At 59.9% G+C, this 226,920-nt stretch carries 217 protein-coding genes, 6 pseudogenes and 2 riboswitches (2 of these 225 running past the window's edge); of the genes and pseudogenes, 106 read left to right on the top strand and 117 right to left on the bottom strand.

The window, feature by feature from the left end; all coding sequences use genetic code 11:
* The 7 genes from AB8B29_RS28220 to AB8B29_RS28190 form a co-directional block, all read left to right on the top strand.
* Positions 1-492: the 3' portion of a hypothetical protein gene (locus AB8B29_RS28220; RefSeq protein ID WP_047561709.1), read on the top strand. Its footprint begins 24 nt before the window's first position; only the last 492 of its 516 coding nucleotides appear in the window; its start codon lies beyond the left edge, outside the window; its stop codon occupies positions 490-492.
* Positions 489-1,664: a class I SAM-dependent methyltransferase gene (locus AB8B29_RS28215; protein WP_047561708.1), complete on the top strand. Its 1,176-nt coding sequence runs from the start codon at positions 489-491 to the stop codon at positions 1,662-1,664. Before AB8B29_RS28220 ends, AB8B29_RS28215 begins: the two co-directional genes overlap by 4 nt.
* Positions 1,661-4,021 carry a SpoIIE family protein phosphatase gene (locus tag AB8B29_RS28210; RefSeq protein ID WP_092574221.1) on the top strand — a complete coding sequence of 787 codons (2,361 nt, stop codon included), beginning with the start codon at positions 1,661-1,663 and terminating at the stop codon, positions 4,019-4,021. The genes AB8B29_RS28215 and AB8B29_RS28210 overlap by 4 nt, the downstream gene beginning before the upstream one ends.
* A 4-nt stretch (positions 4,022-4,025) precedes the next feature.
* Positions 4,026-4,580: a slr1658 superfamily regulator gene (locus AB8B29_RS28205; RefSeq protein WP_037191840.1), complete on the top strand. Its 555-nt coding sequence runs from the start codon at positions 4,026-4,028 to the stop codon at positions 4,578-4,580.
* A gap of 20 nt (positions 4,581-4,600) precedes the next feature.
* Positions 4,601-4,939 (top strand): slr1659 superfamily regulator, encoded by a 339-nt coding sequence (locus AB8B29_RS28200; RefSeq protein WP_034512334.1) that lies wholly within the window; start codon positions 4,601-4,603, stop codon positions 4,937-4,939.
* A gap of 200 nt (positions 4,940-5,139) precedes the next feature.
* A complete protein-coding gene (locus AB8B29_RS28195) occupies positions 5,140-5,616 on the top strand; it encodes a transposase (RefSeq protein ID WP_092574223.1) in 477 nt (158 codons plus the stop codon).
* Positions 5,617-5,978: 362 nt separating this feature from the next.
* A complete protein-coding gene (locus AB8B29_RS28190; protein WP_312865302.1) occupies positions 5,979-6,524 on the top strand; it encodes a hypothetical protein in 546 nt (181 codons plus the stop codon).
* Between the two features lie 325 nt (positions 6,525-6,849).
* Here the strand turns inward: AB8B29_RS28190 and AB8B29_RS28185 are convergent, their stop codons facing one another.
* The 3 genes from AB8B29_RS28185 to AB8B29_RS28175 all read right to left on the bottom strand — a co-directional run bounded on the left by AB8B29_RS28185 (position 6,850) and on the right by AB8B29_RS28175 (position 8,433).
* Positions 6,850-7,113 carry a hypothetical protein gene (locus tag AB8B29_RS28185; protein WP_244655290.1) on the bottom strand — a complete coding sequence of 88 codons (264 nt, stop codon included), beginning with the start codon at positions 7,111-7,113 and terminating at the stop codon, positions 6,850-6,852.
* Positions 7,114-7,561: 448 nt separating this feature from the next.
* The gene (locus AB8B29_RS28180) at positions 7,562-7,819 is read right to left on the bottom strand and encodes a DUF2934 domain-containing protein (protein ID WP_092574227.1); all 258 of its coding nucleotides are present in this window, start codon (positions 7,817-7,819) and stop codon (positions 7,562-7,564) included.
* A gap of 272 nt (positions 7,820-8,091) precedes the next feature.
* Positions 8,092-8,433 (bottom strand): hypothetical protein, encoded by a 342-nt coding sequence (locus AB8B29_RS28175; RefSeq protein ID WP_051963258.1) that lies wholly within the window; start codon positions 8,431-8,433, stop codon positions 8,092-8,094.
* Between the two features lie 145 nt (positions 8,434-8,578).
* Here AB8B29_RS28175 and AB8B29_RS28170 point away from each other — a divergent pair, with 145 nt between their 5' ends.
* From AB8B29_RS28170 to AB8B29_RS28160, 3 genes are all read left to right on the top strand, one after another.
* Positions 8,579-9,229 (top strand): UdgX family uracil-DNA binding protein, encoded by a 651-nt coding sequence (locus tag AB8B29_RS28170; protein WP_092574229.1) that lies wholly within the window; start codon positions 8,579-8,581, stop codon positions 9,227-9,229.
* A gap of 63 nt (positions 9,230-9,292) precedes the next feature.
* Positions 9,293-10,435 carry an HlyD family secretion protein gene (locus AB8B29_RS28165; RefSeq protein WP_081999543.1) on the top strand — a complete coding sequence of 381 codons (1,143 nt, stop codon included), beginning with the start codon at positions 9,293-9,295 and terminating at the stop codon, positions 10,433-10,435.
* 1 nt (position 10,436) lies between these two features.
* Positions 10,437-12,044, top strand: coding sequence for a DHA2 family efflux MFS transporter permease subunit (locus AB8B29_RS28160; protein ID WP_092574231.1), 1,608 nt, complete (start codon positions 10,437-10,439; stop codon positions 12,042-12,044).
* Between the two features lie 10 nt (positions 12,045-12,054).
* Here the strand turns inward: AB8B29_RS28160 and AB8B29_RS28155 are convergent, their stop codons facing one another.
* The 6 genes from AB8B29_RS28155 to AB8B29_RS28130 all read right to left on the bottom strand — a co-directional run bounded on the left by AB8B29_RS28155 (position 12,055) and on the right by AB8B29_RS28130 (position 19,520).
* Positions 12,055-12,933, bottom strand: coding sequence for an NmrA family NAD(P)-binding protein (locus AB8B29_RS28155; RefSeq protein ID WP_092574233.1), 879 nt, complete (start codon positions 12,931-12,933; stop codon positions 12,055-12,057).
* Positions 12,934-13,033: 100 nt separating this feature from the next.
* The gene (locus AB8B29_RS28150; RefSeq protein WP_092574234.1) at positions 13,034-13,897 is read right to left on the bottom strand and encodes a helix-turn-helix domain-containing protein; all 864 of its coding nucleotides are present in this window, start codon (positions 13,895-13,897) and stop codon (positions 13,034-13,036) included.
* Positions 13,898-14,322: 425 nt separating this feature from the next.
* Positions 14,323-15,615: a DUF882 domain-containing protein gene (locus AB8B29_RS28145; protein WP_092574236.1), complete on the bottom strand. Its 1,293-nt coding sequence runs from the start codon at positions 15,613-15,615 to the stop codon at positions 14,323-14,325.
* A gap of 258 nt (positions 15,616-15,873) precedes the next feature.
* Positions 15,874-16,869: an ABC transporter permease gene (locus tag AB8B29_RS28140; protein WP_092574237.1), complete on the bottom strand. Its 996-nt coding sequence runs from the start codon at positions 16,867-16,869 to the stop codon at positions 15,874-15,876.
* A gap of 29 nt (positions 16,870-16,898) precedes the next feature.
* Complete coding sequence (locus AB8B29_RS28135) at positions 16,899-18,440, bottom strand: sugar ABC transporter ATP-binding protein (protein WP_092574238.1); 1,542 nt, start codon at positions 18,438-18,440, stop codon at positions 16,899-16,901.
* Between the two features lie 117 nt (positions 18,441-18,557).
* A complete protein-coding gene (locus AB8B29_RS28130) occupies positions 18,558-19,520 on the bottom strand; it encodes a sugar-binding protein (protein ID WP_037191814.1) in 963 nt (320 codons plus the stop codon).
* A gap of 464 nt (positions 19,521-19,984) precedes the next feature.
* On the opposite strand from AB8B29_RS28130, the gene AB8B29_RS28125 reads away from it, so the two are divergent.
* Complete coding sequence (locus AB8B29_RS28125; protein WP_244655298.1) at positions 19,985-21,055, top strand: LacI family DNA-binding transcriptional regulator; 1,071 nt, start codon at positions 19,985-19,987, stop codon at positions 21,053-21,055.
* Between the two features lie 315 nt (positions 21,056-21,370).
* Positions 21,371-22,021 carry an HD domain-containing protein gene (locus AB8B29_RS28120; RefSeq protein WP_037191811.1) on the top strand — a complete coding sequence of 217 codons (651 nt, stop codon included), beginning with the start codon at positions 21,371-21,373 and terminating at the stop codon, positions 22,019-22,021.
* Between the two features lie 7 nt (positions 22,022-22,028).
* Here the strand turns inward: AB8B29_RS28120 and AB8B29_RS28115 are convergent, their stop codons facing one another.
* The 3 genes from AB8B29_RS28115 to AB8B29_RS28105 all read right to left on the bottom strand — a co-directional run bounded on the left by AB8B29_RS28115 (position 22,029) and on the right by AB8B29_RS28105 (position 26,192).
* Entirely contained in the window at positions 22,029-22,991 is a 963-nt protein-coding gene (locus AB8B29_RS28115; protein WP_037191810.1) for a GlxA family transcriptional regulator, read from the bottom strand.
* Between the two features lie 260 nt (positions 22,992-23,251).
* Positions 23,252-23,812 carry a GNAT family N-acetyltransferase gene (locus AB8B29_RS28110; RefSeq protein WP_037191807.1) on the bottom strand — a complete coding sequence of 187 codons (561 nt, stop codon included), beginning with the start codon at positions 23,810-23,812 and terminating at the stop codon, positions 23,252-23,254.
* A gap of 22 nt (positions 23,813-23,834) precedes the next feature.
* Complete coding sequence (locus AB8B29_RS28105) at positions 23,835-26,192, bottom strand: Orn/Lys/Arg decarboxylase N-terminal domain-containing protein (RefSeq protein WP_037191806.1); 2,358 nt, start codon at positions 26,190-26,192, stop codon at positions 23,835-23,837.
* Positions 26,193-26,644: 452 nt separating this feature from the next.
* On the opposite strand from AB8B29_RS28105, the gene blh reads away from it, so the two are divergent.
* From blh to AB8B29_RS28085, 4 genes are read left to right on the top strand one after another with little or no spacing between them, the layout of a single operon-like run.
* Positions 26,645-27,937, top strand: coding sequence for a bifunctional sulfur transferase/dioxygenase Blh (gene blh, locus AB8B29_RS28100; RefSeq protein ID WP_439006893.1), 1,293 nt, complete (start codon positions 26,645-26,647; stop codon positions 27,935-27,937).
* Positions 27,938-27,984: 47 nt separating this feature from the next.
* Positions 27,985-28,278 carry a sulfite-sensing transcriptional repressor BigR gene (gene bigR / locus AB8B29_RS28095; protein ID WP_439006932.1) on the top strand — a complete coding sequence of 98 codons (294 nt, stop codon included), beginning with the start codon at positions 27,985-27,987 and terminating at the stop codon, positions 28,276-28,278.
* A complete protein-coding gene (locus AB8B29_RS28090) occupies positions 28,275-28,682 on the top strand; it encodes a YeeE/YedE family protein (RefSeq protein WP_047561672.1) in 408 nt (135 codons plus the stop codon). The genes bigR and AB8B29_RS28090 overlap by 4 nt, the downstream gene beginning before the upstream one ends.
* Positions 28,679-29,119, top strand: a complete 441-nt coding sequence (locus AB8B29_RS28085) for a YeeE/YedE family protein (RefSeq protein ID WP_092574242.1) — start codon at positions 28,679-28,681, stop codon at positions 29,117-29,119. Before AB8B29_RS28090 ends, AB8B29_RS28085 begins: the two co-directional genes overlap by 4 nt.
* 107 nt (positions 29,120-29,226) lie before the next feature.
* Here AB8B29_RS28085 and AB8B29_RS28080 read toward each other — a convergent pair whose 3' ends face one another.
* From AB8B29_RS28080 to AB8B29_RS28070, 3 genes are all read right to left on the bottom strand, one after another.
* Positions 29,227-30,861 (bottom strand): acyl-CoA synthetase, encoded by a 1,635-nt coding sequence (locus AB8B29_RS28080; protein WP_280951430.1) that lies wholly within the window; start codon positions 30,859-30,861, stop codon positions 29,227-29,229.
* Between the two features lie 493 nt (positions 30,862-31,354).
* A complete protein-coding gene (locus AB8B29_RS28075; RefSeq protein ID WP_037191794.1) occupies positions 31,355-32,680 on the bottom strand; it encodes an MFS transporter in 1,326 nt (441 codons plus the stop codon).
* Between the two features lie 580 nt (positions 32,681-33,260).
* Positions 33,261-33,848 carry a helix-turn-helix transcriptional regulator gene (locus AB8B29_RS28070; protein WP_037192058.1) on the bottom strand — a complete coding sequence of 196 codons (588 nt, stop codon included), beginning with the start codon at positions 33,846-33,848 and terminating at the stop codon, positions 33,261-33,263.
* A 356-nt stretch (positions 33,849-34,204) separates the two neighbouring features.
* Here AB8B29_RS28070 and AB8B29_RS28065 point away from each other — a divergent pair, with 356 nt between their 5' ends.
* Positions 34,205-34,564 (top strand): hypothetical protein, encoded by a 360-nt coding sequence (locus tag AB8B29_RS28065; RefSeq protein ID WP_092574244.1) that lies wholly within the window; start codon positions 34,205-34,207, stop codon positions 34,562-34,564.
* Here the strand turns inward: AB8B29_RS28065 and AB8B29_RS28060 are convergent.
* A complete protein-coding gene (locus AB8B29_RS28060; protein ID WP_051963256.1) occupies positions 34,537-35,244 on the bottom strand; it encodes a methyltransferase in 708 nt (235 codons plus the stop codon). The two genes, AB8B29_RS28065 and AB8B29_RS28060, sit on opposite strands and share 28 nt — an antisense overlap.
* A gap of 263 nt (positions 35,245-35,507) precedes the next feature.
* Positions 35,508-35,765: riboswitch (cobalamin riboswitch) on the top strand.
* A 165-nt stretch (positions 35,766-35,930) separates the two neighbouring features.
* Between AB8B29_RS28060 and AB8B29_RS28055 the strand changes: the two genes are divergently transcribed.
* The 4 genes from AB8B29_RS28055 (at position 35,931) to AB8B29_RS28040 (ending at position 39,659) form a co-directional block, all read left to right on the top strand.
* The gene (locus AB8B29_RS28055; RefSeq protein WP_037191788.1) at positions 35,931-36,947 is read left to right on the top strand and encodes an ABC transporter substrate-binding protein; all 1,017 of its coding nucleotides are present in this window, start codon (positions 35,931-35,933) and stop codon (positions 36,945-36,947) included.
* Complete coding sequence (locus AB8B29_RS28050; protein ID WP_037191785.1) at positions 36,948-37,985, top strand: FecCD family ABC transporter permease; 1,038 nt, start codon at positions 36,948-36,950, stop codon at positions 37,983-37,985.
* On the top strand, positions 37,982-38,746 hold the full coding sequence (locus AB8B29_RS28045) for an ABC transporter ATP-binding protein (RefSeq protein WP_037191782.1): 765 nt from the start codon (positions 37,982-37,984) through the stop codon (positions 38,744-38,746). The genes AB8B29_RS28050 and AB8B29_RS28045 overlap by 4 nt, the downstream gene beginning before the upstream one ends.
* 262 nt (positions 38,747-39,008) lie before the next feature.
* A complete protein-coding gene (locus AB8B29_RS28040; protein ID WP_037191780.1) occupies positions 39,009-39,659 on the top strand; it encodes a glutathione S-transferase family protein in 651 nt (216 codons plus the stop codon).
* 74 nt (positions 39,660-39,733) lie between these two features.
* Here AB8B29_RS28040 and AB8B29_RS28035 read toward each other — a convergent pair whose 3' ends face one another.
* On the bottom strand, positions 39,734-40,663 hold the full coding sequence (locus AB8B29_RS28035; RefSeq protein WP_037191777.1) for a LysR family transcriptional regulator: 930 nt from the start codon (positions 40,661-40,663) through the stop codon (positions 39,734-39,736).
* A gap of 86 nt (positions 40,664-40,749) precedes the next feature.
* On the opposite strand from AB8B29_RS28035, the gene AB8B29_RS28030 reads away from it, so the two are divergent.
* The 3 genes from AB8B29_RS28030 (at position 40,750) to AB8B29_RS28020 (ending at position 43,062) form a co-directional block, all read left to right on the top strand.
* Positions 40,750-41,646, top strand: coding sequence for a DMT family transporter (locus AB8B29_RS28030; protein ID WP_037191776.1), 897 nt, complete (start codon positions 40,750-40,752; stop codon positions 41,644-41,646).
* Between the two features lie 162 nt (positions 41,647-41,808).
* Positions 41,809-42,150 (top strand): ferredoxin, encoded by a 342-nt coding sequence (gene fdxA, locus AB8B29_RS28025; protein ID WP_037191774.1) that lies wholly within the window; start codon positions 41,809-41,811, stop codon positions 42,148-42,150.
* Positions 42,151-42,171: 21 nt separating this feature from the next.
* Positions 42,172-43,062: a dihydrodipicolinate synthase family protein gene (locus AB8B29_RS28020; RefSeq protein WP_037191772.1), complete on the top strand. Its 891-nt coding sequence runs from the start codon at positions 42,172-42,174 to the stop codon at positions 43,060-43,062.
* A gap of 18 nt (positions 43,063-43,080) precedes the next feature.
* Here the strand turns inward: AB8B29_RS28020 and AB8B29_RS28015 are convergent, their stop codons facing one another.
* The 20 genes and pseudogenes from AB8B29_RS28015 to AB8B29_RS27920 form a co-directional block, all read right to left on the bottom strand.
* Positions 43,081-44,475, bottom strand: coding sequence for an amidohydrolase family protein (locus tag AB8B29_RS28015; RefSeq protein ID WP_037192055.1), 1,395 nt, complete (start codon positions 44,473-44,475; stop codon positions 43,081-43,083).
* 12 nt (positions 44,476-44,487) lie between these two features.
* Positions 44,488-45,411, bottom strand: a complete 924-nt coding sequence (locus tag AB8B29_RS28010; RefSeq protein WP_037191769.1) for a LysR family transcriptional regulator — start codon at positions 45,409-45,411, stop codon at positions 44,488-44,490.
* 35 nt (positions 45,412-45,446) lie between these two features.
* The gene (locus tag AB8B29_RS28005; protein ID WP_037191767.1) at positions 45,447-46,223 is read right to left on the bottom strand and encodes an enoyl-CoA hydratase-related protein; all 777 of its coding nucleotides are present in this window, start codon (positions 46,221-46,223) and stop codon (positions 45,447-45,449) included.
* Positions 46,220-47,377, bottom strand: a complete 1,158-nt coding sequence (locus AB8B29_RS28000; protein WP_037191763.1) for a CaiB/BaiF CoA transferase family protein — start codon at positions 47,375-47,377, stop codon at positions 46,220-46,222. The genes AB8B29_RS28005 and AB8B29_RS28000 overlap by 4 nt, the downstream gene beginning before the upstream one ends.
* The gene (locus AB8B29_RS27995; RefSeq protein ID WP_037191761.1) at positions 47,374-48,732 is read right to left on the bottom strand and encodes an FAD-dependent oxidoreductase; all 1,359 of its coding nucleotides are present in this window, start codon (positions 48,730-48,732) and stop codon (positions 47,374-47,376) included. The genes AB8B29_RS28000 and AB8B29_RS27995 overlap by 4 nt, the downstream gene beginning before the upstream one ends.
* A gap of 30 nt (positions 48,733-48,762) precedes the next feature.
* Positions 48,763-49,596: an ABC transporter permease gene (locus AB8B29_RS27990; protein WP_037191759.1), complete on the bottom strand. Its 834-nt coding sequence runs from the start codon at positions 49,594-49,596 to the stop codon at positions 48,763-48,765.
* Positions 49,593-50,405: an ABC transporter ATP-binding protein gene (locus AB8B29_RS27985; protein ID WP_037191757.1), complete on the bottom strand. Its 813-nt coding sequence runs from the start codon at positions 50,403-50,405 to the stop codon at positions 49,593-49,595. The genes AB8B29_RS27990 and AB8B29_RS27985 overlap by 4 nt, the downstream gene beginning before the upstream one ends.
* A 4-nt stretch (positions 50,406-50,409) precedes the next feature.
* Positions 50,410-51,444, bottom strand: a complete 1,035-nt coding sequence (locus tag AB8B29_RS27980) for an ABC transporter substrate-binding protein (protein WP_037191755.1) — start codon at positions 51,442-51,444, stop codon at positions 50,410-50,412.
* A gap of 249 nt (positions 51,445-51,693) precedes the next feature.
* On the bottom strand, positions 51,694-52,413 hold the full coding sequence (locus tag AB8B29_RS27975; RefSeq protein WP_037191751.1) for a ParA family protein: 720 nt from the start codon (positions 52,411-52,413) through the stop codon (positions 51,694-51,696).
* 150 nt (positions 52,414-52,563) lie between these two features.
* Positions 52,564-53,646, bottom strand: a pseudogene (locus tag AB8B29_RS27970) (protein-glutamate methylesterase/protein-glutamine glutaminase).
* Positions 53,647-53,649: 3 nt separating this feature from the next.
* Positions 53,650-54,501, bottom strand: a complete 852-nt coding sequence (locus AB8B29_RS27965; protein WP_037191746.1) for a CheR family methyltransferase — start codon at positions 54,499-54,501, stop codon at positions 53,650-53,652.
* A gap of 12 nt (positions 54,502-54,513) precedes the next feature.
* Positions 54,514-55,023, bottom strand: a complete 510-nt coding sequence (locus AB8B29_RS27960; protein ID WP_037191744.1) for a chemotaxis protein CheW — start codon at positions 55,021-55,023, stop codon at positions 54,514-54,516.
* On the bottom strand, positions 55,024-56,859 hold the full coding sequence (locus tag AB8B29_RS27955) for a methyl-accepting chemotaxis protein (RefSeq protein ID WP_174157207.1): 1,836 nt from the start codon (positions 56,857-56,859) through the stop codon (positions 55,024-55,026).
* Between the two features lie 197 nt (positions 56,860-57,056).
* Positions 57,057-58,766: a methyl-accepting chemotaxis protein gene (locus AB8B29_RS27950; protein WP_174157208.1), complete on the bottom strand. Its 1,710-nt coding sequence runs from the start codon at positions 58,764-58,766 to the stop codon at positions 57,057-57,059.
* A 24-nt stretch (positions 58,767-58,790) separates the two neighbouring features.
* Positions 58,791-59,303, bottom strand: a complete 513-nt coding sequence (locus tag AB8B29_RS27945; RefSeq protein ID WP_037191739.1) for a chemotaxis protein CheW — start codon at positions 59,301-59,303, stop codon at positions 58,791-58,793.
* The gene (locus AB8B29_RS27940; protein ID WP_092574249.1) at positions 59,300-61,333 is read right to left on the bottom strand and encodes a chemotaxis protein CheA; all 2,034 of its coding nucleotides are present in this window, start codon (positions 61,331-61,333) and stop codon (positions 59,300-59,302) included. Before AB8B29_RS27940 ends, AB8B29_RS27945 begins: the two co-directional genes overlap by 4 nt.
* Positions 61,330-61,698, bottom strand: a complete 369-nt coding sequence (locus tag AB8B29_RS27935; RefSeq protein WP_034509986.1) for a response regulator — start codon at positions 61,696-61,698, stop codon at positions 61,330-61,332. Before AB8B29_RS27935 ends, AB8B29_RS27940 begins: the two co-directional genes overlap by 4 nt.
* A complete protein-coding gene (locus AB8B29_RS27930; protein ID WP_092574250.1) occupies positions 61,695-62,021 on the bottom strand; it encodes an STAS domain-containing protein in 327 nt (108 codons plus the stop codon). Before AB8B29_RS27930 ends, AB8B29_RS27935 begins: the two co-directional genes overlap by 4 nt.
* Positions 62,018-63,121 (bottom strand): HD domain-containing phosphohydrolase, encoded by a 1,104-nt coding sequence (locus AB8B29_RS27925; RefSeq protein WP_037191729.1) that lies wholly within the window; start codon positions 63,119-63,121, stop codon positions 62,018-62,020. Before AB8B29_RS27925 ends, AB8B29_RS27930 begins: the two co-directional genes overlap by 4 nt.
* A gap of 245 nt (positions 63,122-63,366) precedes the next feature.
* Complete coding sequence (locus tag AB8B29_RS27920) at positions 63,367-64,329, bottom strand: AraC family transcriptional regulator (protein ID WP_052224419.1); 963 nt, start codon at positions 64,327-64,329, stop codon at positions 63,367-63,369.
* A gap of 243 nt (positions 64,330-64,572) precedes the next feature.
* On the opposite strand from AB8B29_RS27920, the gene AB8B29_RS27915 reads away from it, so the two are divergent.
* From AB8B29_RS27915 to nrdF, 6 genes are all read left to right on the top strand, one after another.
* Positions 64,573-66,309, top strand: coding sequence for a hypothetical protein (locus AB8B29_RS27915; protein WP_037191726.1), 1,737 nt, complete (start codon positions 64,573-64,575; stop codon positions 66,307-66,309).
* A 580-nt stretch (positions 66,310-66,889) separates the two neighbouring features.
* Entirely contained in the window at positions 66,890-68,035 is a 1,146-nt protein-coding gene (locus tag AB8B29_RS27910) for an acyltransferase family protein (protein WP_081938673.1), read from the top strand.
* A 258-nt stretch (positions 68,036-68,293) separates the two neighbouring features.
* Positions 68,294-68,514: riboswitch (cobalamin riboswitch) on the top strand.
* 253 nt (positions 68,515-68,767) lie between these two features.
* Entirely contained in the window at positions 68,768-68,989 is a 222-nt protein-coding gene (gene nrdH / locus AB8B29_RS27905) for a glutaredoxin-like protein NrdH (RefSeq protein ID WP_037191719.1), read from the top strand.
* Between the two features lie 11 nt (positions 68,990-69,000).
* Positions 69,001-69,396 (top strand): class Ib ribonucleoside-diphosphate reductase assembly flavoprotein NrdI, encoded by a 396-nt coding sequence (gene nrdI / locus AB8B29_RS27900; RefSeq protein WP_037191717.1) that lies wholly within the window; start codon positions 69,001-69,003, stop codon positions 69,394-69,396.
* The gene (nrdE, locus tag AB8B29_RS27895) at positions 69,384-71,594 is read left to right on the top strand and encodes a class 1b ribonucleoside-diphosphate reductase subunit alpha (protein ID WP_092574251.1); all 2,211 of its coding nucleotides are present in this window, start codon (positions 69,384-69,386) and stop codon (positions 71,592-71,594) included. The genes nrdI and nrdE overlap by 13 nt, the downstream gene beginning before the upstream one ends.
* A gap of 32 nt (positions 71,595-71,626) precedes the next feature.
* Entirely contained in the window at positions 71,627-72,595 is a 969-nt protein-coding gene (nrdF, locus tag AB8B29_RS27890; protein ID WP_202032847.1) for a class 1b ribonucleoside-diphosphate reductase subunit beta, read from the top strand.
* Positions 72,596-72,646: 51 nt separating this feature from the next.
* On the opposite strand, the gene AB8B29_RS27885 is transcribed toward nrdF, so the two are convergent.
* Positions 72,647-73,573, bottom strand: coding sequence for a LysR family transcriptional regulator (locus AB8B29_RS27885; protein ID WP_037191712.1), 927 nt, complete (start codon positions 73,571-73,573; stop codon positions 72,647-72,649).
* Positions 73,574-73,854: 281 nt separating this feature from the next.
* On the opposite strand from AB8B29_RS27885, the gene AB8B29_RS27880 reads away from it, so the two are divergent.
* From AB8B29_RS27880 to AB8B29_RS27860, 5 genes are read left to right on the top strand one after another with little or no spacing between them, the layout of a single operon-like run.
* Entirely contained in the window at positions 73,855-74,637 is a 783-nt protein-coding gene (locus AB8B29_RS27880) for a 5-oxoprolinase subunit PxpA (RefSeq protein WP_037191711.1), read from the top strand.
* A 9-nt stretch (positions 74,638-74,646) separates the two neighbouring features.
* Positions 74,647-74,889 (top strand): acetyl-CoA carboxylase, encoded by a 243-nt coding sequence (locus AB8B29_RS27875; protein WP_037191710.1) that lies wholly within the window; start codon positions 74,647-74,649, stop codon positions 74,887-74,889.
* On the top strand, positions 74,886-76,271 hold the full coding sequence (locus tag AB8B29_RS27870; protein WP_037191709.1) for an acetyl-CoA carboxylase biotin carboxylase subunit: 1,386 nt from the start codon (positions 74,886-74,888) through the stop codon (positions 76,269-76,271). Before AB8B29_RS27875 ends, AB8B29_RS27870 begins: the two co-directional genes overlap by 4 nt.
* On the top strand, positions 76,271-77,146 hold the full coding sequence (locus tag AB8B29_RS27865) for a 5-oxoprolinase subunit B family protein (RefSeq protein ID WP_037191708.1): 876 nt from the start codon (positions 76,271-76,273) through the stop codon (positions 77,144-77,146). Before AB8B29_RS27870 ends, AB8B29_RS27865 begins: the two co-directional genes overlap by 1 nt.
* On the top strand, positions 77,136-78,107 hold the full coding sequence (locus AB8B29_RS27860) for a biotin-dependent carboxyltransferase family protein (RefSeq protein WP_037191706.1): 972 nt from the start codon (positions 77,136-77,138) through the stop codon (positions 78,105-78,107). The genes AB8B29_RS27865 and AB8B29_RS27860 overlap by 11 nt, the downstream gene beginning before the upstream one ends.
* Positions 78,108-78,232: 125 nt before the next feature.
* Here AB8B29_RS27860 and AB8B29_RS27855 read toward each other — a convergent pair whose 3' ends face one another.
* Positions 78,233-78,511, bottom strand: a complete 279-nt coding sequence (locus tag AB8B29_RS27855; protein ID WP_037192047.1) for an HU family DNA-binding protein — start codon at positions 78,509-78,511, stop codon at positions 78,233-78,235.
* 375 nt (positions 78,512-78,886) lie between these two features.
* On the opposite strand from AB8B29_RS27855, the gene AB8B29_RS27850 reads away from it, so the two are divergent.
* Positions 78,887-79,108 (top strand): hypothetical protein, encoded by a 222-nt coding sequence (locus AB8B29_RS27850; protein WP_037191705.1) that lies wholly within the window; start codon positions 78,887-78,889, stop codon positions 79,106-79,108.
* Between the two features lie 49 nt (positions 79,109-79,157).
* On the opposite strand, the gene AB8B29_RS27845 is transcribed toward AB8B29_RS27850, so the two are convergent.
* Positions 79,158-79,874: a hypothetical protein gene (locus AB8B29_RS27845; protein ID WP_037191703.1), complete on the bottom strand. Its 717-nt coding sequence runs from the start codon at positions 79,872-79,874 to the stop codon at positions 79,158-79,160.
* A gap of 490 nt (positions 79,875-80,364) precedes the next feature.
* Between AB8B29_RS27845 and AB8B29_RS27840 the strand changes: the two genes are divergently transcribed.
* The 6 genes from AB8B29_RS27840 (at position 80,365) to AB8B29_RS27815 (ending at position 86,518) form a co-directional block, all read left to right on the top strand.
* Complete coding sequence (locus AB8B29_RS27840; protein WP_037191701.1) at positions 80,365-81,357, top strand: Tim44 domain-containing protein; 993 nt, start codon at positions 80,365-80,367, stop codon at positions 81,355-81,357.
* A gap of 307 nt (positions 81,358-81,664) precedes the next feature.
* Complete coding sequence (locus AB8B29_RS27835; protein WP_047640870.1) at positions 81,665-82,489, top strand: class I fructose-bisphosphate aldolase; 825 nt, start codon at positions 81,665-81,667, stop codon at positions 82,487-82,489.
* A 21-nt stretch (positions 82,490-82,510) separates the two neighbouring features.
* Positions 82,511-83,665: a Gfo/Idh/MocA family protein gene (locus AB8B29_RS27830; protein ID WP_037191696.1), complete on the top strand. Its 1,155-nt coding sequence runs from the start codon at positions 82,511-82,513 to the stop codon at positions 83,663-83,665.
* A complete protein-coding gene (locus AB8B29_RS27825; RefSeq protein WP_092574253.1) occupies positions 83,665-84,333 on the top strand; it encodes a D-lyxose/D-mannose family sugar isomerase in 669 nt (222 codons plus the stop codon). The genes AB8B29_RS27830 and AB8B29_RS27825 overlap by 1 nt, the downstream gene beginning before the upstream one ends.
* 2 nt (positions 84,334-84,335) lie before the next feature.
* Positions 84,336-85,397, top strand: a complete 1,062-nt coding sequence (locus tag AB8B29_RS27820) for a carbohydrate kinase family protein (RefSeq protein WP_037192044.1) — start codon at positions 84,336-84,338, stop codon at positions 85,395-85,397.
* 110 nt (positions 85,398-85,507) lie between these two features.
* Positions 85,508-86,518, top strand: coding sequence for a zinc-dependent alcohol dehydrogenase family protein (locus AB8B29_RS27815; protein ID WP_037191689.1), 1,011 nt, complete (start codon positions 85,508-85,510; stop codon positions 86,516-86,518).
* Between the two features lie 50 nt (positions 86,519-86,568).
* Here AB8B29_RS27815 and AB8B29_RS27810 read toward each other — a convergent pair whose 3' ends face one another.
* Positions 86,569-87,588, bottom strand: a complete 1,020-nt coding sequence (locus AB8B29_RS27810) for a LacI family DNA-binding transcriptional regulator (protein WP_037192042.1) — start codon at positions 87,586-87,588, stop codon at positions 86,569-86,571.
* A 242-nt stretch (positions 87,589-87,830) separates the two neighbouring features.
* Between AB8B29_RS27810 and AB8B29_RS27805 the strand changes: the two genes are divergently transcribed.
* The 13 genes from AB8B29_RS27805 to AB8B29_RS27745 all read left to right on the top strand — a co-directional run bounded on the left by AB8B29_RS27805 (position 87,831) and on the right by AB8B29_RS27745 (position 101,797).
* Positions 87,831-88,739, top strand: coding sequence for a TIGR03571 family LLM class oxidoreductase (locus AB8B29_RS27805; protein ID WP_197070349.1), 909 nt, complete (start codon positions 87,831-87,833; stop codon positions 88,737-88,739).
* Between the two features lie 315 nt (positions 88,740-89,054).
* The gene (kdpF, locus tag AB8B29_RS27800) at positions 89,055-89,144 is read left to right on the top strand and encodes a K(+)-transporting ATPase subunit F (protein ID WP_007691771.1); all 90 of its coding nucleotides are present in this window, start codon (positions 89,055-89,057) and stop codon (positions 89,142-89,144) included.
* A 32-nt stretch (positions 89,145-89,176) separates the two neighbouring features.
* Positions 89,177-90,880 carry a potassium-transporting ATPase subunit KdpA gene (gene kdpA, locus AB8B29_RS27795; RefSeq protein WP_037191684.1) on the top strand — a complete coding sequence of 568 codons (1,704 nt, stop codon included), beginning with the start codon at positions 89,177-89,179 and terminating at the stop codon, positions 90,878-90,880.
* A 12-nt stretch (positions 90,881-90,892) separates the two neighbouring features.
* Entirely contained in the window at positions 90,893-91,054 is a 162-nt protein-coding gene (locus AB8B29_RS27790; RefSeq protein ID WP_156143622.1) for a hypothetical protein, read from the top strand.
* A gap of 47 nt (positions 91,055-91,101) precedes the next feature.
* Positions 91,102-93,189, top strand: coding sequence for a potassium-transporting ATPase subunit KdpB (gene kdpB, locus AB8B29_RS27785; protein ID WP_037191682.1), 2,088 nt, complete (start codon positions 91,102-91,104; stop codon positions 93,187-93,189).
* Between the two features lie 11 nt (positions 93,190-93,200).
* Positions 93,201-93,806, top strand: coding sequence for a K(+)-transporting ATPase subunit C (locus AB8B29_RS27780; RefSeq protein ID WP_037191680.1), 606 nt, complete (start codon positions 93,201-93,203; stop codon positions 93,804-93,806).
* A gap of 59 nt (positions 93,807-93,865) precedes the next feature.
* A complete protein-coding gene (locus AB8B29_RS27775; protein WP_037191672.1) occupies positions 93,866-96,577 on the top strand; it encodes a sensor histidine kinase in 2,712 nt (903 codons plus the stop codon).
* Positions 96,574-97,266 carry a response regulator gene (locus tag AB8B29_RS27770; protein ID WP_037191670.1) on the top strand — a complete coding sequence of 231 codons (693 nt, stop codon included), beginning with the start codon at positions 96,574-96,576 and terminating at the stop codon, positions 97,264-97,266. Before AB8B29_RS27775 ends, AB8B29_RS27770 begins: the two co-directional genes overlap by 4 nt.
* A gap of 101 nt (positions 97,267-97,367) precedes the next feature.
* Complete coding sequence (locus AB8B29_RS27765) at positions 97,368-97,823, top strand: PTS sugar transporter subunit IIA (protein ID WP_037191668.1); 456 nt, start codon at positions 97,368-97,370, stop codon at positions 97,821-97,823.
* 161 nt (positions 97,824-97,984) lie between these two features.
* Positions 97,985-99,013 (top strand): sulfate ABC transporter substrate-binding protein, encoded by a 1,029-nt coding sequence (locus AB8B29_RS27760; protein WP_037191666.1) that lies wholly within the window; start codon positions 97,985-97,987, stop codon positions 99,011-99,013.
* 6 nt (positions 99,014-99,019) lie between these two features.
* Positions 99,020-99,877 (top strand): sulfate ABC transporter permease subunit CysT, encoded by an 858-nt coding sequence (cysT, locus tag AB8B29_RS27755; RefSeq protein ID WP_037191664.1) that lies wholly within the window; start codon positions 99,020-99,022, stop codon positions 99,875-99,877.
* Positions 99,867-100,739, top strand: coding sequence for a sulfate ABC transporter permease subunit CysW (gene cysW, locus AB8B29_RS27750; protein WP_037191662.1), 873 nt, complete (start codon positions 99,867-99,869; stop codon positions 100,737-100,739). Before cysT ends, cysW begins: the two co-directional genes overlap by 11 nt.
* Positions 100,740-100,750: 11 nt before the next feature.
* On the top strand, positions 100,751-101,797 hold the full coding sequence (locus AB8B29_RS27745; protein ID WP_037191660.1) for a sulfate/molybdate ABC transporter ATP-binding protein: 1,047 nt from the start codon (positions 100,751-100,753) through the stop codon (positions 101,795-101,797).
* 28 nt (positions 101,798-101,825) lie between these two features.
* On the opposite strand, the gene AB8B29_RS27740 is transcribed toward AB8B29_RS27745, so the two are convergent.
* From AB8B29_RS27740 to AB8B29_RS27730, 3 genes are all read right to left on the bottom strand, one after another.
* Positions 101,826-102,623, bottom strand: a complete 798-nt coding sequence (locus AB8B29_RS27740) for an NAD-dependent epimerase/dehydratase family protein (protein WP_037191658.1) — start codon at positions 102,621-102,623, stop codon at positions 101,826-101,828.
* A gap of 170 nt (positions 102,624-102,793) precedes the next feature.
* The gene (locus AB8B29_RS27735; protein WP_037191656.1) at positions 102,794-103,633 is read right to left on the bottom strand and encodes an endonuclease/exonuclease/phosphatase family protein; all 840 of its coding nucleotides are present in this window, start codon (positions 103,631-103,633) and stop codon (positions 102,794-102,796) included.
* A 124-nt stretch (positions 103,634-103,757) separates the two neighbouring features.
* On the bottom strand, positions 103,758-105,221 hold the full coding sequence (locus tag AB8B29_RS27730; protein WP_037191654.1) for a phospholipase D-like domain-containing protein: 1,464 nt from the start codon (positions 105,219-105,221) through the stop codon (positions 103,758-103,760).
* Between the two features lie 349 nt (positions 105,222-105,570).
* On the opposite strand from AB8B29_RS27730, the gene AB8B29_RS27725 reads away from it, so the two are divergent.
* From AB8B29_RS27725 to AB8B29_RS27705, 5 genes are all read left to right on the top strand, one after another.
* A complete protein-coding gene (locus AB8B29_RS27725) occupies positions 105,571-105,843 on the top strand; it encodes a DUF2934 domain-containing protein (RefSeq protein WP_037192035.1) in 273 nt (90 codons plus the stop codon).
* Between the two features lie 277 nt (positions 105,844-106,120).
* Positions 106,121-106,294, top strand: coding sequence for a hypothetical protein (locus tag AB8B29_RS27720; RefSeq protein WP_167669566.1), 174 nt, complete (start codon positions 106,121-106,123; stop codon positions 106,292-106,294).
* A 60-nt stretch (positions 106,295-106,354) separates the two neighbouring features.
* Positions 106,355-106,669, top strand: coding sequence for a hypothetical protein (locus AB8B29_RS27715; protein WP_037191651.1), 315 nt, complete (start codon positions 106,355-106,357; stop codon positions 106,667-106,669).
* Between the two features lie 239 nt (positions 106,670-106,908).
* Positions 106,909-107,646 (top strand): glutathione S-transferase family protein, encoded by a 738-nt coding sequence (locus AB8B29_RS27710; RefSeq protein ID WP_037191650.1) that lies wholly within the window; start codon positions 106,909-106,911, stop codon positions 107,644-107,646.
* A complete protein-coding gene (locus AB8B29_RS27705; protein ID WP_037191649.1) occupies positions 107,643-108,221 on the top strand; it encodes a methyltransferase family protein in 579 nt (192 codons plus the stop codon). The genes AB8B29_RS27710 and AB8B29_RS27705 overlap by 4 nt, the downstream gene beginning before the upstream one ends.
* Before the next feature lie 2 nt (positions 108,222-108,223).
* Here AB8B29_RS27705 and ligD read toward each other — a convergent pair whose 3' ends face one another.
* Together ligD and AB8B29_RS27695 are read right to left on the bottom strand one after the other, a co-directional pair.
* Positions 108,224-109,111 carry a non-homologous end-joining DNA ligase gene (ligD, locus tag AB8B29_RS27700; RefSeq protein ID WP_037192032.1) on the bottom strand — a complete coding sequence of 296 codons (888 nt, stop codon included), beginning with the start codon at positions 109,109-109,111 and terminating at the stop codon, positions 108,224-108,226.
* A 90-nt stretch (positions 109,112-109,201) separates the two neighbouring features.
* Positions 109,202-109,996 carry an SDR family NAD(P)-dependent oxidoreductase gene (locus tag AB8B29_RS27695; protein ID WP_047555482.1) on the bottom strand — a complete coding sequence of 265 codons (795 nt, stop codon included), beginning with the start codon at positions 109,994-109,996 and terminating at the stop codon, positions 109,202-109,204.
* 231 nt (positions 109,997-110,227) lie between these two features.
* Between AB8B29_RS27695 and AB8B29_RS27690 the strand changes: the two genes are divergently transcribed.
* The 9 genes from AB8B29_RS27690 (at position 110,228) to AB8B29_RS27650 (ending at position 121,119) form a co-directional block, all read left to right on the top strand.
* On the top strand, positions 110,228-112,153 hold the full coding sequence (locus AB8B29_RS27690; RefSeq protein ID WP_037191636.1) for a S9 family peptidase: 1,926 nt from the start codon (positions 110,228-110,230) through the stop codon (positions 112,151-112,153).
* A 180-nt stretch (positions 112,154-112,333) separates the two neighbouring features.
* The gene (locus AB8B29_RS27685) at positions 112,334-112,729 is read left to right on the top strand and encodes a RidA family protein (RefSeq protein ID WP_051963252.1); all 396 of its coding nucleotides are present in this window, start codon (positions 112,334-112,336) and stop codon (positions 112,727-112,729) included.
* A 523-nt stretch (positions 112,730-113,252) separates the two neighbouring features.
* Complete coding sequence (locus tag AB8B29_RS27680) at positions 113,253-114,947, top strand: ABC transporter substrate-binding protein (protein WP_037191634.1); 1,695 nt, start codon at positions 113,253-113,255, stop codon at positions 114,945-114,947.
* A 22-nt stretch (positions 114,948-114,969) separates the two neighbouring features.
* A complete protein-coding gene (locus AB8B29_RS27675; RefSeq protein WP_037191631.1) occupies positions 114,970-115,950 on the top strand; it encodes an ABC transporter permease in 981 nt (326 codons plus the stop codon).
* Complete coding sequence (locus AB8B29_RS27670) at positions 115,950-116,852, top strand: ABC transporter permease (RefSeq protein ID WP_047555486.1); 903 nt, start codon at positions 115,950-115,952, stop codon at positions 116,850-116,852. The genes AB8B29_RS27675 and AB8B29_RS27670 overlap by 1 nt, the downstream gene beginning before the upstream one ends.
* A complete protein-coding gene (locus AB8B29_RS27665; protein WP_037191624.1) occupies positions 116,849-117,664 on the top strand; it encodes an ABC transporter ATP-binding protein in 816 nt (271 codons plus the stop codon). Before AB8B29_RS27670 ends, AB8B29_RS27665 begins: the two co-directional genes overlap by 4 nt.
* Positions 117,661-118,587 carry an ABC transporter ATP-binding protein gene (locus AB8B29_RS27660; RefSeq protein ID WP_037191621.1) on the top strand — a complete coding sequence of 309 codons (927 nt, stop codon included), beginning with the start codon at positions 117,661-117,663 and terminating at the stop codon, positions 118,585-118,587. Before AB8B29_RS27665 ends, AB8B29_RS27660 begins: the two co-directional genes overlap by 4 nt.
* A 12-nt stretch (positions 118,588-118,599) precedes the next feature.
* Positions 118,600-119,070 carry a GNAT family N-acetyltransferase gene (locus AB8B29_RS27655; protein WP_037191618.1) on the top strand — a complete coding sequence of 157 codons (471 nt, stop codon included), beginning with the start codon at positions 118,600-118,602 and terminating at the stop codon, positions 119,068-119,070.
* A gap of 27 nt (positions 119,071-119,097) precedes the next feature.
* Entirely contained in the window at positions 119,098-121,119 is a 2,022-nt protein-coding gene (locus tag AB8B29_RS27650) for a beta-N-acetylhexosaminidase (RefSeq protein ID WP_037191612.1), read from the top strand.
* An 89-nt stretch (positions 121,120-121,208) separates the two neighbouring features.
* On the opposite strand, the gene AB8B29_RS27645 is transcribed toward AB8B29_RS27650, so the two are convergent.
* Positions 121,209-122,432 (bottom strand): ROK family transcriptional regulator, encoded by a 1,224-nt coding sequence (locus AB8B29_RS27645; RefSeq protein WP_047639703.1) that lies wholly within the window; start codon positions 122,430-122,432, stop codon positions 121,209-121,211.
* A 293-nt stretch (positions 122,433-122,725) separates the two neighbouring features.
* Here AB8B29_RS27645 and AB8B29_RS27640 point away from each other — a divergent pair, with 293 nt between their 5' ends.
* On the top strand, positions 122,726-122,974 hold the full coding sequence (locus AB8B29_RS27640; RefSeq protein ID WP_047639705.1) for a hypothetical protein: 249 nt from the start codon (positions 122,726-122,728) through the stop codon (positions 122,972-122,974).
* Positions 122,975-123,123: 149 nt separating this feature from the next.
* Here the strand turns inward: AB8B29_RS27640 and AB8B29_RS27635 are convergent, their stop codons facing one another.
* The 6 genes from AB8B29_RS27635 to AB8B29_RS27610 all read right to left on the bottom strand — a co-directional run bounded on the left by AB8B29_RS27635 (position 123,124) and on the right by AB8B29_RS27610 (position 129,983).
* Positions 123,124-124,776: a GMC family oxidoreductase gene (locus tag AB8B29_RS27635; protein WP_047639706.1), complete on the bottom strand. Its 1,653-nt coding sequence runs from the start codon at positions 124,774-124,776 to the stop codon at positions 123,124-123,126.
* Between the two features lie 30 nt (positions 124,777-124,806).
* Positions 124,807-125,889 (bottom strand): ATP-binding cassette domain-containing protein, encoded by a 1,083-nt coding sequence (locus AB8B29_RS27630; protein WP_112441851.1) that lies wholly within the window; start codon positions 125,887-125,889, stop codon positions 124,807-124,809.
* A gap of 4 nt (positions 125,890-125,893) precedes the next feature.
* On the bottom strand, positions 125,894-126,778 hold the full coding sequence (locus AB8B29_RS27625) for a carbohydrate ABC transporter permease (protein WP_047639708.1): 885 nt from the start codon (positions 126,776-126,778) through the stop codon (positions 125,894-125,896).
* Positions 126,778-127,665, bottom strand: a complete 888-nt coding sequence (locus AB8B29_RS27620) for a carbohydrate ABC transporter permease (protein WP_047639709.1) — start codon at positions 127,663-127,665, stop codon at positions 126,778-126,780. Before AB8B29_RS27620 ends, AB8B29_RS27625 begins: the two co-directional genes overlap by 1 nt.
* A gap of 71 nt (positions 127,666-127,736) precedes the next feature.
* Complete coding sequence (locus AB8B29_RS27615; protein WP_047639710.1) at positions 127,737-128,969, bottom strand: ABC transporter substrate-binding protein; 1,233 nt, start codon at positions 128,967-128,969, stop codon at positions 127,737-127,739.
* 60 nt (positions 128,970-129,029) lie between these two features.
* Positions 129,030-129,983, bottom strand: a complete 954-nt coding sequence (locus AB8B29_RS27610; protein WP_047639799.1) for a sugar phosphate isomerase/epimerase family protein — start codon at positions 129,981-129,983, stop codon at positions 129,030-129,032.
* A gap of 220 nt (positions 129,984-130,203) precedes the next feature.
* Between AB8B29_RS27610 and AB8B29_RS27605 the strand changes: the two genes are divergently transcribed.
* The 3 genes from AB8B29_RS27605 to AB8B29_RS27595 all read left to right on the top strand — a co-directional run bounded on the left by AB8B29_RS27605 (position 130,204) and on the right by AB8B29_RS27595 (position 134,117).
* Positions 130,204-131,280: a LacI family DNA-binding transcriptional regulator gene (locus AB8B29_RS27605; RefSeq protein ID WP_037191580.1), complete on the top strand. Its 1,077-nt coding sequence runs from the start codon at positions 130,204-130,206 to the stop codon at positions 131,278-131,280.
* 139 nt (positions 131,281-131,419) lie between these two features.
* Positions 131,420-133,000, top strand: a complete 1,581-nt coding sequence (locus tag AB8B29_RS27600; protein WP_037191577.1) for a diguanylate cyclase domain-containing protein — start codon at positions 131,420-131,422, stop codon at positions 132,998-133,000.
* Between the two features lie 154 nt (positions 133,001-133,154).
* Positions 133,155-134,117 (top strand): S1C family serine protease, encoded by a 963-nt coding sequence (locus tag AB8B29_RS27595; protein WP_113102131.1) that lies wholly within the window; start codon positions 133,155-133,157, stop codon positions 134,115-134,117.
* Positions 134,118-134,129: 12 nt separating this feature from the next.
* Here the strand turns inward: AB8B29_RS27595 and AB8B29_RS27590 are convergent, their stop codons facing one another.
* From AB8B29_RS27590 to ltnD, 6 genes are all read right to left on the bottom strand, one after another.
* Positions 134,130-134,906: an SDR family oxidoreductase gene (locus tag AB8B29_RS27590; RefSeq protein ID WP_113102132.1), complete on the bottom strand. Its 777-nt coding sequence runs from the start codon at positions 134,904-134,906 to the stop codon at positions 134,130-134,132.
* Complete coding sequence (gene denD / locus AB8B29_RS27585; RefSeq protein ID WP_113102133.1) at positions 134,903-135,889, bottom strand: D-erythronate dehydrogenase; 987 nt, start codon at positions 135,887-135,889, stop codon at positions 134,903-134,905. Before denD ends, AB8B29_RS27590 begins: the two co-directional genes overlap by 4 nt.
* A 124-nt stretch (positions 135,890-136,013) precedes the next feature.
* Positions 136,014-136,778, bottom strand: coding sequence for a hydroxypyruvate isomerase family protein (locus AB8B29_RS27580; protein ID WP_113102134.1), 765 nt, complete (start codon positions 136,776-136,778; stop codon positions 136,014-136,016).
* Positions 136,779-136,780: 2 nt separating this feature from the next.
* Positions 136,781-137,431: a 3-oxo-tetronate 4-phosphate decarboxylase gene (gene otnC, locus AB8B29_RS27575; protein ID WP_113102135.1), complete on the bottom strand. Its 651-nt coding sequence runs from the start codon at positions 137,429-137,431 to the stop codon at positions 136,781-136,783.
* Entirely contained in the window at positions 137,428-138,702 is a 1,275-nt protein-coding gene (gene otnK, locus AB8B29_RS27570; protein WP_113102136.1) for a 3-oxo-tetronate kinase, read from the bottom strand. The genes otnC and otnK overlap by 4 nt, the downstream gene beginning before the upstream one ends.
* Positions 138,703-138,705: 3 nt before the next feature.
* Positions 138,706-139,602 carry an L-threonate dehydrogenase gene (gene ltnD / locus AB8B29_RS27565; RefSeq protein WP_113102137.1) on the bottom strand — a complete coding sequence of 299 codons (897 nt, stop codon included), beginning with the start codon at positions 139,600-139,602 and terminating at the stop codon, positions 138,706-138,708.
* 179 nt (positions 139,603-139,781) lie between these two features.
* On the opposite strand from ltnD, the gene AB8B29_RS27560 reads away from it, so the two are divergent.
* Together AB8B29_RS27560 and AB8B29_RS27555 are read left to right on the top strand one after the other, a co-directional pair.
* Positions 139,782-140,825 (top strand): LacI family DNA-binding transcriptional regulator, encoded by a 1,044-nt coding sequence (locus AB8B29_RS27560; RefSeq protein ID WP_113102168.1) that lies wholly within the window; start codon positions 139,782-139,784, stop codon positions 140,823-140,825.
* A gap of 100 nt (positions 140,826-140,925) precedes the next feature.
* Complete coding sequence (locus tag AB8B29_RS27555) at positions 140,926-141,261, top strand: hypothetical protein (protein ID WP_047639715.1); 336 nt, start codon at positions 140,926-140,928, stop codon at positions 141,259-141,261.
* Between the two features lie 12 nt (positions 141,262-141,273).
* Here the strand turns inward: AB8B29_RS27555 and AB8B29_RS27550 are convergent, their stop codons facing one another.
* The gene (locus AB8B29_RS27550; RefSeq protein ID WP_037191551.1) at positions 141,274-141,915 is read right to left on the bottom strand and encodes a GntR family transcriptional regulator; all 642 of its coding nucleotides are present in this window, start codon (positions 141,913-141,915) and stop codon (positions 141,274-141,276) included.
* A 179-nt stretch (positions 141,916-142,094) separates the two neighbouring features.
* On the opposite strand from AB8B29_RS27550, the gene AB8B29_RS27545 reads away from it, so the two are divergent.
* The 9 genes from AB8B29_RS27545 to AB8B29_RS27505 all read left to right on the top strand — a co-directional run bounded on the left by AB8B29_RS27545 (position 142,095) and on the right by AB8B29_RS27505 (position 150,911).
* The gene (locus AB8B29_RS27545) at positions 142,095-143,519 is read left to right on the top strand and encodes a M20 family metallopeptidase (RefSeq protein ID WP_113102138.1); all 1,425 of its coding nucleotides are present in this window, start codon (positions 142,095-142,097) and stop codon (positions 143,517-143,519) included.
* Positions 143,512-145,188 (top strand): M28 family peptidase, encoded by a 1,677-nt coding sequence (locus tag AB8B29_RS27540; RefSeq protein WP_047639718.1) that lies wholly within the window; start codon positions 143,512-143,514, stop codon positions 145,186-145,188. Before AB8B29_RS27545 ends, AB8B29_RS27540 begins: the two co-directional genes overlap by 8 nt.
* 65 nt (positions 145,189-145,253) lie before the next feature.
* The gene (locus tag AB8B29_RS27535; protein WP_047639719.1) at positions 145,254-146,108 is read left to right on the top strand and encodes a transporter substrate-binding domain-containing protein; all 855 of its coding nucleotides are present in this window, start codon (positions 145,254-145,256) and stop codon (positions 146,106-146,108) included.
* A gap of 81 nt (positions 146,109-146,189) precedes the next feature.
* Entirely contained in the window at positions 146,190-146,909 is a 720-nt protein-coding gene (locus AB8B29_RS27530) for an ABC transporter permease (RefSeq protein WP_037191545.1), read from the top strand.
* Positions 146,909-147,646: an ABC transporter permease gene (locus AB8B29_RS27525; protein WP_037191543.1), complete on the top strand. Its 738-nt coding sequence runs from the start codon at positions 146,909-146,911 to the stop codon at positions 147,644-147,646. The genes AB8B29_RS27530 and AB8B29_RS27525 overlap by 1 nt, the downstream gene beginning before the upstream one ends.
* On the top strand, positions 147,643-148,410 hold the full coding sequence (locus AB8B29_RS27520; protein WP_037191527.1) for an ABC transporter ATP-binding protein: 768 nt from the start codon (positions 147,643-147,645) through the stop codon (positions 148,408-148,410). The genes AB8B29_RS27525 and AB8B29_RS27520 overlap by 4 nt, the downstream gene beginning before the upstream one ends.
* Before the next feature lie 35 nt (positions 148,411-148,445).
* Positions 148,446-149,303, top strand: a complete 858-nt coding sequence (locus tag AB8B29_RS27515) for a transporter substrate-binding domain-containing protein (protein ID WP_037191524.1) — start codon at positions 148,446-148,448, stop codon at positions 149,301-149,303.
* A gap of 226 nt (positions 149,304-149,529) precedes the next feature.
* Entirely contained in the window at positions 149,530-150,354 is an 825-nt protein-coding gene (locus AB8B29_RS27510; RefSeq protein ID WP_037191520.1) for a hypothetical protein, read from the top strand.
* A gap of 125 nt (positions 150,355-150,479) precedes the next feature.
* Positions 150,480-150,911, top strand: a complete 432-nt coding sequence (locus tag AB8B29_RS27505; protein WP_047639722.1) for a hypothetical protein — start codon at positions 150,480-150,482, stop codon at positions 150,909-150,911.
* A 9-nt stretch (positions 150,912-150,920) separates the two neighbouring features.
* Here the strand turns inward: AB8B29_RS27505 and AB8B29_RS27500 are convergent, their stop codons facing one another.
* Complete coding sequence (locus AB8B29_RS27500) at positions 150,921-151,151, bottom strand: hypothetical protein (RefSeq protein ID WP_092574282.1); 231 nt, start codon at positions 151,149-151,151, stop codon at positions 150,921-150,923.
* Positions 151,152-151,465: 314 nt separating this feature from the next.
* On the opposite strand from AB8B29_RS27500, the gene AB8B29_RS27495 reads away from it, so the two are divergent.
* Complete coding sequence (locus AB8B29_RS27495) at positions 151,466-151,822, top strand: hypothetical protein (RefSeq protein WP_047555513.1); 357 nt, start codon at positions 151,466-151,468, stop codon at positions 151,820-151,822.
* A gap of 293 nt (positions 151,823-152,115) precedes the next feature.
* On the opposite strand, the gene AB8B29_RS27490 is transcribed toward AB8B29_RS27495, so the two are convergent.
* The 3 genes from AB8B29_RS27490 to AB8B29_RS27480 form a co-directional block, all read right to left on the bottom strand.
* Positions 152,116-152,364: a VOC family protein gene (locus AB8B29_RS27490; RefSeq protein ID WP_244655292.1), complete on the bottom strand. Its 249-nt coding sequence runs from the start codon at positions 152,362-152,364 to the stop codon at positions 152,116-152,118.
* Between the two features lie 223 nt (positions 152,365-152,587).
* Positions 152,588-152,809 carry a hypothetical protein gene (locus AB8B29_RS27485; RefSeq protein ID WP_037191508.1) on the bottom strand — a complete coding sequence of 74 codons (222 nt, stop codon included), beginning with the start codon at positions 152,807-152,809 and terminating at the stop codon, positions 152,588-152,590.
* 278 nt (positions 152,810-153,087) lie between these two features.
* Positions 153,088-154,239, bottom strand: a complete 1,152-nt coding sequence (locus AB8B29_RS27480; protein ID WP_037191506.1) for a helix-turn-helix domain-containing protein — start codon at positions 154,237-154,239, stop codon at positions 153,088-153,090.
* Positions 154,240-154,696: 457 nt separating this feature from the next.
* On the opposite strand from AB8B29_RS27480, the gene AB8B29_RS27475 reads away from it, so the two are divergent.
* The 3 genes from AB8B29_RS27475 to AB8B29_RS27465 all read left to right on the top strand — a co-directional run bounded on the left by AB8B29_RS27475 (position 154,697) and on the right by AB8B29_RS27465 (position 157,731).
* The gene (locus tag AB8B29_RS27475; protein ID WP_092574367.1) at positions 154,697-155,620 is read left to right on the top strand and encodes an alpha/beta hydrolase; all 924 of its coding nucleotides are present in this window, start codon (positions 154,697-154,699) and stop codon (positions 155,618-155,620) included.
* Positions 155,621-155,781: 161 nt separating this feature from the next.
* On the top strand, positions 155,782-156,825 hold the full coding sequence (locus tag AB8B29_RS27470; protein WP_092574368.1) for a P1 family peptidase: 1,044 nt from the start codon (positions 155,782-155,784) through the stop codon (positions 156,823-156,825).
* 39 nt (positions 156,826-156,864) lie between these two features.
* Positions 156,865-157,731, top strand: a complete 867-nt coding sequence (locus AB8B29_RS27465) for a D-amino-acid transaminase (RefSeq protein ID WP_174157212.1) — start codon at positions 156,865-156,867, stop codon at positions 157,729-157,731.
* 25 nt (positions 157,732-157,756) lie between these two features.
* On the opposite strand, the gene AB8B29_RS27460 is transcribed toward AB8B29_RS27465, so the two are convergent.
* The 7 genes from AB8B29_RS27460 to AB8B29_RS27430 form a co-directional block, all read right to left on the bottom strand.
* Positions 157,757-158,641, bottom strand: coding sequence for a LysR family transcriptional regulator (locus AB8B29_RS27460; RefSeq protein ID WP_037191495.1), 885 nt, complete (start codon positions 158,639-158,641; stop codon positions 157,757-157,759).
* A gap of 68 nt (positions 158,642-158,709) precedes the next feature.
* Positions 158,710-160,218 carry a serine hydrolase domain-containing protein gene (locus AB8B29_RS27455; protein WP_092574286.1) on the bottom strand — a complete coding sequence of 503 codons (1,509 nt, stop codon included), beginning with the start codon at positions 160,216-160,218 and terminating at the stop codon, positions 158,710-158,712.
* 20 nt (positions 160,219-160,238) lie between these two features.
* Positions 160,239-160,988, bottom strand: a complete 750-nt coding sequence (locus AB8B29_RS27450) for an ABC transporter ATP-binding protein (protein WP_092574288.1) — start codon at positions 160,986-160,988, stop codon at positions 160,239-160,241.
* Positions 160,985-161,812, bottom strand: a complete 828-nt coding sequence (locus tag AB8B29_RS27445; RefSeq protein ID WP_092574289.1) for an ABC transporter ATP-binding protein — start codon at positions 161,810-161,812, stop codon at positions 160,985-160,987. The genes AB8B29_RS27450 and AB8B29_RS27445 overlap by 4 nt, the downstream gene beginning before the upstream one ends.
* 3 nt (positions 161,813-161,815) lie before the next feature.
* Positions 161,816-162,718, bottom strand: coding sequence for an ABC transporter permease (locus AB8B29_RS27440; protein WP_037191490.1), 903 nt, complete (start codon positions 162,716-162,718; stop codon positions 161,816-161,818).
* Positions 162,715-163,728, bottom strand: coding sequence for an ABC transporter permease (locus tag AB8B29_RS27435; RefSeq protein WP_037191488.1), 1,014 nt, complete (start codon positions 163,726-163,728; stop codon positions 162,715-162,717). Before AB8B29_RS27435 ends, AB8B29_RS27440 begins: the two co-directional genes overlap by 4 nt.
* Positions 163,725-165,323, bottom strand: a complete 1,599-nt coding sequence (locus AB8B29_RS27430; RefSeq protein WP_113102140.1) for an ABC transporter substrate-binding protein — start codon at positions 165,321-165,323, stop codon at positions 163,725-163,727. Before AB8B29_RS27430 ends, AB8B29_RS27435 begins: the two co-directional genes overlap by 4 nt.
* Positions 165,324-165,537: 214 nt before the next feature.
* Here AB8B29_RS27430 and AB8B29_RS27425 point away from each other — a divergent pair, with 214 nt between their 5' ends.
* Positions 165,538-166,575, top strand: coding sequence for a dipeptidase (locus AB8B29_RS27425; RefSeq protein ID WP_037191477.1), 1,038 nt, complete (start codon positions 165,538-165,540; stop codon positions 166,573-166,575).
* A gap of 85 nt (positions 166,576-166,660) precedes the next feature.
* Here the strand turns inward: AB8B29_RS27425 and AB8B29_RS27420 are convergent, their stop codons facing one another.
* Both AB8B29_RS27420 and AB8B29_RS27415 read right to left on the bottom strand, forming a co-directional pair.
* Entirely contained in the window at positions 166,661-167,665 is a 1,005-nt protein-coding gene (locus tag AB8B29_RS27420; protein WP_051963243.1) for a glycoside hydrolase family 5 protein, read from the bottom strand.
* 67 nt (positions 167,666-167,732) lie between these two features.
* Positions 167,733-169,100, bottom strand: coding sequence for a cytochrome P450 (locus tag AB8B29_RS27415; RefSeq protein WP_439006890.1), 1,368 nt, complete (start codon positions 169,098-169,100; stop codon positions 167,733-167,735).
* 105 nt (positions 169,101-169,205) lie between these two features.
* Between AB8B29_RS27415 and AB8B29_RS27410 the strand changes: the two genes are divergently transcribed.
* Entirely contained in the window at positions 169,206-169,877 is a 672-nt protein-coding gene (locus tag AB8B29_RS27410; protein WP_092574301.1) for a TetR/AcrR family transcriptional regulator, read from the top strand.
* 37 nt (positions 169,878-169,914) lie between these two features.
* On the opposite strand, the gene AB8B29_RS27405 is transcribed toward AB8B29_RS27410, so the two are convergent.
* From AB8B29_RS27405 to AB8B29_RS27375, 7 genes are all read right to left on the bottom strand, one after another.
* Positions 169,915-171,303 (bottom strand): LLM class flavin-dependent oxidoreductase, encoded by a 1,389-nt coding sequence (locus tag AB8B29_RS27405; RefSeq protein WP_092574303.1) that lies wholly within the window; start codon positions 171,301-171,303, stop codon positions 169,915-169,917.
* A gap of 34 nt (positions 171,304-171,337) precedes the next feature.
* A complete protein-coding gene (locus AB8B29_RS27400; RefSeq protein WP_113102141.1) occupies positions 171,338-172,315 on the bottom strand; it encodes an ABC transporter permease in 978 nt (325 codons plus the stop codon).
* A 2-nt stretch (positions 172,316-172,317) separates the two neighbouring features.
* A complete protein-coding gene (locus tag AB8B29_RS27395; RefSeq protein ID WP_113102142.1) occupies positions 172,318-173,337 on the bottom strand; it encodes an ABC transporter permease in 1,020 nt (339 codons plus the stop codon).
* Entirely contained in the window at positions 173,327-174,877 is a 1,551-nt protein-coding gene (locus AB8B29_RS27390) for a sugar ABC transporter ATP-binding protein (protein ID WP_113102143.1), read from the bottom strand. The genes AB8B29_RS27395 and AB8B29_RS27390 overlap by 11 nt, the downstream gene beginning before the upstream one ends.
* Positions 174,878-174,938: 61 nt before the next feature.
* Positions 174,939-175,943, bottom strand: a complete 1,005-nt coding sequence (locus tag AB8B29_RS27385; RefSeq protein WP_047555526.1) for a sugar ABC transporter substrate-binding protein — start codon at positions 175,941-175,943, stop codon at positions 174,939-174,941.
* Between the two features lie 115 nt (positions 175,944-176,058).
* On the bottom strand, positions 176,059-177,114 hold the full coding sequence (locus AB8B29_RS27380; protein ID WP_113102144.1) for an ABC transporter permease: 1,056 nt from the start codon (positions 177,112-177,114) through the stop codon (positions 176,059-176,061).
* A complete protein-coding gene (locus tag AB8B29_RS27375) occupies positions 177,111-178,595 on the bottom strand; it encodes a sugar ABC transporter ATP-binding protein (RefSeq protein WP_113102145.1) in 1,485 nt (494 codons plus the stop codon). The genes AB8B29_RS27380 and AB8B29_RS27375 overlap by 4 nt, the downstream gene beginning before the upstream one ends.
* A gap of 234 nt (positions 178,596-178,829) precedes the next feature.
* Between AB8B29_RS27375 and AB8B29_RS27370 the strand changes: the two genes are divergently transcribed.
* The 4 genes from AB8B29_RS27370 to AB8B29_RS27355 all read left to right on the top strand — a co-directional run bounded on the left by AB8B29_RS27370 (position 178,830) and on the right by AB8B29_RS27355 (position 184,439).
* Positions 178,830-179,873: a substrate-binding domain-containing protein gene (locus AB8B29_RS27370; RefSeq protein ID WP_113102146.1), complete on the top strand. Its 1,044-nt coding sequence runs from the start codon at positions 178,830-178,832 to the stop codon at positions 179,871-179,873.
* Between the two features lie 71 nt (positions 179,874-179,944).
* Complete coding sequence (locus tag AB8B29_RS27365; protein ID WP_037191437.1) at positions 179,945-181,150, top strand: acyl-CoA dehydrogenase family protein; 1,206 nt, start codon at positions 179,945-179,947, stop codon at positions 181,148-181,150.
* A 369-nt stretch (positions 181,151-181,519) separates the two neighbouring features.
* Positions 181,520-182,287 carry an SDR family NAD(P)-dependent oxidoreductase gene (locus AB8B29_RS27360; protein WP_037191433.1) on the top strand — a complete coding sequence of 256 codons (768 nt, stop codon included), beginning with the start codon at positions 181,520-181,522 and terminating at the stop codon, positions 182,285-182,287.
* Between the two features lie 181 nt (positions 182,288-182,468).
* Positions 182,469-184,439 (top strand): ABC transporter ATP-binding protein/permease, encoded by a 1,971-nt coding sequence (locus tag AB8B29_RS27355; RefSeq protein WP_113102147.1) that lies wholly within the window; start codon positions 182,469-182,471, stop codon positions 184,437-184,439.
* A 303-nt stretch (positions 184,440-184,742) separates the two neighbouring features.
* Here AB8B29_RS27355 and AB8B29_RS27350 read toward each other — a convergent pair whose 3' ends face one another.
* Both AB8B29_RS27350 and AB8B29_RS27345 read right to left on the bottom strand, forming a co-directional pair.
* A complete protein-coding gene (locus tag AB8B29_RS27350) occupies positions 184,743-185,141 on the bottom strand; it encodes a DUF1236 domain-containing protein (RefSeq protein ID WP_037191426.1) in 399 nt (132 codons plus the stop codon).
* Positions 185,142-185,336: 195 nt separating this feature from the next.
* On the bottom strand, positions 185,337-186,419 hold the full coding sequence (locus tag AB8B29_RS27345; protein WP_037191424.1) for an extracellular catalytic domain type 1 short-chain-length polyhydroxyalkanoate depolymerase: 1,083 nt from the start codon (positions 186,417-186,419) through the stop codon (positions 185,337-185,339).
* Positions 186,420-186,943: 524 nt separating this feature from the next.
* Here AB8B29_RS27345 and AB8B29_RS27340 point away from each other — a divergent pair.
* Positions 186,944-187,315 carry a COG4315 family predicted lipoprotein gene (locus tag AB8B29_RS27340; RefSeq protein WP_037191418.1) on the top strand — a complete coding sequence of 124 codons (372 nt, stop codon included), beginning with the start codon at positions 186,944-186,946 and terminating at the stop codon, positions 187,313-187,315.
* A 325-nt stretch (positions 187,316-187,640) separates the two neighbouring features.
* Here AB8B29_RS27340 and AB8B29_RS27335 read toward each other — a convergent pair whose 3' ends face one another.
* The 3 genes from AB8B29_RS27335 to AB8B29_RS27325 all read right to left on the bottom strand — a co-directional run bounded on the left by AB8B29_RS27335 (position 187,641) and on the right by AB8B29_RS27325 (position 191,223).
* Positions 187,641-189,119, bottom strand: coding sequence for an oligosaccharide flippase family protein (locus AB8B29_RS27335; RefSeq protein ID WP_162734438.1), 1,479 nt, complete (start codon positions 189,117-189,119; stop codon positions 187,641-187,643).
* A gap of 110 nt (positions 189,120-189,229) precedes the next feature.
* Positions 189,230-190,039 (bottom strand): CheR family methyltransferase, encoded by an 810-nt coding sequence (locus AB8B29_RS27330; protein WP_051963237.1) that lies wholly within the window; start codon positions 190,037-190,039, stop codon positions 189,230-189,232.
* Between the two features lie 968 nt (positions 190,040-191,007).
* Positions 191,008-191,223: a hypothetical protein gene (locus tag AB8B29_RS27325; protein WP_081938682.1), complete on the bottom strand. Its 216-nt coding sequence runs from the start codon at positions 191,221-191,223 to the stop codon at positions 191,008-191,010.
* 101 nt (positions 191,224-191,324) lie between these two features.
* Here AB8B29_RS27325 and AB8B29_RS27320 point away from each other — a divergent pair.
* Positions 191,325-191,432 (top strand): annotated as a pseudogene (locus AB8B29_RS27320) (YkgJ family cysteine cluster protein); the annotation flags it as partial.
* A gap of 250 nt (positions 191,433-191,682) precedes the next feature.
* Here the strand turns inward: AB8B29_RS27320 and AB8B29_RS27315 are convergent.
* From AB8B29_RS27315 to AB8B29_RS27265, 11 genes are all read right to left on the bottom strand, one after another.
* Positions 191,683-191,838 carry a helix-turn-helix domain-containing protein gene (locus AB8B29_RS27315; protein ID WP_081938671.1) on the bottom strand — a complete coding sequence of 52 codons (156 nt, stop codon included), beginning with the start codon at positions 191,836-191,838 and terminating at the stop codon, positions 191,683-191,685.
* A gap of 100 nt (positions 191,839-191,938) precedes the next feature.
* On the bottom strand, positions 191,939-192,184 hold the full coding sequence (gene rpsU, locus AB8B29_RS27310) for a 30S ribosomal protein S21 (RefSeq protein ID WP_037191410.1): 246 nt from the start codon (positions 192,182-192,184) through the stop codon (positions 191,939-191,941).
* Positions 192,185-192,327: 143 nt separating this feature from the next.
* Positions 192,328-193,620 (bottom strand): cation:proton antiporter, encoded by a 1,293-nt coding sequence (locus AB8B29_RS27305; RefSeq protein ID WP_051963235.1) that lies wholly within the window; start codon positions 193,618-193,620, stop codon positions 192,328-192,330.
* 1,205 nt (positions 193,621-194,825) lie between these two features.
* On the bottom strand, positions 194,826-195,980 hold the full coding sequence (locus tag AB8B29_RS27300; RefSeq protein WP_312865306.1) for an NAD(P)/FAD-dependent oxidoreductase: 1,155 nt from the start codon (positions 195,978-195,980) through the stop codon (positions 194,826-194,828).
* A gap of 293 nt (positions 195,981-196,273) precedes the next feature.
* Positions 196,274-197,155 carry a hypothetical protein gene (locus AB8B29_RS27295; protein WP_037191406.1) on the bottom strand — a complete coding sequence of 294 codons (882 nt, stop codon included), beginning with the start codon at positions 197,153-197,155 and terminating at the stop codon, positions 196,274-196,276.
* 158 nt (positions 197,156-197,313) lie between these two features.
* Positions 197,314-197,916 (bottom strand): general stress protein, encoded by a 603-nt coding sequence (locus tag AB8B29_RS27290; protein WP_037191403.1) that lies wholly within the window; start codon positions 197,914-197,916, stop codon positions 197,314-197,316.
* A gap of 40 nt (positions 197,917-197,956) precedes the next feature.
* Positions 197,957-198,274, bottom strand: a complete 318-nt coding sequence (locus AB8B29_RS27285; RefSeq protein WP_037191400.1) for a PepSY domain-containing protein — start codon at positions 198,272-198,274, stop codon at positions 197,957-197,959.
* Positions 198,275-198,796: 522 nt separating this feature from the next.
* Complete coding sequence (locus AB8B29_RS27280; RefSeq protein ID WP_037191397.1) at positions 198,797-199,243, bottom strand: PRC-barrel domain-containing protein; 447 nt, start codon at positions 199,241-199,243, stop codon at positions 198,797-198,799.
* A gap of 278 nt (positions 199,244-199,521) precedes the next feature.
* Positions 199,522-199,971 (bottom strand): response regulator, encoded by a 450-nt coding sequence (locus AB8B29_RS27275; RefSeq protein ID WP_376774283.1) that lies wholly within the window; start codon positions 199,969-199,971, stop codon positions 199,522-199,524.
* 217 nt (positions 199,972-200,188) lie between these two features.
* Positions 200,189-202,225 (bottom strand): transketolase, encoded by a 2,037-nt coding sequence (tkt, locus tag AB8B29_RS27270; protein ID WP_047639739.1) that lies wholly within the window; start codon positions 202,223-202,225, stop codon positions 200,189-200,191.
* Positions 202,226-202,569: 344 nt separating this feature from the next.
* The gene (locus AB8B29_RS27265; RefSeq protein WP_037191388.1) at positions 202,570-202,767 is read right to left on the bottom strand and encodes a hypothetical protein; all 198 of its coding nucleotides are present in this window, start codon (positions 202,765-202,767) and stop codon (positions 202,570-202,572) included.
* Between the two features lie 311 nt (positions 202,768-203,078).
* On the opposite strand from AB8B29_RS27265, the gene AB8B29_RS27260 reads away from it, so the two are divergent.
* Positions 203,079-204,536 (top strand): PAS domain S-box protein, encoded by a 1,458-nt coding sequence (locus tag AB8B29_RS27260; protein ID WP_037191386.1) that lies wholly within the window; start codon positions 203,079-203,081, stop codon positions 204,534-204,536.
* 747 nt (positions 204,537-205,283) lie between these two features.
* On the opposite strand, the gene AB8B29_RS27255 is transcribed toward AB8B29_RS27260, so the two are convergent.
* A complete protein-coding gene (locus AB8B29_RS27255; RefSeq protein WP_037191382.1) occupies positions 205,284-205,469 on the bottom strand; it encodes a DUF3008 family protein in 186 nt (61 codons plus the stop codon).
* A gap of 133 nt (positions 205,470-205,602) precedes the next feature.
* Complete coding sequence (locus AB8B29_RS27250; protein ID WP_312865303.1) at positions 205,603-206,736, bottom strand: NRAMP family divalent metal transporter; 1,134 nt, start codon at positions 206,734-206,736, stop codon at positions 205,603-205,605.
* 40 nt (positions 206,737-206,776) lie between these two features.
* Here AB8B29_RS27250 and AB8B29_RS27245 point away from each other — a divergent pair, with 40 nt between their 5' ends.
* Positions 206,777-207,403 carry a hypothetical protein gene (locus AB8B29_RS27245; RefSeq protein ID WP_312865304.1) on the top strand — a complete coding sequence of 209 codons (627 nt, stop codon included), beginning with the start codon at positions 206,777-206,779 and terminating at the stop codon, positions 207,401-207,403.
* On the opposite strand, the gene AB8B29_RS27240 is transcribed toward AB8B29_RS27245, so the two are convergent.
* The 7 genes from AB8B29_RS27240 to AB8B29_RS27210 form a co-directional block, all read right to left on the bottom strand.
* Complete coding sequence (locus AB8B29_RS27240) at positions 207,365-207,592, bottom strand: hypothetical protein (protein WP_037191374.1); 228 nt, start codon at positions 207,590-207,592, stop codon at positions 207,365-207,367. The genes AB8B29_RS27245 and AB8B29_RS27240 overlap by 39 nt on opposite strands.
* A complete protein-coding gene (locus AB8B29_RS27235; RefSeq protein WP_081938670.1) occupies positions 207,589-208,761 on the bottom strand; it encodes a DNA topoisomerase IB in 1,173 nt (390 codons plus the stop codon). The genes AB8B29_RS27240 and AB8B29_RS27235 overlap by 4 nt, the downstream gene beginning before the upstream one ends.
* A 52-nt stretch (positions 208,762-208,813) precedes the next feature.
* Positions 208,814-210,907, bottom strand: a complete 2,094-nt coding sequence (locus AB8B29_RS27230; RefSeq protein WP_037191372.1) for a catalase — start codon at positions 210,905-210,907, stop codon at positions 208,814-208,816.
* 91 nt (positions 210,908-210,998) lie between these two features.
* Entirely contained in the window at positions 210,999-211,166 is a 168-nt protein-coding gene (locus tag AB8B29_RS27225; protein ID WP_156143621.1) for a hypothetical protein, read from the bottom strand.
* 40 nt (positions 211,167-211,206) lie between these two features.
* Positions 211,207-211,356, bottom strand: coding sequence for a hypothetical protein (locus AB8B29_RS27220; RefSeq protein ID WP_162693730.1), 150 nt, complete (start codon positions 211,354-211,356; stop codon positions 211,207-211,209).
* Positions 211,357-211,358: 2 nt separating this feature from the next.
* Entirely contained in the window at positions 211,359-211,523 is a 165-nt protein-coding gene (locus AB8B29_RS27215; protein ID WP_037192009.1) for a DUF1328 domain-containing protein, read from the bottom strand.
* 174 nt (positions 211,524-211,697) lie between these two features.
* On the bottom strand, positions 211,698-212,222 hold the full coding sequence (locus AB8B29_RS27210; RefSeq protein ID WP_037191368.1) for a hypothetical protein: 525 nt from the start codon (positions 212,220-212,222) through the stop codon (positions 211,698-211,700).
* A 565-nt stretch (positions 212,223-212,787) separates the two neighbouring features.
* Here AB8B29_RS27210 and AB8B29_RS27205 point away from each other — a divergent pair.
* Positions 212,788-213,594: a non-homologous end joining protein Ku gene (locus AB8B29_RS27205; RefSeq protein ID WP_037191366.1), complete on the top strand. Its 807-nt coding sequence runs from the start codon at positions 212,788-212,790 to the stop codon at positions 213,592-213,594.
* A gap of 21 nt (positions 213,595-213,615) precedes the next feature.
* Here the strand turns inward: AB8B29_RS27205 and AB8B29_RS27200 are convergent, their stop codons facing one another.
* The 4 genes and pseudogenes from AB8B29_RS27200 to AB8B29_RS27185 form a co-directional block, all read right to left on the bottom strand.
* Entirely contained in the window at positions 213,616-213,837 is a 222-nt protein-coding gene (locus AB8B29_RS27200) for a non-homologous end-joining DNA ligase LigD (RefSeq protein ID WP_376774285.1), read from the bottom strand.
* 57 nt (positions 213,838-213,894) lie between these two features.
* Positions 213,895-214,208 (bottom strand): annotated as a pseudogene (locus AB8B29_RS27195) (DNA polymerase ligase N-terminal domain-containing protein); the annotation flags it as partial.
* Between the two features lie 2 nt (positions 214,209-214,210).
* Positions 214,211-215,095, bottom strand: a complete 885-nt coding sequence (locus AB8B29_RS27190; RefSeq protein WP_037191362.1) for a non-homologous end joining protein Ku — start codon at positions 215,093-215,095, stop codon at positions 214,211-214,213.
* Positions 215,096-215,182: 87 nt separating this feature from the next.
* Positions 215,183-215,410, bottom strand: coding sequence for a hypothetical protein (locus tag AB8B29_RS27185; RefSeq protein WP_037191360.1), 228 nt, complete (start codon positions 215,408-215,410; stop codon positions 215,183-215,185).
* Positions 215,411-215,540: 130 nt separating this feature from the next.
* Here AB8B29_RS27185 and AB8B29_RS27180 point away from each other — a divergent pair, with 130 nt between their 5' ends.
* From AB8B29_RS27180 to AB8B29_RS27165, 4 genes and pseudogenes are all read left to right on the top strand, one after another.
* Complete coding sequence (locus AB8B29_RS27180; RefSeq protein WP_037191358.1) at positions 215,541-216,263, top strand: MgtC/SapB family protein; 723 nt, start codon at positions 215,541-215,543, stop codon at positions 216,261-216,263.
* A 70-nt stretch (positions 216,264-216,333) separates the two neighbouring features.
* Positions 216,334-216,681, top strand: coding sequence for a hypothetical protein (locus AB8B29_RS27175; protein ID WP_037191349.1), 348 nt, complete (start codon positions 216,334-216,336; stop codon positions 216,679-216,681).
* Positions 216,682-216,715: 34 nt separating this feature from the next.
* Positions 216,716-216,973: a BON domain-containing protein gene (locus AB8B29_RS27170; protein WP_244655293.1), complete on the top strand. Its 258-nt coding sequence runs from the start codon at positions 216,716-216,718 to the stop codon at positions 216,971-216,973.
* Positions 216,974-217,157: 184 nt separating this feature from the next.
* A pseudogene (locus AB8B29_RS27165) lies at positions 217,158-217,268 on the top strand (IS5/IS1182 family transposase); the annotation flags it as partial.
* Positions 217,269-217,310: 42 nt separating this feature from the next.
* Here AB8B29_RS27165 and AB8B29_RS27160 read toward each other — a convergent pair.
* From AB8B29_RS27160 to AB8B29_RS27135, 6 genes and pseudogenes are all read right to left on the bottom strand, one after another.
* A pseudogene (locus tag AB8B29_RS27160) lies at positions 217,311-217,445 on the bottom strand (hypothetical protein); the annotation flags it as partial.
* 175 nt (positions 217,446-217,620) lie between these two features.
* A complete protein-coding gene (locus AB8B29_RS27155) occupies positions 217,621-219,135 on the bottom strand; it encodes an ABC transporter substrate-binding protein (RefSeq protein WP_037191345.1) in 1,515 nt (504 codons plus the stop codon).
* Between the two features lie 19 nt (positions 219,136-219,154).
* Positions 219,155-220,864 (bottom strand): dipeptide ABC transporter ATP-binding protein, encoded by a 1,710-nt coding sequence (locus AB8B29_RS27150; protein ID WP_037191344.1) that lies wholly within the window; start codon positions 220,862-220,864, stop codon positions 219,155-219,157.
* Positions 220,861-221,712: an ABC transporter permease gene (locus tag AB8B29_RS27145; protein WP_037191343.1), complete on the bottom strand. Its 852-nt coding sequence runs from the start codon at positions 221,710-221,712 to the stop codon at positions 220,861-220,863. Before AB8B29_RS27145 ends, AB8B29_RS27150 begins: the two co-directional genes overlap by 4 nt.
* Positions 221,709-222,647 (bottom strand): ABC transporter permease, encoded by a 939-nt coding sequence (locus tag AB8B29_RS27140; protein ID WP_037191342.1) that lies wholly within the window; start codon positions 222,645-222,647, stop codon positions 221,709-221,711. Before AB8B29_RS27140 ends, AB8B29_RS27145 begins: the two co-directional genes overlap by 4 nt.
* Positions 222,648-222,698: 51 nt before the next feature.
* A complete protein-coding gene (locus tag AB8B29_RS27135) occupies positions 222,699-223,589 on the bottom strand; it encodes a proline iminopeptidase-family hydrolase (RefSeq protein WP_037191341.1) in 891 nt (296 codons plus the stop codon).
* 127 nt (positions 223,590-223,716) lie between these two features.
* Between AB8B29_RS27135 and AB8B29_RS27130 the strand changes: the two genes are divergently transcribed.
* Together AB8B29_RS27130 and AB8B29_RS27125 are read left to right on the top strand one after the other, a co-directional pair.
* Positions 223,717-224,499, top strand: a complete 783-nt coding sequence (locus AB8B29_RS27130) for a helix-turn-helix transcriptional regulator (RefSeq protein WP_037191331.1) — start codon at positions 223,717-223,719, stop codon at positions 224,497-224,499.
* Positions 224,500-224,553: 54 nt separating this feature from the next.
* Positions 224,554-225,468 (top strand): proline iminopeptidase-family hydrolase, encoded by a 915-nt coding sequence (locus AB8B29_RS27125; protein WP_037192007.1) that lies wholly within the window; start codon positions 224,554-224,556, stop codon positions 225,466-225,468.
* An 80-nt stretch (positions 225,469-225,548) separates the two neighbouring features.
* Here the strand turns inward: AB8B29_RS27125 and AB8B29_RS27120 are convergent.
* Positions 225,549-225,815 (bottom strand): annotated as a pseudogene (locus tag AB8B29_RS27120) (IS481 family transposase); the annotation flags it as partial.
* A 293-nt stretch (positions 225,816-226,108) separates the two neighbouring features.
* On the opposite strand from AB8B29_RS27120, the gene AB8B29_RS27115 reads away from it, so the two are divergent.
* Positions 226,109-226,699: a cytochrome b gene (locus AB8B29_RS27115; RefSeq protein ID WP_037191324.1), complete on the top strand. Its 591-nt coding sequence runs from the start codon at positions 226,109-226,111 to the stop codon at positions 226,697-226,699.
* 201 nt (positions 226,700-226,900) lie between these two features.
* On the opposite strand, the gene AB8B29_RS27110 is transcribed toward AB8B29_RS27115, so the two are convergent.
* Positions 226,901-226,920 carry the 3' end of an anti-sigma factor family protein gene (locus AB8B29_RS27110; protein ID WP_037191322.1) on the bottom strand. Its footprint extends 751 nt past the window's final position, so the window shows 20 of its 771 coding nt (coding positions 752-771); the start codon falls outside the window, past its right edge; its stop codon occupies positions 226,901-226,903.

Here is a 226,920-nt window from a genome sequence, read left to right as displayed (position 1 = left end):
GATGCTGCCTTCGAGCCGATGCTCGAGCTGGAAATGAAGATGGCCGCCTTTACGGCGGATTGGCTGAACTGCGATCAATGCTCGACCTATGTCGCCGGTATGGTCAGTCTTGATCGTCACGATCCCATCCGCCACGCCAATGTGCTTTCGTCGGCCCTGAATGAGCTCTTCGAGATGTCGTTCCACGCTCGGGAGCGCGATGGTGCTTTTGTCTGTCGCTTCTACCGACGCGACGAAACGGAGCGGATAGAACTGACCTTTCCCTGTTCGCCTGAGAAACGTCGCTTCTACGATGCGGTCGTGACGGGCTTGAAGAGCGACGAGGCGCTTGCGAATTATCTCGATGTGATCACGAGTGGTGCCGCGCCAGCCGAGCATGCGATCCTTCTCGGTCTGGCCATCAACTACGACGCCGACATCACGCTCTTCTATAGGGATACCGGAATGTTGACCTTTGTCGTGGATCTGCCGCTCGAAAGGCTACTCAATTGAGCACCTATTCGTCCCACCGCTTCACGGCGCAATTCGACGTCAACAATCAGGAGTTCTCTCTCTGCGGAGTGCTCAGACCCCATTCGGTCTCGGAACTCGCCGATGATCTGGCCCTACTGCGAAACGGCGTCGAAACGGTGAAGGGCGTCTGCTATATCAATTTGAAGCGTGTCACCCATATGAACAACACGGCGTTCCGCGCCTTGGCGCATGTCCTCATCGACGCGACCCGCTCAAGGCCGGATATCAAGCTTACCGTGGTTGCGTCGAGCGTCGTCGCATGGGCGTCCCGGTTGTTCCGCCATCTAAACGATCTCTCGCCCAATATCACCGTCGAGATCTACGACTCTGCCTTCTATCCGGGTCAGACATTCGTCGAGAACCAGAGTTTCATCCCGATCCTCAGGACTCAAACCAAGATGACCTGGCGGCATGAGCGCGAGATATTGCCGCGCCACGGGCTTCGCGAGGGTATGCATATTGCCGATATTTGCTGCGGGATCGGCGATTTTGCGATGCTCTTGAGAAAGGACTTCAAACCGGCCCGGATCGTTGCACTCGACCACTCGATTCCAAGCCTCGCCTACGCCCGGACAGTGGCGGAAAATTTCGACGTCCAAGACATCGAATATACCTATGGTGACGCATCGCAGATGCTGTTCGAGAGCAACCAGTTCGACTTTGTGACCTGCCGGCACTCTTTGCAAATCTTCGACCGCCCGGATGTGCTGCTGCGGGAGCTCTATCGTATCTGCAAACCGGGTGGCAGGGTTTACATCACCAACGAGAAGAACTCCCATTGCCTTGGAGAGCCGAAAGCCGAGAGCATCCAGTGGACATATAACGAGGTTGCCAAGCTATTCGCTCATTTCGACATGGATGTCGAAATGGGACCGAAAGGTCGTCGCATGTTGTTGGATGCCGGTTTCAGGAACGTGCAGATGGAAAGTTTCATGGTGACCAATCTCGACGACGATCCCCAGGACTTCGCTGACATCATCACGGCATGGCGGAATGTCTATGCCGATGAGATGGCGGTCAGGAGAGGCGATTCACCTGAATTCATCGATCGGTTTAAACAGGGATTCGAGGACCACATCTTTGCCGCGCTTCACCCAAGAGGCTATGCCGGCTGGCCTATCTGGGCCTCATCGGGACAAAAGCCGCTATGACGATGCCACCAACCGCTAAACCGAGACTCGGTCTGCGTTCCTTTCGCGCCAAATTCCTCATCGTTGTCGGAGGTGCCGTCCTTTTCGACCTGCTGGTCAGCGGCGGTCTTGCACTTTGGAATGTGCAGCGTCTCTCCCGCAACGCGACCGCCCAAGTGGGCGAAGGCCTCGAAAAGGCGAGCCAGGATTATATCCGCTCCTATACCAATTCCACGGCCGCCCAGGTCGGTCTGCTTCTCGACCAGGTGCATTCCGATGTGAGCGCGCTGGCAGGGGTGCTCCAGGGTCAGATCGATCATCCCACAAGGAATGGAAATGTCGGCACAGCCTTGGCCAAAGCTGCCCCCGATGCCGTGACGGTGACCTACGATCCCGTTGGCCAGTGGGCGCAAAATCTTCCGGGAGGGCCCTCCGTCATCAGTGTTTGGGGTTACATGCTGGACAAGGACCACCATCCCTTTCCGCAGGTACAGGCCGACATTGAGACGAGCGCCATACTTGATCTTGTCGCTCCATCGCTGCTGCATAACGGCGCGTCGAAGCTGCAAATGTACTATATCGGTCCCAGGGAGCGCCCGATCTTCCGGACTGCGCCTTACACGACGCAGGCGCAGACTTTCGACCGGCTCTACCCAGGCCACAACAGTGCTGATTTCTGGACTTTCTTTTTTCCTGGCCTTTATGAATCCTGGCAGCAATGGGCTTTGTCTCCCTCGTCGCGGCCGGTTGCCAATTACATTACCCAGACCGCTCCCTACACGGACGCGATTACCGGAAAACTGATCGTCAGCTTCTTCCATCCGCTTTGGACAGCGGACAGGCATGGAGTGGCAGGTGCCGCCGGCGCCGATATCACCCTTACTCAGCTTGCCGAGATCGTCGAGAATGTGAAGGTTGCCCAAAGCGGCTTCGGCTTCTTGACCATGTCGAATGGAAATGTCGTCGCAATCAATCCGGTCGGAGAGAAGGCCATCGGTTTGCGAGCGGCGAATGACGCCGCCAACAAGGGCGTCACCGGTCTCGACCGCTCGCTGCGGAACAGCACGCAAAAGGCCATTGCGACCATGCCGCTTGATGCCGATGGTGCCATCCAGCACATCTCGCTCACCGAACACGGCGAAGAGGTTCCTTATCTCGTAGTCGTCAAGCAATTGCGTCCCACCAATCTCTGGGTGAGTGGGCCCATACAGCGCGAGGTCATGTCGCTTGGAATCGTCGTGCCAGAGCGCGAGATCTATGCTTCGCTGATTGCGGCCAAGGAGGAGATATCACGCGCGACCAACAGGATTTTGCTTTATCAGATCCTCGCGGTTCTCGTGTCGCTGATGATCGTCACCGCTGCGGTCTTTGCGGCGTCGAAGCGCATCACCGGCGGTATCAGCGCGCTGGCGGGTGCCGCCAAGCGCATCCAGGCAAAAGACTACTCCGTCAGGGTCGACATTCCAACCAGGGATGAGGTGGCTGAAGCCGGCGTCGCATTCAACCGGATGGCCGAGGAGATCAGCTTTCACACCGAAAATCTCGAGAAGCTGGTCGTGGAGCGGACGAAGGAGATAGAGGCGGCAAAGGAGGAGATCTCCACGCTCGCCAATCAGTTGAAGAGCGAGAACCTGCGCCTTGGTGCGGAACTCGATGTGGCGCGGCATATTCAGCGCATGGTTTTGCCGCGTGCCAAGGAGCTGACAGCCTTCAAGCATCTGGAAATCGCCGCCTACATGCGCCCGGCCGATGAGGTCGGCGGTGATTATTATGATGTCCTGCAGCATGGAAACAATCTGAAGATCGGTATTGGCGACGTGACCGGCCACGGGCTTGAGAGCGGCGTGCTGATGCTGATGGTTCAATCGATCGCTCGTGCGCTGCAGGAGGCCGGCGAAATGGATCCGGCAAAATTCCTGGCCGACCTCAACCGCACGATTTTCAAGAACATCGAACGAACGGAGACGGACAAGCACATCACCTTATCCTTCCTCGACTATGACGGTAAGAGATTGACGATATCGGGCCAACATGAGGATATGATCATTATCCGCCAGAACGGCGAGGTCGAGCGCATAGATACCGGCGACCTCGGTCTTCCGGTTGGCCTCGAAGCCGATATTACGCAGTTCATCGACACGCGGGAAGTATCGTTTGAGAAAGGTGATATGGTCGTCCTACATACGGATGGCGTCACCGAAGCTGAAAATCCCAGCGGCGAACTGTTCGGCTTCGAGCGGCTTTTGCAGGATGCGCGTCGCTTGCATGGCGGAACCGCGGAAGAGGTAGTCAAGGGGATACTCGACGATCTGATGGCCTACATCGGCACGCAAAAGATTCATGATGACATTACCCTCGTCGTCATGCGGCATAGGTGAGAGCATGACAGTCGTACTATATGGCCAAGAAAATCTCGTTTCTTTCGATACAAGCCAAGCTCTGCGGCTTCGCCTGCTTGACGGACCGCTACGGCTCGCGTGGCGGCATTCAGCTATAACCTCGGACTTTATCGCAGAAACGATAGCGCTCGGCTTTCGGTCTTCCGAACGCCACTACAAGACCATAAGGCATGACATAGGCTATCTTACGAATGAGCTGATCGAAAACGCCATCAAGTTTCGCACTTCCGGTGAGATCGTTATCGAGGCTCTGACGGATGCCCATAACTTTAGAATGCGGATAGCGAACTTCGTCGACGACGATACTACCGCTCGATTTCAACAATTGTTGTCGAGGGTGATAGCCGGCGATCCGAACGAGCTCCTCATAGAACAGATCGAGGCGGCTGCGCTTGAAGGTGGCAACACATCCGGATTGGGACTGTTGACTTTGATGAGCGATTACCAGGTTCATCTAGCCTGGCGTTTCGAGGAAGATCGGCCGCACAGGCGAACTAAGCTGGAAACCTATGCTGCGATGGCAATTGCGCTATCGTGAACCCGCGAGAGGCATGTTGTATGGAAATCAAAGAAGAAGCGTTCCGCGTCTGGTCCGAAGGCAGCACCTTGTATTTTGATGGAACCATGCGCCTGGCGGGTCCGGATGCCTATGCGCCGGTTTATGATCTGGCTAAAAAAGTGCTCGACGAGGGCGGTGGCAAGGCTACTTTCGATCTGACCGGCCTGCACTTCTTGAATTCTTCTGGTATCAACTTGCTTGCCAAACTGACGATCGAGGCGCGCAAGCATCCAGACATTCACCTTACCGTTTGCGGCTCTTCACAGATTCCATGGCAGATGAAGTCACTGCCAAATCTGAAGAAGCTTCATCCAAGCCTGGATCTACGTCTGACATAGTGGCCTCAAGCAATGAGCTAGGCCAAGTGATGTTGACGTCACATATTCTGACGTGCCCGGCACACATTTTATCCGCAAGGGCTGCATGACCACGCAGCATGGGTCCCGGATCAATCATCCGTAGAGCACCGGGCTGGCGGTTGAGTTGACTCTGTCGTTCACTCGGCAGACAACAGGCAATGGCTAAGGAGGAAACACTGATGGCTGACGAGACTAACACGGGACCGCTTGCTGCAGTTACGGGGATAGAGGCAGAGGTGAAAACGCCGAAGGTCAAGAAGCCGAGAGCGCCACGGCGCCAGAAGGCGGTTGCCACACCGGTTCAGGCTGAAGCAAAGGCGACTGATGCAACGTCGGCTGTGCCAGCTGCAAAGCCCAGGAGATATAGCGAGCAGGAAAGAGGCGAAAAGCTCAAGCTGATAGGAACGCAGGTCGCCGGGGGTACAAGTACGCTCAGGGACGCGATCAAGAACGCCGGCATATCGGAGCAAACCTACTATCAGTGGAAACGGACAGTGAAGGCCGTTGACCAAGGAGGGGATAAGCCTGTTTCGGTCGGCAACGGGTTGGCCGATCTCGTTCAACTCGAAGAAGAGAACCAAAGGCTTCGCAAGATTCTGGCGGAAAAGCTGCGCGCAGAAAATGCGGAGCTGCGCAAGAGGCTCGGACTGGACTAATCCAAGATCGGAATGGAGTGGGCGGTCAGTCTCTCCATTGAGTGCCGGACATTGTTTGACGCCGGCATTTTGTAGGCTCGCCTCCAGCGAGCTCCATCAAGGTGGACAATCGAAAAGACAAATGTTTCGCTTGTGGAATCACGTCAGCTACGAGACTGTTGATGCGCTGGGCAAAACGTCGCCCTTGCGCTCCAACCAGTTGAAGCGCGCGGTGAGGAGCTATATTTGTCCGCCAGCAAAATACAGCGGCGCCGATCGGCGTCGGTTTTTCACCAGTTGCTTAAGGTTGGGAATATATGAGAACGCCACAACGGAGTTTCGTTGTTGAAGTCAAGTCGGGGCGACGACAGTCAAAGACACGGGTGAGCTCGATTTGGGGAGACACTGACCTCAAGGCTCTGGCCCGCGAAGTCCATGATAAGCCATCGCATCCGTTCAGCTCGAATGACGTATCCGGCACGCCGGATGCGGGTGAAGACAAGCTACCTGATCCGAGCAATGCGGGTTCTGTCGGCGAAGATGCGGAAGATCTCGATGTTGCACAAACGTTGATACCGTCGACCGTGGCTACGGAGTTTGACGCGCCGAAGCAGCAGGCGGATCGCCCGAACGTCGAAGCTGTCGCACAGATGCAGGAGAGCGAGCCGGCACCGCAGCCTCAAGCGGCTTCGGCGCGCGCTGCGAGGAAACGCACCAGGCACGGCTCCACTCATGCGAATGCGCAGGCTTCCACGGGTGCACACGAGAAGCAAAGCGCGCGATCCGCGACTTTCGAGGATCCGACTTCCTTGGACGAAGTGACCGCGCTTGAGGCAGAAAACAAGCGGCTCAAGAGGCTGCTGGCTGAACAGCTTCGAGCCGAGAATTTGCGGCTTAACAAGATGCTTGAGCGGTTTGATGTCACATGAGGAAACCGCGTCCTTCAATGGCCGTGGCGTTTACCCTGCTGATGTATCCTGAGTGTTCCTCAGCTTGATCGTATAGCAGCTGAGGGGCTTGGTTATGATCGGTATCAATAGCCGCTATCATGGACGACGCCCATAATCTCTCCGCGGCGGGATACGCTCACCAGGAGATTGTCGTCGCCTCGCGTTGCCTCGACCAGGTAGCGAATTTCGACGTGATTTACGTTTTTTACGCGATAGCCACGGCCCCCAGGAGACGGATCACATCGTCCGGACCGAAGTTGCCGCGGCGCTCTCCCCACCTGTTACGCGCATCGTGATGGTTGTTTCAGGCATGAAGGAAATTCTGCTCCGTGTCATCCTGGGCGGAATAGTCGTCCGACGACTGATCCTGGTGAATGACGACTTGAGCAAGTGCCGGGGTGATAGGGCCAATTATCGTGGCGGCAGCCAGGCCCAGCGTGATGAAGGCAGCCTTCATGGGTATAATGAAGGCTCGTAAGTCATGTCCGCGGCCACGGCAGGCACCGCGGAAGAGAGAGCCAAGGCGGCGATAGCGAATATCCTGAAATGCATTATTGAGATGCCTCATCTTTGTTCTGCAAAAGAGAGGGCACTTGCGAAACGCATCAGCCCGCCTCGTGACGAGTCACTATGTGCCGGGCCCATGTTGCGGAGAGGAATCCGAGGCCACTTCGTGTCCGCCTCATCAATCGCGTAAGGAAGACTCTGCGCTCGCAGTTTGATCCAGATTTTCGATCAGCCGCTTCCCAGATGGTTCCTGTGTAGCCTTCGTAAGCACGATGCAGCTACTCCGACCGTCGAGCCGACGGCGGAGGGATTGAAAATTGCGCCATCGAACGGCTCGGCTCCGACACCTATGCCTATGTCGTTCATGGTGGCTATCAACTGACGACCGTCCGGCTGCCGGGCAATGTTCAACTAAGCGTTGGCCAGTCTGTCAGTCTCACCATCGCTCGGGAGCAATTCCATCTTTTCGATAGAGACGCCCATTGCATTTCGGTGAGCCATTAGGCCGGCTATGAAATACGATCTGCCATGATGCGCTCGTCTCCGTCTTCTGGTTGCAAAGCTTGATCCGGATTGGGAGGAGTTGCCTTCTGTCGAAATCTAAGAAGCAACTCCTCTCCATCTACGGACGCTCGCGAACGCTCCATGATATCGCGCTCGGCAGCAGCTTGCTTCCAATGTTCCTGATCGCATCCAGACGGACGCCCGGCCGCTTCCCAGATGGCGTAAGCACGCTTGCTAATCCATGCAAATCTGTCGTCAGCCATGTTTGCTCTTCCTCTGGCAACGTGGAACCTTGATTGAAGGACAGCCGGTCCAATGGGCTGCGGCTTCATGATGCTATGCTTGATTTTTCCATCACATACGCATTGTGCGCGCCGACGACGAAGACATCGTGAACGTCCGTCTCTGTCATGATGTCTTTCGTCGGTCGGTTGCCCTCCGAACTCTGACCCGCACCAATTGTTCCCGAGTGTTCCGCCTGGAAGTGCACATGCCGGCTATGCCAGTGCCTGGACGGTCAACCAGGCTCTCTCCCTCACTCGCGCTCGTCGAGGTCGATCTGGCCTTTCTCAGCCAGGATCGGCAGGGCGATGTTGTGCTGCTGCTCGTTCACCTGCACGGTCACCAGCGTTCCGCCGCGTTCGAGAGCTGTGGCATAGGCGGCGCGCTGCTTCTCATGGAAGAAGATTCCCGTCAATGCGTCGAGAAAGCCGAGATGGTCGATAGGGTCCGTGTCAGGGCGGTTACCCGGCGTCATGGTGACGGCATCCTTGGGTATGCCGGCATCCATCAATGCTTCGGCCGCAGCCTCCGCATCATATTCATCGTCGAAGAACGCGGTCAGCGTGTAGGAGCCGGTCTTGCCTTCGCTGCTCATAGTATCTCCTCCATGTGCATGATTTCTTCGTCATAACGAAGATCGGAGGTGAGGGTTCCCGAGTAAAGAAATCGGCCGGCATGGAACAAAAAGAACCGCGATCAGTTCGTCTTGCGATAGCTTTTAAAACCGTTGCGAGCCCCCAATGCTCGAAAAACTTCCTTTGTCCATCACTGGCCCGTCGCTCGCGCGCGATCATGCCGAAGCGGCGACGCTCGATGATCTGCGCCGCGATGCAGATGCCTGTATGCGCTGCGATCTCTATCGCGATGCGACGCATCTTGTCTTCGGCGAGGGGCCGCAGAATGCGGAGATCGTACTTGTCGGCGAGCAGCCCGGCGACAAAGAGGATCTGGCAGGCAAACCGTTCGTCGGGCCGGCTGGCCGTCTTTTGGATCAATGTCTGGAAGAGGCTGATGTCGATCGGGGCCGCTGCTACGTCACCAACGCCGTCAAGCATTTCAAATACCAGATGCGCGGCAAGAAGCGTCTTCATGCAAGGCCCAATGCCGGGGAGGTGCAGCGTTGCGCCTGGTGGCTGGGGGCTGAACTTGAGCTCCTGAAGCCGAGGCTGGTGGTGGCGCTCGGTGCAACAGCGGTATCCTCGCTGCTCGGCTCGAAGATCAAGGTCATGCGCGACCGCGGTCACATTATTCGCCCAGCAGGGGAGGTTGATATTCTGGTGACCATTCATCCCTCGGCGCTTTTGCGGATCAGGGAGCCGGACGAGAAGGAAAGAAGTCGGCTCGCCTTCATTCGAGATCTGAAGAAGATCCGAAGTTTTCTGCGGCATTGACCACCGCCATCTGCCTATCAGCCGGGAACCGAACCGTGCAGGACAACAATCAAAGGTCATGTCATGGCTGACAATCAACCCAATATCATGGAAACCAAGCCAAATCGGCCCAAGCAGAAGATCCCCGCGAATGCGGATAGTCCAACCCCTGCGCCGGAAACGAAGCGGCCGTCTTTCATCCGTCGCCACCCCTTCTGGGTTTTGTGCGGCATTGTGGCGCTGGCGGCCTCGATCGTTGCGTCGTGGTTTGCCTGGCGGGTCTATTTCTATCCCTACGAATCGACGGATGACGCGTTCGTCGATGCACGCAGTTTTTCGGTTGCCGCCAAGGTCTCCGGCTATGTGGCGGTTGTTCCGGTGACCGATAACCAGCATATGCAAGCTGGCGACGTCATCCTGAAGATCGATCCGCGCGATTACCAGATCGCACTCGATCAGGCGAATGGGCAGATTGAAGTCGCCAATGCCTCGGTCCAAAGCACCAGCGCACAAATCGACGCGGCCGACGCTGCTATCGACGTGGCAAGAGCGCAACAAAATTCGGCAACCGCGGCCCTTCAATATGCGCAGCAGGAAGCCAATCGTCAGCAGCAGCTGGTCAAGAGTGGATCAGGCAGCGTGCAGTCGGTGCAACAGGCAACCGCGACTTTGCAGCAGGATCAGGCGAGCCTTGCACAGATGCAGGCGAACGTCACGTCGGCGCTGAAGAACAAGGCGGTCTCGGAGGCCCAGAAATCCAGTGCGCTTGCCAGCCTCAAGCAAGCCCAGTCGCAGGCCGAGGAGGCGCAACAAAACCTGAGCTATACGACGATCACCGCAGCCCAGCCGGGTCGCGTCGTTCGCCTCACCGGCGCCAAGGGTCAATATGTCGAGGCGGGGCAGGCGATCTCGATGTTCGTTCCCGACGAAATCTGGATCACCGCGAACTTCAAGGAGACACAGCTGACGGACATGCGGCCGGGCCAGCCGGTGGATGTGACGCTCGACGCCTATCCCGATCACACGCTGCACGGCAAGGTCGCCTCCGTCCAGCCCGGTTCCGGCACGGCGTTCTCGCTGCTACCCGCTGAAAACGCCACCGGCAACTATGTGAAGGTTACCCAGCGCGTGCCGGTCAAGATCATCGTCGACACATGGCCTGCCGATGTCGCCATCGGTCCCGGCATGTCCGTGGTCCCGACGGTTACGGTTCGCCCGAGGAACTGAGATGAGCGGGGCAAGCTCAGCCGCCGGCGGGACAGGAGTTGCCGCCCACGCCACCAATCCGTGGCTGATCGCGATCGTGGTGTCGCTTGCGACCTTCATGGAGGTGCTGGACACCACGATTGCCAATGTCGCGCTGCGCTATATCTCCGGCGGTCTTGCGGTTAGCTCCGACGAGGCATCCTGGGTGGTGACGACCTATCTGGTGTCCAACGCCATCGTGCTTGTTGCCAGCAGCTATCTTTCCGAGCGGTTCGGGCGGCGACGGTTCTACCTCCTGTGTCTCGCGACATTCACGATCGCCTCTATCCTGTGCGGTCTTTCCTGGAACCTGCAGACATTGCTGATTTTCCGGGTCATCCAGGGGTTTGCCGGTGGCGGTATGATCCCGACCTCGCAGGCCATCCTCGCCGATGCCTTTCCGCCGGCAAAGCGCGGCCAGGCCTTCGCGCTTTTCGGCGTGGCCGTCGTGGTCGCACCGGTCGTGGGTCCGACGCTTGGCGGCTATCTGTCGGACAACTTCTCCTGGCACTGGTGCTTCCTTATCAACGGTCCTGTCGGCGTTTTCGCCTTCGCCCTTGTCTACATCTTGTTGAAGGAGAGCCCCGAGACGGCGCAGAAACGTCAGGAGTTCCGAAAGAAGGGAGTCCGTTTCGATCTCGTCGGCTTTTTGCTGGTCGCGACCTTTCTAGGCTCGCTCGAACTTACCCTCGATCGTGGGCAGACGGAGGATTGGTTCGGTTCCGGCTTCATCATTGCGACGACGGCGATATGTATTTTGGCGTTTGCTCTCGCAATTCCCTGGGTGCTGACGAAGGCCAACCCGATCGTCGATGGATGGCTGCTTGGCACCCGGCAATTCGGATCCTGTTTCATCGTGATGATGGCAACCGGCGCGATCCTGATCGCTACCACACAGTTCATTCCGCAGGTCGTGCAGCAGAACTATGGATACACGGCAACCTGGGCCGGTTTGGCGCTGTCGCCCGGCGGCCTCGTCACCATGGTGATGATGTTCGTCACAGGTCGCCTGAATTCGTTGATCCAGCCGAAATATCTGATCGCCGTCGGCGCGGCGATTATCGCGATGTCGATGTGGCAGCTGACGCGGCTTTATCCCGGCCTGAACTTCGGTTTCTTCGTCTGGTCTCGCCTCTATATCGGCCTCGGCCTGCCGCTGATCTTTATCCCGATCACCTCGGCCTCCTACTATGGCCTCAGACGGGATCAGACCAATCAGGCGTCTGCCATGATCAATGCTGCCCGCAACATCGGCGGCTCTATCGGCGTCTGTATCGCTTCCAACGTGCTGGCGCATCGCCAGCAATGGCATCAAAGCCGGCTGGTGGAACATATCGTGCCGTCCTCGCCCGCCTACCACGAAACGCTGCAGACAATGTCGCGCTATTTCGCGGAAAGAGGAGCAACGACGGCGGATGCCACAGCCCAGGCGACTGCCTGGATCGGCCAGCAAGTGCAAACCCAGGCAAGCTTCCTGGCCTATATTGATGTGTTTCACGTGCTGATGCTGGTAGTGCTCTGCGCCATCCCGCTCGCTCTGATCCTCAGCAACGTCAACCTGAAGGAAGGCGGCGGTGGAGGAATGCATTGAGGCTGTAAGCTCACCTTTGTGCGCCGAGAAGCGGCCGCAGCGCGTCCACCAACTCAATCTTGCCGCGGCGGATCTCGCCTACATCGCTTTCCGCATCTATCCTGCCGGCATTGTGGGCGACATAAAGCTCGACCAGCAGCCGTGCATAGTCCTCGGAAAGACCCGCTCGTATCAGCACGGTCCGCCATTCCGTTTCGGGCAGCGGCTGGGCGACGACGTTGCGGCCGGCCAGAAGGCCAATGGCGGCGGCGACGTCATTTGGCGTGTAGCGTCTCGGACCCTCAGCGTGGACGATTCTGAGTTTTGCGTTACTGTTATCCAGCAGCAGTTCGGCTGATATCGCCCCCACATCGAAGGCAGAGACGGTGGGGAGCAGCTTGGTCAGCGGATGATAGAAGCTTGGCAATCGGCCACTTTCGGCGGCGGCTTTTGCAAGACGTGACCAATTCTCCATATGTTCGGCCGATCGCAGGAGGATAAGCCTGGAAGGCAGCTTTCGCAGCCGCGTCTCCAACGCGTGAAAGATCAAGGTGACGCCTGTGCCGGAGCTTTGCTCCGCGCCGTAGTCGGAGATGGCGAGGACGAGCTGAGGGTTGGCTGCCGCCAAAGCCTCGCCCAGTGAATCGATCAGTTGCAACATTCGCGATTGCGCATGCTCCGCACGAATATCGACCGGGCAGATGACCTGGACGGCGCGGGCGCCATTCATTGCCGTCGCCAGGGCCCGGCGATCATGCAGGTCGGCAATGGCGATCTCGCAGCCGAGGTCGGAAAACTCCCGCGCTTGCGAGGGATCGCGCAGCACGGCGCGGACCGGCGCCCCGGCTTTGCGCAGGGCGGCAATAGTCGTGCGGCCGATTTTCCCAGTGGCGCCTAGAATGACGTGCATCGTGTCTTCTCCTGTTCGTCTGCCAGCAAACCTATCCATTGACGCACGCTGGTTCGCGCAGGTTCGGACAGCCTATTGCAGGTTCGGACGACAATCGATGTCAGGAATGCATTCGGGTTATCATGCCGGGCGTGAGCCCGAGAATGCGCCGCATCCAGTGCGCCATGTGGCTTTGGTGGGCAAAGCCGGTCTCCAATGCGGCCTGAGCGACGGGTATGTTTGCAGCCATAAGAAGCAATCTGGCGCGCTCGACCCGGCGCGTCAGGACATATCTATGGACCGGCATGCCGAAGGTGGCGCGAAACAGTGGTTTCAAATGCGATACACTGAGCCCTGCGACCGCGGCGAGATCGGCAAGAGACAATGATTGATCGATATGATCCTCGATGAATTCCGCGAGACGTCGTTGTTGTCGGCTGGTCAATGTCGCGCGTGCGTCGGCAGGCTCGAACCGCTTTTGCCCGTCGCTTTCCACCAGGCGGATTGCGAGAGCCATGCCCAGCATGTCCGCATAAGTCCTGTCGGATGGTATGATCGCCTCGATCTCCGCCTTGATGGCCCAGGCTATCGACTCGATCCGTGGATCACGAAGCTGGAATTTAGGTGCCAGCGAAACGGTTTCCGGATCCCGGCCGAGCTCGCGGGCGGCGGCATTGAGGAGTTCCGGCCGGATGTTCAGCCGCAGAATGGTGCAATCGCGATCATCTTCCCACCAGCCATCCAGTCCCGCGGGAACGACGTCGATATCGCCGTGTTTCTGCTGCCGGCGATAATGCCGGCCGTCGCACTGGCAGTGGGCATTCACGGCGCGTCCAAAATGAATGCCCAGCCGGTGCGTTCGCGATCCGGGCACATGTGTGCGGCCGGCCTGAATATGCAGGAACTCTGCCTCCAGACCTGTCCAGCCGCGATCCCTGCTGGAAAGAAGGGTACTGGCGGCATTGGCGTTGCTGAACCGATCCATGATGTCGTCTTCCGGCTAGATCCGACGCCCACAGTCTGGGGCGACCTTATTTCTCGAATATAGGGACGCCCGCGCATCCGGTCGAGCCGTGTTCTAGCTCCTTATAGATCTGGGAGAGGTTGCCGATCGGATGGGTGAGAAGCTCGCCTGCCATTTCGTTGGCTATGGAGAGAAAGCGGAAAAATCTCCATATTCTTCGGTGCCATCGCGTCCGCTTGGCACGACCTGCAACCTCATGAGGCTAACGTCGGACTGAGCGCGATGTTCCGATTTGAGCATGTAGGGATCGGTGAGCTCATCCTTGGTGACGATCCAGGGCCCGAGCACATTGACACCGCCGAAGCTCTTGCCCTTGGAGCCGCGCCTTTACGAGGTAACGCGGGCACTCGGGTTTTCACGCGCAAAACCGCGGCCGCGAGCGAAGTTCAGCCCTCGAAGCCAAATCTTTCGCTGTCGAATTTATCCTCGGCAACCGCGGAAGCACTGTGCCCGGCGTCTGTTGCATCTGCTTCCATGGGGAGCGGCGCACCGACCAGATCGGGAAGCGTCATTTCCATCGCAGTGCCCGGAGGCTGCAAGGCCCATGCGACAAGGGCCCCTGTGGACATGGCACCGACCCCGGCCGATACCTCCTGTGCGGCGGTGGTCGGCAGATCCGCCATGGGCTGCATCCTCGCCATGGCATCGTTCAGCGAAGCTCCCGAGCGATCCGCAACGAGCAGGTTGCCCGCATCGTTGCGTCCCACCACCAGGCTCGCAAGGGCCGTGGGGACGGTTCTTTCAGGGGCGGATGTCGGGATCACCACGATGCTGTTCGGTCGCGAAGCCGGCAGTGGGACGGTATAGGATGCGAGGTCGGCGAAGGGTCGAATTTCATTCTCTTCCGCTATCCGTTTGCCGAGTTGAAGCTCCAGTCCATTGCCGGCCCGGCTTCGCGGCGTCGGCAGCATGGCGGTGACAAGGCTTCTGCCGGCCAGAGGGTCGGAGGAGGTCGCCGGGGTTTCGGCGTCATCGTCCTCATCCGCAATGGCCGCAATCCTGCTTCCCGCCAGGCGGACGCGTTTCTTTGATTCCGCGACCGCGACTTCGTAACCCGGCAGCGGCCTTCCATCTGCTGGCAGATGCATGGTCTGCCCCGTTGGAAAGAGCCGCGCGAGCTCCTGGCGCGACATTCTGGGCCAGGCACGGACATTGCCGACGTCCAGATGCACGAACGGCGATCCGGATGTCGGATAGAAGCCGACGCCGCCGACCTGCATCTGCATGGCCACTGCGCGCAGGGTCGCAAGCTTCACGCCCGGTATGTAGAAGTCCATCGCCTTGCCAAGCGTGTGCTGGCTGTGTTTCGCGACACCGGAACTCCGCGATCGGTTTCGCAGCATGCTGTTTGTCGAAGGCGAGCGATAGGCCGAGACGACGTGAATGGGTTCCCTTGCGCCACTGCGGCGATAGACTTCCCAGACCAGATCGAGCAAGTCCGGATCGATCCTGGTCGGCTCGTTCTTCCGCCAATCGCGCAGGAAGCGGTTGATCTGCGCCAGGCCCTTCGGATCGAATTTGCCGCCCCGCTTGAAGACGATGGTTGCCCGTTCGCCGGTATGCGTGAAGAAGAGCTTGAGTGCTCGGTCGTCTGCCGCTGCCTGCGCAGTTCCGGCTAAAGCGCCCAGCACCAGCACTGCAATCAGCGCCACTCGGCAAGCGACGAAGGACAGGGCCATTGCTAAAGTTGTCGTCGGAATGGAAAGGATCGCTAGGTGCACGGATACGACTTTCGCCCTTGGTAAAAGACACAGGAAATCAGAGGCGCCGCATCTGCGACATCGCTTTCGCTACAATTATGGTCAACAAATGCCTAACGGATGGTTTATGGCGCATAGACGCGACGTAAACCGTCGGCCTGGCGCTGCGGAAGCAGGCTGGTTCCGGTCCGAGCAGCATCGGCCTGCGCGGCTAATCGGGCCTAAAGGTGACTGCGCTTACTCGGCGAGCAGCCGCGCGTCAGGCCGGCGGGCGGCCGATATCAGGAGCCGCCTTGCGCGGATTGCGGTCCATTGCTGGTCGATCAGCACCCCAATCAGGATAACGCCGCCCATGACCGCGAAGTTGAGCGAGGAGGGGATGCCGAGAAGATTGACGAGGTTCTGCAGCTCCTGCAGCAGGATCGTGCCCAAGACCACGCCGATCAGAGATCCTTCGCCGCCGCGCAGCGAAAAGCCGCCCAGCACCGCCGCTGCAATGGCGTAGAGCTCGTAGAACTGCCCATGGCTCGCCGGCGAGATCGAACGGGTGTACATCGCGAAATAGATCGCGGAGAGCGCCGTCAGCACGCCGCATATGACATAGGCGATCATCACCATCTTGGCGGTGCGAATGCCGGAATATTTCGCGGCTTCCTCGTTCTTGCCGATGGCATAGAGATAGCGTCCATACACGGAGCGATGAAGGACGATCCACATGACGGCCGCGATAATCACCAGCGCGATGAAGGTGTTTGGCACGCCGTAAAATCGGCCGGCGGTCAGGAATTCCAAGTCGGGAAAGTTTTGGCCGAAGGCGAAACCTGCCGTGCCATCAGCCGTATAGAAACGCGCCGCCCCGCGATAGATCAACAAGCCGCAAAGAGTGACGACGAAGGGCTGGAGGTTGAGCCGCGTAATGAGCCAGCCGTGGATTGCACCGAAAATGCCACCAAGGATCAGGATCACTGGCAGCGCGATGGGCCAGGGCATGTTCTGGACGGCGACGAAATCGATGAAGAGTACGCCGAGGAAGGCAACGAGGGAGCCAACGGAGAGTTCGATCCCGCCGGTGATGATCACGAAGGCTTGCCCGATCGATAATATCCCGAAAAGGCCGATGAGATTTGACGTATTGGCCAGGTTGATCGGCAGAAGGAACCGCGGATTGATGATCGCGACGACAATGCCGACGGCGATGATCAACAGGAGCAAGCCCAGATCTTTCTTACTCATCGTATATCCATTCGATTTGGCCGCAGCCGTTAGTGTATCGCCTTGCCGACGGCCAGCAAAAGCACGTTTTCCTGACTGAACTTATCTTTCTCGAGTATCCCGGCGATTTGCCCCTCATGCATGACCGCGATACGGTCGGAGACGCCGATGACCTCCTCCATGTCGCTTGAGATCATCAGGATCGCCACGCCGGCGTCGGCGAGTTTGCGCATCAGGCCGTAGATTTCATTCTTTGCCCCGATATCGATGCCGCGGGTCGGTTCGTCGAAGATCATCACCTTCGGATTCATCGATAGCCACTTGGCCAGGACGACCTTTTGTTGGTTGCCGCCCGAAAGCGTGCCGGTGCGGGTCGACACGGAAGGCGCCTTGATACCAAGCCGCTTGCCCTGGATTTCCGCGGCGGCATTTTCCCGCTCCGACGAAACCATGAACCGAGACGCGTGAACGGGAAGATTGGGCAGGGATATGTTCTGCGAGATCGGCAGATCGAGAAGGATGCCGTTGAGCTTGCGGTCCTCCGGCACCAGGAAAATGCCATTGGCGACCGCTTTCGTCGAAGAGGTAAGCTTGACGTCTTTGCCATCAAGCGCCGTGGAGCCGCCATAGTTTTTGTCGATCCCGAAGAGCACACGAGCGAGCTCCGTTCGGCCCGATCCGACGAGGCCGGCCAGCCCAAGGATCTCTCCATAGTTGATGGCGAGATCGACCGGCCGGGTCGGATAAGCGGCGGTGCGAATGGCCGTGACCTTCAGCGCGACATTGCCCGGCGGCCGGTGGGCTTCCGCAACACGCGCGGTCAGTGCCCGGCCGATCATCAGCTTTACCATCCGGTCGTGATCGATCAGGTTTTTGGGGAGCGTCCCCGCGAGCGTTCCGTCTCTCAGAACGATGACGCGATCGGCGACGCGCTCGACCTCATGCAGGCGGTGGGAAATGAAGATGACGCTGATGCCATCTGCCTTGAGCGCCGAGATGACGGCAAGAAGCTTTTCGGTCTCGGCAAGCGGCAAGCTGGATGTCGGCTCGTCAAGGATCACAAGGCGAGCGTTGATGGACAGCGCCTTTGCGATCTCGACCATCTGCTGTTGAGCAAGCGACAGCGAGGCCACCGGCGTGTCCGCCGAAAAATTCGCGCCGACGCGCTTCAAGAGCGGCGCGACCATCATGCGCAGGCGGCGTCGGTCGACAAGCTTCAGGGGGCCGCCGCGCAGCGGCTCGCGGCCGAGGAAAATATTGGCTGCAACGTCGAGATTTTCGAACAGGTTGAGCTCTTGATGCACAAAGGCAATTCCAGACGCGATGCTGCTTTCAACGCTAAGGGCAGCATGTTCCGCTCCGTCGAGCAGAATGGTTCCGCGGTCGGGCTTTACGACGCCACCCAGGATCTTCATCAGCGTCGATTTGCCGGCGCCGTTCTCGCCGACGAGCCCGATCACTTCGCCGGGGCTGACATCCATCGAGAAGTCATCAAGCGCAACGACGCCAGGATAGGTCTTGCCGATGCCCGAGAGGCTGAGAAAGGGCGCCGTCGTTTCTGTTGATACCAGTGTGTCTGATCGTTGGTTCATAACGGATATAGAGCCTGCAGGATATGCGATGCGGCTTGAATGCCGATCTCAGCTTCGCGCGCGATCAAGGTGTAACAGCGCCGGATCAATGGCCGGCGCTGTTACAGGAGATGATCTTCAGTTGCCGGCCATCGCCTTCAAATTTGCGGCATAGGCGTCGACGTCATCCTTGCCGATAATCTTCGTCGGGATGATGATCAGCTTTCCAGCAGGAATACCCGATTTGTCGCCCTTCAGATAGGCGGCCATCAGTTTCATGCCCTGATAGGCCCACAGGTAGGGCTGCTGCACCACCGTGGCGGCAATCGTGCCTTCCTTGACACCGCCGAGCGTGATCGGATCGTCATCGAAGCCGACGACGGTGATCTGGCCGAGCTTGCCCGCTTCGCGCAGCGCCTCGTAGATGCGTGGCGTATTGTAGGAATAGAAGCCGACCATGCAGGTGACGTCAGGGCTGGCAACAAGTGCATCCTCGACGTTCTTCTTGGCTCTGGTCTGGTCGATATCGTCGCCGCGCACGTCTGTCAGCTCGATCTTCGTGCCGGCGATACCGTCCTTCATGCCCTTGATACGCTCCTTGGCATTGTCGGCACCGAGCAGGCCGACGAAGCCGATGCACTTGCCACCGTTCGGCATGGCCTTTTTGGCGATTTCGGCAGCTTGCTTGCCGGCATCGACATTCGACGAGCCGATATAAGCGACGCGGTTCGTATCCGGCGCATCGCTATCAGTCGTAAACAGGGCGGTCTGCGAGCCGATCTTGTTCAGGCCATCCGTCGAGGTCTTGGGATCGACAGCCGAAACCATGATGCCCTTGACGCCAGCTGAAACCAGGTCTTCCATCAATCGCTGCTGAATCGCGACGGAAGACTGCTCGGGATATTTCAGTTCCAAGTTGAAATCCGGCAGCTCGGCCTGTGCCTTCTTGACGCCGGCTTCGGCGGCCTTCCAGAAGTCGGACGCGCCGTTGACGACGAATGCCAGCGTCGGCTTGTCGGCAGCATAGGCGACCGTGGCCGTTGCATAGCTCAGCATCAGCCCTGCCGCAAAGGCGGCAGCACCACGTGTTACGTATTTCATGATAATCCTCCCATAGACCCGTTAGCAGGATCCAGTTGCAACTCGCGGCAGACCGGTCCTGAACCCCCTCCTAGGGCCTCTCGCAAGCGAGACACGGCACGTCCAACCACGCGGTCAACGGTATACAACTAATTTCAATTAGTAAATAGTATTACCTTAATGACCATGGGGCATTTCCTCCGACGTTGCGACACAAGTGTCGTTTTCCATCAAGCTTTTGGGCAAAGGACGGCTTTGATACGTTGACAATTCGCTATTCTACCCTTCGACAGTTGCCGAAATCCTCTCAACAGTGCTAATAAAAATTAGCGCGGGGCAAGGCGGTGGGGAAATGTCCGCCAGTTTCGCTTCAGGGGAGACGAGATATCGCTATGAAAAGAACAATCGCCGCAGACGGTGGGCAAGCGGCCGACGGCAACACGGCGCCGAAGCGGAAGGGCCGCCGTCTGGGCAGCAGGGTTACGATGACAGACATAGCCAAGGCTGCCGGATGTTCGCAGGCTGCCGTCTCTTTCGTCCTCAACAATACGCCCGGCATGCGCCTGTCACAACAGACCCGCGACAGGGTCATCGAAGCGGCCCGTCAGCTCGGTTATGTCGCCCCGGTGTTTACCACGCCGCCGGCGCTTGCATCCCAGTCGAAACTGGATGGCGTCATCGGCTTTGCGGTCGACCAGCTTGCAACCAGCCCGGAGGCGGTCGTTGCCATAGAAGGCGCGCGTCAGGCGTCGTGGAATGCCGGCAATGTCCTGCTCGTCGCCCAGACGATGAGCGATCCGGTCATGGAGCCGCGGGCAATAAAGGCGCTTACCAATAGCGGGATTTCGGCCCTTATCTACATGACGATATTCACCCGCGAGGTGGAACTCCCCGACTATTTGTACGACCTCAATATTCCGCTTGTTCTCCTTAATTGCTACACCTCGGACTATGCGTTTCCGGCGGTCATCCCGAGCGAAATCGCGGGCGGCCAGACGGCCACCCGGCATTTGATCTCGCACGGCCATCATCGGATCGCGACGATCACCGGCGAGCCATGGATGCAGGCGGCTCAGGACCGGCTGACGGGCTATCGCAGGGCTCTGGCAACGGCCGACATTCCATTCGACCCCGAACTGGTGATCGAGGGCGACTGGTCGGCGAGTGCCGGCTATTCCGCGACGATGAAGTTGCTCTCGCTTGCCGAGCGCCCGACTGCAATCTTCTGCCAGAACGACCGCACCGCCATCGGATGTTATGAGGCTCTCAAAGAGGCGGGGCTGCATATCCCGAAGGATATGTCAGTGATAGGTTACGATGACGAAGACATTTCCCGTCATCTCGTGCCTCCTCTGACGACCTCCGTCCTTCCGCACATGGCAATGGGCCAATGGGCGATCGAACATCTTGAGACAGCGATATTGCCGCGGGAGCGCCGTTATCAGATTACCAAGCTGGAATGTTCGCTTGTAAAACGGGCGTCCGTCGCTGCCCCCGCCGGTGTGCATGCGATTGCTGGCGCAAGGGCGGCCAATCGCAGAGCGCGAAAAGTCTGATGCATTGGCAGCTCGGCTTTCCCGGAAAGACGAGATCGCTCTCCACATCGGTGGATTGTCTAGGGGCTAAGCCCATTGGCCGCCAAGCCACAGCATCGCTTCATCGGCAATCCTGAACTGCACGGCGACTTCTTCAGCATATGCCATCGGCCGAAAACGGGCTCGAATTGGCAGGAACCGCCCCCTCGGATCGATTGCCGAGGGCGGGTGCCGACTGCCATGTTGCGGCCAACGAGACGGTTCGCCCCGCAGCCTTTTCAGCACCCGGCAACCTCGATCTCGGTATCGTTCAATCTTTCTCAAAGGAACCCATCGATGGCAGACGAACCGAAGATGATCGCGGGCATCGCTATCCCGGACAGCGCAATGACAAGGGCCGCAACCGAGCTGGTACGGGATACGGAAACGGATCTCCTCTACCACCACTCGCGTCGCGTTTTCCTCTTCGGCGCCCTGGCGGGCAATCGAAAGGGGCTCGGTTATGATCCGGAGCTTCTCTATATCGGCGCCATGTTCCATGACATGGGCATCATGGACGAATATGCCAGCGAGACGGACCGCTTCGAGGTCGACGGCGCAAATGCAGCCCGAGCGTTCCTGACCTCCTATGACGTCTCCGAGCGCGATGTCGATGACGTCTGGGATTCGATCGCGCTTCATACCACTCCCGGGATCCCGCAGCACAAGAGACCAACCGTGGCGCTCGTGACCGCCGGCGTGGAAATGGACGTGCTGGGCATCGGCTATCATGACGTCAGCGATGGCCAGCGCGAAGAAGTTTGCCGTTGCCATCCGCGCGGGCTGAAGTTCAAGCACGGCATCCTGACGTCCTTCTGCCTTGGCACGATCCGTAAGCCTGAAACGACGTTCGGCAACGTCAAGGCCGATGTGCTTTCCAAGATGGACCCGACCTACAAGCGCGGAGATTTTGTCGAGATGATCCTCAGCTCTCCGTGGGAAAGTTGATCGGGCTTCACTTCGGAGCCTTGAACTGATCTCGGTATTGCACCGGCGAGATGCCGAGATTTCGTGCAAAGACCTGACGCATGCGCTTCGGGTTGCCGAAGCCGCATTCGTACGCGATCACTTTGAGAGGGTCGTCCGTTCGCTCGAGCATGTTGCGCGCGGCGTCGATGCGGGCCTTTTCGAGGAATTCGGCTGGGGGATGTCCCGTGCCGGCAACGAATGCCCGCGCAAAGCTGCGGACGCTCATGGAGGCGGCAGTGGCAAGGTCCGCCACCGAGAGCCGCTCTCTCAGGTTGGACATGACAAACGCAGCCGCAACGGAGATCGGAGATTTCTCGTCCGAGAGCGTTTCCACATAGGGGCTGAACTGCGATTGGCCGCCCTGACGCTGGGCCACGACGACCAGTCGCTTTGCGACAGAAAGCGCCAATGCTGATCCGTGATCGTCGCGGATCAGCGACAGGGCAAGGTCGATGCCGGCCGTCACTCCGGCGGAGGTAATCATCGGCCCGTCGCGCAGATAGATCCGGTCGACTTCAACATCCGCCTTCGGAAAGGTGGATGCAAGACGCCGCGCATTTTGCCAGTGCGTGGTAACCTTGCGCCCATCGAGAAGCCCTGCCGCTCCCAGACAGAATGCCCCGGTGCAAACCGAACCGAAGATCCGACTGGCGGCGGACAGGCGGCGGACGCAATCGATCAGGTTTTGCGGGAACTCGGTATCCGGAAGGGCGGGGCCGCCCGCGATCAGGAACAGGTCGTAGGGCCCGGCTGCTTCGTCATAGGATAGATCCGCGACCAGCGTCATGCCATTCGATGCGCGAAGGGGAGCTCGGTCGGGACCAATCAATGTCACCTGGTATCCATCGTCGCCGGTGAGAAAGACGGTCGCCTCGGCGAAGACATCGAGAGGTCCGGCCACATCCAGCATCTGAACGCCGGGAAAAATCAACATTGCTACCGTACGCATCCGCATCCCCATCACGCCCCTTGGCCACTTTTGGGTGCGTAAAGCCAATGTAAAATCGGCCACGGCTAAAATGCCAGCATATTCATGATGGTCCGCTCAAGGCAGCCGCTTGCCGCGTACCGGCTCGAACAGATGCGCTTTCTTCACATCAATCTTGAGCGAGACGGACTGGCCTGGCGACACCGAGGGGCGGTCCCTGACGGCCGCGACTCCTGGGATAGAGATGTCAGCATACTCATCGCGCATCATTCCCGTTCGTTTCAGCGGGTTGAAAGCGCTGGCGGCGGCGGCGCAGCGGTTGTGCCGGAGCCGAGCGAGCGCTGGACCATCACGCTGTCGGCCCAGCGGCCGTAACGATAGGCGACGCCTGGCAATAAACCAACGCGCGCGAAGCCGAACCGTTCGTGCAGGGCGAGCGAAGCAACGTTATCGGCATCGATATAACCGATCATCTGCCGGAAACCGGCGGCTGCGCAGGCGTCGATCAGCCCGCGCATGAGCAGGCTCCCAACGCCCTGGCCGATATGGTCGTGATGCACATAGATCGAGTGCTTGACGGTGTAACGATAGGCCGGGCGTTTGCGGAACAGCACCACATAGGCGTAGCCTACCACCACTCCGCCTTTGATCGCGACGACATGGGGGAAGCGGCGGTTCTTCAAATTCTTGCGCCGCTCCCGCAGATCGTCCGGTTGCGGCGTGTCGCTATCGTCCACCCCATCCTCGATGCCGCGGCGAATATGGCGGCGATAGATCGCCAACATGGCATCAACGTCGGTTTCCCGGGACGGGCGAATGACGATTGTTTTGTCCTGCTCCATGATCGAACCCGAATTTCCCAGCCTATTCGGCAACGACATAGGTATAGAGCCGGACGCGGCCAGATGCATCGGTCTCGCGATAGAGCCCTTGAATCTCCACCTCAAATCCGGGGAAGGTGTTGAAGCTGGTCTCAAACATCTTGAGATAATCGATCATGGGTTGTGCCTTGTCCGTCAAGCGTTCGCCCGGCACAATGGTGGCGATGCCCGGGGGATAGACCACGAACGGCGTTGTCGCGATGCGGCCGGCGATGGCGTCGATCGGCAGATACTCCACATCATTGCGCACCAGGCAGCGCGCCGCATCATGGGGCGAGAGGACGATCGGCGGTAGGTGCGCAGCGGAAAACTGCATTGCCTGAAGCGCGCTGACATTGGCTTGGCGGAAGAAGCGGTGCATTTCTCCGCACAGATCGCGTAGCCGCACCCCTGCATAGCGGTCCGGCCGGCGGCGATAGAATTCGGGGATTGCCTCCTCCAGCAGCGCATTGTCGTCGTGGAGTTTTTTGAAGGCGACGAGGCCGCTGATCAACGTACCGGCTTTACTGGCTTCCACGCCGGGGGTGAGGAGGAACAGCAGGGAGTTGAGGTCGTTCTTCTCCGCCACGATACGGTTTTCCCGCAGATATTGCGCGACCACAGGCGCTGGGATGCCATGCTCGGCATAGGTGCCGTTCGCCCGATCAAAGCCCGGGGTGAGCAGGGTGAGCTTGTTGGGATCTGTCATGGCGAAGCCCGGTTCCATGCCGGAAAACCCGTGCCATGCCGCATCGGGAGTCAGGTGCCAGAAGGCAGGATTGGTGGCGAGTTGATCGGTGGTGACGCTCTCCCAAGGCACATCATGCGCCGCACCGGGGCTGGACACATCCGGGATCGCCACCCGGTCGGGCACGAAAGGTTCGAAGAACCAGCGACGCTCGGGGCGATGCTCCTTTTCCTCAAACTCGCGTCGCACGGCCCGGATCTTCTTGCGCAGCTCGATGCCGAGACGGATCGTGTCGTCCCACAACACCACGCCCGAGCGACCCTTCATCATCTGCGCGCCCACGTCGAGCGAGGCAAACAAGGGGTAGAAGGGCGAGGTCGAGGCGTGCTGCATGAAGCTCTCGTTGAACCGCCGATGCTCCACGCGGCGCTTCTGGCCGGAGATATGCCGATCCTTCATGTGTATCTGGGACGCCTGCGAGAAGCTCGCGAGCTGTTTATGGGTAGATTGCGTGGCGATGATGCCCGGCGCGTCGGGGCCAAGATCACCAAGGCCCATGGCAAAGCGTCCGGCATATAGCGGGTGAAATTTCATGAAGCCCGCCCATGCCTCGTCGAAGAGGATATAGTCGCACAGGTGCCCGATGCGCTTGAGGATCATCTCGGCATTGTGGATCGTGCCGTCATAGGTGCACTGCTCCACCACCGCGACGCGGAACGGACGCGGCTTCTTATAGGCATCGGGATCTTTCACCAGCGGATGAGTACGGATGCGCTCTCGCAGGGCCTCCTCGTCCAAGGCTGAGAAATCTATCGGACCGATCAGCCCATGGACGTTGCGTTTGGTCGGCAGGTAGACCGGAATGCCGCCGGAGATCATCAGAGCGCCATGATGGGCGGCTTTGTGGTTGTTGCGGTCGAACAGCACCAGATCGCCGTCGGTCACGAGTGCGGAGAGCGCAACCTTGTTGGAGGTGGAGGTGCCGTTCAGTACGAAATAGGTCTTCTCGGCGCCGAAGATCTTGGCTGCCTCCTTCTGTGCAGCAAGTGCCGGCCCCTCGTGGGTCAGCAGGTCGCCGAGGTCGAGCACCGAATTGTCGAGATCGTCGCGGAACACCGCTTCGCCCAGATGCTCCATGAACACCCGACCGATGGGGCTGCGGCTGTAGAACACGCCGCCATTGTGCCCAGGGCAGGTCCAAAGCTGGTTGCCTTCCTCGGCATAGTCTACCAGCGCGCCGAAAAACGGTGTCTTCAGCGTCTCGGCATATTGCTTGAGCCGGCTGATAAGGTTCTTGGCGATGAAGGCAGGCGTTTCCTCGGAGAGGAAGACATAGCCGTCGATGAAGTCGAGCACCTCCACCGGCACGTCCTCGAAGCGTTTACGGCGGATAAGCAGGATGATCGGGAATTCGAGGCCGCGGCGGCGCATCAAATTGATGAGAGAGGCAGTCTTGCCCTCGAGCCCCTTCTTGCCCCAATCGACCATCATGCAGCCGATGGCGGCGTCCGTCTGTACGGCGATCTCTGCGTCTTCCAGATTGCGCGCGCGCACAACCTCGAAACCTGAGCGTTCGATTTCCTCAACGATCTGGTTATAACGGGTTCCTTCCAAATCCTCGTTGTCGAAGGCCGGCGTCGCGAACAAAAAGTTAAAACGTCTGAAATATTCCATCTGGCCACCCGTTCTTGATTCGGCACGAGGTGTCGACGCATTTCATGACATGGTTGTGACAGGGTACCGAATGTCCGAGAGACCGCAACAGTCTTTTCGGAGACAGAGCCGTGAGGACTGCAAATCTCCGCACTTGGCGCGAAGGGACAGCTATCTCTGTGAAAAAGCATCGAAGAAAGACCCCGTCGAGAGGGCGCTTAAGCTATTGAAATAGATTCGGCTTTCCGGACTGATAGGGATCACGACAGGCGTCGGTCACGATCTCGCAGATGACCTGATTTTGCTGTCAATTTCAAATCGTTGTCGAGATTTTCAACGGGTCGGCGTTCCGAACCTGTTTACACTGATGTGTGGCGGGCAAGCGCTTTATGCTGGTCCGGGGCTATGAAGGGTCTTGTAAACAATCAATATATATTATATGAAATTATATAATGACTGTTTGGAGCCGTGTTATGAACCTTGTTAACGTCAACGACCTGGTGACTGTGTCGGATCAACCAGACCCAACTGCCTTCGTTTCCCTTGTCGAACAGGGGTTTGCCGCCGTCATTAACGCCAGGCCGGATGGTGAAGAGGCAGGCCAACCGGGCAATGCCTCGGAATCCGCCGCTGCGCGATCGGCCGGCCTTGGCTATGCGTTCGTGCCGGTCACGGGTCGGACCATCACCGAGGCCGATATCCGCGCCTTCCAGAAAGCGATAACCGATGCGAAAGGGCCAGTCCTGGCCCATTGCAAGAGCGGGACACGGGCGCTCACGCTCTACGCGCTTGGTGAGGTGCTCGATGGGCGGATGAAGAGCGAGGATATCGAACTTTTCGGCAAAGGCCACGGCTTTGACCTGTCCGGCGCGGCAGGCTGGCTTAAGCGGCAGGCCGGGAAAGCGCCGCGCGTCAGGGGTTTCTACGATGCACGCACCGGCAGCATCCAGTATGTCGTCACCGATCCGGCGACGAGAGCCTGCGCCATTATCGATCCCGTGCTCGACTTCGACGAGAAGTCCGGCACGACCGCGACCGTTCATGCCGATGCGATCCTGGACTATGTGCGGGCCGAGGGGCTTACGGTCGAATGGATTCTCGACACCCACCCCCATGCCGACCACTTCTCGGCTGCACACTATCTGAAGCAGAAGACCGAAGCGCCAACCGCGATCGGCTCCCGCGTGGTCGACGTGCAGAAGCTCTGGAAGGGCATCTACAACTGGCCGGAGTTGGCCACGGACGGCTCGCAATGGGACAGGCTTTTCGCCGATGGCGACACATTCAGTGTCGGTAGCCTTGAAGGCCGCGTGATGTTCTCGCCCGGCCACACACTCGCCTCCGTCACCTATGTCATCGGCGACGCCGCCTTCATCCACGATACGATCTTTATGCCAGATTCGGGTACGGCACGCGCGGATTTCCCAGGCGGCAGCGCCAAGGCTCTTTGGAACTCGATCCAGCGGATTCTGGCGCTTCCCGACGAAACGCGGCTTTTCACCGGCCACGATTACCAGCCGGGCGGGCGAAATGCGAAGTGGGAAAGCACGGTGGGCGAACAGAAGCGCGACAACGCGCATTTGTCTGGCATGACGGAGGACCGATTCGTCGCGCTTCGCGAAGCACGAGACCGGACGTTGCCGATGCCGAAGCTGATCCTCCATGCGCTTCAGGTGAATATTCGCGGCGGTCGGTTGCCGGAACCGGAGGATAACGGTCGGCGCTACCTCAAATTTCCGCTTGACGCGCTGGAGGGGGCCGCATAGTGACGGGAATCGAAAGATCGGCGCCCGCCGCTTTGGCGCCTGAGGAGATGGCAGGCCGGGCAGGCGAGGTCGCGACACTTTTGAAGACGCTGGCGCATCCCGTGCGGCTGATGCTCGCCTGCGCGCTCGCCGAAGGCGAATATTCGGTTAGCGCGCTGGAGGAGAAACTTGGCATCCATCAGCCGACACTCTCCCAGCAACTCGGCGTGCTGCGTGAGGCGGGCATCGTCGAAACACGCCGGGAGGCCAAGCAGATCTTCTATCGTCTGACGGAAGAGAAGGCGGCGCAACTCATCCAAGCGCTCTACGCTATTTTCTGCGGACCGGAGGGGCGGAGATGACGCCTTATCTACCCTCACTTTTCGGCGGGATGCTCCTCGGTGCCTCCGCCGTTCTGCTGCTCGTTGTCAACGGTCGGATCGCCGGCATCAGTGGGATCGTCGGCCGTCTCCTCGGCGGATATCAGGTTCCAGCCAACATCGCGTTCGTCGTCGGTCTCATGGCCGGCCCGCTCCTTTACGCCGCAACCTATGATCGTTACCCCGCAGTGACGATCGCGGCCCCTTGGTACCTTGTGCTTGCCTCCGGGCTGCTTGTCGGCATCGGCACCCGCATGGGCTCAGGTTGCACCTCCGGTCATGGGATTCTCGGCCTCGCTCGTTTCTCGAAGCGCTCCTTCGCGGCGACCGCGACCTTCCTGGCCGCGGGAATCATCACGGCGACCACCATGGGGATACTGAGATGACAGGTCTATCCTACGCGCGCCTCGCTGTTGCCTTCCTTTCGGGGATGATCTTTGGCTTCGGCCTGTCGCTCTCCGGAATGGTCGACCCCGCGCGCGTCCTCGGCTTCCTCAATTTGGCCAGTGGCCATTGGGATCCGAGCCTGATGTTCGTGCTCGGCGGTGCGGTACTCATCGCGGTACCGGGCGTCATGCTCCAGCGCCGCATGAAAAAGCCCGCCCTGGACACGCGGTTCCACCTGCCTGAAAAGTCCGCCGTCGATACGCGCCTCATCGTCGGCTCTGCGATCTTTGGCATCGGCTGGGGAAGTGCCGGCTTCTGCCCGGGGCCGGCTGTCTCCGCGCTTTCGATCGGGCTGCCGTCCGTCCCGCTGTTCGTTGTCGCCATGGCGGCGGGCATGATCCTCCATGATCGGCTCTTGACGAGGAAGCGGCTGTGACGACCGTTTCCATTCTCGCAGCAATCGGCTCGGCCGGCTTCACCGCTCTTTGAGATCAGGCAAGGACGTCGCGCCGCTTTCTTCCGACCGACTGGACATCGATGAGGTCAGATCGGCATCCGACGCAGAAGGAACTTCTGAATCTTGCCGGTGGACGTCTTCGGTATCTCTGCAAACACGATGCGCGTGGGGCATTTGAAGCGGGCGATGATTGTTTTGCAGTGGTCTATCAGCTCCTGTTCGGTTGCTTGCTCGCCGGGCTTGAGCTCCACATAGGCAACCGGAGTTTCCCCCCATTTCTCGTGAGGCTTGGCCACAACAGCGGCTACCGCAACGGCCGGATGCTTGTAGAGAGCATCCTCGACCTCGATCGACGAGATGTTCTCGCCGCCGGAAATAATGATGTCCTTCGAGCGGTCCTTGATCTGGACATAGCCGTCCTCGTGCATCACGCCAAGATCGCCTGAGTGGAACCATCCACCGGCAAAGCACTCGTCATTCGCCGCCGGATTTTTGAGGTAGCCCTTCATCACCATGTTGCCGCGAAGCATGACTTCGCCAATGGTCGTTCCATCCGCCGGCACAGGGGTCATGGTTTCGGGATCGATGACATTCAGTTCGGAGAGGGCGATATAGGCAACTCCCTGCCGTGCTTTCTTGGCAGCCTGCTCGGCGCTGCTAAGGTTATCCCAGGCAGTGTTCCATTCATTGACCACGGCCGGACCATACGTTTCAGTCAGTCCGTAAAGGTGTGTCACTTCGAAGCCCGCATTGGCCATTGCTGCCAAAACTGCTTCCGGCGGCGGTGCCGCGGCCGTATTGAAAACGACCTTCTGGGAAAATGCGCGCCGATCGCTGTCCGGCGCGTTGACCAGCGAGGACATGACGATGGGTGCACCACACAGATGCGTAACGCCGTGATCGGCAATGGCATCGAATATCGGCTTGGCGCGCACCCATCGCAGGCAGATATGCGTGCCGGCCTGCACCGCGACCGTCCAAGTGAAGCACCAGCCATTGGCGTGAAACATCGGCAGTGTCCAGAGATAGACGGGATGCTTGCCCATGCCGGCGTGAATGACATTTCCGAGCGATGCAAGTGCGGCACCGCGGTGATGGTAGACTGCGCCTTTGGGATTTCCGGTGGTGCCGGATGTGTAATTCAGGGAAATGGCATCCCACTCGTCAACGGGCTCGGCCCATTCGAATGCCTCGTCACCACCAGCTCGAAACGCCTGATAATTCATGGTCCCTATTGGCGCACCCTTCTTGAACGGTGCGTCCGCAGGAAATTCGGCATCGTCGAAGCCGATCACCAGCGGGGTGACCGCGGCGTTCTCCAGCGCCTGCCGCATGACGTCGGAAAACTCGGTATCCACGATGACGACCCTGGATTCGGCATGGTCGAGCTGGAATGCGATCGAGTCCGCATCCAGCCTTGTGTTGATGGAGTGCAGCACGGCGCCGCCTGCCATCGGCACGCCGTAATGCGCTTCCAGCATCGGTGGCGTGTTGGACAGCATCACCGTCACCGTATCGCCTTTTCCAACGCCGTGACGTGATAGCGCGGAGGCGAGCTTCCGGCAATTCTTCCAGAATTGCGAGTAGCTTATTCGCTGGCTTCCGTGAATGACTGCCGTTCGCTCGGGAAATGTGCGGGCAGCCCGCTCCAGATAGGATATAGGCGTCATCGGGCTATGGTTTGCCTCGCGCCGACCCAGATTGTCGTCATATTTGTTCACTGTTGCGCTCCTCCCAGATTGCAATGAGACTAGACGGCCGCTGTACCCCTCATGATATTTTGTGATGGCGACCGTCGCCCCTCCACCCCCAATCATATGCAATATCTTCGCTTCGGGATGATATCTTCCGCAAGCATGTTACGATTGATTGTAGCGTCGATCTTAGTGATCACGCCCGAAGCCTTTTAAATCAAGGTTTTTCGTGAAAGATCGCCAAACGCTTCCGCTGCGGTCAATGCCATTCGAGGCCAGCGTCGAAAGCTCCGGCACGCTTTATCTGGGGGCTTCCGCAATCTCGCTCTAAGCGATGTCGATAGGTGCTGGCATTGCAGGCGCGGTCGGTGGCACCGTCCATTGCCGTAGGAGCGCTCCTGAGGCACCCTTGCTTGATCGCTCTCGATCCGTCGATCATCGATCCCTGCCTCATCCCGATGCGATCGGGATGAAGGCGACGGTGTCGGGTAAGGATAATCAGGCCGCCGCCATTGTCATCTCAGTGCGTGCTGCTGTTGCCGGCGGCCGGTTGGCTGTCGACGATCCAGCGGCGGTGCGGGCCGAGCGCCAGCAGGAGCACAACGGAGAGGAAGCAGCAGCCGGCGAGAATATAGAAGCCGATATCGCCATTGCCGGTCGCGGCATCGACATAGGCCTTGATCTGCGGCGAGGCGAAGCTGCCGAGATTGCCGAGCGAGACGATGAAGGCGATGCCGCTTGCGGCACCGACGCCACCGAGATAGCGGGTCGGCATGCTCCAGAACACCGGCTGCGATGAGGCGAGCCCCGGCACCGCGATGCAGGCGGCAATTACCATGACCCAGGGGTTCATGGTGAGCCCGATCATACCCAGTGCAATGGTCCCGACCGTCAGCATGGCGATGCAGACGATGCGGTGATTGTCGTGCCGGTCGGCATAAACAGTGAAGAAGCGCGTTGCGATCAGGGCGCAGAGCCACGGCAGACCCAGCAGCACGCCGACCCAGGTATTGACGCCGCCGCCCATGGCCTGCGCCAGCCGCGCCGGCAGGTAGAAGGTGATCGGGCCGACGCCCACCTGAATGAAGAGATAGATGCCGATGAAGGTTAGGACCCGCCAATCCCTAAGCACGCTGAAGACGGAATGCTTCACCTCGGAGAGCTTGCCGCGCTCTTCCGATTCGATAACGGTGACGAGCGCCTTTCTTTCCTCTGTGGTCAGCCATTTCGCTTCGCCGGGGCGGCTCGTCAGGAAGAACAGCGCCAGGATGCCGACGATCGTCGCCGACAGGCCTTCGACCGCAAACATCCATTGCCAGTTGGTAAGACCCAGCACGTCGTGATGGGTGAGAAGCCAGCCGGAAAGGGGCGCGCCGATCACCAGCGCCAGGGGCACGCCGAGATAGAAAAGACCGGTCGCCCGCGCCCGTTGCTTGGCAGGGAACCAGTAGGTCAGATAGAGCAACACGCCCGGATAGAAGCCGGCTTCGCAGACGCCGAGCAGGAAACGGACGATGTAGTAGCTCGTCGCCGTGTGGGCAAAGACCATGCAGGCCGAGACGATACCCCAGGTGATCATGATCCGACTGAGCCAGAGACGGGCGCCGACGCGCTGCATGATCAGGTTGCTCGGTACTTCGAAGGTGGCGTAGCCAAGATAGAGAATACCGGCCCCGAATGCATAGGCCGCATCCGAAAGACCAGTGTCGGCCTGGTAGGCCGTCTTGGCGAAGCCGACATTCGATCGATCGAGAAAATTAAGGATCAGCATCAAGCCCAGGAAGGGCAGAAGACGGATGGTCGCCTTGCGGACGGCGCTCTGCAGCGCCGGATTGTCGTCTGTCATGTCACTCCTCCCGGAACGCGGCGCCTCCTGCCCGAGACCGCTTTCCGTCCTCACACCGGACTTGACAGGTCCGGCACCTCCACATCGGCCCGCCATGGCGGTTTGCCAATTTGCATATACGCAGACTATATTCATCTGTGAAAAGGTCAATAGGAGTCGTTTCGCGTGATCGAAGCACCGGGGAAAGCCGTGAAACGAGGACGCAGCGCCGTTGCGATGCTCCCAAATCCACCAATGTTGCTTCTTGAGGGGGTGTGATTGACTGGTTTTGATCGTTCACATAGGGCTTGCGACGAGCGACCCGCATTCGCATGCGGGCAGGGTCAAAGTCCCGGAGCATACCATGCGTCCTGCCGGAATCGAACGCCCGCTGATGAAGGCGACGGTCGGCCGACTAGCCTATCAGCCACCAAAACAGCGTCCCGAATACACAAATGTACAACGCGATGCGGACGAGACCCTCGTTCACGTTGCCTTTTCCAACGATGAATGTGGAACAGTCTTCTTGCATAATTGTCCCGCCTTGCTTGACAACGCTCTAACGAAATTTCTGTCGTGGCGGTCGCGCCTCAGCCGGCGTCTAGTGCGGCGAAATGCGATAAGCGCAACGGCGAGCGCCGTGAAGAATGTGCTCCTCACGTTCTACCGTGCAGCCGTCGCCAAGGACATCGCGAAACACCGCCAGTTCCGATCTGCAGAAGCCCTGGCAGGTCGTTGCGGCCGCGCATATCGGACAGTGGTTCTCGATCAGGAGCCATGCGTCGCCTTCATTCGTCCGACGCCATTCGGCCATATAGCCTTCGGCGGATCGTTGCGCCGCAAGGGCTGCAATGCGCGCCTCGAGATCATCGACGCCTTCGAGGACGGCCGAATAGGTGGCTCGCGTCTCGCCTTCTCTTGCGGCAATCAATTGGTCAAGCGCGGCTTCACCGAGCGTGTTGCGAACCGCCTTGATCAGGCTGACGGCAAGCTCTCCATGCGTATCGGGAAAAAATCCGTGCCCGCGCTCCGTCAGCTCCCACTCCTGTTGCGGCCGGCCGACGCCCTTGGCTTGAGAACGAGCCTCGACGAGGCCATCCGCTGCCAGCTTGACAAGCTGCTGGCGCGCATTCTCCCCGGTTGTTCCAAGAGCAGTGCCAAGCGCCGCAGAGGTTTGCGAACCGCGCATCTTCAAAAGCGTGAGAATCCGCTCGGATGCGGGCCGCCCCTGGCGCTTCTCCGCTTCCGTGTCAGTCGAGCCAGCGAGGTAATATTCCAAAGCCATGCTTGGTATATAGTCGAGCCGCGAACAGCCATCAATCCCGATGGGCACCTCTAACTCGACTTTGGATGATGATTCAATTTCACCGCGCACAGATGCCTGACCGGATTGCCTCTCCATCAACTCGATATTCGAGCCGGAGCGATACCGTTATATGCGGAAAAATATAATGCTAGCGGTTAGGCCTCTTCCAGGAGAATCCCATACTCAGACTCCATCGCCCGATCCCCGTCGCGAAAATCGCTATTGCACTCGGCAGCATAGTGTTCTCGACGCCCGCCTGGGCTGACCGTGTGGTGACCGATCAGATCGGCCGTCAGGTGCATATTCCGGATGTCGTGAACCGCGTCATCATCCTGCAGCACCAGACCCTCAACATCGCCGTCCAGCTCGAACCGCTCTGCGGCATCGCGGTTCGTTCGGCGAAACTCGGCAGCGGCCGGTGGGAGGAAACCGCTTTCGCGCCGCTGTGCCGGCAAAGGGACAGGAAAGGAAGCTGTCGCGACAGGGGCAGGAGATATTGCGAGACGCCGGATTTGTTTCGATCGACTGATCCGAATAGCCTGCCTGTGCATCGAAATGCCCGCTGGTGGGATCAAGCCCTGACGATGTGGATCCCGTAACTCCTCACGCTCTCATCTCCCACGATGTCCCTCATATGCAAGGGCACGTCCGATTCCACCGACCAGCGGTCTTTTACAACAAGGTGCTCTGGAAGATGGTCGACGATGCCCGAGATGACCTTTTCGTAGTCTACAATGATCGCTTCGCGACCGATCAGGCGATCGATCAAACTGGCATCGCTCGCCACGTGGCCGTTTTCGCAAAACCAATAGGATATGAGGTCCAGCTCCGAATTCGACGGCAAATCGGGAGGCAGGGTCTGGTTGAGAAAGCTGAAATCGCCGGCGCAACCGGAATCCGTCAGCACCGTTTGCGCGATGTTCAAGTGTAAGGGCGATTGATCGACGAAGGTCAGGTGCAGCCTCGGGTTCGTAGCGAGAAATGCGAACGTCAATCCGAAGACGCCCGAGCCGCAGCCTAGGTCGCGCACGTTTTCGTATTTCACCGGTTCGATATTCGCGGAGAGCAAAGCTAGGCAGCATTTGAGAGCGTTTTTAATTCCATACGCTTTCGTAAAAGTCTCAGCCTGCGTCTCGTGGTCAAATATGAAAATTCTTGCTGCGCTTTCGACCTCTTCTCTGAGCGCCAAAGCCTCCTGATCGGCTTTGAAGATTCCCGACTTTGCCTGCAACGCCGCGGCCAATTCAGCCAGCTCGACCGGAAACGTCCCCTGTTGCATTTTCATCCATCATTTTGGTTAGGCTCACGCCGTCTGGTGAGCAGTGATAATGTCGATATATTGGCCCGCAGGGCGTTTTAGATATGAATTCTATTATGCAGATCGATAAATGAACTTCGCCGGATGTGAACGCATCCATTTCATTCTCATACAACGAGACGAGCGTGTTCTTCAATGTCGAGCAACTCGTCGTCGAGGTGGAGAAGAGAAGAAACATTGCGCGGCTTTTGTCGATGGATGTGCTTGACGGCGAGCGGTCGTCCGACATAACTGGATGCGACGGTTCCCCAAGGAAGACTCTACGGGGATTAATAGGGAACACGGTGAGGGCGACCCAAAGGGGACCTAGACCGTGGCTGCCCCCGCAACTGTAAGCGGATTGCCGGTCATCCCGGAGCGACCAGCTTGCTGGTCATCTCCCAGGGTCTTCGGACCATGCCACTGCGCGGAAACGGCGCGGGAAGGCAGATGATTGTCAGACATCCGCGAGCCAGGAGACCTGCCGTCAATCACGATCCAATCAGCCGGGCGGGGATGCCCGGAAAGGGACAGAGAATGATTGACCTGAGCCTTCGATATTACCCGGCACTCTTCGTTCTTGATTGGGATTTCCGCAACCGGCTGCGGTGTGCCTGAGCGCTGTTGCGCTGACGTCACTCAGTTTTTCATCCCTATCGAGATCTTTCATGCGCCATTTTCTGACGACCATTACATTTGCGCTCGGCCTTGCCGGCTTCGCAGCTCCCGGTTTTGCAGCGACCCAGTATCCCCTCACCATCAACAATTGCGGCCAGCAGGTCACCTTTAAAAAGGCTCCAGCTCGGATCCTGTCTATCGGTCAAGGCATGACCGAGATCCTGCTGTCGCTCGGCCTTGCCGACAAGATCGTCGGAACGGCCGTCTGGGTCGGGCCTGTTCTGCCACAATATGCGGAAGCCAACGGCAAGATCCCACGTCTTGCCGATAATGACCCGAGTTTCGAAGCGGTTGTCGGCAAGGAACCGGACCTCGTTGCCGCCGAATTCGAATGGCATGTCGGTCCGCAAGGTTCGGTCGGCAAGCGCGAGCAGTTCTCCGGGCTTGGCATCAACACCTACATCGCGCCGACCGACTGCGTTGCCAAGGTCAATGCCGACGGCGGTGACGGCGTGCGCAAGGAACTCTTCACGATGGACCTGATCTATCAGGAGATCGATGAACTCGCGCGGATTTTCGACGTCGGGGATCGCGGCGATGCGCTGATCGCTGACCTCAAGAAGCGTCAGGCGGAAGCAGTGGCTTCAATTGCCGGCGCACAGGCCAAGAACCTGCCGATCGTGTTCTGGTTCTCGAGCAAGGAAGTCAACGGCGATGCCTTCATCGCCGGCAAGAACAGTGCGCCGGCGTATATCCTCAAGACACTCGGCGCCAGGAACGTCGTGACGACGGAGGAGGAATGGCCGCTGGTTGGATGGGAGACGATCGCGCAGGCCAATCCGGCCGTGGTCGTCATCGCGACGATGGATCGCCGGCGCTACGCGGCCGACGATCCCAAGGTCAAGCTCGATTTCCTCGAGAAGGACCCGGTCACGAGCCAGCTCGATGCAGTCAAGAACAAGCACTTCGTGATGATGGACGCGCAGTCGATGAATCCCACCATCCGGACCATCGACGGCATCGAGACCCTGGCCAAGGGCATCAAGTCCTTCGGCCTGGCGCAATAAATGCGCGGGATCGCAAGACGGCAGAAGCGGTGGGCGCTATTGGCGCTCACCATCGCCGCAATCGTGCTTCTGGCGCTCATGATCAGCCTTGCCGTGTCGATCGGCGAGATTTCCATTCCGCTGGCCACCACAGCCAAGGCCGTTGCGAACCGGCTGCTGGGGACGGATTTCGAGTTGAGCCGTATCCATCAGGGTATCGTCTGGGACTACAGGCTCAGCCGGGCGCTTGTGGCCGCCAGCGCCGGCGCCTCATTGGCGCTGAGCGGCGTGATCCTGCAGGCCATGCTGCGCAATCCGCTCGCCGAACCCTATGTGCTCGGCATTTCAGCAGGCGCCTCGACCGGCGCGGTCTGCGTCATGATCCTCGGTCTCGGCTCGGGAATCCTGGGCCTTTCGGGCGGGGCCTTCCTCGGCGCGATCGCGGCCTTTCTCTTCGTCGGCCTCCTGGCTACGGGCGTCGGCGGCACAAGCGAGCGGATTATCCTGTGCGGCGTCGCCGGCTCGCAGCTCTTCAATGCACTCACCTCCTATATCGTCACCACATCGGCGAATGCCGAGCAGGCAAGGGGTGTCATGTTCTGGCTGCTCGGCTCGTTGAGCGGCGTGCGCTGGCCGGATGTCTATCTTTCGGGGCCGGTTGCCATTGTCGGCTTTGCAATCTGCATGGGACATGTCCGGGTTCTGGACGCCTTCGTCTTTGGCACCGATGCTGCGGCTTCGCTCGGCATTGCGGTGCGGCGTGCACAGATCGTCCTGCTTGGGACGACGGCGCTCATGACGGCTGCGGTCGTCAGCATCGTCGGCTCGATCGGCTTTGTCGGTCTCGTCATCCCGCATGCGGCCCGTTTTCTGGTCGGCCCCAGTCATGATCGGCTGCTGCCGGCGGCGGCGCTTGCCGGCGCGATCTTCATGGTCGGCGCCGATATCGTCTCGAGGATCATCATCCCTCAGCAGATCCTGCCGATCGGCGTGGTCACCGCCTTGTTCGGTGCCCCGGCCTTCGCAATCATTCTCTATCGCGCCCGGAGGACGGCATGAGCATCGCGGTCGACAAGGTAACCTTCGCGGCCGGCAACACGCTGATCGTCAACGGCATCAGCCTGACGGTGGAGAAGGGAAAGGTCCTCGGTCTGCTCGGACCGAACGGTTCCGGGAAGTCCAGCCTCCTGCGGCTGATCTGCCGCTTGAGAAAAGTACGCAGCGGCATCATCCGGCTCGGCGGCAACGATATCGCGGCCATCCCGCGCGGCGATATCGCCCGCCGGATCGCGCTGGTCGAGCAGCAGGCGACGACGGAGACGCAGGTGACCGTGATAGACGTGGTTCGCCTTGGTCGCACGCCGCATCGCGGCCCATTGTCGGCCTGGAGCGCTCGTGACGATGCGGTCGTCCTCGATGCGCTTGGGCGTGTGGGCATGCAGGGCAGGGCGGCGCAGTTCTGGCAGACCTTGTCGGGTGGCGAGCGTCAGCGCGTCCATATCGCCAGAGCCCTTGCGCAGACCCCCAGCGAACTGCTCCTGGACGAGCCGACGAACCATCTCGATATCCAGCATCAGCTCGATATTCTGGGACTGGTCTCGAAGCTCGACGTCACCTGCATCATTGCCCTGCACGATCTCAATCTGGCGGCCATGTTCTGTGACAGCCTGGCCGTGCTGCAGGAGGGCGAGGTGGTTGCGGCCGGAGCTCCCGAAGATGTTCTGACGGAGGAACTGATCGGCCGGGTCTTCGGCGTGCGCGCCCATGTCCAGAAATCTTTGGTCCACGGCCGCTGCAACATTCAATACATGACGGGTTGAATGTATTCGAACAGTCACGATACCGCGTGGTTCCACGCGAATGGAGTTCGGGCCAATGTTCGACTTTCGCAGTGTCGTCTTTGCACGCCGCCCATGTCGTTTTCACCGGCGCCGTGCGCGTGTAGAAGGATGCTGGCTGATGTGCATGGAGCGCATCCTTTGAGCTGCATTTGAACCGACCGTGACGGCTATCTCGAGCATGTCGTGTCGGAATCTCGTTTAGCCAATCGTCTTCAAGACAGACAAGCTATGGAGAACGGCGATGACGATTACTATTACCGCCTTTGAACGGTCGCCCGATCGCGGCAAGGGTCTGGCGCGTGACATGCGCGTTCGTTGGGCGCTCGAAGAAGTCGGTCAGCCTTACGACGTTCGTCTTCTTTCGTTCAAAGCGATGAAGGAACCCACACACCTCGCGCTTCATCCGTTCGGGCAGATTCCGACCTATGAAGAAGGCGATCTCGTCCTGTTCGAGTCGGGGGCGATCGTGCTCCATATCGCGGAGCACTATCAAGGCCTGCTGCCGGACGATGCCAAGGCCCGGGCGCGCGCCATCACATGGATGTTTGCCGCGCTTACCACGATGGAGGCGCCGATCGTCGATCGCGAAGTCGCCAAGCTCCTGGAGCGTGACGAGACCTGGTACGAGCAGCGCCTGCCCATGGTCGAGGAACGCATCCGCAAGCGGCTGAGCGAACTTTCCGGTCACCTCGGCGATGCCGACTGGCTCGACGGCAAGTTCAGCGCCGGTGACCTTCTGATGGTGTCGGTGCTGCTCAGGTTGAAAAGCTCGGGTCTACTGGACGAATATCGGAACCTCTCCGCCTATGTTGCTCGCGGTGAGGCGCGGCCCGCATACAAGCGTGCTTTCGAGGCTCAGTTGGCGGTTTTTACCGCCGTGTCGACCGGCTGACGAAGGTTCGCTCTGGGCCAGGTGTTGCCGTTAGCGGCACTTGCTGCATTGGATCGGAACAATATGGCGTCTTCCTATGCGCGCGCCCGCGTCGGTGCGGTGAAGGCTGCGATCGTCGCCTCGTCATGGCCCGCTTCGCCGAGGAGGCGCTTTGCAAGTTCCGTGGCGGGGCCGCTCAGGGCACTGTCGGGCCGGATCAGGTGAAACGAGACGTGGTAGTCTATCGCCCTGTCGGAAACCGGTACCAGCCTGCCGCTTTCAATTGCCGCATCCGATAGCGGCGGTCGTGCCAATGCAACGCCCACGCCCTGAACGCAGGCATCGATGACGAGATTGTAGTCCTCGAACCGCCGGTCCTGTCCACGCGGCAGGTATTCGACGCCCTCCGGAGCGAGCCAGCGCCGCCAGCCCTCGATGTTCGAATCGTGCAGGATCGGCATGGCGAGCAGCGATTGCGCATCGCGATTCTGCCCAAGCCTTTCCGCCAGCGAAGGCGCAGCGATCGGAAAGGATCTTTCGTGCCAGAGGGGCAGAGCGCGCACACCGGCCCACGGCCCCTTGCCGCAGCGGATGGCGAGATCCGTTCCCTCGCCAAAGTCCGCCAGACGATGTTCAAGGATCAGCTCGAGATGAATGTCGTTGCCTTCGAGCTTCGGCAGGCGGGAGAACAGCCATAACGACGCGACGGAAGGTGTGAGGGAAAGACGAACCGTCGCCTTGTTGCGCCGGGGAAGCCAGCGCTCGCCGCTGTCGCTGAGAAGGGCAAGGGCCTCCTCAGCGCGGGCAAAGAAGCGCATGCCCTCCGGAGTGAGGCTCACGCCGCGCGGCTGCCGCGCAAAGAGCCGCACACCGAGCCAGCGCTCCAACCGCGATATCTGTCTTGAGACGGCGCCATGGGTGATGCCGCCTTCTTCGGCAGCTGCCGAAAAGGAGCCAAGGCGGGCCGCGCGTGCAAAGGTTTCAAGTGTATCGAGCGGCGGCAGTGCTTGCGAGCTGTGAACCATAAACACAGCTGATCATTGATTGCGGTGCTTTTCAAGCACGTATTGGGGGCCTATTCCACTCCCATGCAAATGGATGGGAGTCGAGCATGAGCATGTTGACGAGCGACGTGGGGGTAAAGGGCAGGTTTGATCTGGTGGCCTTTTCGGCTGTTGTCGTCACGATCATCTTCTGGGCTTCTTCGTTCGTCGTCATCCGCATCTGTCTCGGGCCCCTGACGCCGATAGAACTTGCGACGGCCCGTTATGTGACGGCGGGCGTCATCGCTCTTGGCTATCTGGCATTCAGATGGAGCGTCCCGACAAGAGGGGATCTCCTGCGGATCTCGATTGCCGCAATCCTTTTCATCGCCACCTATGCGGTGCTGCTGAATACAGGCGAACAGACCGTGCCGGCGGGGCCTGCGAGCTTCATCATCAACACCATGCCGGTGTTCACGGCATTGATCGCCATGTTTGCTCTCGGAGAGCGCTTCGGCTTCTGGGGGTGGATCGGCACGGCGGTTTCCTTCGGCGGCGTGGCGTTGATCGCTGCCGGAACGGGCGATGGGTTCAGCTTCGATCCAAACGCCATGCTGATCCTCGGCGCTGCTCTTTGCTCGGCAATCGCCAGCGTCCTGCAAAAGCCCGTTCTCGGGCGGCTGCCGGCATTGACGGTGACTGCCTGGGTGCTGTTCATCGGCTCCATTCCGCTTCTTCCGGCCGTGCCCGCCACCCTCAGAGCCTTGGCCGCCGCGCCGGCAGATGTGAACTGGGGCGTTGCCTATCTCGTGATCTTTCCGACCGCGGTCGGCTACGTTACCTGGGCCATCGCCCTGAAGCGGCTTTCGGCTGCACGGGCATCCAACTTCCTCTACGGGGTACCGCCGACAGCAACGCTTATCGGCTTCCTCTGGCTGGGAGAAACTCCCTCGACGATCGGCGCGATCGGCGGCGCCCTGGCGATCTTTGGGGTCGTCGTCGTCAACATGAGACGGCGGAAGTAGAGAGCGTGGCGTAGATGACAGCCGGCACCATGCTGCATGTCTGCCGTTTTACCGTTGCCGTTTCGGCAATGAAAGAGCCGCAAATCAGCGCTTCTTCAGAACGCCTTTGTTTGTCATAGTTTGGCTCAAGGCGGCCGCAGAGCGCGCCGCGAGGCGAATTTCATGGCTTATGTCATCACCGAACCCTGCATCGATATCAAGGATGGCGACTGCACCGTCGCCTGTCCTGTTGACTGCATCTACGAAGGCGGCCGGATGTTTTATATCCAGCCGCAGGAGTGCATCAATTGCGGGCTCTGTCTTTCCGTCTGTCCCGTCGACGCTATTCTGTGGGATCAGGAAATGCCGGCGGAGCGGCTGTTCCTCCGTGACGTCAACCGTGATTTCTTTGCCGACGAAGTGACCGGCTGGGGTGCCCCCGGCGGCTGGGACAAGAGCCGGACGACCAGCCAGGACCATCCCTTTGTCGCCGCCTATCGCGGACCTTCCGAAAACCGCTTGTGAGACCATGTGAGGAGCCTTCTCGTGACGCAGACCCGGATAGCCGGCGTGATTGCCGCCGTGCCAACTCCTTTTGACCATCACGGCGATATCGATGGCGATGCTTTCATCGAGCATGCTCGCTGGTGCCTGGATAATGGCTGCGATTTTTTGAACGTGCTGGGGACGACCGGGGAGGCCAATTCCCTCTCGGCCTCTCAGCGCAGTGCGCTGATGGCGACCGCGGCCCGTGGGCTGGACGGCGGCAGAATGATGGTCGGCACCGGTACACCGGATCTGGAAACCACGGTCGCGCTGACGAGGCGGGCCTTCGACCTCGGCTTTGCCGCCGCTCTCGTCCTGCCGCCCTATTATTATAAGCCCGTGGACGAGGATGGGCTGTTCGCCTGGTTTGCCGAACTCGCGAGGATGACGGCCGAGACGCCGATCGCGATCTATCTCTATAATTTTCCGCAATTGACCGGCATCGAATTCTCGCCAGCGCTTTCGGCGCGGCTCGCACAGGCCTTTCCGGAGCGGATCAATGGCGCAAAGGACAGCTCCGGCAATCTCGCCTATGCGCGCGAGCTTGCAAGGATCAGCGATTTTGCCGTCTTTCCCAGCAGCGAGGCGGCGCTTGCCGATGCCGATCGCGATGGCTATGCCGGCTGCATCTCGGCGACGGTCAATATCGACCCTCGCTCGTCGCAACGGCTATGGCGTGATCAGCAGGATGCGTTGCTCTCCGAACGCGTTCGCAATCTGCGGCAAGCCATTGCTTCCCACCCCCTTATTCCCGCCGTCAAATATCTCGTCGGCAAACGGAGCGGAAATGCGATTTGGAACAAGGTGCTTCCGCCGCAATTGCAGATCACCGATAGGGCCAGGCTCGAGAGCCTCGATGCATTGCGGATTGGAGCGTCGGTCGATGCATGAGGCTCCAGTGGAGCAACATCAGGAGACACCAGGCCAGGCCGCGTAATAGGCTCTCGTCGCTTCGGACAAGGCGCGGACGAGGGGGCGTTGCTGCTCGAGCCTAGGCAAATCGGTCTTCGCCTGTGCTTTCAACTCCCGCAGGGCGGCATCGAAATCGACGCCAGTCAATTTCCCGTCGCGCATCACCTCACGTCCCGAAACAATCAGTCCCTTGGCATATGCGGCGCTCATGCGCGTCAGCAGGACTTCCGCCTCGTCGATGTCGTCGAATAGCGCGTCAGCGATCATGGCCTGATAGTCGACGACGGTAAAATCATCGGCGTCTTGTGCATCGATGACCTGGGCACCGGTCCGGATGGCGGCGTCGAATAGCTGTCCTGCCGTCAGCCGGCGGATCAGTCCGCGGCCTCCATGCACGAGATGGAGCAGCCGCATCTCCCGCCAGAGGTCCTGATCGTCGTCAAACCCGGTGCCGTCGAGGCCGATGGCGAAGACAGGGCCGCCGGCTTCGGCGATCGCAGCGACCGGCGCCACCCCAGAACGCAGGCGCAGGTTCGCTGTAGGATTGCTGACAAGCTGGACGCCGCGCTCGGCCAACAACGCATATTCGTCGGGGCGCAATTGCACACCATGCGCGACTGCCAGGCGCGGCGACAGGAAGCCGATCCTGTCGAGATAGTTGACCACGCCTTCAGGAAAGCGTCGGTCGAGCCAGATACGTTGGCGCGGACTTTCCAGCAGATGCATGTGGATGCGCCTGTTGCTTACGGCGGACGCCTCCGCAATCGACTCAAGCAGCGCGTTTGAGCACCATTGCGGCCCGATGGGTCCATATTGCACATCGACCAGCGAGCTGGAGTTTGCTGCCGCAACTGCCTCGACCGCTGCAAGTTGCGTGCGGATCGGCGCATAGGCAGGAATGGTCGGCTCCAAGGCCTGCCAATCGCTTGCCGACAGGAAGGATTTGAGCCGTTGCGGCCCTCCGTCATAGGCCCAGGCATCACGGTCGAGCAGCGGGCAGGACAGCGCAAGCCGGATGCCGATATCGCTGGCGGCGCGCATGACATCCTTTGCCTCGTCGACAAGGCGGTCGACATTCAGTGAATTATGGCAATGCATGGTGGCGCCGACGCCGGTTCTGGCGAGCCGGCCGAAGGCGACGAGGGCCTCCAGATAAGGGTCCGTGCGCGGACGCAGTCTCAGACCCGGTATCCATACTTCCAAAGCATCGTCGAGGGCGCCGAAATCCATTGTGCGGATACCGTAGCCGTGATCATGCGCGTTGACCGGCGAGGGCAACACCAGATCGCCGGATCCGACGTTGGCGGCTTTCAGCGCCGGCGGTAGCTCCGCCTCGCTCTCGATCCTTCGGGCCGGCGCATGGCCGGGATTGAGCAGCAACCGCACCGATATCACCGCTTTCCTTTATCTTCCGACCACGGCATTGATCTTTTCGCCGAATTTCGCCAGCTCCTCGCCCATCGCCTTGGCGACGACCTCGGTCGCGTGGGTGAGCTGGCGCCTGCGCGACACGACGATGCCGACCTCAAGATTGTGCAGTTTCGAGCCGGCGATCGGGATCGCGACGGCCTCTCCCGCCTCCAGCTCGCGCAGGAGGCCGAGCGGCGTGAAGAAGGCGACGCCTTCGCCGGAGAGGATCAGGGGCTTGAGCATCATCTGATTGTTTGTGGCGACCAGCGTGCGGCCGACTCGGTTGAGCGCGCCGAGCTCAACCGCGATCATCGAGCTCATGACTTCGTTATCGAGCTGCAGCAGCATGTTGAACTGGGCGCATTCCTGCAAGGTCACCGACCTTTGCCGCGCGAGCGGATGGGTTCTGGAAACGATCACCATCAACGGCATGGGCACGCCATGGATGAGCTTCATGTCATGCGGACGGGCGAGATCGAAGGTCACGCCGATATCGACGTCTCCCTCGGCGAGGAAGCGGAAAATATTGTTGTAATTGTCGGTGCGGATCCGAAAATCCACTGCCGGATGCTTCTTGTGGAAGCTGGACACGAATTCCGGCAGGAACTGAATGGCGAGGCTGTCGAGCGCGGCGATGTGGACGCGGCCGGTGCTTTTGCCGTGGAGATCGCCGAGATTGGATTTCATGATCTCGTATTCATGCAGCGTTTCCTTGGCGTGCCGCAGCACGATTTCTCCTGCCGACGTCAACCGCAAGCCATCGGAGAAGCGCTCGAACAGCGGTGTGCCGAGCTCGTCCTCCAACTTCTTGATCTGGCGGCTGACGGCGGAGGTTGCGACATGCAACTCGTCGGATGCCTTGCGGATCGATCCGGAGCGCGCGACCTCGGCGAAATACTTCAGGATGCTGGCATGCATGAAAAGCCCTCGGCAATCTCGAAGCTATAGCATGCCTACTTGCCGCGCCAAATCGGAGCGCGCTTCTCCTTGAAGGCAGCGACACCCTCCATGGCATCCTCGCTTTTCAGTGCCTTGATCAGGGCCGGCGTTCGCAGGGCCTGGGCTTCCGCCGGGCTCAGATGGGCGGTGCGGTTCACCGTTTGCTTGATGGCGCGCAACGACAGCGGCGCGCAGGCGACGATATCCGAGATCCAGCGATCGACGGCGGCGTCAAGCTCTGCAGCCGGCACGACCTCGTTGACGATGCCGAAGCCCGCCATCTCGTCGGCGCTGAATTGCCGTCCGGTCAGCATGACGGCCATGGCGCGATTGAAGGCGATCTTGCGCTGCAACAGGATCATGCCGCCATCGAGCGGCATGCGGCCGACGCGCGCCTCAGGCAGGCCGAAGCGGGCGGTTTCCACGGCGACGACAATATCGCAGCCGAGCACCATCTCGAAGCCGCCGCCGAGCGCATAGCCGTTGACGCGGGCAATGACAGGCACGTCGAGCGAGCGGCGAAAAGCGAGGCCACCAAAGCCGTTCTCGCGTCCGACAGCCCAATAGTCGACCCCGGAACTGCCGCTGCCGCCTTTTAGGTCGGCGCCGGCGCAGAAGGCTCTCTCGCCTGCACCGGTCAGGACAACGCAGCTGATATCGTCGCGCCGTTCTATCTCCGACCAGATCGCCTCAAGCTCCGCCTCGGTCTCGGCGTCGACGGCGTTCATCCGGTCCGGCCGGTCGAGCGTCACGCGCGCAACCCGATCCTCGACTGAAAAGGCGACGCTCATGCCGCGTCTCCCTGGAGTTCGGAAAGCGAAGCCAGGATTTCGTCATTGTGCTGGCCAAGTCGCGGTGGCGCGATCCGCACGGTCACCTGCGCTGAAGACATATCGATCGGCGAGCCGATGAGGCGGATCGGACCGGCCGCCGTCTCGCCGGCCTCGAGGATCATCTTGTTGATGACGGTTTGTTCGTCCTTCAGCGCTTCCGGCAGTGAGCGCACCGGCGCGCAAAGGATATCGACACCCTCCAGCCGCTCGATCCAGTGCGCCGTACTGTTTTTGGCGAAATTGTCGCGGAAGATTGCCTGCAATTCCGGCCGCAGCGCCATCTGGGCGTCGAAATCCTTGTAGTGCGGATACTGCGACAGGTCCTCAATTTCAAGCGCCTCGCAGATATCGCGCAGCGGATTTGGCTTGAAGGCCCCGACCATGACGATGGCGCCATCCGTGGTTTCGAAAACGCCGGTCAGCGGGAAGGCGCCCCAGTTCAGGTCCTTCTGCCGCATCAGATGCGTCGTGCCTTCCTGCATCTGCATGGCGATCATGGAATTGTAGAGGCTGACGGCCACCTGCTGGCCTTCGCCTGATTTGTCGCGCTGCAGGAGAGCGAGCAGGATCCCCTGGACAAGATGCATGCCGGCCGAATAGTCGGCGAGCGGCGTCGCGTAGATTGACGTCGGATGGCTGCTGTCGGACTTGCGGCGCATGACGCCGGAGACGGCCTGCGCCAGCACGTCCTGGCCGCCCTTGTGCTGGTAGGGGCCGCTTAAGCCGAAGCCGGTGCCGACGGCATAGATCAGGCGCGGGTTGATCTTTTTCAGGTCTTCGTAGCCGAAGCCCATGCGTTCCATGACGCCAGGGCGGAAATTGTTGACGACGACATCGGCCGTCTCGATCAGCGTCAGCACGGACTTTTGTGCCGTCGGATCTTTCAGGTCCAGCGCCAGGCTCTTCTTGTTACGGTTCAACGAGCAGAAGACGGGATTGTTAAGGCCGTCCGGATCGGAGCCGAGCGACCAGCGGGAGAGATCGCCAATCTTGACCTTCTCGATCTTGATGACCTCGGCACCATAATCCGCCAGGACCTGCGTGCAGGATGGGCCAAGCATCACCTGCGTAAAATCGATCACGCGAATTCCGTCGAGTGGCAAAGTCGTCATTCTGCAGCCTCCAAATATGTCGCGTTCTCCGAGGGAATGTCGCCGGGATCGGCTCCCTGAGCCCGCATCTGCTTCTGTATTGCGCTGACATCGGCCTTGCGGACGGTCGTTCCCGCGTTGAGGGCGACTGTTGCCGCGACCCCTGCCGCCTCGCCCATCGCCATGCAGGGCGGGATTTCACGGCTGGCCTTCTGTGCTTGCGGGGTTGCCGAATAGTGCCGGCCGGCGACGATCAGTTGATCGATCTCCTTCGGCAGCATCGCCCGGTAGGGCGTGTAGTAGTCGCGGCCGCGGCAGACCGTATCGGCGAAGTGACGGCGCGACATGACGTCGTCCTTGGTGACGACGTAAGCGCCTTCCAGCTGTCGTGTCTGGCGCACGCCGGTCTGCGGTGCGAAATCGACGACATAGGCATTCTCGAAGCCCGGCATCTTCTGGCGGGCAAATTCGAGCAGCTTGGCTATGCGCGAGCGGCCTTCGATCTCGGCCTTGGTCAGATCCGCCACTTTCAGGCCGCTCAGTGTCGGCATATGCGGGCAGTTCAGCCAGACGATGCCCGGCAGCGGGGTTTTCAGCCACCAGAAGGACCAGCAACCGCCGATCAGCCGCTTGGCCTCATGATCGAGCGCCTTGAAGGCTTCGGGCTCCTGCCGCTCGAAGCGCTCGGCGGCCTCCGTATCGACGCCGCCCCAGCGCGAAACCGTCGTCAGGATGAAATTGGATTCGATATGTGCAGCGCCGGCGCTGGCGGCCACATCCAGATCGCCTGTCGTGTCAATGACGACGTCGCCGAGGATGGCCTGCATGCCTTCCTTCGTCTGGCAGATCACGCCCTTGATCGTCCCATCCTCGACGATAGCCGAGGAGAACCAGCTATGGGTTCTAAGCTTGATCTTGGCTTCACCGATCATGTCGTAGGCGGCGCGCTTGAATGCGTCGGGATCGAATGCCGCCGAAAAGCAGATCGGATGCGGCATCGCCTGGGTGTGGAAGTCGAATAGACCCCAACGCGCCCAGCGCTGCCAGGCCTCCGGCGTCTCCCTGAACTCGATCATGCGGTCGCGATCGGTCGGCGTGACGCAAAGGCCCCAGACCTTCATCCGCTCGATCATTTCCATGCAGATGCCGCGCACGGTAATCTCAAGCTCGTTGATCATGTCGTCGAGCACCAGCACCATGCCGCCGGCGGCAAGGCCGCCGACATAGGGATAGCGTTCGAGAAGCGTGACGCTTGCGCCGTTCCTGGCGGCTGATACCGCTGCTGCGATGCCGGCCGGGCCGCCGCCGACCACCACCACATCGGAGCGATCGACGACAGAGATATCCCGTGCAGGCTGATGAATAACCTGTGTCATTGGTGTTTCCTTGATGTTGTTCTTGAGCGCTCAGTGCTGGCCGGCCGGTTTCCAGCGGACCATCTTCGCCTCGGCGATCGACACGATGAAAAACAGGATCACGGCGAGCAGGGCGGCAATCACCACCGTTGCGTAGAGAAGCGGCGAGCGGAAATTATAGGTTGCCTCGATGATGAGCGCGCCGAGCCCGAAACTGGACCCGATCCATTCGGCCACGATCGCCCCCATGACGCTGCTGGTCGCCGCGATCTTCAGGGCGGCGAAGAGGAAGGGCAGCGAGCTTGGAAGACGAACCTTCCAGAGGATTTCGGAATTGCTGGCCGAAAGAACCCTCATGAGATCGAGCATTGCGGGGCTCGCCGAGCGAAGACCCTGAACCATGTTGACCAGCGTCGGGAAGAAGCAGATGAGGCCGGCGATGATGATCTTGGGGGCGACGCCGTTGCCGAAGATCAGGACCAGGATCGGCGCGACGGCGATGATCGGGATCGCCTTGATGAAGACCGCAATTGGATAGAAGGCCTTCTCTGCGGTTGCGCTGTGAACGAACCAGATCGCCAGCAGGATCGCAACGAGATTGCCGAAGACGAAACCGAGGACGGCTTCGAGCAGCGTCGGCAGGAGGTTGCGCGTGAGAGTCGCGGCATTGTCGCGAAACGCATAGAGGACATCGACCGGCGCTGGCGCCATGAAGGTCGGGATCTTGAAGATCCAGATGACGGCCTGCCACAGCACGATGCAGCCGAGTGCGGCGAGGATCGCCGGCATGTTCGAAGACAGGACGCCGATGGTCGCGTCGAGGAGAGCCACCTTGCGCGGCGCCTTGGTGACCCCACGGATTTCGGAGTGCACGGCGTTGCTCATATGCATTCCTCCAGCAGGGCGCGCAGATGGGCTGTAACCCTGATGAAATCCACCGTGTCACGCATGGAAAGCGCACGGGGATAGGGCAGGTCGACCTTCATAAAATCCTTCACCCGGCCGGGATGGGCCTGCAGCATCAGCACATGCTGGCCGAGGAAGGCCGCTTCCGGGATGGAATGGGTCACGAAGATGATGGTGGTTCCCGTTTCCCGCCAGATGCGCAGCAGTTCCTCGTTGAGCTTGTCGCGGGTGATCTCGTCCAATGCGCCGAACGGCTCGTCCATCAGCAGGATGCGCGGCTTTGTCACCAATGCGCGGGCGATCGCCACACGCTGCCGCATGCCGCCCGACAGCTCATGCGGCAGGGCGTTCTCGCGTCCTTTCAGGCCGACCAACGCCAGCAATTCCATCGGATCGGCATAAGAGCTCTTGTCGTGCCTGCCGACTTCGAGCGGCAGGCGGACATTGTCGATGACGCTGCGCCATGGCAGCAGCGTCGCCTCCTGGAAAACGAAGGCGAAATCGCGGCCTTCGCGTGCCTGGCGCGGCGGCCGGCCGAACACCGAAACCGAGCCGTTGCTGATGTGAACGAGGTCGGCGATGCAGCGCAGCAGGGTCGACTTGCCGCAGCCCGATGGTCCCAGCATGGTGACGAACGAGCCCTCGGGAATATCGACTGAGACGTTGGACAGGGCGGTGACCTCATTGCCCCTGTCTCCGAAGCGGATGTCGAGATCGCGAACGGAGACCGCAAGCCGTGCGGTTTCGGCACGCGGCATCGGCTCCTTGATGGTGGCGGCACTCATCATCGTATCACCCGATCTGTTTGCGAATGTCGGTCGTCGCATCGAGGATCGCCATCGTGGCAACATCGTCGACGGTCGGAACCGTGCCGGCAAACTGTTTCAGGTCGGCATAGGCCTTGATCTGAGCCGTCCAATTATCCTTGTTCATCGCGCCCCAGCCAGTTTGCTTGGTGCTGTCGCCGAAGGAGAAGTCGATGACCGAATGGACTGCTTCCAGTTCGCTTGCCTTGTCGAGATTGGGATAGGCTTCCACCAGCATGCCGACGGCTTCTTCCGGATGGTCGCGAACATAGCCCCAACCCTTGGCGGCTGCCGTCGTGAAGCGGACCAGCACGTCGGAATGCTTGTCCAGCTGCTCGTCGGTCGTGTAGTAGACGTTGGCGTAGAGCTGCAGGCCGGCATCCCAGAGCATCATGTCGACGCGATCATCTCCCAGCACCTTCAGCGCATTGGTATTCGTCACCCAGCCGGTCACCGCATCGGCCTGGCCGGTGATCAGCTGGTTCATGTCGGAGCCCATGTTGACCATCTTCACCTTGTCCTCCGGAATGCCGTTCTTGGCGAGAAGGGCGCGCAGCAGGATGAAAGCGGTGGGCTGAGTGGCGATCGTCTTGCCGATCATGTCCTTCGGCTCGCGGATCGGCGCCTTTTTCAACGAGAAATAGGTAAAGGGGTGCTTGCGATAACCAGCAAGAAACGCCTTGACCGGCATGCCGGCCGAGCGCGCGAGCATGACAGAGGGGCTCGAAGAAATCTGGCCGATGGTGGATTGTCCAGCGGCCACGCCGGCCACTCCATCGACATTCGGGCCGCCGGGCACGATGGTGAGATCGATGCCCTGTTCGGTGAAGAAGCCCTTCTTCTGGGCCGCGACTTCACCGATCAGGCCGTTGGAAGCGAGCCAGCCGAGCTGCATGCGGACCTCGGCGACATCGGCAGCCTTGCCGGCGCGAATACCGATGAAAGTCTGCGTCGCGGCGAGACCCCCGACCAACGCAGCATTGGATAGGAAGCGGCGCCGATTCATCATGAATTGAGACATTCTGATAGTTCCCCTGTTGATCGGGCGATCGGACTTTTCGTCTCGTTATCCACCGATGGAGCGATGATGGGGGAATTCAGCGTTCTAATAAAGAACAATTATGCGGATTATTGATTGCCGAAAAGGCAACGCAAAGGGCAAGCGCGTCAGCCGGCGTTTTACGTGTACGAAGTCGGCAAGATGTCGCCAATGCGCTGCGTCACCACGCGCCGCGCAGGCGGCGAATAGGCCCATAAACCTGGGCGCTGGTCAGGCCGAGCGTTTGAGTTCGTCGGCCTTTGTCTGATCGACGCGGCCGCTATAGGGCAGAATGCGGCGCAGAACTTCCTGGGCGAGAGCCTGGGCATTTTGCCGGGCCTTGTCGAGATTGCTGACGCTTTCCGGGTCGATCGAATAGAGGGTTTGGCCATAGCCGAAGACTTCGCGATAAGCGGCGCGCTCGATGATGGGCGTGGAGAGCACATGGACCCGCCGGCTCGAGAGCAGTTCTTTCACCGACTGTAGTGCGCGCGTGGTGACCATCGGATTGACGCGGGTCAGCACGACCGAGTGCGGGATACGAATATCGGCGCGATCTTCCAGATACTGGAGAAGCTCGATGACATTGGTGGCGCCCTCCGCATCCATGGCGGATCCCTGGACGGGGATGAGCACATAGTTCGAATAGCCGAGCGCCTGTGCGAGCAGGGGGCTGCGGGCGCCGGGCAAATCGATGAGAAGGAAATCGACCTCGTCGCGCAGCTTGCGTGCATGCTGGCCGAGATTGGCGGCTGTCACATAGGGAATGACGGATAGCGAAGATGGCGCCCTGTCGCCCATCCGCTCATACCATTTGGAAATCCACAACTGCGGGTCGGCGTCCAGCACAGCCACCGAAAAGCCCATTCTGACGAGCTCGCAGGCGACGATGACGACGGCGGTGGTCTTGCCGGCGCCGCCTTTCGTATTGGCAAAGGTCAGAACGGCCATGGGCACTCCGTGGGGTGATCGGTCGGGCAACGCAATGGGATGGGCGAGGGGCTGTCATGGCTTGTGGAGATGGTTACGCATTTATGGTTAACAAACCATTTTGAATGAGGCTGCAATCCGCCCCGGCAGTGGCTTTGCGCACCGTTACCATCAATGCCGTTTATCGGCAGCCAGGATCTCGCGGGCGATCTGATCGAGCGCCACGGTCCTATCGACACCACCATGGGCGATCGCTTCCTTGGGCATGCCAAAAACGACGGATGTCTCCTCGTCCTGGGCGACGGTAAAGGCCCCGACCGCGTGCATTTCCTTCATGCCGCGGGCGCCGTCGTCACCCATGCCGGTCATGATGATGCCCATGGCGTTGGCCGCAGCCGATCGTGCAGCGGAGCGAAAGAGGACATCGACGGACGGCCGGTGCCGGGAGACGAGCGGACCTTCCTTAATGGAAACGACATAACGAGCGCCCTACCGTTCCAGCAGCATGTGCTTGCCGCCGGGTGCGATCAGAACGTGGCCGCGCAGCACAGGGTCGCCGTGTTCGGCTTCCTTGACCTCGACTTCGCAAAGGCTGTTCAGGCGTTTGGCGAAGGCAGCGGTAAATTTCTCCGGCATATGCTGCACGATGACGATGCCGGGCGTGTTGGCCGGGAGTGCCACCAGCAGTTCGCGCAGCGCCTCCGTGCCGCCCGTGGACGCGCCCACGCAGACGATCATTTCCGTGGTCTTGGCCATGGCCCTGCCGCTCGGCGGCGGCAGCACCGCATCGGCTGTCAGCTTGGCAGTCGGTCCGCTTGCGGCAACCAGGCGCCGACGCGTGGTTCCAAGCCGGGCTGCTGCGGCGCCCTTGACGGTTTCCCGGATCATCGCGGCCGTCTCCGCCAGATGATCGGCGGCCGCGATCTTGGGTTTCAGGATGACGTCGACGGCGCCGGCCTCCAGCGCCTGCATCAGGGTTTCCGAACCGGCCTCGGTCAGGGAGGAGCACATGACGACCGGAATGGGGCGCTGCGCCATCAGCTTGCGCAGGAAGGTGATCCCATCCATGCGAGGCATTTCGACATCGAGCGTGATGACATCGGGAATTTCTTCCTGAATCTTCTTCGCGGCCACGAAGGGATCGGCGGCGACCCCCATGATCTCGATGTCCGGATCCGCCGAGAGCACCTGTGTCATCACTTGGCGCACGCTGGCGGAGTCGTCGACAATAAGCACGCGGATCTTTCTGGCCATGTGTCAGACCTTTCTGAAAACCGTGTTGGCGACCTGCTTCACCGGCAGGTTGAGCCCACTGATAGTTTCGGAATGACCGACATAAAGAAAGCCGCCCGGAACCAGCTTGTCGCAAAGCCGGGACAGCACCTTTTCCTGGGTCGGCTTGTCGAAATAGATCAGGACGTTGCGGCAGAAAACGATGTGAACCTTGTCGCCGATATCATAGGCCCGATCCATGAGGTTGAGACGGCCGAAGCCGATTCTTGCGCGTAATGTCGGATGGATGCGCACTTCGCCGCGTTGCGGGTCGCGGGCCTCCATCACATAGCGTTCGCGCCTTTGCGGATCGACCGGATCGACCATCGCGATCGGATAGACGCCCCTGCGGGCCGCCTTGAGGACATCTGTGGAAAGATCGGTGGCGAGAATGCTGTAGTCCGGCGCACCGTTGGCTTCGCGATAATCCTCTATCACCATGGCTATGGTGTAGGGCTCGGCTCCGATGGAGCAGGCTGCACTCCAGACGCGCAGCCGGCGGTGGCCGGCTGCCAGAAGCTCAGGCAAGGCGGAGCTTTCCAGATGCTCGAAATGCTTCGGCTCCCGGAAAAAATCGGTCTTGTTGGTCGTGACCGCATCGATGAGGTGTATGGCCTCGCGATCGATGCCGCCGCGCTTGAAGAGGTAGTCGCAATAGTCATCAAGATCGATGATGCCGGTTGCCCTCAACCGGCGCCTCAACCGCCCCTCCAGCATGGTGCGCTTGCCGGGTGGCATCTTGATGCCGCTATAGTCGTAAATGTAGCGGGCAAGCTGGTCGAAGTTCCGCCGGCTTAACCCGTTGTCACCGTAGTCTCTCAGATCCTGGGCTGGCACTTTAACTCTCACTCAAATGACGGCGGATCCGGCAACGGTCCGACCGGCGTCCGCGCTGACCAGCGAAACCGCGTCGGCCGGCGAAAAGAGTTTCGCCAGGTCGATGATGACAACGAATCCAGTTTCCCGGCGCACGACGCCCGCAATATATTCGGACGGCCAACGCACCCCGATATCGGGGGCGCTTTCGACCGATTGATGTTTGAAGGACGTGACCTCGAAGACCCGGTCGGCAACGAGGCCGAGCGTTAGCGCCTTGTCGGCGATTTTCACATCGATGACGAGGATGCGGGTATGCGGGGTCTTTGTCGTTCTGGACATGCCAAGGCGCAGGCGCAGGTCGATGACCGGTACGCCTTGGCCTCGCACGTCGCGCAGGCCGAGCAGATAGTCCGGCCCATGCGGAATGCGGAAGGCATCCTGATGATCCAGGATCTCTCTGACCACCTCGACGGGAACGGCAAAGCATTCGTCGTCGAGGCCGAAGGTCACATATTGGGCTTCTGAGTCGGGCACAGCCATTTACGCGCTCTCCTTGAATTCGGCATCATCGGCGTCAGGCCCACCCATGGACATGTCGAGGGAGAAGCCCTTGAGGCGGGCCTGCTGTGCGGCGACGCTGTTGTCGGCGCGGGCAGCCGGTGCCTTGGCAATCGGGGCCTTGGCAGCAGACCTGGACTTTGCCGGGCTGATCGCCTGATGGACAGGATGGTGCGCGGCCTGGGCCTTGCGTGCATTCGCCTGATCGACCTTGAAGAAGGCGATCGAGGCCTGCAGCTCCTCGGCCTGGGCGGCAAGCTCTTCGGAGGTTGCCGACATCTCTTCCGAAGCGCCGGCATTCTGCTGCGTTACCTTGTCGAGCTGCTGGATCGCTTCGTTGATCTGCGAGGCGCCGATATCCTGCTCGCGGCAGGCAGCCGAGATCTCGGCGACGAGTTCGGCCGTCTTGCGGATGTCGGGAACGAGACGCGAGAGCATTTCGCCGGCCTCGGTCGCGACCGTGACGGTTTCGCCCGAGAGGCTGGAGATTTCGGCGGCTGCGGCCTGGCTGCGTTCGGCAAGCTTGCGCACTTCGGAGGCGACCACGGCAAAGCCTCTGCCGTGCTCGCCGGCGCGGGCGGCTTCCACTGCCGCGTTGAGGGCGAGCAGGTCGGTCTGGCGCGCGATTTCCTGAACGATGGAAATCTTCTCGGCGATGGTGCGCATGGCGTTGACGGCGCGGTCGACGGCCTGGCCGCTGACCTCGGCATCCCTGGCGGACTGGCGGGCGATCTTTTCCGTCTGGGCGGCATTGTCGGCGTTCTGCTTGATGTTGGCGGCCATCTCCTCCATCGAGGCCGAGGCCTCTTCGGCAGAGGAGGCCTGTTCGGTGGCACCCTGCGAGAGCTGCTCGGACCCGGCCGACAACTGCTGGCTGCCCGATGATACGTTGTCGGAGGCAGACAGCGCATCGGCGACGACACCACGTAACCGCTCGACCATCGACTCGAGCGACATGCCGAGTGTATCCTTGTCCGACATCGGCTTCGGCTTCACCGTCAGGTCGCCGTTGGCGATCAGGTCCGCGATCGTTGCGGTGTTGCGCAGGTTTCCGGTCATGACATTGATGGTGTCGACGAGATCCTTGATTTCGTCGTTGGTCTTGATCTCGATATTCTGGTTGAGATCGCCTATGGCGACGCCTTCGGCAACCGCCTGGATCTTCTTCAGGCCGTTGTTGATGCCGAGCGCGATCCAGAGGGCGATGGCAGTCGAGAGCACGAACATGACGGCCAGCGAGGTGAGCAGAAGGTTTCGCGCGAAGGCATATTGTTCATTGGTCGACTCGTCGGTTTGATGCAGATCGGCGACGATCGCCTTGTTGACAGCGTTGACGGCATCCAGAAGAACCGCGCTTGCCTTGCGCCCCTCGCCCATGGAGAGCTCTCCTGCCTTGCGGTTGCTTTCCTCCGTATTCTCGACGGCAAGCTTAAGGACCTGGTCGTCAATTTGCTTCCAGGCCGGAAGCTGCTTCAGGAATTCCGCGCTCTTGCTGGCAACTTCCTCGTTAGCGCTCTGGGATAGTTTCTGTGCGATCTGCTCGATCGTTACCTCTTTTGCATGAACTTCATCGATATAGCCGCTGATCGCCTGCGGATCGTTGTTGAGGATGGCGTTCTTTTCGTTGCGGATCGCATCGAGCACGGCGCTGGAAAGATCGCCGGAATTGCGCAGACTGGCAGCCGGGCCTTGGATGATGTTCGTAATGGCCGAATTGAGGGAGGACAGGCTCATGATCGCCAGAACCGACATCCCGGTCGACAGCACGATCAGAAGGCCGAAGGCGAAGGCCAGTTTGAATTTGATGGTAAAGCGCATCTCTAAAAGACTCCTGGGGATGGAGAGGTCCGATGATTGAAGGTCGAATAAGTCAGACGGAAACCGTCTTGATGCGCGAAGACCGATACATTCACCCTTCCGCGAACCGGAACCGGTTCTTGAGGCCTGCGATACCATCCGCCAGCCTTTGATCCGGCGCCTTCCGGCGCCAGATCTTGTTGATGTCAGCCAGCCGCTCAGGCGCTCTGGCGAAAGTCATTGTCATCGGCGTCAGGCCCACCCATGGACATATCGAGGGAGAAGCCCTTGAGGCGGGCCTGCTGTGCGGCGACGCTATTGTCGGCGCGGGCAGCCGGTGCCCTGGCAATCGGCGCCTTGGCGGCAGGCCTGGTCTTGGCCGGGCTGATCGCCTGATGGACGGGATGGTGCGCGGCCTGGGCCTTGCGTGCATTCGCCTGATCGACCTTGAAGAAGGCGATCGAGGCCTGCAGCTCCTCGGCCTGGGCGGCAAGCTCTTCGGAGGTTGCCGACATCTCTTCCGAAGCGCCGGCATTCTGCTGCGTTACCTTGTCGAGTTGCTGGATCGCTTCGTTGATCTGTGAGGCGCCGATATCCTGCTCGCGGCAGGCAGCCGAGATCTCGGCGACCAGTTCGGCCGTCTTGCGGATGTCGGGAACGAGACGCGAGAGCATTTCGCCGGCCTCGGTCGCGACCGTGACGGTTTCGCCCGAGAGGCTGGAGATTTCGGCGGCTGCGGCCTGGCTGCGTTCGGCAAGCTTGCGCACTTCGGAGGCGACGACGGCAAAGCCTCTGCCGTGCTCGCCGGCGCGGGCGGCTTCCACTGCCGCGTTGAGGGCGAGCAGGTCGGTCTGGCGCGCGATTTCCTGAACGATGGAAATCTTCTCGGCGATGGTGCGCATGGCGTTGACGGCGCGGTCGACGGCCTGGCCGCTGACCTCGGCATCCCTGGCGGACTGGCGGGCGATCTTTTCCGTCTGGGCGGCATTGTCGGCGTTCTGCTTGATGTTGGCGGCCATCTCCTCCATCGAGGCCGAGGCCTCTTCGGCAGAGGAGGCCTGTTCGGTGGCACCCTGCGAGAGCTGCTCGGACCCGGCCGATAGCTGCTGGCTGCCCGATGATACGTTGTCGGAGGCAGACAGCGCATCGGCGACGACACCACGCAGCCGCTCGATCATCGCGTTGACATGGCCAAGAAGCTCGCCGATTTCATCCCTGGTGGTGATTTTGGCGAATTCCGTCAGATCGCCCTCGGCAACCGTCTGAACCGTGTTGACGGCGCGGTTGATGCCCCTGTTGATCGAAAGAATAATCGCGATCGCCGAAACGAGCGCGATGATCGATGCCGCAGATGCTATGGCGATCAGGATGGACCGTGCGTTTGCATAATCGTTTGCAGCATCCTGGTCGGCCTGCTTCAGCCGGGCGCGTTCGGTTTCGAATGTCTGGGCCAACACACTGTCGATCTTGGCGCTCGTTTCACGCGCCGCGGTGGACGAAACGTGAAGCGCCCCGGCGCTGTCGCCGGCAAGCATCATGCTGCGAATGCGGTCGTCGGCATCACGCCAATTGGCGCTAAGATCCTTGATCTGCGACCAGAGAGGCATGTCCTGATCGGTGGTATTGTCAAGGATCTTGGCGAAATCGGCGTCAAAGGTCGTGCGTGCGGCATCGCTCTTTGCGATATAGTTCTTGGTCTCGTCGACCGAACCGGACGACAGCATGTTTTTCTGCTGCCTCAGCTGTTGGAGAACGGCGATATCCAGATTCTGGGCCAGCCGGAGACGTTCCGCGGGTCCTGACAGAGTATCGGACCAGTTATTGTTGACCTGGCCGAGGGTTGTGATGCTGTAGATGGCCGTGCCAACAAGCATGGCGATCACGACAGCAAAGGTTAGAAGCAGCTTGAGCTTTATCGTAAACCGCATTTGTTAGCTTCCTTGTTCCACAAATTATGCCGTTGCTCTGACCGCACTTGCCCGCTGCGAAGAGAAGATCGCCTGCAAGTTCGGGATGATGATGAATTCGCGTTCGCGCTTTACGAGGGCGTGGATGTAATCGGCGCGCCAGCGCATGCCGACGATGGGGGGCGGCTCGCTCGCGGATAGCGATAGCTGCGTGACTTCGTGAACCTTGTCGGTGCGGATGCCGATCAGCGTCGTCTCGCCGTCGAGCTCCAGCTCTGTCACCACGATGCGGCTGTCGATCGTGACATTGGCCGCTTCCATGCCGAAAGCGACACGAATGTCGGCCAGCGGGATTACCTTGCCGCGGAAATTGATGACGCTGCCGACGAAGGGCAGACTGCCGGGAACGTTGGTTTCGGGCAGCAGGTCCAGAATTTCCTGTACGACGACCGCGTCGATGGCGAAGGTTTCGCCATTGAGGCTGAACGTCAGAACCGAAAGCTCTTCAGCGTCTTTCCAGACAGCGCGATAGTCGGATTTCAAACCTGTCTCACTCATCCTGCTGCCCGCAATTGCGCCTCCTGATGTTGTCCGGCTGCGATCAGATGCGCGACATCGAGGATCAGAGCCACGTTGCCGTCACCGAGGATGGTCGCGCCTGAGAAAGTCGAGACTTGGTCGTGGAGCTTCGACATCGATTTGATGACGGTCTGATGGTCGCCGATGATTTGATCGACGACGAGGCCGACCTGCTCGCTGCCGGTCGAGATGACCACGACTTTTTGATAGGGGTCCGGCTCGGTGCCGGTGCGAAACAGTTCGCGCAGGCGAAGGAAGGGCACCAGCTTGTCGCGCAGCGAGATGAAGCTGCGGCCGCGCGACCGCAGATCCTGTTCTACCGAGAGCTCGAGGCATTCCTCGACAGCGGTAAGCGGGATGACGTAGCGCCCATTGCCCACCCGCACGAGAAGCCCGTCGATGATGGCGAGCGTCAGCGGGATCCGCAATGCGATATCGGAACCCTTGCCGAATTCGCTCGTAATGTCGATCGACCCGCGCAGCGTCTCGATCGTCTTCTTGACCACGTCCATGCCGACGCCGCGGCCGGAGAGGTTGGTGACTTTCTCCGCCGTGGAAAAGCCGGGCTGAAAGATGAGCTGCAGCAGGTCCTTGTCCGAAAGCTGGGCGCCGGGCTGGATGAGCCCGTTGGCCTCGGCCTTCGCACGCACCTTCTGGCGATCGATGCCGCGACCGTCATCCCTGATGGAGATCACCACTTCACTGCCGGTCTGGTGCGCAGAGAGGATGACTCGCCCGGTCATGGGCTTGCCGGCTGCGGCACGATCGTCCGGGCCTTCCAGCCCATGATCGATGGAGTTGCGCACAAGGTGAACGAGCGGGTCGGCGAGGCGATCGATGACCGTCTTGTCGACTTCCGTGGTTTCACCCTCGGTGACAAGCTCGATATCCTTGCCGGTCTCGCGTGCGAGATCGTGGACCAGGCGGCGGAAGCGGCTGAAGAGGCTTGCGACCGGCATCATGCGCAGGACCATCATCGTGTCCCGCAGCTCGCCGGCCAGACGCTCGATCTCTTCCGAGACCGAGCGAAGGCCGAGATCGGCGGCCGAATTTGCCATCTGGCTAAGGCGTGACTGGGCAATCACCAGCTCGCCGACCCGGTCCATCATCTCGTCGAGACGCAATGCGGGAATGCGGACATTGTCCGCCTGCTTTTGCGACTTTGTATCGGCAGGCTGAACCTTGCCTGCCTCCGTCGGCGGGATTGCGGCTTTGGGTGGCTCGCTCGCCGGCGACTGTCGTGGGCTCAGGGCGGCGGGCGTGGGATTGGGTTGTTTTGGAGCCGAATGCTCCGTGAGCTCCATCGTCATCTCGTCCATCACGAAGATGAATACGTCTTCGATCTCGGAGCGCGGCTTTTCGGTTGTCAGATGAATCGTCCAACCGATGTGGAGATCGCGCGGATCGAGGTCTTGAAGCGGCGGAATGGCCCCGATATCAGCCTCAATCCGGCACTCCCCGAGCTCGCGCAACTCGTCCAGAAGACCGAGCGGATTGGTGCCGTTGGCCATGGAGTTGGCTGGGAGGCTGAATTTCAGCTGCCATGCCTTGGCCCCGCCGGCGATGGAGCCAGAGCTGATCGAGGTCGAGGCCGGCGGCGTGATAACGGGCGCTGCGGGCGCATTTTGCGGGGCAGTGGCGCCAACTGCATTACGCAGGTTCTCCAACAGAATGGAGCTCATGGCTTCATGATCGCCGTTCGGATTTTCCAAGAGCGCCTGCATGTGGCCCTGCGCGTCGAGAACGGCGGCCACCAGCTCCTTGGTGGCCGCAGCCTCGCCCCTGCGAACCCGGTCGAAGGCCGTTTCGCAATGATGGGTGAAGGCGGCCAGTTGATCGAAGCCGAACATGGAGCCCGATCCTTTCAGGGTGTGAAGCCCCCTGAAGACCGCATCGATCTGAGCCCTGTCGCTCAAGTCGCGCATCAGATCGAGAAGTCCGGCCTCGATCAGTTCGAGCTGTTCGGCGGCCTCTGTCCTGAAGACGGCGATCGGATCGAGATCGTTCATCTGCCCAGCACCTTGCGCGCGATCTTGACGAGGGTATCGGGCTCGAAAGGCTTGGTCAGCCAGCCTGTCGCGCCGGCAGCCTTTGCCTGCTGTTTCAGGTCGCCGTCCGACTCGGTGGTCAGGAAGATCACCGGCGTTCCCATATAGGCCGGCAATTGCCGCAGGCCGCGGATCATGGTCAGCCCGTCCATATTGGGCATGTTGAGATCGGTGACGATCAGATCGAAATTGCCAGCCTTCAGCTTGTTGAGGCCGTCGGCGCCATCAACCGCTTCGGTGACCGAATATCCGGCGCCGGTGAGTGCAATGCGCGTGGTCAGCCGAATGCTGGCGGAATCATCGACGGTGAGAATATTGGCGCTCATGCTGCTTTTCCTTCTAGCCAGAAACTGTCTTGTTGCCGGTCCCCGCAAAGGAGACCCGCGCGCTGCAGGACGGCCAGAAAATTGCCGTCTGCCGGCTTGTTCAAAGCGATCGTCACACCCGCCCGCTCGGCCGTGTGTCGGGCGGAAAGAAGTAGTTGCGGCAGGGTGAGATCGATGTCCGCGTTGCCATCTATGTCGATGATCAGGGACCGGCTAAGCGATGCCGATTCCTGAAGGTAGACCTGGATGATGTCCCTTGCGTTTGTGATCGTCTTGATGGTCAGTGGACCGCGAAGATGCAGTATTTCCATTTGTCCGCTCATGCCGAACCTCGGGATAGTTGAAATGTGGGCGCGGTTTTCGACGTCTGCTGCGGCGTCACGGGATCGCCGTCGGACAGCTGCAGCTCGAAAAGACCCTTTATATCCGCCCAGCGGCGGCAGAAGGCCGCGACACAGGCGGGATCGAAATGCGTTCCGCTGCTGTTGACAATCTCGCGGAACGCTTCCGCGATCGGCCAGGCGGGCTTGTAGGAGCGCTTGGAGCAGAGTGCGTCGAAGACGTCGGCTATGGCGACGATACGGGCCTCAAGCGGGATGGAGGATCCTGAGATTCCCTTGGGATATCCGGTCCCATCCCATTTCTCGTGGTGGCTTTCGGCAATCCTTTGGGCGGTCTGGATCAATTCGCTTGAGCTGTCGTTCAATATCTCGCTGCCGAATTCGGCGTGCCGCTGCATTTGGCGGCGCTCCTCGGCGCTCAAGGGCCCGGGCTTTGAGAGGATGGCGTCCGGCAAGCCGATCTTGCCGACATCGTGCAGGGCGCTGCCAAGAAAGATCATGCGGGATTGGCGTGCGCCCACACCAAGTTCCTCGGCGATCATCCGCGCGACGATGGCGACCCGGTCCAGATGGTCCGCCGTCTCGCCGTGGCGGGCGGCGATCGCCTTGGAGAGGCGCCAGATGATTTCCTCCTCGTGCCGCTCTACCGTCTTCATCGCTGCGTCGAAATCGCGCTGCAGGCTTGCCGCCTTGGCTGCGAGTGCCAGCCGCTCCTCTCCGATGCTGAGAATGTTGCGAACGCGTATCGTCAGCTCCGTCTCGTCGATCGGCTTGGTGAGGAATTCGGTGGCTCCTGCCTGCATCGCAGCCAGCTTGATGTCAGTCTCCTTGCGGGATGTGATCATGATAGCGGGAACGTGGGCCGTAAGCGCATTCCTACGGACATGGGTGATTACTTCGATACCGTTCATGTCCGGCATCATATAGTCCACGAGAATGAGGTCGGGCGTTTGGTCATCAAGCCGCTTGAGAGCCTCTCTCGGCTGCAAGAACGACAGGACCTCGCTGCCGCTGATCGCTTCGACCGCTTGGCAAAGCTTGGCGACAACGGAAGGACTGTCGTCTATTACGAAGATGCGCATAGTGACCCCGCTAAGCGTCCGCGTTGTCACGCGCGGATCCGCTCACGATTATCGGCTTGGATGTTTGGATGACCTTTCGGATGAAAGGGCCGCGTCACAATGATTGTGAATCTTGGCTCAGGTAACGAAATCGTTAAATGGCTAACGGTGCGTTAAACTCGGCTTCAACCAGTGCGCGACTTTGCAATTAACTGCGATAAAGTGATAGCGTTGCGTTTTTCTGATATAAAATGCACGCTGGAGTATCAGCGATGACGACCAGTGCGTGTTGAAGACGGCGAAACGCCGTATAGGGCGCGATAGCGCGCAGCAAAATATCCCATGTGACTGAAGCCCCAGCGAGCAGCAATATCGGATATGTTCTCGTCTGCATTGCCATGAAGCAGATCATGGTGGATTTGCTGCAACCGCAATCGCTGCACATAGCTCAAGGGGTTCATGCCCAGGTTCTGCCGAAAGGACATCTGCAGTCCGCGGACGCTTTGTCCGGCGTTCCTTGCGATGTCAAGAACGGTGAACTCTTCCCCCAGGTGCGCCCGGATCCAATCCAGCGCCCGCTTCAAATTGCGAGGGCGCGCCGTCTGTGGCGCGGCTTTTGCCGCCGATCTCGGCCATGACTGCACGAAAGTGGCAACAATCGCCTCCTTGAAGAGGGAGGCACCAAGCGGCGAGCCGGCAAAGAGATGATCGTCCGGCTCCAGAAGCAGGTCTGCCATTCGATAGAGCGTTCGCACACCTTTGTCGGCGATGTCGGCCATTCTGTCGAAACGTCCGAAGAACAACTCAGGATCTTCGTCCGTCACATCTATCAGCGGCAGGCAGAGCGCGCGTGGTATTGCAAGTGCGATCTTGCGGGCGTCGCGCGAGGCTCTGAGCCGTATGAAGCCGTGAGACAGCAACATGAACGTCGTTCCGGCCGTTGCCGTGAACTCCTGATCCTCCGTTTCAACCTGAAATGTGCCGCTCTCGACGAAGTGCAGTTCTATGCGGTCGCTGTGACGAAACAGATAACGGATTTCATAACCCGTTTCGGAAAATATCTTCCAAGCCGTCATCTTCCGAATCATCGCGAGCGTCACGTCGATGTGAAAATCCGATGCTTCCGATCCCCGGTTCAGGGAAACCGATATGTTGGTTGCCCTCAGGCTTTCCTGTAGCTCCGCAGGCTCGCAGGACGACCATGCATATTTGTCGACGGCAACATTCATCTTCGTTCAATCAGCTTCGACGGGCTTGTTTGCGGGTAAATCGCAATCGGCACCGATGGCCTGAAAAAGGTACTGGCGCTCTCGAGCGTAATGTCTACTCCCCGGGTCTTGCCCAAAGCTTTAGCGCTCTCAGTCCGAAAGCTGAGGTTGCTGATCGGCCCATTTCACACGTCATGTTAACTCCGTATTTCTTTGTTCGCTTTAGTTTGCGGTAAGCGGTCTTAGGCGGAGTCCAAAAGAATTATGGTGCATGCAGCGACAAGCCGGCAATTTACTCTTCCCGAGGATGATGTCATCGGTCGGTTGGAAGGCGCCCGGCTGCAGATCGAGCAGCGTTTTCTGGACGGCGGCGCCGTCCTTCTCACGGTGACAGAAGTTCTGGCCAAGCTGGTCAATCTGCTGGAAGATATCGGCGGCTCGCTGAAGGAGGAAAACGCAGCCGAAGCGACCGCCCGGCTGCTTCAGACAGTCGATCTGCTCAACAAGTTGCCGCCCGCGGAAGTTCGTCGTCAGGAGTGCGTGGTCTCTATTGGTCAAACCGGGCGGCTTCTCGCCACGCAGGTCCTCTCCATGGAAGAAACCCTGCGGTACCTCAGAACCTTTGCTGCGACAGCGAAAATTGCGGGCGCGCGAATTCCGGATTTCTCCAGTTTTGCCAGCGAGATCGTCGAACGCATTGAGTTCGCCACCGGCGAGGTCAAAGCACTTTCGGGGCAGATCCGCGTGCTTGAAAACGGGATAAAATCAGCGGCGGCAAGCGAGGACGGCTCGCTCGGACAATATCTGGATGAGATACCGTCCATCGTCCAGCGCCTTCTGTCGAATGCACAGGAGATCCAGACCCAGCGCCGCGGTCTGTCGACATTGGCCGATACCGTTGCCGGGCTTGCGCGCCGGATTCAGAACAAGGTCGCCCACACCCTCTCCGCGATGCAGATCGGCGATATCACGCGGCAAAGGGTCGAGCATTGCCAGGCCGTCTATTCGATCACGGATGCCTATCTTGCCTCCCAGGCGTCCCTCAATCTTTCCGCGACTGATCGCAATCGCATCACGGCTCTGACGACGACCCTCGTCTTCGAGCTGCTCAGCGAGACAACGGACGGTTTCAACCGCGAGACCGCAAAAATCGTCGACAACATTCGTAGCTTCAGGGACGATATCGGCACCCTGCTCGACCTCTATCAAACCATGATGTCGCAGAGCGGGCAGGACGGGCGCAGCCCGATCAATTCGCTGCGCGGTGATCTTTCCGCCGCCCGGGCAGTCGTCGATCGCATTGATGTCGCCGCGGCTGGAGCAAATCGGCTCAGCGAAAAGACGAGCGAGATGGTCAAGGAGCTGACCACGAGCATTCTGACCATCCAGCTCGTGCGTCGGGACATCCAATACATGGCGCTCAACACCAATCTGCGCTGCGGCAAGCTTGGCGAAGAGGGGCGGGCAATTAACGTGGTCGCCGGAGAGCTGCGCTCGTTCGCATCGCTTCTCGATGAAGATGCGGAAAAAATCCTTATCGGGTTGGGCATGCTTGAGGGCCAGACTGCCGGCCTGAAGGACTGGCGGCAGAGCGATGACCAGGATAGTTCGTCGGGTTCCGGTGCGCATATCGATGCCGCTTTGCTGCACATTACCGAGGCTGGCGCATCCATGGATGTCAACGTGAAGGAGCTTCGCCGCTGTGGCGAGGATATGACCTCCAAGGTCGCCGAGGTCGTCAACAGCCTGGATTTCCGGGCGGGAATCGGCGAAACGCTCGCATCCTGCACGGAGGAAGCCGGTCGTGATTATTGCGCTGTCGAGGATTTGATCGGGCTCGAAGCGCCGCTAGCTGCCATTTCGGAGCGCATCGCGAAAATCTATACGATGGCGGCAGAGCGCGAGATACATGCGAGTGTTTTTGGCGTGGCGACAGCTCCGGCCAGTCACGGACCGACGACTGGCAATGATGAGGAGTTGTTTGCAGAGGCTCTCTTCTGATCAGTCAGGTCTGGAAATCACCGAATACGTCCTGCCGGTCAGGAGTTTGACGCGCTCGTCCACTTTGCCGCATAGCAGGACGATGATGTTGCGAAGAAGTAGATCCATCACCGCTGTTGTGGTTGGCGCGCAGTCCTAGAGGGGCGCGCGCGAACCCTGGGGGTGACGAGCGATCTTCCCGGAAGGCGATGGCGCTTGCAACTTGTAGAGCGCGCGGTTCGCCATATGCCGACAGCCCCGCAAGCAAATGCCACAATCTGCGGCCCTCAAATTCCGTCGTCCTTTTTAAGCTGTCGAAAATTATCGACTCTGATCGACCGTTTCATCAGATAGGTTGGCGTGCGCTCGAGGAGGCGGAAGATCCTGTCGCAGTGGCGGCGGAGCAGCTGTCACAATAAGAGCCAAACGAATTCGCTGTATGTTGATGGCCGGGTCGTGCCCAGAAGTCCCGCTTGGTGGTGGTTGCGAGCGGGCGTAGCAGCATCGCTGCAAAGCATTTGAGATCACTATCCTCTATAGGTTGAGTTTTTTAATCGACAACTCAACCTGATCTTAAAGATTATGCCTTATAGCGTGAACCATGGAGGCAACGTCACGTCGGCATGATCTGGATTTTATCAGGGTCGCAGCATTCATGCTGCTGATCGTCTATCATGTCAGCCTGATGTATAATTCCAGGGGCTTTCTTCTGAAGGCACCGGACAGCTCTCCCATCTTTGACATTATCCATCTGTGGACCCACCCTTGGCGCATGTCGCTGCTGTTTTTGATCTCAGGCGTCGTCACGGGGATATTGCTGACACGGCAAACTCCCGAGGTGCTGAGGAAGGCGCGAACGAGGCAGTTGCTGGTTCCGCTGCTGGTTGGAATGCTGTTTCTGATCCCTCCCCAAATGTATGTCTGCCTGAATACCAGCCTGGGGGTCGACATCAGCCTCCGAGACGTCTTCTGGCACTATCTGACCCTGACGCCCATTCCGCTGCCCGACGGACGTGAGGTCAATCTCTTCTGGATGCAGCACCTGTGGTACCTCGCCTATCTCTGGACCTATACCGCAATCCTGACGCTTGTCGTATCGGCCTGGCCGAAGTTGCTGCCCCTCGCGGGGGATCGGCTGACGCCCCGGCTGGCGGGCAAGTGGATACTGATATTTCCCGCCATACTGTTCATCTTGCTCAGGCTCACGCTGCGGCCGGCCTTCCCCCCGACACTCAATATCCTCACCGACTGGTACAGCCATAGTATCTATCTGATGTCATTTCTGCTCGGTGTCGTGATGGCCATGCGCAGCGAATGCTGGGAGGCGGTCGTCGACGCGCGAAAACCCGCCCTGATCCTGGCGCTGGGTTGTGCGGTGCTTCTGACGATGCTCTTCCCGGGCCTGCCTGCCGGCGAGCCTGACATGTGGCAGGCATTTGCGGGAAGGGTGCTTGCCGGCACGTTCCAATGGTGTGCGATCGTCGCAATTCTCGGATACGCAAAGGTCTGGCTGAATTCGGAGAACGCCGTTGTCCGCTATCTGAACAGGGCAGTGCTGACCTACTACGTGCTTCACCAGACGGTCATGTTGGTTATTGCCTACTGGTTGCGTGAGTTTGGGTTGATGTCCGCCTCGTCTTTCATCCCGATCGTGGTTGCGACGCTCGCCGTCTGTGCGTTGTGTTACGAACTGAAACGACGTTTGGAAATCTCCTGGAAAGCCAGGATCCGCGCTGGCATTGCCTAACGCATGGATATCTCGATGTTCACCCGGCATGGGCTCCCTGGAGCAATCTCTCTGGTTCAGGGTTAAGAGGGCGTCCGGTGCGCCGACACTCGGCCCCGGCTTTCACGATATCCACTCGCCGCACATTCCCGAGGTCGAGAAGATGACCGATCTTCTGTCCTTGCCGCGAAAGCGTCTTCGGGACTTAGCGCAGGCCTTATCAACATCTTAAATGAAGGATCGGTGATGGAACCTGTTGACGCAAATTTAACCTCGTCTACTATATATAGTGTTCGAGGTTCCTTCGATTCGCAAGGATTGGAGGCTAAGATGGGAATACGGTCGCCGAGCATGATGCTCGTCAAGCCGTAGCTGCCCCCGCAACTGTGAGCGGCGAGTATTTGTTCTGCATGTGCCACTGAGGAATATATGCCTCGGGAAGGCAAGAGCAAATACTTCGACCCGCAAGCCAGGAGACCTGCCTCGAGCAATAGCGTCCACGGGCGGGGTGTCCGGATGGCGAGCGATGGTTTGCGGCAGCTCGCCGTTGCCGTCGCTTTCCCCGAATGGCCCGCAAAGGTTACTTCGAGGTGTGAAGTCCATGTCTTTGAGTATCCTTATCTGCCTGCACGACTGACGGCCGCCTAAGCGTCCGGCAGTCGGTTGTGCCCGCCGCCATTTTTCAGATTGCCGAACGGGTGTCGCCCGACGCCCGGACGATCTCGCACGCCTGTCATATATACGAGGACATCCATGAGCATTACCGTCTACAGCAAGCCCGCTTGCGTCCAGTGCACCGCGACCACACGCGCCCTCGACCGCCAGGGTATCGATTACACCATCGTCGACGTGTCCACCGATACTGAAGCCTACGAGCTGGTGCAGGGTCTCGGCTATCGTCAGGTCCCGGTCGTTATCGCCGGCGAGCAGCATTGGGCTGGCTTCCGCCCCGACATGATCAGCGCGCTCGCCTGAGGAACCGGGCGGTGGGCGAGATCGTCTATTTCTCCAGCAGATCTGAGAACACCCATCGCTTCGTTGCCAAGCTTGCCTTGCCGGCCGCTCGCATTCCGCTCGGCGCGGGTGAAGAGCTTCGAGCGGCCCGTCCTTACGTTCTCATTGTCCCTACCTATTGTGGTGAAGGGGGCAAGGGTGCCGTGCCCAAGCAGGTGATCCGCTTCCTCAACGATGCGGATAACCGTTCAAACATCCGCGGGGTCATTGCCGCGGGCAACAGCAACTTCGGGGCGACGTTTGGTATCGCCGGCGACATCATCTCCACCAAATGCCGGGTACCGTATCTGTACCGGTTCGAGCTTTTGGGCACGGAAGAGGATGTCGTGAATGTCAGACACGGATTGGAACGATTTTGGACACGCTAAGCTCTTCTTTGTCGCGGCACGCGGCCGAAAAACCGCTTCACACTTTTTCTCATCCCGCGAGCGACCGGCCATCGAAGGTCACGGAAACGGCATTGGATTATCACGCCCTCAACGCCATGCTGAACCTCTACGACGAGCAGGGTGGTATCCAACTCGACAAGGACCGCTTGGCGGCCAAGCAGTATTTCCTCCAGCATGTCAACCAGAATACGGTGTTCTTCCATAACCTGCGGGAGAAGCTCGATTACCTGGTGACGGAGGGCTATTACGAACGGGAGGTGCTGGACCAATATTCCTTCAACTTCGTGCGCGATCTCTTCGATCATGCCTATGCGAAGAAGTTCCGCTTTCCGACGTTCCTCGGCGCTTTCAAATATTACACCAGCTATACGCTGAAGACCTTCGACGGAAAGCGCTATCTGGAGCGCTATGAAGACCGTGTCTGCATGGTAGCCTTGGCGCTGGCGCGCGGCAGCGAGCAGCTTGCCCATGACATGGTGGACGAGATCATTTCCGGCCGCTTCCAGCCGGCGACGCCCACCTTCCTCAATGCCGGCAAGAAGCAGCGCGGCGAACTGGTTTCCTGCTTCCTGCTGCGCGTAGAAGACAACATGGAATCGATCGGCCGCGCCATCAATTCCGCGCTGCAGCTTTCCAAGCGCGGCGGCGGCGTGGCGCTGTCGCTCACTAACATCCGCGAGGCCGGCGCGCCGATCAAGCACATCGAGAACCAGTCTTCCGGCATCATCCCGGTGATGAAGCTGCTCGAAGACTCCTTCTCCTACGCCAACCAGCTCGGAGCCAGGCAGGGCGCGGGCGCCGTTTATCTCAACGCCCATCACCCTGATATCATGCGCTTCCTCGACACCAAGCGCGAGAATGCCGACGAGAAGATCCGTATCAAGACGCTGTCGCTCGGTGTCGTCATTCCCGACATCACCTTCGAGCTCGCGAAGAACAATGACGACATGTATCTGTTCTCGCCTTATGACGTGGAGCGCGTCTATGGCGTGCCTTTCACGGAAATATCGGTGACGGAAAAGTACCGCGAGATGGTGGCCGACAGCCGCATCCGCAAGAAGAAGATCAAGGCGCGCGACTTCTTCCAGGTGATTGCCGAAATCCAGTTCGAGAGCGGCTATCCCTACATCATGTTCGAGGACACGGTGAACCGCGCCAACCCCATTGCCGGCCGCATTACCATGAGCAATCTCTGCTCGGAAATCCTGCAGGTGAGCGAAGCGAGCGAATACAGCGACGACCTTTCCTACACGCATATGGGCAAGGACATCTCCTGCAATCTTGGCTCCCTCAACATCGCAGCCGCGATGGACAGCCCCGATTTCGGCAAGACGATCGAAATGTCGATCCGCGCGCTGACGGCAGTCTCCGACATGAGCCATATCTCGTCGGTGCCTTCGATCGAAAAGGGTAATGACGACAGCCACGCCATCGGCCTCGGCCAGATGAACCTGCACGGCTATCTTGCCCGCGAGCGCATCTTCTACGGCTCCGAGGAAGGCGTCGATTTCACCAACATCTATTTCTATACTGTGACCTATCACGCCATCCGTGCCTCGAACCTCCTAGCGGTCGAGCGCGGGCAGAGCTTCAAGGGCTTCGAGAACTCGAAATACGCCTCCGGCGAATACTTCGCCAAATATACCGATCAGGCATGGGTGCCCGCGACCGAACGTGTGGCCGAACTGTTCGAAACGGCCGGCATCGCCATCCCGACGCAGGAAGATTGGGCGAAGTTGAAGCAGGCCGTGATGAAGGGCGGTCTATATAACCAGAACCTGCAGGCCGTGCCTCCCACAGGTTCGATCTCCTATATCAACCACTCGACCTCTTCGATCCATCCGATCGTCTCCAAGATCGAAATCCGCAAGGAAGGCAAGATCGGCCGCGTCTATTATCCGGCCGCCTTCATGACCAACGACAATCTCGATTATTATCAGGACGCCTACGAGATCGGGCCGGAAAAGATCATCGACACCTATGCGGCCGCCACCCAGCATGTCGATCAGGGCCTGTCCCTGACGCTGTTCTTCCGCGACACGGCAACCACGCGCGACATCAACAAGGCGCAGATCTACGCCTGGAAGAAGGGCATCAAGACCATCTATTACATCCGCCTTCGCCAGATGGCGCTGTCCGGCACCGAGGTGCAGGGCTGCGTTTCCTGCGCCCTCTGATTTCCGGTTTGAAAAAGGACATTCCCGTGAACATGCAATTCAAGCCGGTAAGCCGCATTCGCGCCATCAACTGGAACCGTATCGAGGACGACAAGGATCTCGAGGTCTGGAACCGCCTGACCGGAAATTTCTGGTTGCCCGAAAAGGTGCCATTGTCGAACGACATCCCGTCCTGGGCAACCCTGAAGCCGGAGGAGCAGCAGCTCACCATCCGCGTCTTCACTGGCCTGACCCTGCTGGACACAATCCAGAACGGCGTCGGTTCCGTGAGACTGATGGCCGATGCCGCCACGCCGCATGAAGAGGCGGTGCTGTCGAACATCTCCTTCATGGAGGCCGTGCACGCTCGATCCTACTCATCGATCTTCTCGACGCTCTGCTCGACGCCGGATGTCGACGATGCCTATCGCTGGTCGGAGGAGAACGAATTCCTGCAGTGCAAGTCGACGCTGATCATGGAGCAATATGCTTCCGGTGATCCGCTGAAGAAGAAGGTCGCCAGCGTCTTCCTCGAAAGTTTCCTGTTCTATTCGGGCTTCTACCTGCCGATGTTTTGGTCGAGCCGTGCCAAGCTCACCAACACCGCCGACATGATCCGCTTGATCATCCGCGATGAGGCGGTGCATGGCTACTACATCGGCTACAAGTTCCAGCGCGGGCTTGAACGGCTGCCGGAGGAGCGCCGGCAGGAGATCAAGGACTTCGCCTTCGACCTCCTGCTCGAACTCTATGATAACGAGGCTAGGTATACCGAGTCACTCTATGACGGTGTCGGCTTGACCGAAGACGTCAAGAAGTTCCTGCACTACAACGCCAACAAGGCGCTGATGAACCTTGGCTACGAGGCGCTCTTTCCCGCGGAGGCCTGCAAGGTCAATCCGGCGATCCTCTCGGCGCTGTCGCCGAATGCCGACGAGAACCATGACTTCTTCTCCGGCTCCGGCTCGTCCTATGTGATCGGGAAGGCAGTCGCGACCGAAGATGAAGATTGGAATTTCTAGGACTGGGTGATCCGTCCGCACGGCGTCGTGGGTCGCCCTGACGCCGTGGGCCTACTCGGGCGCCGGTTTTCCGCCGGCCACGCCCGGCAAGCCGAAAGCCTGTTGGAAGTAGTTCCGAAATGCCTGCATCGCAGGCGTCAAGGCGTTACCCGCACGCCATGCAAGTCCGACGTCCATGGCCGGTACGGTTTCCTGGATGTTGATCGTCTCGATGCGACGGCCTTCGAGCGACCACGGCCGATATACCATGTCGGAGAGGATGGCGACGCCCTGGTTGTTCGCGACCATGGACCGAACGGCTTCCACCGATGAAGTGCGAAGCGTGACATTCGGTTGGTAGGGGGTCTTGCTCCAATATTTGAGCGATGACTGGGCGGCTTCGTCCACCGTCAGCATGATGTAGGGCTCTTGCGATATTTCCTGCAGCCCCACGCCCTTTCGCCGCAGCAGGTGATGTTGCGCCGGAACCCAGAGCCTGCGCACCGAGCTCAACAGCGTCTCTGTCGTGATCATCGGGTTGAGAATGTTCGAGGTGAGCAGGACGGAAAGGTCGTAGCGGTTGGTCAGCAAACCTTCCTCGATCGATTCCCTGTTCAATTCATAGAGTTGCACCCGCAGTTTCGGGAAGAGCCGGCGTATCCGCTCGATGTGCATCGGCAGGAAATAGCCGATCACCGTGTAGGTGGCCGCGACGACCAGTTCGCCCTCGACATCGGTGTTGATGAAGTTGAGTTGCATCGCCTCGTCGATCTTGGCGAGGATCTCGTAGGCATGCGACAGGAACTGCCGTCCTGACGAGGTCAATTCCATCCCCTGCGCCGTGCGGGCGAAGAGGGGAACGCCGACGATCTGCTCGAGCTCCTTGATGGCGGCGGTTATGGCGGATTGAGAAATATTCTGGCTGATCGCCGCCTGGGAAACCTGCCCATATTCTGCGGTTGCGACGAAATAGCGAAGCTGGCGAATGCTGAGAGCCACCGAACCGTCCCTCCAATAAATTCAGACTACTGCACTGCAAAAATGAATAATGCTGGTCAAAACTGCATCATCTTCAAGAGCAATTTTTGAGCATGCCTTGTAACTATATATTTTATCGCGATTTTTTCCGCATCACTCCGACGCATCATTATCATATTTTCAGATATTACTGCTCAAAAGAATCTATTTTTCAAGCTGCCAATTAGACCCTACCGTACTGATGAGGAAGGCGCCCGCCGAGGGATGCCTTCGGTACCGATCTACCAGTGAGGATTGCGGGTTTGAAGCGAACGGTGGATATCAACTGTGATATGGGGGAGGCGTTCGGCCGGTGGCGTATCGGCGATACCAGCGATGAGCACCTCATAGCGCATATAAGCTCCGCCAACATAGCGGCGGGCTTTCATGCCGGCGATCCCAATCTCATCAATGACACGGTAAAACTAGCCGCCGAGCACGGCGTCGCGGTCGGCGCGCACCCGGGATACAACGACCTGCAAGGTTTCGGACGCCGAAAGATCTCGGGCAGCAACAAGGAAATCGTCAACGACATCGTCTACCAGGTCGGTGCGCTTCGCGAGTTCTGCAGGCGTCACGGCACCAGCATGCAGCATGTCAAGCCGCATGGCGCTCTCTACATGGAGCTTGCTGCCAATCCGGAGCTGTCGGACGCTTTCATCGAGTACATGCGCACGACCGCACCCAATGCGCCCATTTTCTGCATGTGGAACTCAGCGACCTACGAGGCCGCCAGGCTGCTCGGCCATCCGGTCGTCAGGGAACTCTACGCTGATCGCGATTACGACGACAATGGCTGGATCGTCTTTACCCGCGATGCCGGGCGGCCCGATCCCAAGGCGATCGCCAGGAAGGTCTTGCGCGCCTGCACCGAAGGAAAAGTGCGCACCGTCCAGGGAAGGGACATCCCAATCGAATTTGAATCCATCTGCTTCCATTCCGATACGCTCGGAGCGTTGGATATCGTCCGCGAGATGCGCGAGGCGTTGGTGGCCGAAGGAATTCGGATCGCGCCTGTTTCCCAGATATTAGAACAGCAAAAATGAGGGGCTATCATGAGCAAAGCTGAAATCAGATCACCGCTGCCTGGCACCTTCTACAGGGCCTCGTCGCCGGATGCTCCTCCATTCAAGGCCGATGGTCAGGACGTCGCGGAAAGTGACATCGTCGGCGTAATCGAAGTCATGAAGACCTTTCATGAGATCCCGGCGGGGCTTTCCGGAAGGAACATCACCTTCCTCATCGACAACGAAGAGCCGATCATGGCCGGCCAGGTCATCGCGGAGGTAGAACAGTGACGATCAGCTCCGTTCTCATCGCCAATCGCGGCGAAATCGCGGTTCGCATCATCAAGGCCGCCAAGGCCCTCGGTATCCGCACGGTGCAGGTGCACAGCGCCGCCGATGCCGATATGCTGGCGGTGCGGCTGGCGGACGAGGCGATCAATATCGGACCGCCGGCGCCGAAGAAATCCTATCTCAACATCGAGGCCGTCATCGCGGCTGCCAAGGCCGCGAATGTCGATGCGGTGCATCCCGGCTATGGCTTCCTATCGGAGAATGGCGATTTCGCCGATGCCGTCGCGGCGGCCGGTTTGACGTTCATTGGCCCGAGTGGCGATGCCATTCGCCTGCTCGGAGACAAGGTTGCGGCGCGCGAGGTTGCCAAGCGCGCCGGCGTGCCGACCGTGCCCGGCAGCGGCGGGCGCATTTTCGATCTCGCTGAGGCTCACGAGATTGCCGAGCGTATCGGCTTCCCGGTGATGATCAAGGCTGCCGCCGGCGGTGGCGGCCGCGGCATCCGCATCGTGGAATCGCTTGCGGATCTCGACAAGCAGTTTCCGCTTGCCGCGGCTGAAGCGCTGGCCGCTTTCGGCGATGGCGGTCTTTATATCGAGAAGGTCATTTCCCGTGCGCGTCATGTCGAGGTGCAGATCTTCGGCGATGGGGAGAATTTCATCCATCTCCATGAGCGTGAATGCTCGTTGCAGCGCCGCCGTCAAAAGGTCTGGGAGGAGGCGCCGTCGCTCCTGCTGCCGCAGATCGTGCGCCAGAAGCTCTGCGAGAGTGCCGTCGCGTTGGCAAGAGAGGTTGGGTACAAGGGCGCCGGCACGGTCGAATATCTCTACGACGAAGATAGCAGCGAATTCTATTTCATCGAGGTCAACACGCGCATCCAGGTCGAGCATCCGGTGACCGAGATGATCACAGGCGTCGATCTTGTCCAGGAGATGTTCAGGGTCGCCGGCGGCGCGCCGCTTTCCGTCACGCAGGACGATATCCGCCCGCGCGGACATGCCATCGAATGCCGCATCAACGCCGAGGATCCCTTCAAGGGTTTCGTGCCGGCCCCGGGGCTTGTCGAGCGCCTGGTGGTTCCCGAGGGAGACGGCATCCGCTTCGATACCATGCTCTACGAAGGCTATACCGTTCCGCCCTTCTATGATTCCCTGCTGGGCAAGCTCATTGTCTGGGGTGAGACAAGAGGCGAATGCCTGATAAGGCTTGGTCGAGCGCTCGACAACCTTGTGATCGAGGGGCTGGCGACGACCATTCCGCTGCATCAGGCACTCGTCCGCTCTTCGGCCGTGCAAATTGCGGCCTTCCATACGCGCTTCCTGGAAGGGTGGCTTGAAACCGAATTCTCTCCCAAAAATCATATTCGATCGGAGGTCGCCTGATGCCCGCGCGCTATAGTTTCGGAGGGGATGAACACCTCTTCATCGAATGCAGCGATGAGATGTCGCTGGAAGCCTTCTTCAAGAGCCTGTCGATGGCAACAGCCGTGCGGGAAAGCCAGATCAAGGGCGTCACCGAGATCTGCCCCGCCAATGCCTCGTTCCAGGTCAAGTTCAACCCGGATATCATCAAGCCCGACGACATGATGAAGGAAGTCAGGGCGATCGAGGTCGATGCCGAAAAGGCGGAACCCGTGCTCAAGACGCGGATCGTCGAAATCCCCGTCTTCTACAACGATCCCTGGACCCATGAGACCTTGATGCGCTTTCGCGAGCGGCACCAGGAGCCTGAGGGCACCGATCTCGACTACGCCGCCAGGATCAATGGCTACGATGCCGTCGGCAGCTTCATAGAGGCCCATCACGGCTCACCGTGGTTCGTTTCCATGGTCGGCTTCGTCGCCGGCCTTCCCTTCATGTATCAGATGGTCGAGCGGGAGCGGCAGATCGAGGTGCCGAAATATCTGCGCCCGAGAACCGATACGCCGCGGCTGACGGTCGGCCATGGCGGTTGCTTCGGCTGCATCTATTCGGTGCGCGGCGCCGGCGGCTATCAGATGTTCGGCATCACGCCCATGCCGATCTTCGATTCCAGCCAGACGACGAGCTATCTCCGCGATTTCATGGTCTTTTTCCGCCCGGGCGACATCGTGAAGTTCAAGCCTATCGATCGTGCCGCCTATGACCAGGCGGTCGAGGATGTCGACAGGGGCAGGTTTTCGCCGCCGATCCGCGAGGTCACTTTCGATCTTCGCGAATTCCAGAAGGACATCGACGGCTACAACACCAAGCTGGAGGGCACGCTCTATGCCCATTAAGGTCATACATCACGGCGTTTCCACCAGCGTTCAGGATCTCGGCCGCCCGGGCTATTTTCATCTGGGCATTCCCATGGGCGGCGCCATGGATCGCTACGCGTTTCGGGCAGCCAACCTTTTGGTCGGCAACGACGAGGGTGCGGCCGGCCTCGAGGCGGTCTTCATGGGGCCGAAGCTCGAGTTCACGCAAGATGCGCTCGTTGCTGTTACCGGTGCGGACATGCCCGCCAAGCTCGATGGCGAACCGGTCCCCGGCTGGACTGCTTTCAAAGTGAAGAGCGGTCAGGTCCTGACCTTCGATTTTCTGAAGTCCGGCGCCCGCATCTACATCGCGGTTGCCGGCGGCATCGATGTGCCGATCGCCCTTGGCAGCCGGTCGACCTATCCGATCGGCGCACTTGGCGGCTACAAAGGCAGGGCGCTTGCGCCGGGAGACGAACTGCCGGTCGGCCAAGGCGGCCTTGACGGCGAAGGGCGCACTATTGCTGAGGACCTGCGCCGCAAACCGGGAGCGCCGGCGGAACTTCGCGTGCTGCCGGGCCTCTACTGGGACAGGCTGACGGACGCGGCGAAGGCGAACTTCTTTGCCGACACCTGGAAGGTGGCGCCGGAGGCCGATCGCATGGGATATCGCTTTCGCGGCGGTCGCAAGATCGAGTTCGTCGAGCGCAAGCAGTCGTTCGGAGCCGGCTCCGATCCGTCCAACATCGTCGACAGCTGCTATCCCTATGGTTCCATCCAGATCCCGAGCGGCACGGAGCCAATCATCCTGCATCGTGATGCGGTCTCGGGCGGCGGCTATTTCATGGTCGGCACCGTGATTTCAGCCGACATGGATCTGATCGGGCAGCTTCAGCCGCATACGCCGACACGATTCATCGAGGTTTCGATGGACGAGGCCTTGGCTGCACGAAAGCACCGGGCTTCGCTGCTCGATAAGCTCAGATCCACGTTTAACTGAGCATCTGCCCGTTTCGGCTTCTAAACTGCCAATGGGTGCGTCATCCAAGAACTCGCAAGACAAATACACCGGCCCTTGATAGGGCCGGCATTTTCATCGTTGCACAACGAGGCCGTAACCCGCTCTTACTTGTTCAACGCATCCTTCAGCGCCTTGGCCGGCGTGAAGGTGAGCTTCTTTGCGGCGGCCACCTTGATGGTCGCGCCGGTCGATGGATTGCGTGCTTCCCGTGCCGGCGTGTCCTTGACCTTGAACTTGCCAAAGCCCGGGATCGATGTCTCGGCGCCGGAGGTTGCAGCTCCGGTGATGGCGGCGAAGACGGCTTCGACGACAGCCTTGCTCTGAGCCTTCGTCAGCTTGTGGTCTGCGGCAATTTTGTCTGCGATTTCGTTGGTGGTGGTCATCATGCTTCCCCCGGGTTGTTTACGGTTGAATCATTTCCATCGTAATCGCCCAATGTCACGCGCTGCCCGGGTCTCAGAGGGCTCATACACCGGCATTTCCACAATTTCCGATGGGAAGAGCCTCATTTTCGGGCTTTTCCCTACCGGTTCCAGGAGATGCGGTGCCGCTTGTTGTTCTGTCGCGACACCTCCTTCTTTCCACTTTTGCTGATTCTTCCCTCCGGGCACGCACCACGGCGGTCTCGCCAAAAGGCATAATCTGGATGGACAAAATGATGGATCCATCACGTCTCGAGCCGCGTTATGCCAGCGATGCTGGTCATGGGGCCGGTGACGGTATAGATGCCTCACGATGACAAATAACGGGAACAAGCAATGGAAGACGCGATCAAGATAGATAACCGCGGTGACTTCGGTCTGTGGGCCATCGAAGTTGCAAAGCAGATCGTCAGCGAGCAAGGTTTCGGCCTCGCCAAGGCAGCCCGAGACGGTACGGACGAAGATGTCCGCGTAGCCGGCGGCGCCCTCGGGCAGGCGATCACCAACGCGCTCATGGAAGTCTACGATGGTTTGCTCGATGGTGCGGATGAAGACTAGGCCGGAGCGCTGGCATCCCGCTGCCAGCGAGGGGCCGAATGCTCACGCATCATGGTCGATGCGCGGGCGGAGCCGGGAAATCCAGAACGCTGTTCGTGTAGGTTTCGACCAGCGTGCTGAATGGCGTACCATCCGGCAACTTCAGCACTGCGCGATGTTCGAGAAGAAACGGGGGCAGCGTCAGTTGCCCCGTGCCGGCGGACGGCAGATCGGCTTTCATCTCCCATCCTTCGGGAAGAGGTGACCAAAGCAATTTGGCTGACAGGTTCGTGCGGGTGAAGTTGAGTGACTGAACGGCTCGGCCAAAGGCGATATCGGATGTGTTCAGCGCCTCGTTCATGTCAGCCGTCAGTTTTGCCGGCACATACCAATTATCGGCTTCCGACAGGACGCGATCGCCACAGGCGAGACGAACGCGACGATAGGCAATCGGAACATCCGGCCCCACAGCCAGCAGCTCACGGATATGGGCATCGGCCGGCTTATCCTGCCCATGCACGCGCTGCGCCAGGATCTTGGAGCCCGCCGGCGCAAGCTTATGCGCGGCACACCAGCGGTCGAGCGTCAAGGTGGCGCTGGCATTGCTGAGGAGATTGGCATTCAGCGTCTGGAGGACCGCAAGGGCTTCCACCCGCGATGTCGGGGTGTCGGGCCATTGCGACGGAGCGGCTGAATCCTGAGCCATCAAAGCGTGGGCCGACAGCATGGCGGCCGCGGAGCCGGCAAGAGCTGCGACCCGGACGAATGTCGAAAGGCGAAAAGGCATGGGAAAGGAAATCCTCTATATGAATATGTCTTGTCGGTCAGAATTGACGCATCTAACCTCTTGAAAGGCCATGCTTGCAAGCTCAATGGCGGCATAGATGGAGAGGGCTTTCCCGGCGGCAAGGTCCAGAGCGAACAATGGTCTCGATCGTGGCAATGAGCGGAGCAGTGTAGCGAACGACCGGACCCACGACCATCGGCGTCGACCGAGGCACCGCCGGAAGCCGCCCTTGGCGATCTGCGCCGCCACAAGGGCAAGCGCGCTTCCGTACACCACCAACACTCAAAAGCGCCTGAATGCCAAAAGGCACGGGATCGCCATAGGTGGTGACGCACCGGACAAGGTTGCTTTTCGCGACTGTGATAACGACGCAGTCCTTATCGAAGGCGCGTATTTTCTGGCCGCTCTGTTCCAGTGCCAACTTACAATCGCCATTTGGCATCCCCATATGATCGACAGATTGTCTTTCTGCCCAATGACAGGAGAACCAATGTTCAGTGCAGTTCCGCGTTTCGCCAAGATCGCAGCCATCGTCGTCCTCGCTGCCGCATCGTCCTTTGCGAGCTTTAGCGATGCTGATGCTCGCCGTGCTGGCTCCAGCGGATTCGGCAGCCGCGGAACCAGGACTTTCGACACGCCTGCCATTACGCGGACAGCGCCAACCCAGGCCGCTCCGATCGACCGGACGATGACACCCCAGACGCAGACCGCGACGCAGCCGCCGATCAACGCGCAGCCTCGTCCCGGCCTTTTTGGCGGCTTCGGCGGGTCGATGATCGGCGGATTGATCGCCGGCGGCTTGCTTGGCATGCTGATCGGTCATGGTTTCGGCGGCGGCTTCGGCTTCCTCGGCATGCTGCTGCAGATCGGCCTGATCATCGCGGCGATAAGCTTTGCCATGCGCTTCTTCGCTAACCGCCAAAGAACGAACTATGCGGCATCGGCGCCGGGCACATCCTATAACACAAACAGCATGAATGCTTCGCAGCGTCCCTCCTTCTCGATCCCGCCGATCGGTGGCAGCGCGGCGAACGCGAAGCCGGCGGCGCGGCAGGCGAATGACGAGATCGGGCTGAAGCAGCCCGATCTCGAACGCTTCGAGCAGCTTCTCACCAAAATTCAAACGGCCTACGGGTCCGAGGATTACGCCACGCTGCGCCAGCTGAGCACACCCGAAGCCATGTCCTATCTTGCCGAGGAGCTTGGCGAGAACGCGACCAACGGCGTCCGCAACAGCGTTTCCGATGTTCGCCTGTTGCAGGGCGATATCGCCGAAGCCTGGCGCGAGGACAGTGCCGAATACGCGACGCTCGCCATGCGCTATTCGAGCATCGACGCGATGGTCGATCGCACGACTGGAAAGCTCGTGGATGGCGACGATCGCAATCCCTCGGAAACCACCGAGATCTGGACCTTCGTGCGCAGGCCGGGTTCGGACTGGAAGCTCTCCGCGATCCAGGGGACAGGGCCTCACGGCGCCTGAACCCGCATTCGGCAAAGATTGCCCTCGCGAAAGATCGAGGGCAATCGCTGACGCTTGTCGAAGAGATCTACGCACCCCCAAGGCGCTTCAGCAACTCCTCAATGAAGACCTTCAAGCGGGCGCTTTGATGTCTGCGTCGGGCTTGCTGCGAACCGAATGAGGGAAGACGAGCCCTATCGGGCTACCCTTTGGAATCTCCCAAGACACTCATGAGACGAATGTGGAAACGATACCGCATCCGTCTTGACTCATCGGATGAGTCCATTAATCTCAATGTGGAAACGTTACCATACTGGGGAGGAACTGGATGAAATCCGCGCGGCTCAACCGCCTTTTTGGCGTGTCCGGCAATTGCTTCGATGTCGCCATCGATCATGGCATGTTCAATGAACGGACCTTCCTCGCCGGCATCGAGGACATGAAGACGGCCGTCCAGGTGATCGCCGACGCCGCCCCCGATGCCATCCAGCTTCCACCGGGGACCGCGCCACTCTTGCAGGCGATCCCCGGCAAGCATCGCCCGGCGTTGGTCCTGCGCACGGATATCGCCAACATCTATGGCAATCCCCTGCCATCAGCGCTGTTTTCCGAAATGATCGACCGCGCGGTGGAGCAGGGCGTGGCGCTCGACGCGGCCTGCGTCGTCGTCAATCTCCTGATGCTACCGAACCAGCCCGAAGTCTATCGCGCCTGCGTGCGCAACGTGAATAGCCTGAAGCGTGAATGCGAGATCTATGGCATGCCGCTGATGGTGGAGCCGCTGGTCATGCAGGATAATTCCAAGGGCGCTTACATGGTCGATGGTGCGATCGACAAAATCCTGCCTCTGGTGCGTCAGGCCGCCGAACTCGGCGCCGATATCATCAAGGCTGACCCGTGCGATAATGTCGAGGAATATCACCGTGTCATCGAGATCGCCCAGGGCCTTCCGGTGCTGGTGCGCGGCGGTGGGCGCGTTTCTGATCAGGAAATCCTGAGCCGCACCAAGCAGCTGATGGGGCAGGGCGCGCGCGGCATCGTCTATGGCCGCAACGTCATCCAACACCAAAATCCTGCGGGCATGACGCGCGCCTTGATGGCGATCGTCCATGACGGTGCTTCCGTAGAGGAAGCCTCGCGGCATCTCGCCTGACGCATTCTGGGAGGAATGGACATGACAAGGGTATTCCGTTTCGGCGTCATCGGTTGCGGCCTGATGGGGCGCGAATTCGCAAGTGCCGCGGCGCGCTGGCTGCATCTTGCCGACGTGAAGGCGCGACCGGAAATCGTCGCTGTCTGCGACACCAATACGACGCTGCTCGACTGGTTCAGGGATCACGTGCCGACCGTGCGGCAGTTTACCGGCGACTATAAGGAGCTTCTGGCCAATCCAGAGATCGATGCGATCTATTGCGCGGTGCCGCATGTGCTGCACCAGCAATTCTATATCGATATCTTGAAGGCCGGAAAGCATCTGCTCGGCGAAAAGCCCTTCGGCATGGATGCGGCCCAGAACCGCGAGATCATGACGGTTCTTGCCGAACACCCGGACCTTCTGGTTCGCTGCTCGTCGGAAATGCCTTTCTTCCCCGGTGCACAGAAGGTCATCGCGCTTGCGGAAAGCGGCGAGATGGGCAACCTCCTCGAGGTCGAGGCCGGTTTCCTGCACTCCTCTGACATTGACCGGCAGAAGCCGATTAATTGGAAGCGCATGGCTGAGATCAACGGCGAATATGGCTGCATGGGCGATCTTGGCATGCATGTCCTGCACGTGCCGTTGCGGCTCGGCTGGCGCCCGACGACCCTGCATGCGCAACTCGTCAAGAAGGTCACCGAGCGTCCTGACGGCAAGGGCGGAATGGTGCCTTGCACCACCTGGGACAATGCGACCATCAGCACGCGCGTGTGCGCTGGGGATCAGGATTTCCCGATGGTGCTCAAAACGTGGCGCATCGCGCCGGGCGAATCCAACACCTGGTACATCCGTATTCTCGGCATGAAGAAGAGCGCCTTCTTCAGCACCAAGTCACCGCGCCAGTGGCAATGGATGGATTATACCGGTGGCACGCAGGCCTGGAGCACCGAGGACCTTGGTTATGGCTCGCTGTTTCCGGCCATAACGGGCAAGATTTTCGAGTTCGGCTTTGCCGATGCCATCCAGCAGATGTGGGCTGCCTTCGTCGATGAGCTGGCAGGCGGGAACGCCAACGGCTTTGGCTGCGCCACCCCGGCCGAAGCGCAGGCACATCACGCGGTGCTGACCGCGGCTCTCAAATCCGGTCGCGAGAACATCGTGGTGCCGGTCGACTATGAGGGGACGGCGATCTGATGAAGCGCTCGGAGATCAATGCAGCCCTGCTGCGGGCAACCAAGACCCTCGAGCACTGGCGGTGGGCGCTGCCGGAGTGGGGATATTGGACTGCGGCGGAGTTCGCCGCCGATCCGCAGGCGACGGCCTATCTGCGCGCCCATCAACTGGGCTGGGACGTCACCGATTTCGGCTCGGGCCGGTTTGCCGAATGCGGTCTGGTGCTGTTCTGCCTGCGCAACGGCATCGTTAGCGTCGAGGGCGAGCGCACGTATGCGGAAAAACTCCTCTTCGTAGAGGAAGGCCAGGTAACGCCGACCCATCGTCATGCAGCGAAGATGGAAGACATCATCAATCGAGCCGGCGGCGATCTCGTCATCGAATTCGCCGCGGCCGACGCCGACAGCAATGTGCTGAAGGACGATGTCACCGTTCCGCTGGACGGACTGCCGCGCAAGCTCGCGGCATGGGAACCGCTGGTTCTTTCACCCGGCCAGAGCGTGACGATCCGCACCGGGCTCTATCATCGTTTCTACGGCAGAAGAGGCGGTGGCCCCGTCCTCGTCGGCGAGGTCAGCCAGGTCAACGACGACAATGGCGATAACTTCTTCCTGGATCCGATCGGGCGCTTTGCCGCGATCGAGGAGGATGAACCACCCCTCAGACCCTTGTGGAACGAGGCAGGCTGATGATGTGGACAGGGGAGGAGGTTCGCGGCAGCGAAAGGCAAGATAAGGGCGGCATCGTTTGCGCGGGAAATTTCATCGTCGACCGCGTTCACACACTGTCCTACTGGCCGAAACAGGGTAATCTCGCTCATATCCTGCATCAGGATCTGGGCGTGGGGGGCGGAGCCGCCAATGTCGTCACCGACCTCGCCTCGCTCGGTTTTCCCGGAAAGCTGGCGGCAGCGGGATGTGTCGGCGCCGATATTGACGGAGAGATCGTCAAGTCGCGCCTGGTCGATGCCGGCATCGATGTCGGCGGGTTGATGGTGCTGTCCGACCGGGCGACGGCGCACACCCATGTCATGAATGTGCCAGGTGAGAACCGCACTTTCTTCTATCACGGCGGTGCCAACGATGCGGTCACCGATGCGCTCGTCTTCCCCGAGGTCTTCGCGAGCGCCGGTTACCGGCTGTTCTATCTCGGTTATCTTATGCTGTTGCCCGGTCTCGACCGGCTCGGTCCGGACGGCCGCTCGGGAGCGTCGCGCCTGCTTGAAGCCGCCCGTCGAGCGGGCCTTACGACCTGTGTGGATTTCGTATCGAGCGAGGATCCGGAATTCGCCGCCAAGGTCGGCGCTTCGCTGCCATATTGCGATTTCCTGATCATCAATGAGGTCGAGGCGGGTCGTGCAACCGGCGTGGCTGTGCGCGATGCGCGGGGAGACCTGATCGAAGCGGGAATTCTGACTGCGGGCGAGCGTCTGCTTGCGGCGGGTGTGGCCAAGGGCGCCGTCATCCATGCGCCGGAGATCTGCTTCTGGTTTGCGCCTGGCGCTTCGCCTGTCGTCACACGTTCGCGGCCCGTCAATCCGAGCGACATCGTCAGTACCGTCGGCGCCGGCGACGCTTTTTGCGCCGCCGTGCTTTACGGCCTGCACGAGAACTGGCCGGTCGGGCGCATCTGTGCCGTTGCCCACGCCGCTGCCGCCCGCTGCCTGGGAGGCGCGACGGCGACGGATGGCATCCCCGACATGGCGGTCCTCGTTGACGACGCGAAGGAAATGCACCCGGCATTTACGGCATAGAGCATCGCTCATGAGGTCGTCAGCATTTTTGGCGATTGATGGTAGTGTACCGGGGGGATTGGCTCATCATGCGGCGATGATCAATGGAATCTGAGGGCTGGAGGAGAAGAATGAGGGCCGTACGCTTGGAATCGATCGGGTCCATAATCATGCGCATCGTTGAGAAACCGGTTGCCCGGCCCGGCGAGCTCATCGTCCGGGTTCTGGCTGCCGGCATCTGCGGCTCCGATCGTCACATGTACAAGGGCGAGTATCCGACAGCGATCCCCGTTACCTTGGGACATGAATTCTGCGGCATCGTGGAGGAGGTCGGCGATGGAATCCCATCATTTGCCGGCGGAGAACTCGTCACCGTGGACCCGAATATCGCCTGCGGCACCTGTGCGGCCTGCAGGCGCGGGCGGCCGAACCTGTGCGCAAGGCTGACAGCCATCGGGGTGACACGCGACGGCGGCTTTGCGGACTATGTGGCGGTGCCGTGCGGTCAGGCATTCACGCTGCCGTCCGATCTCGATCCCGTGCATGGCGCCTTCTGCGAACCGCTCGCGTGCTGCATTCACGCCATCGACAGGGCAGACATCCGACCGGGCGATAGCGTCGCCATCCTGGGCGGAGGTGTGATCGGCCTGCTCATGGTGCAATTGGCCCGCCTGGCCGGCGCCAGTCAGGTGATCCTGATCACGCGACAGCTATCGAGGCGCGAGGCTGCGCTGCGCCTGGGTGCCACGCACACCTTCGATCCAGCATCTTCGGACACGGTCGCTTCCGTTCGAGATGTTACCCAAGGCGGCGCCGACGTCGTCATCGAGTGTGCCGGTGTTGCCGACACCTTGCAGACCGGTCTCAGGATGGCGCGGCGCGGCGGCACTTTCGTGCTGTTCGGCGTGACGCCGGCCGGCATTGAAGTGCCCGTTCTGCCCTTTGACCTGCTCGTCAACGAGGTTGATGTCAGGCCGGCCTATCTCAACCCGTTCACGCATTCCCGGGCCGCGGCAATGGTCGCGAGCGGAGCGCTCGAACTGGACTCCCTGGTGACCAAAGCCATAGGCCTCGAAGAGGTTGCAGGCGTAGTCGGCAGCGCGCCATTGCCGGGCGAAATCAAGGTCATAGTACGACCCTAGCTTTAGGAAATCACCGGCCTATCTTGGCGGTCGGGTACATGCCGCTCGCCTCAGCCGCGGACAGGTCCCGTGGAATCGCGTTCGATCAGCGTCACGGGAATCTTGACGACCATGCCCTGTCGCGGCTCGTGCCCCGCTTGCTGCTCCTCGATCAACGCCTTCAATCGCTGCGCCGCCTGCTCACCGACCTCGCGGATCGGCTGCGCGACGGTGGTCAATCGCGGAAAGACATAGGCAGCTTCCGGCAAGTCGTCGAAGCCGATCACCGAATAGTCGCGCGGAACGGAAAAGCCGCGATCCTGGACGGCATGGATGACTGCGATCGCCGAAATATCGGTTGTGCCGACGATCGCCGTCACTTCCGGCCGGGACTTGAGCAATTCGCGCGCAAGCTCATAGGTTGCCGCAAAGCTATGCTCCTCCGCCATCGCCACCACGGCAGGCGTGATTCCGTCCTTCGCCATTTCCGCCCTCATGCCCTCAAGGCGAAGCTGGACGGGTTGGCTATGCGCGGGCGCGCCGACAATGGCGATCGACCGGTGGCCGAGACCGATCAGATGGCGCGCCATCAGCCGCCCGCCTTCCTCATGATCGGCCATGACGGCATCGTTTGCGATCCCGCCCAGTTCGCGGTCGATGGCGACGATCGGAATATCGGCATCGCGCAGCGCCTCGAAATGCTCGATGCTGCCGAAGGCGCTGGCCACGATGACGCCGTCGATGCGCTGGGACAGCAGCATGGAAATATAGCGCGCCTCGTGCTCCATGTTTTCCGCCGTGCTGCAGATCAGCGTCTGGTAGCCGTGCCGGAACAATTCCTGCTCGATGGCATGGGCGAGAATCCCAAAGAAAGGCACGTCGATCGACGGCAGCATCAGCCCGATCATTCGGCTCGGCGCACCCCGCAGCATGCGCGCGCCCTTGCTCGGTGTGTAGTTCAGCGTGCGGATCGCCGCTTCCACACGTTGCCTGAGCTCCGGGGAGGCGTAGCCGCTGTTGTTGAGCACGCGCGAGACGGAAGAGACCGATGTTCCTGCAAGCTTGGCGATATGTCTGATACTGGTCGTCACTTGCTCGCATTTCTTTGTCTGGCGGCCGATCATTCCGCAGATGGCTGTATATGTTCAACTCTATGTCGGCACCGACTAAATCACCGGCGGCACGTCGCATCAAGCGCAATAGGGGCGATCATTGACAGCGATCGGCAACGTCGGCGTCGATCCTATCAGGTATGCGCAAAGAGCCTCAGGCTCTTTTATCATCCGCAAACATCCTTATCTCAGCGCTACGGCAATATCTGTTGGGGCGCGATGTGCTTTTTCATCCAGATCGACTTTCATTCGGCATCGTCCTGCCGGCGCAACCGCGAACCTCTGCCGATGTCGAGTTCGATGCCCAGTTGAAGCTCGCAAGCCATGCGGACGAATTGGGTTTCGATGCGCTCTGGGTCCGGGATGTGCCGCTGAACAGCGAAAGCTATCCGGATCCGGTCGGACACGCCGATCCCTGGGTCTTCCTTGGAGCACTGGCGGCGGTCACTTCGAACATCGGCCTGGCGACAGGCGCGATCGTTCTGCCTTTGAGACATCCTCTGCACATTGCCAAGGCCGCGCTTTCTGTGGCGGTCCTTTCGCAAGGGCGGCTCGTTCTTGGTCTTGGGTCGGGAGACAGACCGACGGAATACGAGGTATTCGGGAAAGATCTGGAGAAGCGGAAGTCGATCTTTCAGGACAATTGGGAGCGTCTGGCTGCCGTGCTTTGCCCGGATCAGGAGATATTGGACGAGAACGGCCAGGTGCGAAGAGAATTCGCCGTCAGACCGAGGTTGCAACAAGCGCCTATTCCTTTGGTGGCTGTCGGTTCGTCGTCGCAGTCGCTCGAATGGATCGCCCGGCATGCGACCGCATGGATGACATATTACAGGCAATTGCCCGTCCAAAGGGACCGGCTGACGCTTTGGCATAACGCCCAGGCGAAAGTGACGACGGAATTCCGCGGCTTCGGCCAGTCGATGGTGCTGGAGCTCGTCGATAGGCCCGATGCGGCCTACGAAGAGATAAATCTCGGCGGCAGAACCGGCAGGCGAGGGCTGATCGGCGCGCTATCGGCCATGCGTGAAGCCGGTATCCATCACGTCGCGTTCAATCTCGTTTCGGGAGATAGGCCGCCACACGACGTCATGGACGAAATCGCCGGGGATGTGATGCCCGCTTTGAGCTAGGCCGCATCGCCGGCGCTACTGGCACCGGCATTTATAAGATTTTTATATCTTCCACATTCCCGCCGTCTCGAACCTTAATGCGGTTTGGGCGCATGTTATACGGCGAAGATACACACGAGGTGATCTTCTCTCTGTGCGGAAATAAAAGAGGCGCTCTCACCAAGCGCGCCCTGCATCGTTTTCGCAATCAACAAGAACAATCAAGGAATCGCGATCGATGATGGACATTATTCTTGTCGGGATCGGCGTTTTATTCTTCCTCCTCTGTGTCGCTTACACCAAGGCCTGCGACAGCCTCTAGTCGGAGAGACGGCAATGCTTCTCGATTACATTCTCGGTGGCGGCGTGACTATTTTTCTCACCGCCTACCTGATTTACGCTCTCATTCGCCCCGAGCGCTTCTAATTCCATAGCGCTGGATAGGGAAAGTTACCCCCATGACCTTCAACGGATGGCTTCAGATCCTCATTTACATCGGGATCCTTCTTCTGCTCGTCAAACCGCTCGGCGGTTACATGACGCGTGTCTTCACCGGCGAGCGCACATTTCTTTCTTATGTCCTCGGTCCGTTGGAACGGGGACTTTATCGTCTCGCCGGCACGAATGAGCGCGAAGAGCAGCACTGGACGACCTATTCGATCTCCATGATTCTGTTCAGCCTCGCCGGCTTCTTCGTGCTCTATATCCTGCAGCGCTTCCAGGCCAGCCTGCCTTATAACCCGGCAGGCATGACCTCGATCGGCCCGGAGCTTTCGTTCAACAACGCCGCGAGCTTCGTGACCAACACCAACTGGCAGAATTACGGCGGCGAAAGCACGATGTCCTATCTCGTGCAGATGGCCGGTTTCACTGTCCAGAATTTCGCCTCCGCCGCCACCGGTATTGCGCTCGCCATTGCGCTGATCCGCGCCTTCTCGCGCGCTTCCGGCAAGGCGATCGGCAATTTCTGGGTCGATTTGACCAGGGCGACGCTCTATGTGCTGCTGCCGATCTGCATCGTCCTGACGCTGGTGTTCGTCTATCTCGGCGTGCCGCAGACGCTCGGGCCCTATGTCAATGCCACGACGCTTGAGGGCGCGCAGCAGACAATTGCCGTCGGCCCGGTCGCCTCGCAGCTTGCCATCAAGATGCTCGGCACCAATGGCGGCGGCTTCTTCAATGCCAACTCCGCCCATCCTTTCGAAAACCCCGATGCGATCTCCAATCTGATCCAGATGCTGGCGATCTTCGCAATCGGCGCTGCGCTGACCAACGTCTTCGGACGCATGGTCGGCAATCAGCGTCAGGGCTGGGCAATCCTCGGTGCCATGGGCGTACTGTTCATCGCCGGCGTCATCGTCACCTATTGGGCTGAAGCTGCCGGCAATCCGCTGGTGCATGCGCTCGGCGTCCAGGGCGGCAATATGGAAGGCAAGGAAGTCCGCTTCGGCATCACACTGTCGTCGCTCTTCGCGGTCATTACCACGGCGGCGTCCTGCGGTGCGGTCAATGCCATGCATGGCAGCTTCACAGCGATCGGCGGCATGATCCCGTTGATCAACCTGCAGCTCGGCGAAGTCATCGTTGGCGGCGTCGGTGCCGGCTTCTACGGCATCCTGATGTTCGTCATCATCGCCATTTTCGTTGCCGGCCTGATGGTCGGGCGTACGCCGGAATATCTCGGCAAGAAGATCGAGGCCAAGGAAGTTAAGATGGCGATGCTTGCCGTCCTCTGCCTGCCCTTCGGCATGTTGATCTTCACGGCGATCTCGGTCGTGCTGCCGTCGGCCGTGGCCTCCATCGGCAATCCCGGTCCGCACGGCTTCTCGGAAATCCTCTATGCCTACAGCTCGGCGGCGGCAAACAACGGCTCGGCCTTCGGAGGTCTCTCCGGCAACACGCCCTGGTATAACGTCACCCTCGCTATCGTCATGCTGATCGGCCGCTTCTTCGTCATCGTGCCGGCGCTTGCGATTGCCGGTTCGTTGATCACCAAGAAGACGGTCCCGGCTTCCGCTGGCACCTTCCCGACGGATGGTCCGCTCTTCGTCGGCCTGCTGGTCGGCACGATCCTGATCGTCGGTGGCCTGACTTTCTTCCCGGCGCTCGCGCTCGGACCGATCGTCGAACATCTGTCGATGATCGCAGGCCAGGCCTTTTAAAGGATTGATGTCATGAGCGGTTCGCTTTTGACCAAGCTTAGAAAAGTTATCGATCCACGCCCCTTCGACAGGGGGCGTGGCCCAGCCGGGACGACCTGTGCCTCCGACGCCATTCTCTTGGCGATGGTCACCCTGTTCCTCGGCCTCGTTGTCTTCGGATTCTTAATCGGCTGATCGGTGCGTTCCGATCTGACGTTTTCCTCTTCACGCTGGAGCCTCTTATGAGCCAGTTAAAATCAGCGAGTATTCTGGATTCTCGCATCCTCGTTCCGGCGGTCGGCGCTGCTTTCAAGAAGCTGAACCCGCGCACGCTTGCCAAGAACCCCGTCATGTTCGTGGTCGCGGTCGTTTCGGCATTGACGACCGTTCTCTTTCTGCGCGACCTCCTCACCGGCGGCGACAATCTCGCCTTCTCCCTGCAGATCAATATCTGGCTGTGGTTCACGGTGTTGTTTGCCAACTTCGCCGAGGCCGTCGCCGAAGGCCGCGGCAAGGCGCAGGCGGATTCGCTGCGCAAATCGCGCACCGAAACCCAGGCAAAGCTTCTGGCCGGCAACAGCCGCTCCGACTACAAGATGGTGCCGGGCACCAGCCTGAAAGTCGGTGACGTTGTGCTCGTCGAAGCAGGCGACATCATCCCATCGGACGGCGAAGTCATCGAAGGCGTGGCCTCGGTCAACGAGGCGGCGATCACTGGTGAGTCGGCGCCGGTGATCCGCGAATCCGGCGGTGACCGTTCCGCGGTGACAGGCGGCACGCAAGTGCTGTCGGACGAGATCCGCGTGCGCATCACGGCAGCAGCAGGCTCGACCTTCATCGACCGCATGATCGCACTCGTAGAAGGCGCCGAACGGCAGAAAACGCCGAACGAGATCGCGCTCAACATCCTGCTCGCCGGCATGACACTGATCTTCGTGCTTGCCACGGTGACGATCCCGAGCTTTGCGGCCTATGCCGGCGGCTCCATCCAGACGGTCGTGCTCGTCGCCCTGTTCGTGACGCTGATCCCGACCACCATCGGCGCGCTGCTGTCGGCCATCGGTATCGCCGGCATGGACCGCCTGGTGCGCTTCAACGTGCTCGCCATGTCCGGCCGCGCCGTCGAGGCTGCCGGCGACGTCGACACGCTGCTGCTCGACAAAACAGGTACGATCACGCTCGGCAACCGCCAGGCAACCGCCTTTCGCCCGGTTCGGGGTGTGAGTGAACAGGATCTGGCCGACGCGGCGCAGCTCGCCTCGCTTGCCGACGAAACGCCTGAGGGACGCTCCATCGTCGTGCTCGCCAAGGAGAAGTATGCGATCCGTGGCCGTGATATGACGAGCCTGAAGGCAACCTTCGTGCCCTTCACGGCCCAGACGCGCATGAGCGGTGTCGACCTCGAAGGTTCGTCGATCCGCAAGGGTGCGGTCGATGCGGTGCTTGCCTATGTGGATGGTGCTGCCAATGGCGGCAGCGATGGCACCGCAGTGATCTCGCGCACTACCAGCGAGACGCTCCGTGAGCTGCAGTCGATCGCCGACGAGATCGCCAAGGCCGGCGGCACGCCGCTGGCGGTTGCCCGCGATGGTCGTCTCCTTGGCGTCATTCACCTCAAGGATATCATCAAGGGCGGCATCCGCGAGCGCTTTGCAGAATTGCGCCGCATGGGTATCCGCACCGTGATGATCACGGGCGACAATCCGCTGACGGCGGCCGCCATCGCCGCGGAAGCCGGCGTGGATGACTTCCTCGCCCAGGCGACGCCGGAAATGAAGCTGGCGTTGATGCGCGAAGAGCAAGCCAAGGGCAAGCTCGTCGCCATGTGCGGCGACGGCACGAACGACGCCCCGGCACTTGCCCAGGCCGACGTCGGTGTCGCCATGAACACCGGCACAGTCGCTGCACGCGAAGCCGGCAACATGGTCGACCTCGACAGCGATCCGACGAAGCTGATCGAGATCGTCGAAATCGGCAAGCAATTGCTGATGACCCGCGGCGCGCTCACCACCTTCTCGATCGCCAACGATATCGCGAAGTACTTCGCCATCATTCCGGCGATGTTCATCGCCTTCTATCCGCAGCTGAAGGCGCTGAACATCATGGGGCTGGCGACGCCGCAAAGCGCCATTCTTTCGGCCATTATCTTCAATGCCTTGATCATCGTTGCGCTGATCCCGCTGTCGCTGAAGGGTGTTCGCTATCGCCCGATCGGCGCCGGTGCGCTGCTCAGCCGTAACCTGCTGATCTACGGCGCTGGCGGTATCATCGTTCCCTTCATCGGCATCAAGGCCATCGACATGGCGATTACCGCCATGGGCCTCGTTTAAGGAGCTTTTCCATGCTGAATCAAATCAGACCGGCCATCGTCATGATCGTGGTCACCACCGCCGTGACAGGCCTTCTCTATCCGATCGCCATGACGGGCGCCGCCCAGGCGCTCTTCCCCAACCAGGCCAACGGCAGCCTGGTGGAGAAGGACGGCAAGGTGATCGGCTCGGCCCTCATCGGCCAGAGCTTCACCAGTGACCGCTACTTCCATGGCCGCCCGTCGGCGACAACCGGTGCAGACCCGAACGATGCAACCAAAACAGTTGCCGCACCCTACAACGCCGTCAATTCCATGGGCTCCAATCTCGGCCCGACCAGTGCGAGCCTGATCACCCGCATCAAGGGCGACGTAGCGACCTTGCAGGCGCAGAACCCGAACATGCCGGTTCCGATGGATCTGGTGACCACCTCCGGCAGCGGTCTCGATCCGGATATCTCGCCTGATGACGCCTACTTCCAGATCCCGCGCGTCGCCAAGGCTCGCAACATGGATGAGGCAAAGCTCCGCACGATCGTCGACGCCGCAGTCGAGGGGCGCGAGCTCGGTGTTCTCGGTGAGCCAGTCGTCAACGTCCTGGCATTGAACCGCGCGCTCGATGCTTCTATGAATCAATAAGTTGAGCAGGTTGAGACGGCGGCTGCCGTCTCAACCTCGTCAGGAAAGACGATCCGCATATGGCAGATGACAGCCGCGACACACTGAGCAGGCCTTCGCCCGATGCGCTTCTTGAAAAGGCGCGGGCCGAGGCACGCGGTCGGCTGAAAATCTTTCTGGGTGCGGCGCCGGGCGTGGGCAAGACCTATGAGATGCTGATCTCCGGCAAGGCGAAGATCGCCGATGGCGTGGATGTGGTTGTCGGCGTCGTCGAAACCCATGGCCGACGCGAGACGCAGGCACTGATCGAGGGCTTCGAAATCATCCCGCGTGTCAAGGTCGACTACAAGGGGCGGGCACTCGAGGAAATGGATCTCGACGCCATTCTGAAGCGCCGGCCGCAGCTGGTGCTGGTCGACGAGCTTGCCCATACCAATGCGCAGGGCAGCCGCCATCCGAAACGCTATCTCGATGTCAAGGAACTCCTGGACCGTGGCATCGACGTCTATACGACGTTGAATATCCAGCATGTCGAAAGCCTGAATGATGTTGTTTCCCAGATCACCCGTGTCCGTGTGCGCGAGACCGTACCGGATTCGATCATCGATCTGGCCGACGATGTCGAGATCATCGACCTGACGCCCGATGACCTGATCAAACGCCTGCATGATGGCAAGGTCTACGTGTCGAATACGGCCGAGCGGGCGCTGACCAACTATTTCACACCCGGCAATCTGACGGCGCTGCGCGAGCTGGCGCTCAGGCGCACGGCGCAACGCGTCGACGATCAGCTGCTCACCCATATGCAGGCGCATGCGATTTCGGGCCCTTGGGCTGCAGGCGAGCGCGTGCTGGTGTCCATCGATCATCACCCACGCTCGGCGTCGCTGGTGCGCTATGCCGCGCGCATGGCCTCCCGCCTGCGCGCGCCCTGGGCTGCTGTCTATGTCGAAACCAACCGCTCGATCAGCCTGACGGAGCCGCAGCGCGACACGATCGCCGCAACGCTGCGACTGGCCGAACAGCTCGGTGGCGAGGCCATCACCATTCCTGGACGGGAGGTCGCCGAGGAACTGATCCGTCATTCCGCCAGCAACAACGTCACCCATATCGTCATCGGCTCGCCGAAACTGGGGTCCTGGCGTGATTGGTCGCGCCGCTCGGTTTCCTATGACCTGATCCGCAAGGCCGGCGAGATTAGTGTCCATGTCATTTCCGGCAACGACGCGGATGCCCAGGCCGCGAGCCGCGGCGTCCGGTCAGCGCCTGCTCCTACCCCCTTCCAGTTGCGCGGCTATGTGCTGGCAACGCTCTATGTCGCCGTCGCGCTTGGTTTCTGCGTCATCCTCGATCAGGTGCTGGACGTCCGCAATCTGGCACTCGTCTTTCTGATGGCGGTGCTGGCGACCGCGGTGACGCAAGGGCTGCGTCCGGCGCTTTATTCTTGCATCCTCGGCGCACTCGCCTTCAATTTCTTCTTCCTGCCGCCGCGCTACACGCTGACGATCAGCGATCCGGAAAGCGTGCTCGCCTTCTTCTTCTTCCTCGGCGTCGCGGTCATCGCCAGCAATCTGACGGCGACCGTGCAGCGCCAAGCAGCCGCCGCGCGCCAGCGGGCGCGAACGACGGAAGATCTTTACCTGTTCTCCAAGAAGCTCGCCGGCACCGGCACGCTTGATGACGTATTGTGGGCGACGGCTTTCCAGCTGGCCTCGATGCTGAAGCTGCGGGTCGTGCTGCTTTTGCCCGAGAGCGGCACGATCGCGGTCAAAGCCGGCTATCCGCCAGACGATACGCTCGACGACGCCGACATCGCCGCGGCGCGTTGGGCCTGGGAGCATAATCATGCGGCCGGTCGCGGCGCCGACACCTTGCCCGGCGCCAAACGTCTATACGTTCCGCTGCGCACGGGCCGCACCGCTGTCGGCGTCATCGGTCTCGACAGCGATCGCCGCGACGGGCCGCTGCTGACGCCGGAACAGCAGCGGCTTCTCGATGCCCTGGCCGATCAGGCGGCGCTTGCCATCGAGCGCGTGCAGTTGGTGGCGGACGTCGACCGGGCAAAGCTCGCCGTCGAGGCAGACCGGCTGCGCTCGGCGCTGCTGACGTCGATTTCCCATGACCTGAAGACGCCGCTTGCCGCCATCCTGGGCGCTGCCGGAACGCTGCGCGATTATCTGGAGACGCTGCCGCATGAGGATCGCGTCGATCTACTGGCGACTGTCATCGATGAATCCGAACGGCTGAACCGCTTCATTGCCAATCTGCTCGACATGACGAAAATCGAGTCCGGCGCGATGGAGCCGAACTATGCCCTGCACTATGCCGGCGATATCGTCGGCAGCGCCCTTCGGCGCGCAGCGAAGATACTGGGCCGCCATCGCGTCGAGGCGCAGATGCCGGTCGACCTGCCGATGGTGCGGGTCGATCCCGTGTTGTTCGAGCAGGTGCTGTTCAATCTGCTCGACAATGCCGCCAAATATGCGCCTGAGACCTCGGCTATCCGCCTGGAGGCATGGGCCGACATCGACAACATCGTTTTCAGGGTCATGGACGAGGGTCCTGGCATCCCACCCGCTGATCTCGAGCGCGTCTTCGATACTTTCTACCGCGTGCGCAAGGGCGATCAGGTGCGGGCCGGCACCGGTCTTGGCCTTTCCATCTGCCGCGGCTTCATCGAGGCCATGGGCGGCACCATTGCCGCCGGCAACAGAACGGATCGTCAGGGGGCGGTCTTCACCATCCGCCTGCCAAGACCAACGGATATCCCGAAGCTGGATGAATTGAAATGAACACGACTGCCGTCAAGATTCTCGTTGTCGACGACGAGCCGCCGATCCGCAAGTTGCTGCGCGTCGGTCTCGGTGCCCAGGGCTACACCGTCAATGAGGCGCACAATGCCGCCGCAGCCCAGGCCTCCGTCGACGAGGACCGGCCTGACCTGATCGTGCTCGATCTCGGACTGCCCGACAAGTCCGGCCAGGATCTGCTGATCGGATGGCGTGAGGATGGCATGCAGATTCCGGTCGTCATTCTGTCGAGCCGCACGGATGAGGCAGGCATCGTCAAGGCATTGGAAAGCGGGGCGGACGACTACGTCACCAAGCCCTTCGGCGTCAACGAGCTTGCGGCGCGCATTCGCGTCGCGCTGCGCCACCGGCTGCAGCAGCAGGGCGAAAAGGCGATCTTCCAGACCGGCGGCCTTTCGATCGATCTCGTCAAGCGCATCGTCAAGGTCGAGGGCAAGGAGATCAAGCTGTCGCCGAAGGAATACGATATTCTGCGTGTGCTCGCCCAGCATGCCGGCAAGGTGCTGACCCACCAGTTCCTGTTGAAGCAGATCTGGGGGCCGGCGGCGGATGTGCAATATCTGCGCGTCTATGTCCGCCAGCTCAGGCAGAAGATCGAGCAGATTCCCGATCAGCCCCACTATATCACGACCGAGACCGGCGTCGGCTACCGCCTACGCGAACCGGAGTGAGGCGAAGGATTCGGTTCCTGTGATGAGGCGCTCCCATCCAAACGGGTGTCGCGATGAGTATCATGCCAGCATTATCGATTGTCCGACCCTCAAGAGCGACCATGGCCCTTTCCACCATCATCCTGCCCGAGCATGTCTTCATCGGAATGTCGGCCCCGACCAAATGGCGGGCGCTGCAGATGCTGTCGTCGAAGGCGGCCAGCTGTTTTGGCCTGGATGAAGCGACGGTCCTGCGGGCGCTGGAAACGCGCGAGAGGCTTGGAACAACCGGTATCGGCAATGGCGTAGCGGTTCCGCACGCCGCGATCGCCGGCATGACCAGGCCGCGTGGCCTGCTGGTCCGCTTCTCTCATCCCGTGGATTTCGAAGCTATCGACGATATCCCGACCGAATGGGCCTTTGTGCTGCTTTTCGGGGAAGGGGGGCGTAGCGACTATCTGAACGTGCTTTCCGCGATTGCGAGGAGACTGAGGACGGAGGGCGTTCTGACGGCAATGCGGCAGGCAAAAAGCGCCGACGAACTTTATTCCGTTTTCATGTCCGACTCCGTCGCCTGATACCAGTGATTGTGGAGTGTTGTAGCCAAGCGGGAATGTGATTTCACTTTTCTAGATTCTATGGGATGCTGTTCTCTGGAATTCCCCAAAACGGGAACGGTCTTCGTTACTTTATACGACCAAGTTGATAGGGTTTAGGGACAAACGAAGGGGGTCCATCCATGCAGACGATAAAGCTTTCCCGGCTGCTCGCCACCGCAGTTCTGATCGGCAGTTTCTCGATTGCGGCGGTTGCGCCGACATGGGCTGCGGACAAGACGCTTCTGAATGTGTCCTACGATCCGACGCGCGAGTTATATAAGGATTTCAACGCCGTCTTCGCGGCGAAGTGGAAGAAGGATACCGGCGAGACCATCAATATCAAGGCTTCGCACGGTGGTTCCGGCGCGCAGGCCCGCTCGGTCATCGACGGTCTCGATGCAGATGTCGTCACCCTGGCGCTCGAGGGCGATATCGATGCGATCGCCAAGGCGACGCATAAGATCCCCGCGGACTGGAAAACCAAGTTCCCGAACAATTCCGTTCCCTATACCTCGACCATCGTCTTCCTGGTGCGCAAGGGCAATCCGAAGGGCATCAAGGACTGGTCGGATCTGGTCAAGGATGGTGTCGAGGTCATCACGCCGAACCCGAAGACATCGGGTGGCGCGCGCTGGAATATTCTGGCGGCATGGGCATGGGCCAAGCACGCCAATGGCGGCGACGACGCAAAGGCGCAAGAGTATCTCACGCAACTTCTCAAGCATGTACCGGTTCTCGATACCGGTGCGCGCGGCGCAACGACGACCTTCGTCCAGCGCGGCCTCGGCGATGTCCTGCTTGCCTGGGAAAACGAAGCCTACCTCTCGATCGACGAACTCGGTCCTGATAAATTCGAGGTCGTGACCCCGTCTTTCTCGATCCGGGCTGATCCGCCGGTCGCAGTCGTCGACGGCAATGTCGACGCCAAGGGGACCCGCAAGATCGCGGAAGCCTATCTGAACTATCTCTACTCGGATGATGGTCAGAAGATCGCCGCCAAGCATTATTATCGGCCGATCAAGCCGGCAGCGGCCGATCCCAAGGATGTCGCCCGTTTCCCGGCTTTGAAGCTCGCAACGATTGACGATTTCGGTGGATGGGCTAAAGCTCAGCCGAAGTTCTTCGACGACGGTGGCGTCTTCGATCAGGTCTACAAGCCGGGAAAATAAGTCTGAATGCATTCCATAACCCGCAAACGGTGGCGGTTTCGGCAGCCGAGTGTCATTCCGGGCTTCGGATTGGCGCTCGGCGTTACCTTGGCTTGGCTCATCTTTATCGTTCTCATCCCGCTGTCGGGACTGCTGTGGAAGAGCAGCTCTCTTGGCTGGGAGAAATTCTGGGCCTTGGCTCTTGATCTGCGCACGCTTTACGCGCTGCGCATGAGCTTTGGCGGTGCCTTCATCGCGGCGCTCGTCAATGCAGTTCTCGGGCTCATTCTGGCCTGGGTGTTGGTGCGTTACCGTTTTCCCGGCAAGCGCATCATCGACGCCATGGTCGATCTGCCATTCGCGCTGCCGACAGCGGTTGCCGGTATCGCGCTGACGACGCTTTATGCACCGACCGGCTGGATCGGACAGTTTCTGACGCCGCTCGGCATCAAGATCGCCTTCACTCCGGTCGGCATCGTCATCGCGCTGATTTTCGTCGGCCTGCCCTTCGTGGTACGCACCGCCCAACCGGTCATGGAGGAAATCGACCGCGAAGTCGAAGAGGCGGCCGCGACCTTGGGAGCGACCCGTTTCCAGACGATCACCCGGGTTTTGTTGCCGGGACTGGCGCCTGCCGCGCTAACCGGTTTTGCGTTGGCTTTTGCGCGCGCTGCCGGCGAATACGGATCGGTCATCTTTATCGCCGGCAACAAGCCGTATGTCTCGGAAATTGCGCCTTTGCTTATCGTCATCCGCCTCGAGGAATATAATTACGCGGCGGCAACGGCGATCGCGACGGTGATGTTGTTCATCTCCTTCACCATGCTTTTGATCATCAATCTCATTCAGGCCTGGAGCAGGGGGAGGTACGGCTATGGCACATGATCTTTCCGCCGCCTCCGGTGTAGAGCATCCCGTCATTACCGAAAGCCGGGTCGCGCGCATTATTTTCGTGGTGATCTCGCTCGTCTTTCTGACGCTGATGGTGCTGCTGCCTCTGGCGGCCGTCTTCGTTGAGGCCTTCCGCAAGGGCATAGAGGCATTTTTCGATGCCCTGGTCGACGACGAGACTTTTGCCGCAATCAAGCTGACATTGATCGTTGCCGGCATCAGCGTGCCGCTTAATCTTGTCTGCGGCGTCGCGGCAGCCTGGGCGATCGCCAAGTTCGAGTTCAAGGGCAAGGCATTCCTGACGACCCTGATCGATCTGCCTTTCTCCGTCTCGCCGGTCATATCCGGTCTGGTGTTCGTGTTGCTGTTCAGTTCCAACAGCACACTCGGTCCCTGGCTGCAGAGCCACGGTATCCAGATCCTGTTTGCTGTTCCCGGTCTCGTCCTGGCGACGATGTTCGTGACTTTCCCCTTCGTCGCGCGCGAATTGATCCCGCTGATGCAGGAGCAAGGGAACGCGGACGAGGAGGCGGCCCTCTCGCTCGGGGCCAATGGCTGGCAGACCTTCTGGTACGTCACGCTGCCGAACATAAAATGGGGTCTGCTTTACGGCGTTCTGCTCTGCAACGCCCGTGCCATGGGTGAATTCGGCGCCGTCTCGGTCGTCTCCGGTCATATCCGCGGTGAAACCAACACCATGCCGCTGCAGGTCGAGATCCTTTATAACGACTATAATTTCTCGGGAGCGTTTGCCGTTGCCACGCTGCTGGCCATGCTTGCCCTTGTCACACTTATACTGAAGACGTTGCTGGAAATGCGCTATAGCGAAGAGATCGCAGCCAGCCGGCGTCACTGAAGGAATTTTTGATGGAAGTTCGCGTTCAAAATCTGCGCAAGGAATTCGGTCGCTTTCCCGCATTGCATGACGTCTCCCTGGATATTCGTTCGAGCGAACTGATTGCGCTTCTCGGGCCGTCCGGCTCCGGCAAGACAACGCTTCTGCGGCTGATCGCCGGGCTGGAGACGCCGACGGAAGGTCGGATTTTCTTTGGCGAAGAGGATGCTTCGCGAAAGACCGTGCAGCAGCGCAATATCGGCTTCGTGTTCCAGCATTATGCGCTGTTTCGGCATATGACCGTGCTGGAGAACATTTCATTCGGCCTCAAGGTCCGCTCTGCATCGCGTCGCCCGCCACGTGCCGAAATTCATCGGCGCGCTACGGAACTGTTGGAACTGGTGCAGCTCAACGGCCTGGAGAAGCGTTATCCGGCGCAGCTTTCGGGCGGCCAGCGCCAGCGCGTGGCTCTGGCGCGCGCCATGGCGGTCGAGCCGAACGTGCTGCTTCTGGACGAGCCTTTCGGCGCCCTGGACGCGCAGGTGCGCAAGGACTTGCGTAAGTGGCTCAGGGAAATTCACGATCGCACCGGTCATACGACGGTTTTCGTGACCCACGACCAGGAAGAGGCGCTGGAGCTTGCCGATCGGGTCGTGGTTCTCAACAAGGGCGCGATCGAGCAGGTCGGCACACCGGACGAGATCTACGATACGCCGAATTCCCCGTTCGTTTATGGCTTCATCGGTCAATCCAACCGCGTCAAGGTGCGCATCACCAGCGGCGAGATATGGTTCGAGGACAGGCCGCTCGGTTTGAGTACGCCGCATGAGCCGGATGGCGAGGCCTATCTCTATTTCCGTCCGCACGACATCGAGCTTCATGAAGGCGATGGTGGTGCGATCGCCGGCTTGCTCGTTGGAAGCAGGCGTGTCGCCGGCACGCGCCATCTCGAAATCAATATCGGCGCCAGCCACGATCCTATCGAGATCGAGCTGCCGCCGAACAAGGCGGATGCTCTCGACCGCAACCGCATCGCATTCAGGCCGACCCGCTGGAAGCTGTTTCGCAACGGCAGCTGAAATCGATCGCCGTGCTTATAACTGCGCCTCAGTCTTCGGGGTGAGCGGCTGAAGCAAAGCCACCGCCCTGAAAGATGACGGCCGGATCGTTCGGATCTTCCTCGGGTGTCCTCGCGAGAATTTCGGCCCGCCAATGGGCGGCGTTATCCTGCGGTTTCCAGCCGAGGAAGGCGGCATTGCCGTTATCCCACCATTGTTCGTCATTGTCGGAGACGCCGTAGACGATCGTATGTCCGAGCCTGGGGGCTTCGAAGGCGCGTCCGCAGAGGGAGAGAAAATCCCGGACGCTGAACCAGGTTGCCAGCATGCGGGTGTTGCGCGGCTCGGGAAAGCACGAGCCGATGCGCACGGACAGCGTTTCCTGGCCGAACTTGTCGAAATAGAGGCTCGCCACCGCCTCGCCGAACACCTTGGAAACGCCGTACAATGAATCGGGTCGTGTCGGCACCGTGTTGTCGATGCGCTCGTCGCGGCGATAAAAGCCGATCGTGTGGTTCGAACTGGCAAAGACGATGCGCGGTCTGCCGGCAGCACGGGCAGCCTCGTAGAGATTGTAGAGGCCGACGATGTTTCCCTGCAGGATCATGTCGAAGGGCTTTTCAAGCGAAATCCCACCGAGATGAATGATGCCGTCGACACCCCTGAGCAATTCCTCGACCCCGCTGCGGTCGGCAAGATCGCAGGCAACGAAGCGCTCGCTCGGGCGAAGGTCGTTTATGGGCTTGAGATCGGACAGCACGACAGTCTCGGCAATCTGCGACAGAAGCGGCCTGAGCGCCTGGCCGACGCCACCGGCAGCGCCAGTCAGCAGCAGAGTTTTCAGCATGATTATCTCCCGGATCGGTCTAGTCGGTGGGGACGTTATAAGATGGTCTTTCGGCAGTCACCATATATCTGCGGAGCGCCTATTTAAAAGCGAGGAAGTCCGGAATCTGGTGTTATATCAGGCCGTTCGGCGGGAATGTCTGATCAAGCAAGCCGCGACGCCGGCGATCTCTAGGCAGTGCGCGTATGCGCCTGGGCTTCACCGTCCAATGTTTCCAAACTGATCACGGCCTTGATGGGCAGATGATCGGACGCGACGCGCGCCAATGGCGAGTCGTGGACTTCGACCGCTGAGATCATGCCGCGCCGGTTGGCCATGATGCGATCCAATGCCAGAAGCGGCAGCGCCGCGGGGAAGCTCGGCACGGCCGGAGGCAATGGCCCAAAGGCGGCCTGGAAGGTACTGAGCGACGAACGGTCGCCGAGCCGCCATTCATTGAGGTCGCCAAGCAGGATTGTCGGGATTGAGCCGCCGTCATTCATCAGCTCGACGATCAGGCGCGTTTGCTGGGCACGCGAGCGATGCAACAGGCCGAGATGGGCGGCGATGATCCTGATGCTTCCGCCACGCGCCAGTTCTATCTCGGCAATCAAGGCGCCGCGCGGCTCCAGCCCGGGCAACTTTATCTGATGCACGTCACGCACCGTGCCCTGCTTGAACAGCACGACATTGCCGTGCCAGCCATGCGCCTTGGTGACGCCGGCGATCGGCACGGGAATGAGCCCGGTCTCGCGTTCGAGCCTGCGCAGATCGAGCAGGCCCGTGCGTTCGCCAAAACGCGTATCGGCCTCCTGCAGGCCGATGACGTCGGCATCGATTTCATGGATGACCCGGCTGGTCCTCTCCGGATCGAAGCGCCGGTCGGCGCCGACGCATTTGTGGACATTGTAGGAGGCGATCAGGGTGCCTTCTGGACGGGCAGGTTTGCCGGCTTGCTTGGGGCTCGATTTGCTTCTGCTCTTCAGGCTTTCCAGGATGCTCGCACGAAGACTTTCTTTCTTTTTCCGCATATGTCCGTCGACCGTTCCCTTGACCAGACCACGCCGGGCGTATCGGTATGAGTATAGGAAGCGAAGACCGGCCTTGTCATGTAAAAAGGCTGCGATGAACGCAGATTGGCCGAAGGAGCCTTTATTAGAGATAGGGCGAGCCGAGCCAGAGGATCTTCTCGATCAGCCTGACGACAAAAGGCCGAGCCCGGAGCTTTTCGAGGTCCACCGGTTGCGCCGTTTCGAGTATCGCGCCGATATGCGCGTCGATCGTCCCGGCAAAACCGCGGTCGATGACCTCCAGATCCACTTCGAAGTTCAGCCGCAACGAACGGGGATCGAGATTGGAGGAGCCGACATAGGCCCATGTGCCGTCGATCGCCAAAAGCTTGGAATGGTTGAACGGACCTTCGGCACGCCATATACGGCAGTAGCTCTTCAGCATCTGGTCGAACTGCGCCGTCATGGCGCGGTCCACGAGCACGAGATTGTTGGCTGTCGGCACGATGATATCGACTTCGACACCACGCCGTGCTGCCGTCACCAACGCGCTGATGAGCTCCCGATCCGGCAGAAAATAGGGCGACATGATGCGGATCGACTTGCGTGCGACCGAAAGCGCGCCGATGAGCATCTTGTGGTTGGTTTCGATGCTGCGATCGGGGCCGGACGTGACAACCCGCATGAAGACCGGCGCTCCCGGCTCGTTGGATGGCGCTGCAATCCGCCACTCGTTTCCACTCAAGACTTCGCCCGTCGTGAAGCGCCAGTCCTCGGCCGCCGTGTTGAAGAGATCGGCGACTGCAGGCCCCGTCACGCAGAAATGCATGTCGCGGGCGCAATGGTCGGTGGCGAATTCGCGCGTGAAGCCCTGCCGGATGTTCATGCCGCCGGTAAAGGCGATCCGTCCGTCGATGCTCAGGATCTTGCGGTGGGTGCGCAGATTGGCATAGGGCAATCTGAGCCCGATGATGACGTTGCCGTTGAAGACGTCGACGTCGACGCCTCCTTGGCTGAGATAGCCCATGATACTCGGCACGGAATAGCGGGCGCCGACGGCGTCGATCAGCACGCGAACGCTGACGCCGCGTTTGACCGCTTCAATCAGCGCGTCGGCCATGCGCAGGCCGATGGGGTCGCGGTCGAATATATAGGTTTCCATGAGAATGCTGCGTTCCGCGCCGTCTATGGCGGCCTTCATCGCCGCATAGGCCGCATCGCCGCTCGTCAGCATTTCGATCGTATTGCCGGTGCTCATCGTGTAGCGGGCGACACGGTCGCCGAGCGTCTTCATCGAGGCAAAGCGTTCGCCGAAATTACGCCGCACCTGGTCATCGTCTGCGTCGAAACTGGCAAGGTCGCCGCTCGCATCCTTGCGAAAGAGGGCGTCGCGCTGCGAACTCAGCGAAGCGCGACGGATGCGGTTGATGCCGGCGAACATGTAGAGCAATGCGCCGATGATCGGCGACAGGATGACGACGCCGACCCAGCCGATTGCCGCTCGCACATCCTCTTTCGTCATGGCCGCATGAATTGCGGCAGCCGCACCCATGGCAATGGACAGGACGGCAAGAATTTGGCCCCAATGGGCAACCAGAAGGTCAAACATGGCGCAAGTATATCTTTACCCGCGAAAGCTGCAATCTCGGCCGTCCTGCCAAACGGCTATGCCCGGCCGATAGCAGTGCGAAAACCCGTCGTATTAGATATTTTTAATTGAACAGCATTCTTGCTGCCTTCATATTGATGGTGCTTCGGCTGCTTCGCTACCGTCCCCCACGGTACCCATGTTTCTTGTGCGAGGCGCCACTGCGGTTCGAGTGCCGAGATTCGCGGAAACGTGCCATGGCGTTGTCACGGCCATGGTGTCTTGGCTGCTCGGGGGAGGCAAGAAGCCCGCATTTCAGAACGGGCATTGGTCATCAACCATGTTCAATGATGCGAACGGAGGACAGCGGATGTTGGAATCTCGGGACGAATGGATCAAGAAACGCGCATACGCGATCTGGGAGGAGGAGGGCTATCCTTCCGGTCGCGATACCATGCATTGGGAACAGGCGAGCAACGAGCGCATCGCGCTCGAAAAAAGCGACGGCAAGGATGTCAAGATCAGCGCCAAATCCAAGGCGAAGCGCAAGCCGACGGTTGCCGTGGTTGCTGTTGCAAGTGAACCTGCGCCCAAGCCTGCCGCGAAATTGACATCGAAGAAGGCGGCGGTAGCCAAGGTATAGAGCAGGCGTGCTCTTCTCAAGAATGTGGCGGGGACAAAAGCGGCTCGATGCTCAGCATCGGGCCGTTTGCTTCTTAACGCTGCGGCGGCAGAAATATCTGCAGCAATTTCGGCAGTTTGCGTGCCGGCGCGAAACAGATGTCACACATCGGTGCTAACGAGCGAGGAGGGAGCCTCGCGATGTGCAATAGCTATATCCTTTATCTGAAAGTCGTCGTTTCGACGATCGTCGTGGCGCGCTGTCCTTTATCCTCAGCGGATCGTGCCGAGGTGATGCGATGACATCGCTGCTCGTTCTCGCCAGCCTCTATCTTTTGGCGGCACTCGTGCTGATCCTGATCATCGACCGCTCTGTCGGTGTCTTCTTCCCTGCCTCGGCCAAGCACCGCGCCGAGCCGCAGCATGGCCGTCGGGTACGGTTATCGCCGACGAGCCACGATTCCTCGGGTTAGACAACGGAACCTTTTCCGTGATGATGGGTTGGTTTTTCATCCGCAACGAGGAGAAGAACCATGCCACGAGGAGACAAATCCGCCTACACCGACAAGCAGAAGCGCAAGGCCGAGCATATCGAGGAAGGCTATGAAGATCGCGGCGTTTCCGCGGATGAGGCCGAGCGCCGCGCGTGGGCGACCGTGAACAAGGAAAGCGGTGGCGGCAAGAAATCCGGCTCGGGCCGGGGGCATCCTGAAAATCATGAATCGTCGGAAAAGGGCGGCAAGCTCGGCGGACGTGCGGCCGCGAAACGTCCGGCTGCGGAGCGTTCAGCATCCGCAAAGAAGGCGGCCGCAACCCGCAAACGCAACGAACAGCGCGCTCATTCTTAAAGAACCGGCATGCGGGGTTCGCTTTTCCATTGAGGCGCCCTTGAAGCCCTGCTGTCAAGGTCGTTGATAGGCGGTGCAAATGCCGCAGGGGCCGCCCTTCCGTTCCGTTGCGCCGATGCTAAATTCGGCATGGAGAGAGTCGAAGCTGGACCGGCCGGTCGGCCGGGAAGGCAGATCAGCCAAAGGGCCAGACTCCTGCACGAGCCGGTGTATCGATGGTCCCATGGGAGGGAAACCGCATGCCTTATGAGCTTTACTACTGGGACGGCATCCAGGGCCGCGGCGAATTCGTGCGGCTGGCGCTGGAAGAGGCTGGCGCCGATTATGTCGATATTTGCCGCGGTCCGGCAAGCAAGGGGCAGGGTACACGCGCCATGTTGGCTATTATGGGCAGCAAGTCCGAGCCTGGCATCCCGTTCGCGCCGCCGTTTTTGAAGGATGGCGATCTGATCATTTCCCATGTGGCGAACATCCTGATGTATCTCGGGCCGACACTTGGTCTTGCCCCCAGGGATGAAGCGCAGCGTCATGAGCTGAACTCTCTGCAACTGACGATCACCGATCTCGTCGCGGAAGTGCACGACACACATCACCCAATCGCCACCTCGAAATATTATGAGGAGCAGAAGGAAGAGGCCAAGGCTCGCTCGGCTGAGTTCATCGACAATCGCATCCCAAAATACCTTGGCTATTTCGAGCGCGTCCTGCAGCAGAACCCGCATGGGCCGGCGCATGTTTTCGGCAACGGGCTTACCTATGTCGATCTGTCGCTATTTCAGGTCTATGAGGGATTGCGTTACGCATTTCCGCGCGCCACCGCGCATCTGGCGGACCGCTATCCCCATCTTGCAGCTCTGCACGCCGCTGTCATGAAACGGCCGAATATTGCTCGCTATCTTCAATCCGACCGTCGTATTCCCTTCAACGAGGATGGCATCTTCCGGCACTATCCGGAGCTGGACAGGAGCGAGGCGTGAGCGAAGGAAGACTGCTGACGTTATTCTTTCCAGTCTGCTGGGGCATATGGGCATTGATCTGGTTTGTGGCATCGTTCGGTGTCAAGAAGGCGACGCGCCACGAGGATCCATGGTCGCGACTGTCGAATACCGCCCCGATCTGGATCTGCGCCTTTCTGCTGGTGGTGCCTTCATCCTGGCTCGGTCCCCTGTCGCTCCGGCTCGTCCCGCGAAATCTGACCTATTACGGCATCGGCGCGGTGCTAACCGTCATCGGGCTCGGCTTCGCCGTCTGGGCGCGCTATCACATCGGCCGTAACTGGAGCGGGGTGATCACGGTCAAGGAGGATCACGCGCTGATCCGCACCGGCCCCTACGCCATCGTCCGCCATCCGATCTATTCCGGCCTGATACTGGCCATCCTCGGCGCAGTGCTGGCTCGAGGCGATATTGCTGCGTTGCTCGCATTCGCCTTCATGCTCTATGCCGTTCTGCGCCGTGTCGGCATCGAGGAACGCTGGATGAGCGAGACCTTCGGTCGCGACTATGCCGACTACAAGGCCAGCACGCCGGCACTGATCCCCTTTGTCGTGTGATATTAGGTCTTCAGCGGTGAAGCGGCATCGAAGAAGTCGGCCCAAGGATCGCCGCTGGCCTTGCTCAGTCGCGAGGTCGCGTTCCTTACCGTAAAGGAGGCGGGTCCGATCTTATTGGTCAACTCTTCCCAGGCTAACGGCATCGAAATCGGTGCACCCCGCCTTGCGCGCGTCGAATAAGGTGCGACCGCGGTGTTGCCGCGGCCGTTGCGCAGGTAATCGATGAAGATGTGGCCGGTCCGCTTTGCCTTGCTGGCGACCGACAGATATGCGTCAGGACTATCGGCGCTCATAGAATGCGCAATCGCCTCGGCTATATCCTTGACCTGCGGCCAGTCCGCCTTGGGCTTGAGGGAGGCAACCACATGCAGACCCTTGCCGCCCGAGGTCTTGATGAAGGAGGTAAGCCCCAGGGCAGAAAAACGCTCCCGTATTTCCTTCGCAGCCGTGATGACCTTGGCCCAAGCGACATCCTCGCCGGGATCGAGATCCATGATGATCATGTCGGGTTTTTCCCAATGATCGGTGGTGGTGCCCCAGGGGTGTATTTCCAGCGCCGCGGATTGGACGAGTGCCGCAAGGCCGTCGAAATCCGCGATCTTCAGGAGCTTGGCGCCGTCCTTGTCCTCGGGATCGGCGATTTCTTCGATATGCGGATTGATGCCTTTCCAGGCATGTTTCTGGAAGAAGCGCGGCCCGCTTATGCCATCCGGGCAGCGCAGCAGCGCCAGGGGACGATTGACGACGAAAGGCGCCATGCGCGGCCAGGCCAATGCGTAATAATCGACGAGATCCTGCTTGCTGACACCGTCGTCAGGCCAGTAGATCCGCTCGGGGTGGGTCAATTGAACGGAGGTTTCGATCCGGTTCTCAATGGGCGTCTTTGCCATTCGCATGCGCTCCATCTTCTTTCGGCGCGATCGCCGCGCCGAGCAAAGATTACCATTGCCCGGCGCAAAAAGTCGATCACCTCTAGCGCCTTACGGCATGAGCTGGCCGCCATTGACCTCGATGATCTGGCCGGTGATATAGCCGGACAGTGTCGGTGACGCGAGGAACAGATAGGCGCCGACGCAATCCTCCGGAGTGCCGACGAAGCCCATGGGAATGGTCTTGCGCTGCAATTCCATCTGCTCGTCATTGGTATAGCGCTCGTGGAACGGCGTTGCGATAACGCCCGGCGCGACCGCATTGACACGGATCTTGTCGTTGACGAATTCCTTGGCGTGACCGTGGGTAATGGTCGAGACGAAGCCCTTGGAGGCGGCATAAAGGATCGCGCCATTGCCGCCGCCGTTGCGGGCGGCGATCGACGTGGTGTTGATGACGAAGCCGCCTTGCTTCTTGAGGTGAGGGTGGGCGGCGCGGGTCGCGGCGAGTACCGAGCGGGCGTTCAAGTTCATCACACGCTCATAGTGCTCGTCGGTCATGGCCGAGGTCGGCAGTCGTCCGAGCATACCGCCTGCATTGTTCACCAACCCATCGAGGCCGCCAAGAGCTTCGGCGGCTTCATTGACGACGCGTTCCGTCTCGCCATCCTGCGAGACATCGCCCTGGATCAGATGCACCGTACCGCCGCTGGCCTTGATCTCGGCAGCCAGCCGTTCGGCCGGTTCGCGGCTGGCATTGAAGTGAAGGCCGACCTTCATGCCCTGCGCGGCGAAGGCGAGTGCAAGCGCTGCTCCGATACCAGTCGAGGCGCCGGTGATCAGCACACGCTTGCCGGCAAGATCGGGAATACGAATGGACGCAAGGGACTGCGCAAGTTCTGTCATGACGACTCCTCCTGAACATCAATCAATCATATGACGAAATCGGTCCTGTCTTAGCAGGCACAGGCGCGGCAAGGCAATCGAGGCGTGACCGACAAAAAGACGCGGCTTCGGGAAGGGCAGGCAGGCAATCCCGTTGAACGAAAACTTCTCCCATTGATTGCTTCGAGCGGTATTGCCGGTTGCAGCTCCTGAACTACGTTCCCATCGGATCGCTGCGATAGGAGCCTCGCCTTGGACAACCCTCCCGAATTGATCTCTCGCCGTCGTCTTTTCTCCGACCCTGAGCGACGTGTGGTTCGCATCAGCCCCGACGGGACGCACGTTGCCTTCCAGGCGCCCTTGGACGGCATACTGAACATATGGATCGCACCGCTCGACGATGTGGGCAACGCCAGGCCGGTGACTGAAGTCAGGGACAGAAATATTGCGGCATGGCATCTGTGGACGCATGACAACCGCTATGTCGTCTATGCCCGCGACCAAGCAGGCGACGAGAACTGGCAGATCTGGAGGGTTGATGTCGAGACGGGAGAATCCAGATACCTAACGCCAAGCCCAGGAGTGACTGCCTACATCCAACAGAGGTCGCTGCATTTTCCGGCTGAGCTGCTTATTGCCCATAACGAGCGCGACAAGCGCTATGTCGATCTCTATCGCGTCGATATAGCCAGTGGTGACGCTGCTCCTGTGCACCTCAATGAAGAGTTCGGCGGCTTTTTCACCGACGATCAATTCCATGTTCGGTTCGCAAGTCGCCAGACCGAAAATGGTGCGACCGAATATCTTCAAAGGAATGGGAAAGGAGTGTGGGAACGGTTCACGCTGATCGACGTTGAGGACGCCCTCACCACCCGACCGATTGAATACAGCAGCGATGGCCGCGAGCTCTATTGGCTGGACAGCCGCGGGCGTAATACAGCGGCGGTTGTCGCTCAGGATCTGCGCGGCGGACAATCACGCGTCCTCGCTGAAGACCAGCAATCCGATTATGTGTCCGTTGTGCTGGATCCAATCACTCGGCGCCCGCTGGCCGCCGCACGCCAGTTCGAGCGGATCGAGTGGCAGGCCCTCGATCCGGAATTCGAAGAGACTTTGGCGTTCCTCACGCAGGATTCTCGCGGGGACTTACTGTTTGCAGGCATGTCGCAGGACCGGAGACATATCCTCTACGCCTACCAGTACGACGATGCGCCGCTTGAATATTTCCACTACGACCACGTCGCAAAGCACAAACGGCGGCTGTTCGGCTCGGTACCGGCTCTCGAAAACGCGCCGCTGGTTCCGATGACGCCGTCGACCATCCGCTCGCGCGACGGGCTGGACTTGCATTGCTACCTTTCACTGCCGGATGGAGCGGAGGCCGGCGCAAAGCTGCCGATGGTGCTGCTGGTTCACGGTGGCCCCTGGGGCCGGGATGCCTGGGGCCTTTCTGCAAATCATCAATGGCTTGCCAATCGCGGCTACGCGGTTCTGAGCGTCAATTTCCGCGGTTCGACCGGATTCGGAAAGGCCTTCGTCAATGCCGCGAATCTCGAATGGGCCGGGAAAATGCATGACGACCTGATCGATGCGGTCGACTGGGCGATCGCCGAAGGCATTGCCGATCCTTCCAGAATTGCGATCATGGGTGGGAGCTACGGCGGATATGCCGCGCTTGTCGGGCTGACGTTCACGCCGGAGAAATTCGCCTGCGCCATCGACCTCGTCGGAATATCCAGCCTGGTCACTTTCATCAACACGATCCCAGAATATTGGAAGCCCTGGAAATCGCTGTGGAAGACCCGGATGGGAGATTTCGATACGCCCGAGGGCCTTCAGTTTCTAGAGGAACGCTCGCCACTCAACAGAGCGGACCGGATCGTGCGACCGCTCCTGATCGCTCAGGGAGCCAACGACGTTCGCGTCAAGGCATCGGAATCCGATCAGATCGTCGCCGCGATGCAGAAGCACGGCATTCCCGTTACTTACATTTCCTATCCCGACGAAGGTCACGGCCTCGGGCACGCGGAAAACCGCCGGTCCTTTGCCGCAGTCGCCGAGGCGTTTCTCGCTGCGCATCTGGGCGGTCGGTTCGAGCCCTTAGGTGATGCCTTCGAGGGCTCGTCTCTCGAGTTCAAGGCGGGTCGGGGCCTCATACCTGGTTTGCAAGATCAATAAGACCGCCGCCATGATGCGCACGGCCATGCGTGAACCTCGACAAGGATCGGGAAGAGGCCTCTGGCGTCGCCGTGTCACGGCGGATAAGGAAGATGGCAATGGAGTCGAGCGCCTGGCCCTCATTGATAATGAAGCGATGGCGACTGCGGCTTTCGACAACAGAGAGAGACCGAATATATCATGAGCAAGAACAAGCTGATCCGTTTCGATATCGCCGATAGTCAGGCCGGCGGCCAGCGGCGTCCTTTCGCCAAGGCCGTGCGTGCCGGGGATTTCGTCTATGTTTCGGGTCAGGTTCCGACCGTCAACGGCGAGGTCGTGGTCGGCAATATCGTCGCGCAGACCGAGCAGGTCATCGCCAATATCAAGGAAGTTCTTGCCCTGGCCGATTGCACCCTCGAGCATGTGGTGAAGGTCAATGCCTGGCTGGACGACGCACGCGATTTTTCCAGTTTCAATGCGGTCTTCCAGAAGCATTTCATCGATCATCCGCCGGCGCGCTCGACGGTTCAGTCGCCGATGATGGTCGATGTAAAGGTCGAGATGGACGTCATCGCCTACAAGCCGCTCGACTGAACTGACGCTCCTTGATTATTTAGAAGCTCCGTTTTGAGGTGTCGCTTCCAAAGCGGAGCTGTCTTGCAGCGAAGGGATTGCGGTGCGCGCCTGCGGCGCCGCGATCCGTATTTTAGAGCGGTTACGCGTTTCACGGAATCGCCTGACCGCTCTATGCTATTGTTTTTACGCAATTCCGGACGGAAAACCGCTACGCACTTTTCCTGGAATTGCTCTAGCCACTCGTCCCGGCGGCGCTGCGGCCATTTCTCTGCGGACAACATCTGTTCCCGGGCGTTTCCCTGTTGAACAAGAGTCCAAACCGGCCAGCGCCCCGTTATCGGCATATGACCGGAGTGAGCCGGACAGCCCGCCAGTCTCTCCATAATTTCGATTGTGACAGATCGCCGCTCAGTCAGCAGCGGCTGCGCGTGATTGCTCACGCCAATGCTTGTTGATTTCCAATCAGCGGATTGACGTGTGCGCAAACTCAAGATTAAATCAATTTGATTGACTACTCGAAATAAACGAGAGGGAACTAAAAATGGGAATGAAGAAAAGCAGATTGCGTAATCTTTTGCACCGGGCTCCATGGCTTGCGACGGCGGCATTGGGCGCCACGCTGGCATTCGGTTCGGGTGTCGCCTCGGCCGCCGAATCAGTGCTGACGATGCACATTGAGGAGCAGACCAGCTGGGTCAGTAACTTCAATCCCTTCGATCTGGCCGGTCGCCGCCAGAGCACGATGGATTTCATCTATGAGCCGCTGGTCATCTTCAACGCCAATGACGGCGGCAAGCCGGTCTGGCGTCTGGCGACGAGCTACAAGTTCTCCGATGATCTGATGTCGATCACCTATGAGCTGCGTCCCGGCGTGAAGTGGTCGGATGGCCAGCCGCTGACCTCGGCCGACGTGAAATACACGATCGACCTGATGCTGAAGAACCCGGCTGTCGACACCGTCGGCGTTGGCCAGACTGTCGCTTCCGTCGAGACGCCTTCGCCGACCCAGGTAAAGATCAACCTCAAGGCCGTGAATTCGGAATTCCCCGAATCCCTGGCCGACCTTGCCGTCGTGCCGGAGCATATCTGGAAGAACATTGCCGATCCGGTCGCCTACAAGAATGAGAAGCCCATCGGGTCCGGGCCGATGACGGAGGTTCGCCGCTTTACTCCGCAGGTCTATGAGCAGTGCCGCAATCCGAATTATTGGGATGCGGCGTCGCTGCATGTCGATTGCCTGCGCCTGCCGCAGATCTCGGGCAACGACCAGATGTTGGCGCTGCTGCCGGAAGGCACGGTCGACTGGATCGGTTCTTTCCTGCCGCAGATAGACAAGACCTTCGTGGCACTTGATCCGCAGCATAACGGTTACTGGCAGCCGCCGGCGGAAACCGTCGCCTTCCAGATGAACTTCAAGTCCACGAATGTCGGCAATCTGGAGGCCTTCAAGGACCTGAACTTCCGTCACGCTTTCAGCCTGGCGATGGACCGCACGTCGATGGTCGATATTGCCGGCTTCGGCTATCCGGTCGTCAACCTGCATGCGAGCGGTCTGCCACCGCGTTTCGAATCCTGGCGCAACAAGGCTGCCGAAGGCGACAAGGATGCCTTCATGGGCTTCGACACCGACAAGGCGAACAAGATTCTCGATGACGCCGGTTACAAGAAGGGCGCCGACGGCTTCCGCACCACGCCAAGCGGCAAGCCGATCGCTTTCCCTGTCATCGTGCCGAATGGCTGGACGGATTGGATCGACGCCGTGCAGATCGCCGTTGAAGGGCTGCGGGCCATCGGCATCAATGCCTCGGTCGCCACGCCTGAATACGAGCAGTGGCGCAAGCAGCTTCTCGACGGCAGCTTCGATGTCGTCATGAACTCGCGCGCCGACAGCGCCACACCGTTCCAGGGCTATTACCAGAGCCTGTCGACGGACTATGCCGGTAAGCTCACCGTCGCCGCACCGCGCTACTCCAACCCGAAGCTCGACGCGCTCTTCGATCAGTATCGGAAGTCGTCCTCCGATGACGATCACAAGAAGATCTTCAACGATATCCAGGTTCTGATCGCCGATGACTTCCCGGTCGTGCCGGTCTTCAACGGACCGACCTGGTACCAGTATTCCAGCAAGCGGTTTACGGGCTGGGTCACCGACAAGGATCCGGTCATGAACCCGGAAAATCACGACAACAACCGCATGCGCCTCATGCATCTCTTGCGTCTGAAGCCGGTCCAATAAGACCTAAGCAAGGGAAGCGGACATGCGTATTTCCAGCCGACGCCTGGGCGTCTATGCGGTGGCTTTGGCCTTCGCGATCGTCGTGAACTTCATTCTTCCCCGGCTCATGCCGGGGAGTCCCGTCGACGCCATGGTGGCCCAGCTCGGGCCGCGGGCAACGCCCGCCGCCGTCGAGGCAATCAAGGCGCGCTTCGGCGAGATCGATCAGCCGATCATGATGCAGTTCGTCGATTATCTCAAAGGCCTCGCGACGCTCGATCTTGGCGTTTCGGTCAAATACTATCCGCAGACCGTGGTGCAGGTGTTGAGCCGTGCCACGCTCTGGACGATCTTCCTGGTGGTGACGGCGATCATCTTTTCGCTGTGCGTCGGCGTCGTGCTCGGGGCGATCTCGGCCTGGCGCCGCGGCGGGCGGTTCGACACTGTCGTATCGCCTCTCGCCGTGATCATGTTCTCGATACCGCCCGTGATCATCGCCCTGACGATCCTCTTCGTCTTTGCGGTATCGCTGCGCTGGTTCCCCGTGGGGTACGCCTATGATCCCAATCTCGATCCGGGCTTCAACTTCACATTCGCCGGCAGCGTCTTCATGCATGCCATCCTGCCGGTCCTGACGCTCTCGCCATTCCTCATCGGCGAATTCCAGACGACCATGCGCTCCTCCATGATCGTTATACTGGGGGAGGACTATGTGACCATGGGGCGGGCGAAAGGGCTCAGCAATCTCGCAGTCATGTTCAGCTATGGCGCCCGCAACGCCCTTCTGCCCGTATTGACCAACCTGGCGCTGATGCTCGGTGCGGTCTTTGGCGGCTCGATCGTCACGGAGATCGTTTTCAATTATCCGGGCCTTGGCCTGACGCTGTTCACCGCCAGCGTGGCCCGCGATTATCCCGTCATTCAGGGCCAGTTGCTTCTGATGACAATGGCGACCCTCGCAGCGAACTTCCTGGTCGACATCATCTACGGCCTGGTCGATCCGAGATTGAGGGAGGGGACGTAATGGGCTTCGCGTTGAAATCAATCTTCAGCCAGAAGAAGGCCCTCTTTGGCTTCGTCATCATTGCCGTCTTGTGCCTGATGGCCATTTTTGCGCCGGTCATCGCGCCGGGCGAGCCTGGTGCACGCGTCGGCCGTTCGCATCAGGCGCCATCGGTCGAGCATGTCTTCGGCACCACCAAGATGGGTCGCGACGTCTACCGGCAGTTCGTCTGGGGTGCCAGGAGCTCGCTTTCGGTGGGCTTTGCGACCGGCATCGCCATTACCGTGATCGGGACTGCCATCGGGCTTATCGCCGGCTACGCCGGCGGCAAGACGGACGCGGTGCTCGATCTCGCGACCAACGCCGTGCTCGTCATACCCAATATGCCGTTGCTCATCCTGCTTGCCTCCTTTGCAGGCACGGTCGGGCCGATGACGATCATGACGATCATCGCCTTGACCTCATGGCCCTGGGGTGCGCGGATGACGAGGTCGCAGACGATGGCGCTGCGCAATCGCGATTTCGTCACTGCCGCCAAGATGATCGGCGAGCCGGCCTGGCGCATTATCTTCGTTGAAATCCTGCCCAATCTGACGCCGCTGATCGGCATCAACCTCGTCGGCAGCATCATCTATGCCATCGTTGCGCAGACGACGCTCGAATATCTCGGCTTCGGCGATCCGCTGAAGGTCACGTGGGGCACTATGCTCTACAATGCCCAGAATGCCTCGGCGATCATGGTTGGCGCATGGTGGGATATCGCCGTTCCCGCCGCCGGTATTGCGCTCACGGGCCTCGGCTTAGCGCTGATCAACTTCACCTTCGACGAAATCGCCAATCCGCAATTGCGCTCAGGCCCGGCATTGACCCGGTGGTTCCGCCTGACCCGAGCCCGCAACCGCATGATGAGGGCTGGCCAATGAGCGACAATCTGCTGGAAATTGAAAACCTCAATATCGACTATCTGGTCGACAAGGGTGACTTCCGGGCGGTGAAGAATGTTTCCTTCAACATCGGCCGCGGCGAGATTTTCGGTCTCGCAGGCGAATCCGGTTGCGGCAAGAGCACCATCGCCTATGCCATAACCAGGCTTTCCAAGGCGCCGGCCTGGGTCAGCGGTGGAAGTATCCGCCTGGATGGGCAGGATCTGCTGCGGATGCCGGAGATCGACCTGCAGAAGATCCGCTGGAAGCGGATCGGCATGGTCTTCCAGAGCGCCATGAACTCGCTCAACCCGCTGATGCGGGTAGAAGCACAGTTTCATGATGTCCTGCACCGCCATACTGGCTGCTCCCGTCAGGAATCCCGCGCCCGCGCCGAGGAAATGTTCAAGCTGGTCGGCATTCCCGCGCATCGCGTCGGCGATTATCCACATCAGTTTTCCGGAGGCATGCGCCAGCGCATCGTCATCGCCATATGCCTGGCGCTCAGACCCGAACTCATCATCATGGACGAGCCGACGACCGCACTCGATGTCGTCGTTCAGCGCGAAATTCTCGAGCAGGTCCTCGACCTCCAGCAGACCTATGGTTTCTCGGTGCTGTTCATCACCCACGATCTGCATCTGATGGCCCAGCTTTGCGGGCGCATCGGCGTCATGCTGAAGGGTGAGCTCGTCGAGGTCGGTGACGTCACGCAGGTCAGCCAGGCGCCCGCTCATGACTACACGCGCAAGCTCTGGAACGCCATTCCGCAGCTTCCAGGCAACGTCCACCTTTCGGGAGCTTTGGTATGAAACCGCAGACACAGGCATCGATTGCCGAACCCGTCATCCAGCTCGAGAACATTCAGCGCGATTTCGGTCCCGTGCAGGCGCTCAAGAGCGTATCCTTCTCGTTGTTTGCGGGGCGTGCATTGGCTCTGGTCGGTGAATCCGGTTGCGGCAAGACTACCTGCGCCCGGATCATCGCGCGGCTCGACAGGCCGACCGGCGGCAAGCTTTTCTTTCGGGGACAGGATCGCACCGCGCGCGGCTCCGGCAACGACGAGCGGCCGTACCGCAAGGATGTCCAGATGGTCTTCCAGGACCCGTTCTCCTCGCTCAACCCGGCCTTTACCGTCAATCATCATCTGTCGCGGCCGCTGCAACTGCACGGGCAGGACAAGCCGAAAGCCGGGCGCGGCGAAGACATAATGCGGCTTCTGGAAAGTGTCGGCCTCGATCCGGCGCTGACGCGACAGAAGTTTCCGCATGAGCTATCGGGTGGTCAGCGCCAGCGCGTCAATATCGCCCGCGCGCTGGCTGTTTCGCCGAGCATTCTGGTGGCCGATGAGCCGACTTCGATGCTTGACGTCTCGATCCGCAAGGACATCCTGGAACTGCTGGCGCGTGTGAAGCGGGAGAACGACCTCGCCATGCTCTACATTACCCACGACATCGCCACGGCTGCCCATGTCGCCGAGGAGATCGTCGTGATGTTTGCCGGTCAGATGGTGGAATGGGGCGACACCGCTACGGTGCTCGCCGCTCCGAAGCATCCCTATACGCAGCTGCTGCTATCCGCGGTTCCGGACGGCGGCCGCCGGTTCGTGACCGGCGGCAGCGCCCGCTTCCTCGAGCAAGCGGAGAAAGTCCGCGCGCTCAGCCGGCCGATCTCGACCGTGGTCGAGCAGGTCGGCACCAATCATTTCATGCGTGCGCTAGCCACATCGAACTAGGGGGATTTCACCTTGGATTATCTGGTCAATCTATCGACCTTGCCGCCGGATACGCAGTCACCCGAGCGGATGACGCAAGCCGGCATCACCATCCGGCGTGCCCTGCCGCCGGAGCTGCGGCTGATCACCGGCTGGGTCGGTGACCATTTCAGCCAAGGTTGGGCGAGCGAGACGACCGTGGCGATGACGCGTCAGCCGCCGACCTGCTTCATTGCCACGCGCAATCAGGAGCTTGTCGGCTTTGCCTGCCACGAGGCGACGGCGCGCGGTTTCTTCGGCCCGACCGGCGTTGCGGAGGAGATGCGGGGTCTCGGCATCGGCCGGGCGCTGCTGTTTGCCTCCCTCACCGACATGAAGGCCATGGGTTATGCCTATGCTGTCATCGGCGATGTCGGTCCATCGGAGTTCTACGAGAAAGCGGTCGGCGCGATGCCGATCCCCAACTCCGCGCCCGGCATTTATGCCGGCATGCTCAAGCTTTGAACGATTTTAGATAAAGAGAGAATGTTCATGTCGATACCGCGATCCCTGGCTCTGCGGCTGGAAACAACCTGGAACCCGCCGGCCGACGGCAAGGAATTTTCCTATGTGTTGCGGCTCAAGAACCTTTCATCCGAGCAGCTTTCGGGCTTCTCGCTCTGCGTCAGCGGCCCCGGCCGCGTCGATCCGGCTGGTATCGTTGAAGGTGCCACGGTCTCCAAACGGCTGTCCAACTTCACCGAGTTCCAGCCGCCTGATGGTTTCGTACTGGCCGCCGGCGATACATGGACCATCACGGTCCGTGCGCTGAGCTGGCAGTTTCGCCACTGGAACGATGGGGCCAATAGCGCCTATCTCGCATTGCCCGATGGCACCACGGTTTCACTTGGTACGGAGCCGACGCGAACATCGTCAAGCAATGCGCCGTTGAAGCGCGGTGCGGAAATCTACCCGGTGCCGGCCAATCCGCCGGTGCCGCTGTCGATCATTCCCTGGCCGAACCGCGTTGCCGTTTCCTCCCGCCGCCCGCTGCCGGCAGGCTTTGCCTTGAAGGCTATTGCTCCGGAAGCGCAGGCTGCCGCTGCAAGTTTCACAGCTCTTGTCGAGCATCTCTTCTCGGCCGAAGGTCTCATCCGCTCCGAGGCGGAGGGGGCAGTGCCGGTGGACCTGCACCAGGTTGAAGGTCTCGGTGCTGAGGCCTACAGGCTGGCGTTCTCGCCGGAGGCCATCACGGTCGAAGCGAGTACACAGACCGGCTTCGTCTATGGTCTGGTCACTATCGGCCAGATCTGGCGCGGTGCGCGTCTGCATCCACAGGCATTTTATTTCCCGGCGGGTGGCGAGATCGTCGACGAGCCGGCCATGGGATGGCGCGGGCTGCATCTGGATGTCGCACGCCAATTCTATGGCACCGCCGAGATCAAGAAGCTGATGGCGGTGCTTGCCTGGAACAAGCTCAATCGCTTCCATTGGCATTTGTCGGATGACGAATCCTGGCGTGTCGAAATCGACGCTTATCCGGCATTGACCGAGATCGGAGCGTGGCGTGGTCACGGCCTGCCGCTGCCGCCGCTTCTCGGCTCCAGCCCGGCTCGCACCGGCGGTTACTATACCAAGGCAGCCGTGCGTGACATCGTCAGCTATGCTGGGGGTTTCGGCATCGAGGTCTTGCCCGAGATCGATATACCGGGCCATTGCTACGCCATGCTGCAGGCAATTCCCGAGCTTCGCGATCCCAATGAGGCTGGCAGCTATTATTCGGTTCAAGGTTTTCCGGATAACTGCATCAACCCGGCGCGCGAAAAGACCTATGAGGTGATCGAGACGATCCTCTCCGAACTGATCGAGCTCTTCCCGTTCAAGACGATCCATATCGGTGCCGACGAAGTGCCGCTGGGCGCCTGGTCCGGCTCGCCGGAGGCGCTGGCGCGGCTGCGCGAGCTCGCTGGTGATGAAATTGCACAAGCACATGCCAAGCGATTGAACGTCATCACCAATACGCATGGAGCCGACGATATTCACGGCTCCGGCGCGGCCTTCCTGCAGGCGGAGTTCCTGGAGCGCATCCAGGCATTTCTGGCCTCAAAGGGCTGCGTGACGGGCGGTTGGGAAGAAGCTGCCCATGGCGACAGGATCGACAAGGACAAGAGCTATCTCTGCAGCTGGCGCAATGTCGAAGTCGCGGCCGAGCTTGCCGGTCGCGGATACGAGATCGTGGTTTGCCCGGGGCAGGTCTATTATCTCGACATGGCGATGCGCCCGGATTGGGACGAGCCCGGCGCAAGCTGGGCGGGCCATTCGGACCCGGAGAAACTCTACACCTTCGATCCCGTCGGTGGCTGGACGGACGCCCAGAAAGAAAAACTTCGAGGCATTCAGGCCTGCATCTGGTCGGAGTCGATGACGGATCGGGCCATCTTCGACCGGTTGGTCTTCCCGCGTCTCTCGGCGCTTGCCGAAACCGGCTGGACGAAACCATCGGCAAAATCCTGGGAGCGGTTCAAGGCGCTTGTCGGCACGATGCCGCTGCTATACGGCCTGTATCAATTCTGACAGCTTGATGCATGGCCCTCGGGCGCGGCACTTGTGCCGCGCCCGATTGCGTTTCAGTGATCTGCAAGCTCAATGGCCCTGACCGTTCGTCACAGTTGCTGGACAGTGCGGTGGATGATCGGCTTCTGCAGGACATCGAATTGCGGGTTCGTTTCCGAAAAGATCGGCAGGGCGGCGGCGCCGAGAATGGCGGTATCCTTGCCGGTCGCCCCGACCATCAGGCGAGGGATCGTGCGCTCTTCCTCGGGGTTCACGGGAATGTGCAGCGGTTCCAGACGCGCCGCAAGCTGTGTCATCAGGGTTGTCGGCGCACTGCCGCCAAGCACGATAGTCTGCGGATCGAAGGCAAGCTCGAGAAAATCGATCGTCTGGCGCAGCGGCTGCACCGCTTGTTCCAGCCAGACCTCGAGACCTCGGCTATTGGCCGCGATCATCGCATCGAGATCGTCAGGCAAAAGCTCCTGGGCGTTTTCGATGCCAAGACATTCGTAGGCGACGGATGGCGATACATAGCGATCGAGGCAGCCGCGCTTGCCGCAGCTGCACAGCCTGCCGTGCGGCTCGACGATGATATGGCCGATTTCACCGGCATTGGCGCGGCTGCCCTTGTAGAGATGGCCGTCAAGGAACATGCCGGCGCCGATGCCGCCATCGCCTGCCAGAAAGAGATAGACGAAGCTCCCAAGGCCACGCGCAACGCCGTAAAGCCGTTCGCCGATCGCCGCGGCGGTCGCATCATTCTCGACAATGACAGGCACTTTGATATACCGCTGCAGTTCACGAGCGACCGGGAAATCCTGCCAACCCGGCAGGTTGAGCGGGCTGAGCGATGTAACGCCGCCATCCGCATAGCGTCCGGGCAAGGCAATGCCGGCGCCGAGCAATCGGTCACGATCAAAGGAAAAGGCCTCCAGCAGATCTCTAACGATGTCGGCAAGCACCGGCATCGCCTCGGCCGGGCCTGGTTTGTCGACATGGCGCTCGATGCGGGCGCGAACCGAGCCGGAAAGATCCGTCAGTATGCCGGCGGCGCGCTGGCGGCCGAGTTCAAGGCCGATGGAATAGGCCCCATTCGGGTTGATGGTATAGGGAATGATCGGCTGACCGCGGGCAATTCTTTGTGCTTCCATCGGGATCAGCAGATGCGAACGCGCGAGTTCCTCGACGATGTTGGATACGGTTTGTGTCGTCAGCGCCGTGATGCGAGCAATGGCGGCGCGTGACATCGGCCCGTTGGTGCGAATGGCCTCGATCACGACACGCCGGTTATGCGATTTGGCCTGTTCGAGATTCGTGCCTGAAATTGTCTTCATGAGATGATCGGGAATTTCTGGATCAGCGTTCGGATAGCGTTGTTGCTTGTCACGGGCTGCTGTTGCGTGACGGGGAGGGCGGGGCGTAATTTGCCGTTGCTCGCCCGGTATATAACCACTTTCCATACTTTTATCGATTGGTTCAATACGAGATGGATCAATGGGCGAAAGGTTGGCTCCCACAGGAGGTTTTTTTGCTCCATCGGCGATCGGAGAAGCCTTTACTACAGCCGCCGTTAGGTTAGAGTCGGGTTACCTCGGCGTTCTGCAGAGGGTTGCCCCGGAGGACTTCGATGATCAGGCTGCTCGGACTTGCGATTTTTTCAACCTGCCTTGCCACCGGAGCGATGGCCGCCAATGCCACTTGCAAGGCACAGGCAGCCGACAAGAAGCTGGCGGGAGCAGCCTTGACCAGTTTCAGCAACAAGTGCGCGAAGGATGCGGCAAGTTCTTGCGATGCCCAAGCGGCTACCAAGAAACTAGCCGGCGCCGCCAAGACGAGCTTTGTCAAGAAGTGCACCGCCGATGCCGTCGGCGGTTGATCGCTGACATCAAGAGGTCCCCGGCCCGGTTGTTCTCTGGGCCGAGAGTGGAATGATGTTTGTGCACGACGATCTGATTGGTCACCCTTTCGACAGATGGCGGACCCGTTCTCCAGGTTCCGGCTGCCCCACCCTCCAAGAATGGATGGCTACGATCGTCCGGCTCGATATTGATCGACGAGGTTTCTGCAGGCCCGAATGGTCAATGCCATGACGGTCAGCGTGGTGCCGGCAATGCCGCTGCCCGGGAAGGCGGAGGCATCCGTCACGATCAGGTTGGGAACGTCCCAGCTTTGATTATGGGCATTGAGGACGGAGTCCTTGCTTGAGGCACCCATACGCGCGCCGCCGGTCTCGTGGATGGCGGCTCCCATGCACATGGTCTTTCGGAACCATTGTCGGAACATGAAACGGCTGAACGGATCGGCATCGGGAAAGGCGCCGCGGCCCATTTCCCTAAGGCCGGTGGGCGAACCGATGAATTCCAGCTCGCCGCCGACGCCGCGCACCATCTCGATCAGCACTTCTTCCTGCCGGCGCAGCAGCGCATGCTCCTCCTCGCCCATGACGCAACGGATATGGGGAACCGGAATGCCCCAGGCATCCTTGCGCCTTGTATCGAGCGTGATGCGATTGTCGGCATAGGGCAGCATGCGGCCGAAGCCGAAGAAGGCGAGCCGTGCAGGCTCGTTATCCGGCGTCGGTGCCCGGCCGATGCTGCCCTGATAGTCGAAATCATCGCGGCCTGCATCGCCTTCCCCGAAGCGCGGCACGAAGATGCCGCCCGAGGGATTGTAGAATGGGTCCGTTGGGGCGGAGTCGTCGACTGCCCAGCCTTTTGCTTTCGAGAAGGAGCCGAAGGCCAGGCACGGCAGCTGGTCCATGAAAAAGCGCCCGAGCGTGCCCGAGCTATTCCCCAGTCCCTGGGGATGGCTGGCGGTCGCCGAATTGAGAAGCAGCCGCACGCTTTCGATCGGCGATGCCGAAAGCACCACGAGGGCCGCGCGCGCGGTCTCGACTTTGCCGGTGACACGATCGATGAATTCCGCACCCGTTGCCCGCTCGCCGAGATCATCGGTCGTGATGCGGCGCACGATGGCGTCATGACGGATGGTCAGCCGACCGGTTGCCAATGCCTCGCGTAGCGGCTTCGGCGTGCGCTCGGCATCAGGAGCGATATAGCGCCAGGAAACGACATGCCGCTTGGGCCAACGTCCCTCGACTTCCGTCTTGAAGGTCTCCTCGGCAGGTGTCAGCTTTGCCGGATGCGCGTAGACGCCGTCGGGCAGTGTCTTGATGCCGTCCGGATTGCCATAAAGCCCGAGGCTGGATTCGATCTCGGCATAATAGGGCGCGAGTTCTTCGTACGAAACCGGCCAGTCCTCACCCTTGCCGGTTTTTGAGCGGATCTTGAAGTCATCGTCCGTCCAGCGCAACAGCACACGGCCGAAGCTGTGCAGGCGGCCGCCGCCCTGACGGCCACGTATCCACAGGAATGGCGCATCCTTCGGCGTCGTATAGGGGTTCTTGCGATCGTTGACGAAGAAATGGCTGAAGCGCTCGGTAAAGAAGGCTGCGCGCGCCTGAATGGGCTGGCCCTTGATCGTGGCGCGGGCTCGCTCCCAGATATTGATGCTGCTTGCGGGCGCCTTCTTTCGATTGGGATCGAAATCCTTCTGCGTGACGGCGGGACCGGCCTCCAGCAGCAATACCGACAGCCCTTGGGCAGTCAATTCCTTGGCGGCAAAGGAGCCGGCGGCGCCGGAGCCGATCACCAGCGCGTCATAGATAGTCTGAGACATGAGTCATTTCCGTATGCTGTGAAAGCGGGTTCAGAGGCGGGCGCCATCGGCGTCGAAAAGGGAGGCTTTGGCGATATCGAGCCCGGGTGCGATCGCCGTGCCCGGCTGGAGCGCGGCATCGCCCATGATGCGATAGGATAGGCTTTGGCCTGCCCAGTCGAACCACAGCACAGTGTCCGCTCCCATCGGTTCGACGACGGAGACGATGCCCGGAATGGTGGGCGAGCCGCTTGCCACACCATCCGGCGCGATATGTTCCGGCCGGATGCCGAGCGTGGCGGGACCCTCCTTGACGGCAGTCAAAAAGGGATAGCTGGCCAGATCAATGGCAAGCGCGTTGCTTTCGAAGACCGGCGTGCCTGACCTAAGAACAATCTCGCCCTTGATGAAGTTCATTGCCGGTGCGCCGATGAAGCCGGCAACAAAGAGGTTGACAGGGCGATGGTAGATTTCGGATGGGCTGGCAAGCTGCTGGATCACGCCATCCTTCATGATGGCGATACGGTCGGCGAGCGTGAGCGCTTCCACTTGATCATGCGTCACATAGATCATCGTGTTGCCCAGGCTCTGGTGCAGCTTCTTGATCTCGACGCGCAATTCGTTGCGTAGCTTGGCGTCGAGATTGGAAAGCGGCTCATCGAACAGGAAGACGTTCACTTCGCGCACCAGGGCACGGCCGATCGCGACGCGCTGGCGCTGGCCGCCCGACAGTTCCGAGGGTCGGCGGTCGAGCAATTTGTCGAGATGCAGAAGCGAAGCCGTGCGGGCGATGCGCGCCTCGATCTCGGCCTTGGGAAGACCGGCCACACGCAAGCCGAAGGACAGGTTCTTGCGTACCGACATGCGGGGATAGAGCGCATAGGACTGGAACACCATGCCGATGCCGCGATCCTTCGGTTCGGCCCAGGTGACGTTCTTGTCCGATATCCAGACCTCGCCATCGCTGATCTCCTGCAGCCCGGCGATGGAGTTGAGCAGGGTCGACTTTCCGCAGCCGGACGGCCCCAGCAGCACGAGAAATTCGCGCGGAGCGATGTCGATCCACAGTTTTTCGATGACGGTGTGATCGCCATAGGCGATCTTGAGGTCCTTGACTGACACGGCAGGCTGCATGGCGTTACCCCTTCACAGCTCCGGCGGCGACACCACGCAGGAACCAGCGGCCGGAGAAGAAATAGATGGCGAGCGGAACGACGGCGGTCAGGATGGTGGCAGCCATGTTCACGTTGTAGGCGCGCTCGCCCATGGTGGTGTTGACGATGTTGTTGAGCTGCACCGTCATCGGCAGATTGTCGCGCCCGGCAAAGACGAGGCCGATCAGGAAGTCGTTCCAAATGCCGGTGAACTGGAAGATGGAAGCGACGACGACCATCGGCACGGACATGGGCAGCATGATCTCGAAGAAGATTCGCCAGAAGCCGGCGCCATCGACGCGCGCGGCCTTGCAGAGCTCTTCGGGGATGGCGACGAAATAATTGCGGAACAACAACGTCACCAGCGGCAGGCCGAAGATGACATGGACCAGAACGACGCCGGCCACCGAATTATAGAGGCTCAGATTGGCGAGCAGCCGAACCAGCGGATAAAGGAAGATCTGGTATGGGATGAGGCCGCCGGCCATCAGCAGGCCGAATAAAAGGTTTGACCCCCTCGGCCGCCAGAAGGAGAGGGCATAGCCGTTGATCGCGCCGATGAAGACGGAAATCGCCACGGCCGGCACGGTGATCTTCACCGAGTTCCAGAAGCCGATGCGCACGCCCAGACATTGCGTGCCCATGCAGGCTCCCGACCAGGCCGTCTTCCACGCATTGAAATCGACGGTATCCGGCAAGGCGAAGATGCGGCCCTGGCGGATCTCCTCCATCGTCTTCAGCGAGGTGACGAGCATCGTATAGAGCGGCAGCAGGAAGAACAGCGCGGCCAGGATCAGGAAGGCATAGAGCCCGATCTGGCCGGACGACAGTCGCGAAGGCTTCGGACCGCGGGGATGAAGAGCTGCCATCAGTGTGCTCCCCTTCTTCTGGCACGCATGTAAAGCGCGTATCGAAACGGTGCGACGGCCATGACGACCGAGAGCACGAGCACGGTGGCGCCGGCGCTGGCGAGCCCGAGGTTCTGGCGCTCGAATAGATTGTCCATGATGAATTTCGCCGGCACCTCGGTCGAATAGCCGGGGCCGCCGCCGGTCTGCGCCACGATGAGGTCGTAGGTCTTGATGACGCCCATGGAGAGCAGCATGCCCGACGCGGCAAGCGCTGGCCCAAGTTGCGGCAGGATAATCGAGAGATAGATGCGCCAGACTGGAATGCCGTCGATCTGGGCCGCCTTCCATTGCTCTTCGCCGATGCCGCGCATGCCGGAGAGCGCAATGACCATGACAAGGCCTGCCCCTTGCCAGACGCCGGCGAAAACGACCGTGTAGATCGCCATGTCGCGATTGACGATCCAGTCGAAGACGAAGCTCTGCCAGCCGAGCGCCCTGACCGTCGCCTGGATGCCGAAGGTCGGGTTCAGCATCCATTGCCAGATGAGGCCGGTGACCACGAAGGACATGGCATAGGGATAGAGGAAGATGGTGCGGAACACGCTTTCGAAGCGGACCTTACGATCAAGTGCTGCCGCCAGCACAAAGCCGAGGGCGAGGCAACCTCCCACATAGAGCACGCCGAAAATCAGCACGTTTTCCAGGGACGCGAGCCATCTCGACGTCCGGAACAGCTTAGCATACTGGGCAAAGCCGACATAGTTGGATGACGGAAAGATCGTCGAATCCGTAAAGGACAGGCGCACCGACCAGACCATCGTGCCGATGTAGATGAAGATCGCGGCGATCCACGTCGGCAGGAGGGCATAGGTCGCAGCAAGGGGACGTCTGCGCTTGGCTTGCATCAGCAAACCCTTTCAAAAGGATTGAGCAGAGCCGATCGGAGGGAGGCCTCCGATCGGCCCGTTGCGAGGCCCTATTCGAAGATCGCGAAGAACTTCTCGGCGCCGGAGGCGCTGTCCTCGGAAGGGTTGGTCCAGAACTCGTCGACGAAGTCGTTGAGCGCACCAGCCTGCTGCGGCGAGAGGATCAGGGCCTGGTCCGGCACGATCTTGCCCGCGCTCATCAGTTCCAGCCCCTTTTGCGCGCATATGTCGAGCTTCGACTTGTCGACATCGGTGCGCATCGGCACCGAGCCTTTCCTTAGGGAGAATTCGACCTGCACGGCCGGATCCATGGCGACCTCCGCGAGCAGCGTCTGGCCCTTCTGGGATGCCGCATCGGCGATCTTCGGGAAGGAGAAGGAGTCGGCGACATAGACCATCCCCGGCGATTGCGGGGCGAGCATGCAGCCATAGTCCTTGCCTGGCTGCTTGCCGGCCACAACGAATTCGCCCTTGGCCCAATCGCCCATAAATTGCACGCCGGCCTTGCCGGTGATGACCATGGCGGTCGCGTCGTTCCAGTTGCGACCAGCGGCCCCTTCATCGACATAGGCGCGCAGCTTGCCGAGAATATCGAGCGTCTTCTTCACGCCTTCGACGGATGCATCGCCCTTTTCCTTGTCGACATAGATCTTGAGGAAGCCGTCGATGCCGACCTGGGTCAGCAGGATCATATTGAAAACCTTGGACTCCTGCCAGGATTGGCCACCCCAGGCGACCGGCAGCACACCGGCAGCCTTGAGCTTGTCGAGAGCGGTGAAGAATTCGCCCCAGCTCTTCGGCTCCTCGGTCACGCCGGCCTTGGCGAAGGCATCCTTCGAATAAAACACCCAGCTTTCGCCATGGGCATCGCTCGGCGAAAGATAGACCTTGCCGTTATAGGAGATGAGATCATAGATCGACTTTGGCAGGACATCAGCCCATTTGCCGGCTTTCGCCACGTCGTCGATCGAGTTCAGAAGGCCCTGATTGACGAAATCGGTATTGGCAAGGCCGATCACGGCCTGCTTGGCAGCCGGCGGATCGCCCGCGACCAGACGGTTCTGGAAGGCGGCGTCCGCCGCTCCGAAACCGGCAATGGAGGAATCCTTCCAGACACCGCCGCGCTTTTCGAATTCTTGGCTGATGACACTGAGGGCGGCGGCTTCGCTGCCGGAGGTCCACGAGGTCATCACCTCGGCCTTCGGCTTGTCTTCGGCATAGGTCGGGGTGGATGCCGCGACGAGGGCGGCTCCCACCAATAGCAGTTTCATTCTGTTTTTCATTGTTCCACCTCTTCAAGAAAGCCCTCTTTGCGGGGCCGTTTGGTCTTCAGATCATTGGTGTCAGCGATAGATCGGCAGAAGCGCCTGCCGCACGAGCGTCAACCCGTTTGCGATGTCGGCGACCGGGTCGGGCGCGGCGTCGAGCTCGAGAATGGCCCAGCCTTGATATCCACGGTCGCGCAGGAGCCTGGCCCAGCCCGGCCAGTCGACGCGGCCAAGGCCGAAGCCGCAGAAATAGGGGCGATGGCGATCATGGATATGCTCGTCGATCGGCGTGTCGGCGGGCATCGGCCCGAGCGCGTCCTTCCAGTGGGCGATGATGACGCGCTCATGGTGGCGGTCGACAAGCTGCAGCGGATCGGAGCCGGCAACGACGATATGCGCCGTGTCCGGGCACATATGTACGTAGGCCGGATCCGTCAGCAGCATCAGCAGATCGACATCGCGCGCGGCTGCAAAGATCGAGTGCGCCTCGGTGTGGAGGGCCAGCCGCACGCCCTTGGTGTAAAGGGTGGCGCCGAGGCGGTTGAGGAAATCGGCAATCTTGCGCGCCTGCTCGAAATCGAAGAATCGTGTCGGCTGGGCGCCAAGCGTCTGGCGAAGCGGCGCGCCGATGACCATGATGTCGCTGCCGCAGGCCTTGAGGAACTCGGCGTATTTCTCGGCCTTGTCGATGATGGCGGCTTGCGCGGATGCTTCGGTAAAATCGCCTGCGGCCTCGAGCTCGGCAAAAAAACCGCTCGCCAGTGTCAGCCCACGCTTGGAAAGCTCGGCGGCGAAGGCTTCGACCGAGCCATAGGTCTTTGTCGCATCCTGCCAGTTGAACGGCGAGAAGGTAAGCTCCACGCCGGTGACGCCGGAGGCTTGCACGGCATCGAGAATCTTGTCCCAAAACGCGCGCGGCTCGCTGCGTGACAGGGCGATGATGCCGTCATAATCTCCAACGCGCCAAAATCCGGGGTGGAAGAAAGTGACAAGATCGACGCCAAAGCGAAGCCGTTCCGTTGAGGTCATGAGACTATCCGTTCCTAAGGCATGGAAGATCGTTTGCGGAGCTTTGCTCCACGGCAAATAATCCATAATGATTTCAATGCATTACAACTGGCAATCGTTTGCCGTGCCTAGATAGTAGACAAGTCGTTTTTATATGCAAGCAGTTTTTGGCAATCGTTTGCTAAACCTCTGGGATTGCCGTAGCATCCCGCGCAGCAGGCATCGGGAAGGACGTAAAAAAGTGAAAAATAACAAGGATCTGCCCGTGGAGGAGCATTCGGGACCTTTGATGGCGGATGTCGCCCGGCTGGCGGGGGTCGCCATCTCGACGGTCAGCCGGGCGCTGGCCAATCCCGGTCGTGTGAACGAGAAGACGCGCGCCAAGATCGATGCCGCCGCCAAGCAGCTCGGCTATACACCGAATGCCATGGCCCGAGGTCTTCGCGTCGGCAAATCCAACGTCGTCATGATTGTCCTGCCGGGTTCGCTCTACTATGGCGTCTCGCAGGTCATTCCGCAGGTCCTGCAGGGCATCAACCGGTCCCTGAGCCAGAATGGCTACCATCTGATGATCGCCAACCTCGATCGCGACGAGATCTCGGAGCGTCACATCCTCGATCTGGCCTTCGGCGGCACGGTTCGCGGCGCCATCATTCTCTCCTCCGATCTGCCCGTCGATGGCGGCCGGTCGCTCAAGGATTCGGCCCTGCCGATCGTCTCGCTCCTGTTCGACATGAGCCACGCGGCCCTGCCGAGCGTGGTCACGAATGATCGGCAGTCCGTTCGGGATGCGACGAGCGAACTGATCGCTCTCGGCCATAGGCGGTTTCTTTATCTTGCCGGGCCGGTGGGCAACTACCACGACAACGAGCGTTATCTTGGCGTTCTCGAAGCGCTCGCCGAGGCAGGACTGTCCGAAACGGCGGTCATCAGGTCCGGAGGCACCCTCGATTATCAGCACGGTTTCCAGATCGGCGTCGCTGCGGCCGCCGAATTTGCCGATCTCACGCAGAAGCCGACCGCCGTCATTGCCACGAGCGACGACATGGCTATTTCATTCATGAGTTGCGTCCAACGAATGGGCTGGAAAATTCCGGCGGATCTTTCCATCGTGTCGTTCGACGGGGCACCGGTATGCGAATATTCCTCTCCTCCGCTTTCGACGATCGAGCAGCCGGTCGAGGAGATGGGGCAGCTAGCCGTGAGCTTGCTGATGGAACGGATCGATGCGCCGGAAAGGGGAGCGGCGACACGTCACGTCATCTCGAGCAAGCTCATTCGGCGTGAAAGCTTCGGTCCGGCGCGGCCGAGTATCTGACGGCCGCATCTCGCTCCCCACGCGTAAATCGCCGATATTTGAGGGGCGAGATATCGGAATCCAGCTTAGGACATTCTTTTACCATCAGGTCTTACAATCAGGTATAGATGCTAACTTCGAAAGGCCTGTACTGGATAAGATGCTGGGCGCGGAAATCGTCGCATTCCTTGAAGCCTGTCCGATGGCGGCACTTGTGATCGACCCCACAGGTGCCATCGTCTTGGCGAATGCCGAAGCTCGTGATTTTTTTGGCCTTGGAGACCAGCCTTTCGCCACCGTCATCTCGGATCTGCTGCCTGACTGGCCGTTGGCCGCCCCGTCACAGCCGCTTGTCGTGGTCGGCAATCGCCATCGGCGAGACTGTCATGTCAAAGTCATCACCTGGCAATCGGCCTCTGACGTAATGACTGCGGTTCTTGTCGAACCGGAGAGCGAAGAGCGGCAGGCGGCTTTCGCGGCACGCGAGGCGAACTTGCGTCTTCGATACGTCATCGAGATGCTGCCGGAGGCTGTTTGCGTTTTCGACGCAAACGACCGTTACGTTCTCTGGAATGAGAGATATGCGGAACTCTACCCGGACATCGCGGATCATCTGAAACCCGGCGTCGCTTTTGAGGACATATTGAAGGTGAGCCTTGCGAGCAACCGAATGCGGGAGGTTGTCGAAGACAAGGATGCCTGGCTGCGACAGCGCATGCGGAAATTTCACCAGCCCGTTTCACAGGAAGAGCAGCAACTGCGCGACGGACGGTGGCTGCGGCATGACGATCGACGTACCCCCGATGGCGGCGCCATCGGCACGCGGGTAGACATCACCGATTTGAAACAGCGCGAGGAATGGCTGCGCCAGCTGTTCGACGCCAATCCGATGCCCATGCTCCTGTGCGACGGCAGCAGCCTTCAAATCCTGCAGGCGAACCGGGCCGCGCTGGATTTCTACGGCTTCGGGAAAGAGGCATTGCTTTCCTGGAAAGCATCCAACATGCATGTCGAAAGCGAGGCCGATCGATTTGCAAGAGCGCTTCTCGAACTCGGAGGCGACTGCGAGGCCAGAACGGTCTGGCGGCAGAGAATAGCTGATGGCACCGAGCGTCACGTGCTCATCTATGTTCGCGTGCTGCACGAAGGCAAGGAACGCCGTCTTCTGCTGACCATTGCCGATGTCAGCGACCGGATTCTCGCTGAAGCGGAAGCCAACCGTCTCGCCGCGCACGATATGCTGACTGGATTGCCAAACCGGATGTGCTTCTACAAGGCCCTTGGCGAAGCGTTGAGAGCGAATAATGGAAAGCGTGTCGCCGTTTTCTGCCTTGATCTCGATGGCTTCAAGCCGGTCAACGACACCTTCGGGCACGCCGCGGGTGACGATGTGCTCAAGATGGTCGCCGAGCGCCTGCGAGGGGCCGCGAGGGGTCATATGGTGGCGCGGCTGGGTGGCGACGAATTCGCCATCCTGATGGAGGCTGACGAGGGAGATGTAGCCGAGCTGGCACAGGGCTGCATAGCTGCCTTCAAGTCATCCTTCCTCATCGAAGGTGTCCCGGTCGATATCGGCATCAGTGTCGGTGTTTCGGCGGCACCTGCGGAGGGTCAGGATGGGCAAGCCCTCGTTCTGGAGGCCGACCACGCCCTCTACAGGGCGAAAGCCAATGGGCGGAATACCTGGCAGATGGCGTCCGACAGCTATCGACATCGCAATGTTCCGAGACGTCGAAGGTGAGGCTGGCGGCGCTTGCGCGCGGCTCTTGAACTTGGCCCGGCGACCCCTCATCTGATTATCAACTGTTTCAATCTGTCGAACTGACAGCCTCTCGCTTTTTCACAGTTGCTGCCGGTCCTCGTAGCGACGCGCGTCCGCGTTGCAGGAGTTTTTTATGGGATTCATTGATCGCGACATCCAGCCGTCATCTGATGCCGGGCTGCTGGATGCTTATTCTCAATCGGTATCGAGCGCCGTCGATGTCGTCGGACCGGCTGTCAGCCGGATCGAGCGGTTGGGCGGCCGCGCCGGGCATGGTTCCGGCTTCGCCATCTCGCCGGATGGTCTCGTCGTCACCAACAACCATGTCGTCGACGACGCGAAAGCCGTGCGCATCAAGACGCCCGAGGGCGCGACCATCGAGGGCAGGGTGCTTGGCCGCGATCCGGACACCGACCTTGCGCTGATCCGCGCCAATGACTGGCCCGGTGCATGGGCAAGGCTCGGCGATTCCAAGACGCTGAAGCGCGGTCATATCGCGATTGCCATCGGCAATCCGCTCGGTTTCGAATGGACCGTCACGGCCGGTATCGTGTCGGCGCTCGGCAGGTCAATGCGCGCGGCCAGTGGCCGGCTGATGGAAGACATCATCCAGACGGATGCAGCGCTCAATCCGGGTAATTCGGGCGGGCCGCTGGTGTCCTCGGCGGGCGAGGTGATCGGCGTCAACACCGCTGTCATCCAGGGCGCCCAGAGTATCGCCTTTTCGGTCGCCTCGAATACGGCGAAGCATGTCGTGTCCGAGATCCTGCGGTTCGGTCATGTCAGGCGCGCCTATATCGGCATTGCTGCCGACACGGTGGAACTGCATCGCCGTATTGCCCTGGAAGCCGGCGTCACACACTCGACCGCCGTGCGCCTGCGCCGCGTCGAAAAGGACAGCCCGGCCGAAAAGGGTGGCTTGCAGGAGGGCGACTATCTGCTCGCCATCGATGGGTATGCCGTGTCAGGCATAGATGATGTCGTCAGGCTGCTTGATGGCGATAAGATCGATACCGAGATCGAGGTTCTGATCTTCAGCGTCGGCGGCCTGATCGAGCGACGGCAAGTGAAGCCGTCGGCTCGCCCGGCAACGTAGGGTCGCCGATTGCTACCCTCTGCCGACCAATGGCATTTTCGTCGCCATGACGGTCATCGAAAGCACGTTGGCATCCAGCGGCAGGCTTGCCATGTAGACAACGGCGCGCGCCACGTGCTCGGCCGAAATCGTCGGCTCTGCGGCGATTTCCCCATTCGCCTGCAGCACGCCGGCGCTCATTCGTGCCGTCATGTCGGTTGCAGCATTGCCGATATCGATCTGGCCGCAGGCGATGTCGAAAGGCCGGCCATCGAGCGCCGTCGATTTCGTCAGGCCCGTGATGGCGTGCTTCGTGGCCGTATAGGGTGCTGAAAGCGGGCGCGGCGTCGTCGCCGAAATCGAACCGTTGTTGATGATGCGGCCGCCGTGCGGCACCTGGTTCTTCATCAGCCGGAAGGCCTGCTGCGTGCAGAGGAATGCGCCGGTCAAATTCGCTCCGACGATGGCGTTCCACTGTTCGAAGGTCAGTTCCTCCATCGGAACTGCGGGCAGGCCCATGCCGGCATTGTTGACCAGAAGATCGAGGCGGCCGTATCGGCTGGAAATGGCATCGAAAAGGGCGCGGACGGATACCGGATCGCTGACATCGGCAGCAACCGCGAAAAATTCCGCGCCGGTCTCCTCCGTAAGCTCCTTGGCGGATTTTTCAAGAACATCCGTCCGCCGCCCGGAGATCACGACCTTGTAGCCGGCTGCACCGAGCGCTTTCGCCATGGCGCGCCCGAGACCCGTGCCACCGCCGGTCACCAATGCTATTCCATTGTGTGTGCTGGATGAAACCTCGCTCATGCAAGCCTCCCGCCCAGTTCATCCTCGATATGCACCTGCAAGATCTCGTCGAAGCTCTGTTCCGCCTTGAAGCCGAGATCGCGAGCCCTTTGCGCATCGAACTGCGTCGCCCAGCCGGCGACGATCCGCTCGATCACCGGATCCGGTTCCCGCCGGATAAGGGCGACAGCCTTGTCGCCGGCCACCCGGCGCAGCGCGTCGATTTCATCCGAAACGAGCGCCGATAACCCCGGCATGGTGAGATTGCGTCGCGGCCCGATCTTTGCAGTATCGAGCGTTGCGGCATGTACAAAGAAGCCGACTGCAGAGCGTGGGCTGGCAAACCAATGCCGCACCGTATCGCTAACCGGCAGAATGGCCTCCTTGCCGACCAGCGGCTCGCGCAGGATGTTCGAGAAGAAGCCTGAGGCGGCCTTGTTCGGGGCGCCAGGGCGGACACAGATGGTGGGCAGCCTGATGCCAATGCCTTCGAAAATGCCGCGCCTGGAATAGTCGGCGAGCAGCAGCTCGGCGATCGCCTTCTGCGTGCCGTAGCTTGTAAGCGGTGCCGTCAGGAATTCATCGCCGATAATTTCGGGGAAAGGCGAGCCGAATACGGCGATGGACGACGCAAAGATCACGCGCGGTGTGTACGCAGTCTTCAGTCCCTGCTGCCGGATGGCCTCGAACAGTGCCCGTGTGCCATCAAGGTTGACGGTGTAGCCCTTATCGAAGTCCGCTTCCGCTTCGCCCGAGACGATGGCGGCAAGATGGAAGATGACATCGGGACGGTCTTCGATGAGCTTGTCTGCGATGCCGGCATTCGCGAGATCCACCGTGACAGCCTTCGAAACGTCCTTGAGAGCGTCCGGCACCGGCGGCTGCACCGCATCCGCGAGCGTCAAGCGATCGATCGACTGTCCGAGAGTCTTCGGCTCGGCTGCGATCCTGTCGACAAGCTTGCGGCCAATCATGCCCGCGGCGCCCAATATCAATACATGCATTTCGGCTCTTCCTCCCAAGGACTGGCGTCGGTCTTAAAAGATAGTTGCCGCCTTCTCCTCGCCAATCCCCTTGCTTCGGCCCAATCGACGGCGGTCAAAACGGTTCAGATATGAATTGCTGCTTTCATCGATACGCCTGTAGCCAGGCCAGGCCAGCTTCCGTGGTGGTTGCCGGCCGATATTCGGCCCCGATGGGCCTGTCATAACCGAGCTTTTCGATAAAGCGCAGGATATAGCGGTAGTCGATTTCTCCGTGATCCGGTTCACGCCGGTCCGGGACGGCCGCGATCTGAATGTGGCCGATGGCGTCCAGATGCTCTTGCAGTCTATGCGTCAAGTCGCCCTGCATGATCTGGATATGATAGCAATCGAACATCAGCTTGATGTTCTGCGCTCCGACCGCGGAGATGATGCCGAGCGCCTGCTCCATCGTCTGCAGGAAGTATCCCGGTGCATCGCGGTGGTTCAGCGGTTCAATCAGCACGTTCGCTCCTACCTTGCCTGCACACTCGCAGGCATAGCGCAGATTGGCGATGAAGATGCTGCGCGCCTCTTCGCCATTGCTCTTTCCGGCCATCACATGCACGTTTCGCGTGCCGATGGCGGCGGCGTAGTCGAATGCCTGATCGATCGCCCGGCGTGCCTCCTCCTCACGCCCCGGCAAGGCCGCCAGCCCATTGTCACCGTCCTCGACGCGTCCGCGTGTCGTGTTGAGACCAAGCATGGGAAGACCGGTTTCTGTGAGCGCCTGACGCACGGCTTCGGCCGAAACGTCATAGGGATAATGGCATTCCACAGCATCGAAGCCGGCTGCCTTGGCGGCCCGGATCGCGTCGGGAAGCGAAAGCTCCTGCCAAAGGAAGCCGAGATTGGCGGAAAAGCGCAGCATGTTCAGTCCCACTCCACATCATAGGTGCGAACCAGATCGGCAATTTGTGCGTCGGTCAGCAGGGAGGGATTGGCCCCTCGCGTCAGGATGGCAAGTTTTGCCGTCTCTTCCAACTCCTCGATGGCATAGATCGCCGCTTCCAGATCCTTTGCCGAGACGACCGGTCCGTGTGCCGCCAGCATCACGGCGCTGCGTTTGCCGGCAAGGCCACGGATCGCATCGCCCATGGCGGGATCACCCGGCATGAAATAGGGCAGGAGTTTCACCTTGCCGAGCTTCATGATCGAATAGGCCGTGAGCGGCGGCAGCATATTGTCGCTATCGATATCGGGCAGAACAGACAGCGCGACCGAATGGCTGGAATGGAGATGCACGACGGCACCTGTCTTCTCCGGTCTTGTCTCGTAGAAGGCGGCATGCAACGACATTTCCTTCGTCGGCTTGTCTCCGCCGATCAGGCGTCCATTGGCGTCGAACAGAGACAAGCGTGAAGGATCCAAGCGGTCGAAGGAACTGCCTGTCGGCGTCACCAGCAGGCGCCCATCGCTGAGACGGGCGGAGATATTTCCGGACGAGCCCGCGGTCAGGCCCCTGTCGTAGAGCGATTTGGCCATCTGGCATATCTGCTCGCGCAGCTTGGCTTCCTCGCTCATGCCGCCTCCAGCCGGGTAAAGGCATCCGCGAAGAAGGTCTCGCCGCCGAAATTGCCCGATTTCAGTGCAAGTGCAATCGTCTCGCCCTCCACCTCCGCGAAGGTCCAGGGAACGCCGGGTGCTATTTCCGGGCCGATCGTCAGATGGGTAACTCCGAGCGCCTGGGTGATCGCACCCGATGTCTCACCACCGGCAACGACGAAGCGGCGTGTGCCGAGGCGGAAGGCTTCTTGCGCGAGCGCTGAAAGCACTTGTTCGACCACTTGGCCCGCCTTGTCTCGCCCCAATCGCTCCTGCGCCCGGCGCACGTCGTCGGGTTCGGCGGTGGCGTAGATGATTTTCGCAGCGTCGGCGGGTTGCTTCTGCAGCCACCGGCAGGCTGCCGCCGCACCTTGTTCCGCAAGGGCGAGAGGGTCAAGCCTCAGGCTGATACTGCGCCCCGCATAGTCGGCGACTTGTTTGCGTGTCATGGCGGAGCAGCTTCCCGACAGGACGATCTGGCCGCCCGCGACGTTTGGCAATGTTTGGCGGACCTTGGGTGGCGCCGCAAGGCCTTGCTCCATGTACAGCCGCGGAAGCTGGCCGGCGATCGCGCTGCCGCCGGTCAACAGGAGAAAATCGACCGTGGCGGTGGCGATCGTGCGCAGGTCATCGTCGCAAACGGCATCGACGATCACATGCTGTACACCGTCTTCCGTGAGCTTTTGCAGTCTCGCTTTCAGCGTCGCCGGCCCCGCGGAAACCGCGATGCGGTTGGCAAGACCGACCGTGCCGCGCACCTGTGGCGCCAGAAGCCGCACCAGGCTCGAATCGCGCATCGGCGTCAACGGATGGTCCTTCATTGAGCTTTCCGAAAGCAGCTGCTCGCCGACGAACAGATGGCCCATGAATATGTTGCGGCCGTTTTCGGGAAAGGCCGGGCAGTAGATCGTTTGCCGGGCGCCGATCTCTGCCATCAGCATTTCCGCGATCGGACCGATATTGCCCTCCGGGGTGCTGTCGAAGGTCGAGCAGTATTTCCAGAAGAATCGGGTCGCGCCCGCGTCTTTCAGCCATTCCAGCGCCTGTCGCGCTTGCTCCACGGCAGTCTGGACCGGCGCTGTCCGGCATTTCAGGGCGATGACTTCGATGACGGCTGCATCGGTGTCGTCGCGTTTCCTCTGCGGCACGCCGATCCGCAGCGACACCGGCAGCCCGCTGCGTGAGAGCAGCGCGGCAAGGTCCGTCGCCCCGGTAAAATCATCGGCGATGCAGCCGAGCAGGAGTGCCATCCTCTAGCCCTCCATGCCCGGCAGGATGGCGCCGCTCTTGCGGGCGAGGATCTTTGCGACGGCAGCGTCATCCTCGAGGCCGAGACCTGCTTCGGAAGCCTCAACGAAGAGGCTGAGTGCGGTTGCTGTAAGCGGCGTGAGGGCTCCCGCCCTTTCGGCTTCGGAGGCGACGATGCCAAGGTCCTTGACGAAGATGTTGACCGCCGAGCGTGGGGTGTAATCACCCGAAACGATGTGTTCGCCCCGGTTCTCGAACATCCATGACGAGCCCGCCGAAACGCGGATCACCTCATAAAGCGTCTTCAGGTCGATGCCCGCCTTGGCGGCAAGCGTCATGGCTTCGGCGGTTGCCGCAATGTGCACGCCTGCGAGAAGCTGATTGATCATTTTCACCTGGGAACCGGCGCCGGGCCGATCCCCCAGGCGGAACACCTTTGCCGAAATGGCGTCGAGGACGGCGGATGCCCGGTCGAAGGCCTCTTGCGGGCCGGATGCCATGACGGTGATCTCGCCCGCCAGCGCGCGAACATGGCCTCCGGAAACCGGTGCATCGATGACCTGCATGCCGGCTGCTTCCAATCTTTCGGCAATTGCCGTCGTGGCGCTTGGCGCCATGGTCGTGCAAAGCAGAAAGACAGTCGAGGGGCGCGCGGTCTCCAGCGCACCGTTCTGCCCGAAGAGAACGTCTTCGACCTGCTTGCTGTTGATGACGTAGATGAGGACGACATCGGCCGTGTCCACCGCCGAGGCCGGCGTGGTGCAGGCGTCCCCGCCCGCTTCCGTGAAGCGCGTGAGGACATCGCTGCGAACATCGCATCCTTGGACAGCAAAACCTGCTTTGAGAAGCGATATCGCTGCGCCCCAACCCATCGATCCCAGCCCGATGACGGCTGTCTTCATTGCGTCCTGCACGGCGCTACCTCTGCAAATATCAACGATGTTACCGGTACCGGTATCGATACCATGGCCAATTTCCCTTCTGATTGTCAAGGGACGGCAGTTTGCATTTTGGTGGAAACATCCTATGAAGAAGAGCGGCGCCAGCCAAGGTGCGGCTTGTCATCGAGGGCTGCTTGGGAATGCGCAAACCCACTCTGGAAGAAGTCGCGATCGAGGCAGGCGTCAGCAAAATGACCGCGTCGCGCGCCCTTCGCGGTTCCGCCGATGTCTCCAAGGAAACCCGTGAGAGGGTCATCGAGGCGGCGACGCGGATGAGCTATGTGGGCAACCGGCTGGCGCTCTCGCTTTCCTCTCAGCGTACCAATCTGGTCGCCGTCGTCGTGCCCAGCATGTCGAACATCGTTTTTCCCGAAGTTCTGGCCGGCATTTCCGCCGGGCTGGATGGCTCCGGCATGCAGGCCGTGTTCGGCATATCCGACTATGACGTCGCCAAGGAGCGCGACATCATCCGCGACATGCTCTCCTGGCAGCCTTGCGCCATCATCGTTACCGGTCTGGATCAGCCGGAGGAGACGGTGAAATTGCTACAGCACGCGAATATTCCGGTCATCCAGCTCATGGATCTCGATGGCACGCCCATCGATCTCAATGTCGGGCTATCGCATAGCGGGGCGGGTGAGGACATGGCAAGGGCGCTCGTTGGGGCCGGCCGCAGACGGTTCGGCTATGTCGGCAGCGCACTCGAGAAGGATCTGCGCGCGGGCAAGCGCAAGGCCGGCTTCGAGCGGGTGTTGCACTCGTACGGCCTGCACTTCGTAAACCAGTCGGTCGATGATGCCTTTTCCTCGATCGCCTTGGGGAAGCGGCTGACGATCGCCATGCTCGCGGCCGTTCCCGATCTCGATTGCATTTATTATTCCAACGACGATATGGCGAGCGGCGGATTGTTCGCCTGCATGGAGCTGGGGGTTGCTGTACCCGAAAAGATCCTTATTGCAGGCTTCAACGGGCTGGATCTCGTCAACTCTTTGCCGGCGCCGATCGCGACCTCTCGTTCGCCAAGGCGCGCCATGGGTGAGATTGCGGCGCAGTTGGTCCGTCAGGCGGTGGCGGGCGCTCAGGATGCCCGCCAGAAAACGGTTGTGTTCAAGTCGGTGATTACAGGAATTGACGGCTACGATGATGCGCCGGACGAGCCGGAGACCGCGCGCTTGCGTTCATGACCAGCATCATGTGGGTCCGGCGCGGTTGTTGCTTCAGCCTTTGTTAGATCGATGGTGATATTGGCACTACGTGATCTTCTCAAACGGGGGATATTTGAGAATGCATCGCCCCCAACAATTGCTTTTTGCCCTTACCTTCACTGCCATGACAGCCGTTTCATCAAGCGTATGGGCCGCCGGATTTGAGAACATTATCGTCTCGACGGAGAAAGATGCCGACACGACCCAGGATAGCTTTGCCCCGGATACACCGAAAATCTTTGTTTCGGCTGAACTCACCGAGGACGTCCCCGCCGGAAGCACGGTGAATATCGCCTGGATCTCCGTCGATTCCGCGTTGACCAAGCCGAACAGTGGCTGGCCGGTCGGGACATACAAGATCGAATTCTCTGTCGACGGCAAGCCGATGGAGTCGGTCGGTTTCGCCGTCAAATAGGGCCTGGGGTGTTTACGCCTGCAGTATATGCCTGCGCGTCAGCTCCTTGAGCATGTCCACGTCGCGTTTCTCTATCGCGTCGACCATCAGCTGATGTTCGTGGCCCGACTGCTCGATGCGGGCGCGGGTGCGCCATTGCGATACGGGCGCCGATGACGTCCGCTGCCGGATCTCCGTGATCAGCTCGACGAGTTCCTGATTGCCGGCGAGCGCCAGCAAATGCCGGTGAAAGGCAAGATTGGCTTCGTAGAGCTCAAGCATGGTGCCCGTCAGTACCAGCTCGTCGAAGCGCGAGGCGAGCGCCCGCAAATTCGCGACATCGTCCTCGCCGGCGTTTGCGACGATGCGGTCGCTGACCGCCGTTTCGAGGATGACGCGGATGTCGCTGACTTCCTGAGCGCGGCGCCCGTCCTGCTCGTGCACATGATAGCCGCGATTGGGAACATGCTCCACCAGCCGCTTCTGCACCAGTCTGTCGAGCGCGCGGCGCACTTCCGGCCGCGTACAGTTGTATCGTCGTTCGAGATCGATCTGCTTCAGCCATGTTCCGGGCGGAAGCCTGCCGGCGAGGATATCCTGGAGAATGAGCTCGGTCACATCCGGCGTCTCCGCCTCTTTTGCTCGCGCTGTCGCTTCAGCTTCCAGCGAATTCATGTAGCTCTCCCAAGCCTCCGGATTTCCGCGATGACTATCATAGGTTCCGGCTCATCAACAACGACGTGCCCGTTGTCCCTGCCGAAAAAATATTCATGCACATCTCTTGCGCACCCATTTCAATTGGCACATAAATTGGTGCCAATTTGATATCCATTACACGAGGCGGATGCAAGTCCATGCAAAATTCTGATGCGGTCTGGGAAATCGTCGAGAGAAAACGCGCGGCGTTCTTTGCGCTCAGCGATCGGATTTGGGATATCCCAGAGACGAACTATCTCGAATATCAATCCGCCGAAGAACATGCTCGCATGCTTGAGAGCGAGGGCTTCCGGGTCGAGCGCGGACTTGCCGGCTTGCCGACAGCAGTCATGGGAGAGGCAGGCGAGGGTGGACCGGTCATCGCGATATTGGGTGAATTCGACGCGCTGCCGGGATTGAGCCAGGAGGCCGGAATCGCCGAAGAGCGCCCCTTGATCAGCGGCGGCAACGGCCATGGTTGCGGTCATAACATGCTCGGCTCCGGATCGATGCTGGCGGCTGCCGCCGTCAAGGATTTTCTTGCCGAAAACGGTCTGAAGGGCCGGGTGCGCTATTACGGTTGCCCTGCCGAAGAGGGCGGTTCTTCCAAGGGCTTCATGGTGCGGGCCGGCGTCTTCGATGACGTAGATATCGCGATTTCCTGGCATCCGGCAGCCTTTGCCGGCGTCAACAATCCGATCTCGCTCGCCTGCAATGAAATCAATTTCCACTTCTCCGGCCGCGCCTCGCATGCCTCGGCCACGCCCCATCTCGGTCGCAGCGCGCTCGATGCCGTCGAATTGATGAATGTCGGCGTCAACTACATGCGTGAGCACATGCCCTCGACGGCGCGTATTCATTACGCCATCACCGATGCGGGCGGTGCGGCGCCGAATGTCGTGCAGGCGCGGGCGACGGTCCGCTATCTGGTTCGCGCGCGGACCTTGCCGGAGCTTCTGGTGCTGGTTGCGCGGGTCAAGAAAGTAGCGGAGGGCGCCGTGCTGATGACCGAGACGACCGTTCGCAGCGAGATCATCAGCGGCGATGCCAATCTGGTCGGGAACACGCCGCTCGAGGAGTGCATGTTCTCTCACCTCGAACGTCTTGGGCCGCCGGTGTTCGATGACGAGGACCGCGAGACGGCGCGCAAATTCCAGCAGACCTTCAGTGCTGAGGATATCGCGGCCTCCTATGGTCGTTTCGCGCTGAAGCCGAAGAAGGGCCAAGCGCTTTGCGAGGAGATTTTTCCGCTGAATGCCGGTGATGGCACGCTGGTCGGCTCCACGGATGTCGGAACCGTCAGCTGGGTCGTCCCGACCGTCCAGATGCGCGGCGCCACTTATGCGATCGGCACGCCGGGGCATTCCTGGCAGCTTGTCGCCCAGGGTAAGTTGCCTGTGGCGCACAAGGGAACCGAGCATGCAGCCAAGGTGATGGCGAGCACGGCTACCGATCTCATCCGCAATCCGCAGCTCATCGAGGCCGCCAAGGCTGACCACAAGGCGCGGCTCGAGGGCACGCCTTTCGTCAATCCGATCCCGGACGACGTCAAGCCGCCGCTCCCGGAGACGGCCAATGGCTGAGCTAGCCCTGAAGCCCGATCGCGAGCGCCTGATGGCGCATATCACAGAGTTTGCCCGCCGGGTGAAGCTCTCGGGGACGCCTGAGGAACTCGAAAGCTTTCGCTATCTTCAGGCGCAGATGGATAGCTATGGCTATCGCACGCAGCTCTTGTCGCACGACGCCTACATCAGTCTGCCTGGCGCGGCGAAAGTGGAGATCGACGGCAAGAGCTTCCGCTGCATCACGCATTCCATGTCGGTGCCGACATCCGCGGCCGGAGTAACCGGCGTTCTCGTCTATGTCGGCGAGGGTAGCAAGGCGGATTTCGCGGGCAAGGACGTCGCCGGGAAAATTCTTTTGGTAGATGGGATCGCGACCGAGGAAGTGGCAGCACTTGCAAGTGCTGCCGGTGCTCTCGGCCAGCTTCATGTCAGTCCGAACGAGCATCTCTACGAAATGTGCGTGTCGCCGGTCTGGGGCAGCCCGTCGCAGCATACACTGATCAATCTGCCGACCACGGTCATCTGCACCATAGCCAAGGAAGACGGCGATCGCTTGCGCATGAGGCTTGCGAACGGCGAAAAAGTGCAGGCGACGCTGACGGCGGAGGTGGATACCGGGTGGCGCAAGACGCCGCTGCTGGTGGCCGAACTTCAGCCGACCGGCGAGGATGCGCCATTCGTCCTCTTTTCTGGGCATCACGACACCTGGCATTTCGGCGTCATGGACAATGGCGGCGCCAATGCGACGATGTTGGAAGCTGCCCGCCTGCTTGCCCTTCACGCGGCTGATTGGCGGCGAGGGCTGCGCATATGCTTCTGGTCCGGCCATTCGCATGGCCGTTATTCGGGCTCGGCCTGGTATGTGGACGAATATTTCGACGATCTCGATCGTCGTTGCGCGGTGCATGTAAATGTCGACTCCACCGGCGGCGAGGGGGCAACAGTGCTCACCAATTCCGGCGTGATCGACGAGTTGCGGCCCCTCGCTTCGGACGTGATCGAACGTGTCGCGGGGCAGAAGCATGCCGGCAGGAGGCATGGACGGGCTGCGGACCAATCCTTCTGGGGTGTCGGCATCCCCTCGATGTTCGGCAGCCTCAGCCATCAGCCGCCCGGTCCGGTCAAGATGCTGACGGCGCTCGGATGGTGGTGGCATACGCCGCATGACACGGCCGCACATATCGACCCCGATAATCTGATCCGCGACACACAAATCGCCCTCGAGGTCCTGTGGCGGCTCTTGGCGTCGCCCGTCCTGCCGCTGGACTACACCGTCTATGCCGCAGCGCTCGGTGAACAGATCGCGCGCCTGCAGACAGGGCTTGGGGGCCGGATCGACATTTCCGTTTTGGTAAAGGCGGTTGATGAGCTGAACGCCAATGCGAAGGCCATTCTTGAGGCGGGCCATGTCTCCGTCGACAGGGCGGAGCACATCAATGCTTCGATGATGCGCGCCGCGCGCCATCTGGTGCCGCTGAATTATACGAGCGGCGAGCGCTTTCACCACGATTCCGCCCTGCCGCACCCTGCCTGGCCTTCACTGGAGGGGCTGCGTGCGCTGGCCTCGTTGCCGAAGGGGGCGCCGGAGACGGCCTTCTATGCCGTTCATGCGCGCCAGGTCAGAAATCGTGTTGCTCACGCGCTGAGAGAGGCCAATGCGGCGCTCGGATCGGCTCTGAACGACTGATCGCGACAGGCCGCCGAATCTAACAAACGGCTGCGCAAAGTGGCTGTAAAAAAAGGGAACTGAAAATGAAGAACAAAAGCCTGCTTGCCGCCGTGTTCGGGGCTATTGCCGTTCTGGCACCGCTTGCCGCCGGCGCCAAGGATTGGACGCATGTCAAAGTCGGCATCGAGGGCGCTTTTCCGCCCTGGAACCTGATGGACTCCAGCGGCAAGCTCGCCGGTTTCGATGTCGATCTGATCAACAATCTCTGCAGCCGCGCCAAGGTCGACTGCGAGCTGATCGCCGGCGAATGGAATGCGATGATCCCGAGCCTCAATGCCGGCAAGTTCGATCTTGTCATGACGCTCGGCATCAACGAGAAGCGCAAGCAGGTCGTCGACTTCACCGTTCCCTATGCCAGCGGCGTCGCGAGCTTTTTCCTCTTGAAGGATGGCCCGGTTTCCCCGCTGCCGATGACGGGCGAACGGCTGAACCTGAACGACAAGGCCAAGGCCGATCCGGTAATGGCTGAAATCGGCAAGTCCTTGAAGGGCAAGACGATCGGCGTGGTCCAGTCGACCAGCCAGGAACAGTTGATCACCGCCTATTTCGGTTCCGATGTCACCGTGCGTGCCTATAAGAGCTCCGGCGAGCGCGATCTCGACTTGAAGGCAGGACGTGTCGATGCCGGTTTCGACAGCGGCGTCTATGAGACCTCCGTTCTGGGCAAACCGGGCAACGAGGACCTGATGATGTCGGGGCCGATGGTCAAGGGCGCGATGCTTGCGACGGAAGTGGCGCTCGGCATGCGCAAGGGCGAAACGGATCTGAAGGCCAAATTCGATGAGGCCATCAAGCAAGCCGCTAAGGATGGGACGATCAAGCAGCTCTCGGAAAAATGGAGCAAGATCGACCTTACGCCGACGTTCGACGCCAATTGAATGCCCTCGCGAGACATCGTCCCTAGCTGAGGCTTAGACAATGATACTATTTGCCAGAATCTGCTCCACTCGGGCAGCACCATGAACCAGCCAGGCATATTCGAACTTGCCGGCTTCGGCCCGGACGGCTGGGGGCATGCCCTTCTCGCCGGGGCGTGGATGACCATCCTTGTCGCGATTGCCGGCTATGCGGTCGGCGCTTTCATCGGGACCTTCGGTGCCTGGGCGAAGATTGCCGGCAATCGCTTTGCGCGCACGGTGGCCGATGCCTACACGACCGTATTGCGCGGCATTCCCGATCTGCTGGTCATCTACCTCTTCTATTTCGGCGGAAGCGCCGTCGTCACGGCGATCGGCAAGCTTTTCGGGGCGGAAGGCTTTCTTGGTTTTCCCGGATTTCTTGCCGGCTCGCTTGCCGTGGGCGTCACCTCGGGAGCCCAGTTCACGGAGGTGCTGCGGGGCGGGTTCAAGGCGGTGCATCCCGGTGAAATCGAGGCGGCTATTGCCTGCGGCATGTCGCGCGGCTTGCGCCTGCGCCGCATCATTGCGCCGCTGACGCTGCGGCATGCGCTTCCCGGCCTCGGGAATGTCTGGCAGGTCGTCCTGAAGGAATCGGCGCTGGTGTCGATCACCGGCGTCGCCGAACTCCTGCGCCAGGCCCAGGTCGGTGCCGGCTCGACCGGGCTTCCATTCGATTTCTACCTGATTGCCGGCGTCATCTACCTGATGATCTCGACCCTTTCGAGCCTCATCCTTCAACAGGCCGAGCGGCGTTTGTCGCGCGGTGTGAGGAGGCGCTGATGGATTGGCAATTCCTTGAAGAGACCTTCGTAAGTCTCATCGGCGCGCTCCCTTTGACGATCGAGCTTGCCGTGACATCGATCTGCCTCGGCGCCATCCTGGCGCTGCTGCTGGCGCTTGCGCGCCTTTCCGGCATCGCCGTCCTCGATTGGTTCGCGCGCCTCTATGTCTTCGTCTTCCGCGGTACGCCGCTGCTGGTTCAGATCTTCCTGATCTACTATGGCCTCGGCCAGTTTCCCGCCATACGCCATAGTATCTTCTGGCCATTCCTGCGCGAGCCCTATTGGTGCGCCGTCCTGGCCTTGACCTTGAACACCGCTGCCTATGCCAGTGAGATCATTCGCGGCGGCCTGCTCTCGGTACCGCACGGGCAGGTCGAGGCCGCTCGTGCCTGCGGCATGCATCGCATGATGCTGTTTCGCCGCATCGTGCTGCCGCTCGCCATTCGTCAGGCCTTGCCGGGTTATGGCAACGAGATGATCTCGATGGTCAAGGCGACGTCGCTTGCCTCGATCATCACGTTGATGGAGGTGACCGGTGTTGCCGCCAAGATCATCTCGGAGACCTATCGCGCGATCGAAGTCTTCGTCGTCTCCGGCGCCATCTATCTTCTGATCAATTTCGTGCTGACGCGTCTCATCCAGCTTGCCGAATACAGGTTGAGCCCGCATCTGCGTCCCCCTCCCTCCAGTACCCGCTCCACCACCGAGGCAGTTGCCGCAGGAGATCCGCAATGATCGCCATACCAGTCGCACTCAGCGTGCGCGACATGCACAAGAGCTTCGGGCCGGTCGAAGTCCTGAAAGGCATTTCACTCGATGCTCTCGAGGGTGACGTCGTCTCCATTCTCGGCTCTTCCGGTTCGGGCAAATCCACCTTCCTGCGCTGCATCAACCTTCTGGAGACGCCCGATTCCGGCGAAGTGAGGGTGGCTGGCGAAGCGATCCGCATGCAGCGCAACGCCCGCGGTGCGCATCGTCCGGCGGATGGCCGGCAGGTCGATCGCATTCGCTCCCAGCTTGGAATGGTGTTCCAGAGCTTCAATCTCTGGTCTCACAAGACCATCCTCGAGAATGTCATCGAGGCGCCGATTCACGTTCAGCGGCGCTCGCGGGCCGAGTGCGTCGAGGAAGCGGAAGCCTTGCTTGCCAAGGTCGGCATTGCCGACAAGCGCGACTTCTATCCGGCGCATCTTTCGGGTGGTCAGCAGCAGCGCGCCGCCATTGCGCGGGCGCTCGCCATGCGGCCGAAGGTCATGCTCTTTGACGAACCGACCTCTGCTCTCGATCCGGAGCTCGTCGGGGAAGTCCTGCGCGTGATGCGGGCGCTGGCCGAAGAGGGGCGCACCATGCTCGTCGTCACGCATGAGATGGGCTTTGCGCGTGATGTCTCCAGCCGCGTCATCTTCCTGCATAAGGGCGTCGTCGAGGAAGACGGCAGGCCACAGGATGTCTTTGCCGGCTCGCGCTCCGAGCGCTTCCGCCAGTTCATCAGCAAATGACCAGTCAAGCTCAATCAGAAAAGGGGAACTCGATAATGAAATACCTTACCGGAATTCTAGCGGCCGTGATGATGGTCGCCACACTCGCCGTCTCGACGGTCGTGCGCGCGGAGGACAAGAAATGGACGCATGTGACGATTGCGACCGAAGGCGCTTTCCGGCCATGGAACTTCACCAAGGCCGACGGAAGCCTGGATGGCTATGAAATCGAGCTGATCAAATATTTCTGCGACCATATGAAGGTCGAATGCACGACCGTCATCCAGCCCTTCGACGGCATGATTCCCGCGCTCAATGCCGGCAAGTTCGATGCCATCATTTCGGGCATGTCGGCAACCGCCAAGCGCGAGGAAGTCATCGCCTTCAGCGATTCCTACGGCACGACCGGCCAGACTTTTGCGACGCTGAAAGATTCCCCGCTTGTCGGCCTGCCGCTGAAGGGCGAAGTCTTTTCACTGGCGACGGACGAGGCCGGAGCGGCTGCGGCGGTAAAGCAGCTCGAGCCGATGCTCAAGGGCAAGACGATCGGTGTGCAGACGGCATCGATCGCAGCGACCTTTCTCGACAAATACCTCAAGGGCGTGGCCGATATCCGCGAATACAAGACCACCGAGCAGCACGATCTCGATCTGAAGGCCGGTCGCGTCGATATCATCATGGCGTCGATGGCCTATCTCTCGACGGCGGCGGCAAAGCCGGGCAACGAGGACATGATCGTTGCCGGGCCGCGCTTCCAGGGCGGTCTTCTCGGCCGTGGCAGCTCCGTCGGCTTGCGCAAGGAGGATACGCAGCTGAAAGCGATGTTCAATGATGCGATCGCGGCTGCCAAGGCCGATGGCACGATCGCCAAGCTGTCGGCGAAATGGTTCGGCTTCGACGTCACGCCGAAGTGAGGCTTTCCATGGTGGGGTGAATGTGATGGACCTGACGGCCGGTTACCGCCGTCGGGCCGTTACTCCGGTGACCTTTTCAGCGATGTACCGGTTGCTCCGCCCTACATTCTGCAACAAGATTTCCCATAAATTTCACCGGTTAGAAACATTCGGAAACAATCGGAGCCAAATGATCGGATAATTACCCAGGCAGAGAAATCACCTTTGTTGCGGAGTCCGATCGCCGATGCTTCTTCTAAATCCATGGCGGCGAGAAAAGCTGAGCCATATCGTTGTGACGACCTTTCACGAGGAGGGTTATCGCGATTACGGCAAAAAATGCATAGAGACATTCCTCACTCACTGGCCGAAGGACATCTCCCTCGTTGTCTATGCCGAGAATGTCGTGATCGAGGAGAAGGATCGCCGCCTTCTGGTGTTCGACCACAATGAAACCTTGCCGCGGCTGCGTGATTTTCGCAAAGCCTACGGTGAAAATCCGCAAGCCAACGGACTGCGCCCCTCGGCCAATGGCTTGAAACGCGATTTTCGCTGGGACGCCGTTCGGTTTTCCAACAAGGTTTTTGCGGTCGCCGATGCCATCAGGCGCTATCATACCATGGTCGATCAACTGATATGGCTCGATGCCGATACGATCACCCATAGGGACATTCCAAGAAACTTCGTCGACAAGATCGCGCCGCGTGGAAACCAGCTTGCCGCCTATTTGAACCGGAGAATATATCCGGAGTGCGGATGGGTGGGGTACAATTTGCGCCATCGCGAGATATTGACCTTCGTCGAACGTTTCGAAGGCGCCTACACGTTGGGCTATTTTCTGACCCTGAAGGAAAGCCACGACAGCTTCGTCTTCTGGAAGGTGCTCCAGCAGATGGAGGGCGATGGGGAAGCTCGTTTCAAGCGGCTCGGCTCGAACTTGACGAAGACCCACGTCTTCATCAATAGCGTTCTGGGCAGCTACATGGATCACCTCAAGGGAGACAGGAAGCAGGCCGGAAAGAGCCGCAGGAGCGATCTGAAATGGAACCGGCGCGAGGCCTGGTGGCGATAATGACGGATAATCGCGCTAGCGACGGACTCCGCATCCGCATTTTGTAGGTAGCTACTGCATATAGGCGAGTTGTCATTATCTCGCGCAAGCGGCTAATCTGGATGGGACAAAGAATTCGGAGATTCATGTACACCAATTCGATTCTGCCTGCAGATGTCGCCGTGGTGCTGGGGTTGATGTGGAACATCATCGCCTCGCTCGCCGCCTTTTGGGCCACGGGAAAATATCCACGCATGCGTTTGGTTTTTCATGGGCTCGCCTGCTTCGTTATCCTGCTCTCCCCCTTGACGGCGATGATTCTCGGTTTGCCCGGTCTGCTTCCCGAGGAGGAAGAAAGCCCAGGAGCGCGTTTTGTGTTTTTGCCGCTTATCTTTGAGGCGGCAATCGTCCTGCTGCTATATTGTTTGGCTGGAGCAATGCTGCTTCAAAATCGGTTCATTCGGCGATGGCGGACTGGCGCCGTAGCGATCAATCCCGTTAAGCCACCGCGGAAGTCATCGCGCGCATCTTCAAGCCCCGTCGCATGGTCGCGCCACCGGGGCAAGGGTCTCGGATAAAGCGAGTGCCTATTCTCGATGTGATTTGGGTTGGATCGGTTCTCTTGCCGCCCCGTCCGTTATGTCGGCATGAGGGATCGTCAGAAAGGCCTCCAGCGTCTGTACGATGCTGGTCGACCTGTAAGATATCGAGTCGACCTCGGAGCTTTGCAGGATCAGCGAGCGGATACGATCCATGAGAGCGGCATCCGGTGGTTGGCCGTCACCCACCATTTCGACCTTGATATAGACTGAAGACATAGACCCCCCGTCGCTGTCCCATTGTTTATTTCCAGCCACTCGCAAAGTGTCCATCAGGCGCGGACTGTTGTCATATCAGCAATTTATCATATTGCGAATAGACCCCAGTATGCCATGCTACGGTGCGGCGATTAAGCGACGCTGAATTGCATACTCATGCCGGCGGCAATTCTGTCGAGATCGGTTGATGTGACGCTGGGGCCATGATGCGCCCCGTTTAAAACTCTGCACAGCCGCGGTCGCGTTCAGGCAGAGTTCAGGCGAACCGTCGTATTGCTACCTGTGTCCAATAGATAGGAAATGGGGGTAAGGGAATGTTTGAACGTTTGGTACGACTCTCTCGCGTCGCCTTGGTAGGGCTGGCCGCGATGCAATTGATGACCTCGGTCGCAATGGCGCAATACTACGGCGGCGACGATGATTACGGACCGCCGCGATGGCAGCGTGACCAGGGCCGGGATTGGAATCGCCCGCCAAGAGGCTGGGATCGCGATCGCGAGCGGGGCGGCTGTGACCGCGGCGAACTCATGCGGGCCGCGCGTGCGGAAGGTTTTCGGCGCATCGATTCGGTCCAAAGCGACGGCCGACGCATAGTCGTTCGCGGCTGGAATGATGGCGGCCCCGACCGCATGGTCTTCGCCAACCGGCGCGGTTGCCCGTCTCTCAACTGATGCTCAAAGTGTGCTGTAAGCTGGAGCCGATGGTAAATCGGCTTCCGCTTACCTCCGCACATACACCCCTTCCATTGGCTGGAAGGATGGGCTTGGCCCCAGCTCTTCAGTTATGCTTGTTCGTGGCGCGGACAAAGCTTACGCAATGGCGAATTTTGTTTTCGCGGGGTCCGTGCTGGGGTCATGCCGGGATTTGACCGGCGCGTCGATGCCGTCGGCCTGCCGCTTGATCATGAAATGCCAAGAGACACCCCAGGCATCCCGCACCCGGCCGTATGGCTCCGTCGAACGGCCTATGTGAGCGCATCCCGTAGCCGGTCTGCTTCAGCCTGCGCCTCGCATTCGACGGTAATCTGGGAGTTGTGGTCGAAGCAATCGAATGGCCCCGCCTCGAAGCCCATATATGCTCGATCGCCGAGCGTAAAGCCTGCGAACTTGACGCTACCGGCCGGTCCGTTTGGATCGCTGTCCAGAATGTTCGACACCCACCCGATCGATGAGCCAGGGATCAGCGACGTATAGAATGCGATCGCCGCTTCCATATCCTGCCGAAACCAGAGATGTTGTCATCGGAGGCTTTCTCCTTCGTGACCCGGCCTGGATGGGCACACGGGCTGAGGGAAAGCGGTCGTTTAATTATAATTCATGCCGCCGACGGGCCGCTTTCTTGTTGGTTTTGTTGAGCGGCGGCGCCGGCGGCATGACAGAAGAGTTACCGGAACCCGTACGCGCTCACCCCTGCGACGCGCGGACGGCTATGCAGAACTAATTTCCCGTAACTCTTCCAGCAAGCGCCATGACGTAGTCGTCTGCTATATCTGCCAAGGTCAGAGCGACCTCCGGCTCGTTCCAGCCTGCGGCAAGCACCACCTGCACGAAGTCTCGAAATGCTACTGCAAGGACTTCCTCCCGCTCGACAGCGCGGTAGGCGTCGGTGGTGGAATGTTGCGGCCTGCTGATCTGTATTGTCTGACGGGCGGATACCATTAATATGCTCCCCAAAGATCGTTTTACTGGACGCAGAGTACATTCGTCATGTACTCAGCCTTTTTAGCTGCACGGTTATTCTGCTTCTTTTTTAATGGGTTACGCGTAGCCTGTCGTTAGCCACGCATCCGGAAACTTGCAGCAGCGTACATTTTCGCAATCACTTAACTATGATCCGGAGGCTTTGGAGGGGAGCGGTCGTCAATGCATGCGCTCATGCCGCGCGAAACATCGGCGCGTCCGGCGAATTGATGATTTATGTGAGATGCCCGCAGCGTTCAGCGGCTGTGACCAAGCGTTCTCAGCCATTCTTCGAAAGAATGAGCCCCCTCATCGTCTTGCGATAGCGGGAATGGGCGCCCGAGATAGGGCTGCGAGATAAGATTCCTGGCCTCACGCGGGCTGTAGCCGAACTCCTTGCTGAAGGCGCGGCTGAAATGTGCGGCGGACGAAAAGCCGACTGCATAGGCGATGTCGAGGATCTGTTGCCGATTGGAGGGGTCGCTGAGCGCGGCATGCGCGGATAGAAGGCGGCGCCGCTGAATATAGTGATGCACACCGCCATCCTGTTCGAAGATCTGATACAGTCTGGTGCGGGACATGCCGAGCTCGCGGCATATCTGCTCCACCGTCAGATCGCTCGCGGCAAGATTGCGCTCGACGAACCGCCGCACCCGCTCCATCAGGGCAAGGGTGCTATGGTGTTCAGTGTCGGCAGACTGTGCCGCCGAAGCTGCAGCGCCGGCCCAAATTATCCCGCGCACGGTTTGGACAACATGGGGCAAATCCGTCGCTACAAAGTTTGGAAGATTGGCTACGATACTATCGAGATACTCGATCAGCAATCTGGTGAAGGTCCCCGAAAGGGCAGTATTGTTTTTGATCTCGACTGCGGCAGGGGCGTCGGACAGCAATGCACGCGGCAAAAAGAGCGACAGAGTTTCGGCGTCGGTGGAACGCCCCCGAAAGGGGTGTCCTAGCGATCGCAGTTCGACCTTGCCCGGCTCGCCTTCGCTGACATACCCATCCACCTCCGTCCATGTCCGGCCGCTGCGCAGCACGGAAACATGCCAGTGATCGATGAGATCCGCTTTTACCTTCGCTTGCGAGCGCATGTAGCTGTGTGCTGGCGCACTCTGCTCAACGATCAGCATGCCCCCCAAATTCCATGCCGTGTGGTCGGCGACAAATCCGGTTTCCCGCGGGGCGTTGTCTGGAAGCCGAGTGTCTACGAGGGGCGCCACATACGCCTGCCATGCAGCAAATTGTGTTTCCGGTTCAAGATCATGTGTGGAGAACAGCAACGGCTTCAGTATTGAAGGTGCTTGTGACTCTTCGCCGCCAACTTTCGGCGGACGCGGAAAGCGACGCCTATCGCGCGGCGAGGTCTTCGTCTCCTCGCTCCGCGCATCTTTCTTGGTTTCGACCACGGGAGATTCTTCTTCGCGTCGAAAGTCAGGCAATCTGGCCTCCCCAAATGGCGTCAGGACAGAACAGAATCGTCATCGTGAATCCGCATCCATTGTTAGCGCAAAATCGCACTCTGTTAAATCGGAGGTCGTCCAAGCCTGTTCCGGGTCGTCGTTTTCGCAGAGATAGCCTGCCGTAAGTTGTGCTGAGGCCTCGCATATTACGCCTCCCACACATTCATTTGTTGCGGACTTTAAAAAAAACAAGGCTGGAGGGAATGTTAGCCTATCGCTCCCACGGGGATTACCCGAAGGTTTCGATAGGTCGGCCCGATTCGTTGCCGCTTGCCGCCAGCTAAAGAATACTAACATGTCGACCATATTGCCGCCAAACGGGAGTGATGCATTCACAGGCGCGCTTGTCGTTAAGGCCGACATGCCGGCTACCTGCACCTGACGCGAAGGCATCTGACATATGATGATAGATAGGCGCTCCTTCCTGATCGCAACAACCCTTGCGATGATGTCCACGAGGGTACGGGCGGCACCATCGGATACCAGCATCCCGCTATGGCCAGGCCTGCCTCCGGGCGGCGGCGGACCATCGGGGCCTTTCGAAAGCGATGGCAAGGGCGCCGTCAGCAATATAGCCGTGCCAAGTCTCGAGGTTTTCTCGCCTGCGCAAGCGAACGGAGCCAGCATCCTCATTGCCGCCGGCGGCGGCTATAAGCGTATCGAGATGGAGAAGGAGGCTTATCCGGCTGCCCGCTGGCTGACGAACCGCGGCATCACCGCTTTTGTTCTGACCTATCGCCTGCCGAGAGAAGGATGGAATGACGGCCCGCTGGCGCCGCTTCAGGATGCACAACGCGCCCTGCGCATCATTCGAACCCAGGCGGAGCGCCGTCGGCTGGATCCCTCGCGCATAGGGGCTCTCGGTTTCTCGGCCGGCGGTCATCTGATCGGTCTGGCGGCGGCGCGGTCGGCCTTCGCGTCCTACCAGCCGATCGATACGATCGATCGCCAATCCGCGCGTCCCGATCTGGCAACGCTGATCTATCCGGTCATCACGCTTGAGCCACCCTATGACCACACCTCCGCCCGCCGTTCAATGATCGGCAGTCATCCGGATGCGGAAGCCAGCGCGGAGTGGTCGGTCGAGACGCATGTCCGCTCCGGCTGTCCGCCAGTCTTCCTGGTGCAGGCCGAGGATGATCCGATCTCCAATCCGGCAAATACGCTGATCATGGCGGATGCCTGCCGAAAAGCGGGTGTTCCGGTCGAGCTGCATCGGCTTCCGAGCGGCGGCCACGGCTTCGGCATGGGAAGACCGGGGACGCCAAGTGCCGCTTGGCCCGATTGGTGGGAGCAGTGGCTGCGCGCCAATCGTCTTCTGTCATGAGGAACCGCACGGAAGGCGTTTGCGCTGTCGATGTTTCTCGATGCAGCAAAGGGCGCCTTTCGCGGCCCTTTGCAAAGCCGGTCTGAAACTATTCCGTTTTTGTTGTGCCTTCGAGCGGGCTGGCGGAGTAAGGTCGCCATCATCTTCTTGAGGCATGGATGATGGACCACAAGCGCCACAGAATACGCGAGCTCGGTTTCGCGCCCGGTCATTTCGAACCCGGCCCCCTCAACGCGATCACCGATGTTGCCGGTGTGCATGTGGGGCATGTCACATGCCGGGAAGGCGAGCGCACACGCACCGGAGCGACCGCGATCCTGCCGCATGGCGGCAATCTTTTCCAGGACAAGGTCCCTGCCGGACTTGCCGTCTTCAACGGCTTCGGCAAGTTTGCCGGCGTCACACAGATCATCGAACTCGGCGAGATCGAGACGCCGATCGTCCTGACCAATACGCTGGCCGTCGGGCGAGGCGTAGAGGCTATCATCCGCCACACCCTCGCGCAGCCGGGTAACGAAAAGGTCGTGTCGGTCAATGCGGTGGTCGGCGAGACCAACGATTCGCGTCTCAACGATATTCGCGCCGCTCGCCCGAGCGTCGATGAAGTTCTACTTGCGATCGATACCGCGACATCAGGGCCGGTAGAAGAGGGTGCGGTCGGTGCCGGAACCGGAACGGTCGCTTTCGGCCTGAAAGGCGGAATCGGAACGAGTTCGCGCCTCGTGCCTGTCGGCGCGGAGGCCTATCGGCTGGGCGTGCTTGTCCAATCCAACTACGGCGGCCGCCTTATTGTCGCCGGACGTGATTATGCTGCGCTGGCGGAGCACGACAAGGACGGTTCCATCGTCATCGTACTAGCGACCGACGCGCCGCTCTGTCCGCGCAATCTCGAAAGGCTGGCGCGCCGTTGTTTCGGCGGGCTTGCCCGCACCGGCGCGGCTTTGAGCAATGGCTCGGGTGACTACGCGCTCGCCTTTTCGACGGCAGAGGCGGTGCGGCGTACTCCCGAACGCCGCAAGGGCGTGAGTTTGATCCCTACATTGGGCAATGATGCCGTCTCGCCGCTGTTCGAAGCCGCGATCGAAGCTACCGAGGAAGCAATCCTCAACTCTCTCGCCATGGCGACGGAGACCAAAGGTTTCAACGCCGCGACCGGCAAAGGCTCGGTTGTCGGTACGATCAGCCTTCCCCATCCAGGTCATTGATGACCGTAATTTTCTGATTTCGCATCATACGGAGTTTTCATGTCTGCCGCGACAATCCGCACCGTCTATCTCAACGGTGCCTTCCTGCCCGAGAACGAGGCGCGTCTTTCCATCTTCGACCGGGGATTCCTGTTCGGCGATGGCATTTACGAGGTCACTGCCGTGCTGGGTGGCAAGCTGATCGACAGCGCCATGCACATGGCGCGGCTCGAGCGCAGCGTAGGTGAGATCGGCGGCCGTCTGCCTATCACGACTGACGAGATCGTGGCGATCGAGAAGCGTCTCGTGGAAGCAAACCACCTCACTGAGGGGCTCGTCTATCTCCAGTACACGCGCGGTGCCGAAGACCGAAATTTCTTCTACTCCGAGGATCTGGAGCCGACGCTGGTGCTCTTCACGCAGGCAAAGACGCTCGAACATGTCGCAGCCGTCGAAAAGGGTCTCAAGGTGAAGTCCATGCCGGATCAGCGCTGGGCGCGGCGCGACATCAAGAGCGTCTGCCTGCTGCCGCAGGTGCTGGCCAAGCGCGCCGCCAAGGCGGAAGGCTTCGACGAGGCCTGGCTGGTCGAGGATGGCATGGTGACGGAGGGTGCGTCGTCGACGGCCTATGTCGTGACGCGTGACGGCCGCATCGTGACGCGCGCCAACAGCCACGCGACTTTGCCCGGCTGCACCAGGCTTGCCGTGCTGGACCTCGCGCGCGAGGCGGGATTGGTGCTGGAGGAGCGGCCCTTCTCCGTCGAAGAGGCCAAGACCGCCGCCGAAGCCTGGCTGACGAGCGCCTCCAACTTCATCGTCTCGATCACCAATATCGATGGCGTTGCCGTCGGTGACGGGATGCCTGGCCCGATGTTCAAGCGCCTTCGCACGCTCTATATGGAAAACGCCCGGCGCACCGCGATCTAAGCCTGCCGCAAGGATCGTCCGATCGTCAGGGCTTGTCGAGCATCGACCAGACACGCCCGACGATCGGACGGCGGTTCTCGCGCGAGCGATAGAGGCGGATTTCCACCTCGATATTCCATTCGGGATCGGCGGCACGCACCAACCGGCCATCGGCAAGCTCGGTATTGACCAGGCTTTCGGGGATCCACGCGAGCCCGAAGCCGGCTGCGGCCATGCCCTTCAACCCCACGGACATGCTGCCGACATGTACCCGGTTTTCCGCGGGCAGCCGCTCCCCGAAGGCGCCGGCCACCAGTTGCCCGAAGAAGGACGTCTTCTGATAGCTGACATGGCAGAAGCCGGGCTCCAGGCGATGCAGCGGCACCCCTCCGGCGCCCGCGGCGCTCACCGGCAGGATGGTTTCCCGGCCGAGCGTGTGATGTTCGAATTGTGGATCGAGCAGCATCGGCACATGCGGGTGCTGATAGGTGAGCAGGAAATCGCAGTCCCCGTCGATGAGGGAGTTCAGATTCTCTTCCATGGTGCCGGAGTCCGGGCGCAGATGCGAGACCACGGGTCCGATGCGCGTGTTGAGCCGGCTTAGCCAATCAGGGAAGAAGGTGAAGGAGAGGGTATGCAGCGCGGTCAAGGTCACGGTACGCGCATCCGTGCCATCCTCGTGCTGAAGGTTGCGTCGCGCCTGATAGAGCGCCTGCAGCGTCTGCTCCGCCACGGGTACGAAACGCTCGCCTGCGGCCGTCAGCCGCGAAGGATAGGTGGCTCGATCGATCATGCTCGTCCCGACCCAGCCCTCCAGTTGCCGGATGCGGCGGCTGAAGGCGGATTGCGTCACATGGCGCTCGTCGGCCGCTTTGGAAAAGTTCAGCGTCCGCGCCAGCGCCAGAAAATCTTCAAGCCATTTGACTTCCACTCGAAGCTCCCAAAGAAACCGGCTGTCAAAGCCCGCCTCTCCTTGGCCCGAAAGGGCGGGGAATGCAATCAGCCGGCGCGGCGATATTCAATCATTCGTGCTCGAGCGAGCACCAGTTCGAGCCTGTCCTCGCCTAGAAGGTGGAGGCAGACCCGCTTGGTCCAAGGCCCATCCGTCAGCGTGAACAGATAGCGTCCGGCACCCAGCGCGCGCAGCGGCATGCGCTGGCGCACCGGGCCGACGCCCATGACGACATTGCCGCCTTCGATCTCGAGACGCGCGCCCTCCGGCGAGTCCCAGGCACCGCGTAGCGAGGCCGACACTTGGTGCTCTCCGACACGCAGGAAGCGGCGCTGGGCATGTCCGATTTCCCCGACGATCGCGTCGCCCTCCATCGTCAGGCGCATCGGCGACGAGGCCGAGCGGGAGGAGACCGAGGATCCCTCATCCTCGTAGACGGTTTCGTCGGCATCGAGATAGGTCACCGTGCTGCCGGCGACCTTGATCCACCATGGCCCGTTCTCCGTCACATAGGTGCCATCGCGAAGGGCGGTCGAGGGACGCGGCAAGGCCTCACCCGTCAATGCCGCCATGCACTCGAGTGCGATCTTGTAGCCGTTGGTATCCTCGCGGTTCGATACGACCGCAAAGCCGCCTTTTCGAACCGGATCGAGCAGGAAATAGCTTTTGTAGCCGGGATGGGAACCGCCGTGACCGATAAGAGAGCGGTTGCCGAGCATGGTGCGGCGCAGGCCGAGGCCGTATCCGCTCGGCCTGCCATCGGCGAGCTGCCGTGGTGCAGACAACTCGTCGAGTACTCCGGCAAAAGCCCCTTCGCCGCGAAGTAATCCCATCAACCATTTGGCGAGGCTTTCACCGCTGCCGGTCATGCTGCCGGAGGCGGAAATATGCAGGCCGGCGGCCGAAAGCTGCCAGCGCTCGCCGTCGCGCCAATAGCCTGGAACCAGGCCGGCAACGGGGTCGTTCCAGACATCCGGCGCGTCCAATACGGCATCTGTTTGCGCACCCAGCCGTCGAACGAAGTCTCGAAAGAATACCCCGTGACGCTCGAATGCGGCTTCCACGAGCCGGTAGCCGGTATTGGAATAGGAGATCTCCGTGCCCGCCTCGTAGTTCAACCGCGTCTGGCGCGCCAGGAAATCGAGCAACGGGCCGGCTTTCGTCTCCGTATAGACAGACAGGCCAAGCAACGTCAGGCATTCGCGCGTGTCAGGCAAGCCTCCGCTCATGTCGAGAGCGCGGCCAACGGTGACATCGCGAAGAGGTGCCTGCAGTTCAGGCAGATGCTGTCCGAGCGGGTCGCCGAGACCGATCTTGTCGGAATGGGCGAGCACCATGGCGCAAAAGGCGTGCTTCGTCACCGAGGCATAGCGGACGACGCTTGCCGCGGTGAAGGGGGCGAGCGTCGAAAGGCTTTCCACGCCGCCATATTCGGCAAAGCGAATGCCATGCGCATCGAAGCCGATGACGGCGCCGCCCGGCTCATCGCTTCCCCAATTTTGCGCGAATTGGGCTGCGCAGGACTGCGCCGCCTTCCAGGTTCCCGTTTCGGACATGCATGCCTCGCAAATGCAGATTAGACCGGTTCCGCTTCCTCGAACTCGATGCTCAGACGGCGCAGTTCCTGCGTATGGGGGTGGGTGACGTTGCCGCGCCGCAAATCGTCGGCCGTGACCTGCTCCACCATCTGGCCATCGATCATAACGCCGACGTCGGTGCAGAGATGGGCGATCACGCCGAGATTGTGGCTGACCATCACATAGGTGAGCTTTCGCTCAGCGCGCAGATCGGACAGCAGGTTGAGGATCTCGGCCTGAACCGACACGTCGAGCGCGCTTGTCGGCTCATCGAGCAACAGGATCCTGGGGTCGGCGATCAGCGCGCGGGCGATGGCGACACGCTGGCGCTGGCCGCCGGAGAGCTGGTGCGGATAGCGGAAGCGCGAGCTCTGCGGCAGCGCCACGTCCGAAAGCGCCCTGGCAATACGCTGGTCGACGTCGCCCATGCGGTGAACCAGCGGCAGCTCGCTCAGAATGCGGTCGATCGTTTGGCGCGGATGCAGGGAACCGTAGGGATCCTGGAAAACCATCTGCACCTTGCGGAAGAAATCCGGCGTGCGGTGTTGCGGAGCTGCTTCGTCATTGAAGGCGATGCGCCCCATCCAGCTGGTGTTCAGGCCGGCCATGGCGCGCAATACGGTCGATTTGCCGGAGCCGCTTTCGCCGACGATGCCGAAGCTGCCGCCTTCCTCGACCTTGAAGGAAACGCCCTTGACGACTTCACGCTCGCCGAAACGGATGCGTAGATTGTGGATCTCTATCGTCATTTCAGCCACTCCGGATCACGCTCGAGAATGGGCAACCGCTCTTTCGGGTGGGTGAGCGAAGGAATGCAGTTCAGCAGGCCGCGCGTATAGGGATGAGCAGCAGACAACAGTTCCGATGCCTTCAGCTCCTCGACAACGCGCCCGGAATACATGACCGCCACCCGGTCGCAGAAATGCGAGACGAGCGGCAGGTCATGACTGATCAGCATCAATCCCATCGAGCGCTCGGAGACAAGCTCCTCGATCAGCCGCAGGATTTCCGCCTGCACCGTCGCGTCCAGCGCGCTTGTGGGTTCGTCGGCGATCAGCAGTTCCGGATCGGGAGCCAGCATCATGGCGATCATGACGCGCTGGCCCATGCCGCCTGAGACTTCATGCGGATAGGAGGCGGCAACCGCCTTCGGGTTGCGGATCTTGACCTGCTCCAGCAGATTTACTGCCGCTTCCGCCGCCTCCCGGCGGCTGCCGCCCTTGTGCGTGCGCCATGACTCGGCAACCTGATTGCCAATGGTCTTAACGGGGTTTAGCGAGTATTTCGGGTCCTGCAGGATAAAGCCTGCCCGTTTGCCGCGGATGGTGCGCATCTGCTTTTCGCTGGCCGACACGATGTCGATGCCATCGAAGGAAAGCTTGTCGGCTTCGATGCGGGTTTGCCTTGGCAGGAGTTTCATCAGCGCGCGTGCCGTCAGGCTCTTGCCCGAGCCGCTTTCGCCGACGATGCCGAGCTTCTCGGCACTGAGGCGCAGCGACACACCCTTGACCGCAGGTGCGAAGCCCGTGCGCGTCTTGAAGCCGATGCGCAGATTGTCGATCTCGACCAGCATGGATCAGTTCCCCTTCGGATCGAGCACGTCGCGCAGCGCATCGCCAAGGAAATTGAAGGCGAGCGAGACGAGGAAGATGGCGATGCCGGGGATCGTTGCGACCCACCACTGTTCGAAGATAAAGCGCTTTGCGGTTGCGATCATCGCCCCCCATTCCGGCGACGGCGGCTGTGCACCCATGCCGAGGAAGCCGAGGCTTGCGGCCGTGATGATGATGGAGCTCATGTCGAGCGTGACGCGAACGATCAGGCTCGGCATGCACAACGGCGCGATATGCCGCATGATGATGCGCCAGGAAGAGGCGCCTGTCAGGCGATAGGCGGCGATAAAATCGGCGCCGCGCACGGTCAGGGTTTCGGCGCGCGCGAGCCGAGCATAGGGTGGCCAGGCGGTTAGCGCTATCGCCAGCACGGCACTTTCGACACCTGGCTTCAGGGCGGCAACGAAGGCAAGCGCCAGCACCAGTCGGGGAAAGGCGAGGAAGATGTCGGTCAGCCGCATCAGCGCCGTGTCGACCACGCCGCCGAAATAGCCGGCGATGCAGCCGATGGCGAGGCCGATCGGCGCCACGAGCACCACCACGGCGATGACCATGCCAAGCGTCACGCGGCCGCCAAAGAGCAGGCGCGAGTAGATGTCACGGCCGAGCTCGTCGGTGCCAAGCCAATCAGCCGCGCTCGGCTTGGCAAGTCGATTGGCGAGATCCTGGGTGGCCGGATCATGCGTGGCGAGCCATGGCGCGAAGAGCGCCAGCAGGATGAAAAGCAGGATGATCGACAGGCCGATCATGCCGAGAGCGTTGCCCTTCAACCCCAGCCAGATGCGATAGCGATTGCCCCAGGCGGCTTGGCGCCGGGAAGTGGGGGACTCGTCGAGCGCCCAATTGCGGAAGGTTGCCAGCATCATCGCACCCTCGGGTCCAGCAGACGATAAAGGAGATCGGCAACGAGGTTGAGCCCCACATAGATAATGCCGATCAGGAGTGTGGTGCCGATGACCGGGTTCATGTCGCCGTTCATCAGGGAGGCGGTCAGATACTGGCCGATGCCTGGCCAGGAAAAGACCGTTTCGGTGACGACGGCGCCCTCCAGCAGGCCAGCATAGGTCAGCGCCAGCACGGTCACCAGCTGCACGGCGACGGTCGGGAAGGCATGTCCCCAGATCACCCTGCTGAGCGAAAGGCCCTTGGCGCGCGCGGTGATCACGAATTCGCCCTTCAGGGCATCGATCATGAAGGCGCGCGTCATGCGGGCGATATAGGCCATGCTGAAATAGGCGAGGATGCAGACCGGCTGCGCCATGTGGGCAAGCGCATCCCGGAAGGCGTCGAGATCGCCGGCGAGCAGCGTGTCCACGGACAGCAGTCCCGTGACCGGCGCGATCATTCCGTCATAGATAATGTCCTGCCGCCCAGGCCCAGGCGCGATGCCGAGCGCCGAATAGAAGACGAGCAGCGAGATGAGGGACAGCATGAAAACCGGAATGGAATGGCCGGCGAGGCAGACGACGCGGATCGCCTGATCCGTGAGGGTTCCCTGCCGCACGGCTGCCCAGACGCCAAGCGGAATGCCGATGATCGCGGCGAGAATGAGTGCTGCGGTCGCCAGTTCGAAGGTCGCCGGAAAGAAGCGGGCAATATCCTGCGACACCGGGTTTTTCGTCAACACCGACATGCCGAGATCGCCATGCAGAAGCTGATTCAGGTAATGGAGAAACTGTACCGGAAGAGGCTGGTCGAGGCCCATTTCGGCCCGCACGCGAATGACCACCGCCTCCGGCGCATTGTCGCCGACGGCAGCAATGACCGGATCGACCGGCATGACGCGGCCTATAAGGAAGGTGACGACCGTCAGCCCGAGCAGCGTCAATACGATGCTGCTCAGGATGGCGGAGAAGGATTTGAGCCGTCGGGTCAAGCCTTGCTGGTCCCCTGATAGGAATTGGCTTCTGAGAGAGCGCCGAGCTGGAAGCCGGAGACGGCCTTGCTGCACGCCGCGGTTTTCATCCATTGGAACATGAAGATGAAGGGGCTGTTCTGCATGTGCTCGCGCTGGAGCTCTTCATAGAGGGCGATGCGCTTGGCCGGGTCCTTCTCGTCGCGGGCGGCTTCGGCCTTGGCGACGAAATCGTCGTTCTTGTAGCGTGAACGCCACAGGAAGGGCTTGCTCTTGGCGTCGTCGGAATTGTCCTTGTTGATGGCGAAGACTTCGCCGTTGGAGTTCGGATCGAAATAATCGGTGCCCCATGCGGAAAGCGCCATCTCGTGCTGGCGGCCGCGCATCTTCGTCAGCACCTGCCGGTTTTCCGCCGATTGCAACTTCACGCGAATGCCGATCTCGGCAAGGTTCGCTTGGATCGCCTGGGCGAGGTCCGGATAGGGCTGGGCGGCGTAGTGATCCATCGTCACGTCGAAACCGTCGGCAAGCCCGGCTTCGGCCATCAGCGCCTTCGCCTTTGCCACGTCCTTCTGGAACGGCGTGTCGCTGATCGCTGCCGGGAAACCTTCCGGCTCGAAGCTCTGGTGGACCTTGTGGGTCAAGGGCACGATGTTTTCCTGCATGCCCTTGTAGTCGAGCGCCCATTTGACGGCCTGCCAGACCTGAGGCTTTGCTAGGTTCGGCACACCCTGATTAAGGGAGATGAGAACCAGCGAGGCGATGCTCTTGGTGACCAACGTGAAGTCGGCGTCGTTCTGAATGGTGCGAAGCTGCTCGGAGGTCAGATCGCGGGCGATATCGGCATCACCCTTCTTCAGCATCAAAAGCTGCGAGGCGGGGTCGGTGACATGGCGCAGGATGACGCGCTTCAGATTGCCCTTGTAGGGGCCATGTGGGTTGAGCGTGAGCGACACGGATTCGCTCGCCTTCCAGGCCTGAAGCTGGAAACTGCCCGAGCCGACGCTGTTCTTCTGCAGCCAGGCATTGCCCATGTCGCCATTTGCCTCATTGGCGAGCACGACCTTCTTTTCGACCACGGCGGCGATGTTGGCCGAGAGGCAATAAAGCAGGAAGGCGATCGCGGTGGGCTTCTCGGTCGTCAGGGTCAGCGTCTCGGCATCCTTGGCGACGATACGGCTTTCGACGTTCTCGGCGGTGAAGCCGAACTGATTGATGATGAAGGCTGCGCCCTTGTTCATCTTGATCGCGCGCTGCAGCGAGAAGGCGACATCCTCTGCCGTCACCGGCGCGCCGCTTGCAAAGCTTGCCTTGGCGAGCTTGAAGGTGAAGACCTTGCTGTCCGCATCGGCCTGCCAGGATTGAGCGAGCACAGGATCGACCTTGGAGGGATCATCGGTGTTGGGACGCACCAGCTTCTGATACATGTTGCTGATCACTTCGCCGCCAACGGCCTCGAAGCTTTCATGAGGGTCGAGGCTCGTCATGTTGTCGAGCTGTTGGGCAACGACAAGCACATCTTTCGGCGTCGCGGCAAATGCGGTCTGTGCTAGATCGAGATAGGACAGGAAGGGCAGCGTACCGCTGCCGATGAGAAACTGGCGTCTGGAAACCATGCGAAATCCCCTTTCACTCTTTTGGCAACAGCTCTATGCCAAGCATGGCGAGACTTGGTACGGTTCTGTCGCTATCGTATTTTCGCCAGCTTCTCTAACAGCGCGTCTTGCGAGCGACTAATTCCGTTTTTCGCAGACCCTATGCGCGGTTTGCATTTGCCCACCCCTCCGAGCTTGCCTAGGCAGGCATCCACTACAATTTTTGGAATGAGACATGACAGAATCCTCGATAATTCCAGTATTCGACGGCCACAATGATGTGTTGCTGCGGCTGCGGCGCGATGGCCTCAATTCCGTCAACGCCTTTCTGAATGGCGAGGCTGCGGGGCATATCGATCTGCCGCGCGCGCGTCGCGGCGGGCTTGCAGGCGGGCTTTGCGCAGTGTTCATTCCGTCTCCGGATCAACCCCGCGATGGGAATGGTGACTTTCCGGCTCCCTCGCAGCCCCAGGCGCTGAACGAGACTTTGGCGATGTTTCGCCTTCTTCTCGCAATCGAGGCTCAGTCCGATGGCGCAGTAAAGGTTTGCCGGTCGGCCAACGACATCCGTAGTTCCATCGCCGATGGCCGGTTCGCCGCTGTTTTCCATATCGAAGGGGCAGAAGCGATCGCGGCCGATCTCGATGCGCTCCATGTCCTTCATCAAGCCGGGCTGCGTACGCTCGGTCCGGTGTGGAGCCGGCCGAACGTCTTCGCTTATGGCGTGCCTTTCCGCTTTCCCTCGACGCCGGATATCGGGCCTGGCCTGACCGATGCCGGCAAGGATCTGATCCGCGCCTGCAATGAACTGCGGATCATGATCGATCTCTCACACATGAACGAGCAGGGCTTCTGGGATATCGCGAGATTGTCGAAGGCGCCGCTTGTCGCCTCGCATTCCAACGCACACGCGATTTCGCCCCACAGCCGCAATCTGACGGACAAGCAGCTCGATGCGATCCGCGATACCGGCGGTCTGGTCGGCATCAATTTCGGCGTGCTGTTCCTGCGTGATGATGGCGTCAGAAATGCCGATACGCCGATTGAGCTCCTCGTCCGTCATATCGCTTACATCGCCGAGCGGATCGGCATCGAGCATGTGGCGCTCGGCTCCGATTTCGATGGCACGACCATCCCGCAGTCGCTTGGCGATGCCAGCGGCCTGCCGAAGCTCATCGACGCCCTGCGCGCGCATGGCTTTGACGATCAGGCGCTCGGAATGATTGCCCATGAAAACTGGATCCGCGTCCTCGAACGCACTTGGGGCGCCTGAAACCCGCGGCGGCACCGCGCGTAGAGCTTTGAACTTGCGAGACGCTGCACCTTATCCAAGCGGGAGTAGCGCCTTGCCCTTCGGCTCAGTTCTGCTGGCTCGACGTCAGCGCCTGATGGATCGGCGCCATCCATTTGTCGGTGGCGACATCGTAGGCGCCGAAGCTGCCTTCGAACTGCCAGTAGCTCCAGGCAAAATGGTTGCTTTCCGCTGCCCGCGCCACGCTTGCGGTCCATGCCGCCCGCGATGCGATATCGCCTTTGTCGTAGGCGCCGAACTCGCCGAGCAGGATCGGGCGATCATGGTTGCGCGACCACGCGGCGATCGTTGAAAAGTCCCGGACGATCTGTTCGTGCTCGGCTGGACTGCCCCATTTTACGCCGATCAGCTTTTCGCGGCTTGGATTTGTCCAGGTCGCACCCTGGTGCGTGAAGGCGAAGGGATCGTAATAGTGAACAGTCACGATGATATTGCGGTCGTCTTCGGGAAGCGACAACTTGTCGAGTGAATGGAAGTTGTTGGAATTTGCCGGTCCGATCACCACGCTGCGATCGGGATTCGTCTTGCGAATGACAGTGAGCGCTTCGCGCAGCAACCCGTTCCAGATATCCGGGGTTATCGCCTTGTTCGGCTCGTTCAAGATCTCGAAGAGAACGCTATCAGGTTCATCCTTATAGCGTGGTGCGATCTGGTTCCAGAAGGCAATCAGCTTCGATCTGCAATCCTCGGCGTTCTCAGCGCAGGCACGATAGTCGTGCTCGTCGAGGATGACTTTCAGACCCGCTCCGGTCGCCTGTTTCACCACGTCATCAAGCTTTGCGAGCCATTGCGCGTCGAGGTGGCCGGACTGATCCATATGCGAGAAGGCTTGCAGATTGACGCGGATGTTCTGAAAGCCGCTGTCATGCAGCATCTTGTAATAGGCGGGCTTGAAGCGAGCCTTCCCGGCATCGGTCCAGAGAGGGTCATAGCCGAGAACGTTGACGCCTCGGCCGAGTTTTGTGGCGGCCTGGCCTGCTTTTATCGAAGGTGCGGCAACGGCGGCGGTGATGGCAAGCAGCGTAAAAAGGCCAGACAGGAACAGGCGCATGCTCACCTCCATGACATCTGAAGCGAACTTCAGCCCGCCTTGTGTCCGAAATAGGATGCTCCAGCGCCTATCGTTCGACCAGATGGATCGGCAAAGGGTGCATCGGCCGCAGCGTGACCTTCATGATCGGCTTTGGCGAAGGTTCGTTCGGACCGGTGACGCGGAACCTTTGCAGCAGGACGGCAAGGATCGCAACGGCTTCCATCATGGCAAAGCCATTGCCGATGCAGACACGCGGGCCGGCACCGAACGGCATGAAGGCAAAGCGATGGCGGCTCTTGGCGGTCTCGGGTTCGAAGCGCTCGGGATCGAAAACCAGCGGGTCCTCCCAGATGGAGGCGTGACGATGCACGGCATAGATCGGCACATAGAGGATCGTTCCGGCCGGAATCGTATAGGCGCCAAGGGTAAATTCGCGCAGTGCCGCGCGCGAGATGATCGGGGCCGGCGGGTAGAGCCGCATGGCCTCGGAAAAGACCTGTCGGGCATAGGTGAGTTTGCCGACATGTTCGGCAAGAAGCGGGCCGCCATCTGTGGCAGCGGCGATCTCGTCGAAGAGCCTGGCCTGACAGTCCGAATGGCGGGCCAGGAGATGGAGCGTCCAGGCAAGGCCGAGCGCCGTCGTCTCGTGTCCGGCGGTGATGAAGGTCATCAGATTGTCGATGATCTCTTCGTCGTTCATCGTGCGACCCGTTTCCGGGTCGGCTGCACCAAGCAGCATGGACACGAGGTCGCTGCGCTCGATACCACTGCGCCGCCGTTCGGCAATCACTTTAGCAAGGGTCGCCCGCAGGAAGGTCACGGCCGCTTTTGCTTTTTCCTTGCCTGGATGCGGCATCCACTCCGGCGCGCCGAGCAGGCCCAGCGCAAATTTCCAGCCAGTCGGCTTCAGATAGTCGGTGATGTTACGCTCGACTCTGTCGACATCGATGCCTTCGCCGCCAGACATCATCGTCTCGACGATAATGTCGAAGGTGGTGCGCATCATTTCCTGGCAGAGGTCGAGAGCGCCGTCTTTATGCGTGAGCCAAAGATCGCGTCTGCGCTGGGCGGCTGCGATCATGGCTGGCTGAAGTTCGAGAAGCTTTTCGTGGCGAAAGGCACCGGCCACGGATTGACGCTGCCATTTCCAATGAGCGCCATCCGAGGTCAGGATGCCATCGCCAAGTGCTGGGCCGAGCAGGCGGCGAACATCCTCGCCCTTGCCGAGCGCATCGGAATTCCTCACGAGAGCCTGGTAGATAAGTTCTGGATCGGCGAGATAGACCCGTAATTTTCCGCCTAACCGCGTAAAGACGACTGGCTCATCGAAGATCTCGGGTGGCAGCGCATCAAGGGGATTGCGGATCAGTGAAAGGAGCACATGCGGCATCGACCGTGGCGCCGGGGGAAATGCGCCCGGCGATGGATCGGCCGTGTTTACGCGTGCATTCATCCTTCCGCCTCCTTGTTCAGTTCCACGAATGCCTGTAGATCAGGATTAAGGCATTTACCTTAGAACAGGTAAGGTGAATACCTTAGGCATTCAAGAGGAAAAAGCGTGGCGGAAAACAAAGGCAAAAGAACGGAGCCGACAGCACGACCCAGTACGCGCGAACGGATCCTTGTCTCGACATTATCGCTCTTCAACCAAAAAGGCCCCGAGGCAGTGACAACGGCGGAAATCGCAGAGGCTGTCCGTATCAATCAGGGCAATCTCTACTACCATTTCCGCACCAAGGAGTCCCTGGTAGTGGCTCTGTTTTCCCGGTTCGAGGCCGATGCGCTGGCGCTCGTCGCCGAGGCGGACGCCGTGCCCGCGCCCGACTCGAAAGCCTATGCCGGCTTTCTGCGCAAATGGTTCTCCCTCGTCTGGACCTATCGCTTCCTCTTTCGCGACCTTCCGGGCCTATTGGCGACCGCGCCGGGATTGAGGGGGCCGATTCTGGCTGTCAGTGCCGGCATGCGTCTTTCGGTCGATGTCATTTTTCAGCGCATGGAAACAGCCGGTCTCATTAGCGTCGCTGCGGATGACCGGAAGCCGCTATTGGCCAATGTTTGGATCGTCTCAACCTATTGGGCCGTTTATCTCGGGCTGCAGGAAGGCGTTCGCGACCTCAGCCCGCAGCACGTCCATTGGGGGCTGAGCCAGGTCGCGAGCCTCTTGCGTCCCTATCTTTCACCTCAGGCAAAGGCCGATCTCGAGGAGATGCTTTCAGAGCCCCTTGCCTGAACTCTGAATACCGGCATAGCTGGGTGGCCTCGCGAGGTTAAGATGCGCGCGCAACAGCATCGCGAAGATTGCGATAGCCTGTCGCCGGATGCGGTGCGACAAGCCTCGGTCCGCTGCCGCCGAGTTTTTCCCGCAGTGTTCCCGAGCGGTAGTCGGTCTTGTAGACGCCGCGCTTCTGCAGCTCGGGAACCAGAAGATCGACGGCATCCTCAAAGCTTTCGGGCGTCACGGCATAGGCCAGATTGAAGCCGTCGACATCGGTATCCTCTATCCATTCCTGCATCAGGTCGGCAACCGTTTGCGGCGAGCCGACAAAGACCGGGCCGAAACCGCCGATGCCGACCCAATCGGCCATTTCGCGCACCGTCCACTCCTTGTTTGGGTCGATGGTCGTGAAGGTCTCGACGGCGGATTGCACGGCATTGGTATGGCGATGGCGAAGTACCTCGTCAGGCGAGAACTGGCCGAAGTCGATGCCGGTCCAGCCTGATATCAGCGTCTGCGCGCCTTCGAAGGAGGCGTATTGCCGGTATTCGTTGAACTTGCGCTGCGCTTCCGCGTCGGTCTCGCCAAGGATCACGGTCTGGAGGTTGAAGGCAAGAATTTCGCGTGGGTTGCGCCCGACACGCTCGGCCGCTTCGCGAACATTGGCGACATAGCGCTTCAGCACCGGCTTGGAGGGCGCAGCCACGAAGATGCATTCGGCATGCGCGCCGGCGAAATCCTTGCCGCGGCTGGAGGCGCCTGCCTGATAAAGCACCGGTGTGCGCTGCGGCGACGGTTCGCTCAAATGAATGCCGGGAACGGTGAAATGCTTGCCGGAATGGCGGATGGGATGCACTTTCTCGGGCCGCGTGAAGATGCCTTTTTCCCGGTCGCGGATAACCGCATCGTCCTCCCAACTGCCTTCCCAGAGCTTGTAGCAGACTTCAAGATATTCTTCCGCCAAGCCGTAGCGGTCATCGTGCTGCGTCTGCGCAGACTGGCCTATATTCAGCGCGCCGCTGTTCAAATACGAGGTGACGATGTTCCAGCCGACACGCCCCTTGGTCAGGTGATCGAGCGTCGAGATGCGTCGCGCGAAGGTGTAGGGATGCTCGAAGGAGAGCGAGGCGGTCAGCCCGAAGCCAAGATGCTCCGTCTCATAGGCCATGGTCGGGATAAGCTGCAGCGGATCGTTGACCGGCACCTGCGCGGAGTGGCGCAGCGCCGCGTCGACATTGCCGTTCAGCACGTCATAGACGCCGAGCACGTCGGCGATGAACAGCCCGTCGAACTTGCCGCGCTCCAGCGTCTTTGCCAGATGGACCCAATAGTCCATATCCTTGTAGGTCCAGGACTTGTCGCGCGGATGCCGCCACAGGCCTGGTGACTGGTGTCCGACGCAGTTCATGTCGAAGGCGTTGAGCCTGATTTCGCGGGTCATGTTGTTATTCCTGCATGATATGGATCGGCGGCATTCAGGCGCCGACGGCTTTCTTGTTGACGAAGCTGAAGGCGAGCACCGCGAAGATCAGGAGACCGGTGCCGACCTGCTGCCAGTAGAAGTTCAGGCCTGTAAGCAGCAGGCCATTGGCGACGATGCTCAAAAGCAGCACGCCGAGCACCGTGCCGGCGACATTCGGCCGGCCGAGCGGCGAAAGGGTCGTGCCGATGAAGGTGGCGCCTATGGCGTTCAGCATGAAGCCGTTGCCGGAGGAGGGGATATAGACGGTCACCGTGGCCGTCAGGATCAGCCCGGCAAAGGCGGCGATAATGCCGGCGAGAATGAAGGTTGCGGCGACATAAGCTCGGAGCCCGATCCCAGAATAGCGCACCGTCCGCGGCTGGATGCCGATCGCCAGAACCACGCGCCCGAAGCGCATCCTGGCAAAGAGCAATGCGGCACCGGCGATGATGACGGCCGCGATCAGCAGCGGCACGGGAATAGTGCCGAGCGTTCCATGGCCGATAAAACGAAATGCTTCGGGCACACCGGATGGCGGCAGATAAACCGGATTGCCGCCATCCGTCAGCAGCTGCTGGATGCTGCGGCCGATGAACAGCGTTCCAAGCGTTGCCAGGAATGGCGATACGCCGATTCCGGAAATCAGCACCGCGTTGAACGCCCCAACCAGTGCCCCGGCGCCAAGGCCGGCCAGAGCAGCCAAAGGCACAGGCACGCCAGCCAGAATGCTGGAAACGAAAGCAAAGCTCGCAAAGTCGACGGATGTCCCCACAGAAAGATCGATGCCACCGGCCGCAACGGCAAAGGTCATGGCGATCGAGACGATGGCGAGCAGCGTGAAATTGTTGACGAGAATGCTCTGCAGATTGCCGGCGCTGAGGAATGTCGGCGCGACCGTCGAGAAGAGCGAGAAGACGGCGATGAGTGCGACGACGAGGCCATATCGGGCAGCACCTGCGAACGGTCGTGCTGAAACAGCGGTAGCGGACATGATCAGATCTCCCGTTTGCGCAGCAGGGTTGTCGCCGAGACGACGATCAGGATCAGCAGCCCCTGAACACCGCTGACCAGCGTGCTCGGCAGGTTCAGAAGCTGGAAGCCGTTGATGAGGAAGCCGACGAACAGGGTTGAGATCAGCGTGCCGCCGATCGTCGGCACGAGCCGGCGCGAGAAGACCGAGCCAAGCAGGGCCGTTACGACGACCGGAAGCAGCATCTCGCCGGAACCGGTCGTGCTGCCGCTGAGATAGGATACCGATAGGATGCCGGCGATCCCGCCGCAAAGTCCGCTGGCGACGAAGGCGCCCGCGATCAGCTTTTTCAACGGCAGGCCGGCCGCGCGCGCGGCTTCGGGAAACTCGCCGACGGCATAGAGCCGCAGGCCGAGCGGCGTATGTTGCACGATGGCCGCGGCAATCACTGTAAAGCCGATCAGGACATAGGCGAGGATCGGTATGCCGAAGCCATCCGAGGCCGAAAGGATTGTCAGAAAATCGGTCGCCGCCGGAAGAACTGTATTCTGGGTCAGAACAAGTTCCAGGCCGGCGACGACATTCATGACAGCCAGTGTTGCCAGCAAGGGCACGATGCCCGCCAGCACGATCGCCAGCGCGTTGACGGCACCGATTGCCAGTCCGGTGGCAAGTGCACCCGCGCCGGCAGTAAGATCATTGAAACCCAGCTGGATGAGCGTTGCATAGACCGCGGCGCTCAGGCCCATATTGGCCGCCAGCGAAAGGTCGATACCGCCGGTGACGACGTTGGAACCGCCAGCGATGAGGACGATCGTCAAGCCGATGGCGAGAACGCCCGAGATGGCCGATTGGCCGAGTACGTTGCCGATATTGCCGACGGTCAGGAAGTAGGGTGCCGTCAGCGCAAAGATCACCAGGATCGATAGGAAGGCGAGCAACGAGCCGAAGCGCAGGGTTGCAGCTGCAAGCTTGCTGCCCGATGGCAGCGACCGCCCGGCCGGAGCCGCGGAGAGGGAGGCAAATTGGACATCAGCCGACATGGCGCAATCCTTCCACGGCGCCGGTCGATGCCGACAGCACTTCATCCGTTGCGGTCTGTGAGGAAACGAGCTCGCGCGTCAGCCGGCCGCGGAACAGCACGAGGATCCTGTCGGTAATGCCCACGAGCTCGGGCAGGTCCGACGACAGCACGATCACGCCGGCGCCGCGTGCGGCAAGCTCGCCGATGAGCGAGTAGATCTCCACCTTGGAGCCGATATCGACACCGACGGTCGGCTCATCCAGCAGATAGATTTCCGACTGGCGGCTTAGCCATTTGGCGATCGCGACCTTCTGCTGGTTGCCGCCCGAGAGCGTGCGCACCAACGCTTCGCGGCCTGCCGTCTTGATCTGCAGGCGCTTGATTAGCTCGTCGGTATCGCTGCCCTCGCGTTTACGGTCGAGAAAGCCGAAGCGCGTGTAGCGGGAAAGGCTCGACAGCGTGATGTTCTCCCGCACGCTGAGATCGAGGCCGACGCCGTGGCCGCGACGATCCTCAGGCACCAGCGCCAGCTGATGGTCGACAGCCTCGACCGGGCTGCGCGGTTTGAGCGCCTTCGTCTCGATATCGATCTCTCCGCTCGTCGCCGCCTGCAGTCCGAAGAGGGTGCGCACCAGATCCTTCGCCCCGGAGCCGAGCAAGCCGGTGATTCCGAGGATCTCGCCGCGGCGCAGGGTCAAACTGACATCGTGGAAGCGATTGGCTGCCGAGAGATGACGAACCTTGAGAATTTCGGCGCCGAATTCCACCTGCCGTTTCGGGAACATCTCTCCGATATCACGCTCGACCATAAGGGTCGCGATCCCGTTGGCCGAGGTCTCGCTCATGGGCAGGGAGGCGACATCGACGCCGTTGCGGAGCACCGTGACATCGTCGCATAAAGCCTCGATCTCGTTAAGATAGTGCGAGATGTAGATGATGGTCACGCCTTCGCTGCGCAAGCGGCGGATCAGGCGGAAGAGAATGTCCGCTTCCTGCCGGACCAGAGCAGCGGTCGGCTCGTCGAAGACGAGAAGTTTCGGTTGGTGCAACAGCGCTCGCGTGAGCTGAACGATCTGCTGCTCGGCTGTCGAGAGCTCGCTGATCAGCGCGTTCTTCGGCAAATCCACGCCGAAATAATTGGCAAGGATCTCCCGGGCGCGACGCTGCATCGCGCTACGGTCGATAAAGGGCGTGCCACCGAGGCGCAGCTCCCTGCCGAGAAACAGCGTCTCGCCCACGGTGAAAGTCGGAACCAGCAGCCGGTCCTGGTGGATAAAGTGAATGCCGAGTTCTTCGCATAGATGCGGCGTCAGCCGATCATAGCCTCGGCCTTCGATTTCGATGCGGCCTTCATCCGGCTTGTGCAGGCCGGCAAGAAGCTTGATCAGTGTCGATTTGCCGGCGCCATTCTGCCCGACCAGCCCATGCACGGTACCGCGGCGTACGGTCAGCGACGCGCCGCCCAGTGCCTGCGCACCGCCGAAGCGCTTCACGACACGGTCAAAGCGGACGACATGGTCCCGGCTGTCGGCCGCAGGCGCTGGCTCAGTTGCTGTCATTGGAAAAGGCCCTCGCATTATGCGGGGCAATGCGGCGAAAGCCGCATCGCCGGTTCATATGTCAGCCGATGCCAAGCTTCTTGACGACGTCGGAGACGTTGCTCTTATTGGCCAGAAGAGCAGGCACGTAGGTTTCGCGCGGCAGGGTCTGCCCTGCCAGCAGCTTGGCGACGTTGCGGATGGCGGTGCGGCCGATTTCTGCCGGTTGCTGCGCCGCATCGGCGCCAGCAGGCGAGTTCGGATCGGCGACCAGCTGCAGCACTTCCGGGCTGCCGTCGACGCCATAGGTGCGGATTTCCGTGCGGCCTGCGGCGGCAAGAGCCTGCGTGGCGCCGAGCTGGGGAATATCCCAGGCGGACCAGATGGCCTTGATAGAACCCTTCTCCGGATACTTGTTGAGGATCGCGGTGATCTGGGCGAAGGCGTCCTGAACCGTGTTGGGAATGACGTCCCGTAGCTCGGGTTGAATGATCTTCACCTTCGGGAAATACTTGACGACATTGACGAGCTGATCATAGCGGATCGCGCAGGGCGTGACGCCATAGAAGCCGTTGAAGGCAATGATATTGCCTTCGCCGCCGATATCGGACACGAGCTGCAGCGCCAGATCCTTGCCGATGCCCCAGTTGTCGGATGTGGTGTTGTTGATCGAATTGGTGGAGCCGACATCGACGGTCAGAACGGGAATACCCGCGTCCCGTGCCTTTTTCAGCCAGGGATCGATGACGCTCAAGGTGCCGAGAATTTGGACGATCGCGTCCGGCCGCTGCGCGATCAGTGTCTGCAATTGCGACACCAGCTTGCCGTCGTTACGACCGGCATCGACGGCGATCGGCGTGCCGCCGAGCTTCTTCACTTCGTCGATCTGGGCATTATAGGCCTGCAGATCGAAATAGTGGTCGGTTCCCGTTGCGCTGATGGCGATACGCTTGCCTTTTAGAGACAACGAATCGTCGGCTGCTGCTGCCTTGCTTGAAATCAGCCCGGCAGTCGCCAGGGCTGCGCCGGCAGCGGTCAGTTTCAAAATGTCCCGGCGCCCAAGGCCGGTCGTTTGCTTATTGTCCATTAAAGAATCCTCTCGAGCAATAGAGCATAAAATAGATAGATTTAGGCGCATTACAGAGGAATGGTTTTCCAAAACACGAGCGGCCGGGGAAATTTCCGTGGGCCGCTTCCGGGGCTCAGCGATCGGAGTTTCTGCCGAGCCCGTAGGTTAGCGCCAGTGCACCTACGAGAACTGCGCCCTTGACGAAATCCTGCGTATAGTAAGGGGCATTCAGCATGGTGAGCCCGTTCAGCAATACGCCGACGAATACCGCTCCGACGATCGTGCCAAGCACGTTCGGGCGGCGCAGATTGAGGACGGCGTAGCCGATCAACGCGGCCGCGACGGAATCCATCAGCAGGGAGCCCCCGGAGGAGACGTCGCCGCGCCCGACGCGGGCGGCAATGACGATGCCGCCGAGGGCTGCGAGCACGCCGGAAATCACATAGGCAAATGTCTTCAGCCGCGTTGTCGAAGCGCCGGCGAGCCGGGTGGCGAGTTCGTTGCCGCCGGTGGCGAAGAGCAGCCGGCCGATGCGGGTCCGCTCGGTCAGTACGAAAAGCACGATGGCGACGACCGCCATCAACACGACGGCGACCGGCAGGATGGAAAAGAGATTGTAGCGGCCGATCAGAAGGAAGGATGGATCAAAGGCGCCCGTCGCCTTCGAGCCGTCCGGCAGCACCATGCCGGTCGAGATCGAGCGTCCGGCCGTCGGGATCAGTTGCAGGCCCGTAAGCAGGAACATCACTGCGAGCGTGGCGAGCAGATCCGGCACGCGCAGGCGCACGATGAGGAAGGCGTTGACGAGGCCGATCACGGCGCCGAAGGTCAGCACCAGAGGCACGGTTGCGAGAGCGTCCAGGTGCCAGACGATCATGGCATAGCTTGCCGCCATGACGCTGGAGGCGGCAATCGCGCCGATGGACAGGTCGAAACCGCCGACGGCAAGGGTGACCGTGACGCCGGCGGCGAGGATCGCAACAACAGACACGGCCTGCAGGATACTCATGAGATTTGCGATCGTGATGAAGGCGGGCTGTGCCGCGGTAAAGCCGACCAGCATGGCCAGGAGCAGGAGGAACACTGCGCCCGCGCGGAGATGGTGGCCGACTACGGCAAGGCGGCCTTTGACGCCGCGGCCGTCCTGTGCGGCCGCAGCCGCAAATCTGTCGTCATCGATCGTTGTCATGCGGAAATGCCCTCAATGGCTGCGGAAATTGTTTTGTTGCCAGCGATGGCGCGCAGCACGTGGTGATCCATCGTGAGAATGCGATCGGCGACCTCGTAGGCTTCCTCCGGGTCGGAGGTGGCAATCAACGTCGCGCGGTCGCTGCGCGCACGGATCGCCTTTATGATGTCTTGCCGCGCACCGACATCGACCCCCTGAAAGGGTTCGTCGAGCAGCAGGAGCGGGCATGGTTCCGCCTCCCAGCGCGCGATGACGGCCTTTTGCTGGTTGCCGCCGGACAAGGTCCAGATAGAGGCTTGCGGACCCGCTGCCTTGATGCCAAGGCGCGAAATCGCCTTTTCCGCCTCGCGCCGCTCACGGCCGCCGAGCAGGAAGCCATGGGGATACCATTTATCGAGATGCGGCAGGCTGATCGTCGCCGCCAGGGAGGAGCCCGGCCAGGCATCCGGCATGAGCGAAGAGCGATGGCGATCCTCTCCTGCCATGGCGACGCCGGCTGCGACTGCCTCGCCAGGCGAGCGAGGCCGATAAGGTCGTCCGTTGAGCAGCATATCGCCCCCGGCCAACCGGGTGGTGCCGAAGATCGCCGCCAGCAACCGGCTTTTTCCGGCCCCGAGTACGCCGGTCACGGCAACCACTTCGCCGGCATGAAGGCTGAGGTCGAAGGCTTCGCTTTGCGGAAGTAGCCGCGTGCCGCGTATTTCAAAGACCGCCGGGCCCGTAGCTTGCCGCACATCGGGGCGCGCGCTATCCAGCCTGCGGCCGATCATCGCTTCGATAGCGGCAGAAAAGTCGATCGGCCGGCAAAAGCTGCCGACCACCCGTCCGCCGCGCATGACCAGCGCGCGATCGGCGATAGCTTCCAGATCCGCCGTCCGATGCGAGATATAGAGGATCGCCAGACCCTGAGCACGCAGCCGCAGGAGGACATCGAAGAGCCTCCGGCTTTCGGTTCCCGAGAGACTGGCTGTGGGTTCGTCGAGGATCAGCAGTTCCGCCTTGTTGGCCAAGGCGCGCGCGATTGCCACGAGCTGGCGGTCGGCTGCCGAGATATCGCCGAAATCACGATCGAGCGGCAGTGAGAAGCCGGCTGCGTCCAGCATTGCCTTGGCCTCGCGCCGAACGCTCTTGCGCGAGACGAAGAAGGGTGTTCCGCGCTCGGCGAACCGGTTGAGCAGCAGAACATCGGCGACGGTCAGTCCGGCAGGACCGATGAGATCCGTCGATTGATGGACGGTGACGACACCCGCCCGAGCCGCTTCAGAAGGGCTTCTGGGCAAGAACGGTTGCCCGTTGAGCCGGATCGTGCCGCCGTCTGCGGCAAACACGCCCGACAGAATCTTGACCAGCGTCGATTTTCCAGCGCCGTTGGCACCCATCAGCGCGACGATCTCTCCGCGCTCGATCGCAAAGCGCGCGGCATCGACGGCGCGTGTCGAGCCGAAGCTATGCGTAATATTGGAGACGTCAAGAAGCGCCATTCAGAGGGATCCGGGTTCCTGTTCGAGCGCTGATAGTGCGCAGCATGGCCACCGGATTTCCAGGCAAGCCCTTGCCCTGAAGGCCTGCCGAGGCGAACAAAGAATCTCAGAAGGTCGCGAAATTCGGATGATTTACTCTACTAAAAACATAGAGATTATATCTAATAATTTCATGCGTCGCAGGGTTGGCATTCCGTCAGACGACGCTTCCGATTGATCACGAGGATCGCGACGATGAAATCCCTTCCACGGCTTGCCCTGTCAGCCGCCATTCCGCTCTTTTTCACGCAAGCAGCAATGGCCGGCGGCGTGAACGGCGCTCCTGCCCCCTTCGACAAGGGCGGCGTCAAGATCGCTCTCATCAGCTACATTTCCGCCGGCGACTTCTTTCAGGCCTATCAGGCCGGCGCCGAAGCCCAGGCCAAGGCGCTCGACATCGATCTGCGCGTCTTCCCGGGACGTCAGGATGCCGCCGAACAGCGTGAGCAGATCCTGCAGGCGATCAACCTCGGTGTCTCGGGCATCGTCATCGATCACGGCCTGCCGGAATCGCTCGGTGACGTCGTGCAACAGGCGCTCGACAAGGGCATCAAGGTCGTCGCCTTCGACGTCAATCTCAACAATCCGAAGATCCCGCAGGTCGAGCAGAGCGACCACGAGCTTGCCGATCTCGCCTTGAAGCAGGTCGTCAAGGATAATGGCAGCAGCTTCAAGGCGGGCTATGTCTATGTCGCAGGCTTTGCGCCGCTCGACCGCCGCAATGAAGTCTGGGAGACGTTCAAGTCACAAAATACTGGTGTGGTCGAAAAGGCCCGCTTCGGCAATGTCAGCGATACGACGGCAACCTCCACGGCCGACCAGGCAAAGGCGGCGTTGACAGCAAATCCCGACATCACTGTCGTCTTCGCCCCCTATGACGAATTTGCCCGTGGCGTGAAGCTTGCGGCCAACGATCTCGGCATCGGGAGCAAGCTGAAGATCTATTCGGCTGACGTTTCCACCGCCGACATTCAGGAGATCATCGAGCCGGGCAGCCCCTGGGTTGCGACCGTCGCGACCAATCCGGCCGTTGTCGGCGCCGTCTCCATTCGCGCCGCCGCCCTGCAGGTCGCCGGTCAGGATGTTCCGCATCAGATCACCGTCAAGCCGACGCTCCTGACCCAGGAGGGACTGCGCACCGCCGGTGTCAAGACGATCGAGGAGCTGGCGCAGAAGGTTCCGGCGTTCAGCACGAGCGACGCGGTGACCGCCACCTGGATCCCGGACAAGCTTTTCTAAGCTGCCTGCCTCGATTTGCCGGCGGGATCACGAGACCCCGCCGGCTCATGTCATAGAATCGGAGTGATATCATGAGCCAGTCCAACGTCGTCTTCGCGAGCAATCGGAATACCACGCGAGAGGATCTCTTTGCCAGGGCCGAGGAAATTGCAGCTGACCTTTCGAAACGCGCCGCCGAGCTGGACCGTGAAGGCCAGCCGCCGCTTGGCGAAATCGTCAAGCTCAAGAATGCGGGATTGCTGAATGCGCTGCATGCGCCGCAGATCGGCGGCGGTGGTCTCGATTGGGTTGATGGCCTGCGTTTGACCCGCATCCTCGCCCGCGGCGAAAGCTCCATCGGCCAGCTTCTCGGCTATCATTTCGTCAACAGCCAATATGTCTACTGGGCCTTCGACGAGGCGCGCGCACAGGAGCTCGGCAGCAAGACGGTGGCTAACAGCCTCTATTGGGGCGCGGCCGTCAATCCGCGCGATCCCGGCCTCGTGCTGACGCGGCGCGGCAACGGCTATGTCCTGAACGGCCGCAAATCCTTCTCCACGGCGGCGCACGTCTCCGACTATATCAACGCCAATGCCGCCCTCGACGACAAGATCGTCGGCTTTGCCGTTCCGACCAATCGCGCGGGTTACAAGGCCAATGACGATTGGGATAATTTCGGCCAGCGCCTTTCCGATAGCGGCAGCGTCGAATTCCATGATTTCCCTGTTTATGAGGAGGATCTGGACAAGGTCGCAACGACCGGCGGTGCCGCTCCCGTCTTGGCTACGTTCAACACGCCGCTCATTCAGCTTGTTTTCGTGAACTTTTATCTCGGGACCGCCGAAGGCGCGTTGCGCGAGGCGGTCGATTATGTCCGCACGACGACGCGGCCTTGGGTGACCTCAGGCGTCGAGCGGGCGGCCGACGATCCTTATATCCTCGAGCGCGTTGGCGAGCTGACCGCCGCCTTGAAGGCGTCTGCGGCCCTAGCCGATAGCGCCGCCGCTGTCGTTCAGGCCAATCTTGCCAAGGGTCATAAGGCGACCGCGCGAGAACGCGGCGAGGCTGCGGCCGAAGCCTATGCGGCGAAGGTCCATGCCACGCATGTTTCTCTTGATGTGACTGCCCGCGTTTTCGAGCTCACCGGCGCGCGTTCGACAGCTGAGAAATATCGCTTCGACCGTTTCTGGCGCAATGTGCGGACCCACACGCTGCACGATCCGGTCTTCTACAAGGCAAGGGAAGTCGGAGAATTCGTTCTCAACGACACGATCCCCGAGGTCAGTCTCTACAGCTGAATACACATGGTTATGGGGTATTTCCCCGTGTGAGCGAAGCGCTGTTTACAGAGAGTTTTACAGTGCTTTGTTTGTTTCTCGCATATCTCTGATGCGGCCTGCTTACGTCGGCAGGCCTCATTCGGCTGGCGAATGGCTTCGCATGTGCCAGACCCGCGATTCCACCGTCGGACGATCTCCGATCCGATTCTCTCATGTCATCCAAATAGAGCCGAATTCGGCAAGTCAGGCCACGCGGCTACAGAGCCGCGAATGTGCTTGCTTTGAATCCGCGGGCTCTGTTGAGGATCAGTCCGATTCCGGATGAGATCGTGATATCGTTGACGTCCGCAACAACGTGACGAAAATCGTGGTAAGTGAGACAAGGACATGACTGACAGGCTAAAAGGCAAGATCGCGATTATTTCCGGAGGGGCGACCGGTATGGGAGGAGCGGCCTCCCGGCTGTTCGCACGGGAAGGCGCAAGGGTCGCAATCATCGACCGGAACGGCGATGCAGCGGCGCAAACCGTCAGCGATATTCGCGCTGCCGGAGGAACCGCCGAGCATTGGATCGCGGATGTCTCCGACGAGACGGCGGTTACAGACGCGGTGAAGGGCGTGGAAGCCCTATTCGGCGCGGTCACCGTGCTGTTCAACCATGCGGGAACGATCGTCATCAAGCCATTCCTGGAAACGACAGTTCAGGAGTGGGATTGGCTTCATGCCGTCAATGTCCGTTCCATGTTTCTAATGACCCGGGCAGTGCTGCCGGGCATGATCGCTGCGGGCGGTGGCTCGATCGTTTGCACATCGTCGATTTCTGCCGTAGCTGCAACGCCGATGGAAGTCCTGTATGACACCACGAAGGGTGCGGTTCATATGTTCGCCCGTGCGGTCGGCGTTGAATTTCGAGACCGAAACATTCGCTGCAATGCCGTATGCCCCGGATTCATCCGAACGCCGCATGGCCTGCGGGAGGTTTCCGAGTTGCAGGCTCTGGGTGTCGACGTGTCGGATGCCGCCATCGCCGCGCAGCAGGGCCGCATCGGCGAACCCGAGGATGTGGCCCAGGCCGCGCTTTATCTCGCCAGCGACGAATCGCGTTTCGTCAACGGCGCCCACTTGTTTGTCGACAACGGCTTCACCGCGATCTAATTGCGGAGAGGCTCCTTTGGCTGTCGAGCAGATCGATGGCTGAAAAATGGTTGGGGTGGCATGCCCTTTTGAGGCCCTGTGCGTTCGAGCGGTGGATGCCTCATTTTTTCGACACGCCTGCGATGCCGTATTCGACAACGGCAGCATGAAACCTTTTGATTTTTAAGCCGTTATCGTGCTTATGACCCACGCTAAATTCAATCCGAAATCGGGCGGCGGCACCAAACCGCGCGGCCTTAAGAAGTCGCGCCAGGAAAAGGCGTCGACTGTCGAGGTCGCGCCGCCGCCAAATGTCATCGAGCCCGATCCAGAGTTGACGCCTGAGGAGGCCGAGCGGGCGCGCAAGAGGTATTTGCTGACGCGTTTCTGGATCAGTGCGCGCGGTTACTGGGGCAGCAGTGGCGACAGCCTCGCTTGGCCGTGCTCAATGGCACTATTGACCCTGATCGGCATCAATGTCGGCTTCCAGTACGGAATCAATATCTGGAATCGCGCGATTTTTGACGCCATAGAACAGCGTAATGCCAGCACCGTATATTTCCTAAGTGCCGTGTTCCTGCCACTCGTGCTCGGAAGCGTAGTCCTTGTCGCTGTCCAAGTCTCCCTTCGTATGGCGATCCAGCGCCGCTGGCGCTCCTGGCTCACTACCGCGGTGATCGCGCGCTGGCTCGCAAACGGCCGGTACTATCAACTGAATCTCATCGGCGGCGACCACAAGAACCCCGAAGCGCGCATCACGGAGGATTTGCGGATTGCCACTGAATCACCTGTTGATTTCACCGCTGGTGTCATTTCCGCATTTCTGTCTGCCTCGACCTTCATTGTGGTGCTCTGGACGATCGGCGGGGCCTTGAATCTGACGATCGGGGGTTCGAGCGTCACTGTTCCCGGCTTCCTCGTCATCACTGCGGTACTCTACGCCGCGATCACGTCCAGCTCGATGGCGGTTATCGGCCGCCATTTCGTCCACATCTCAGAGGTCAAAAATCAGGCGGAAGCCGAATTTCGCTACACGCTGACGCACGTGCGGGAAAACGGCGAGAGTATCGCATTGCTCGGCGGTGAAGAGGAGGAGCGTAACGACGTCGACAAGACGTTCGCCAATGTGCTCAGGCAATGGGCGCTTCTTGCACGCCAGCATATGCGCACGTCGCTTGTGTCGCAGGGGTCGAGCCTGTTTGCGCCAGTCGTACCGATTTTACTTTGCGCTCCAAAGTTTCTCGAAGGCAGCATGACTCTTGGACAGATAATGCAGGCTGCCTCCGCCTTCGCCATCGTTCAGAGCGCGTTCGGGTGGCTGGTCGACAACTATCCCCGGCTTGCCGATTGGAACGCCTGTGCCCGGCGCGTTGCTTCGCTGATGATGTCGCTCGACGGGCTCGAGCGCGCGGAACAGAGCAACGCCCTGGGACGCATCAAGCGCGGTGAAACTGAAGGCGATGCGATGCTCAGCCTGAACGATCTGTCGGTGTCGCTTGACGACGGCACCGCTGTGGTCAAGGAAACCCAGGTCGTGATCGAGCCAGGCGAGCGGGTGCTCGTGGCCGGAGAATCCGGTTCAGGCAAGAGCACGCTGGTGCGGGCCATCGCAGGTCTTTGGCCGTGGGGCAACGGCAGCGTCAATTTCCACGCCGACAGACGATTGTTCATGTTACCGCAACGGCCTTATATCCCTTCCGGGACGCTTCGCCGTGCAGTCGCCTATCCGCGTGCCGCCGATGACTGGACGCTGGATACGATCAAGGCAGCCCTCGATAGGGTGGGGCTCGATTATTTGAACGATAAGATCGAGGAGGATGCGCCATGGGACCAGACGCTGTCGGGTGGCGAAAAGCAGCGGCTCGCGTTTGCGCGTCTCTTGCTGCACGATCCCGATATCATCGTGCTGGATGAAGCAACGTCAGCGCTCGACGAGAAGAGCCAGGACAAGATGATGGAGACGGTGATCCGTGAATTGCCGAAGGTCACCATCATAAGCGTAGCGCATCGAGCCGAGCTGGAAGCCTTCCATAGCCGCAAGATCACATTGGAGCGGCGCGAAGGCGGTGCAAAGCTTGTCAGTGATATTGATCTTGTCCACCGCAAGAGAAAGCGGAATTTGCTTTTGCGTCTTTTGGAGAACCGGCCCTCCGTGGAGCGGGACCGCGAGTGAAGCGGCGGCGTCCCAGAATGGAAATTGAAGTCTGCCTGGTCGGCGTTCCCGGAGGCGCCTGGGCAAGCCTGCACTGTGGAGAGGGCTGTCGTATTGCGCCACCAAGTGGCTCAAAAAACTTCTTGGGCCCGCTATCATGAGGCGAGCCATTCTATCCAGAGGAATTGAGCTTCCGCTCGAGCGCGGATCAGAACTCGAAAATGCGTATGCCTGAGTTCGCAAACGCCATACGCACGAAGAACGCGCCATGGGCTGCTCGCCTCCCGGTGGGAAGGGCCTTCGGAAAAGGCCCTTCCGGCAGCATTATTCCAGGATTTTCACAACCTTACGGGTCTTCGGCTGGACGATAACCCGCTCGTGGTTAACGTAGGCGTAGGCGTAGGTTGGATTATCGGGGACCGGTGTGACAACAACGGTGTCAGGGAGAGGCCGGCCGACAACTATCCTATCTTGCACGACGGTCTCACGGGAAGGCATCGGCTGCTCTTCCACATAGGTGACGACCTTCTGGGGCGGAGGGTCGATGGCCGTTCCGACGATAGCTCCGGTCACGCCGCCGACTGCCGCGCCCACAGGGCCGCCAACAACTGCTCCGGTAACCGCGCCACCCGCAGCCCCGGTAACTGTCGAGGATTGTGCGAAGGCTGAACCAGCAAGAAGGCCAAAGGCGGCCGCTGCTGAAACGATGACTTTCGTATTCATAGCATTTTCCTTTCCTTTTCCTTTCCTTTTGGGCTCGTACGAGCTTAAAGGGGAATGCCCGTCGCACCAGAATGTTCCTTCTCAGAAGCTGCTTGGCGTCATCACGAGTTGCGCCGTGGCGACAAAATCCGTGAAGGGTGATGCGCACGAAATAGGCTCAAGGTCTTGTCCCGATTGCCATATTCATCAGATCATTCAGCGCATGAGGCCGGCGGAACGAAGGGCATTTTCGATGACACCCCGGATACCGTCGGCGGACGCAGGTATTGGTCGTTCCGGCAGCGCGTCGTTTTGATGGGGCTCGGGATAGCTTCGTTTGCCAAAGGACGGCGTCAGGCCCCAGGATCGGGCGATATGCGCGGTTGAAGAGACGCCGACATCAAGCATGAACGGACCAGTAACGCCGAGACCGCTCTTGGTGTCGATCGGCGTTCCGTGACCCATGCCGTCGATTCTATGGAGCTCGATCGAGACGAAGCCGTCCTCCATTTCCCATCCGGTGATGCGATGGTTGGCTTCCGAAACCGAGGATGTGGGCGAAGAGGAAGACACGCCGTGAATGCTTCGCCATTGCTCGACGAGTCCACGGGCGTTCGCCTCGGCGACAATGTGGTCCCGGGTGCCCTGCCAGACAGAGACAATGGGCCACGGCCCTCGATGTGGTGATGCCTCGGTGATCTTGGCGGAAAGGATTGACGCGGATGGAAGGCCGTTACCGCGCATCCGCTCAAAGGCTTCCGGAACGGTAGAGGCGACGTTGTAGGGCAGGCCCGCGATGATTGCGCCGCCCGCGAATACTTCCGGATAGGTCGCGAGCATGACGTTGGCCATCGCGCCGCCGGCTGAAAGTCCGGTGATGAAAACCCGCTTGCGATCTATCTGCTGCTCACGGCATGCCATTTCAATCATCTGAACGATCGACATGGCCTCCCCTTCGCTGCGGCGCGTATCGCCCGGCTCGAACCAGTTGAAACAGAGATTGATATTGTTCTCCCGGCGCTGCTCCGGATAAAGAAGAATGAAGCCATGTTCGTCGGCAAGGCGGGACCACCCAGAACCATGATCGTAGATTTCAGCTGTTTGGGTACAACCGTGCAATACAACGACGAGGGCCGGGGGCTGCTCCGGCGAAGAAGGAACATATATCTTTGCGGCCAGTGCCCCAGGGTTTGAACCGAAGGCTCCGAGATCTCCGAGCCGAGACGTCGCAGCACTATTGCCGAAGTGTCCAGCTCGCTGCTCTGCGAGGCGTTTGATCGTATCGGAAAGGGATGTCATTGCATGCTCCAACTATCAAAGCCGGAATGGCAGTGACAAAAGCAAACGCGCACTGCTCCATTTTGTTGCACTGCACAAAACGATTTACAGGATGAAACAGGGTAGGGGCGAGCTTTCCGGGAATACCCGGCAGTTTTGAAGCCGCCGACACTTGCGACAAACCGTTGCGATGGCCAGGGAAGGGGAGCTTGGAAACATTGATCACCAATTCCGTGACGATCGCTCCGAGGCCGGCAATAGCGGCGGGTGGGTGGTCATGGTTTGATGTCCTCAGGGGCCGCAGGCTTGCGATGCGAAAGCCTTCCCCGGTATGGACGTCGTCTCGCTCAAGGCAGGAAAGAGAATCCGTTATTCGGGCTCCTTATGAACCGGGTTTTTCACGCAATGTCATTGCGATAGGAAGGCAATTGCCGTTGTGCGGTTTGCCAGCCGCTCAATGGAACCACGTTGGCGGCCGAACGTTTCTCTATGGCTATATCGGGCACTGCTGACATTTCGTCAGGAACCCCGAATGGGAGGAAAATATGAAAACGCTGCTGATCGCGATCGGCCTTTTAGCCGCAACAACTTTGCCGGCTCTGGCAGCCGAACCTGTCAAGATGGTCGACACCAAAATGGGCAAGGTCATGGCTACGGAAAAGGGCATGACCCTCTACACATTCGACAAGGATACCAAAGGTAAATCAAACTGCGACAAGGATTGCCTCAAGAAGTGGCCAGCCTTCCATGCTGCCGACAAAGCCAAGGCAGAGGGTGAGTGGTCGCTGGTCAAGGATGCCGACGGCAAGCAAATGTGGGCCTATGGCGGCAAGCCGCTTTATACCTTTACTGGAGATAAAAAGTCAGGCGACATGAACGGCGACGGCGTTGCCAACCTCTGGCACGTGGCTAAATAGCCGGATAGGCATGGAGTTGCAGAGGGCGGCCCTCGGATCGCCCTCTATTTCGTGCTGCAAATTCCCGTACAATGTCTTCGAGGTCCGAAACCTGAACGCAAAGCCCTGCCTTGCGGTTGATGTCGATATGGGGTCCGGCAAGAGAACACGACCCATTAGCGCGATACGAATGTCGAGGAAATCCGGATACTTCATCGTCCTGGCGCCCAGGAAAAGGCGTCGCGGGCGCGCTGGCGACAGAGTTGTGGAATCCGCCCGCGAATTCTTGCCGACGGAAAATGAATACCCGTCAAGCTCCGCGGAACGCGAATCGCCCCGGTTCATTCTATTCTAAGGTTAGCCAGCGCAGGCGCCTGCTTAGACCTACCAATGCCATCAGCGCGGTAGCGTAGGTCAGAGCGCCGGTAGTGATCTGAAGAAAAAGACGGACCCGCCAGGACATGTCTCCCGACAGATTGTAGACCACCATCACGGTCGCGATCATCATTATGCTCGCAGGCAGGATCAGCAGGATAACTCCTTTCGAAATCTCCACCCAATCCACCTTCGCAATCTTCGACTGCAGTCCGATGCAGGTCGCCAGCGCGAAAGCGGCCGTGAAGCATTGAACGATCGCCAACTCTCTTAGCCCAAACCGTGCAAACACAACGACGGCCGCAAGCGATACAGCAACGTTCAACACCGTAACGGGGAGCCGGTACCGGATTCGATCGATGACGGATAGCGACGCCTCGTTGATGTAGCCAGGTGAAAGCAGCAATTGGCGCACACAAAGAAAGGGTATTATGGAGGCTGCAGGCATCCATGCATCGCCAAGCAGAAGACGTACGACAGGTTCGCATACCTGCGCAAGACCGAGGTACATGGGCGCTGCAATGGCAAACAGAATGAGAAGGAATCTCACGCCGGCGTGGCCGATCGAGCGCGCCGATGCGCCAGGCTGCCCGTGCGCGCGCCGGAAAACCACCCAACTCAACGACCGCGCCGGCTCGCCCATCAATTCCGACACGACTGAGACGACACGCTCTGCCGCACGGTAGAATCCCGCATCCGCTACCCCTAGAAAACTCCCCACGACCAGGGTACCCGAATATGATCCGAGAAAGACGACCAGACGATTTCCGACGATCTGGCGCGAGAATGTTACGACTTCGACAAACACAGGTGCCGTAAGCCGTAGACGCGGTAGCCGCATCGTAACGATCACGGATCCTGTCAGCAAAACAAACTGGCAAACTATTTTGGCCGCCGCCAGAGCCGATGCATGCGCATCAAGGTAGAGCAACGCCACTGCCGTGAGCAGGCCTACGACCTCTCCAACGACTCTGACGAGTGCACGCTGATGCAGACGACCGGAAGCGACCAACACGCCGTCGAAAGTGGCGGTTAGCGCCGCGGGCAACATCCAGCAACTTAGAAGAGCGAGAAGCCAACTTTGCGCGACGTTGGCTGCAAGGGCGTAGAAAACCGCGGTACCGATGAGGCCGACGATCGTAAATATCCCGCCGCTGCAAAGCGAGATAGTGGCGACTTGATCGAAGCAATCGCCGCTATCTCGCGATTTCATCATGAATTCCGCCCAGCCACCCTCCGCTATCACCACCAGCAGCATGGCAATAGCCGAAACGAAAGCGAAAAGCCCGAATTCGGCGGGGCTCAGCATGCGTGCCGCAAGGAAGAACATCGCGATTTGCGAAACCTGTGAAACGATCTTCGCTACGACGATCCAAACGCCACCGGACACGATCGCCTGTATAAACTGACGTCTTGTGCGTCCGTCCCAATGCGGTGCTTCGCTGTCCATGCGGGGTTCAGCGTCCTTGGTCGGTGAAAACATGTGAGCGTTCCAGATTGATAGATCACCGGTCGCCTCGCCTCGATTGACGATCTCGGCGGCCGGCGCAAATTCGCGAGTTAGTGGTCGTCACGGCGAAAGATGACCGAATATCGCCGAGCCCAATCAGCCTCGCTGCGATCGATCGGCTCACGGCCCCAGCGAAGCCACGGCCAGCCGGTTTTTAATCCCTCCGCTTCCCATATCTCTTCCTGGTTCATCAGCACGGGCCGAAACCCGAATTCCGTCAACACTCTCGTTTTAACGTCGAGATCGATCCCGTCGACGACCAGATATCCGTCGCGGGCGACAAGCCTTACCATGTTCCGTAGGCATCGTTCGGCCAAGTGGTCGTCCATCGGCCCCATGAAATTGTTTGCCAGCAGGAAATCCTGCGGCTCGAAAAGCTCCGGAAGCTTATCGTCAGTCGCATCGGCGGTCCGCCAGGTAACGCCTTCCCTCACCCAGTCCCTTACCCGCAACGATCCATCCGCAAGAGGCTCCAGGAGTTTGACGAGTGATGGCACATCAGCGCCGGCGACTTCCGCCCTGCCTGCAGCGTAAAGACCTCCCTCGGCAGCCGGAACATCGGGAAAGTAGACGCCTCGCCGTGCGGCCTCCACCACCGCATCCGATATGTCTGCGCCCTGCGCGGTGACATGCAAATCGCTCCGGAGGCTTTTGATCGTGTAGAGAACGGAATAGAGTTCGGCCCCGGTACTGCACCCAATAGACGCGATCTTTAGGTGGCTGCTACGCGGATAGTGGGACGCGAGTGTTGCGATAGTCGACAACAGCGGCGGGTTGCGCATGAACTGGGTATAGTGCGACTGAAACTTCCCGGTGTGACGGGTGAATTGGCGGTAGATGTATCGTCCGGCACGGAACATGGCCGGCGTTCGCCGGACTGGGTGCGGAAGTGTCTCCCAAAGAGCGCGACACAGGCGAAAGGGAGCCTGACGAAGGGAATTAAATCCAGTGATGGCGAGCGGCATTATATACTCCTTCTAACGTAGCGCCGATCCCAACGAGGATCAGGCAAACAACAGGGTTTCAAATCGGATTGGTGCAAACGCGCGCTAAGAAGCTTTCCTGCGCTATCATCGAAAGACAGGCCCGGAGATTGCCGACCCCATACCGAGGCAGGCCGGCAGGATGTGGCGTCCGGCTGCTATCGTACGCATGTCGGCTCACTTCGGAGTTCGCGTATCGCAGAAGCGAGACTATCTACCGGGAGCAGAAGTGCGCAGTCGTGTCGCGATAGAGCCTACGAGGGATACAGAAAACTCTGTTGCTCTGGAGGAAACAGTGGCAGCCCATGGGGCAAGAAGTATGCCCGGACAATCTCAGATACTGCAAAATAGAGCGAAGGGCAGATCACATCGAAGGTAGAATAAGCAGCGCTGTAGCGTTTACAGGCTTGCATCGACCGCTGGACCCGTTTGGTTCCAGCGGTGTGGCTGGACCAAATACAATCACGCGGAACGCGCGACGATCCAGCAGATAGCTCTATCCTGCCCAATTCCCGATGACCTTTTCCCGTGTGGAGATGCGGAATGTTTGCGGCAAGCGCAATCGCCGCCAAAATGCCGACGATCACGAGAAATCTTTGAGCCAAGGATATCTGAAGATTCTGCATACAGAGGTTTTAGGTCGGCCCATCACTCGCCTCAATTCGCCAAACCGGAGCGGGTCATCGTCAAAAAGGCGTAGCGCCAATTCGAGTACCTCCTCGGTTCAAGATGATGGTAGGGCAATGTAAACTTGACGCTGTGAAAACAAGATCTGGGAGTGAGATCTTGGTTCATGCGGCGTGAGGGCGCCTCTGACATCTGGAGAGAGCGCCATTGGACGATCTCTAGCGATGAGGCATATCTTTCGTCAGCTCATCAAAAGAAGGTGCTCGACGTTTTGCCTTCATGAGCAAATCGAGCTCAATCGCCGAGGGGCCAAACCGAAGGAAGAGGTCTTCGGCGGTGCCACCGTCCAGGCGGTACTTTTTCTGAAATTCCGCCAGTGAATAAGGAGCACCCCTTACGGGGCGTCGTCGTTGAAAAGTCCGTTGTGAATCCATGCCCGACTTCTCCTCGCTGTTTCGACGAAGCAAATCGATAGCGTGGCTGAAAGTTCCACTACGGCCAAAATATTGCAGAAAGGCACGTGAAAATAGATCAAGGAGGAATGCGGTGTCGCGGCGCGCGCTGTTTAGCTTTGACCGGTCACATTGGTTCGAACACATCATGCTTGGTTTATGATCTTCGGCCAGATGTTTGTCGTGCCTAAGCAAGTCGAAAGCAGCAGAGCTTTGCCGGTGGCTCGGATAGTATAAGTGAAACCCGGCGAACGGCTGACACCAGTCCTCTGGAGCGGTTCAGCGATTCATGGAATCGCCAAACCGCTCTATCTGTTATTTTTACGCAATTCCAGACGGAAAACCGCTGCGCACTTTTCCTGGAATTGCTCCAGCACGCGGCACAGTGATTTGTCGGCGGTGGTGCGCTGCTTTCCAAAACAAGGGCGATGCCATACCCTTTCAGCTGCGCATCGAAGTGACGGCTGCGAGCCTCTCCGACACGTCGCCCAGTGCCCGGCGCAATGTCTCAATCAACCGACGTATAGCCTGGCTGAGGGCCGATTGGGATATGCCGAGCCTGATGGCCGCCCGAGTGAAGCTTAAAATCGCTTGCACGGGATCTCAACGGGGTCATCGTGCAGAGCCGGTTCACACTTTTGGCTCCGCGGAAGCAGGTTTCCGCCAGGCTGCGCTTTCGGCGGAGAGTAGGTTATATCTATTTGGAGCGGGGAGCCGGCTTGGGCTTTTTAGCTGTGCTTATGCCTAGCTCGCGGTTCAGTTTCTTTTGTGCGAGCTTGCGCGCACGCCGTATTCCCTCAGCCGTTTCGCGGGCGCGCTTTTGGGAAGGCTTTTCATAATACTCGCGCAGCCGCATTTCCCGGAAAACACCCTCCTGCTGCAATTTCTTCTTCAGAAAGCGTAGCGCCTGATCGACGTTGTTGTCTCTAACAAGGACTTGCAAGCTTTTCTCCTGATATAACCGTGCTCATTGTTCGGGGAGAGTCCTTACGCCCAGAGCAGAGGGCTTGGCAATACTGCTTTGGGGGCAGCCATCAAGATGGAGGCATACGTGAATCAGTCGTTGATTGAGCGAACATTTTCGCTCTAGGCGTCTGCCTGGTTTTCGGTCTGTTGGCTGTCCATCGTGGTTGGGCGCAAGCTGTCAGTACCTCGTTCACGATCGATCCACCGCATTACCGGCGTGACTGCCACGCCGTGGACGATCGCCGAAAAAAGGATGATTAGAAAAACCGTTGCCCAGATGACCTCGATCCCGTTGAACGAAGCTCTTCCGGAGGCGTAAGCCAAATAGTAAATCGACCCTAATCCTCTGATCCCGAAAATAGAAACGATGAGCTTCTCGGCACGCGGCTGTTGGCTGCCGATCAGGCTGATCCAGCCAGCCGCCGGTCTGACTATCGCAAGCGTCAGCACGGCCACAGTGACGACACGCCAGTCGACATGCGATATCAGCGATCCCTCCGCAAGCGCGGAGCCGAAGCCGACAAGTACGACCATCATCAGGAGTCGCTCGATCTGCTCGCCAAAATCATGGAGCTCTCCATGAAAGCTGCTCTGCCTTTCGACACTGCGCAGCGTCAGTGCTGTCACAAACACAGCGACAAAACCGTAACCATGGATCAGTTCGGTCGCGCCGTATGAAAGGCATGTGAAACCCAGTGCAGCAAGTCCGTCGCCGGTTTTAGCTATGCGACTGGACCTCGGAACCTTAAATGTCAGATATCCGAGTATGCGGCCGGTAACCCACCCCAAAGCGATACCTGCCGTCAGTCTCCAGACGACATCGAAGGCGAACCAATGAGTGATCCATCCATGATCATTGCTTCCTTGTGAGGTCACGGCGATAGCGGCCATGACGAAGGGGAAGCTGAGTCCGTCGTTGAGGCCGGCTTCCGAGGTCAGCGCGAATCTGATGTCGTCTTCTTCGCCGGTCTGCGGTGGTCCGACCTGGATATCACCCGCCAGTACGGGATCGGTAGGTGCGAGTGCCGCACCGAGCAGGAGCGCGGAGGCGGCCCCCAGCCCGAGAACACCCCAGCCGAGGAGGGCAATCATCCCGATCGAGATGGGCATGGCAATCCCGAGCAATCGCCAGGTCATCGCCCATCGCCGCCATCCCAGCGGCCGGTCAATCTTCAAGCCAGCGCCCATCAATGCCACGATCACGACGAATTCTGTTAGATGTTCCGTGAGTTCGCGACTGTCGAGCGGGTTTATCCGTGGAAGTGGGGCGAGTGGCGTCCACGTCAGAAGCATGCCGATCACCACACAGCAGATCGGCAGCGATAAGGGCATATGACGCAGAGCCAGCGGTAGCCACGCAGTCAGCAGCACGATCGCTCCAAAGATGAACAACGTGACCATATATGTGTTCATCCAGGCTACGTCTCCCGCACCTATTTGATAGCCAACCCTGCCGGTGCCCGCTGCGACGGCTCAGTAAAGCGCTCCCGCGTTGCAGGATTCTCCTCGCGGGCGACATGATTGGTGGCGAGGCTTGTAGTGATGAACGTTGTCGCTCCTGCATCGTTCCGACCGATAAGTCTGTTTCCGATGCGCGAACTCGCAAGGCAATAGAGGACCAGCGCGTTCCCCACGCTCAGACGCCGTCTTTTCCTGCTCTTTGATATCGGTCTGACGATAGGACTATGGGCGAATATTTCCTTGTACTCGGAGCGCGGATTCGGTCGCTCGAATTTCACATCCCAGGTGGAACTTTTATTGCAGCTAAGGACTTTCGCTCTGGAGGAGTGTTGCAATGAGCAAAAATACCGACAACCCCCGCCCCGGCCTGAGAACGACGCCGGTTGATCGGCCGGCGTGGTCTCCTTGGATCGCCATTCTTGCGGCTGTTCTGGTCGCGGCTCTGGCCTGGAGCTTTTGGTCTATCATGGGTCGATCGGACTCTCGCGTTCCGCCTGCCCAGACGACGATCCAGCCATCAGCGGCTAATTCAACTCCACCGGCAACAACACCAACTCAGTAAAGGCGATAGGGCGAAGCTCCGACGGTAAAGCATTCCATCCTGCGTTCAGCGGCGAAAGTCTGCGACTGAAGTCGTCCTAAATACCCAGAACATGCTGGGGAGCCGCTGACCCAACTCAAACTATAGAATGGAAGCAACGCCGCAACATCTGGGGCGCTCTCGGGTTGCTACTTCCAATGCTGTATCCCGGTGTTTTGCACTTGCTCCAACTTCGCACCGGAGACCGAGGAGAATGCATGTTCTGCGGCTTCCAATTGGAAATGATCGACGTCGGACCTCGGGAGCTTCGCGTCCGCCATGCGGGCTCCGGCCCGCCACTTCTTCTGCTGTACGGTCATCCCGCACCCATATGACATGGGGGCGGGTCGCAGATCTGGCATAGTTCCCAACGAGGCCATCACTTGCATCTGATCGCCCTGCACAAATGATGGTGTGTCAACGCGCCTAAAAATACTTCGCCGAAATCAATATCGAAATTCAGTCGGATAATGAACCAAAGCCTGATGAAAGCGTCGTCGTCCAAGGCCCCACCGCTCAATGCCGGCGTTCCGGAGGTTTGTCCTTCTCTCTGTGGTAGCTCTCAGTCACAGTGAGACTAATGGATGGGGAACAGATCCCAATCGGCGTCACGATGCCCCAGGATTTCGGAAGAGATGAGATCCGCCGCAATCTTGCTGAACGTTATGCCGTTGCCACCGAAACCCATCGTCACGAAAACGTTCTTCATCCCCGGGAGGTTGCCAATCATTGGTAACCCGTTTGGCGTTACGCCGAACGCGGCCGACCATGTAAAGTCGGGCCTGCCGATCGATATGCCGGTCAGATCGCCCAGCTTCTCAACAAGAATTTTTGCCTTCTTCGTGACTTTTGACGAATCCTTATAGGCGCCGTCGCCATCTTCGTCTTCGCCGCCGACTATGACCCGACCATCCGGCGTTGTGCGGAAATAGAGATACGGATCCGAGCCCTCCCAGATGAGATAACGATCAAGCCATTCCGGTCGCTTCAGCCGCGGCCGGCTGGCAAGTGCCCAGGTCGAGATCAGCTTCTGGCTCTTGTTCGCAATCGATTCCAGAAATTCGTAACCCGTGCAGAACACGACATGCTTTGCCGTGATCATTTTTCCTTCGGACGTCGAGACGACGACCTCCTCATCGGTATTACGCACGTCCTTGATTTCGATGCCTGCAGCGATTTCGATACCATGGACCTTCGCGTTTCGAAGTAATGCTGCGGTAAGCTGTGCCGGATCGGCTGACGCTGAAATAGCGCTGTTGATCGCTGCGTGCCGATGAAGTCCATATCGTTCTCGAAGAGTAAAGGAATCGAGTAGTTCCGCTTTGATCCCAGCCTTCGCTCTGGCATCGACCTCCATCTGAAGTGCTCGGGCGCCATACTCCTCACCCGACAGGAAGAGTGTGTGCTTCCGCTCAAAGGCACATTTCAATTCGAGGTCCCGGACAAGGCTGATGAGTTCCTCAACCGCACGCGCCGAGCGCTGCCAGACACGCTGTGCCTTCTTCTCGCCAACCATCTTCGCCAGCACATGCAGGGGTACATCGATCTCATGTTGTATCATCGCCGTGCTGGCTATGGTGCTGCCACGTACAGGCTGTCTGCGATCGACGACAAGGATTCTCAATGCCTTTCCCGCCAGCGCATGCGCCATGAGCGCACCGCTGATGCCCGCTCCAACGATGATGACATCGAACGATGTGGACGATGGCCTCTTCCTCGACACCACCGAAATTCTCGGAGAAGCTGCCCACAGAGGTTGGTCGTGGCGCAGGTGCTGCTTATGGGTAAGGGGCACGGGATTGTCCAATGGAGAGGCCTAAACGAGAGGATGCGATGCAATCTGCCATCGCCTGGCGGTCGATCAACGGTGGTAATCTACCATCGTTCGATCTCGGATCTAATGAGCTCGACGGCGATCAACCGTTGCGGCCGGGGATCGTCCTTCGAGAACCATGACATCCAGCGAAAAGTTCGAGCCGAAGTCGCTCGGGCGTAGGGTCGCCTGCCTTACAGGCGACCCCACTTTCAAAGTGCTTTCATATCATCGCGTTCGCGACCGCCGATGACTGCAGCGACGGCGGCAATGAATGCACCGATCAGCAGCGACAATGTCCCGAAAAGGGCGAGCTTGGTACCAGCCTTGCGAGCACCCTCTGCAGCCTGCTGAGCCTTTGCCTTGGCGTCGGCAACATTCTTCAGAATCGTGTCGACCCGCGTTTTAGCGTCGGCGTCGGACAGCCCGGTCTTCGCAGCGACAAGCTGTGTCAGATACGTCTGGTCATCCGGGGAAATGCTGCCGGAAACCGCGCCATTGGCGAGGATTGTGGCGACCTGCGCCGCTGAGGTGTCGGTGACGTTTGCATTTGCCGGAAGCTTCCGCGGGTCGGCCGGCCGCAGCAGGCTGTCGACGAAGTAGGAGCTGCCTCCCACGCTGTCGCCGGCTTTGGAAACCGCCACGGTGGCCGCGCCAGATGTCACGGTGGAAGCGGCCTGGACCCCGGCGCCGACGATCGATGAAAGGGCTGAACCGAGGACGCCAACGACGACCAGCGTCGCCAATGCCCAGGTGAGTAGTCCGTGGGCGGTGTCCCGGAAATAGACCTCGTCCGTATGGACCGATACCCATTTCGTGCGAAGGCGGCCGGTTAGGTAGCCGCCAATACCAGCCGAAAGCCACTGGACGATGATGAGCCAGATAGCCGCTGAGATTGAAACGGTGGCGACCGCAGCGCTTTGCGAGGACCATGGCGACACCATAGTCAGGCCTAGTCCGGATCCTAGCAGTGTCAGGATCAGTGTCACACCGACAGCGGCGAGTGCTCCTGCGATGATCGGGGCCCAATTCACGCCGGAGGCGGAGGATTCAGGTGCAACAGTGCGCGCAGCATTTGCGTCGATTGTCGTCATGATGCGCTCCTATCGTACAAAGAGCATGATGAGGATGATAATCGGGATCGGAATGCCCAGGAACCAGAGAAGAATGCCGCGACCCATAAGAGCCTCCTGTGTTTAAGATAGATCGGTGAGAAAGGAGAGCCCTGACCTTGAGGCCAGAGCTCATTTCATCAGACGCCTGGCTGGCGATAGCGGGCCCGCTCTTCCTCGATGGCCGCCGGTTCGTACGGATCAAGGCTTTCGTCGAACTTGGTCCAGCCTTGCTTGGTATAGGCGTTGCGACGCTCAACCGGATCGACCCAGTTCGACCGCTTGAGAATTGTCTGCGCATTGAGCGCGACTGCGTCCTCGACCTTCGCGGTGACGAGCGTCCCGCCGCGACGGACACCTTCGGCATAGACATGCGCGTCAGCTTCCGGAACGCCGGAATCAGTCAGGGCACCGATCAGGCCACCTGCAGCACCGCCGGCGACTGCGCCAGCGACGGCACCAACCGCGGTCGCCGCAAGCCAGCCGGCCGCGACAACGGGGCCCACGCCCGGAATTGCGATCATGCCCAGGCCCGTCAACAGACCGCCCGCGCCACCAACGACAGCGCCAAGCCCCGCACCCGTACCGGCGCCATTGGCAGCACCCGAATGATCCTTGTCATGATCGTGAGCATTGTTCGAGACGATGCTTATCTGTTCTGAAGGCACACCAGATCTCTCAAGCGCCTCGACTGCGGTTTCGGCATCCTTGTAGTCGTCGAAAAGTCCGGAAACTGTTTTCATTTTAGTTCTCCTGAAATCGATAGATTCGGATGTGCGGCAATCACATCGCGACGATGTTGCCCTGGTAGTCGAGAGTGACCGACACGGACTTGCCGTCTTTGGTTGCTGTTGACTGCCACAGACCCTTGTCATCCAGTTTGAGCGCCGTGACGCCGCTATACCCCGCCTTCTCTATGCGTTCCTTGGCCTGTGCCTCAGTGAAGCTATTGTGGCCTGCGACGGGCGCCGTCGGGTTCTTGGTGTTGGGGGTAGCGACGGCCGGGGTATTGGCATCCGTCGACGGGGTCGCGGATGTCTGGGCGACAGCCGTCAGCGCTGACGCTCCAAGGAGCGCCGCGGCGAAAATCATCGTTTTCATTGTGTTTCCTCACATTGCCGGATCTTCTTCACGAGACCCGTAAGTCTACAACCATGTGCGCAGCAATTGGTTCCGGCCGGACTAGACGATTGGGTGAGGGGTTGCCTTTTATTGATGCCCGACTGCAAGCCGTGCCGGCGACGACTAAGTTTAGAACTACCTTGCGGTTCACGGGTTTTGCTGGCGAGACCACAGGCCAACCGACATGAAAGAAGGGTATGGTGAGCATGGCGGTTTTTCGGTTTTCCCACCATGGTTAGCGAAACAGCACGCGGGCGTACTGCCTTTCCGTCCGCGATTTCCCCATCACCGCAAGGATGCTTTCAAGGCCTCCATCAGGGCCCTGGAAATTTATGCGGGGAGGGCGTCCGCCATCGATCTACCGTTCTCCATGTCATGCGCGCGTGGAATAGCCGCATAGGAAAAGAGGCGGTGATGCGGAGCCAACGTTTTTGGAGCGCCGGCTCTTTTTCAGTGCAACAGGTCAGAAGGAAGAGGGCCAGCGCGAAGCTGGCCCCAGCATTATTTCCTCAATTTGGAATAGTCGAGCTTCGGGGCCATCGAGAGATCCTGTTTCGAGGTGTCAACGTAAGCCTTCCAGGTTCCGTTGTCCGGCGCCAGCGCGATCGACGATGGATCGAGAACCACGTAGGTTTCACCGATGCCGAGGAAGCCGCCGACACTTGCAACAACGCCAATCACCGACTTGCCCCCACCGATGACTACGTCGGATATTTTACCAATGGTTTCGTTCTGCTTGTTGTATATGCCGATGCCGACCAATTTCGACGTGACCAGATCATCGTCCTGGATGTTGACGTATTTTAAGGGGCCGCTCGCCGTCTTGCCCATTGTGATGCCGGGGCCAGCCATGGCGGCGTCTGCGCCGGTTGCAGCAGTCGTCTGAGCGAAGGCTGCGCCACTCATAAGTGTGAGCGCCAAGCCGGCAAGGATCGAACGAATTTTCATGAGATACTCCTGTAAAGTACGGCAGACGAAGGTGCATGCCATTACCGGGAGTTAACCCTTGCGAGCGAAAAACGTTCCCTAGTTCATTGATTTATATTGTTTTTCCTCTTTGTACGACGGCAGCCGTCGGTTGGGCTTTTATTCCGTGTGCGATCAAAGGGATGGAGTCTTATGGATAACTGGGGCATACAATCCTGAGGAGCATCTATCCTTCCGACCTTATAGGCAAGCAACAAAAGCTCAGCACAAACGTGGATGATGATCAGTGTCGACCTCGCTCAGGCCGCCACCATTTCGCGTATTGCGCTGATAATTCTCTCGGGGTTGTAGGGCTTGCTGAAAAACCGCCCATCGATCGGGAGGTTCTCTTCCAGAATGGACCGGTGGCCGGATGTCACGATGATCTTGATGGGCGGCCAGCGATCTCGAACAGCGGCTGCAAGTTTCAGACCGTCCATGCTGCCGGGCATATCGATGTCGGTGAACAGGGCTTGTATTTCAGTATGGTGTTCGAGGACGACAATGGCTTCGTCGGCGTTTGCAGCCTCAAAGACCAGAAACCCGCCATCCTCCAGAGCGCTTACAATGTCTATCCTCGTTAGTGGTTCGTCCTCGACCACGAGAACGGCAATACGGGCATGGGTCATTGAAATATCAATTCTCTTGGGCCACCGCTTTTTTGAAAGTGATGACAGCAGGTGTGAATTGGCGCGGTTCAAGGTCAGCATCAGTGGATATGTAACGCGGCTCGCCTCGAAATTGATCCGTGCCTTTCAATGTATATCGAAAGTAAGTACATGGTGACCATAAAAGCGCCTGTTCCGGGCATAAGCGTTCGCAACGCTATGTTTCCGATCAAGCGTTTGAATATCTGGATGTGGTCGTGCACCGCGAGATACTGGCAGCTATCGGGCATTTCGTGAGTGGCACGGGTGATTTCGGCGCTCAAGCCGTTCTCAAGACCGTTCGAGCGGCGCGGACCACGGCGTCGGTCGTGATATCGAACTTCTTGTAGACGTCGTCGATCTTGCCCGATGCGCCGAACTCGTGCATGCCGACAAAACGGCCGTCGAGTCCCAGATAGCGATCCCAGGAATCCTGCACGGCTGCTTCAACGGCAACACGTGCCCGGGTTTCGCCGAGAACCTTGCGTTTGTAATCATCATCCTGCTCTTCGAATATCAGGCGGCAGGGCATGGAAACGACCGCAGTCGGAATCCCTTCGCCCTGTAAGACGGCTCGCGCTTGCGTCGCAAGATGCAGTTCGGACCCGGTTGCCATGATCGTGAGGCGTCGCTCTCCGCCTTCGGCGTCGAGCAGAACATAGCCGCCCCTAGCCGAGAGATTTTCGCCACCGGCATCACGCCGAAGAAAAGGCATCGGCTGCCGGGATAACGCGATCAGCGCCGCGCGTCTGGGTGCGTCGAGGATCGCTTCCCAGCATTCGGCAGTCTCGATAGGATCGCCCGGTCGATAGACGGCAAGCCGGGGAATGGCGCGCAGCGCACTCAGATGTTCGATCGGCTGGTGTGTTGGACCATCTTCGCCAAGACCTATGGAATCGTGCGTCATCACGAAGATGGTGCGAATTTCCATCATAGCGGCAAGGCGAATGGACGGTCGGCAATAGTCGGAAAACGTCAGGAACGTTCCGCCGTAGGGAATGAGGCCGCCATGTAACGCAATGCCATTCATTGCGGCTGCCATGCCATGTTCGCGGACGCCATAGTGAACATAGGAGCCGGCATAGTGACCGGGTGTGATTTCGACCTGATTTTTCGCCTTTGTATTGTTGGACGGCGTCAGATCCGCCGAACCACCGAGCATTTCGGGAATGGCATCGAACAGATGATTGAGCACGATGCCGCTTGCCTGCCGCGTCGCCAAATCCTTCTCGCTGGCAAGCAGCTCGACCTTGGCCGATGCGATTGCCTGACGCCAGTGGGAAGGGAGTTCTCCTTTCATGCGCCGTTCGAAATTTTCCCGAAGCGATTCCGGCATCTCCTTCACACGATCGGCCCAGGCCATCCGTGCCTGTCGGCCCCTCGCGCCGATCTGGCGCCAGCTGTCGAGCAGCGGTTGCGGGATTTCAAATGGAGGGGCGGACCAAGCGAGGATCCGGCGGGCGCCGGCGATTTCCTCTTCTCCCGGTGCGTCGCTATGCGCCTTTTGCGTGCCGGCCTTTGTCGGAAAACCAAAGCCGATGATGGTTCGGCAAGAAATCATCGATGGCCTGTCGGTAATTTTCCGGGCCTCGATGATGGCGCTGCGAATAGCGTCTGTGTCGTGTCCGTCGATTTCCTGCACGTGCCAGTTCGAGGCACGGAAACGGTCGGCTTGATTGTCGGATTCGGCAAGGCTGGTGGCGCCGTCGATGGATATGGAATTGTTGTCGAAAAAGGCGATCAGTCTTCCGAGCTTCAGATGGCCAGCGAGAGAAATCGCTTCGTGGCTGACGCCTTCCATCGTGCATCCGTCACCGAGGAAAACATAGGTGAAATGATCGACGAGATCGTCGCCAAAGGCGGAATTCATGATCCGTTCGGCCAAAGCAAAGCCAACCGAATTCGCCAGCCCCTGTCCCAAAGGCCCCGTGGTCGTCTCGATCCCGGGTGCGTGGTGATATTCCGGATGTCCGGGCGTCCTGCTATCGATTTGACGGAACCGTTGGATCTCTTCGATCGTCATGTCCTTGTAACCCGTCAGGTACAAAAGACTGTAGAGCAGCATCGAGCCGTGGCCATTCGAGATCACGAAACGATCGCGGTCGAACCAATATGGATCGTCGGCATCGAACTTCATGAAGTCTGAAAACAGCACGGCTGCGATGTCCGCCATGCCCATCGGCATTCCCGGATGGCCGCTTTTTGCCTTTTCGACAGCGTCCATGGACAGAAAACGGATGCAATTGGCGAGCTCGCGCAGATGCTGATCTTTGGGAGCCGGTACGGCCTTGTCGGCCGCTTGAGATTGGTTTTGCATTTATTCCTCCAAGGACTTGTTGCCGTGTCATCTGACGCGCAGATGGTGGTCCTGCGTAAACTGGGAACTGTTTTGGCTGGCGCCACGCCTGATTTCAGCAAGGAACCCAGAACGCCACTGGATGGCTTTGGGTTCCTGTTTCGTGCCTCGCCGGCTTTGGCGGCGCGAGCGCCTAGGCATCCTTACCCGCTTGCCTATGCCCCGGACGCCGCGGTCCTTGCCAAAAGGACGGAAATATCGCTGTTTGTGGGGTCTCAAGCATCCTTGTGGGCATCCCATTCCGGCAGGTAAGTCGCCTTCAACCAATGGCGGAGATCTTCCCCATACGGCCGTCGCCGCTCCTGCTAAATTTGATAGGCGCGCTGTCTGAGGTAATTCTCTTTCTGCGCCGCCATGTCGATCCTTGCCTCAGCAGGGAGAGAATAGCGCGTCACGCGTTCATTCAAGGATGCCGCACCTGATCGTGATCGCCAAGTCGTCCAAATTCTGAAAACCCGGCAGAGAACAGTCATGCTTTCGATATCGGTATCGGCGCGTCCCATAAGATCTCCGGCACCGTCTCGGTCGGGGTTAACCTGGGGTCGAATTTCTCACTGACCGGATCGCCGGCGTCGCATCGCGCACCCATAAAATGGACCTATGCGACGAAAAAAGACAATTTCTACTAATCGTTATAGTATTTTTCGATCTACAATCCCTACTCCTGCCGCCTTAATAGTTCCATCTACGAGGCCGCCCGAGTGTACTTTAATTGCGGGTGAAGAAGACCTGTCTTCGGCTTTATTACTGCGGCCATACTATCTGCGCATGAGGTCGCGGTTTTCAAGCATTGCCGGGAAACGGAGTGTACGCGATGAGCCATCTGTCGATTGCTGAGAATGATGTGATCACCGAGTCCTCCGAAATTTTTGCTAAAGGTGGATCGCAACCAAATTCGCTTTATCATCCGCTGGCGCTTCAGGATGTTCTCGAGGCATTGCCGGAAGCCGTCTATACGACGGATGCCGTCGGTAGGATCACGTTCTACAACAAAGCAGCAGCTGTGATGTGGGGTGTCAGCCCCGAGCTTGGAGCGAGCGAATTTTTCGGCTCATGGAAGCTCTATCGGCCCGATGGGACACCTCTCCCGCACGACGAATGTCCCATGGCGATCGCGTTGAAAGAGCGCCGCGCCGTCAGAGGGCTGGAAGCGGTTGCCGAGCGGCCGGATGGTACACGTGTGGCTTTCCTTGCACTTCCAACTCCGATCTTCGACGCCGCCGGAAATCTTAGCGGCGCAGTCAATATGCTCGTCGATCTGACCGAACTGACCGTCGCGGAAGAGGCGGCCCAAAGGTTTGCCGCAATCGTTGAATCGTCCGACGACGCGATCCTCGCCAAGGATTTGAACGGCACAATCGTCAACTGGAACCGTGGCGCCGAGCGTCTGTTCGGTTACACGGCGGAGGAAGCAATCGGCCAGCCTGTTCTCATGCTTATTCCTCTGGATCGACAGAACGAGGAGCCAGAGATCCTGGCGCGCATCCGCCGTGGCGAACGCATCGACCACTATGAAACGATCCGGCGCCGGAAGGACGGCAGGCTCGTCGAAATATCATTGTCGGTCTCGCCGATCAAAAATCGCGAAGGCCGCGTAGTCGGTGCGTCCAAGATCGCTCGCGATATAACCGAGCGCCGGCGCGCGGAAGAGCAGCAACATCTGTTGATCAGGGAGATGGACCACCGCGTCAAAAATCTGTTCAGTCTTGCAAGCAGCGTTGTGTCCTTAAGCGCGCGAGCCGCGACGACACCGGGCGAGCTCGCATCCGCTGTTTCGGCCCGATTGAACGCATTGGCGCTTGCGCATGCCTTGACGGTTCCCCGCACGTCTGACGCAGCCAGTCGCAACGAGCAGACAACCATGCTGCACGCCTTGATCCAGACGATTGTGGCGCCCTACGATGTCAGCACCGACAACCGGCGATCGCGGGCCATCATTACTGGCCCCGATGTCACGATTAGCGGCAGCGCGGTCACGAGCTTTGCATTGCTGCTGCATGAATTTGCAACCAACGCCGCGAAATATGGAGCTCTTTCCACCTCGGACGGACGCGTCGATATAACATGCGTCGAGGATGGGGAGCACTTTATGCTGACGTGGACCGAGATCGGCGGGCCGCGAGTCGAGCGGCAATCCGATGGTGATGGATTTGGCAGTATCCTCGCCAAGGCGACGGTCCGCAGCCAGCTCGGCGGCGAGATTTCTCGCGAATGGAGACCCGAGGGTTTGTCGATTCGCCTCACTGTTAGGGCAGACCGTCTCGTTGCGTAATCGCAGTCCCTGTTTCGGTCGCGGATTCAATCGACCGTTCCGCAATATTGCCGCGCCATGCCGACCGAATAATTGCCTTCTTGATCCACTCCTTAAATAACGCAATCGAAATGGTACGCGTGAGGCGGTGTTGCTGCCCGAGGCGGGCTCCCACCAGATGAGCGCTCGCAGGTGAGCCAATGGTGGATTTCAACTTTGGCGCAACACAAGGTCAAGGTTTTGACCCCGACCCGGCATTGTTCTGCGAAGTGCCAGAACTATGTCATGATTTCTTCGCGTGATCGTCAGTCGTGCGGGTGGATTGGGACGAATACTCTTTGCCGTCTCGATAAAAGAGAGCGAAAGCGTCTCGCCCCGCCGAGAGCCGGCAAGAACGGCAATGGTGCCCATACTCTCGTGAAACGAGCCAAAATAGCGCCTCGTCGCTGCGTCATATCGGATACTGATGCGCATCGATATGCCAAATATGATCGCTGTCATGCAGCGCCCGTCAAAGACGGCCTGCCGCCCCACGCTATTGCCTTTGAATTCGCACGTCAGCGCGTGGTCTGAGCCATTGGCACGCTCCAACTTGCCAGTTCCGGTAAACTGTCCGTCAAAAGTGCGAAGAAAGTCCGCATCCTGGCTGAGGGCACCGGGTGCCGACCGTGCCCATGTTGTCGTTGTGATTGCGACCAGAAGTAAGACCGTCGTAAATGCCTTGAGCATTGTGGAACGATGAGGCACCGGTCATTCCTCCACGCATCGTCATTTGGATACGTGTTCCGGTTTACCCTTTATCTTGGTCGATGCGAACTCCTCCAGTTGCCGCTCGCTCATGGATCTCTCCATTTCTTTCGAGACTCCCTTCAATTCGCTTTTCGGAGTCTCGCCACGCTTTGCGGACAGCGCTGCGCCGGCAGCCCTTTGTTGAGCTTTGGATTTCGCGGGCATTTCGATCTCCTTTGAAGATTGCCGCTTTCATGGACGGTAGTTCTATAACTTCGGAAGGCATTGAACGTTCCAAAATGCCAACCGAAAATCCCTTCGAGACGCATGCTGCAACCGCAACAACAGAGCCTCGCATCTACCAGGTTGCGAACAGGCCGATAGCGGCGGCAACCATGATAAACGTTGCCAGCCATCCGACGATCTTCAATCCGATATGCAACCGAAATTCGCCCATTGCCGGACGATGGCTCGAGAGATGCATCATCAACGCCATGACGGGAACTGCGACGACGCCGTTGATCACCGCACTCCAGAAGAGCGCCTTGATTGGATCTATCGGACTGAAATTCAGGCCAATTCCGAGGAACGTTGCGATAGCGATAGCTCCGTAGAAAGCCTTTGCCCTTCCGGCCGTGCGTGAGAGCCCCACGGGCCATCCAAAGGTCTCTCCAAGCGCATAGGCGGATGAGCCGGCGAGCACGGGCAGGGCGAGCAGCCCGGTTCCGATGATGCCGAGAGCAAAGATGAAAAACGCAAAGGGCCCCGCTATCGGCCGGAGCGCCTCGGCTGCCTGCGAAGATGTCTGGATATCGGTGACGCCGTGCGCGTTCAACGTTGCTGCGGTCGTCAAAATTATAAACAGTGCCACCACGTTCGAGATGAGCATACCGATATAAGTATCCCATTGGATACGCTGAAACTCCGGCTTCGCTTGCTCGGGCGCGCGTTTAAGCGGTTTTGCCTGCGGGCGTTCTTTGACCTCCTCAACTTCTTCTTCAGCCTGCCAGAAGAACAGGTAGGGGCTGATTGTCGTCCCGAGCACGGCAACAACCGCCGTGATGTAGGGCCCATCGAAGGTGATGTGCGGCACGACCAGATTATAGCCGACGGTGCCCCATGGAATATGCACCACGAAGGCGACGCCCACATAAGCAAAGAGCGAGAGGGTCAGCCACTTTAAAACTGAAACATACCGCGAATATTGCGAAAACACTTCCAGCAGCACCGACGCAAGGCCGAACAAGGCAACATAGATCAACGCCGGGCCGCCGATCAGCAGCTTGAGTGCCGCCCCCATCGCGCCGAGGTCAGCCCCAATGTTGATGACATTGGCGACCACCAGCAATGATACGACGCTGTATACGACGCCAACGGGGTAGTGTCTCTTCAGATTGCCGGCGATGCCTTGACCTGTGACGCGCCCGATCCGGGCACTGATTTCCTGAATGGCGCACATCAAGGGCCAGCTGAAAAGCATGACCCAGCCCATGCTGTATCCGAATTGAGCGCCGACTTGCGAGTAGGTCGCAATGCCGCTCGGATCATCGTCGGACGCCCCGGTGATCAGCCCGGGACCAAGGATTTTTAACAGATTCGGACGCTTTGACTGTTTGCTCGCCGCCTCAGGCGATGGCTCGGTAGAATTGGCGTCCATCGAAAATGTCTCACCTCTTGATCGTGCGGCGTCGAACAGCGCTCATACGCTAACGATCAAGGCGACCATTGGTTTCAGCCCATGCCAGCCATTTATTGTTTGGGTTGAGGAGTGTCATGCTGACTTGGTGACTATGGCAGTCATCCGCGTGACAGACCTCGTGCCCAGCAAAAGATCGTTCAAATCCAAACTCCCGCTAACGCGGTTTCTGAAAGATATGCTAGGTGATTTGAGCATCGGTTGTGGGTCGTTACCCAGAGTGCCAGGGAAAAGAAACGCGATGATCCGCAAATATCTCACCAGCCATGAGCATCCGTTGCAGTCGGCCGATTTGGATATCTGTCAGCGGGCTTTCGATGCTCTTCTGATCGAGTTGGACATCGCCAAAGACACAGAAGAAGCGGAGCGCGTGGCTGCCGTTATCATCGAGTTGTATCAACAAGGGGTTCATGATGAACACCAGCTACTCGTTCTCGCTGGTGGAGCCCGCGGAAAGATCTGAAGGGGTGTGGGTATAGACAAGTGAATGCGGTGGATTTGCGTCGGTAGTGAGCGGGAAAACTGCCGCGTCAGCGGGCGGGTTCAGCTCGCGATTGGTCGCCTGGCGAATGCGCGCGAGGAGTTCGATCATGTCCTTAGGCTGCGGTTTCTTTGACGGATCGAAATGCTGGTAAAGCTGGATCGTGTTCATGCTGACTGCTCCAACCACCGAAGCACTGCGATTTCATCTTCGTCCAACCATTTCAGCATGTTGCTGGATCTCGTCTTCACCTTCACTTGCGTAATTTCGGCTAGGGCGCCGTTCTCGAAGTCTTCAAATACACGCGGGTGGATGTAGGATGCTCGGCAGACAGCGCGCGTGTTCACCAGTTTCGCCGCAACGGCATCGATGACTTCGTTCACTTGTCTTGCTCGCGCTGCGGCGGTGTCGGCAGGTTGGATAGCCGCCAGCGTGGAGGCCGCCATACGGGTGGCGCCCCAGGTGCGGAATTGCCGCGAGCTGAAGTCGCCGGCCGCCGCGTCACGAATATAAGCATTAACGTCCTGCGAGCGTATCGAATGACGAACGCCATCGTCGTCCACATATTGGAACAGCTGCTGGCCGGGCAACTCCTGCAGCATTCGTATGGCGCGGATGATGCGGCGATCGCTGTAGCTCAGTCGCCATTCCTTGCCGGATTTCCCCTTGAATCGAAACTGGACGCGTGATCCCACCACTTTGACGTGGCGGCTGCGCAAGGTCGTCAAGCCATAGGAGTGGTTTTCCATCGCATAGGCCTCGTTGCCGATGCGGATGAAGAGCTTGTCCATCAGCCAGACGACGGTAGCGAGCGCCTTTGCTAGTCCGGGCTTCCTTCGGCGAAGGTCGATATCGATCCGCTTGCGGATTTTAGGCAATGCTCGGGCGAACTCCGTCAGTTGCGCGAATTTTTCCCGGCCGCGCTCTGCGATCCAATCCGGATGATAGCGATATTGTTTTCGTCCCCTGACATCGCGGCCGACGGCCTGCAGGTGCGATCGCGGATCCGGTGAAATGATCACGTCGATGTATGCGGGAGGAATGGCCAGGGCGGAAAAGCGGTCGAGCTCGACCTTGTCGACGATGCGGTTTCCGCTCTGATCGTAATAGAGAAAGTCTTTTCGGCCCTTCTTGCGGGTAACGCCGCCGTCCAGTGTGGCGAGATAGAAACATCCGGAACCATGGTCACCTTGCGGCGCTGCCGGGTCAACAGCTGCGCGTCCGCGTCCCTCTACGACCTCGGCCGAGGCTGGTCTGGCGACGCTATCGCTGCCGCCGCCATTTAGTCCCGATCCCAAACGCGCTTTGCCCTCAGTCGTGGTCCTCTTGCTCGGGCGCATTTGAAATCTTGGGTCCGCGCGGGTGTTTGATGTTCTCTGCATCGCGCGCAGCTTACGCAAGCATACGGATGTGGGGCTCGCGATCCCAATAACGCTTGCCGGCTGCACCGACAAAAGCGGAGAGACCGACCACACCTGCGTCAGGTTGAATGCCGGCTTTGTCGAGCAGAGGCTTGGCCGGCTCATCATAACCGATGGCCTTCAGATGGCCGAAGGCATCCATCACCCATTGCACGGCAGCCCCTTCCTTGACGAGCATTGCCGCGCCCTCCTTCGACAGGATGACCGCCACGGCGTCGAAGAGTTGCGACGGCGAACCGAGGAGTTGCCCGTCGGCCTGGATCGTATTGCCATCTGAAAGTTTCGTTCCCCCCACCTTCGGCGCGACGATGAAGGGTGTGGCGCCGGCGGCGGTCAGAGAGCCGATAAGATCAGAGATTGCCTTGGCGTCGCTGCCCGCGGCGATCATGATGCCGATCTGCCGACCTTCGATCGTGTCCAGCATGTTGCGATGTATGGACAGGGATGGCGAAGGATCGAGATCGATCGGTTTACGGGCGGGCGGATTCTTGTTGGGCAGGACGATGCCGAGACCGGCGGCGACGCGGTTTGCCAGATCGGCGTCGACATTCATGAGGTTGCCCACCATGCGTGGCGGCACCTGCTCGAGCTGCACCTTCGATAGCTCGAACACGAAGGCGGAGGCGATGTGAGCCTGTTCCGACGGCGTTTGCGATTTCCAGAACAGGCGTGCCTGACTGTAGTGATCGGCAAAGAGTTCGCCGCGTGCCCGCAATTTGTCACCTTGCTCTTCTTCCCCGGCCTGGTGGGCGAAGGTTCGAAAGCCGGTGACCGGACATTCACGCGGCCCGCCAGGCTCGCCGCTTGCGGCAAGGCTGTTGGGTTCGTAATTGGCGCGGCCCTTGGGTACGTTCATCTGCATCTGGCCGTCGCGCTGGAAGTTCATCACCGGACATTTCGGCGCGTTGATCGGCAATTGATGGAAATTCGCGGTGCCGAGCCGTGATTTCTGTGTGTCGAGATAGCTGAACAGACGCCCCTGCAGCAGCGGATCGTTGGTGAAATCGACCCCCGGCACGATATTGGCCGGACAGAAGGCGACCTGCTCGGTTTCGGCAAAGAAATTGTCCGGATTGCGATCAAGCACCATCCGTCCCACGATCTTGAGTGGCAGGATCTCCTCAGGAATGAGCTTGGTGGAATCGAGGACATCATAGGGAAGGCTTTCGGCGAATTTGTCGTCGAAGAGCTGTAGGCCGAGCTCCCATTCCGGAAAATGGCCGGCGGCGATCGTCTCGAACAGATCGCGGCGATGATAGTCGTTATCGGCTGCCTGTAGTTTCAACGCTTCGTCCCACACCAGCGACTGCATGCCGAGTTTCGGCCGCCAATGGAATTTCACGAAGGTGGATTTACCGGCCTCGTTGACGAGGCGGAAAGTGTGGATGCCGAAGCCCTGCATCATGCGGAGCGAGCGAGGAATGGCGCGATCCGACATCGCCCACATCAGCATATGGGTCGCTTCCGGCATCAGGGATGCCCAATCCCAGAAGGTATCGTGGGCACTGCCGGCTTGCGGATAGGCCCTGTCCGCCTCCATTTTGACGGCATGGACGAGATCCGGAAACTTGATCGCATCCTGGATGAAGAAGACGGGGATGTTGTTGCCGACGAGATCCCAGTTGCCTTGCTTGGTGTAGAATTTCACCGCGAAGCCGCGCACGTCGCGCGGCGTATCGACGGAGCCTGCGCCGCCGGCAACGGTGGAGAAGCGGACGAAGACCGGGGTCTTTTCGCCCTTGCGCTGGAACAGATCGGCCTTGGTGATGTCGGGAAGCGGCTCATAGAGTTCGAAAAACCCATGCGCGCCCGAACCGCGGGCATGCACGATCCGCTCGGGGATGCGTTCGTGATCGAAATGAAAGATCTTTTCGCGCAGCACGAAATCTTCAAGAAGGGTCGGCCCGCGCACGCCCGATTTCAAGCTGTTCTGGTTGTCGGAGACAGGGATGCCCTGGTCTGTCGTCAAATGATCGACGCCCCCATGCGGCCCCTTGGCCGGCACCTGCTGATGCGTCTCGCCGCCTTCGCCGCGCGAGGTCTCGAAATTCGTGTCCGTTGCCATTGGGGGTCCTCCTTCGGATGTCATTCTGCGGACCTAACGCCCGCTATTCCCGGTTGTTCCGAGCGACCTGCGTTCGTCGCTCATGGGCCGTTCAGGGGGCAATGAGCCCAATGCCAAGATCGTGTTGGTGGCGACGGTAAAGGTGGGCAGGTGCTTCGACGATCGTCACCTCCAATGTCGGATGCACGATGCCGTCAGTGAAATGGCCGCCGAGCACAGGGGCAAACAAGCGTAAAACCAGGAATGGTTTTCCGATCATGGATTTCGCGCGACGCGCTATACCCCGACCCTCAGCGGCCTCATTTCCTTGTGGGCGATGTGGTGATTGCCTCTTGAAGACGCTCATCGAAGCCGGCCAATGCCGATGAGAAATTCAGTTCCTCGGCATTTTCCGAAATCGCAAAGCCCGCCCGGCTCTTCAGCCGGGCTGCGTCACAGGCGTTGTCCATTCCTACGGCCGCCGCACGACCCGCATAACCAGCGAGATGACCAGCAGAACCAAGAAGATGAAGAACAGAACTTGTGCGATCGAAGCAGAAGCGCCCGCGATTCCTCCGAATCCGAGAACCCCCGCAATCAGCGCCACAACAAAAAACACCAGAGCATAATAAAGCATGGTGATCTCCTTTTCGGTGTATGAGGAGACAACGGAACTCATCAAAATTGGTTCCAAAACATCCATAATCTTATTGCAGTTGATCTTTCGCGCTTGGCTGCGGGCATTGATCTGCTCAAGCGAGGTAACAATGGAGGTCGGCAATGAAGGCGTCCCATGGCATCTGCTTGTACATCAGCCGAACCCAACGGCGCGTTGAAATAATCTATCGTCCTCATCGGGTTCGGGTGGTTCGGCTGCCTGGAGATAGAATTTTGCAGGAACTGTCAGAACAAACCAAAGACTTGCCCCCAGTAAGAAAAACATCCCCGTCGGGTCGGCTGTTCCTGCGAAAAACGGGAGGCTTGCGGACACGAACAGGACGGTCATTCTCACGGACCATTCTGCCTCCCGTTTTGTGAAGGCGCGCGTCCTGTGGAGTGCATATTCTCGTCGGCTGTAGATATTGGCTACTCTGAACGAGGAAACCAATTTCCAAACCGAAGGGAGCGCGAGCATGGCGAGAGCTGAAGCGCAGAGGACAAGCCCAGAGTCGTGAAGAAAATGTGCGGCGGCGATCAAGAGAAGCGAGAGCACAGCGAGATGCCATGTCGGCTCCAGCCGCTCGGGATGTTGTCCGAAACGAATATGCCAGGCTCGCAAGCCGCCAGCTGCGCCGTCTAGCAACGGTCGATCGATGTAGCTGTTAATCCATTCCATTCGCGGGTCCTCATAATCAGACCTGAACGGAACATCACTTTATTGGGTCATCATCGTGGCAGCGCCACCGCCAAGTGTCGATCCGACATCACAACGGTTGGCGCGCGTCGAGTTATGTTCAGGGCAGAGGGGAAAGGTGTGGTTTCGATTTTGACTTAACGGCCAATTCTTCCGCGGGCGCATTCCAAGGGTTCGGATGGGAACCATACAGCTGCCCACCTCTATCTCATTGGGATTGGTCGAGTGCATGCGGAGACGGTGTTCCGGGTCGCTCTCCAGAGCGATCTCGGGAGATGATCACACCAGCAACTATGATGAATGCGAGAATTGCTGCCGTCACAATGGAGACCATCAATGACCGGTATTTTCTTGGCTCGGAATATGGCATCGCCGTATCCTTCTATTGCCGAGGACAGGAGTGCATTCCTCAACACCCTGGGGTCTTAAATGTTCCGAGTGGCCACAGCGAGCCTCCCGTGCGCGACAAACATCCTCCGCCTCGTTGCAGCCGTCAGGGAACTAAGCATGCCGAAGTCCGTTCCACTTCCGCGACGGAGGAAAATCCATGGCGCCACGCTCGTTCTGGAAGGGCTATTTGAAACTATCACTCGTGACCTGTCCAGTCGCGATGGCACCGGCGACGACCGAAAACGAGAAGGTGCGATTCCATACCCTCAACAGGAAGACCGGGAACCGCATCGTTAGCCGCTATGTCGATTCCGTGACCGGCAAGGTCGTGGACGAGGATGACGAGGTCAAGGGATACGAGCGTGGCGAGAACGAATTTGTCATCCTTGAAGATGAGGAGCTCGACGCTGTGGCGCTGGAAAGCACCCGCACGATCGACATTGAGATGTTCGTGCCGCGCGACAGCATCGAGTGGATCTGGTTCGATACGCCGCATTATCTGACGCCGGATGATCCCGTCGGTGAAGAAGCTTACTGCGTCATCCGTGAGGCCATGGTCGCCACTGGCATGGTCGGCATCTCGCGACTGGTCATGTACCGCCGCGAGCGTGCCGTCATGCTCGAACCGCGCGGACGAGGGATCGTTCTGTGGACGTTACGGTTTGGCGATGAAGTGCGCGATGAGCAGGATTACTTCGGTGATATCGAGAGGCAATCGACTGAACCCACGCTGATGACGCTTATGGAGAAGCTGATAGACAAGCAGAAGAAGCCGTGGAGCCCGAGCATGGTGACCGATCCGATCCAGCAAAAGCTGCTCGATATCATCGCTTCCAAGAAAAAGGGCCGGAAGCGTCCCGCCAAGGCAAAGGTGGAAGAAGAGGCTGCGCCCAGCAACGTCATCAATATCATGGACGCGCTCAGGAAGAGTATTTCGCAGGAAACGAGAACCAAAAAGCGATAGCGGCGCGGTCGTTCGAGTGTTTTAGGCCACACGCTTTCTCTTCGGCGGTGACCGGCGTAGCGGTTCGGCCGCCGCCTTGAAGTCCGCCCACGGGTCCGAGCGCAAAGCCGCCAGCCGTGTCGGCACATTCAGCACCGTAAAATAGTTCGGCCCTATGGGAGGCGTTAGTTCCTCCCATGATAGTGGCATGGAAACCGCCGCTCCTGGGCGGGCTCGGGTCGAGTAGGGGGCAACGGCCGTCATGCCCCGCTGATTGCGCAGGGCCGTCCCGACCGGTAGGTCTTTGAATGCGGCGACGATATCCCAAACGAGGACGGTTCCGCCGCCATATTCGCCTTTCGGGATTGTGCCTTCGAAACCTCCGTATTCCAGCGGGTGGTCCTCCGTGTGGACGGCTAGCCGTTTGTTGCCGGCAACCAGGCTGGGGCCTTTGGCGACCGCCCAACTTTTAAGAACGTCGTCCATCTCCAGGCGAAAATCATAATGCAGCCGGCGGGCGGCATGTTTTTGAATGACGAAGCTGTTGTCCGACCCCTGCCTTTTCTCGCAACCTTGCCTTTCGGCTCGATTGTTTTCGAGAAGGCGCGTTTGCTGTTATAGGTTTCGAGCGGCATGGTCAGCCCGCCTTGCGCCGTGGTGGCGAGGATGTACCGGTGCGCGATTTCGTCGTTCGGCGCCGCGCTGAGCCGGTTTTGTCCGCCGCCTGCTTCGGCCCTGCTTTATCGCCATCCATGCCGGCGCTCTGGCGCAGTGCTTCCATAAGGTCGGTGACCTTCGCGATCTTCGGGGGCTTGCGTTTCGCAATGGCCTTACCTTCGACTTTCGCCTTCACCAATTCGATGAGCGCTGCTTCGTAGCGATCATCGAATTCGCCGGCCACGAACGTGCCGTGCTTGGTATTGATGATGTGTTCGGCAAGGTCGAGCATCTCGCCTTTGATCTTCATCTCGGGCACGTCGTCAAAGGCCTCTTCGGCAGCGCGGACCTCATAATCGAAATTCAGTGTCGTCGCGATCAGTCCCTTGCCATGGGCGCGGATCAGCATGGTGCGCATACGACGAAACAGGACCGCCTGCGCAATGGCCACGACCTGTCTCTTGCGCATGCCTTCGCGGATCAGCGCAAAGGCTTCCTCGCTGGCGCGGGTGGCGGGGGCAAGATAGTAGGAGCGGTCGAAATAGACGTCGTCAATATCAGAGCAGGCGAGAAAGGCCTTAACGCGCAGGACCTTGTCGCTCTCCGGCACTGCGGCGGTGATCTCTTCGGGCTCCAGTGTGATATAGTCATCCTTGTTGATCTCATAGCCCTTGATCTGGTCCTCGCGCGGCACGGGCTTGCCGGTTTCGCTATCGATGAATTCGCGCTTTACGCGATTGCCCGTTGCGCGATTGAGTGTGTGGAAGGAAATCCGATCGGACGTGGAGGTCGCAGTGTAGAGTGCCACCGGGCAACTCACCTCGCCGAATTTGAGAAATCCCTTCCATTGCGCGCGCGGGGCCATGCTTCATGCTCCATTTCCACGTTAGGGTTCAACGGCATTGGATCGGCATTGTTCCGTGCTGTCGGATGTCGTCCCCGGATTGCGAGATCACCTCTCGAATTCATCGTCTTCGCCAGCGCAGAGTAGTTCCACCAGTTCGGCCACCTTGCCACTCGGCAAGGTCCTGCCCTCGCTGATCAGAGCCTCGTCGCTGTTGACCCAGGCCCAGGCCTCCGCGAGCTCTTTGGGCGTTGCGCTTATCGCCGCGATATCAGCCATCAGGGTTTCATCGACCGGGCCAAGAACCGAGACGACGTCTTTTGCCGTTATGGTCATGTCTTTTCTCCCGAAAATACGGGGAGGCGGGCCATTGGAGTGCCTCCCTCTTCCAGTGGGCGGAACGAAATCTCTCCGGCTTTGTTCCAGAATTTAAGATCTGCCGTGAAACGAGTGGGCGGAGGCCGCTATGCCAACGATGATCGAGTTCATGCCCCTAAACCCTTCATGGGTTGATATCATCGGGCGTCTGCTGCTGGTCATTGCCACCGGCGCGCTGATTGGCGTCAACCGCGAGGTCGGCGGACATGCCGCCGGGTTCCGGACGACGATCCTCGTCGGGTTGGCGGCGTGCCTGGCCATGATCCAGGCCAACCTGCTGCTTTCCACGATCGGCAAGACATCGCAATCGTTCGTCTCCATGGACGTCCTGCGCTTTCCGCTTGGCGTGCTGACGGGCGTCGGCTTCATTGGCGGCGGCGCCATTCTCAAACGCGGCGATCTCGTCACGGGCGTCACGACCGCGGCTACGCTGTGGATCATGACGGCGATCGGCCTTTGCATCGGGGGCGGACAATTGGTGGTCGGATCAATTGGCGCCATCGCGGCCTTTATCGTGCTGTCGCCGTTCAAATGGTTCGATGAATTGATACCGCATCAGCACAAGGCGCGCATGGAGATCGAACTCGCAGACGTCGCCGAGATCGCAAAGATCCAGGCAATATTCGAGCCGCTCGGCTACACTTTCCTCTTCATCGCTAAAAGGGAAGGTAAGGCCGATGCCACCGTCCATGTAACCTATCAGGTGCGCTGGAAACACTCTGGCGTCGGCGGCGCCGCGCTGGAGCTGCTTACCGCCGTTGAGGAGCGCTACAAGGTCCTCTCCTTCGAGATGGTGACGACGACCGCGTGATTGGCCGATGCCCGTTGCGGAACATTCTTCATCGGCGTTGGTTTGCCTCTCGGAGCGAAAGGAGAATACTATGGTCAGATTCAAGAACGCCGGGACTAAAGACACATCCTCGCCTTCCAGCGATGTTCGCACCCAACAGGCGCTTGATCAGGCTGCCGGCGGCTCCGGAGACATCGAGTCGATCGCACCGGAGCCAATTCCGGGCTACCCGGAACCTGGCACCGACGATGCCCGATCGGCGGATACGTTGGTTCGCGACAGGCAGCGTAGCCAAGCGCTGGACAAGGCCCGGGGCCGGATTGCGGAGGCGGTGTTAGCCTCGCAGCCGCGTAAACGCTATGCGACGCGAGGTGCAGCGTTCTTTGCGATCGGCGGCCTCGCCGGATTCCTGCTGCACAGCGTTATCGCAAGCCGATAAGCCGGTGATGAAGGCTGCAAGCGAGGAGGGCGTCATGCATGACGCGCACGAGGAACACGGCGTTTCGCAGCGGCGACCGCATGCCGAGATACGGCAGGAAATCCATAAGAGATTGAACGAGGACCCGTTGCTGGATGCCGGCGGTATCTTCGTTTCCGTCAGCCGAGGCCATGTCCTCACCGAGGGATCGGTCGAAAATGCAAAGGCCAAAGGTCGGGCCGAAACTCATTCCCGACAGGTGAACGGTATCACTGGCCTCGATAGCAATCTCTGCATCCGTAAGGCGCAATAGGATGCGGAGGCCAACATGCGTACGTTGTTGCTTGTCATTTTGGGACTGATGGTAGCGTCGATCCTCAGCATTGCCGTCATCAAGCCGTTCGTGACCGGTACTCAACAGGATTCGACCATCGGCCAGAAGACCATCGAGCAGCCAGCGCCGAAGCCATAGGTACGCGCCGACTTACCGGCTTTCCGGGCTGGAGGAGAAGCATCACGCCAGGTCTCGCCGTGGCTGGCGAAAGCTGCATCTGGTGCTGGATGCCGATAGCGGCGAGATCATTGCCCATATCCCGACGGATCCGGACACCGAAGCCCGTCGGTGTGTCTTTGACCTCGATGAGATCGCTGATGGCGACCGGAATGCCGTGCAACGCCCCGAGGTCGTGACCTGAACGAAGATCTACCGCGAGACGTTCGGCATCCTGCATGGCGGTAGCGACGATATGGGAGACGGCATTCAGTTTCGGCTCGAGGCGTTCCATGCATTCGATTACCTGTCTCGTTGCCTCGACCGGCGACAGCGTGCCATCGCGATAAAGTCGCCCGAGTTCCCACACGCCAAGAAAAGCAGTCTCGCTCATGTGGAGTTTCTTACTCTCACCCAGTTGATAAGACGCCGCCACCCGAGGGGTGGCGGAGATCATCGCAGCTATAGGATCAGTTCTTGACCGTGTCTTCCAGGAAGAAGCGGCCGAGCGGATTCTGGTAGAAGTTCTCGATATTCTTGCGAGAAACGTTGATGTAGGGACTGTAGTAAAGGTCGATCCAGTTGACGTCGTCCTTCGCCATCTTCTGCAGGTCGATATACATCTGCTCGCGCTTCTTCGGATCGAGCTCCAGACGAGCCGCAGCCACCAGTTCCTTCACCTTCTCGTTCTTATAGTTGGTCGAGTAGTTGTTGTTGGAATCGTGGCCGAGGACGAAGGTGGTCTTCTGGTCCGGGTCGAGGATGTCGTTCGTCCAGTAGTTGACCGAGATGTCGTAATCGCCGGCAACCGTCATGTCCCATTCCTGGCTCGGATCGACCTTCTGCAGGGTGGCGGTGATACCGACCTTCTGCAATTGCTGCTGCACCAGCACGGCCGTCTGCTCGTCGACCTCGTCGCCTGCACGCAGAAGATAGGTCAGCGTCAGGTTGGAAACGCCGGCTTCGGCCAGCATCTTCTTGGCCTTTTCCGGATCGTAGGGGCGTTGCAGGTTATCGGCGTAATGATAAAGCGCACCCTTCGGAATGTAGGAGTTGGCGATCGTGCCCTGGCCGAAGGTGACGGCATCGACGATCGCTTTCTTGTCGATGGCGAGGTCGAGGGCCTGGCGGACTTCCTTCTTGCCGAGCTCACCATGCGCGTGGTTGATCAGTAGATGATCCTCGCGCGTCGAGGCATCGATGTCGACATTGAGGTTCGGATCCTTCTTCAGCTCCGCCACGCGGGAGAAGGGAACGAAGATCGCCGTATCGAGCTGACCGGCCTGGACGTTCAGCATGCGGGTGTTGTCATCCGGCACGGAGATCCATTCGACGCCATCGAGCTTCACCCGGTCGGCCTGCCAGAAGTAAGGGTTCTTCTTGAGGATAATGCGGTCGCCGCGCCGCCATTCCGAGACGGAGAAAGCGCCGGAGCCGATCGGCTTTTCGGCGTAGGCGTCGGGGCCGAGCGTCTCCATGCCCTTCTTGGAAATGACGGAGGCATTCGGCAGCGCCAGCGTCGACAGGAACGGCGCGGAGGGATGCTTGAGCTTGATGGTCAGCGTATGGGCGTCGGTCGCGACGGCCGTGTCGATCACCTTGTAAGAGTCGCTCCAGAGCGAGGCCGCATCGTCACGGATGCGCAGGAGACTGAAGGCTGCATCCTCGGCCGTCAGCGGCGAGCCGTCGGAGAATTTCGCATCGCGGATCTTGAAGACGTAGGTGAGGCCGTCATCGGAGGTAGTCCAGCTTTCGGCAAGGCCGGGCTCCAGTTTGGTGCCGGTCTTGTCGACGCGGATCAGCACGTCGTAGACGTTCGAGAACACCCAGTTGTCGATGTTCTGCGCTGTCTTGATCGGATCGAACGTCGTCGAATCCTCGCGGCGGCCGATGGTCAGCACGCCGGCTGCTTCGGCATAGGTTGCGGTGAGAGTGAGGCCGGCGACGATAGCCGCGAGCCCGATTGATTTCCATCTGCTGGTCATAAGATCGTTCCCTTGGTTGTTATGGCACGCGTTTGAAAGGCAGGATTTCAGCGACGTTGTTTTCACCGCGAAGATCGGTGTCGGCAAAGAGTTGCTTGTTCGGATCGATGTCCGGAATGGCTGCGATGAGAGAGGCCGTATAGGGGTGTTTCGGTCGCGCGAAGACCTCCTCGGACGGGCCTTCCTCGACGATCTCGCCGCGATACATCACGACGGTGCGTTCGCAGAGATTGCGAACGATGGCGAGGTCGTGGGCGATGAAGAGCAGGGTCAGGTTCATCTTGCGCGTTAGCTCGCGGAAAAGCTCGATGATCTGCGCCTGGATGGTGACGTCGAGGGCGGCAACGCATTCGTCGGCAATGATGAGCTGAGGATCGACCGCGAGCGCGCGGGCAATGCCGGCGCGCTGGCACTGCCCGCCGCTCATGCTGCGCGGCCTGCGCTTGGCGAATTCGCGCTCCAGCCCGACGAGATCCAGCAGTTCACCGACACGGGCGGGGATATTGGCGGACGCGACCTTGCCCTGCACCTTGAGCACTTCGGTGAGCATGTCGCCGATCGTCAGCCGTGGATTGAGTGCGTTATAGGGATCCTGAAACACCATAGCCGCCTCGCGCCGGAGCTTGGCGAGGCCCGCCGTTCTCTGCTGGGCGAGGTCGATGCCGCCGAAGGTGATATGGCCGGAGGAGAGTGGCGTCAGGCCGAGGATGGCGCGGGCAAGCGTGCTCTTGCCGCTGCCGGATTCGCCGACAATCCCGACGGTCTCGCCGGGCATGATCCGCAGGCTGACGCCCGAGACGGCGTTGACCGTTCTGGCGCCGCCGCCCTTGAGGAAGCCGCCGCCGACGTGGAAGCGGACGTGCAGGTCGTCGATTTCGAGAAGCGGCTTGAGCGGGGTGTCGGCCTTTATGGCTTCCGCGATGGATGCCGTCTCGTCCGGCATCGACGGATGGCTCTTGATCAGGTCGATCGTGTAGGGGTGGCGCGGTTGCGACAGAAGCGTCCGCTTCGGACCTTGTTCCAACAGCTTGCCGCCGCGCATCACGGCGATGCGGTCGCAGGTCTGGGCGACGATGCCAAGGTCGTGGGTAATGAGGATGATCGAAAGGCCGCGCTTGTCGCGAATGTCCATCAGGAGCTTGAGGATCTGCGCCTGGATGGTGACGTCGAGCGCGGTCGTCGGCTCGTCGGCGATCAGGATTTTTGGATTGCAGGACAGGGCGACGCCGATCATCGCGCGCTGGCGCATACCGCCGGAGAATTCGTGCGGATAGCTTTCATATTGCCTGATGGGATCGGGAAAGCCGACCTGGCCGAGGATCTCGATGGCAGCAGTGCGTGCCTCCTGCGCATTGAGGCCCTGATGATAGCGAATACCCTCGGCGATCTGGTTACCGATCCGCATGACCGGATCGAGATGGCTGGTCGGGTTCTGGAAGATCATGCCGATCTCGCCGCCGCGCACCTTCAGCATGTCGCCGTCGCTGATTGTCGTCAGGTCGCGGCCCTCGAGCAGAACACTGCCGCCTTCGATCTTCAGAAGTGAGGAGGGAAGGAGGCGAATCAGCGAGCGGCAGAGCAGGCTCTTGCCGGAGCCACTTTCGCCGACGAGGCCGAGGATTTCTCCCTTGGCGAGATCCAGCGACACGGCATCGAGCAGCGTGCGCTCGCCACTGTCGAGATGCGCCTTGACGGTGAGATCACGGACGGAAAGGACAGAGGCGCTCATTCGTGCACCCCCAGCAATTCGCCGAGCGCATCGCCCAGCATGCTGAACCCGAAGGCGAGACAGACGATGGAGAGGCCGGGAAACAGCGTGATCCACCAGGCCGTGGTGATGAAGCTCTGGCCTTCAGCGACCATGACGCCCCATTCGGCCAGCGGCGGCTGTACGCCGAGACCGAGATAGCTGACGGCGGCGCCGCTCAGCAGCACGAGCACAGCATCCGACATCGAAAAGACGATCGAGCCGGCGATGGCATTCGGCAGCAGATGGCGGAACATGATGCGGAAGCGGCTGAAGCCGAGGCTGACGGCGGCAACAGCATAGTCGCTGTTCTTCAACACCAGCATCTGCGCGCGGATGAGGCGGGCATAGGAGACCCAGCCGACCAGCGCCATGGCGATATAGAAGCTGCTCAACCCCGGCCCGAGAATGGCGATGATCGACAGCATCAGCACGAGGAAGGGGAAGGCGAGGATGATGTCGACGACCCGCATGAAGACTGCATCGATCACGCCGCCGAAGAAGCCGGCGATGGTGCCGATGGTCGTGCCGATGAGGAAGGGAAAGACCACGCCGATCACGGCGATCTGCAGGTCGATGCGCGTGCCCCATAGGACGCGCGAGAGTATATCGCGGCCGAAATTGTCGGTGCCGAAGGGGTGAAGCAAAGACGGCGCCTGCAGGCGGACATCGGCATTCTGCAGGATCGGGTCGTAGGGTGCGATCAGTGGAGCGCTGAACGCCACCAGCAGAAAGAACAGGAGAATGCCGCCACCAATGACGAGGGTTAGCCGCTTGCCGAGCAGATGGCGCCAGGCGACGGAAGCAGGAATAGTTGCCTGAAGGCTCATATGGTCACCCTCGGATCGGCGGCGACGGTGACGATGTCGGCGAGGAAATTGACGAGCACGGTGGCGCAGGCAAAGACCATGGCGACACCCTGGACCACCATGTAATCGCGCGAGAAGATGGCGCGCACCAGAAGCTGGCCGATGCCGGGGAGCGCAAAGACGCTTTCGACGACGACGGTGCCGCCGATCAGCCAGCCGATATTGACCGCCAGCAGATTGATGGTCGGCACCAGCGAGTTCGGCACCACATGCCGCCAGAAAACGATGCTCTCCGGCATGCCGCGCGCGCGCGCCGCCGTCGCCACGTCAGATTTCAGGGATTCGATCATCGCCGCGCGCAGGCTGCGGGTCAGCACCGTCGATAGCGACAATGCGATGGTGAGGCTCGGCAGGATAAGATGCAAAAGCTTGTCGCCGAGCGTCTCGCCGTAGCCGGAGACCGGAAGCACGCCGAGATCGACGCTGAAGAGGATAATCAGCATCAGGCCGAGCCAGAAGGGCGGAAAGCCGATGCCGAAGGTGGAGACGATGCGGACGACATGGTCCGCCGCACGGCCATTGTTGCGGGCGGCAATCGCCGCCATCGGCACGGCGATGAGGATCGACAGGATGACGCTGGCAACGACGAGTGCCACCGTCGGCTCGATACGCGTGGAAATCAGCTTCAGCACGTCGATCTTGTAGAGGATGGACTTGCCCATCTCGCCATTGGCGAGGTTTTTCAGGAAATAGAAGTATTGCAGCCAGATCGGCTGATCGAGGCCGTATTGGGCGCGGATATTGGCCAGCGCCGTCGGCGTCGCGCGCGTGCCGAGGATGTTGCGGGCGGGATCGCCAGGAATGAGACGCACTAGGACGAAGGTGATAACGCTGATACCGAAAATGACGGGCAAGAATTGCAGCGGGCGGCCGAGAACGAACCTATAGCGATGCATGGTGACGCTCGCTCCCTTGTCTTCTTCCGTCGTTGAACGCTTCCTGTTGCATCATGCCTGCCTGTGCCTCGCCAGAAAATCGAGAAGCGCTGGATAATAGTCGCCGGGGTTTTCATAGAAGGGCATGTGGCTTGCGCTCGTAAACACCTTCAACTCCGCGTTCGGAATGGCGAGCTTCATGCGCAGCGCGCAGGCGGGCGTCAGTTCATCGTGCTCGCCGACGGTGATCAGTGTCGGCACGGTCATGCGCGCCAGATCCGGGATGCGATTCCAGTCCTTGAGATTGCCGATATAGAGGAATTCGTTAGGCCCCTGCATTGTCGTGTAAGGTCCCATATTCCAGTCATCGAGCGAACGGCGCACGGGTGCCGGCCATTCCTGCAGGCGGCAAACATGGCGGTAATTGAGGATCGTCACGGCGGCCATGTATTCCAGATGATCGTAGGTGCCTTGCGCCTCGTGCTTCTGCATCATCGCCACCGTTTCCGGGCCAAGCGCTGCACGCAGCCGCTCCAGTTCCGAGATAAGGTGCGGCATGTCGGCGACGGTGTCCTCGAGGATCAGCGTCCGAAGGTTTTCCGGGTAGGTGAGCGCATAGTCGATTGCGAGCCAGCCGCCCCAGGAGTGGCCGAGCATATGAACCTTGCCGAGGCCGAGCGCCTTGCGAACGGTTTCGCTTTCCTCGACATAGCGGCCGATGGTCCAGAGCGCCGGGTCCGTCGGGCGGTCGGAGGCGCCGGTTCCGAGCTGGTCGAAGGCGACGACGCGGTAACCCTTATCGACGAGGCAGGAATGTGCCTCGCGCAGATAGTCGCAGGGAAGACCGGGGCCACCGTTCAGGCAGAAGACGGTCTCCGCGCCGGAGCCGAAGCTATAGGCGATCACCTTGTGCCCGTCGACTTCGACCTCCATGCGTTCATCCGGGTGCATTTCGCGCCACATCAGCTTACTCCGGCAAAGATTCTTCTTGCTCAACATTTGGGCATGATTAAATTTTTACCGTAAACCGCGATCCACACCAGCTATAAGAAGTGATAGGGTCAGAGTTTGGATGTAGCCGGAGTTCTCCATGCTTGACGAAATCGGAACGATCAGACGCAAGTTTACCGCGCATGATACGCTGGACGGACGGATCGACCAGGCTTTCGAGGCGATGCAACAGCTCGGTTTCGAAGCTCTGGTCTACGACTATACGCCGGTGCCCTTCGATCTCGACGGCGAGATCATGGTTCCGTCGTTTCTGAAGCTGCGCAATATTTCCGATGACATGCTCGAATACTGGCTCGACCGAGGCTATTTCCGCATCGATCCGGTGCAGCAGGTGGCGCTGCGCACCTCGGCGCCATTCTTCTGGAACTACAATGTCGAGGCCGATACGGCGATTAACCGCTATCTCGGAGAAAATACCGAACCGGTCGCCCGCTACCTCAATGAGCGCGACATGTCCACCGGCGTCACCGTGCCGGTGCACATGCCGCGCGGCGACTATGCGACGGTAACCGGCATCCGCTTCGGCGCGAACAAGGATTTCGAGCGCAACGCGCTGCGCTACATCGCCGATTTCGGCCTGCTCGCGCATGTCTTCCACGAGACGGCCTATGCGCTGTTCGATTCCAGTGCGCGCAGCGTCGGCAAGATGCGGCTGACGGAGCGGGAGCGGGAGTGTCTGCGTCATTCGGCGGAAGGGCTTTCGGCCAAGGAGATTTCCCGCGTCATCAACCGCTCGGTGCCGACCGTCGTCATGCACCTCAATGCTGCCGCCAAGAAACTCGGCGCCAAGAACCGCACGCAGGCGGTGGTGCGGGCCACGCATTACCGGCTGCTGGAAAGCGAGCCATCCTATAACTTCTGATAGCTGCCGCCGGCCTTGAGGCCGCGTTATGCTTTTTCCGTCCTTGTCAAAAAGATGGAGAAACCCGTGGCCGCCGTCGCATCGAAAGAAGCCTTCCTGCCCTTTCGCGAATACCAGACCTGGTATCGCATCACCGGATCGCTCGATAGCGGCAAGCTGCCTCTCGTCGTCGCCCATGGCGGCCCCGGCTGCACGCATGATTATGTCGATTCCTTCAAGGGTATCACCGAGATCGACGGTCGCGCCGTCATTCATTACGACCAGCTCGGCAACGGCAACTCGACGCGCCTGCCGGAAAAAGGCCCCGATTTCTGGACGCCGGCGCTGTTTCTCGAAGAGCTGGATGCGCTGCTGAAGCATCTCGGTATCCAGGATCGCTATGCTTTCCTCGGCCAGTCCTGGGGCGGCATGCTGGGTGCCGAACATGCTGTGCGCCAGCCGAAGGGACTGAAGGCGCTCGTCATCGCCAACTCGCCGGCGAACATGCACACCTGGGTTTCTGAAGCCAACCGGCTGCGCCGCGAGCTGCCGCAGGATGTGCAGGACACACTTCTGAGACATGAAGAGGCCGGCACGATAACTCATCCGGAATATATCGCGGCTTCCCGCGTCTTCTACGATCGGCATGTCTGCCGCGTCGTCCCCTGGCCGCCCGAAGTGGCGCGCACCTTCGCGATCATGGACGAGGACAATACGGTTTATCGCAACATGAACGGCCCGACCGAATTCCACGTCATCGGCACGATGAAGGACTGGACGATCGAGGATCGTCTGCCCTTGATCGAAGCGCCGACGCTGCTGATCTCCGGAAAATACGACGAGGCGACGCCCGATGTGGTCAAACCCTATGTCGATCGCGTCGCCGGTTGCAGATGGGTGCTCTTTGAACATTCCAGCCATATGCCGCATGTCGAGGAGAAGGAGCTTTGCCTCGCCACCGTCGCCACCTTTCTGTCGCAGCATGATTGAAAATGCGTATCGTCTCGCCTCATGATTGGCGGGTGCCCCGATGACGATAAGCTTGGGGGCCGTTCCGGATCGACTGGCCAGCTGTAGAGACAATCGTCGAGCGGCAGAAGGGTATGTCGACGGAAAGCAATGATAATCGCCTCCTCGTCACCGGACAGGACCGTGGACTTCGGTTCGCTTGGACCGGTCGGCAGATCGGCGACTGAGGTTCGCTTCTTCCATTTGGCTACGGTCTTCTGGTTTATGCCATAGCGCTTGGCAAGCGATCTCAGGCTCTCTTGACTATCTTGTATCGCTCGACCGATTGCCTCTGTCGTCGTGGCGCTGCCGTGAAGAATCTGGGCCATAGCGCTTCCCTCCATTCAATGGATAAGATTGCACCATCAAAGTCCGGGATCAAACAGCTAGGCTGGAAGATCTCAGGCGGAAATCACCTGTTTCCCGTCACGCGGCCAAAACCCGTAATAAGGATTTTTGCAGAAATTCCGATCTCGTCGTCATTGGACGCGATGCCCTTTCAGGTAGCCGCAAGCTTGCCGTGCTCAATGGGTTTCACATTAAAAATGGGAGGGGTAAGTCATCTCCGGGCGGGTGGATGTCCGCCCGGAGTGTTCCGTTTGTTTCACTTCGAGAAGTTGACATGACTGATCATCCCGTTGCCGTAGCGCCGTCCCGTTTCCAGGATGGCTATGACATCATTACGATATTCTTCCATTGGCTGACCGCTTTGCTGGTCGTCAGCCTTTTTGCGAGCATCGAACTGCGCGGATTTCTTGTGCAAGGCACCTGGATCCGCAGCGAGATGCAACCCTTGCACATCTCTCTCGGCATCTTGTTATTGCCGACCATTCTTCTGCGCAGTCTCTGGCGTCTCTTCTCGCGGGAAGATCGTCCTGCGCCGAACAGTGGACTTATGGATATAGCCGCCAAGCTTGCTCATTTCGGACTTTATGCACTGCTCATTGCACAGGTTGTGCTCGGCTTCGCCGCGACTTGGGCGCGGGAGGGAATTTTCACGTTTTTCGGGTTGTTTCCACTACCGCGGTTGATCAATGTCGATCCCTCGCTGCGCCACACAATCACCGACGTGCATCAGGTCGTGGCCTGGGCAATCATCCTCCTCGCCGCATTGCATGCGCTTGCTGCGCTCGTTCATCACTATGTTCTCAGAGATGATGTTCTGGCGCGAATGTTGCCTGCAGCCCGCCGGCCAGCCGATAGACGGAAGTGATCCGCCGCGGTAATGTTCCGACCAGTCGGTTCCATCATGCTTCAAAACGTTTTCGACTGGCCGACCCCTTGCCTGCAGGGCCCGGTTCGTCGTTGGCGGTGGTAAGCCAAGCCGCGTCGCCCAGGGCGACCGTGGGGATACTGCGCAAATGACTCGTCGGTTACGGCTACCCGAACTTAAGCGGGGCAGCTGCGACAATGGCTACATGGTCGATAGCTGCG

This window comes from Rhizobium sp. 11_C7_N12_5, from assembly GCF_051811145.1.
GTDB classification, from domain to species: Bacteria; Pseudomonadota; Alphaproteobacteria; order Rhizobiales; family Rhizobiaceae; genus Rhizobium; species Rhizobium lusitanum.
Note: the sequence above shows the minus strand (reverse complement) of the source record. Positions and strands in the feature narration are given on the sequence as shown.

Excerpts from the sequence above, each read along its gene's own strand:
- AB8B29_RS28210 (WP_092574221.1), top strand. The coding sequence starts at position 1,661 with ATGACGATGCCACCAACCGCTAAACCGAGACTCGGTCTGCGTTCCTTT.
- AB8B29_RS28205 (WP_037191840.1), top strand. The coding sequence starts at position 4,026 with ATGACAGTCGTACTATATGGCCAAGAAAATCTCGTTTCTTTCGATACA.
- AB8B29_RS28200 (WP_034512334.1), top strand. The coding sequence starts at position 4,601 with ATGGAAATCAAAGAAGAAGCGTTCCGCGTCTGGTCCGAAGGCAGCACC.
- AB8B29_RS28195 (WP_092574223.1), top strand. The coding sequence starts at position 5,140 with ATGGCTGACGAGACTAACACGGGACCGCTTGCTGCAGTTACGGGGATA.
- AB8B29_RS28185 (WP_244655290.1), bottom strand. The coding sequence starts at position 7,113 with ATGAGGCATCTCAATAATGCATTTCAGGATATTCGCTATCGCCGCCTT.
- AB8B29_RS28180 (WP_092574227.1), bottom strand. The coding sequence starts at position 7,819 with ATGGCTGACGACAGATTTGCATGGATTAGCAAGCGTGCTTACGCCATC.
- AB8B29_RS28175 (WP_051963258.1), bottom strand. The coding sequence starts at position 8,433 with ATGAGCAGCGAAGGCAAGACCGGCTCCTACACGCTGACCGCGTTCTTC.
- AB8B29_RS28170 (WP_092574229.1), top strand. The coding sequence starts at position 8,579 with ATGCTCGAAAAACTTCCTTTGTCCATCACTGGCCCGTCGCTCGCGCGC.
- AB8B29_RS28165 (WP_081999543.1), top strand. The coding sequence starts at position 9,293 with ATGGCTGACAATCAACCCAATATCATGGAAACCAAGCCAAATCGGCCC.
- AB8B29_RS28160 (WP_092574231.1), top strand. The coding sequence starts at position 10,437 with ATGAGCGGGGCAAGCTCAGCCGCCGGCGGGACAGGAGTTGCCGCCCAC.
- AB8B29_RS28155 (WP_092574233.1), bottom strand. The coding sequence starts at position 12,933 with ATGCACGTCATTCTAGGCGCCACTGGGAAAATCGGCCGCACGACTATT.
- AB8B29_RS28150 (WP_092574234.1), bottom strand. The coding sequence starts at position 13,897 with ATGGATCGGTTCAGCAACGCCAATGCCGCCAGTACCCTTCTTTCCAGC.
- AB8B29_RS28145 (WP_092574236.1), bottom strand. The coding sequence starts at position 15,615 with ATGGCCCTGTCCTTCGTCGCTTGCCGAGTGGCGCTGATTGCAGTGCTG.
- AB8B29_RS28140 (WP_092574237.1), bottom strand. The coding sequence starts at position 16,869 with ATGAGTAAGAAAGATCTGGGCTTGCTCCTGTTGATCATCGCCGTCGGC.
- AB8B29_RS28135 (WP_092574238.1), bottom strand. The coding sequence starts at position 18,440 with ATGAACCAACGATCAGACACACTGGTATCAACAGAAACGACGGCGCCC.
- AB8B29_RS28130 (WP_037191814.1), bottom strand. The coding sequence starts at position 19,520 with ATGAAATACGTAACACGTGGTGCTGCCGCCTTTGCGGCAGGGCTGATG.
- AB8B29_RS28125 (WP_244655298.1), top strand. The coding sequence starts at position 19,985 with ATGACAGACATAGCCAAGGCTGCCGGATGTTCGCAGGCTGCCGTCTCT.
- AB8B29_RS28120 (WP_037191811.1), top strand. The coding sequence starts at position 21,371 with ATGGCAGACGAACCGAAGATGATCGCGGGCATCGCTATCCCGGACAGC.
- AB8B29_RS28115 (WP_037191810.1), bottom strand. The coding sequence starts at position 22,991 with ATGCGTACGGTAGCAATGTTGATTTTTCCCGGCGTTCAGATGCTGGAT.
- AB8B29_RS28110 (WP_037191807.1), bottom strand. The coding sequence starts at position 23,812 with ATGGAGCAGGACAAAACAATCGTCATTCGCCCGTCCCGGGAAACCGAC.
- AB8B29_RS28105 (WP_037191806.1), bottom strand. The coding sequence starts at position 26,192 with ATGGAATATTTCAGACGTTTTAACTTTTTGTTCGCGACGCCGGCCTTC.
- blh (WP_439006893.1), top strand. The coding sequence starts at position 26,645 with ATGAACCTTGTTAACGTCAACGACCTGGTGACTGTGTCGGATCAACCA.
- bigR (WP_439006932.1), top strand. The coding sequence starts at position 27,985 with ATGGCAGGCCGGGCAGGCGAGGTCGCGACACTTTTGAAGACGCTGGCG.
- AB8B29_RS28090 (WP_047561672.1), top strand. The coding sequence starts at position 28,275 with ATGACGCCTTATCTACCCTCACTTTTCGGCGGGATGCTCCTCGGTGCC.
- AB8B29_RS28085 (WP_092574242.1), top strand. The coding sequence starts at position 28,679 with ATGACAGGTCTATCCTACGCGCGCCTCGCTGTTGCCTTCCTTTCGGGG.
- AB8B29_RS28075 (WP_037191794.1), bottom strand. The coding sequence starts at position 32,680 with ATGACAGACGACAATCCGGCGCTGCAGAGCGCCGTCCGCAAGGCGACC.
- AB8B29_RS28070 (WP_037192058.1), bottom strand. The coding sequence starts at position 33,848 with ATGCGCGGTTCGCAAACCTCTGCGGCGCTTGGCACTGCTCTTGGAACA.
- AB8B29_RS28060 (WP_051963256.1), bottom strand. The coding sequence starts at position 35,244 with ATGCAACAGGGGACGTTTCCGGTCGAGCTGGCTGAATTGGCCGCGGCG.
- AB8B29_RS28055 (WP_037191788.1), top strand. The coding sequence starts at position 35,931 with ATGCGCCATTTTCTGACGACCATTACATTTGCGCTCGGCCTTGCCGGC.
- AB8B29_RS28050 (WP_037191785.1), top strand. The coding sequence starts at position 36,948 with ATGCGCGGGATCGCAAGACGGCAGAAGCGGTGGGCGCTATTGGCGCTC.
- AB8B29_RS28045 (WP_037191782.1), top strand. The coding sequence starts at position 37,982 with ATGAGCATCGCGGTCGACAAGGTAACCTTCGCGGCCGGCAACACGCTG.
- AB8B29_RS28040 (WP_037191780.1), top strand. The coding sequence starts at position 39,009 with ATGACGATTACTATTACCGCCTTTGAACGGTCGCCCGATCGCGGCAAG.
- AB8B29_RS28035 (WP_037191777.1), bottom strand. The coding sequence starts at position 40,663 with ATGGTTCACAGCTCGCAAGCACTGCCGCCGCTCGATACACTTGAAACC.
- AB8B29_RS28030 (WP_037191776.1), top strand. The coding sequence starts at position 40,750 with ATGAGCATGTTGACGAGCGACGTGGGGGTAAAGGGCAGGTTTGATCTG.
- fdxA (WP_037191774.1), top strand. The coding sequence starts at position 41,809 with ATGGCTTATGTCATCACCGAACCCTGCATCGATATCAAGGATGGCGAC.
- AB8B29_RS28010 (WP_037191769.1), bottom strand. The coding sequence starts at position 45,411 with ATGCATGCCAGCATCCTGAAGTATTTCGCCGAGGTCGCGCGCTCCGGA.
- AB8B29_RS28005 (WP_037191767.1), bottom strand. The coding sequence starts at position 46,223 with ATGAGCGTCGCCTTTTCAGTCGAGGATCGGGTTGCGCGCGTGACGCTC.
- AB8B29_RS28000 (WP_037191763.1), bottom strand. The coding sequence starts at position 47,377 with ATGACGACTTTGCCACTCGACGGAATTCGCGTGATCGATTTTACGCAG.
- AB8B29_RS27995 (WP_037191761.1), bottom strand. The coding sequence starts at position 48,732 with ATGACACAGGTTATTCATCAGCCTGCACGGGATATCTCTGTCGTCGAT.
- AB8B29_RS27990 (WP_037191759.1), bottom strand. The coding sequence starts at position 49,596 with ATGAGCAACGCCGTGCACTCCGAAATCCGTGGGGTCACCAAGGCGCCG.
- AB8B29_RS27985 (WP_037191757.1), bottom strand. The coding sequence starts at position 50,405 with ATGATGAGTGCCGCCACCATCAAGGAGCCGATGCCGCGTGCCGAAACC.
- AB8B29_RS27980 (WP_037191755.1), bottom strand. The coding sequence starts at position 51,444 with ATGTCTCAATTCATGATGAATCGGCGCCGCTTCCTATCCAATGCTGCG.
- AB8B29_RS27975 (WP_037191751.1), bottom strand. The coding sequence starts at position 52,413 with ATGGCCGTTCTGACCTTTGCCAATACGAAAGGCGGCGCCGGCAAGACC.
- AB8B29_RS27960 (WP_037191744.1), bottom strand. The coding sequence starts at position 55,023 with ATGGCTGTGCCCGACTCAGAAGCCCAATATGTGACCTTCGGCCTCGAC.
- AB8B29_RS27955 (WP_174157207.1), bottom strand. The coding sequence starts at position 56,859 with ATGCGCTTTACCATCAAATTCAAACTGGCCTTCGCCTTCGGCCTTCTG.
- AB8B29_RS27950 (WP_174157208.1), bottom strand. The coding sequence starts at position 58,766 with ATGCGGTTTACGATAAAGCTCAAGCTGCTTCTAACCTTTGCTGTCGTG.
- AB8B29_RS27945 (WP_037191739.1), bottom strand. The coding sequence starts at position 59,303 with ATGAGTGAGACAGGTTTGAAATCCGACTATCGCGCTGTCTGGAAAGAC.
- AB8B29_RS27940 (WP_092574249.1), bottom strand. The coding sequence starts at position 61,333 with ATGAACGATCTCGATCCGATCGCCGTCTTCAGGACAGAGGCCGCCGAA.
- AB8B29_RS27935 (WP_034509986.1), bottom strand. The coding sequence starts at position 61,698 with ATGAGCGCCAATATTCTCACCGTCGATGATTCCGCCAGCATTCGGCTG.
- AB8B29_RS27930 (WP_092574250.1), bottom strand. The coding sequence starts at position 62,021 with ATGAGCGGACAAATGGAAATACTGCATCTTCGCGGTCCACTGACCATC.
- AB8B29_RS27925 (WP_037191729.1), bottom strand. The coding sequence starts at position 63,121 with ATGCGCATCTTCGTAATAGACGACAGTCCTTCCGTTGTCGCCAAGCTT.
- AB8B29_RS27920 (WP_052224419.1), bottom strand. The coding sequence starts at position 64,329 with ATGAATGTTGCCGTCGACAAATATGCATGGTCGTCCTGCGAGCCTGCG.
- AB8B29_RS27915 (WP_037191726.1), top strand. The coding sequence starts at position 64,573 with ATGGTGCATGCAGCGACAAGCCGGCAATTTACTCTTCCCGAGGATGAT.
- AB8B29_RS27910 (WP_081938673.1), top strand. The coding sequence starts at position 66,890 with ATGGAGGCAACGTCACGTCGGCATGATCTGGATTTTATCAGGGTCGCA.
- nrdH (WP_037191719.1), top strand. The coding sequence starts at position 68,768 with ATGAGCATTACCGTCTACAGCAAGCCCGCTTGCGTCCAGTGCACCGCG.
- nrdF (WP_202032847.1), top strand. The coding sequence starts at position 71,627 with ATGCAATTCAAGCCGGTAAGCCGCATTCGCGCCATCAACTGGAACCGT.
- AB8B29_RS27875 (WP_037191710.1), top strand. The coding sequence starts at position 74,647 with ATGAGCAAAGCTGAAATCAGATCACCGCTGCCTGGCACCTTCTACAGG.
- AB8B29_RS27865 (WP_037191708.1), top strand. The coding sequence starts at position 76,271 with ATGCCCGCGCGCTATAGTTTCGGAGGGGATGAACACCTCTTCATCGAA.
- AB8B29_RS27860 (WP_037191706.1), top strand. The coding sequence starts at position 77,136 with ATGCCCATTAAGGTCATACATCACGGCGTTTCCACCAGCGTTCAGGAT.
- AB8B29_RS27855 (WP_037192047.1), bottom strand. The coding sequence starts at position 78,511 with ATGACCACCACCAACGAAATCGCAGACAAAATTGCCGCAGACCACAAG.
- AB8B29_RS27850 (WP_037191705.1), top strand. The coding sequence starts at position 78,887 with ATGGAAGACGCGATCAAGATAGATAACCGCGGTGACTTCGGTCTGTGG.
- AB8B29_RS27845 (WP_037191703.1), bottom strand. The coding sequence starts at position 79,874 with ATGCCTTTTCGCCTTTCGACATTCGTCCGGGTCGCAGCTCTTGCCGGC.
- AB8B29_RS27840 (WP_037191701.1), top strand. The coding sequence starts at position 80,365 with ATGTTCAGTGCAGTTCCGCGTTTCGCCAAGATCGCAGCCATCGTCGTC.
- AB8B29_RS27835 (WP_047640870.1), top strand. The coding sequence starts at position 81,665 with ATGAAATCCGCGCGGCTCAACCGCCTTTTTGGCGTGTCCGGCAATTGC.
- AB8B29_RS27830 (WP_037191696.1), top strand. The coding sequence starts at position 82,511 with ATGACAAGGGTATTCCGTTTCGGCGTCATCGGTTGCGGCCTGATGGGG.
- AB8B29_RS27825 (WP_092574253.1), top strand. The coding sequence starts at position 83,665 with ATGAAGCGCTCGGAGATCAATGCAGCCCTGCTGCGGGCAACCAAGACC.
- AB8B29_RS27820 (WP_037192044.1), top strand. The coding sequence starts at position 84,336 with ATGTGGACAGGGGAGGAGGTTCGCGGCAGCGAAAGGCAAGATAAGGGC.
- AB8B29_RS27815 (WP_037191689.1), top strand. The coding sequence starts at position 85,508 with ATGAGGGCCGTACGCTTGGAATCGATCGGGTCCATAATCATGCGCATC.
- kdpF (WP_007691771.1), top strand. The coding sequence starts at position 89,055 with ATGCTTCTCGATTACATTCTCGGTGGCGGCGTGACTATTTTTCTCACC.
- kdpA (WP_037191684.1), top strand. The coding sequence starts at position 89,177 with ATGACCTTCAACGGATGGCTTCAGATCCTCATTTACATCGGGATCCTT.
- AB8B29_RS27790 (WP_156143622.1), top strand. The coding sequence starts at position 90,893 with ATGAGCGGTTCGCTTTTGACCAAGCTTAGAAAAGTTATCGATCCACGC.
- kdpB (WP_037191682.1), top strand. The coding sequence starts at position 91,102 with ATGAGCCAGTTAAAATCAGCGAGTATTCTGGATTCTCGCATCCTCGTT.
- AB8B29_RS27780 (WP_037191680.1), top strand. The coding sequence starts at position 93,201 with ATGCTGAATCAAATCAGACCGGCCATCGTCATGATCGTGGTCACCACC.
- AB8B29_RS27775 (WP_037191672.1), top strand. The coding sequence starts at position 93,866 with ATGGCAGATGACAGCCGCGACACACTGAGCAGGCCTTCGCCCGATGCG.
- AB8B29_RS27770 (WP_037191670.1), top strand. The coding sequence starts at position 96,574 with ATGAACACGACTGCCGTCAAGATTCTCGTTGTCGACGACGAGCCGCCG.
- AB8B29_RS27765 (WP_037191668.1), top strand. The coding sequence starts at position 97,368 with ATGGCCCTTTCCACCATCATCCTGCCCGAGCATGTCTTCATCGGAATG.
- AB8B29_RS27760 (WP_037191666.1), top strand. The coding sequence starts at position 97,985 with ATGCAGACGATAAAGCTTTCCCGGCTGCTCGCCACCGCAGTTCTGATC.
- cysT (WP_037191664.1), top strand. The coding sequence starts at position 99,020 with ATGCATTCCATAACCCGCAAACGGTGGCGGTTTCGGCAGCCGAGTGTC.
- cysW (WP_037191662.1), top strand. The coding sequence starts at position 99,867 with ATGGCACATGATCTTTCCGCCGCCTCCGGTGTAGAGCATCCCGTCATT.
- AB8B29_RS27745 (WP_037191660.1), top strand. The coding sequence starts at position 100,751 with ATGGAAGTTCGCGTTCAAAATCTGCGCAAGGAATTCGGTCGCTTTCCC.
- AB8B29_RS27740 (WP_037191658.1), bottom strand. The coding sequence starts at position 102,623 with ATGCTGAAAACTCTGCTGCTGACTGGCGCTGCCGGTGGCGTCGGCCAG.
- AB8B29_RS27735 (WP_037191656.1), bottom strand. The coding sequence starts at position 103,633 with ATGCGGAAAAAGAAAGAAAGTCTTCGTGCGAGCATCCTGGAAAGCCTG.
- AB8B29_RS27730 (WP_037191654.1), bottom strand. The coding sequence starts at position 105,221 with ATGTTTGACCTTCTGGTTGCCCATTGGGGCCAAATTCTTGCCGTCCTG.
- AB8B29_RS27725 (WP_037192035.1), top strand. The coding sequence starts at position 105,571 with ATGTTGGAATCTCGGGACGAATGGATCAAGAAACGCGCATACGCGATC.
- AB8B29_RS27720 (WP_167669566.1), top strand. The coding sequence starts at position 106,121 with ATGACATCGCTGCTCGTTCTCGCCAGCCTCTATCTTTTGGCGGCACTC.
- AB8B29_RS27715 (WP_037191651.1), top strand. The coding sequence starts at position 106,355 with ATGCCACGAGGAGACAAATCCGCCTACACCGACAAGCAGAAGCGCAAG.
- AB8B29_RS27710 (WP_037191650.1), top strand. The coding sequence starts at position 106,909 with ATGCCTTATGAGCTTTACTACTGGGACGGCATCCAGGGCCGCGGCGAA.
- ligD (WP_037192032.1), bottom strand. The coding sequence starts at position 109,111 with ATGGCAAAGACGCCCATTGAGAACCGGATCGAAACCTCCGTTCAATTG.
- AB8B29_RS27695 (WP_047555482.1), bottom strand. The coding sequence starts at position 109,996 with ATGACAGAACTTGCGCAGTCCCTTGCGTCCATTCGTATTCCCGATCTT.
- AB8B29_RS27685 (WP_051963252.1), top strand. The coding sequence starts at position 112,334 with ATGAGCAAGAACAAGCTGATCCGTTTCGATATCGCCGATAGTCAGGCC.
- AB8B29_RS27680 (WP_037191634.1), top strand. The coding sequence starts at position 113,253 with ATGGGAATGAAGAAAAGCAGATTGCGTAATCTTTTGCACCGGGCTCCA.
- AB8B29_RS27675 (WP_037191631.1), top strand. The coding sequence starts at position 114,970 with ATGCGTATTTCCAGCCGACGCCTGGGCGTCTATGCGGTGGCTTTGGCC.
- AB8B29_RS27670 (WP_047555486.1), top strand. The coding sequence starts at position 115,950 with ATGGGCTTCGCGTTGAAATCAATCTTCAGCCAGAAGAAGGCCCTCTTT.
- AB8B29_RS27665 (WP_037191624.1), top strand. The coding sequence starts at position 116,849 with ATGAGCGACAATCTGCTGGAAATTGAAAACCTCAATATCGACTATCTG.
- AB8B29_RS27660 (WP_037191621.1), top strand. The coding sequence starts at position 117,661 with ATGAAACCGCAGACACAGGCATCGATTGCCGAACCCGTCATCCAGCTC.
- AB8B29_RS27650 (WP_037191612.1), top strand. The coding sequence starts at position 119,098 with ATGTCGATACCGCGATCCCTGGCTCTGCGGCTGGAAACAACCTGGAAC.
- AB8B29_RS27645 (WP_047639703.1), bottom strand. The coding sequence starts at position 122,432 with ATGAAGACAATTTCAGGCACGAATCTCGAACAGGCCAAATCGCATAAC.
- AB8B29_RS27640 (WP_047639705.1), top strand. The coding sequence starts at position 122,726 with ATGATCAGGCTGCTCGGACTTGCGATTTTTTCAACCTGCCTTGCCACC.
- AB8B29_RS27635 (WP_047639706.1), bottom strand. The coding sequence starts at position 124,776 with ATGTCTCAGACTATCTATGACGCGCTGGTGATCGGCTCCGGCGCCGCC.
- AB8B29_RS27630 (WP_112441851.1), bottom strand. The coding sequence starts at position 125,889 with ATGCAGCCTGCCGTGTCAGTCAAGGACCTCAAGATCGCCTATGGCGAT.
- AB8B29_RS27625 (WP_047639708.1), bottom strand. The coding sequence starts at position 126,778 with ATGGCAGCTCTTCATCCCCGCGGTCCGAAGCCTTCGCGACTGTCGTCC.
- AB8B29_RS27620 (WP_047639709.1), bottom strand. The coding sequence starts at position 127,665 with ATGCAAGCCAAGCGCAGACGTCCCCTTGCTGCGACCTATGCCCTCCTG.
- AB8B29_RS27615 (WP_047639710.1), bottom strand. The coding sequence starts at position 128,969 with ATGAAAAACAGAATGAAACTGCTATTGGTGGGAGCCGCCCTCGTCGCG.
- AB8B29_RS27610 (WP_047639799.1), bottom strand. The coding sequence starts at position 129,983 with ATGACCTCAACGGAACGGCTTCGCTTTGGCGTCGATCTTGTCACTTTC.
- AB8B29_RS27600 (WP_037191577.1), top strand. The coding sequence starts at position 131,420 with ATGCTGGGCGCGGAAATCGTCGCATTCCTTGAAGCCTGTCCGATGGCG.
- AB8B29_RS27595 (WP_113102131.1), top strand. The coding sequence starts at position 133,155 with ATGGGATTCATTGATCGCGACATCCAGCCGTCATCTGATGCCGGGCTG.
- AB8B29_RS27590 (WP_113102132.1), bottom strand. The coding sequence starts at position 134,906 with ATGAGCGAGGTTTCATCCAGCACACACAATGGAATAGCATTGGTGACC.
- denD (WP_113102133.1), bottom strand. The coding sequence starts at position 135,889 with ATGCATGTATTGATATTGGGCGCCGCGGGCATGATTGGCCGCAAGCTT.
- AB8B29_RS27580 (WP_113102134.1), bottom strand. The coding sequence starts at position 136,778 with ATGCTGCGCTTTTCCGCCAATCTCGGCTTCCTTTGGCAGGAGCTTTCG.
- otnC (WP_113102135.1), bottom strand. The coding sequence starts at position 137,431 with ATGAGCGAGGAAGCCAAGCTGCGCGAGCAGATATGCCAGATGGCCAAA.
- otnK (WP_113102136.1), bottom strand. The coding sequence starts at position 138,702 with ATGGCACTCCTGCTCGGCTGCATCGCCGATGATTTTACCGGGGCGACG.
- ltnD (WP_113102137.1), bottom strand. The coding sequence starts at position 139,602 with ATGAAGACAGCCGTCATCGGGCTGGGATCGATGGGTTGGGGCGCAGCG.
- AB8B29_RS27560 (WP_113102168.1), top strand. The coding sequence starts at position 139,782 with ATGCGCAAACCCACTCTGGAAGAAGTCGCGATCGAGGCAGGCGTCAGC.
- AB8B29_RS27555 (WP_047639715.1), top strand. The coding sequence starts at position 140,926 with ATGCATCGCCCCCAACAATTGCTTTTTGCCCTTACCTTCACTGCCATG.
- AB8B29_RS27550 (WP_037191551.1), bottom strand. The coding sequence starts at position 141,915 with ATGAATTCGCTGGAAGCTGAAGCGACAGCGCGAGCAAAAGAGGCGGAG.
- AB8B29_RS27545 (WP_113102138.1), top strand. The coding sequence starts at position 142,095 with ATGCAAAATTCTGATGCGGTCTGGGAAATCGTCGAGAGAAAACGCGCG.
- AB8B29_RS27540 (WP_047639718.1), top strand. The coding sequence starts at position 143,512 with ATGGCTGAGCTAGCCCTGAAGCCCGATCGCGAGCGCCTGATGGCGCAT.
- AB8B29_RS27535 (WP_047639719.1), top strand. The coding sequence starts at position 145,254 with ATGAAGAACAAAAGCCTGCTTGCCGCCGTGTTCGGGGCTATTGCCGTT.
- AB8B29_RS27530 (WP_037191545.1), top strand. The coding sequence starts at position 146,190 with ATGAACCAGCCAGGCATATTCGAACTTGCCGGCTTCGGCCCGGACGGC.
- AB8B29_RS27525 (WP_037191543.1), top strand. The coding sequence starts at position 146,909 with ATGGATTGGCAATTCCTTGAAGAGACCTTCGTAAGTCTCATCGGCGCG.
- AB8B29_RS27520 (WP_037191527.1), top strand. The coding sequence starts at position 147,643 with ATGATCGCCATACCAGTCGCACTCAGCGTGCGCGACATGCACAAGAGC.
- AB8B29_RS27515 (WP_037191524.1), top strand. The coding sequence starts at position 148,446 with ATGAAATACCTTACCGGAATTCTAGCGGCCGTGATGATGGTCGCCACA.
- AB8B29_RS27510 (WP_037191520.1), top strand. The coding sequence starts at position 149,530 with ATGCTTCTTCTAAATCCATGGCGGCGAGAAAAGCTGAGCCATATCGTT.
- AB8B29_RS27505 (WP_047639722.1), top strand. The coding sequence starts at position 150,480 with ATGTACACCAATTCGATTCTGCCTGCAGATGTCGCCGTGGTGCTGGGG.
- AB8B29_RS27500 (WP_092574282.1), bottom strand. The coding sequence starts at position 151,151 with ATGTCTTCAGTCTATATCAAGGTCGAAATGGTGGGTGACGGCCAACCA.
- AB8B29_RS27495 (WP_047555513.1), top strand. The coding sequence starts at position 151,466 with ATGTTTGAACGTTTGGTACGACTCTCTCGCGTCGCCTTGGTAGGGCTG.
- AB8B29_RS27490 (WP_244655292.1), bottom strand. The coding sequence starts at position 152,364 with ATGGAAGCGGCGATCGCATTCTATACGTCGCTGATCCCTGGCTCATCG.
- AB8B29_RS27485 (WP_037191508.1), bottom strand. The coding sequence starts at position 152,809 with ATGGTATCCGCCCGTCAGACAATACAGATCAGCAGGCCGCAACATTCC.
- AB8B29_RS27475 (WP_092574367.1), top strand. The coding sequence starts at position 154,697 with ATGATAGATAGGCGCTCCTTCCTGATCGCAACAACCCTTGCGATGATG.
- AB8B29_RS27470 (WP_092574368.1), top strand. The coding sequence starts at position 155,782 with ATGGACCACAAGCGCCACAGAATACGCGAGCTCGGTTTCGCGCCCGGT.
- AB8B29_RS27465 (WP_174157212.1), top strand. The coding sequence starts at position 156,865 with ATGTCTGCCGCGACAATCCGCACCGTCTATCTCAACGGTGCCTTCCTG.
- AB8B29_RS27455 (WP_092574286.1), bottom strand. The coding sequence starts at position 160,218 with ATGTCCGAAACGGGAACCTGGAAGGCGGCGCAGTCCTGCGCAGCCCAA.
- AB8B29_RS27450 (WP_092574288.1), bottom strand. The coding sequence starts at position 160,988 with ATGACGATAGAGATCCACAATCTACGCATCCGTTTCGGCGAGCGTGAA.
- AB8B29_RS27445 (WP_092574289.1), bottom strand. The coding sequence starts at position 161,812 with ATGCTGGTCGAGATCGACAATCTGCGCATCGGCTTCAAGACGCGCACG.
- AB8B29_RS27440 (WP_037191490.1), bottom strand. The coding sequence starts at position 162,718 with ATGATGCTGGCAACCTTCCGCAATTGGGCGCTCGACGAGTCCCCCACT.
- AB8B29_RS27430 (WP_113102140.1), bottom strand. The coding sequence starts at position 165,323 with ATGGTTTCCAGACGCCAGTTTCTCATCGGCAGCGGTACGCTGCCCTTC.
- AB8B29_RS27425 (WP_037191477.1), top strand. The coding sequence starts at position 165,538 with ATGACAGAATCCTCGATAATTCCAGTATTCGACGGCCACAATGATGTG.
- AB8B29_RS27420 (WP_051963243.1), bottom strand. The coding sequence starts at position 167,665 with ATGCGCCTGTTCCTGTCTGGCCTTTTTACGCTGCTTGCCATCACCGCC.
- AB8B29_RS27415 (WP_439006890.1), bottom strand. The coding sequence starts at position 169,100 with ATGAATGCACGCGTAAACACGGCCGATCCATCGCCGGGCGCATTTCCC.
- AB8B29_RS27405 (WP_092574303.1), bottom strand. The coding sequence starts at position 171,303 with ATGACCCGCGAAATCAGGCTCAACGCCTTCGACATGAACTGCGTCGGA.
- AB8B29_RS27400 (WP_113102141.1), bottom strand. The coding sequence starts at position 172,315 with ATGTCCGCTACCGCTGTTTCAGCACGACCGTTCGCAGGTGCTGCCCGA.
- AB8B29_RS27395 (WP_113102142.1), bottom strand. The coding sequence starts at position 173,337 with ATGTCGGCTGATGTCCAATTTGCCTCCCTCTCCGCGGCTCCGGCCGGG.
- AB8B29_RS27390 (WP_113102143.1), bottom strand. The coding sequence starts at position 174,877 with ATGACAGCAACTGAGCCAGCGCCTGCGGCCGACAGCCGGGACCATGTC.
- AB8B29_RS27385 (WP_047555526.1), bottom strand. The coding sequence starts at position 175,943 with ATGGACAATAAGCAAACGACCGGCCTTGGGCGCCGGGACATTTTGAAA.
- AB8B29_RS27380 (WP_113102144.1), bottom strand. The coding sequence starts at position 177,114 with ATGACAACGATCGATGACGACAGATTTGCGGCTGCGGCCGCACAGGAC.
- AB8B29_RS27375 (WP_113102145.1), bottom strand. The coding sequence starts at position 178,595 with ATGGCGCTTCTTGACGTCTCCAATATTACGCATAGCTTCGGCTCGACA.
- AB8B29_RS27370 (WP_113102146.1), top strand. The coding sequence starts at position 178,830 with ATGAAATCCCTTCCACGGCTTGCCCTGTCAGCCGCCATTCCGCTCTTT.
- AB8B29_RS27365 (WP_037191437.1), top strand. The coding sequence starts at position 179,945 with ATGAGCCAGTCCAACGTCGTCTTCGCGAGCAATCGGAATACCACGCGA.
- AB8B29_RS27360 (WP_037191433.1), top strand. The coding sequence starts at position 181,520 with ATGACTGACAGGCTAAAAGGCAAGATCGCGATTATTTCCGGAGGGGCG.
- AB8B29_RS27355 (WP_113102147.1), top strand. The coding sequence starts at position 182,469 with ATGACCCACGCTAAATTCAATCCGAAATCGGGCGGCGGCACCAAACCG.
- AB8B29_RS27350 (WP_037191426.1), bottom strand. The coding sequence starts at position 185,141 with ATGAATACGAAAGTCATCGTTTCAGCAGCGGCCGCCTTTGGCCTTCTT.
- AB8B29_RS27345 (WP_037191424.1), bottom strand. The coding sequence starts at position 186,419 with ATGACATCCCTTTCCGATACGATCAAACGCCTCGCAGAGCAGCGAGCT.
- AB8B29_RS27340 (WP_037191418.1), top strand. The coding sequence starts at position 186,944 with ATGAAAACGCTGCTGATCGCGATCGGCCTTTTAGCCGCAACAACTTTG.
- AB8B29_RS27335 (WP_162734438.1), bottom strand. The coding sequence starts at position 189,119 with ATGGACAGCGAAGCACCGCATTGGGACGGACGCACAAGACGTCAGTTT.
- AB8B29_RS27330 (WP_051963237.1), bottom strand. The coding sequence starts at position 190,039 with ATGTTCCGTGCCGGACGATACATCTACCGCCAATTCACCCGTCACACC.
- AB8B29_RS27325 (WP_081938682.1), bottom strand. The coding sequence starts at position 191,223 with ATGGATTCACAACGGACTTTTCAACGACGACGCCCCGTAAGGGGTGCT.
- AB8B29_RS27305 (WP_051963235.1), bottom strand. The coding sequence starts at position 193,620 with ATGAACACATATATGGTCACGTTGTTCATCTTTGGAGCGATCGTGCTG.
- AB8B29_RS27295 (WP_037191406.1), bottom strand. The coding sequence starts at position 197,155 with ATGACGACAATCGACGCAAATGCTGCGCGCACTGTTGCACCTGAATCC.
- AB8B29_RS27290 (WP_037191403.1), bottom strand. The coding sequence starts at position 197,916 with ATGAAAACAGTTTCCGGACTTTTCGACGACTACAAGGATGCCGAAACC.
- AB8B29_RS27285 (WP_037191400.1), bottom strand. The coding sequence starts at position 198,274 with ATGAAAACGATGATTTTCGCCGCGGCGCTCCTTGGAGCGTCAGCGCTG.
- AB8B29_RS27280 (WP_037191397.1), bottom strand. The coding sequence starts at position 199,243 with ATGAAAATTCGTTCGATCCTTGCCGGCTTGGCGCTCACACTTATGAGT.
- AB8B29_RS27275 (WP_376774283.1), bottom strand. The coding sequence starts at position 199,971 with ATGCTGACCTTGAACCGCGCCAATTCACACCTGCTGTCATCACTTTCA.
- tkt (WP_047639739.1), bottom strand. The coding sequence starts at position 202,225 with ATGCAAAACCAATCTCAAGCGGCCGACAAGGCCGTACCGGCTCCCAAA.
- AB8B29_RS27265 (WP_037191388.1), bottom strand. The coding sequence starts at position 202,767 with ATGGGACGCGCCGATACCGATATCGAAAGCATGACTGTTCTCTGCCGG.
- AB8B29_RS27260 (WP_037191386.1), top strand. The coding sequence starts at position 203,079 with ATGAGCCATCTGTCGATTGCTGAGAATGATGTGATCACCGAGTCCTCC.
- AB8B29_RS27255 (WP_037191382.1), bottom strand. The coding sequence starts at position 205,469 with ATGCCCGCGAAATCCAAAGCTCAACAAAGGGCTGCCGGCGCAGCGCTG.
- AB8B29_RS27250 (WP_312865303.1), bottom strand. The coding sequence starts at position 206,736 with ATGGGCTGGGTCATGCTTTTCAGCTGGCCCTTGATGTGCGCCATTCAG.
- AB8B29_RS27245 (WP_312865304.1), top strand. The coding sequence starts at position 206,777 with ATGCCGCTCGGATCATCGTCGGACGCCCCGGTGATCAGCCCGGGACCA.
- AB8B29_RS27240 (WP_037191374.1), bottom strand. The coding sequence starts at position 207,592 with ATGAACACGATCCAGCTTTACCAGCATTTCGATCCGTCAAAGAAACCG.
- AB8B29_RS27235 (WP_081938670.1), bottom strand. The coding sequence starts at position 208,761 with ATGCGCCCGAGCAAGAGGACCACGACTGAGGGCAAAGCGCGTTTGGGA.
- AB8B29_RS27230 (WP_037191372.1), bottom strand. The coding sequence starts at position 210,907 with ATGGCAACGGACACGAATTTCGAGACCTCGCGCGGCGAAGGCGGCGAG.
- AB8B29_RS27225 (WP_156143621.1), bottom strand. The coding sequence starts at position 211,166 with ATGATCGGAAAACCATTCCTGGTTTTACGCTTGTTTGCCCCTGTGCTC.
- AB8B29_RS27220 (WP_162693730.1), bottom strand. The coding sequence starts at position 211,356 with ATGGACAACGCCTGTGACGCAGCCCGGCTGAAGAGCCGGGCGGGCTTT.
- AB8B29_RS27215 (WP_037192009.1), bottom strand. The coding sequence starts at position 211,523 with ATGCTTTATTATGCTCTGGTGTTTTTTGTTGTGGCGCTGATTGCGGGG.
- AB8B29_RS27210 (WP_037191368.1), bottom strand. The coding sequence starts at position 212,222 with ATGGAATGGATTAACAGCTACATCGATCGACCGTTGCTAGACGGCGCA.
- AB8B29_RS27205 (WP_037191366.1), top strand. The coding sequence starts at position 212,788 with ATGGCGCCACGCTCGTTCTGGAAGGGCTATTTGAAACTATCACTCGTG.
- AB8B29_RS27200 (WP_376774285.1), bottom strand. The coding sequence starts at position 213,837 with ATGACGGCCGTTGCCCCCTACTCGACCCGAGCCCGCCCAGGAGCGGCG.
- AB8B29_RS27190 (WP_037191362.1), bottom strand. The coding sequence starts at position 215,095 with ATGGCCCCGCGCGCGCAATGGAAGGGATTTCTCAAATTCGGCGAGGTG.
- AB8B29_RS27185 (WP_037191360.1), bottom strand. The coding sequence starts at position 215,410 with ATGACCATAACGGCAAAAGACGTCGTCTCGGTTCTTGGCCCGGTCGAT.
- AB8B29_RS27180 (WP_037191358.1), top strand. The coding sequence starts at position 215,541 with ATGCCAACGATGATCGAGTTCATGCCCCTAAACCCTTCATGGGTTGAT.
- AB8B29_RS27175 (WP_037191349.1), top strand. The coding sequence starts at position 216,334 with ATGGTCAGATTCAAGAACGCCGGGACTAAAGACACATCCTCGCCTTCC.
- AB8B29_RS27170 (WP_244655293.1), top strand. The coding sequence starts at position 216,716 with ATGCATGACGCGCACGAGGAACACGGCGTTTCGCAGCGGCGACCGCAT.
- AB8B29_RS27155 (WP_037191345.1), bottom strand. The coding sequence starts at position 219,135 with ATGACCAGCAGATGGAAATCAATCGGGCTCGCGGCTATCGTCGCCGGC.
- AB8B29_RS27150 (WP_037191344.1), bottom strand. The coding sequence starts at position 220,864 with ATGAGCGCCTCTGTCCTTTCCGTCCGTGATCTCACCGTCAAGGCGCAT.
- AB8B29_RS27145 (WP_037191343.1), bottom strand. The coding sequence starts at position 221,712 with ATGAGCCTTCAGGCAACTATTCCTGCTTCCGTCGCCTGGCGCCATCTG.
- AB8B29_RS27140 (WP_037191342.1), bottom strand. The coding sequence starts at position 222,647 with ATGCATCGCTATAGGTTCGTTCTCGGCCGCCCGCTGCAATTCTTGCCC.
- AB8B29_RS27135 (WP_037191341.1), bottom strand. The coding sequence starts at position 223,589 with ATGTGGCGCGAAATGCACCCGGATGAACGCATGGAGGTCGAAGTCGAC.
- AB8B29_RS27130 (WP_037191331.1), top strand. The coding sequence starts at position 223,717 with ATGCTTGACGAAATCGGAACGATCAGACGCAAGTTTACCGCGCATGAT.
- AB8B29_RS27125 (WP_037192007.1), top strand. The coding sequence starts at position 224,554 with ATGGAGAAACCCGTGGCCGCCGTCGCATCGAAAGAAGCCTTCCTGCCC.
- AB8B29_RS27115 (WP_037191324.1), top strand. The coding sequence starts at position 226,109 with ATGACTGATCATCCCGTTGCCGTAGCGCCGTCCCGTTTCCAGGATGGC.